This is a genomic window from Pseudomonas sp. FW215-R2, from assembly GCF_058789255.1.
Genome location: NZ_JBYTBO010000005.1, coordinates 170,608 through 333,019 on the forward strand (window position 1 = coordinate 170,608; position 162,412 = coordinate 333,019).

Consider the following 162,412-nt stretch of genomic DNA (forward strand, 5'->3'; position numbering starts at 1 on the left):
GGTGGCGAGGTATTGCACGCTGATCACGAGGCCGGCGATGACCGCGCCGAAGCCCAGGTCGCTGTGCACGTAGCCGGGCAGCACGGCCAGCGGAATGCCGATATTCAGGTAGCCGATGAAGGTGAACAGGACAATGGAAACGACTTGCAGCGTGACCGCCAGGGGGCGCTGGGGTTCTGGCATAGAGGACGACATGGGTAACGATCCACGGGGAGAGCAGAATAGATAGGCTGCTCATGATACCGGCGTGGACGATGCTGCGGCGGGGAAAAGTAAAACTATTTGGCCGGGGCGACCAGTTGCGTGGTGACCAGTGCGGCGAGGGCATTTTCTTCGCTGCCGAAACGGGCGAGCAGGGCGGCTTGCTTCTCGGGCGAGAGGCGGCTCCAGATCTCGATCATCTTCTCGGTGGCGCCGATGAGGATTTCAGCCTGTTGTTCGTTAAAGGATTCGTCGGTCATGGCAGGCTCGGGCTTCAGGCAGTGTGGAAAGCGCATGTTAGCGCTTTCCACACGGTCTGTACGGCGGGTGTTACTTACTCTTTGCTGTCGGCCGGACGGCTTTCGGCGGCTTCTTTCGGCTCGGGCTGTTGGGCACCGGCTTGTTGCGTGGTCGTCTGCTCAGGTACGTGCAGGCTTGGGAAGGGGAGATTGGGAATCTCGTGCATGGTTGCGCTCCTCGCTAAGTCTGTTGATAGATCTGGTAGATCCGCGCTTTCAGAAAGCCTGCGAAGGATACAGCAGTAAAAATGACAAACAGATTTTTAATTCCGCTTGTTGCGACGGGCGGGATTGTCTAGACAAGTGCGACAGGGTGACGCAGGGCAAATGCGGGAGCGGCGGTGTGCCCGCCGCCCCTGACATTCGTTTATTTGCAGACGCTAGCGATCGCTTCGGCCAGCAGGTCCAGACGTGTCGCATCAATCCCGGCGACGTTGGCCCGGCCCGAGCTGACCATGTACACGCTGTGATGCTCGCGCAGGTTTTTCACTTGTTCCGGCGACAGGCCGGTGTAGGAAAACATCCCGCGTTGCACGCCAATGTGCGCAAAGCGCTCGCGCAGACCGTGCGGTTCCAGCGCTTCGACCAAACCGCTGCGCAACTGGGCGATGCGCAGACGCATGGCTTCCACTTCGTCGGCCCAGCGGCGTTTCAGTTCCGGGTCGGCGAGGATTGTTGCGACGACGGCCGCGCCGTGATCCGGCGGCGTCGACCACAGGTTGCGGGCGATGTGCGCCAGCTGGCTGCGGATGTCGATGAGCTTGTCGGCGGTTTTCGCGCAGACGATCAGCGCACCGGTACGGTCGCGGTACAGGCCGAAGTTCTTCGAGCAGGAACTGGTGATCAGCAGCTCAGGCAACTCTGCGGCGAACAGCCGGGTTGACCAGGCATCCTGCTCCAGACCGTCGCCAAAGCCCTGGTAGGCGAAGTCGATCAGCGGCAGCAGATTGCGGCTGCGCACCACGTCCAGCACCCGGTGCCAGTCGTCGTGACTCAGGTCGAAACCGGTCGGGTTGTGGCAGCACGCGTGCAGCAGCACCACATCGCCTTTCGGCACTTCGTTGAGCACAGCGAGCATCGCGTCGACGTCGAGGCGGTTGTCGCTGCCGACGTACGGGTAATGACTGATCTTGACCCCGGCCGCCGCGAAAATCGTTTCGTGAATTGGCCAGGTCGGGTTGCTCAGCCACACGCCTTTGCCCGGCAGGCATTGCGCGATGAAATCTGCTGCAAGACGCAGGGCGCCAGTGCCGCCCGGCGTCTGGGTAGCGCCGGCGCGTTGCTGGGCGATCAGCGCCGAATCGGCACCCAGCACCAGCTCATTGATCACCTTGCCGAACAGCGGATTGCCGTGGCCACCGATGTAGGTCTTGGTGTCCTGGCTCTCGACCAGACGCGCCTCGGCGATTTTCACCGCTTCGGGGATCGGCGTCAGGCCCTGGGCATCCTTATAGACGCCCACGCCGAGGTCGAACTTGCGCGGGTTGGAATCCTGCGCGTAGGCCTCCATCAGGCCGAGGATCGGGTCGCCGGGCACCCGGCCGATGGCGTCGAAGTGCATTACTTGCGTCCTTCTGCGGTCTTGGCCACTTCGTCAGTGCGCGCGGCCATGATGAAGTCGTTGCGGTGCAGGCCTTTGATCGAGTGGCTCCACCAGGTCACGGTGACTTTGCCCCACTCGGTCAGCAGGCCCGGGTGATGACCTTCGGCCTCGGAGATCTCGCCGACGGCGTTGGTGAAGGCCAGCGCGTGCTTGAAATTCTTGAACAGGAAGACTTTTTCCAGCTGCATGATGCTGTCACGCACTTCGATGTTCCAGTCAGGGATCTGCTTGATCAGGATCGGCAGTTCTTCATCGCTGACTTGTGGGGCATCGGCACGGCACGCTTCGCAATGGGCTTGGTTCAAAGTGGACATGGTTTGATTCCTGAGATCGGATGTCTTTTTTATAAGAGCTGTTACGGTCGTCAATGTCGTCACGCTAAACCAAAGCCGCGACGACTGACAGGCTCACTTGTAAGTAAAAGCCACGGTTCACGCAGCTTTTGGTTTCGGCGGAAATTTCGGTGCGTGCAGACCCAACTGCATGCCTTGCTTGACCATGCCCATGATGTCTTCGTGGGCGAGGTCGAACAGGCGCTTGAGGTTCGGCAGGACAAAGTACAGCGGTTGCAGGATGTCGATGCGATACGGCGTGCGCATCGCTTCCAGCGGATCGAAGGCCTGATGTTCAGGTTCGTCCGACAGCGAGTAAACGGTTTCTTTTGGCGAGGACAGGATGCCGCCGCCGTAGATGCGTTTGCCCTGTGGGGTATCGACCAGGCCGAACTCGATGGTCATCCAGTACAGACGCGCCAGATAAACGCGCTCTTCCTTGGTCGCTTGCAGACCGAGCTTGCCGTAGGTGTGGGTGAATTCGGCGAACCACGGGTTGGTCAGCAGCGGGCAGTGACCAAAGATCTCGTGGAAAATATCAGGCTCTTGCAGGTAGTCCAGTTCTTCGCGGGTGCGAATGAATGTGGCCACCGGAAACTGCTTGCTGGCGAGCAATTCGAAAAAGGTCTGGAACGGAATCAGCGCCGGGACGCGGGCGACCTGCCAACCGGTGGTCTCGCCGAGCACCTTGTTGATCTCGCCCAGTTGCGGAATGCGGTCGTGGGGCAGACCGAGTTTTTCGATACCGTCCAGGTATTCCTGGCACGCGCGACCCTCGATCACTTTCAACTGGCGGGTGATCAGCGTGTTCCACACCGCGTGTTCTTCGGCGGGGTAGTCGATAAAACCTTGCGCATCGGGCTCGCGGGCCACGTATTGCGTCTGCTTCATACTGCTCTCCTGCGAGGGGAATTCGTTCTTGTTATGTCCTGCTATGGACTGAGAAATACCCCAGAGCGTGCCGTGTTGCAGCAGGTTGATGACCGGCCGAGTAGGAAAAGTCTCTTTAAATCGTAAAATTATCGTTACGCTTTGTGCGATAAGTCGTGATTACGGTGATTGGCGGGTTTGAAATGGCCGGTGTCTGTCACATAATCTTGACGACTATCTTGCGGGCGGCAGAGAAAAATCCGCCCCTCTACCTGTTTCGGGCCTTTATATGCGTATCAAAGTCCACTGCCAGAACCGCATCGGCATCCTGCGCGACATCCTCAATCTGCTGGTGGAGTACGGGATCAACGTTGCCCGCGGCGAGGTCGGTGGTGAGCATGGCAATGCGATCTATCTGCATTGCCCGAACCTGATCAACCTGCAGTTCCAGGCGTTGCGGCCCAAATTCGAAGCCATCGCCGGGGTGTTCGGCGTCAAGCGGGTAGGGCTGATGCCCAGCGAACGCCGACACATGGAACTGAATGCGTTGCTCGGTGCGCTGGAGTTTCCGGTGCTGTCGATTGACATGGGTGGCTCGATCGTTGCCGCCAACCGTGCGGCGGCGCAGTTGCTCGGCGTGCGGGTCGACGAAGTGCCGGGGATTCCACTGTCGCGTTACGCCGAGGATTTCGACTTGCCCGAACTGGTGCGCGCCAACAAATCGCGAATCAACGGCATGCGGGTCAAGGTCAAGGGCGATATCTTTCTGGCCGACATCGCTCCATTGCAATCGGAGCACGACGACAGCGAGGCCATGGCCGGTGCGGTACTGACGCTGCATCGGGCGGATCGGGTCGGCGAGCGCATCTACAACGTGCGCAAGCAGGAGTTGCGTGGTTTCGACAGCATCTTCCAAAGCTCGAAAGTGATGGCGGCAGTGGTGCGTGAAGCCCGGCGCATGGCGCCGCTGGATGCGCCGCTATTGATTGAAGGCGAAACCGGCACCGGTAAAGAGTTGCTGGCTCGGGCTTGTCACCTGGCGAGCCCGCGCGGCCAGTCGCCATTGATGGCGCTCAACTGCGCGGGGCTGCCGGAGTCGATGGCCGAGACCGAGTTGTTCGGCTACGGCCCCGGTGCCTTCGAAGGGGCGCGGGCTGAAGGCAAGCTCGGGCTGCTGGAGCTGACGGCGGGCGGCACGTTGTTCCTCGATGGTGTCGGCGAAATGAGCCCACGCTTACAGGTGAAATTGCTGCGCTTCCTGCAGGACGGTTGCTTCCGTCGTGTGGGCAGTGATGAAGAGGTTTACCTGGATGTACGGGTGATCTGCGCCACCCAGGTCGACCTGTCCGAGTTGTGCGCTCGTGGCGAGTTTCGCCAGGATTTGTACCATCGCTTAAACGTGCTTTCGTTGCACATCCCGCCACTGCGCGAATGCCTCGACGGTTTGACGCCGTTGGTGGAGCACTTCCTCGATCAGGCCAGTCGGCAGATCGGTTGCCCGTTGCCGAAGTTGGCGCCGGCGGCGATGGATCGGCTCAGTCATTACCACTGGCCGGGCAACGTGCGACAACTGGAGAACGTGCTGTTCCAGGCGGTTTCGCTGTGTGATGGCGGGACGGTCAAGGCCGAGCATATTCGTCTGCCGGACTATGGCGTGCGTCAGCCGCTTGGCGATTTCTCGCTGGAGGGCGGGCTCGACGAGATTGTCGGGCGCTTCGAGAAAGCGGTGCTTGAGCGACTGTATTCCGAACATCCGAGCAGTCGGCAGCTGGGCAAGCGGCTGGGCGTCTCGCACACCACGATTGCCAACAAGCTGCGTGAGTATGAGGTGGGCAAGACCGAGTCTTGATCCCTGCGCGATCACTCCTGCGCAAGGCACGGGGTGATCGCGCCTCACCATTGCCGCCAAGCGGCATGACACCGCCGGTTTTTCGACTTCGATACATTTCCCCAAACCCTGCTGAATCCCTCAAGTCCTTTGTTTATCGGGTCCTCGACCGCCAGAAAAAAGTTGGTCTGCAAATTGCTTGTGGCTCAGCAGTACAGCGGTGGGCGGCAAACGTCCGGCATGCAGAGGAAAGAGTGTGGACAAGTACCTTTATGTGGCAATGACCGGCGCCAGCCAGAACGCACTGGCGCAAAAGGCTCATGCCAACAACCTGGCGAACATCTCCACCAATGGTTTTCAGCGCGACCTGGAACAGGCGCGTTCGATGCCGGTGTTCGGTGACAGCTTTCCGGCGCGTGCGTTTGCCATGAGCGAACGGCCCGCCACCGACTTTACCGCAGGCTCCCTGGTGGAGACCGGTCGCGACCTCGACGTCGCCGTGACCGGCAACGGTTTCATTGCCGTGCAGAACCCCAACGGCGGCGAAAGCTACGTGCGCACCGGCAGCCTCAATATCGACGCCCTGGGCGTGCTGCGTGCCGGCAACGGCATGCCGGTCATGGGCAACGGCGGACCGATTGCCGTGCCGCCGCAGCAGCAGGTGGAAGTCGGTGAAGACGGCACCATCAGTATTCGTGCGATGGGCGAAGGCCCGCGCGTCATGGCCGAAGTCGACCGGATCAAACTGGTCAATCCGGACATCAAGAACATGAACAAGGGCCTGGACGGTTCGATCTACACCAAGGACGGCCAGCCTGCGCCGGCCGATGCCAACGTCAAACTGGTGTCGGGTTTCCTGGAGTCGAGCAACGTCAATGCCGTGGAAGAAATGACGTCGGTGCTGGCCCTGGCCAAGCAGTTCGAGTTGCACGTCAAGATGATGAACACCGCCAAAGACGACGACCAGGCCATGGCTCGGGTCTTGCAGATCAGCTAATTATCAGAACGTCGCGCCGTAAAACAGGCGCACGAGGAGAATCGAATGCTTCCGGCTCTATGGGTTGCCAAAACCGGTCTGTCCGCCCAGGACACCAACCTGACCACCATTTCCAACAACCTGGCGAACGTGTCGACCACGGGTTTCAAACGTGACCGCGCCGAGTTCCAGGACCTGCTGTATCAGATCAAGCGTCAGCCTGGCGCCCAGTCGACCCAGGACAGCGAACTGCCGTCGGGTCTGCAAGTGGGTACCGGTGTGCGCATCGTCGGCACCCAGAAGAACTTCACCGCCGGTAGCCTGCAAACCACCGAGCAGCCGCTGGACATGGCCCTCGACGGCCGTGGTTTCTTCCAGATCCTGCAACCGGACGGCACCACGTCCTACACCCGTGACGGTACTTTCCACCTCGACTCCAATGGCCAGATCGTCAACGCCAGCGGTTTCGCTCTGGAGCCGGCGATTGTCATCCCGAACAATGCCCAGACCTTCACCGTCGGCCGTGACGGCACCGTGTCGATCACCGTTGCCGGCAACGCCGCCTCGCAAGTGATCGGCAACCTGCAAACCGCCGACTTCATCAACCCGGCCGGTCTGCAAGCCGTGGGCAACAACCTGTTCCTGGAAACCGCCGCTTCCGGCGCGCCGCAAATCGGCACTCCGGGCCTGAACGGTTTCGGCACCACCCTGCAGAACACCCTGGAAACCTCCAACGTCAGCACCGTGGAAGAGATGGTCAACATGATCACCACTCAGCGCGCTTACGAGATGAACTCCAAGGTGATCTCCACCGCCGACCAGATGCTCTCGTTCGTAACGCAGAATCTGTAATCAAGTCTATGAGGCGGCCATGAGGCCGCCTGCAACACCGTGAGGTAAGGGTCATGAAACGCTTCGTATCTGTTCTGGCATTGGGTGGGGTGGTCTCGCTCGCGGGCTGCGTCGCTCCGACGCCCAAGCCCAATGACCCTTACTACGCCCCGGTGTTGCCGCGGACGCCGTTGCCGGCGGCCGCCAACAACGGCTCGATCTATCAGGCCGGTTTCGAACAGAACCTGTACAGCGACCGCAAGGCGTTCCGGGTCGGTGACATCATCACCATCACCCTGAACGAGAAGACTCAGGCCAGCAAGAACGCCAACTCGCAAGTGGCCAAGAACAGCAAGACCGGCATCGGCCTGACTTCGTTGTTCGGCGGCAGCGGCACCACCAACAACCCGTTGGGCGGTAACGACCTGAGCCTGGACGTCGGCTACAGCGGCGACCGTGCGACCAAGGGCGACAGCAAGGCGGCCCAGGGCAACACCCTGACCGGTTCGATCACCGTGACCGTCGCCGACGTGCTGCCCAACGGCATCATTGCCGTGCGTGGCGAGAAGTGGATGACCCTCAACACCGGTGATGAACTGGTGCGGATCGCCGGCCTCGTGCGCGCCGATGACATCGCCACTGACAACACCGTGTCGTCGACCCGGGTCGCCGATGCGCGCATCACCTACTCGGGCACCGGTTCGTTCGCCGATGCGAGTCAGCCAGGCTGGTTCGACCGTTTCTTCCTCAGCCCGCTGTTCCCTTTCTAGGTGGCTACGTTGAATTTCAAGAGCCTCATGCTCGCTGCGGCGTTGATGTCCGCAGCCTTTGGTGCCCACGCCGAGCGGCTGAAAGATATCGCCAGCATCTCTGGCGTGCGTTCCAACCAGTTGATCGGCTACGGCCTGGTGGTCGGGCTTAACGGCACCGGCGACCAGACGACGCAAACCCCGTTCACCCTGCAGACCTTCAACAACATGCTCTCGCAGTTCGGCATCAAGGTGCCGCCGGGATCGGGCAACGTGCAGTTGAAAAACGTCGCGGCGGTATCGGTGAGTGCCGATCTGCCGGCGTTCGCCAAACCGGGTCAGCAGGTCGACATCACCGTTTCTTCCATCGGTAACTCCAAGAGCCTGCGCGGCGGCACCCTGTTGCTGACCCCGCTCAAGGGTATCGACGGCAACGTCTACGCCATCGCTCAGGGCAACCTGGTGGTCGGCGGTTTCGATGCTGAAGGTCGTGACGGTTCGAAGATCACCGTCAACGTTCCGTCGGCCGGTCGCATCCCGGGCGGTGCATCGGTCGAACGTTCGGTGCCGAGCGGTTTCAACCAGGGCAACAGCCTGACGCTGAACCTCAACCGTTCCGACTTCACCACCGCCAAGCGCATCGTCGACAAGATCAACGACATGCTCGGCCCTGGCGTTGCCCAGGCCATCGACGGTGGTTCGATCCGCGTCACCGCGCCGCTCGATCCGAGTCAGCGTGTCGACTATCTGTCGATCCTGGAAAACCTCGAGGTCGACCCGGGCCAGGCCGTTGCGAAAGTCATCATCAACTCGCGTACCGGCACCATCGTCATCGGCCAGAACGTGAAAGTTTCGCCGGCCGCCGTGACCCACGGCAGCCTGACCGTGACCATCACCGAAGACCCGATCGTCAGCCAGCCGGGCCCGCTGTCCAATGGTCAGACGGCCGTGGTGCCGCGCTCGCGGGTGAATGCTCAGCAGGAAGCCAAGCCGATGTTCAAGTTCGGCCCGGGCACCACCCTCGACGAAATCGTGCGTGCGGTGAACCAGGTCGGCGCGGCGCCGGGTGACCTGATGGCCATTCTCGAAGCACTGAAGCAGGCCGGCGCGTTGCAAGCCGACCTGATCGTGATCTGAGGACGGCACTCATGGATATGCGCAAAAGCGGTCTGGTCAGCAGCAGCGATTCGGGTTCGTACTCCGACCTCAATCGTCTGAACCAGCTCAAGGTCGGCGACAAGAACAGCGACGGGAACATGCGCAAGGTGGCGCAGGAATTCGAATCGCTGTTCCTCGGTGAAATGCTCAAGTCGATGCGCTCGGCCACTGAGGCACTGGGCCAGGACAACCCGCTCAACACCCCGGCAGCCAAGCAGTATCAGGAAATGTACGACCAGCAACTGGCGGTTTCCCTGTCCCGCGAGGGCGGTGGTATCGGTCTGGCCGACGTGCTGATGAAGCAGATGTCGAAGAACAAACCGATGGCGCCGGGTGAGGCCGCCGCCGCGTCGGCTGCCAAGCAGCAGGAAGCTCTGGCCAAGGCCGCTGCGGTGGAAACGCCGATTGCCGCTGGCACCGTAGCCACCAACGGTCCGCTGTCGCGCCTCAATGGCGAGCGTCCGTTGTGGGCTTCGCGTTCGGTGCATGCGCCGAATACCCAGCTGGCCCATCGCAACGACATGGAAATGATCAACCAGCGTCGTCTGGCGCTGCCGCCGAAACTGGCTGATCGCTTGCTCGCCGGTCTGGTGCCTTCGGCCACGCCGACGGCGGCCACTCAATTGCCGCAACGCGCCACGACGGCCGCTGCCACCGGTTCCGGCCCGCTGTACAACGGCGACTGGCTGGCCCGCGCCGAGGCGGACAAGGCCTCTGGCGGGCAGATGCAGATTTACGGTCGCGCCATGGCACAGATTCCGCTGGCGCCGGCGAAGAAAGCGTTCAGCAACGCCGACGAATTCGTCAACACCATGCTGCCGATGGCCAAAGAAGCGGCCGCGCGCATCGGTGTCGATCCGCGTTACCTGGTGGCTCAGGCCGCACTCGAAACCGGCTATGGCAAGTCGGTCATGCGCGCCCAGGACGGCACCAGCAGTCACAACCTGTTCGGCATCAAGGCCAGCAGCAACTGGCAGGGCGATTCGGCCCGTGCGATCACCAGCGAGTTCCGCAATGGGCAGATGGTCAAGGAGACGGCGGAGTTCCGTTCCTACGCCTCGTACAAGGACAGCTTCCACGATCTGGTGACTTTGCTGCAGAGCAATAATCGCTATCAAGATGTGCTGAAGTCGGCCGATAACCCAGAACAGTTTGTACGCGAGTTGCAAAAGGCCGGTTACGCAACCGACCCGAACTACGCAAGCAAGATTTCGCAGATTGCCAGGCAGATGACGGTAAATCAGAACTACGCTGCGGCCGGCGTTTCAACAACGCCTTTATAAACACAAGGTAAGGTTTGAATCATGAGTTTGCTCAATATCGGGATGTCGGGGTTGGCCGCGAGTTCGTCCTCTCTGGCTGTGACAGGTAACAACATTGCCAACGTCGACACCGCCGGTTATTCACGCCAGCAAACCGTGCAGGGCACCAAGTCCTCGCAGCAGTTCGGCAACGTCTTCATCGGCACGGGCACGACCCTGGCCGACGTGCGCCGGGTGTACAACTCTTACCTCGAAACACAACTGCACACCGCCACCTCGCTCAACAGCGAAGCGGCCGCGTACGGTGCCCAGGCGACCGCGCTGGACGCCTCGCTGTCTGACACCAACACGGGCCTGACCGGTGTGCTGCAGAAATTCTTCACCTCGATGCAGGGTGTAGCGACCTCGGCGACCGACGACACTTCCCGTCAGTCGGTACTGACCGGTGCGCAGGCCCTGACCAGCCGCTTCAACGCGCTGGCCAAACAGCTGAACGATCAGAACACCACGATCAACGGCAACCTGTCGGACATGACGTCCCAGGTGAACAAGCTGGCCACCGCGATTGCCAACCTGAACCAGAAGATCGGTGAGGTTTCCACCAGCGGCGGCCAGCCGAACGATCTGCTCGACAGCCGTAACGAAGCCGTGCGTCAGCTCTCCGAGTTGACCGGTGCACAAGTCGTCGAGCGCGGCAGCAGTTTCGACGTCTACGTCGGCAGCGGTCAGCCACTGGTCATCGGCAACACCACCAACACCCTGAGCACCGTGCCGAGCAAGGACGACCCGTCGCGCATGGGCATCCAGATGGATCGCGGCTCAAGCACCCTCGACATCACCTCGGTGATGAGCGGCGGTGAAATCGGTGGTCTGCTGACCTATCGCAATGAAGTGCTCAACCCTTCGCTCAACGAGCTGGGTCGTGTAGCACTGGTCATTGCCGACCAGATGAATCGCCAGCAAGCCCAGGGCATCGACAAGAACGGTGACTTCGGCGCGGCCATTTTCAACGACATCAACAGTGCCGCACTGATCAGCCAGCGCAGCATTGCCCAGTCGACCAACAGTGCAGGTTCCGGCAACCTTGATGTCACCATCAAGGACACCGGCAAGCTGACCACCAGCGACTACCAGGTCACCTTCACCAGCGCGACCAACTACTCGGTCAAGCGTTCGGACGGTACCGACATGGGTTCGTTCAGCACCACGACCACGCCACCGCCAGTGATCGACGGCTTCACCCTGGCCCTCAATGGCGGTGCGTTGAGCGCCGGCGACACCTTCAAGGTGACCCCGACCCGTAACGCCGGCAGCACCATCCAGACCGTGCTCACCGATCCGAAGAAAATCGCGGCGGCAGCACCGTTGACCGGTGTGGCCAGTGCCAACAATTCCGGCACCTACACGCAGCCGACGCTGATCGACACCCTCGACATCACCAACCCGGCCTCCCAGGCCGAGCTGCAGAATGCGCTCAAGTACTCGACGCCGGTCAAACTGGTCATGGGGGCGGTCGCCAGCGGCAGCCAGTCGTACAACATGGTCGATGCCAAGGGCAACACCATCGGTTCCGGCACCATCGTGCCGGGGCAGGCCAACACCCTGAACCTCAAGATCGGCATGGTCGATTCCACCGGTGCTCCGGTGATGGATACCTCGGTCACGCCGAACGTGCAGAAAACCTTTACCGTGCAGACCACCGTGGGCGCGACGCCGAAGCCAGGCGAAACCTTCACGATCAACCTGACCGGCGCGGCTTCTTCGGACAACCGCAACGCGCAGGCGCTGGTTGGCTTGCAGACCAAACAGACCGTGGATACCGGCACGGCGAGCAAGGGCATCAGCCTGACTGACGCCTACAACAAGCTGGTGACCAACGTCGGTACCAAGGCTGCTCAGAGCAAGTCCGACAGCGCCGCCACCACGGTGATTCTGGATCAGGCACAGGGTGCGCGCGATTCGCTGTCCCAGGTCAACCTGGACGAAGAAACCGGCAACCTGGTCAAGTATCAGCAGTACTACACCGCCTCTTCGCAAATCATCAAGGCTGCGCAGGAAACCTTCGCAACGCTGATCAACAGTCTTTAAGGAGCCGTAATTCATGCGCATTTCCACCGCCCAGTATTACGCGACACAAGCTGCTCAATATCAGCGCAACTACAGCAAGACTGTCGCGACCGCCAACGAGGCGAGCAGCCTGCAGCGCATCAACACCGCTGCCGACGATCCGATCGGAGCCGGGCGTCTGCTCAAGCTGGGTCAGCAGGCCTCGATGCTCGAGCAGTATCAGGGCAACATCGATACCACCAAGAGCGCGCTGACCGTGCAGGAGTCCACGTTGAACTCCATCACCACGGCCTTGCAGCGCGCCAAGGAAATCGGCCTGGCCGCCAACAACGGCATCGCCACTGATACTGACCGCAAGGCCTACGCCGCCGAGTTGAGCCAGATCCAGCAACAAGTGCTGGGCCTGATGAACTCCAAGGACGCCAACGGCAATTACCTGTTTTCCGGTTCCAAGACCGATACCGCGCCGTACTCGCAAAATGCCGATGGCACCTACACCTACAATGGTGACCAGACCCAGATCAACCTGGGCATTGGCGACGGTCTTTCGGTGGCCTCCAATACCACTGGCTGGGATGCGTTCCAGCAGACCATCAACACCAGCCGCACCACGACCAGCATGACCGCGCCAACCCCCGATGATGGCCGCGTGGTGCTGACCAACGGTATCGTTGGCACCGCCGCGACGTACAACGCCAAGTTCGCGGCCGGTCAGCCGTACACCGTGGATTTCATCAGCAGCACTCAGTTGAAAATCACCGATGCCCTGGGCAACGACGTGACGACCGAAGCCAGCCAGAACGGCGCGATCACCAACAGCAACGGCGCCAACCAGACCGTCAGCTTCCGTGGCGTCGATCTGAAGTTGAACATCAACCTCAAGCCTGGTGACACCAACCCGGATGCGGTCATTGCCGGCCACAGCTTTCAGCTGGCGGCCACGCCTGACTCGTTCACCACCTCGCGCAGCGCGGGCAATGCGTCGACGGCGGTCATCACCGGCTCCGGCGTGACCAACCAGGCGGCCTACGACGCGGCATTCCCGTCGGGCGGCGGTGCGATCCTGAAGTTCACCAGTGCCACCAATTTCGACCTGTATGCAGCGCCAGTGACAGCTGACAGCAAGCCAGTGTCGTCGGGCACCATGGTCGGCGCCAACGCCACGGCAGCGGGTGTGACCTTCACATTCGGCGGTACGCCGGGTGCGGGTGATCAGTTCTCGATCCAGTCCAACAACCACCAGACCCAGAACGTGCTCGACACCCTGGGCCAGATGGTCACGGCACTGAATGCGCCGATCGACGGAAATCCGGTGGCCAAGCAGAAATTCCAGGGTGCCATGGAGTCGGCGCTGGGCAACATCGACAGCGCGGCCAATCAGATTGGTTCGGCGGTGACTTCGATCGGTGCTCGCGGACAGTCGCTGGATGACCAGAACACCACCAACCAGAGCCTGACTCAGGCGAATACCACCACTCAGGGTTCGATCCGTGATTCGGATCCTGCCGAAGTGATGACCCGCCTGACCTTGCAGCAGACCATGCTGCAGGCCTCGCAACTGGCATTCAGCAAAATCAGCCAGCTGGGTCTGTTCAACAAGATCTGACGGTAGCCGGGCGCGCTGGCGCCCGTTCTGCCCTGTCCCTTCAATAGTCAATGTCTTTAGCGGTTTCAAGGGCTCGCTTTTCTGAGCGGGCTCGCACCGCCTGTGAGCCCGCCGTGAATTCACTTCCTCTCGTCAGCCTGGTCATTCCTGCCTTCAATCCACGTTTCTTCGAACGGGCATTGCTCAGTGCGGTGAGCCAGGGCTATGGCAATCTTGAAGTCATTGTCTGCGACGACAGTCGCGGCAACGAGATTGAAACCACCGTCGCCTCGGTGATCGAGAGTTCCGGCGTGGCCGTGCGCTACGTGCGCAATGCGCGCACGCTCGGGCTGGTCGGCAATCTGCATGCGTGCCTTGAGCAGGCGCAGGGCGAGTTCATCAAGTTTCTGTGTGATGACGACCAATTGTTCGGCACGTGCATCGAGCGCCAGGCACAGGTTCTCATCGATCAGCAGGACGTCAATCTGGTGCTCGCCCAGCGTCTGTTCTGGGATGCCGACGACCGCCCGTTGCCTTCACGCCTGGAAAATACCCCGTTGTCGCCGGTGTGCGGACTGTTCAAGGGGGATGACCTGCTGGCGATTTTCGAGAATTTCCCGGTCAACATTCTCGGCGGTTTCAGCAATGCACTGTTTCGCCGGGCCGATGTGCTGGAGCTTCTCCCGGCCTTGACCACTCCCGAAACCTGCTTTGTCGCGACCCTGGATTTTGCGTTGTACGTCTGCCTGTTGCGTCGCGGCAACCTGGTGGTTTCGAATCACGTCCTGAGCGTCGAGCGCCTGTACGCCGAGCGCTTGAGTGGCCAACAGGCAATGCGCGATGCTGCGTACACCGAACGCCAGTGGTTGTCGCAGATGCTCAAGGCGCGCAGTGGCGAATCGGCCCCGGCGCCGGGCTGGGTGCGTTATGTACCGATCACCAAGGCGCAGGAAGCGCCACGGGTCTGGGAAGAGTTGCCGCTGAGCCGGACGCTGGGCACCAAACAGACTACCCAGGATTGGCATGTCGGCGTTTCCAGTGTCAGTTTTGCCGAGTTGTATGCGCAGTGGCTGGCATGCCGCAACTTGACCGAAGGCCAGCGCGAACTGCTGCCGGACACGCTCGCGGCATGGCCGCGCGTACCGAAAATCGTGCCGCTGATCATTGACGAGCAGGGCAGTCGCTCGGCGCTGGATCTCACCCTACAATCGCTCGAGGCACAGGAATACCTGCCCGAGTTGACCCTTGTGTTGTCCGCCTCCTGCACCGAGACGCAGCTCGAAGAGCGCGTCTTGCGCATGCCGTTGCAGGAGGACTGGCAACAGCAGATCAACGAACTCTTGCCGCAGCTGGAAGGTGCCGACTGGTTCTACCTGCTGCGTGCCGGTGATCGTCTGGTGGTGCCGGCGCTGCTGGTGATGGCCGAGCGCATTGCGCTCTCGCGAACCGTTACCTGCCTTTACAGCGATGAAGGTGGTTTGAGCGAGGGCGAGTCGACCGAGCCGGTGTTCAAGCCGGACTTCAACCTGGACCTGATGCGCAGCTACCCCTATGTGGGCCGGGCCCTGGCGTTCGAGCGCGAACGGTTCCTGGCACTCGGCGGTTTCGATTCCGCGTTTGGCGAGCTGGCGCCCCACGATGTGTTGTGGCGCATGGTCGAGAACGACGGCACGCAGGTCATTGGCCATATCTCCGAAGTGCTGCTGGAGTCGGCATTCGACCTCGCCAAGTGGCTGTCGGAACCGCAAATGGCTGACGGCAATTCGCAGTTGATCTCGGCGCACCTTGACCGCCTGGGCATTGCCCATGAAATCCGCAACGGCGCCTCGGCGCTGCTGAACCGCGTGGATTACCACCATGGCCGGCAACCGCTGGTGTCGATCGTCATTGTCAGCAAGGATCAGACGGCCGCCGTGCAGCGCTGTGTCGAGAGCCTGCTGGAGAAGACCGCCTACGCCGAGTACGAGTTGCTGCTGGTCGACAACGGCAGCCAGGGCGTCGAGGCGCAGACCTGGTTTGACGGCATGGCGCAATTGGGCAGCGAGCGGATTCGTGTCCTCGATTGCCCGCAGCAAGACAACATGGCTGCTGTGCGCAATCTCGCGGTGAGCCAGGCGCGGGGCGAATACGTCTTGCTGCTCAACCCTTACGCCGTGATCACCCATGGCGACTGGCTGGCGGAAATGCTCAATCACGCCCAGCGCCCCGAAGTCGGTGTGGTAGGGGCCAAACTGTTCAACCCGGACGGGCGGGTCTTGCACGCCGGTCTGATCCTCGGCCTGCAAGGGCCGGCCGGCGTACCGTTTTACGGCGAGTCGTTGCAGGCGACGGGTTACATGTACCGGCTATTGGTCGCTCACGACCTGAGCGCCGTCGGCAGTGATTGCCTGATGGTGCGCAAGGCTGTGTTCGATGCCGTCAACGGGCTCGATGAGCAGGCGCTGGCGCAGTCGCTCAACGAAGTGGATCTGTGCCTGCGAGTCGGCCAGGAAGGTTACCTGGTGGTGTGGACGCCTTACGCGCAGCTGGCGTTGGGCGCGCAACCGGCGCAAGCCCCGAAGGAAGGCGAAGAAGCAGCGCTTGGCCAGGAGCAGGAAACTTTCTACAAGCGCTGGCTGCCGGTCGTCGCACGGGATCCGGCCTACAACGCCAACCTGTCGCTGAACGGCCTGGGGGGCTCGAGCTTCAGTCTCGATCCTGGCCTGCGTACCGGCTGGAGTCCGTTTTCGCAGCCGCAATTGCCCAAGATTCTCGCATTGCCGGTCAACGCATCGGCGATCGGTCACTACCGTGTGACTCAGCCCCTGATCGAGCTGGAAGCGGCGGGCAGGGCACTGGGACGGATTCATTACAACCTGCCGACCATCATCGAAGTCGAGCGCCAGTCCCCTGACGTGATCATTCTGCAGGGACGTTATGCCGAAGCACCGATCAACGAAATTCCAAGCTTGCAGAAGTACTCGAGTGCCCGGCGGATCTACGAGCTCGATGACTACGTGATCGACGTTCCCCATCGTAATGCGCACATCCGCAACATGCCGAACAAGGACGAAATGGAAAAACTGGTCCGGCGTGCGATCGGCATGTGTGACCGGGTCGTGGTGTCCACGGCGCCGTTGGGTAACGCACTGTCGAGCATGCACAGCGACATCCGCGTGGTCCCGAACATGCTGGCCAAAAACATGTGGAGCGATTTGCGCAGCCAGCGCCGTACCTCGAAAAAACCTCGGGTCGGCTGGGGCGGTGGCACCAGCCACCACGGTGACCTGGCGGTGATCGCCGATGTGGTGCGCGAATTGGCCAATGAAGTCGACTGGGTGTTTTTCGGCATGTGCCCGGACGATCTGCGGCCGTACATGCATGAGTTCCACGGCGTGATCGGCCTCGATGTGTACCCGGCGAAACTGGCCAGCCTCAATCTGGATCTGGCGCTAGCACCGCTGGAGTTCCACATCTTCAACGACTGCAAGAGCAACCTGCGTCTGTTGGAGTACGGCGCCTGTGGCTACCCGGTGATCTGCACCGACACCGAGGCCTATCGCGGTTACCTGCCGTGCACCCGGATCAAGACCAACACCACGGATGAGTGGCTGCAGGCGATCCGCATGCACCTGGCCGATCCGGACGCCAGCTACCGCATGGGCGACGAGTTGCGCGAGGTCGTGTTGCGCGACTACGTCTTGCGCGGCGACAACCTGCGTTACTGGGAAAACGGCTGGCTGGCGGACTGACCGGTCCACGGACGCTACCCCCCAAAAAACAGGCGACTTTTGCAGTCGCCTTTTTTTCACCTCGAAATTCGTATTTGTATCAACTCGGATACTTTTTTTGCCCGGCACCTCAAGCCGCCGCAATTCTCTGTCGATACCCCTTGATAGCCGGTCTCGGACGATTGACGCAGAGGGGGCGAGCGGTGCCCGGGATTGCAGGTTTCCAGCCTCAACAACAACGCAAGGAAGAAGCAAATGTCAGTAGTAAATGGAACGAGTGATGTGGATTACCTGATGGGCACCGATGGTAATGACGAACTCTATGGACTGGAGTCGGATGACCAGTTGATCGGCAGTGGCGGATCGGACGTGCTGGATGGGGGCGAGGGGGTTGATACGGCGGACTATCGCGTGCTGTCTTCGGCAGTCAATGTCGAGATCGGCAATGACGCGTGGACTGTCACCGGCGCCGAGGGCAAGCGCGATACCTTGCTCAACGTCGAGAAAGTCATCGGTACATCTTTCAACGACACCTTCACCGGCAACGTTGCCGGTGTGACGCTGGACGGTAGCTGGGGTGACGATGTGTATATCGTCGGCAGCGAAGGCGTGACCATCATCGAAGAAAGCTACGGCGGTTACGACGAAATTCGCACCAGTCTCAACACCATCAAGATGGACCCCTTCATCGAGAAACTGACCTTCACCGGTACGGGTGATTTCAAGGCCTACGGCAGTGACACCGACAACGAAATCATTGGCGGTGCCGGCAACGACTGGCTGTGGGGCGGCGACGGGGCGGATCACTTCGTGGGTGGCGAGGGTTTCGATACCGTCAGCTACAGCGACAGTCTCGAAGGGGTGAGAGTCGGGGACTGGAGCAACTATGACTGGTTGACCATTGCCTACGGAGATACCTTCACCGGTATCGAAGCCATTGAAGGTTCGAAGTTCGATGATCTGATCTATCGCTCCGAAGGGTCGATGATCATTGACGGTTCCGATGGCTACGACACGGTGAGCTATTTCCAGACCGCGGGGCCGGTCACCATCGAGATCGGCAGTGGTATCAATGCAGTGGGCGACACCTTTCGCAATGTCGAAAAGATCATTGGCACCAACAATGCGGATCAGTTCACCGCCAACATCGGTGGCGTGACCCTGGCCGGTGGCGATTGGAACGATGTGTACTTCATCAACAGCACCGGTGTGACCATCGAAGAAGTCGAGGGCTTCATGGGCGGCACCGATCAGGTGTACACCACGCTGTCTGTGATGCACCTGGATCCGTTCGTTGAAAACCTCACGTACACCGGGACCGGCGACTTCACCGGCTACGGCAACGACACCTGGAACACGATCGTCGGCGGCAGTGGCAACGACGTGCTGTTCGGCGGTGCCAAGGGTGACTCCTTCGACGGTGGCGACGGTATCGATGTGCTCAGCTACGGCGACAGCACGGTGGCCATGACGCTGAACTGGGCAACCCGGGAGTTTTCGGGGATCGCTGACGGCGATACGTTCCAGAACATCGAGATCATCCGTGGCAGTGACTTCAGCGACACCTTTTACGCGACCGGCATGCCCTGGTATTTCGGCCTGGATGGCGGACAGGGGCAGGATCTGCTCAGCTTCAAATACGCCACCATGCCGATGGCGATCGACCTGAGCGGTGCCGCCTACAAGCCCTGGGACCCGATGCCTGAATACACCAGCATCGAATTGATCGAGGGCAGTCAGTATTTTGATGACTTCATCGGTTCGGCCGGCAATGAAACGTTCATCGGAGGTGGCGGCGGTGATTCGATCGATGGTCGCGATGGCATCGATAATGTCTGGTACCTCACCAGCGCCTCGGCGGTAGAGATCAATCTGCAGACCGGCATCAACCTGGGTGGTGATGCGCAGGGCGATACGCTGACCAATGTCGAAGGCGTGATGGGCAGCCATTTCGACGACACCTTGACCGGCAACGAAGCGGACAACTACCTGGAAGGCGGGCGCGGCAGCGATCTGATCAATGGCGGTGACGGCAACGACGTTATCTACGGCGGCCTGGTGTCCGACATCGGACCGTTCAGCCTCGAAGGTGTGGCCGATAATGCGCAGGCCGATCAGTTGTATGGCGGGGCGGGCGACGATGTGATTGTCAGTGCCGAAAATGATCTGGGTACCAATGCATTCGGTGAGGACGGCAATGACACCGTGACAGTGTTCAACGGCAGCGCCATCGGCGGTATTGGCGACGACGTATTGACCGGCAAGGGCAGCGCCTACTCGTTGTTCGGTGGCGAGGGTGACGACCGGTTGATTCTCAATCTGGCCGGCCAGCAGGCCTCCGGTGGTTTCGCCAATGGCGGTGAAGGTGATGACACTTACGTGGTGAACACCTCCGGTCTGGTGGTGATTCAGGACGGCGGCACCAGCCTGAACGACACCCTGATCCTGAACACCATTGCCAATGCCAGCCAGTTGAACGTGACCCGTATCGGCGACGACGCCTATTTGCACAGCGCCAATGACGGCAGCGTCGGTGCGCCGACCAGTGGTGTGAAACTGGCAGGCTGGTATGCGGGCTTCAACAACATCGAGCACATCCAGACCGCGGACGGCCAGGCCTACAACCTGCCAACCGCTGCCGACGGGTTTGCCCTGTTCGGTTGATCCGGTCGATTCACTGAAACCGCTCGATGAAAGGGATGGGTCCGGCAACGGACTCATCCCTTTTTTCATGCCCGTGTCCCCATCGACGCAGCGTCGGCGGAGCTGGCGCGTTTCCTGCAAGTCCCCCTCAAATCGCCATAAAACGAGCGCTCGCGGTCATTGCACCTGCGCCCGGACCGGCAGAAAGGTTTAGCCAGAAGGCCGCAAAGCTCATAAAGCCGCGCGCAGCCCTGTGACGAACGAGAGGGGAGACCATGAAGGCAGTTATTTTGGCGGGTGGCCTGGGCACTCGCATCAGTGAAGAGTCGCACCTCAAGCCCAAACCGATGATCGAAATCGGTGGCAAGCCAATTCTCTGGCACATCATGAAACAGTATTCCGCACACGGAATTCATGACTTCGTGATTTGCCTTGGCTACAAGGGCTACGCGATCAAGGACTTCTTCGCCAACTACTTCCTGCACACCTCCGACGTGACGTTCGACATGCGTGAAAACCGCATGGACGTTCACCAGAACTACAGCGAGCCGTGGCGCGTGACGCTGATCGACACCGGCGAGGAAACCATGACCGGTGGCCGTCTGCGCCGCGCCGCACGCTATCTGGAAAACGAAAAAGCCTTCTGCTTCACCTATGGCGACGGTGTCTCGGACCTGAACATCAGCTCGTTGGTGGATTTCCACCTGACCCACGGCAAGTTGGCGACCGTCACCGCCGTACAGCCGCCGGGACGTTACGGCGCGCTGAACCGTGAAGGCGATCGCGTACTGGGGTTCACTGAAAAACCCCGTGGCGACGGTGGCTGGATCAATGGCGGATTCTTTGTGTTGTCGCCGAAAGTCCTGCCGCTGATCGAAGGCGACGAGACGTCGTGGGAGTCCGGTCCGCTGGATGGCCTGGCCGAGCGTGGCGAGCTGATGGCTTATCAGCACGACGGTTTCTGGCAACCGATGGATACCCTGCGCGACAAGAATCACCTCGAAGCGCTGTGGCAGACCGGGGAGGCCCCATGGAAGCAATGGGACTGAGTCCGGAATTCTGGCGCGGCAAACGGGTTCTGGTCACCGGTCACACCGGTTTCAAGGGCAGCTGGCTGACCTTGTGGCTGCAAAGCCTCGGCGCGCAAGTCAGCGGTTTTTCCCTCGACCCGTCGACCGAGCCGAGCCTGTTCGAACTGGCGCGGGTGCACGAAGGTATCAACGACCAGCGCGGCGACCTGCGTGACCTCGGCGCCTTGCTCGAGATCATCGCCGACACCGAGCCCGAGATCGTCCTCCACCTGGCGGCCCAGCCGCTGGTGCGCGAAGGTTATCGCGATCCGCTCGGCACGTATTCCAGCAACGTCATGGGCACCCTGAACCTGCTCGAAGCGATTCGTCAGGTCGGTTGTGTGCGGGCCTGTGTGCTGGTGACCACCGACAAGGTCTACGCCAACAAGGAATGGCTGTGGCCCTACCGCGAAGACGAAGCCCTCGGTGGGCACGACCCTTACAGCAGCAGCAAGGCCTGCTGCGAGTTGTTGGCGCAGTCTTATGCCGCGTCGTTCTTCCCGGCCGACAAGTACGCCGAACACGGTCTGGCCCTGGCCACCGCGCGAGCCGGCAACGTGCTGGGTGGCGGTGACTTCGCCCCAGAGCGCCTGATTCCCGACGTACTGAAAGCCTGGTCGGCCGACGAGCCGGTGACCCTGCGTTACCCGCAAGCCGTGCGCCCATGGCAACACGCGCTGGAGCCGCTGGCCGGCTACCTGCAACTGGCCGCCGGGCTCTACGAAGAGGGCCCGGAATACGCCGGGGCGTGGAACTTCGGCCCGGGCGAAACGGACATGTGCAGCGTCGGCGAAGTGGTCGAACTGCTCGCCAATCGCTGGCCACAGGCCCGTGGTCTGCGCATCGAGCCGAGCGAACTGCACGAAGCCGGTCTGCTGCGTCTGGACAGCAGCCGCGCCCGTCAGGTGCTTGGCTGGCAACCGCGCTGGTCGCTGCAGCAATGCCTGACCCAGACCCTCGACTGGCACCTGGCGTGGCAGAACGGCGACGACATGCGCACCGTCACTCTCGGGCAATTGAACCTGTACCGGGGCGCGCTGTGAGCGAGTTTTCCTTGAAACAGTTGCCGCTGGCCGGGTTGTTCAGCGTCCAGCACAAGCGCTTCGAAGATCAGCGCGGGCACTTCGCCCGGCTGTTCTGCGAGGGCAGCCTGAGTGCGTTCGGCGCCGAGTTTCACATCCGCCAGATCAACCACTCCTGCACTCGCGAAAAGGGCAGTGTGCGCGGTTTGCATTACCAGAACGCCAACGCGCCGGAAGCCAAGTTGATCACCTGCCTGCGCGGTGAAGTGTGGGACGTGGCGGTGGACCTGCGCCCGGACTCCGAAACCTTCCTGCACTGGCACGCCGAGCACCTGAAGGCCGGCGACGGTCGCAGCCTGTTGATTCCGGCCGGCTTCGCCCATGGTTTCCAGACCCTCACCGAGGATGCCGAGCTGCTTTACCTGCACAGCGCCGATTACGCGCCGGAGCACGAGGCCGGCCTGTCGGTGAACGATCCACGGCTGGCGATTGCCTGGCCGTTGCCTGTCAATAATTTGTCAGCGCGTGATTCCAGCCATCCCGCGCTCGATCAACACTTTGCTGGAGTGCGTCTATGAACTGCCGTGGGTGCGCCGCACCGCTGAGCCTGCCGCTGATCGACCTCGGCACCTCGCCACCGTCCAACGCCTACGTGCACGCCGATCGGTTGGAACAGGCCGAACAATGGGTGCCATTGAAGGTCGCCGTGTGCCAGCAATGCTGGCTGGTCCAGACCGAGGATTACACCAGCGCCGACAGCCTGTTCGATGCCGAGTACGCCTACTTCAGTTCGTTCTCCAGCACTTGGCTGGCCCACGCCGAGCGTTATGTGGCCGAGATGGTCGAGCGCTTTGGCCTGACGGCTGACAGCCGCGTGGTGGAAGTCGCCGCCAACGACGGTTACCTGCTGCAGTACGTAGCCGGTCGCGGTATCCAGTGCCTGGGCGTCGAGCCGACTCGCAGCACCGCGCAGGCAGCGCGGGAAAAAGGCCTGGAGATTCGTGAACTGTTCTTCGGTCGCGACACCGCCGCACAGCTGAAAAGCGAAGGCTGGGGCGCCGATCTGATGGCCGCCAACAACGTGCTGGCCCACGTGCCGGACATCAATGACTTCCTCGGTGGTTTCGCCGCGCTGCTCAAGCCCGCCGGCGTTGCCACGTTCGAATTCCCGCAACTGCTGACGCTGATGGCCGGCGCGCAGTTCGACACGCTGTACCACGAGCACTATTCCTACCTGTCCCTGACCGCCGTGCAAACGCTGTGCGAGCGCAACGGTCTGGAAGTGTTCGACGTCAGCCCGTTGACCACCCATGGCGGATCGCTGCGCGTGTTCGTGCAGCGCAAGGATGGCGAACGCCGTGCCGTGCAACCGGCGGTTCAGCAACAGTTGCAGGCCGAACTCGACGCTGGCGTGAAAACTGCCGGGTACTACGCGACGCTGGCGCCGGCCGCCGAAAACATCAAGCACCAGCTGCTGCGCTTCCTGTTGCAGGCCAAGGCCGAGGGCAAGCGTGTGGTCGGTTATGGCGCGGCAGCCAAGGGCAACACCTTGCTCAACTATGCCGGCGTGAGAGCGGATCTGCTGGCGTGGGTTGCCGATGCCAACCCGCACAAACAGGGCAAGTTCCTGCCGGGCAGCCGCATTCCGATCGTGGCACCCGAGCGCATTGCGCTGGAGCGGCCGGACTACATTCTGGTTCTGCCCTGGAACCTGTTGAGCGAAGTGACGCAACAACTGGCCGAAGCCAAAACATGGGGTGCACGCTTTGTCGTCGCCGTTCCGGAGTTGAGCATTCAATGAGCAGAATCCACTACACCAAACCGAGCGTCGGCGAACTCGAAGCGCAATATGCCCTGGATGCCGTGCAGAACGGCTGGGGCGCGCGTTGCTACGAATACCTGACCCGCTTCGAGCACGGCTTCGCCGAGCATCTGGGTGCGACCTATGCAATCGCCACCTCCAGTTGCACCGGGGCCTTGCACATGGGCATGGCGGCATTGGGTGTCGGCGCCGGCGATGAAGTGATCCTGGCCAATACCAACTGGATCGCTTCGGCAGCGCCGATCACTTACCTGGGGGCGACCCCGGTCTTTGTCGATGTGCTGGCCGATAGCTGGTGTCTGGATCCGCAACAGGTCAGAAACGCGATCAGCCCGCGCACCAAAGCCATTCTGGCAGTTCACCTCTACGGCAATCTTTGCGACATGGATGCCTTGCTGGCCATCGGCAAGGAGTTCGGCATTCCCGTGATCGAGGACGCGGCCGAAGCCATTGGTTCGCAATGGCGTGGCAAGGCGGCGGGTTCGCTCGGTGCCTTCGGCGCCTTTTCGTTCCACGGCACCAAGACCATGACCACCGGCGAAGGCGGCATGTTCGTCACCTCGGACAAGGCCTTGTACGAGCGCGTGCTGACCCTGTCCAACCATGGCCGGGTCGCGGGCAGCACCAAGCAGTTCTGGCCGGAATTCGTCGGCTTCAAATACAAGATGAGCAACCTGCAGGCGGCGGTCGGCTGCGCTCAGGTCGAGCGCATCGAAGAGTTGATCGAGCGCAAGCGGGCGATTTTCGCCAACTATGCGCAGGCGCTTGAAGGTGTGCCGGGCGTATCGCTCAATCCGGAACCGGCCCATGGGCGCAATGGTTACTGGATGCCGACCGTGGTGTTCGATGCCGACACCGGCATCCATCGCGATCAGTTGATTGCGGCTTTCCAGGCGGCGGATATCGACGCCCGGGTGTTTTTCTGGCCGCTGTCGTCGCTGCCGATGTTCAGCGAATACGTGGTCGACACCCCGCTGGCGTTCGCGTTGCCCGAGCGTGCCTTCAACCTGCCGAGTTATCACGAAATGACTGACGCCGATCAGCAGCGCGTGGTGCAAGTGGTGCTCGACTTGCTGGCCAGCAGGAAAGCACCGTGAAGATGTATCTGTTGGGCGCCGCCAACCCGGAAGCGGTGCGCATGCTGCAGGCCGTCAAGCGCAGCACGCCGAACATCGAGTTTGCGTTTCTCGACAACGATCCGCGCAAGCACGGCACGCTGTTTTATGGCGTGCCGGTGGTCGGCGGTTCGGAGCGGGTGGCCGAACTCAATGGGCCGGACGTGCGCTTCGTCAATCTGATCACCGGCAGTACCCGTTTACGCTACGAAACCACCTGCCAGTTGGTGGAGGCGGGTGCGCGACTGGGTCAGTTCATCCACCCCGGCATCGACCTGAGCATGATTCGCATGGGGCAGGGCAGTTACCTGCAGGAAGGCGTGTTGATGCAGGCCGAGGTCGAGCTCGGCGACAACACCAGCATCAGCGCCGGCAGTGTCGTGGGGCATGAGGGACGGATCGGCCACTCGGTGTTCATGGCGCCCGGCGTCTGTATCGCCGGCTGCGTGGAGATCGGTGACGGCACCTTCATCGGTACCAACGCCACGATCCTGCCGCGTCTGCGCATCGGTCGCTGGGTGACCATCGGCGCCGGTGCCGTGGTGACGAAAGATGTCCCGGATTTTTCGGTCGTGGTGGGCAATCCCGCCAGGATCATCAAGAACAACACGGTGCCTTACCCGGACGCCAAGGTGTTCAAGTAAGCCGTTTCCCGAATTTTTGGAGAGTTGCAATGAATCCACATGAGCAGTTTCGCGAAGAAGTAAAAGCCAACATCGAAGGCCTGCAGGAAGACAAGGCACTGCAAACCGAGTCCCTGGACTGGGTCGCCACCACTGCCAAGCACAAATACACCTACAACTTCAGCTGGATGGGCCGGCCGATCATTCAGTTCCCGCAGGACATGGTCGCCATGCAGGAAATCATCTGGAACCTGCGTCCGGACGTGATCGTTGAAACCGGTATTGCCCACGGCGGTTCGCTGGTGTTCTACGCCTCGATCCTGGAACTGATCGGCCACGGCGAAGTGCTGGGTGTCGACATCGATATCCGCCAGCACAACCGCGAAGCCATCGAAGCGCACCCGATGTTCAAGCGGATCAGCATGATCCAGGGTTCGAGCATCGACACCGCGATTGTCGACCAGGTGCGTGAACGCGTGCAGGGCAAGAAAGTGCTGGTGGTGCTGGACTCCAACCACACCCACGAGCACGTCCTCGAAGAGCTGCGCCTGTACGCACCGATGGTTTCGGTGGGCAGCTACTGCGTGGTCATGGACACCGTGGTCGAAGACATGCCGGAAGACGCGTTCCCGGATCGTCCGTGGGGCAAGGGTGACAACCCGAAAACCGCCGTGTGGGCGTACCTGGAAGAGAACCGTGATTTCGAAATCGATCAGGCCATACACAGCAAGTTGCTGATCACAGTCGCGCCGGATGGTTATCTGCGCCGCGTACGTTAATCGACAAACAACGTAGAGTTTTCGGCGACTCGCCGCTTGTGGGGAATATATGCAAGGCAAGAACAGTTCTGGACACGGTTTGGCACTCAACGAACAGTTGACCGTTGTGCTGATATCTCACGAACGCCCGGCGTTTCTGCGCAGGGCCGTGCGTTTCTACAGCACCCTGCCGTGCAGGATTCTGGTGCTGGACTCGTCCGCCGAGGCATTGCCGGGTGTGGCCGGGCAATTTGCCAACGTGGATTATCAGCACCTGCCGCAGTTCGGCTATTGGGGCATTCGCGCCAAACTGGCCTACGGTATCGAGCAGTTGCAGACCCCTTACATGGTGTTCGCCGCCGACGATGACTTCCTGGTGCACGATGCCTTGCACGAAGCCGTTGCCTTCATGGACGCCAACCCCGATTACAGCATGTGCCACGGCTACAGCATGATGTACCTGGCACTGGCCAACGGCGTCAGCTACTACCGTCGTGACAAGAAAGTCTGCGAGGACTACTCGGCCGATCTGGCCCAGGATCGCCTGGTGGATTACATGTACCAGTACCTGCCACCGTTCTACGCGGTGCAGCGCTCCGACATCATGCGCGACTGGTACAAGGCGATGCCCGAAGACACGATCTTCCAGTGGCAGGAAGTCGGTCACACGTACTACATGCTGGCGCGGGGCAAGGCACGGATTCTGCCGATCCCTTACGTTGTGCGTGAAATCAACTATCAGCACTCCGACCACAGCACCGAGATTTTCCACTCGCTGGCGTACACCGACGCCAAGTCCGTCGCCGAGCGCGAGGCCTTTGCCGAGTTTCTGGCCGGCCTGCCGACGCAAGTCCGGCATGAAAGCCCGGAGCAAGGCAAAGCCTTTGTCCTGAAGAGTTTCGAGGCGCTGGCCGACAGCCTGCGCACCGGTCGCGCACTGACCGCCGAGCTGATTCTGGAATCGGCATGGACCAATATCGAGGCCGGCCCGCAGCGCCGCTTCGGCCCGAAACAGTACGTCGAAATGCCGTTCTACAATCAGGCGTTTTTCGATCAACTGACCCACTTCGAGTTTCTGTTGCACGCCATGCCGGCCGGGCGCATTCAGTTGCAAGGGCTGGAGGGCATCTGGGCCCGTCAGGAGAACCTGATGCTGGCCCGCAACAACGACACGCCGGAAAGCGTGGTGGACCGTTTGTGGCAAGCCCACGACAGCAACGTGTTCAACCGCACCGTGATCAAACGTCTGGTGGCGCAGTTGCAACTGCTGGGTGAAGACGAGGACGCCGAAAAACTGCGTGAGTGGAATGCGCGTCTGGAAGCGGCATCGCTGGAAGGCAATCAGGCGACATTCAGCAAAATGCGCACTGGCCGGTTGCTCAAATGGCTCGATGCGCGTCAGCCCGATGACGAACAGGCCGGGGCGATTGCCCGCGACCTGGCAGCCAATGGCGGTGGTCCGCAGTTCGGTATTTTCCTGCTCGACCTGGATAACGACATCGACAAGTTGCAGGTCACCCTGGACAGCTTGCTCGAAGGTCGCAGCAAGGCGTTCAAAGTGGTGGTGTTCACCACGGGCGAACCGCCGGCGGCGACCACCGCGCAGAACACCCTGCACTTTGTGCGGGTCTCGTCCGGCAACTTCGTCGACAAGCTGAACCAGAGCGTTCGTCAGTCGCCGTGCGACTGGCTGCTGCTGGCCGAAGCGGGCGACGAGTTCACCGCTGGCGGTCTGCTGCGCGCCGGTCTGGAACTGGCGTCGGCCGAAGGTTGCCGCGCGGTGGCCACCGATGAAATCCAGCGCAACGCCGAAGGCGCCCTGGTGGATGTGTTCCGTCCGGGCTTCAACCTCGACCTGCTGCAAAGCCTGCCGGCGCTGATGGCGCGGCACTGGCTGATCCGTCGCGAGGTGCTGATCGAGGCGGGCGGTTATCAGGCGGACTTCAGCAAGGCGCTGGAATTCGATCTGCTGCTGCGCATCATCGAACAGGGTGGCCTGGGCGGTCTGGCGCACCTCGACGAGCCGCTGCTGATCACTCGCAGTTCGGTCCTGGAAGAAAACGCCGACGAGCGTCAGGCCCTGCTGCGTCACCTGGGCAATCGTGGCTACAAGGCCAAGATCACCTCGAAGGAACCGGGCACCTATCAGATCGATTATCGCCATGCCGAACAGCCACTGGTGTCGATCATCCTGCCGGCCAGCGATGATCTGCCGGCCCTGCAACGCTGCCTGGACGGTGTGCTGCTGAGAACCCGCTACACCCGCTATGAAGTGTTGCTCGCAGCCCGACCGAATCAGTCGGCGGCCGTCAACGACTGGCTGGGCACCTTGAACCACGCCAAGGTCCGCGTTCTGCACGCCGATCAGCCGCTTGGCGATGCGGCCCTGTGCAACGCTGCCAGCCAAGAGGCGCAGGGTGAATACCTGGTGCTGATGGCGGCCGACAGTGAGGTGGTCAACCCGAACTGGATCGAGTCGCTGCTCAACCATGCCCAGCGTCCTGAAGTCGGTATCGTCGGGCCGAAACTGGTCGATCGCGACGGGAAAATTTCCCAGGCCGGTCTGATTCTCGGCAAGGAAGGCACCGTCGGTTCGGCCTTCATTGGCGAGAAGCACGACGCCGAAGGTTACATGCACCGTCTGCAGGTTGATCAGAACTACTCGGCCGTATCGGGCGTGTGCCTGATGGTGAACAAAGAGTTGTTCGACGCCCTGGGCGGCCTGGACACCGAAAGCTTCGGCGACGGTTTCAGCGATGTCGACCTGTGCCTCAAGGCCGGTCAGGCCGGTTACCTCACCGTGTGGACGCCGCTGGTCCAGGTGCTTCATGGCGGGCAGTTGCCACAAGCGCCACAGGCGCTGGAAGCACTGGCTGAGAAATGGTCCTCCGTCTTCGCTCAGGACCCGGTCGGCAACCCGAACCTGATCCTGAACGGCAAAGACTTTGCTCTGAACGAGCGTGCTGCGGTGAACTGGGCGCAGTGGCTCGGCTGACGCCTTGAGGCACAGGAAACAGGACTCTAGACATGTTCAACGGTAAATCGATTTTCATCTCCGGTGGCACCGGCTCGTTCGGGCGCAAGTTCATTGCGCGCCTGCTCGAGCAATACCAGCCCAAGCGGGTGGTGGTGTTCTCCCGGGATGAGCTCAAACAGTACGAGATGCAGCAGACGTTCAACGCGCCGTGCATGCGTTACTTCCTCGGTGACGTGCGCGACGCCGAGCGTCTGCGCCAGGCCATGCGCGGCATCGATTACGTGGTGCACGCCGCGGCGTTGAAACAGGTGCCGGCGGCGGAATACAACCCGACCGAGTGCATCCGCACCAACGTCAATGGCGCGGAGAACATCATCGCCGCCGCCATCGACAACGGCGTGAAGAAAGTCGTGGCGCTGTCCACCGACAAGGCGGCGAGCCCGATCAACCTGTACGGCGCCACCAAGTTGCTGTCGGACAAATTGTTCGTCGCCGCCAACAACATTGCCGGTGAGCAACAGACGCGTTTTGCCGTGGTTCGCTACGGCAACGTAGCGGGCTCGCGCGGGTCAGTGGTGCCGTTTTTCAGCAAGCTGATTGCCGATGGCGCGACAGAGCTGCCGATCACCGACGAGCGCATGACCCGTTTCTGGATCACCCTCGATCACGGCGTACAGTTCGTCCTCGACAGCTTTGCGCGGATGCACGGCGGTGAAGTGTTCGTGCCGAAGATCCCGTCGATCCGTGTGGTCGATCTGGCTCGCGGCATGGCCGAGCATCTGCCGCACAAGAACGTCGGCATCCGTCCGGGCGAGAAGCTGCACGAACTGATGGTGCCGTTGGACGATGCGCGGATGACCCTGGAGTTCGCCGATCACTACACCATCCAGCCGTCGATTCGTTTCACCAGCGTCGACGTGGATTTCGCCGAGGACAAACTCGGCGAGCGTGGCGTGCCGGTCGGTGAAGATTTCGAATACCGCTCCGACACCAACCCGCATTTCCTCTCGGTGGGGCAGATCGCCGACCTGCACGCGAAGCTGTCGGTATGATTCCCTACGGTCGGCAAAGCCTCGACCAGACGGACATCGACGCGGTCGTCGAGGTGTTGCAGTCCGACTGGTTGACCCAGGGGCCGACCATCGAGCGCTTCGAACAGGCAATGGCCGAGCGTTGCCAGGCCGATTTCGCGGTCGCGGTGTGTAACGCCACGGCAGCGCTGCACATTGCCTGCCTGGCGGCGGGGCTGGGAGCGGGCGACCGCTTGTGGACCACGCCGAATACCTTTCTGGCGTCGGCCAACTGCGGCCGTTACTGCGGCGCCGACGTTGACTTCGTGGACATCGATCCGCTGACCTGGAACCTCGATGCCGAGGTGTTGGCCGGCAAACTCGAAGCCGCCGAGCGCGACGGCAGCTTGCCCAAAGTGCTGGTGGCGGTGGCGTTTTCCGGGCAGAGCTGCGACATGCGGCGAATCGCCGAACTGGCCGAACGCTACAACTTCACCGTGATCGAAGACGCTTCTCACGCCGTCGGCGCAAGCTACGCCGGGCGCCCGGTGGGTTGCGGTGAATTCGCGGCGATGACCGTGTTCAGTTTCCATCCGGTGAAGATCATCACCAGCGGCGAAGGCGGCATGGTGCTGACCAATCGCCCGGAACTGGCCGAGCGTCTGCAACGCCTGCGCAGCCACGGCATGACCCGCGATCCACAGCAGATGACCGAGCCCAGTCACGGGCCGTGGTATTACCAACAGGTCGAGCTGGGTTTCAATTATCGGATCACCGATCTGCAGGCTGCGCTGGGCCTGTCACAGCTGAGCAAGCTGGACGAATTCATCGCCCGTCGTCGGGAACTGGCCGCGCGTTACGAGCGCTTGCTGGCGTATTTGCCGGTCACCGTGCCGAGCATCCAGCCGGACGCCGAATCGGCCTGGCACCTGTATGTGGTGCGCTTGCAGACCAATCGCATCAACCTCAGCCACCGTCAGGTGTTCGAAGGCTTGCGCGCGGCCGGCATCGGCGTGAACCTGCACTACATTCCGGTGCATCTGCAGCCGTACTATCGTGAACTGGGTTTTGCCGAGGGAGACTTTCCCGAGGCCGAGCGTTATTACGCCGAAGCGATCAGCCTGCCGCTGTTTCCGTTGTTGAGCAATCAGCAGCAGGATTACGTGGTCGAGCAATTGCGTCGGTTGACTGAATAAATGCCGCTGCGGCGGTGGATGGAAAACGGCAATGCGTGATCTGAGCGAGCAGGAACAATTCTGGCAGGGCGAGTTCGGCAACCAGTACGTCGACCGCAATGTCGGGCAACCGCTGGTGGCGGCCAATCTGGCGCTGTTCGCCAAAGCGCTGAGCCGGGCCGGACGGATCGACAGCCTGCTGGAACTGGGCACCAACGCCGGCAACAACTTGCAGGCGCTGCGTCAGCTGTTGCCGCGCTGTGAATTATTCGGTGTCGAGATCAATGCCAGTGCCTGTGCCCAGGCGCGTGCGCTGGAGATTGCGAACATCTGGCACGGCTCGCTGTTCGATTTCCCCCGCGAGCGCCGCTACGACCTGACGCTCAGCAAAGGCGTGCTGATTCATCTGGCCCCGGAGCTGTTGCCGACCGCCTATGCGCAGTTGTACGAGTTGAGCCAGCGCTACATCCTGATCGCCGAGTACTACAATCCGTCGCCGGTGGAAGTATCCTATCGCGGCAACAGCGGCAAGTTGTTCAAGCGCGATTTCGCCGGGGAAATGCTCGATCGCTATCCCGATCTGCAACTGCTGGATTACGGCTTTGGTTATCACCGTGATCCGCAATTCCCGCTGGACGACGTCACCTGGTTCCTGCTGGAAAAACGCCCTTGAGCAACGTCGCAATCATCCCGGCCCGCGGCGGAAGCAAACGCATTCCGCGCAAGAACCTCAAACCGTTCGACGGTGTGCCGATGATTGCCCGTTCGATTCGCACAGCGCTGGATTCGGGGTTGTTCGACCAGGTGGTGGTCAGCACCGATGACGAAGAGATCGCCGAACTGGCGCAGGCTCATGGTGCGCAGGTGCCGTTCTTGCGTCCGGCGGAGCTGGCCGATGATTTCACCGGCACGGCTGCGGTGATCGTGCATGCCTTGCAGCAACTGCCGCACTTTGACTTCGCCTGCTGCGTGTACGCCACGGCGCCGTTGTTGCAGGCGCGGTTCCTGCGCCAGGGGCTTGAGTTACTGGAGCAGCATCCCGACAAGTCCTTTGCTTTTTCGGTCACTGATTTCGGTTTTCCGGTGCAGCGTGCCTTGACCCTCGACGGGCAGGGCGCGCTGACGGCGTTGTACCCCGAGTTTCGCAATACCCGTTCGCAGGATCTGCCGGCCGCCTTTCAAGATGCCGGCCAGTTCTACTGGGGGCGCAGCGAGGCCTGGCTGCGTGGCGAGATTCTGTATTCGCCAGCCAGCCTGCCGGTGATCCTGCCCCGGCATCTGGTGCAGGACATCGACACCGCTGAAGACTGGAAGCGCGCCGAATACCTCTACGCCGCACTCAAGGCCGGCGGAGAGCTGCAATGAGAGTACTGATCCGCGCCGACGCCTCGCCCACCATCGGTAGCGGCCATATCGCCCGTTGCCTGACGCTGGCACGGGTGTTGCGCGCCCAGGGCAGTCACGTCGCGTTTGCCTGTCGTCGCTTGCCGGGCCATCGGCTCGATGCGTTGCAGGGCGAAGGCTTCGAGACGTTCGCCTTGCCGGATCGATATACCGACGAGGACCCGGAACAGGCCATCGAGTCGATGCTGCCATGGCGGGCGGATATCGATGCACTGGCGACGCAGTTGGAAGGTCAGGCCGAATTCGACTGGGTCATTGCCGACCACTACGGCCTCGATCATCACTGGCAGACCGCGGCCCGTCGCTTCGCACCACGGATCGCCGCCGTCGACGATCTGGCGACCCGCCGTTACAGCGTGGATCTGCTGCTCAATCAGAACCTCTCCGGTCTCAGCGAAAACTATCAGCCACTGCTGCCGGCAGGTTGCCGAACGCTGCTTGGTCCGCGCTTTGCCATGTTGCGCGAAGAGTTCAGCGGCCCGGTCATCGAGATCAAACCCGTGGCGCGACGGGTGCTGGTGAACTTCGGCGGCTTCGACGCTGCCCGCCAGACCCACCACGCGATGCTGGCGCTGGCGGATTTTTCCGGGCTTGAAGTGGACTTCGTCGCCGGTGCCGACAACCCGGCATGGGCGCAGATGCAGGCACTGGCCGCAAGCCGGCCGAACTGGCGCCTGCACAGTTTCGTCAGCGATTTTCATCGGCGCATGACCGAAGCCGACCTGTTTATCGGCGCTGGCGGTGGCACCAGTTGGGAGCGCGCGGCCATGGGCTTGCCGACGATCTGCATCGCGGTGTCGAACAACCAGCAGGCCAACGGCGAGGTGATGGCCGCGGCCGGGGCGCATGTGTTCATGGGCGCGCGGGAGCAGGTCAGCGTCGAACAACTGCGTGATGCCGTCGGTTTTGTCGTGGGCAACTTTTATCTGCGCCAGAGCCTGGCCGAGCGTTCGCGGCAACTGGTCGACGGGCGCGGCGCGCTGCGGGTTGCGGCGGCACTGGCCGGCGCGGTGCTCACGCTGCGGGGCGCGACGCTGGACGATGCGCAGGTGTTGTTCGACGGACGCAACGCCGACGCTGTGCAGCGCTGGTCGGTGAAGAGTGGCGCGATCGAGTGGTCGCAGCATCTGAACTGGTTGAGCGCCAGTCTGCGCAATCCTCAACGGCTGTTGTTGATCGCCGAGGCCGATGACGGCCCGGTCGGTGTGTTGCGGTACGATCTGCGCGGCTTTGAAGCCGAGGTTTCGCTGTATCTGCTGGAGGGGCGTTTCGGTCTCGGCTGGGGCAGGGCGCTACTGACGCGGGGCGAGGCGATCGTCACGGCGCACTGGCCGCAATTGACCGCAATCAGCGCACAGGTGTTGCCGGCCAATCGGGCCTCATTGAATGTATTTCGTGACGCCGGGTTCACCCAAAGTGCCTGCGCGTTCACCAAGGATTTGAAGGAACACCGTTCATGAACAGTTTCAAGATTGGCGATCGCCTGATCGGTGCCGACGCACCGCCGTTCATCATTGCCGAAATGAGCGGCAACCATAACCAGTCGCTGGACGTCGCCTTGCAGATTGTCGAGGCGGCGGCCAAGGCCGGGGCCCATGCCTTGAAGCTGCAAACCTACACCGCTGAAACCATGACGCTGGATCTGGCGGAAGGCGAATTCTTCATCAAGGATCCGAACAGTCTGTGGGCCGGCACGTCCCTTTACGACCTGTACGAAAAGGCCCACACGCCCTGGGAATGGCACGCACCGATCTTTGCCCGGGCCAAAGAACTGGGCATGCTGGCGTTTTCGACGCCGTTCGATGACAGCGCCGTGGATTTTCTTGAAAGCCTCGACGTGCCGGCCTACAAGATCGCCAGTTTCGAAAACACGGATCTGCCACTGATTCGCCGTGTGGCGGCGACTGGCAAGCCGCTGATCATTTCCACCGGCATGGCCAGCATCGCCGAGCTCGACGAAACCGTACGCGCTGCCCGTGAAGCCGGGTGCAAGGATCTGGTGCTGCTCAAGTGCACCAGCACCTACCCGGCGACACCGCTCAACAGCAATGTGCGCACGATCCCGCATCTGCGTGAGTTGTTCGGTTGTCAGGTGGGGCTGTCCGATCATTCGATGGGCGTTGGTGTGTCGGTGGCGGCTGTGGCACTCGGTGCGACGGTGGTTGAAAAGCACTTCACCCTCGACCGCGCGGCGGGCGGGGTGGACGCCAGTTTCTCGCTGGAGCCTGCGGAAATGGCCGCTCTGGTGCTGGAAACCGAGCGCGCCTGGCAGGCCATGGGCCAGGTGCATTACGGCGTGACCGAGGCTGAGAAAAAGTCTCTGGTCTACCGTCGGTCGCTGTACGTCACGGCCGACATGGCGGCCGGTGAACCCTTCACGGCGGCCAACGTGCGCGCCATTCGTCCTGGTCTCGGTCTGCCGCCCAAGCACACCGACGCCGTCCTCGGCCGCCGCGCGCGCGCGCCGATCAAGCGCGGCACGCCGCTGGACTGGTCACTGGTCGAATAACCCGATCTGCACCGATTCGGCAAAATAGCGTGACCTGCGAGTCATAACGCGCATCTTCACTGTATTGTATTGACCGGGGAGATGGCGCCTGGCCCGTTATCGGTTGCAGTGATAGCCCTTTGCGCTCCCCGTGGCTGCCCGTTGTGGCGGCCGTTTTCTGTTTGTCGGCGCCCCTCGAAATCCTTGCGAGCGGTGGTATTGGGCTGTTTATTATTGGGAAGCCGTAATGATTGGCATAAAAAGCATTGCGAGCTACGTTCCTGTAGCCGGCGTGGACAATTACGCACAAGGTGCAAAATTCGAGAAGGATGAAGAATTCATCCTCGGCAAGATCGGTTCGGCCTTCCTCCCACGTAAAGACGCGGAACAGGAAACCTCCGATCTGTGCGTTGAAGCGGCCAATGCGCTGTTTGCCAACAACCCTGAACTGAAACGTGAATCCATCGATGCACTGATCGTCGTCACCCAGAACGGTGACGAAGAAGGCTTGCCGCACACCGCTGCGATCGTCCAGGACAAGCTCGGCCTGCCGACCAACGTCGCCGCGTTCGATATTTCCCTGGGTTGCTCCGGTTACGTCTATGGCATCTACGCGATCAAGGGCTTCATGGAAGCCGCCGGTCTGAAGAACGGTCTGCTGATCACCGCCGACCCGTATTCGAAGATCGTCGACCCGGAAGACCGCAACACCACCATGCTGTTCGGTGATGCCGCTACCGCGACGTGGATGGGCGAAAATCCGGCCTGGGCGCTGGGCAAGGCCAAGTTCGGCACCGACGGTTCCGGTGCGCCGCACCTGAAAGTCACCGATGGCGTGTTCTTCATGAACGGTCGTCAGGTGTTCAACTTTGCGCTGCTGAAAGTCCCGGCGCACTTGCATGAGTTGCTCGACGATTCCGGCCTCAAGGCCGATGACATCGATGCATTCTGCATTCACCAGGGCAGTGCGGCGATTGTCGATGCCGTGGCACGACGCTTCGAAGGCGAGCCGGAGAAGTTCATCAAGGACATGGTCGAGACCGGTAACACCGTGTCGTCCAGCGTTCCGCTGCTGCTGGAAAAACACGTGCTGGATTCCGACTGGCAGCGCATTGCGATCAGTGGTTTCGGCGTCGGTCTGTCGTGGGGTTCGGCGATTATCTATCGTCCTTGAAGCGGCGAAAAACGACGGATACAAAAATAGCGTTCAAGGGTTAACCTTGAACGCTATTTTTTTGCCTGAATGGAGCGTGAGGCACCATGAGCGAATTCTTCCAAGCCAACGCTGAAGTCATCGAGCGACGCTGGCCGGCACTGTTCGCACGGTTGATGAACGAAGACAGTTCGGCGATCGAAGCCGAGCTGACGCAGGGGCTCGGTTCGACGCTGAGCATCGGCGGGATTCAGCTCACCAGTCGCCATGACCGCCTCCACGAAGCCCGGATCCAGGCCGCCAGCCTGCCGGCGGACAAGCCGCAATTGCACGTCTACGGCACCGGTCTCGGGGATTTGCCGGCGGTACTGCTGGAGCGCGCCGGGCTCGAGCGGCTGTATGTTCACATTCTCAATGGCGCGCTGTTCGCCCTGGTGTTGCAACTGATCGATCAGCGGCAGTGGCTGGAAGAGGCGCGGGTAGAGCTTCTGTACGCCGGTGACCTGACGGACATCTGCACGCCGTTTTTTGCCTTGCCGACTGAAATGCTGCTGGCCGATGACTTCAACGCGAAGATTCGTGATCGGCTGGTCAGTGAGGTGCACCTGAGTTTCAACAATCGTGAGTTCGATCCGCATTCGCCCGTCATTCTGCAGCGTTTGCAGGACTGCCTGCCGGTGCTGCTGGCTGACGATGATGTGGCGCAATTGTTCGGTACTTGTGCCGGCCGGGAAGTCTACGTGATCGGCACCGGGCCGACGCTTGAGCAGCATTTCGAGCGACTCGCAGCGATCCGTGAGCGCGACGAACGCCCGCTGTTCATTTGCGTGGATACCGCTTACCGACCGCTGCGCGAGCACGGGATCGTGCCCGACTATGTGGTGAGCATCGATCAACGCATCAGCTTTCGGCATTTGCCTTTCGAAGAATCCGACGGCATCCCGCTCGTATATCTGCCCATGAGCGACCCTGAGGTATTGAGGGCCTGGAAGGGCAAGCGCTACGGCGGCTATTCGCTCAGCCCGGTCTATGCGGCGTTGCGAGAGCAACATCCACGGGCGCTGCTGCATGTGGGCGGCAGCGTGATTCATCCGGCGGTGGATCTGGCGGTGAAGATGGGGGCGGCGCGGATCACCCTGTTCGGTGCCGACTTCGCGTTTCCGATGAACAAGACCCATGCCGGCTGGCGTGATGGTGATCTGGGGCCGTCGGTGAACCAGGCACGGCACTGGGTGCGTGACGGCTTCGGCGAGCGCGTCAGTACGCAGCTCAATTTCCGCGGCTATCTGTGTGTGCTGGAGCGTTACATCGCCAGCCAGCCCCAAGTCGAGTTCTTCAACAGTAGTCGCGCAGGTGCGTTGATCGCCGGGACGCGCTTCAACCAGGAGTTCGTGCAATGAGTGCGCTGCAAGGCTGTGTCGACGAATGCCGGCGGTGTGCCGGCCTGTTTCGCCTGGGGCGTGATGTCGAAGCGGCGCTGGACATGGTCGATGTATTCGAGGGGGCGCAGCAGTTGCTGGTATCCGCCTCGCCGGATATCCAGCAGTCGTGGGCGCACCTGCTCACACAAATGCTCGATTGCCAGGAGCGTCAGGACTGGCTCGGGCTTGCCGACTTCATGGAGTACGAGTTGATCCGGTTGCTGGAAAGTTCTGCGGCTTGAGGAAAGCCGACAGCGCTGGCCCGCAGGTTTGCGCGGCGGACGGTTTTATGGCGTCATTTTTTCGCAGGTAAAGTGCTGCTAAGTCTTTGTTTTCAGGGGGGTGGCAGGGTGATGGCAAAAATTTTCAAAAAAGCCCTCAAGCAACCTGCAAACCCGACGATAACTATTACGAAGGTTCTCTAGGCCATACCCGGCGGTTGCCAGGGCCGGAAGCCGCAGTACCCAACCAACGAGGAATTCGTCATGGCTTTAACAGTAAACACTAACACCACGTCGTTGAACGTTCAGAAGAACCTGAACCGCGCCTCCGACGCTCTGTCGACTTCGATGCAGCGCCTGTCTTCCGGCCTGAAAATCAACAGCGCTAAAGACGACGCTGCTGGCCTGCAAATCGCTACCCGTATGTCCTCGCAGATCCGTGGTAACACTCAGGCGATCCAGAACGCCAACGACGGTATCTCCGTTGCTCAGACCGCTGAAGGCGCTCTGCAAGCTTCGACCGACATCCTGCAGCGTATGCGTGAACTGGCTGTTAAAGCTCGTAACGGTACCAACGGCACTGCTGACCAGACCGCAACCAACGCTGAATTCGCTCAGATGTCTGACGAAATCACCCGTATCTCGGCTGCTACCAACCTGAACGGCAAAAACCTGCTGGACGGTTCGGCTGGTACTGTGACCCTGCAAGTTGGCGCCAACACTGGCTCCGCCAACCACATCGACCTGGTACTGAGCGGCAAGTTCGACGCCGTCAGCCTGTCGGTAGGTAGCGGTACTGTTGTTCTGACCGGTGCTACTTCGGCTGCCGCCGCTTCGAACATCGACAACGCGATCACCGCGATCGACGCTGCAATTGCGAACATCAACGCCACTCGCGCCGCTCTGGGTGCTTCGCAAAACCGTCTGACCAGCACCATCCAGAACTTGCAGAACATCACCGAGAACACCACTGCTGCACAAGGTCGCGTACAAGATACCGACTTCGCCGCAGAGACTGCTAACCTGACCAAGCAGCAAACCCTGCAACAGGCTTCGACCTCTGTTCTGGCTCAAGCCAACCAACTGCCTTCCGCTGTACTGAAGCTGCTTCAGTAATTTCGGAATGAGTTTTGGCGGGGGAGTGCGCTTGTCGTGCTCTCTCGCTTTTTCACGTTAGGAGGTGATGAGCATGGACATGAGCGTAAAGCTTAACGTGACTTATCCGGCTCCCAAGCCAGCCAATACTGTCACTGACAAGCCCTCGGAAGCGAAGCCGCAGGCTGCTGACGCCGTTACTGCCGTGAAAGACAGTCAGGAAACGGATGAAAGCAAATTGAAGCTGGCGGTGCAGGAGATCGAAAAGTTCGTACAGTCGATCAAGCGCAATCTGGAATTCTCGATTGACGAGCATTCCGGGAAAGTCATCGTCAAGGTGATTGCAAGCGAGACGGGCGAGGTCGTACGACAGATCCCCTCCGCAGAAGCGCTGAAGCTGGCAGACAGCCTCGCCAACGCGAGTCACGTGTTGTTCGACGCCAAAGTCTGATAGCTGGCATGAATAGTGTTTGAAGTTCTTTAGGCGCCGACAAGGGTCAAAAGACTGGCAACAACCCCAAGGGAGATGCACATGGCAAGTCCAATTTTACCGGGTACGGGCCTGGGCTCCGGCCTGGACATTGGTGCGATCGTTACTGCGCTGGTCAATGCCGACAAGTCGCCGAAGCAGACGCAGATCGATGCCACGACCAAAACCAACACGCTGAAGATCTCCGGTATCGGTACGCTGAAGAGTGCGCTGACGACATTCCAGACGGCGATGGCCAACCTGGGCAGCAAGACCAACCCTGCGTTTTCCGGTTACACCGCCACGTCGGCAACTCCGACTGTTCTGGGCGTGACTTCGGATAACACCGCAGTATCGGGTACATACAGCGTAGTTGTGCAGAAACTGGCCACAGGCTCGAAAGTAGCCAGTGCATCCTTTGCCGGTGGTGCTGCCAGTGCCATTCCGAGTGGTACCCTGAAAATCAGTCAGAATGGCACTGATTACAATGTCGCGATCCCGGCGAACGCGACTTTGCAGAGCACTCGCGATGCAATCAACTCGGCTCAGGCTGTCAATGGTATTTCCGCGAACATCGTGACCGACAGCTCCGGATCTTCGCGTCTGGTGATCAGTTCGAGCAAGACGGGTGCGGGTTCTGATCTGACAGTCAGCGGTATTGCCGGTCTTGAGATCGATGGTACCCAGCCGATGGGGGCGACCCCGGCACCAGGTGCCTCTGGTTCGGTCAATGGCCTGGCACAGGATGCGCAGCTGACCATCGACGGTCTTCAGGTAAGCAGCAAGAGCAACACGGTCACTGGCGCCATCAGCGGTTTGACGATGAACCTGCTGACTGTTCCTGCTACGCCCGGAACACCGGTTACGGTGACCGTTGATGCCAACACCAAGGGTTTGCAGACGTCCGTTCAGGCTTTCGTCGATGCCTACAACACCCTGAAGAGCACCATCGATACGCTGTCCAAGGCAACGCCGGACGAAAATGGCAAGCTGACCGTTCAGGCGGCGTTCACCGGTGATTCCCTGCCGCGTTCGCTGATTGCCGACATTCGTGCGCAGTTGACCGCTCCGAGCGCCACGGCCGGTACCTCGATGGCCTATCTGTCGCAGATGGGAGTCATGACCGACAAGCTCACCGGTAACCTGACGTTCGATACCGTTGCGTTCAACAAGGTCATGTCCACGCCAGGCATGACCGGCAAGGTCCAGGACATGTTCACCGGCACCAACGACACCAATGGTCTGTTGACGCGCATGAGCAAGGCGGTGGATCCGTATCTCAAGCCATCGGCTGATGGCAAGACCACTACGGGTCTGCTTGATCAGCGCATGACGATCCTGAACAACAACACCAGGAACCTTACCAACCAGCAACTGGCGCTGGACCTGCGGGTCGCCAACCTGACCAAGACGTTGACTGCCAAGTACAACGCCATGGACTTGCTGGTAGGGCAGATGAAGGCCACGGCGAGCAACATTACTTCGTTCTTCAGCTCGCTGAACGCTCAGCAATCTGCGAAGTAACATGCAAGCGCGACAAAAACCCGGCTACGCTTTCGAGCGTGTGCCGGGTTTTTGTCTTATGGTCTAAAGTTTTTCGACTCGCAGGCGATACACTGTTCATACGAGTCATTGTGGCAAATGAGGTAGAACATGAATCCGATGTTAGCCCTTCGGCAATACCAGAAAGTTGGCGCCCACGCTCAGACGTCCGAAGCGAGCCCTCACCGACTGGTGCAAATGCTGATGGAAGGCGGCCTGGACCGCATCGCTCAGGCCAAGGGTGCGATCGAGCGCAAGGATATTCCAGCCAAGTGCACGTCGATCAGCAAGGCGATCGGGATCGTCAGTGGTCTGCGTGAGGGTCTGGACCTGGAAAAGTCCGCGGACACGCTGGCTGATCTGGACGGCCTTTATATCTACATGATGAAGCGTCTTGCCGAGGCGAACATCAGCAGCGACCCGCGTATTCTGGACGAGGTCGCCGGCTTGCTGAGCACGGTAAAAGAAGGCTGGGACGCGATCGCTCCTGCGCCCGCTCCTCAGTTCTAAGGAGATCACCATGAGTCTTGTATTGCAGCGAATCGAAGAAACCCGAGAGGCGTTGGTCGGTGCCCTGGCCGAGCGCAACTGGGAGGCCATCGGTCAATTGGATCTCGATTGCCGTTCCTGCATGGAAGATGTCTTGAGTGAAGCTTCGCTGGATGAAGTGGCACTGCGTGACAATCTTGAGGAGTTGCTGCATGTCTACAAGCAGCTTCTTGAGGTCGCCATGGGTGAGCGTCAGGCGATAGTCGACGAGATGTCGCAGATCACCCAAGCGCAGAGCGCGGCAAAGGTTTACCATCTGTTTGGTTAATTAACCCTCAGTTAATCCAGACATGTGCGCCATAAATTTGACTGTGCACGGTTTTTTGACTTAACTAGTGGCTGTTTTCAGATTTCAGGCGTCTACAGGCACAAGGTGTCCTGCAAGCGTCTCGCTTGCCCCTCGTTTCGGGCATTGAGTTGACTAGGGAAGTTGCTATTGCATGTGGCGTGAAACCAAAATTCTGCTGATCGATGACGATAGCGTCCGCCGCCGCGACCTGGCGGTGATTTTAAATTTTCTTGGCGAAGAAAATTTACCCTGCGGAAGCCATGACTGGCAGCAGGCAGTCGGCTCTTTGTCGTCTAGTCGTGAGGTCATTTGCGTACTGATCGGGACGGTCAATGCTCCTGGTGCGCTCTTGGGCCTGTTAAAGACACTCTCAACCTGGGATGAGTTCCTTCCGGTTTTGCTGATGGGCGATAATTCTTCGGTGGACTTGCCCGAAGACCAACGCCGCCGGGTGCTTTCGACCCTCGAAATGCCGCCGAGCTACAGCAAACTGCTGGACTCCCTGCACCGTGCCCAGGTCTATCGCGAAATGTACGATCAGGCCCGTGAGCGCGGCCGTCATCGCGAACCCAACCTGTTCCGCAGTCTCGTCGGCACCAGCCGGGCGATCCAGCATGTGCGCCAGATGATGCAGCAGGTGGCCGACACCGACGCCAGCGTGCTGATCCTTGGTGAGTCCGGCACCGGCAAGGAAGTGGTTGCGCGCAACCTGCATTACCATTCCAAGCGTCGTGACGCGCCGTTCGTGCCCGTCAACTGCGGGGCGATCCCGGCAGAGCTGCTGGAAAGCGAGCTGTTCGGCCACGAGAAGGGCGCCTTCACCGGCGCAATCACCAGTCGCGCCGGCCGCTTCGAACTGGCCAATGGCGGTACGCTGTTCCTCGATGAAATCGGCGACATGCCGCTGCCGATGCAGGTCAAGCTGCTGCGCGTGCTGCAGGAACGCACCTTCGAGCGCGTGGGCAGCAACAAGACCCAGAGCGTCGACGTACGCATCATCGCCGCGACCCACAAGAATCTCGAAAGCATGATCGAGATCGGCACCTTCCGCGAAGACCTCTACTATCGCCTGAACGTGTTCCCGATCGAGATGGCGCCGCTGCGTGAGCGCGTCGAAGACATTCCGCTGTTGATGAACGAACTGATTTCGCGGATGGAGCACGAGAAGCGTGGTTCGATCCGTTTCAACTCCGCCGCCATCATGTCCCTGTGCCGTCATGGCTGGCCGGGCAACGTTCGCGAGCTGGCCAACCTGGTGGAGCGCATGGCGATCATGCATCCGTACGGGGTGATCGGTGTGGTCGAACTGCCGAAGAAATTCCGCTACGTCGACGACGAAGACGAGCAAATGGTCGACAGCCTGCGCAGCGATCTGGAAGAGCGCGTGGCAATCAACGGCCACACGCCGGACTTCACCGCCAACGCCATGCTACCGCCGGAAGGTCTTGATCTGAAGGACTACCTCGGTGGTCTGGAGCAGGGCTTGATCCAGCAGGCGCTGGACGATGCCAACGGCATTGTGGCGCGCGCGGCCGAACGCCTGCGTATTCGCCGCACCACGCTGGTGGAGAAGATGCGCAAGTACGGCATGAGCCGACGTGAAGGTGATGAACAGGCGGATGATTGACGCCTGTTTTTCAACTGCTTCATTTATAAGCAGTTTTTTTTAGGCACGGGTATTGCTACGTCCCTCGCAACGTTCCGTTTAACTGACGGTCAGCCAAGCGAGAGAGCACAATGCCCCAAGCCTCCCAGATGTCTTCTGTTCCCGAGTCCTCGGGGCAACTGCCGTCCGTAGAGCAGGCCAGTCGGCAGGGTCTTGAGCAGGCGTTCGCGCTGTTCAACCAGATGTCGAGTCAACTGACCGATTCCTACAGCATGCTTGAAGCGCGGGTCACCGAGCTCAAGGGCGAGTTGGCCGTGGTCAGCGCCCAGCGCATGCAGGAGCTGGCGGAAAAAGAACGTCTGGCCAACCGTCTGCAAAATCTCCTCGATCTGTTGCCCGGTGGCGTCATCGTCATCGACGGTCACGGCATCGTGTGCGAGGCCAATCCGGCTGCCATCGATCTGCTCGGTTTACCGCTCCAGGGCGAGCTGTGGCGCCATGTCATCGCACGCTGCTTCGCGCCCCGTGAAGACGATGGTCATGAAATCTCCCTGAGAAACGGTCGGCGCCTGTCGATTGCCACCCGCTCGCTGGATGCGGAGCCCGGGCAATTGGTGCTGCTCAACGACCTGACTGAAACCCGTCACTTGCAGGATCAGCTCGCACGCCACGAGCGGCTGTCGTCGTTGGGGCGGATGGTCGCCTCGCTGGCTCATCAGATTCGCACGCCGCTTTCCGCCGCGCTGCTGTATGCCAGTCATTTGACTGAGCAGGCGCTGCCGGTTGCCACTCAACAACGTTTTGCCGGGCGTCTCAAAGAGCGTCTGCATGAGCTGGAGCACCAGGTGCGCGACATGCTGGTGTTCGCTCGCGGTGAATTGCCGCTGACCGACCGCATCACGCCCAATGCCCTGATGCAGTCGTTGCAGGCCGCGGCGCTGACCCATGTGCAGGATCTGCCAATTCGCTGGCAGTGCGACAGCCATGCCGGTGAGTTGCTGTGCAATCGCGACACGCTGGTCGGAGCCATCCTCAATCTGATTGAAAACGCGATTCAGGCCAGTGGCGGTGACGTGCGCCTGAAAGTGCATTGCTACACCCGCGACAACACCCTGCGCCTGTGCGTCAGTGACAACGGTGGCGGTATTGAACCGGCGGTGCTGGCGCGGCTGGGCGAGCCGTTTTTTACCACCAAGGTCACCGGCACCGGCCTGGGCCTGACCGTGGTCAAGGCCGTGGCCCGTGCTCATCAGGGACAATTGCAGCTGCGCTCGCGGGTCGGGCGCGGCACGTGCGCGCAGGTGATCCTGCCGATGTTTTCCGCTGTACAGGGAGCTGAGTGAAGGTCATGGGCATCAAGGTTCTGCTGGTCGAGGATGACCGTTCATTGCGCGAGGCGCTGGCCGATACGTTGTTGCTGGCCGGCCACGATTATCACGCAGTGGGTTCGGCCGAGGAGGCGCTGAAGGCAGTGGAGTGCGAGGCGTTCAGTCTGGTGGTCAGCGACGTCAATATGCCGGGCATGGACGGTCATCAGTTGCTCGGTCTGCTGCGCGCCCGCCAGCCGCAATTGCCGGTGCTGCTGATGACGGCTCATGGCGCCGTCGAGCGCGCGGTCGATGCCATGCGTCAGGGCGCGGCGGATTATCTGGTCAAGCCATTCGAGCCCAAGGCGTTGCTGGACCTGGTCGCGCGCCATGCCTTGGGCAATCTCGGTACAGCCGACGCGGAAGGGCCGATCGCGGTCGAGCCGGCCAGTGCGCAGTTGCTGGATCTGGCAGCGCGGGTGGCGCGCAGTGATTCCACCGTGTTGATTTCCGGCGAGTCCGGCACCGGCAAGGAAGTGCTGGCGCGCTACATTCACCAGCAGTCCCACCGCGCCCGTCAGCCATTCATTGCGATCAACTGCGCGGCGATCCCGGACAACATGCTCGAAGCGACATTGTTCGGTCACGAGAAAGGTTCGTTCACCGGCGCCATCGCGGCGCAGGCCGGCAAGTTCGAGCAGGCCGATGGCGGCACCATTCTGCTCGATGAAATTTCCGAAATGCCTCTGGGCTTGCAGGCCAAGCTGCTGCGGGTGCTGCAGGAGCGCGAGGTGGAGCGGGTCGGTGCGCGCAAGCCAATCACCCTCGATATCCGGGTGGTCGCGACCACCAACCGTGATCTGGCCGGCGAAGTGGCGGCGGGGCGGTTCCGTGAAGACCTCTACTATCGTCTGTCGGTTTTTCCGTTGGCCTGGCGTCCGCTGCGTGAGCGGACCGCCGATATCCTGCCGCTGGCCGAGCGTCTTTTGGCCAAACACGTCAATAAAATGAAGCATGCAATGGCGAAGTTCTCGCCCGAGGCGCAGGCGTGCCTGATCGGTTATCCATGGCCGGGCAACGTGCGCGAGCTGGACAACGCGGTCCAGCGGGCGTTGATTCTGCAGCAGGGCGGCCTGATCCAGCCGCAGGATTTCTGCCTCTCGGGCCCTGCGCTGTTCGCCCCGTTGCCGGTGGCGGTACCGACTGCGCCAGTCATTCGTGAAGTCGACATCGAGGCGGATTCGGCCGGCGCGCTGGGCGATGACCTGCGTCGTCGTGAGTTCCAGATGATCATCGACACCTTGCGCACCGAGCGCGGACGACGCAAGGAGGCCGCCGAAAAACTCGGTATCAGCCCGCGTACGTTGCGCTACAAACTGGCGCAAATGCGCGATGCCGGGATGGACGTCGAAGGGTATCTGTTCGCCACCTGACGGGTGGCGCAAACGTTTGAAAACGCATTTCTCGAAGCGGTGCCCGTGAGCTGGCACCGTTGTTGCTAACACCTGAGTACCCGCCGAGTGAGTGTCAAAAAATTGCGGGCCGCCCAAGAGAGTAGACCATGAGCCAAGGTATTGAAATTAATCGGTTGATGACGGACATGAAGGCCATGCAAATGGACGCCATGTCGAAGCCGAAATCGACTGCCGCCGTCCCAGAAGTGGCGGGCAGCAGCTTTTCCGACATGCTCGGTCAGGCCATCAACAAAGTGAACGATACCCAACAGGCTTCGAGCCAATTGGCCAACGCGTTCGAAATCGGCAAGAGCGGCGTCGATTTGACGGACGTGATGATTTCCTCGCAGAAGGCCAGCGTGTCGTTCCAGGCTCTGACCCAGGTGCGCAACAAACTGGTTCAGGCTTATCAAGACATCATGCAGATGCCGGTTTAAGGACGAGATTGAGTCATGGCAGAAGCAGTCGCCGATAACGTTCCGGCCAAGGCCACCCCGATAGACGGCAAACCGCCGCTGTTCGGCCTGTCCTTCCTGGAAAACCTCTCCGAGATGACCATGCTGCGTCAGGTGGGCCTGTTGGTCGGCCTGGCTGCGAGCGTGGCGATTGGCTTTGCCGTGGTGCTGTGGTCGCAGCAACCGGACTACCGGCCTCTGTACGGCAGCCTTGCCGGTATGGACGCCAAGCAGGTCATGGACACTCTGGCCTCCGCCGATATTCCGTACACCGTTGAACCGAATTCCGGCGCCTTGCTGGTCAAGGCCGATGACCTGTCCCGTGCGCGACTGAAACTCGCGGCCGCTGGTGTCACTCCCAGCGACGGCAATATCGGTTTCGAGATTCTCGACAAGGAACAGGGTCTGGGTACCAGCCAGTTCATGGAAGCGACTCGTTATCGTCGCGGCCTTGAAGGCGAACTGGCTCGCACCATTTCCAGCCTGAACAACGTCAAGGGCGCGCGCGTTCACCTGGCGATCCCGAAAAGCTCGGTGTTCGTACGTGACGAGCGCAAGCCAAGCGCTTCGGTACTGGTCGAGTTGTACTCCGGTCGTTCGCTGGAGCCGGGTCAGGTCGTCGCCATCATCAATCTGGTGGCCACTTCCGTCCCTGAGCTGAGCAAGTCGCAGATCACCGTCGTCGACCAGAAGGGCAACCTGCTGTCGGATCAGGCGGAAAACTCTGAAATGACCATGGCCGGCAAGCAGTTCGATTACAGCCGCCGCATGGAAAGCATGCTCACCCAGCGTGTACACAATATTCTGCAACCGGTACTGGGCAACGATCGTTACAAGGCTGAAGTGTCGGCCGACGTCGACTTCAGTGCCGTCGAATCGACCGCCGAGCAGTTCAACCCTGACCAGCCGGCGCTGCGCAGCGAACAGTCGGTCAACGAACAGCGTACTGCCAGCAATGGCCCGCAAGGCGTTCCGGGTGCCCTGAGCAACCAGCCGCCGTCGCCAGCCTCGGCGCCACAAACCACCGGTGGTGCAGCAACCTCGACGAGCATGGTGCAACCGGGCCAGCCACTGGTTGATGCCAACGGTCAGCAGATCATGGACCCGGCCACCGGCCAGCCGATGCTCGCGCCGTACCCGGCAGACAAGCGTCAACAATCCACCAAGAACTTCGAACTCGACCGTTCCATCAGCCACACCAAACAGCAGCAGGGTCGCCTGAATCGCCTGTCGGTGTCGGTGGTGGTGGACGATCAGGTCAAGATCAACCCGGCCAACGGCGAAACCACCCGTGCGCCGTGGAGCGCCGACGAATTGGCGCGCTTCACTCGCCTGGTGCAGGACGCGGTCGGCTTCGACGCCAGCCGTGGCGATAGCGTCAGCGTGATCAACATGCCGTTCTCCGCCGAGCGCGGCGAAGTGATTGCCGACATTCCGTTCTACTCCCAGCCATGGTTCTGGGACATCGTCAAACAAGTGCTGGGTGTGTTGTTCATCCTGGTGCTGGTGTTCGGCGTGCTGCGTCCGGTGCTCAACAACATCACCGGTGGCGGCAAAGGCAAGGAACTGGCCGGTCTGGGCGGTGACGTGGAACTGGGTGGCATGGGCGGTCTGGACGGTGAATTGTCCAACGATCGTGTCAGCCTCGGCGGCCCGACCAGCATCCTGCTGCCGAGCCCGAGCGAAGGCTATGACGCTCAGTTGAACGCAATCAAGAGTCTGGTGGCAGAAGACCCGGGTCGTGTGGCCCAGGTCGTGAAAGAGTGGATTAACGCAGATGAGTGATAACCGAGCCGCCGTCGCCAAACTGTCCCGGGTCGATAAAGCCGCGATTCTGCTGCTGTCCCTGGGTTCGACCGATGCTGCACAAGTGCTGCGCCACATGGGCCCCAAAGAAGTTCAGCGGGTCGGCGTGGCCATGGCCCAGATGGGCAACGTCCACCGTGAGCAGGTCGAGCAGGTCATGAGCGAGTTCGTCGACATCGTCGGCGACCAGACCAGCCTGGGCGTCGGCTCCGACGACTACGTGCGCAAAATGCTCACCCAGGCCCTGGGTGAAGACAAGGCCAACGGCCTGATCGACCGCATTCTGCTGGGCGGCAACACCAGTGGCCTCGACAGCCTGAAATGGATGGAACCGCGCGCCGTTGCCGACGTGATCCGTTACGAGCACCCGCAGATCCAGGCGATCGTGGTCGCGTACCTCGATCCGGATCAGGCCGGTGAAGTGCTGGGTAACTTCGACCACAAGGTGCGTCTGGACATCATCCTGCGCGTCTCGTCGTTGAACACCGTGCAGCCGGCGGCACTGAAAGAATTGAACCAGATCCTCGAGAAGCAGTTCTCCGGCAACTCGAATGCCTCGCGCACCACCCTGGGTGGCATCAAGCGGGCGGCGGACATCATGAACTTCCTCGACAGCTCGATCGAAGGCCAGCTCATGGACTCGATCCGCGAAGTCGACGAAGACCTGTCCGGTCAGATCGAAGACCTCATGTTCGTGTTCAACAACCTGGCCGATGTCGACGACCGCGGTATCCAGGCGCTGTTGCGCGAAGTGTCCTCCGATGTGCTGGTGCTGGCCCTCAAGGGTTCGGACGAAGGCGTCAAGGAAAAGATCTTCAAGAACATGTCCAAACGTGCTGCCGAACTGCTGCGCGACGACCTCGAGGCCAAAGGCCCGGTGCGCGTCAGCGACGTGGAAACCGCGCAGAAGGAAATCCTCACCATCGCCCGCCGTATGGCCGAAGCCGGAGAAATCGTGCTCGGTGGCAAGGGCGGCGAGGAAATGATCTAACACCATGGGCAAGAACGACGACGATGTAACGGACCTGATCCGTGCCCGGGACGTCCGCGGTTTCGAAACCTGGGCGATCCCGAGTTTCGATCCGCCGGCACCGGAACCCGAGCCGGAACCGGAGCCCGAACCGCCGGAAATGGAAGAAGTGCCGCTGGAGGAAGTCCAGCCACTGACCCTGGAAGAACTCGAAAGCATCCGTCAGGAGGCTTACAACGAGGGCTTCGCCATCGGCGAAAAAGAAGGTTTCCACAGCGCCACCCTCAAGGTGCGCCAGGAAGCCGAGGTGGTCCTGACGGCCAAGGTCAACGGCCTTGAGCAGTTGATGGCGAACCTGTTCGAACCCATCGCCGAACAAGACACCCAGATCGAAAAATCCCTGGTCGACCTCGTGCAGCACATCGCCAGACAGGTGATTCAGCGCGAACTGGCCATCGACTCGACGCAGATCGAACATGTCATGCGCGACGCCCTCAAGCTGTTGCCGCTGGGCGTGGGCAATGTGCGGCTGTACGTCAATCCGCAGGACTTCGAACAGGTCAAAGCCCTGCGCGAACGTCATGAGGAAACCTGGCGTATCGTCGAGGACGAATCGCTGCTGCCGGGCGGTTGCCGGGTCGAAACCGAACACAGCCGGATCGATGCGAGCATCGAAACCCGCGTCAGCCAGATCATGGCCAAGCTGTTCGATCAATTGCACGAACAAGCCCTGCACCCGGCCGCGCCGGACATGAGCCTGGATCTGCCGGAAGCGCCGAAGCCGGCACCTGTCACCGACGAGCCGCTCGCGGACGCCCCCGATGCGCCTTGAACGCACCAGTTTCGCCAAGCGCCTGAGCACCTACGCTGAAGCCGCCGAAATTCCCGGTGCGCCGATTCTCGAAGGGCGCCTGCTGCGCATGGTCGGCCTGACGCTCGAGGCCGAAGGTTTGCGCGCTGCCATGGGCACCCGCTGCATGGTGATCAACGACGACAGCTATCACCCGTCGCAGGTTGAAGCCGAAGTCATGGGTTTCTCTGGCAGCAAAGTTTTCCTGATGCCTGTTGGCAGTGTTGCCGGTATTGCGCCGGGCGCCCGTGTGGTGCCGCTGGCCGATACCGGTCGCTTGCCGATGGGTATGAGCATGCTCGGTCGCGTGCTGGACGGCGCCGGACGTGCGCTGGACGGCAAGGGCGGCATGAAGGCCGAAGACTGGGTGCCGATGGACGGCCCGACCATCAACCCGCTCAACCGTGACCCGATCAGCGAACCGCTGGACGTCGGCATCCGTTGCATCAACGGTTTGTTGACGGTCGGTCGCGGTCAGCGTCTGGGCCTGTTCGCCGGTACCGGTGTCGGTAAATCGGTATTGCTCGGCATGATGACCCGCTTCACCGAGGCCGACATCATCGTCGTCGGCCTGATCGGTGAGCGGGGTCGAGAAGTTAAAGAATTCATCGAGCACATCCTCGGTGAAGAAGGCCTCAAGCGTTCGGTGGTGGTTGCATCCCCAGCGGACGACGCGCCACTGATGCGTCTGCGCGCGGCGATGTACTGCACGCGGATCGCCGAGTATTTCCGCGACAAGGGCAAGAACGTCCTGTTGCTGATGGATTCCCTGACCCGTTTCGCCCAGGCCCAGCGGGAAATCGCCCTGGCCATCGGCGAGCCGCCGGCGACCAAGGGTTACCCGCCTTCAGTGTTCGCCAAACTGCCGAAACTGGTGGAGCGCGCCGGTAACGCGGAGAAGGGCGGGGGTTCGATCACGGCCTTCTACACCGTATTGTCCGAGGGCGATGATCAGCAGGACCCGATTGCCGACTCGGCGCGAGGCGTGCTCGACGGGCACATCGTGTTGTCCCGGCGTCTGGCCGAGGAAGGTCATTACCCGGCCATCGATATCGAAGCTTCGATCAGCCGGGTGATGCCGGCGGTGGTCTCGCCGGAGCACATGACCCGTGCGCAGTACTTCAAGCAGTTGTGGTCGCGCTATCAGCAGAGTCGCGATCTGATCAGTGTCGGTGCCTATGTTGCCGGCGGTGATCGTGAAACGGACCTTGCCATCAATCTGCAGCCGCAACTGGTCAGATACTTGCGTCAGGGCCTGAACGACAGCATCAGCCTGGGTGAAAGCGAGGCGTACCTCGAAACGATTTTCGCCCCTGCGGCCGGCGGGTAACCGGCCATGGCCCTGAGCCGAGCCGCGCGTCTGGCGCCGGTGGTGGAAATGGCCGAAAAAGCCGAGAAAACCGCCGTGCAACGCCTGGGTTATTTCCAGGGGCAGGTGAAGGTGGCCGAAAGCAAGCTCGCCGACCTGCATGCCTTTCGTCTGGATTACTCCGAACAATGGATCGTGCGCGGCAGCACGGGCGTGTCCGGGCAATGGCTGCTGGGTTTTCAGGGCTTTCTGGCGCAACTCGACACCGCGGTCGATCAACAGCGGCAAAGCCTGCAATGGCACCAGAACAATCTGGACAAGGCGCGTGACGCCTGGCAGCAGGCGTTTGCCCGGGTCGAGGGGCTGCGAAAACTTGTACAACGCTACCGCGACGAAGCCCAGCGCGCCGAAGACAAGCGCGAGCAGAAGCTGCTGGACGAGTTGTCCCAACGCCTGCCGCGCCGTGATGCCTACTGACGGGTTGATCTCTGACAGTTTCCGGCGACTTCCTGCCTTGCCCCTTACCCTTGCAAGTGCTAAACCTTGTACAGGTTCGTCAATGACAAGGAAGCCAGTACATGTCAGTCGTTACAGAAGTCTCTCCGGATGGGCAAAAGCTGACGATTTCGATCAAGGGCCGGTTCGATTTCGGACGCCATCAGGAGTTTCGCGAGTCCTACGAGCGACTCAATAAAAAGCCCGACGCCATCGTGGTGGATCTCAAGGATGCCACCTATCTCGACAGTTCGGCTCTGGGAATGCTGCTTCTGCTGCGCGATCACGCGGGTGGCGACGACTCGGACGTACGAGTGATCAACAGCAATTCGGATGTGCGCAAGATCCTCGCCATTTCCAACTTCGACAAACTGTTCGACATCAGTTGACGGCCATGCAGCCGCAAGAACCGCTGACGATCCTGATCGCCGAAGACAGCGCCGCCGACCGGCTGCTGTTGTCGACGATCGTGCGTCGTCAGGGGCATGTCGTGCTGACGGCTACCAATGGGGCTGAAGCGGTCGCGGTGTTTTCTGCTCAGCAGCCGCATCTGGTGCTGATGGATGCCATGATGCCGGTGATGGATGGCTTCGAAGCTGCGCGGCAGATCAAGGTGCTGGCAGGTGAAAACCTGGTGCCGATCATTTTCCTCACGTCGCTGACCGAGAGCGAAGCCCTGGTGCGATGCCTGGAGGCTGGCGGTGACGATTTTCTGGCGAAGCCTTACAACCAGGTGATCCTGTCCGCCAAAATCAAGGCGATGGATCGCTTGCGCCGCCTGCAAGCCACGGTGCTTGAGCAGCGCGACCTGATTGCCCGGCACCACGACTACCTGCTCAACGAGCAGCGGGTCGCCAAGGCCGTATTCGACAAGGTCGCGCATTCCGGTTGCCTGAGTGCGCCGAACATCCGCTATCTGCAATCACCCTACGCACTGTTCAACGGCGATCTGCTGCTGGCGGCCTACACGCCGGCCGGTGACATGCATGTGTTGCTCGGTGATTTCACCGGGCATGGTCTGCCGGCGGCGGTCGGTGCGATGCCCCTGGCGGAAGTGTTCTACGGCATGACGGCCAAGGGCTATGGCCTGGCCGAAACCCTGCGGGAGATGAACGCCAAGCTCAAGCGCATCCTGCCGGTGGACATGTTCTGCTGCGCGACGCTGCTCTGCCTGAGTTTTCAGCGCCGCAGCGTGGAAATCTGGAATGGCGGCATGCCCGACGGTTATCTGCATCGCATCGCCACGGGCGAGCGGGTGCCGCTTGCGGCGCGGCATCTGCCGCTGGGTGTGCTCAGTCCGCAGGCCTTCGACGATCAAACCGAAGTGCTGTCGATGGCGGTGGGTGACCGTGTGTTCCTGTTGTCCGACGGCGTGATCGACACCTGCGATGCCAATGATCAGTTGTTCGGCGTCGAGCGCTTGCAGCGGGTGTTTGCCGACAATCGCCAGCCGGATCGGCTGTTTGCCGAGATCGAGCAGGCGTTGCAGGATTTTCGCGGCGAAGCCCGGGACGATGTGAGCATGGTCGAGGTCAGCCTGCTGGAAATGGCGCAGGTCAATCCGTCGGCGCCGGTGTATTCCGACAGCGGTCAGTCGTGCCCGCTGGATTGGTCGGTGAGCTTCGAATTTCGCGGTTCCACCCTGAAACGCTTCAATCCGTTACCCTACCTGCTGCAATTGCTGCTCGAAGTGCATGGCTTGCGCACGCAGAGCGGGGCGTTGTACAGCGTGCTCGCCGAGCTTTACTCCAATGCGCTGGAGCACGGGGTGTTGGGGCTGGACTCCAGTCTCAAACGCGATGCTTCAGGCTTTGCCCGCTATTATGAGCAGCGTAATGCTCGACTGGATGCCTTGCAGGATGGCTATGTGCGCGTGCACTTGCAGGTCCGTCCGGAAGGCGAGGGTGGTTGTCTGATCGTGCGGGTGGAAGACAGTGGCAAAGGCTTTGACGTGGCCCGGGTGATGGAGCGGCCACTCGACGGTGTCCGTTTGTCGGGGCGTGGCGTCAGCCTGATCCGGCAACTGAGCAGGAATCCGAGCTGGTCAGACGATGGTCGCAGTGCTCGCGTGGAGTTTTTCTGGGAGGCTCTGGCATAATCCGCGCATTCTTGATCAAGGAGTGAACAAGTGACTGATGCCTGTGTAGATCGCGACGTACTGAGTGCGTTGCAAGAAGTCATGGAGGATGGCTATCCGGAGTTGCTGGATACGTTCCTGGCAGATTCCGAAGCGCGCCTGCGTGAATTGCAAAAGACCGCGGATGCCGACGCCTTGTCGTCGGTGGCTCATAGCTTCAAAGGCAGCAGCAGCAACATGGGGGCGACCCGTCTGGCTGAGCTTTGCCAGGAGCTGGAGCTGCACGCCAGGGACAAGAGCCCGTCCGAAATCATCAAGCTGGTGGCCGACATCCATAACGAGTTTGCGGATGTGCGCCCCGTCTATGAAGCCGAGCGACAGCGCTCTCCCGCCCATTGAGCCAGCCGTCCGGCGTTTTTATTCGGCGCCGGACGAAACTGGCCCGGCACTTGCAGTCATCTCGTTCAACTGTACCTACGATCCCAGTGCAGCGGAGACCGTGCCATGCCTGCAACCCCTAACATTCTTATTCAGACTGCCGCCCAGGCCAAGGCGCAAGCCGCCTCTGCCAAACCGTCAGTGGTGGCCGCAGGCCCCGGGGACAAGGCTTCAAGCTTCGCTCAGGTGTTTGCCGATCAGGGACAGAACAAGCCTTCCGTTGCGACCGATAACTCGGTGAAACCTGCACGCGACAAGGACACTGGCAGCGTCAGCAAGAAGGACAGCGGCAAGGATCAGTCTGCCGCCCCCGAGCCGGCCGTTGCCGATAGCGGCAATGCCTTGCCCGCCGACAAAACCTCGTCAACCGCAACGGATGACGCGGTGGCCAGCGACGATACGTCCGATACACCGACCACGCCGGTCGCCGACACCACGCCTGTCGTAGATCCGGCGCTGGATCCGGCGCTGATGCAAGTCGCGCAGCCGGTCGTCACGCCGCCGGTCGTGGCGGCGCCCGTCGTCGAAACACCAGTGAAGCCTGAAACCCAGGCGCCAGCGGTGGCTGCATTGCCGGCGGCCGCCACGGCGGCGCCTGCCGTCGACAGTGATTTCGATCCCGAGGCCGATCCGCTCGACTCGATGCCGGCCGTGCGTATGGCGATGGAGCAGAGTGGTCACATTTCCGCGTCCAGCCAGTCGCAGCCCAAGGCGACGCCGGCCCAGGCCCAGGCTGATGGAGAGCTGACCTCGGCTCAGACCTTCGCCGCCGGCATGGCCAGCATGCTGGATGTGCAGGCTGACAAGGACAGCACCAGCCAGGGCGGTGAAAAGGCTTTCAGTGGTCTGATCGACGATGGTTTGAAAGACCTGAAATCCGCCACCAGCGATACCCGCGTGGATGATTTCGCCAACCGTCTGGCGGCGCTGACTCAGGCCGCCACACCGAAAACCGCCAACGCGGTGCCGGTGAACCAGCCGATCGCCATGCATCAGAGTGGCTGGACCGAGGAAGTGGTCAACCGCGTCATGTACCTGTCGAGCAACAACCTGAAGGCCGCCGATATCCAGTTGCAGCCGGCTGAACTGGGTCGTCTGGACATTCGGGTGAACATGGTGCCGGACCAGCAGACCCAGGTGACCTTCATGAGCGCACACCCGAGTGTTCGCGAAGCGCTCGACGGCCAGATGCATCGTCTGCGTGACATGTTCACCCAGCAAGGCATGGGGCAGGTCGATGTCAACGTTGCCGACCAGAACCGTGGCTGGCAGGGGCAAGGCCAGGAGCAGGCGCAACAGGGGCAGCAGGGTGGTCGCACCAGCGCCGCCGGCGGTCGCCTGGACTCCTCGGAAGAAGAGTTGACGCCTGCGGCCGTGGCCGAAGCAGCTGCTCAAACCACCAGCGTGATCGGCAGCAGCGCCGTCGACTACTACGCCTGATTCATCCTCCCCCGAGGGAGCGGCCCTGTCCGCTCCCTCGTCTGTTTTGCCACCGCTCTCCATTCCCCTCCGACACTTCTGGCATAACACTTGCTCTTGCCTTGCCGTGCGACTGTGAAAACCCGATTAGTGACGGATTATTGGCATGGCGAAGAGCGAAGCAGCAGCAGTAAAAGACCCCGCAACCAAAGGCAAACTCAAGATGATCATTGTGATCGTGCTCGGGTTGCTGCTGGCCATCGGCGCGTCTGTGGGGGCGACGTGGTTCTTCATGCACAGCGCCCAGAGCAAACCTGCGGCTGCCGCGGAAACTGCTCCGGTCGGCAAGCAAGCGGCGATTTTCGAGCCGATGGCGCCGGCCTTCGTGGCCAACTACAACCAGAACGGCCGTCAGCGCTACATGCAGGTGAGCATCACCATGCTGGCGCGCAATCAGGCCGATCTTGAAGCGCTCAAAGTGCACATGCCGGTGATCCGCAACAACCTGGTGATGCTCTTCTCCGGTCAGGATTTCGCCACTTTGGCGACGCCGGTCGGTCAAGAGATGTTGCGCCAGAAGGCCACGGCCAGCGTCCAGGAAGTGGCGCAGAAAGAGCTGGGCAAAGTGGTGATCGAACAGTTGCTTTTCACTAATTTCGTACTGCAGTAGGAACACGACATGGCCGTGCAGGATCTGCTGTCCCAGGATGAAATCGACGCGCTGTTGCATGGCGTCGACGATGGTCTGGTACAGACCGATAACGCTGCCGAACCCGGCAGTGTCAAAAGCTACGACCTGACCAGCCAGGATCGCATCGTCCGCGGACGCATGCCGACTCTTGAGATGATCAACGAGCGTTTTGCCCGTTACACCCGCATCAGCATGTTCAACATGCTGCGCCGCTCGGCGGACGTTGCCGTCGGTGGCGTACAGGTGATGAAGTTCGGCGAATACGTGCACTCGCTGTACGTGCCGACCAGTCTGAACCTGGTCAAGATCAAACCCCTGCGCGGCACCGCGCTGTTCATCCTCGACGCCAAACTGGTGTTCAAGCTGGTGGACAACTTCTTCGGCGGCGACGGCCGTCACGCCAAGATCGAAGGGCGTGAATTCACCCCGACCGAACTGCGCGTGGTGCGCATGGTGCTGGAACAGGCGTTCGTCGACCTGAAAGAAGCCTGGCAGGCGATCATGGAAGTCAACTTCGAGTACATCAACTCGGAAGTGAACCCGGCCATGGCCAACATCGTCGGCCCGAGCGAAGCGATCGTGGTTTCCACGTTCCACATCGAACTCGACGGCGGTGGCGGCGACCTGCACGTGACCATGCCGTACTCGATGATCGAGCCGGTGCGCGAAATGCTCGACGCCGGTTTCCAGTCGGACCTCGACGACCAGGACGAGCGCTGGGTCAACGCCCTGCGTCAGGACGTCCTCGATGTCGACGTGCCGATCGGTGCCACCGTGGCTCGCCGCCAGTTGAAACTGCGCGACATCCTGCACATGCAGCCGGGTGACGTGATCCCGGTCGAGATGCCGGAAGACATGATCATGCGCGCCAACGGCGTGCCGGCCTTCAAGGTCAAGATGGGCTCGCACAAAGGCAACCTCGCGTTGCAGGTGATCGAGCCGATCGAGCGCCGCTGAAGCGGCGCAACACCCCTTTCGCATTTAACTGAATTGTTGCCCGCCGAGGACAAATGATGAACGACGATATGAACGCCCAGGACGATCAGGCACTGGCCGACGAGTGGGCTGCCGCCCTGGAAGAAACCGGTGAAGCCGGGCAGGCCGACATCGACGCGCTGCTGGCCGCCGACGCTGGTGTTTCCAGCTCCAACCGTCTGCCGATGGAAGAGTTCGGCAGCGTGCCGAAGAACAACGATCCGGTGACCCTTGACGGTCCGAACCTGGACGTGATTCTCGACATTCCGGTGTCGATCTCGATGGAAGTGGGCAGCACCGACATCAACATCCGCAACCTGCTGCAACTCAACCAGGGTTCGGTGATCGAGCTCGATCGTCTGGCCGGCGAGCCGCTGGACGTGCTGGTCAACGGCACCCTCATCGCTCACGGCGAAGTGGTTGTGGTCAACGAAAAGTTCGGCATCCGCCTGACCGACGTGATCAGCCCAAGCGAACGCATCAAGAAGCTGCGCTGAGTGAAAAAGGTTCTGGGTTCTTTGCTGGCCTCGGCGCTGGCGCTGCCATCGATCGTGATGGCCGCCGAGCCGGCGGCTGCCACCGCTGCGGCGGTGACGCCTGCGGTCAACAGCGGTGTCGCCGGGCAATTGACGCAGCTGGTGTTCGGTCTGCTGCTGGTGCTGGGGTTGATCTTCTTCCTCGCCTGGCTGTTGCGCCGGGTGCAGCAGGCAGGCCCGGCGGGCAAGGGCCAGGTGATCGAGCTGATCGGTTCCCGGGCGCTCGGTCCGCGTGATCGTCTGATGCTGGTGCAGGTCGGCAAGGAGCAGATCCTGCTGGGTCTCAGCCCCGGCACGATCACCGCGCTGCACGTACTCAAGGAACCGGTGGACGTCCCGGCGACCTCCGAAAAAGCGACTCCGGAATTTGCCCAGCATCTGTTGAAGATCCTCGGCAAGGATCAAAAGGATACGAAGTAATGGGTGCGTTGCGCATCGTCTTGACCCTGGCCTTGATGTTGGCCGCGCCACTGGCGTTCGCCGCCGATCCGTTGTCGATCCCGGCGATCACCTTGGGCACCAACGCCAACGGTGCCCAGGAATATTCGGTCAGCCTGCAGATCCTGCTGATCATGACGGCGCTGAGCTTCATTCCGGCCGCCGTCATCCTGATGACCAGCTTCACCCGGATCATCATCGTCTTCTCGATCCTGCGTCAGGCCCTCGGTCTGCAACAGACGCCGTCGAACCAGATCCTCACCGGCATGGCGCTGTTCCTGACCATGTTCATCATGGCGCCGGTGTTTGACCGGGTGAACAACGATGCCCTGCAACCGTATCTGGCGGAGAAACTCACCGCCCAGCAAGCGGTGGAAAAAGCGCAGGTGCCGATCAAGGACTTCATGCTCGCGCAGACGCGTTCCAGCGATCTCGAGCTGTTCATGCGCCTGTCCAAGCGCACCGATATCGCGACGCCGGATCAGGCGCCGCTGACCATTCTGGTGCCGGCCTTCGTCACGTCTGAACTGAAAACCGCGTTCCAGATCGGCTTCATGATCTTCATTCCGTTCCTCATCATCGACCTGGTCGTGGCGAGTGTGCTGATGGCGATGGGTATGATGATGCTCTCGCCGCTGATCATTTCCCTGCCGTTCAAGATCATGCTGTTCGTGCTGGTGGATGGGTGGGCGCTGATCATCGGCACCCTGGCCAGCAGTTTCGGAGGTGTATCGCCATGACGCCAGAAGTAGCGGTCGACATTTTTCGCGAAGCCTTGTGGCTGACCACGATGATGGTCGCGATTCTGGTGATCCCGAGTCTGCTGGTGGGCCTGCTGGTGTCGATGTTCCAGGCCGCCACGCAGATCAACGAACAGACCCTGAGCTTTCTGCCGCGTCTGCTGGTGATGCTGGTGACCCTGATTGTCGGCGGTCCGTGGATCATCCAGACCTTCATGGAATACATCATCCAGCTGTACAAAAACATTCCGCTGGTCATCGGCTGAGTCATGCAGTCGCTGCTTCAGTTGACCGACACGCAGATCAGCACCTGGGTGGCGACGTTCATGCTGCCGCTGTTTCGCATCGGCTCGATGCTGATGGTGATGCCGGTGTTCGGCACCACGCTGGTTCCCAAACGCGTCCGTCTCTACCTCGCCCTCGCGATCACCGTGGTGATCGCGCCAAGCCTGCCGCCGATGCCGGCCGTCAGTCCGCTCGATCTCAGTGGCTTGCTGTTGATTGCCGAGCAAATCCTGGTCGGCGCCGTGTTGGGCTTTTCCTTGCAACTGTTTTTCCAGGCCTTCGTGGTCGCGGGGCAGATCGTTGCGATCCAGATGGGCATGGGCTTCGCCTCGATGATCGACCCTACCAACGGCGTGTCGGTGGCGGTGATCGGGCAGTTCTTCACCATGCTGGTGACGTTGCTGTTCCTCGGCATGAACGGTCACCTTGTAGTCTTTGAGGTGCTGACTGAAAGCTTCACCACGCTGCCGGTCGGCGCAGGCCTGATGACCGCGCATTACTGGGAGCTGGCCGGCAAGCTCGGCTGGGTGCTTGGCGCGGCATTGATGCTGGTGCTGCCGGCCGTCACTGCGCTGCTGGTGGTCAACATTGCATTCGGTGTGATGACCCGGGCGGCGCCACAGCTGAACATTTTCTCGATCGGCTTCCCGCTGACCCTCGTGCTCGGCCTGTTCATTGTCTGGGTCGGGCTGGCGGACATTCTCAATCAGTATCAGCCGCTGGCCGTCGAGGCCTTGCAGTTGCTACGCGAACTGGCACAGGCGCGCTGAGTCATGGCAGAGAGCGAGAGCGGTCAGGATAAAACAGAAGACCCCACGGAGAAGCGCAAGAAGGACTCCCGGGAAAAAGGCGAGATTGCGCGTTCCAAGGAGCTCAACACGCTGGCGATCATGCTCGCTGGTTCCGGTGCGCTGCTGGTGTTCGGCGGGATGTTGGCGCAGGACTTGATGGAGCTGATGCGCCTGAACTTCACGCTGTCGCGCGAAGTGATCATGGATCAGAGCTCCATGGGCAAGTTCTTGATGAATTCCGGGGTGATCGCATTGGTAGCGATCCAGCCGATCATGATCACCTTGCTGCTGGCGGCGTTTCTCGGGCCGATCGCGCTCGGCGGCTGGCTGTTTGCGGCGGGTTCCCTGGCACCCAAGTTCAGTCGGATGAACCCAGGCGCGGGTCTCAAGCGCATGTTTTCCATGAAGTCGGTGATCGAACTGCTCAAGGCGCTGGCCAAGTTCCTGATCATTCTGGCGGTGGCGCTGGTGGTGTTGTCCGGGGATGTCGACGATCTGTTGCGCATTGCCCATGAACCGCTGGACCGGGCGATCATTCACAGTCTGCAACTGGTGGGCTGGAGCACTTTGTGGATGGCGTGCGGTTTGATCATCATCGCTGCCGTCGACGTCCCGGTGCAGCTCTGGGAGAGCATTAAAAAGCTCAAAATGACCAAGCAGGAAGTGCGCGACGAGCACAAGGACCAGGAAGGTCGGCCGGAGGTCAAACAGCGGATTCGTCAGGTCCAGCGCGAGATGTCGCAGCGCCGGATGATGGCGGCGATCCCGGATGCCGACGTGGTCATCACCAACCCGACGCACTACGCCGTGGCGCTCAAATACGACTCGGAGAAGGGCGGGGCGCCGATGCTGCTGGCCAAGGGCAGCGACTTCCTGGCGCTGAAGATCCGCGAAATCGCCGTGGCCAACAACGTCATGCTGCTCGAATCGCCGGCCCTGGCGCGTTCGATCTACTACTCCACCGAGCTGGAAGAAGAAATTCCCGGCGGTCTGTACCTGGCGGTCGCTCAGGTGCTGGCCTACGTCTACCAGATCCGCCAGCACCGTGCGGGCAAGGGCAAGTTCCCGGAACCGCTCAAGGACGATCTGCCGATCCCGCCGGATCTGCGGCGCGATTCCTGATAGTGATGAAGCAAAAAAACCGCCCCCTGTTGAACCCGGTGGCGGTTTTTTTATGCCCGATGACCTGTGTTGATCGCGAAGGTGTCAGCCGCCACGACGCATTTCTCAAGCCTTTACACGGAGCTCTGCGACGGCGGTAGTTCCAGATTATTCAGCACCCGATTCGCTGCCAGCTCCCCGAGCATGATCAGTTGCCCGATGCCCATCAATGTCCTGCGCTGCGAGGCGGGCATGAGGTGGGCGAAGTCATTGGCGATGGTTCTGGCGGAGGCGAGGGTTTCGCAGAGCTCGACCAGCAGCTCTTCGTTTTTGAAGTCTGCGGTGACGGCATACATTCTGCGGGTTTTGCGCGGTGGTGGCGTGGATCCGGGCGGGCAGAGATAGTGGTCGAGGGCGCGGTCGGCGGCTTCGTGAAGCTTTCTGGAATCGAGGGATTCGTAGGGCGAGGCAGGGTCGGTTTCGGGTGGATTGGGTGTATGGTGAAGCTCCTTTGGGGTGGAGCCGCCAGACCCAGTCGCTAAACAGGAAGGTGGCGGCTGTACGCAGGTTAGCGAACCGGTCAAAGGCACCCGGCAGACCGCATGGGTCTCCCGCATACAGCCACCATAACGAAATTGCAGACATACAGATCCGCAACCGAGCCTGGAACGCTGATGCGCCTTTAACTTGAACCGAGTCGCTAAACCCGATCGCTGATTCGTCAGCGACCGACCCACAATAGAACCCGACCCCAAGGCGCACAAGCCGGCGGATTCTGGCGTAGCTGTAGGCAACGGCGCAAGGATTCGTAGCCTGTAAGGCGTGTCTGAAGGTGTCTTTTAAACACCCGAGTTTAAAAGGTACTTTTTGCTGCCCTCTCTGAGCTCCTCGCGAGCAGGCCGCATCCTGATATCTCCACGCAGTGCCGTTCGTCTGATCAACCTCTGAACCTGTAAGTTCTGACAGTAGACGTTTGGTGTCCCTCGGCGTCTGCTGAGTGTCGGGAATTACCCCGGCGTTTGGAGGTGTGGATCATGAGCGTGTCCGAGTACAAACAGCTCAAAGGCATGAAGTTGCAATTTGTGGCGGGCGAACTGAAGGATTATCCAGACGAGGCGGCTATTGGTTACACGATGACGTTTCACGCCTTTCTGGATTTTACTTACTTCAAGGAAGCGGCCAATGAATTGATCCCCGCGTATTTCGACTCCGGGCTCAACAGGATCAGGGTTCCGATGACCGGGCTAGGGGTGTTTGGGACGTACGCTGATGTCACAAGGTCAATCGATTCTGCCGCGGCGTTGTTCGGTTTGATCAGCGATCCCTTGTATTACGATGCGGACTGGTTTACCTCGTGGCCGTTTCAAATGTATGTCGCCAAACCTCGGTTCGGCCTGATGCAAAACCCTTTGGTCATCACTGCGGGCCGCAAATATAAATTCCCTCCGCTGGAGGGGCAGTCCACATCACCTCCAATCACAATCAAAGACCTTCCTCTAATGCTGTTCGAATGGGCCTTCACGCTTTTCGAGGCTCATGATGACCCGGCGCAAGACGCGCCTTTCGAGCGTGGGACTTTGGGGTATATGGGGGAGGATATGGTTCCGGTCGGCGATACGCAGATGCGTGAAGGCACCTTGTATATAAACCCCACAGGACTGCAATTTGGGGATATCCCTCCACAACAGATCCTTGCGGCCACCAAGTCGTAAAGTGCGCGCCATAAAACTGTTCAAATCGCTCTATTCCCCGTTCCCGCAAAAGTTGGAAGGCTTCTTGCAGTAGCCGCCGTGCGCCCGCTCTGGGCGTCAAAAGTTTGCTTTAAAGGAACGGGGAAAACCGGTGGATCGCTCTCAGTTAATCAACAGTGCTCGCTCGAACATTGCCGATCTCAGTCGGGGCAATCTGGGTGTGCCGCTGTTGCTGCTGGTCATGCTGGCGATGATGATGTTGCCGGTGCCGCCGTTCCTGCTCGACGTCTTCTTCACCTTCAACATTGCCCTGTCGATCGTCGTGCTGCTGGTCTGCGTGTACGCGTTGCGGCCGCTGGATTTCGCGGTGTTCCCGACGATCCTGCTGGTGGCGACGCTGTTGCGACTGGCGCTGAACGTGGCGTCGACGCGGGTGGTAATGCTCCACGGTCAGGACGGCCACGCCGCTGCCGGTAAGGTGATCCAGGCCTTCGGTGAGGTGGTGATCGGCGGTAACTACGTGGTCGGTATCGTGGTCTTCGCGATTTTGATGATCATCAACTTCGTCGTGGTCACCAAGGGTGCCGGGCGGATTTCCGAGGTGAGCGCGCGTTTCACCCTCGACGCGATGCCCGGCAAACAAATGGCAATCGACGCCGACCTCAACGCCGGTCTGATCGACCAGAACCAGGCCAAGGCCCGTCGTTCCGAAGTCGCCCAAGAGGCTGAGTTCTACGGTTCGATGGACGGTGCCAGCAAGTTCGTTCGCGGTGACGCCATCGCCGGCCTGCTGATTCTGTTCATCAACCTGATCGGCGGCATGGCCGTCGGTATCTTCCAGCACAACATGACCTTCGCCGACGCCGGCAAGGTTTACGCCCTGCTGACCATCGGTGACGGTTTAGTGGCGCAATTGCCATCACTGTTGTTATCTACAGCGGCAGCAATCATGGTGACCCGTGCTTCCGGTTCGGAAGACATGGGCAAGCAGATCAATCGCCAGATGTTCGCCTCGCCGAAAGCGCTGGCGGTGGCGGCCGGTCTGATGGCGGTCATGGGCCTGGTGCCGGGCATGCCGCACTTCTCCTTCCTGAGCATGGCGGCCCTGGCGGCTGGTGGCGCGTACCTGTTCTGGAAAAAGCAGAACGTCGCCAAGGTGCAGGCGCTGCAAGAGGTTCAGCGTCAGCAGGAGCTGCTGCCTTCGCCGGCCCGCGCCATGGAAACCAAGGAGCTGGGCTGGGACGACGTGACGCCAATCGACATGATCGGCCTGGAAGTCGGTTATCGCCTGATTCCGCTGGTGGACCGCAACCAGGGCGGGCAATTGCTGGCGCGGATCAAGGGCGTGCGCAAGAAGCTCTCGCAGGATCTGGGCTTCCTGATGCCGACCGTGCACATCCGCGACAACCTCGACCTGGCGCCGAGTGCCTATCGCCTGACCCTGATGGGCGTGATCCTGGCCGAAGCCGAGATCTACCCGGATCGCGAACTGGCGATCAACCCGGGGCAGGTCTACGGCACGCTCAACGGCATTACCGCCAAAGATCCGGCTTTCGGCCTGGAGGCGGTGTGGATCGAAGTCAGCCAGCGCGCCCAGGCACAATCGCTCGGTTACACCGTAGTGGATGCCAGTACCGTGGTCGCCACGCACTTGAACCAGATTCTGTACAAGCACTCCAGTGAGCTGATCGGCCACGAAGAAGTGCAGCAACTCATGCAATTGCTGGCCAAGAGCTCGCCAAAACTGGCGGAAGAGCTGGTGCCGGGTGTGGTGTCGCTGTCGCAACTGCTCAAGGTGCTGCAAGCACTGCTGGCCGAACACGTGCCGGTGCGCGACATCCGCAGCATTGCCGAAGCCATCGCCAACAATGCCGCCAAGAGTCAAGATACCGCCGCTTTGGTGGCCGCTGTGCGGGTCGGCGTTTCTCGCGCCATCGTCCAAAGCATTGTAGGGACTGAGTCGGAGCTGCCAGTTATCACGCTGGAGCCAAGGTTGGAACAAATATTGCTCAATAGTCTGCAGAAGGCAGGACAAGGCTCGGAAGAGGGCGTTCTGCTGGAGCCAAGCATGGCCGAGAAGCTGCAGCGTTCGCTCATCGAAGCGGCGCAGCGTCAGGAAATGCAAGGTCAGCCGGTGATCCTGTTGGTAGCAGGCCCGGTTCGCGCGATGCTCTCGCGCTTTGGCCGCCTGGCAGTCCCTGGACTGCATGTGCTGGCCTACCAGGAAATTCCGGACAACAAGCAAGTGACCATCGTTGCGACAGTAGGGCCCAACGGCTGAGGTAGTGGTTTATGCAAGTTAAGCGTTTTTTCGCCGCCGATATGCGTCAGGCCATGAAGCTGGTTCGTGATGAGCTGGGCGCTGATGCCGCCATCATTGGCAACCGCCGCATTGCCGGCGGCGTCGAGCTGACGGCGGCGCTGGATTACAAACTGTCGGCGCTGGCGCCACGGGTTCCGAACATGGAACTCGAAGACGAGCTGCGCAAGACCCAGTCGCGCATCGTCACCGCCCAGGCCGAACTGAGCATGCGTGGTGAGGCCGACGGCAACACCAATCGCCAGTTGTTCTCCGGTCTGCCATTGACCGCCGGCCTGCCGCTGACGGCTGCCGAGCCTCTGACAGAACCGACTTACGCTGCTCCGGCGCGTCCGGCACCTGCGCCTGCGCCGGCTGCCGCTGGCGTTGATCCGCGTGCGCTGGATTCGATGCGTTTCGAACTCAACAGCCTGCGCGAGCTGATGGAAGTGCAGCTCGGCACTCTGGCCTGGAATCAGCTGCAAGGCAGCCGTCCGGCTCAGGCGAACCTTTATCGTCGTCTGCAACGCATCGGCTTGTCCGGCCCGTTGTCCCGCGACCTGCTGGCGCTGACCAGCGATATCGAAGAACCTCGTCAGGCCTGGCGCATGTTGCTGGCGCACCTGGCGCGGATGATCGCCACCCCGGAAGTCGAGCCGCTGGAAGAGGGCGGGATCATTGCCATGGTCGGTCCTGCCGGCATGGGCAAGACCACCACCCTGGCCAAGCTGGCCGCCCGTTACGTGCTCAAGTACGGCGCGCAGAACATTGCGCTGGTGAGCATGGACAGCTTCCGCATCGGTGCTCAGGAACAGTTGAAAACCCTGGGCCGGATCCTCAATGTGTCGGTGACCCACGTCGACCCGGGCCAGTCCCTGGTGCAGGCGCTGGATCCACTGCTGCGCAAACGCGTGGTGCTGATCGATACCGCCGGCCTGCAGGCCAGCGATCCGGCACTGCGCATGCAGCTGGAAAGCCTGGCCGGTCGTGGCATTCGGTCAAAAAATTATCTGGTACTGGCAACCACCAGCCAGAAACAGGTTCTAACCGCCGCTTATCACAGTTACAAGCGTTGCGGGCTCGCCGGGTGCATCCTGACTAAACTGGATGAGACGGCCAGCCTTGGCGAGGTGCTGAGCCTGGCGATCAGTCATGAACTGCCGGTCGCCTACCTGACCGACGGCCCACGGATTCCGGATGATCTGCATCTGCCGCGCCGTCATCAATTGGTCAGCCGCGCCGTCAGTGTGCAAATGCAGGAAGAACCCAGCGAAGAAGCCATGGCTGACATGTTCGCTGATATCTACCACAGTCCCACCAAGCAGGTTGGCTGAGGTAATGAACAGTTTTTGTACCTACATCGATGGTCTGCCATGCATTGTTCCGGTTGTGAACGCGCAGCCAGTAATGTGGCCTCCGTCTATGCAAGACAAGGTAAAGAAATAACATGGGCAGCATGCATCCCGTACAGGTGATCGCGGTGACCGGCGGCAAAGGTGGCGTCGGCAAGACTAACGTGTCAGTGAACTTGTCCCTGGCGCTGGCAGAGCTTGGCCGTCGGGTCATGCTGCTGGACGCCGACCTGGGTCTGGCGAACGTCGACGTTCTGCTGGGCCTCACGCCCAAACGTACCCTGGCCGATGTGATCGAGGGCCGCTGCGAGCTGCGCGACGTGCTGTTGCAAGGCCCCGGCGGGATCCGCATCGTGCCGGCCGCTTCCGGCACGCAGAGCATGGTTCACCTGAGCCCGGCCCAGCATGCCGGTCTGATTCAGGCGTTCAGCGACATCGGCGACAATCTCGACGTACTGGTGATCGACACTGCTGCGGGTATTGGTGACTCGGTAGTCAGTTTCGTTCGCGCAGCGCAAGAAGTGTTGCTGGTGGTCTGCGACGAGCCGACCTCGATCACCGACGCCTACGCCCTGATCAAACTGCTGAACCGCGATTACGGCATGAACCGCTTCCGCGTCCTAGCCAACATGGCCCAGAGCCCGCAGGAAGGTCGCAATCTGTTCGCCAAGTTGACCAAGGTCACGGATCGCTTCCTCGACGTCGCCCTACAATACGTCGGTGCGGTGCCTTACGACGAAAGCGTGCGCAAGGCGGTGCAGAAGCAGCGTGCGGTCTATGAAGCCTTCCCGCGTTCCAAGTGCGCACTGGCGTTCAAGGCGATCGCGCAAAAGGTCGACACCTGGCCGCTGCCCGCCAATCCGCGCGGCCACCTCGAATTTTTCGTCGAGCGCCTCGTGCAGCAAACGGCAGGACCTGTGCTATGACCGCCAGCGGTATGAATTTCTACAAGAAGTCGGCACGTGACGCGCAGTACGAGCTGATCGAGCGTTACGCGCCACTGGTCAAACGCATTGCTTACCACTTGCTGGCGCGATTGCCGGCCAGTGTGCAGGTCGAAGACCTGATCCAGGCCGGGATGATCGGCCTGCTCGAAGTCTCGACCAAATACGACGCCAGCAAAGGCGCCAGTTTCGAAACGTACGCGGGCATCCGGATCCGCGGCGCGATGCTCGATGAAGTACGCAAGGGGGACTGGGCACCGCGCTCGGTTCACCGCAACACCCGTATGGTCAGCGACGCGATTCGCTCGATTGAAGCTAAAACCGGCCGTGACGCTAAAGATCACGAGGTTGCGGCCGAACTCCAATTGAGTCTCGACGATTACTACGGGATTTTGAACGACACCCTGGGCAGCCGACTGTTCAGTTTCGACGACCTGTTGCAGGACGGCGAACACGAAGGGCTGCACGAGGATGGCGCAAGTGCTCATCTTGAGCCGTCGCGCGATCTGGAAGATGAGCGCTTCCAGGCTGCGTTGGCGGACGCGATTGCCAATTTGCCGGAGCGTGAGCGACTGGTGTTGGCGCTGTACTACGACGAAGAGCTGAACCTCAAGGAAATCGGTGAAGTCCTTGGCGTCAGTGAATCGCGGGTCAGCCAGTTACACAGCCAGTGCGCGGCCCGCTTGCGGGGGCGTTTGGGGGAGTGGCGAGCGCGCTGAAGGCAGTGTGGGGACGCTGCGAACGAGGCTGGTGCGGTGGTGAACGGCACCGGTCTTGCTCTGTTGTGCTCCAGACAGTCATCGAGTGCTTTGCCGGATTGATTGAAATGGCGCGTCCAGGTGCTGGGCGCGTTTAAGACTGCTTGGAGGTCGAATTGAACAAAGACATGAAAATCCTCATCGTTGATGACTTCTCAACGATGCGGCGGATCATCAAGAACCTGTTGCGTGACCTTGGGTTCACCAACACCGTTGAAGCCGACGATGGCACCACTGCCATTCCGGTGCTCAACAGCGGCAGCATCGACTTTCTGGTGACCGACTGGAACATGCCTGGCATGACCGGTATCGACCTGCTGCGTCACGTGCGCGCCGATGAAAAACTCAAGCACCTGCCAGTGCTGATGGTGACTGCTGAAGCCAAGCGCGAGCAGATCATCGAAGCGGCCCAGGCCGGCGTTAACGGCTACGTGGTCAAACCTTTCACGGCTCAGGCGCTGAAAGAAAAAATCGAGAAGATTTTCGAACGCATCGGCTGATGACGCGCGGGGGAGCTATGGAGCATAACGAATCTTCACAGGGCGACTTCGAGTCGACTCTGAAAAAACACGCGGTCGAACTGGTCGAAAGCCTTGAAAAAGGCAGGTTCGGCGACGCTGTGCAACTGATCCATGAGCTCAATCAGACCCGTGACCGTGGCCTGTACCAGGAAGTGGGCAAGCTCACGCGCGAACTGCACAGTGCAATCGTCAACTTCCAGATCGACCCGCATATGCCGCAGGCCGAGGAAGTATCGCAGATCACTGATGCGACCGAGCGTCTGGGCTATGTGGTCAAGCTGACTGAAGCGGCGGCCAACCGCACCATGGACCTGGTGGAAAGCGCCACGCCGGTGGTCAATGGCCTGGCTGACGAAGCCCAGGCATTGAGTGCCGACTGGGGACGTTTCATGCGCCGTGAAGTCGGGGCTGAAGAGTTCCGCGAGCTGGCGCGTCGGGTCGACGGTTTTCTGGCACGCAGCAGCGCGGACAACCGCGCGGTGTCGAGCAACCTCAACGACATTCTGCTGGCCCAGGATTACCAGGACCTCACAGGTCAGGTGATCAAGCGCGTGACCCAGTTGGTCACCGAAGTCGAAAGCAATCTGCTCAAACTCGTGCTCATGGCCAGTCAGGTGGACCGCTTTGCGGGCATCGAACATGACCGTGCGGCGATGCTCGCTGAAAAAGATCCACAAAAACATCTCTCGCAGGGTGAAGGTCCGCAGATTCATGCCGATAAACGAGAAGACGTTGTGTCCGGTCAGGACGATGTGGACGATTTGTTATCCAGCCTTGGATTCTAGAGTTTTGGAATTATAGGTTTTTTGGGTTTTTAGACCTGTAGGAGCACCCCCTAATGAGCTTCGGCGCCGATGAAGAGATCCTTCAGGATTTCCTGGTTGAGGCCGGCGAGATTCTTGAGCAACTGTCCGAACAACTGGTCGAGCTGGAAAGCCGTCCGGATGACGCAGATCTGCTCAACGCAATTTTTCGCGGTTTCCACACTGTAAAAGGGGGCGCCGGCTTCCTTCAGCTCAATGAGCTGGTGGAGTGCTGTCACATCGCCGAAAACGTGTTCGACATCCTGCGCAAGGGTGAGCGTCGCGTAGATGCAGAACTGATGGACGTGGTGCTCGAAGCGCTGGACGCGGTGAACAGCATGTTCAGCGAAGTCCGCGATCGCAGTCCGATTACTGCCGCAACGCCGGAACTGCTGGCTGCCCTGGCGCGTCTGGCTGAACCGCAATCGGCGGATGAAGCCCCGGCTTCGCCTGTTGCCGAGATGATCGAAGAACTGGTCGTCGAAGGCGATTCGGGCGATATCACCGATAACGAATTTGAACAGTTGCTGGACTCGCTGAACGCCGTCAAGGCCGAAGCTGAAGCCCCGGCGGCTGCCGCTGCGCCTGCTTCCGATGAAGCAGTCAGCGATGAAATCACCGACGCCGAATTCGAGTCGCTGCTCGACCAGTTGCACGGCAAGGGCCAGTTCGCGGCCGACGCCGTGGCACCGACAGCCGCTGCACCGGCTGCTCCGGCGGCGGGCGACAGCTCCGACATCACCGACGACGAATTCGAAGCCTTGCTCGATCAGTTGCACGGCAAGGGCAACTTTGCCGTCGATGCGCTGGAATCGGCGATTGCGTCGGTGCCTGCATCTGCTGCTCCGGCAGCGGCTGCGGCCGGTAGCGATCTGATCAGCGACCATGAGTTCGAATCGCTGCTCGACGATCTGCATGGCAAAGGCAAGTTCACTGACGTCGCCACCGGTGCCGTGGTGACGGCCGGCAATGCTTCTGCTGTTGCAGCACCTGCCGCCAAGGCCCCGGCCGCTGCGGCAAAACCTGCTGCAAAAGCGCCTGAGCCTAAAGCCGAACCGGCCAAGCCAGCCGCCGCTGCTGCACCGGCTCCGGCCCGTGCGCCGGCGACTCCGCCACCGGAAAAACCGGCGAGCGAAGCCGAAACCACCGTTCGTGTGGACACCGCACGTCTCGACGAAATCATGAACATGGTCGGCGAGCTGGTACTGGTGCGTAACCGTCTGGTGCGCCTGGGCCTGAACAGCGGCGACGAATCGATGCAGAAGGCCGTGTCGAACCTCGACGTGGTCACCGCCGACTTGCAGACCGCGGTAATGAAGACCCGGATGCAGCCGATCAAGAAAGTCTTCGGCCGCTTCCCGCGTCTGGTTCGCGATCTGGCGCGTCAGCTCAAGAAAGAGATCAACCTGGAACTGGTGGGCGAAGAGACCGACCTCGACAAGAACCTCGTCGAGGCTCTGGCCGACCCGCTGGTCCACTTGGTGCGCAACGCGGTCGACCACGGTATCGAGTCGCCGGAAGAGCGCGAAGCCTCGGGCAAGGCCCGTGGCGGCAAGGTGATCCTGGCGGCCGAGCAGGAAGGCGACCATATCCTGCTGTCGATTTCCGACGACGGCAAAGGCATGGACCCGAACGTCCTGCGTGCCATCGCCGTGAAACGCGGTGTGATGGACAAGGATGCTGCCGATCGCCTGAGCGATACCGAATGCTACAACCTGATCTTCGCCCCGGGTTTCTCGACCAAGACCGAGATCTCCGACGTGTCCGGCCGCGGTGTGGGCATGGACGTGGTGAAGACCAAGATTTCTCAGCTCAACGGTTCGATCAACATCTACTCGACCAAGGGCGCCGGCTCGAAAATCGTCATCAAGGTGCCGCTGACGCTCGCGATCATGCCGACCCTGATGGTGATGCTCGGCAACCAGGCGTTCGCGTTCCCGCTGGTGAACGTCAACGAAATCTTCCACCTCGACCTGTCGACCACCAACGTGGTGGATGGCCAGGAAGTGGTGATCGTGCGGGACAAGGCGCTGCCATTGTTCTACCTCAAGCGCTGGCTGGTCAGCTCCGCGGCTCACGAAGAGCAGCGTGAAGGCCATGTGGTGATCCTTTCGGTGGGCACTCAGCGGATCGGCTTCGTCGTCGATCAACTGGTCGGCCAGGAAGAAGTGGTCATCAAGCCATTGGGCAAAATGCTGCAGGGAACCCCGGGCATGTCCGGCGCCACCATTACCGGTGACGGCCGCATTGCGCTGATTCTCGATGTTCCAAGCATGCTCAAGCGTTACGCCGCACGGCGTATTTGAATCCGGGGCAGCGGGGCGACAACGTCCCGCTGCACCTAATGGAGTGTTTATGGCAGTCAAAGTCCTGGTGGTGGACGATTCGGGTTTTTTCCGCCGCCGCGTCTCGGAAATTCTTTCAGCGGATCCGAGCATCCAGGTTGTCGGTACGGCAACCAACGGTAAAGAGGCGATCGATCAGGCCCTGGCCCTCAAGCCGGACGTGATCACCATGGACTACGAGATGCCGATGATGGACGGCATCACGGCCGTGCGGCACATCATGCAGCGCTGCCCGACCCCGGTGTTGATGTTCTCCTCGCTGACCCATGAAGGCGCCCGGGTAACCCTGGATGCGCTGGATGCCGGTGCGGTGGATTTCCTGCCGAAGAATTTCGAAGACATCTCCCGCAATCCGGAGAAGGTCAAGCAACTGCTGTGCGAGAAGGTGCACAGCATCTCGCGCAGTAACCGTCGTTTCAGTGCCTACAGTGCGCCGGCGCCTGCCGCTGCACCTGCGCCTGCGCCGACTCCGGCAGCGGCGCCGTCGAGCTTTGGCAGCCACAGTGCTCCGGCTCGTCCGGCACCTGCGCCTGCACCGGCTCGCGCTCCGGCGGCCAGCACTTCGTCGGCAGCGCCGAAACGCAAAGCCTACAAACTGGTGGCTATCGGCACGTCGACTGGCGGCCCGGTTGCCCTGCAACGGGTTCTGACCCAGTTGCCGGCCAACTTCCCGGCGCCGATCGTGCTGATCCAGCACATGCCGGCAGCCTTCACCAAGGCGTTCGCCGAGCGTCTGGACAAGCTCTGCCGCATCAGCGTCAAGGAAGCCGAGGATGGCGACATCCTGCGTCCGGGCCTGGCGCTGCTGGCGCCGGGTGGCAAGCAGATGATGATCGACGGCCGTGGCGCGGTGAAAATCCTGCCGGGCGACGAGCGTCTGAACTACAAGCCTTGCGTGGACATCACTTTCGGTTCCGCGGCGAAGTCCTACAACGACAAAGTTCTGGCGGTCGTGTTGACCGGCATGGGCGCCGACGGCCGCGAAGGCGCACGCCTGCTCAAACAGGGCGGCAGCACGGTCTGGGCCCAGGATGAAGCCAGCTGCGTGATTTACGGCATGCCGATGGCCATCGTCAAAGCCGACCTCGCGGATGCGGTGTACGGCCTGGACGATATCGGCAAGCACATCGTCGAGGCGTGTATCTGATGGATGTTCTAAGCCTTATCGGGATCATCATGGCGTTTGTCGCCATCATCGGCGGCAACTACCTTGAAGGCGGCCACCTCGGCGCGCTGGCCAACGGCCCGGCGGCGCTGATCGTGCTGGGCGGCACCATCGGTGCCGCGCTGCTGCAATCTCCGATGAGCGCGTTCAAGCGCGCCATGCAGATCCTCGCCTGGATTTTCTTTCCGCCTCGTGTCGATCTGGCTGGCGGCATCGACCGCGTGGTCAACTGGAGCCTCACCGCCCGCAAGGAAGGCCTGCTGGGTCTGGAAGGCGTGGCGGATGCCGAGCCTGATGCCTACTCGCGCAAAGGCCTGCAACTGCTGGTCGACGGCGCCGAGCCGGAAGCGATCCGCAGCATCCTCGAAGTGGATTTCTACACCCAGGAAGCCCGCGACATCGAGGCCGCCAAGGTCTTTGAAAGCATGGGCGGCTACGCGCCGACCATCGGTATCATCGGTGCGGTGATGGGCCTGATCCACGTGATGGGCAACCTGGCCGATCCGACGCAACTGGGCAGCGGCATCGCCGTGGCGTTCGTTGCCACCATCTACGGTGTGGCCAGTGCCAACCTGATCCTGCTGCCGGTGGCAGCCAAATTGAAGTCAATCGCGTTGCGGCAGTCGCGTTATCGCGAAATGTTGTTGGAAGGCATTTTGTCGATCGCCGAAGGTGAAAACCCACGCTCCATCGAGTTGAAGCTTCAGGGCTTCATGGATTAAGGGACTAACCTCATGGCACGTCGTCGCCAACATGAAGAGCATGTAAACCATGAACGCTGGCTGGTTTCCTATGCCGACTTCATCACCTTGCTGTTCGCTTTTTTCGTGGTGATGTACTCCATCTCGTCGATCAACGAAGGCAAGTACAAGGTCATCTCCGAAGCGCTGATCGGGGTCTTCACCGACTCCGACCGCTCGCTCAAGCCGATCCCGATCGGCGACGAGCGACCGAAGACCGTGACCCCGGCCAAGCCGCTGGTCAAGGACGCCGAACAGGTCGATGCCGGTATCGCCGGTGCCAGCGATCCGCTGAAAAGCATCGCCGACGATATCAGCGCGGCGTTCGGCGACCTGATCTCCTCGAACCAGATGACCGTGCGCGGCAACGAGCTGTGGGTCGAGATCGAACTCAACTCCAGCCTGTTGTTCGGCAGCGGTGATGCGATGCCGAGCGACATCGCGTTCAACATCATCGACAAGGTTGCAGCGATCCTCAAACCGTTCGACAACCCGATCCACGTCGAAGGCTTCACCGACGATCAACCGATCCGCACCGCGCAGTACCCGACCAACTGGGAACTGTCCTCGGCGCGTTCGGCGAGCATCGTGCGGATGCTGGCGATGCAGGGCGTCAACCCTGGCCGCCTGGCCTCGGTGGGCTATGGCGAATTCCAGCCGGTGGCCAACAACGCCACGGCCGAAGGCCGGGCGAAGAACCGTCGCGTGGTGCTGGTGGTGTCGCGCAATCTCGATGTTCGTCGCAGCCTCACAGGCACCGGAACCGCGAATGCGCAACCGGATGCCGCGTTGAAGCGTGCTGGCACACAAACTGCACCGACCCCGGTCAAGACGCCGGGACGCGAGAGTGCCGTCAATTCTCCGTCGCCCGCATTAATACGCTGAGCCATGTCTCGGCCGAGCATCTCGGCCGGGAGGAACAATCCGAATGAGAGTCTGGGCAGTCGCCAATCAAAAGGGTGGTGTTGGTAAAACCACTTCTTCCATCGCTTTAGCCGGTTTGCTGGCAGAGGCGGGCAAACGCGTGGTCGTGGTCGATCTCGACCCGCACGGCTCGATGACCAGCTATTTCGGTTACGACCCCGACAGCCTGGAACACAGCAACTACGACCTGTTCCTGCACAAGGGCAGTGTGCCGCAAGGCCTGCCGGGCCAGTTGCTGCTGTCAACCAGTGATGAACGCATTTCCCTGCTGCCGTCCAGCACCGCGCTGGCCACCCTCGAGCGCCAGTCGCCGGGGCAGAGTGGCTTGGGCCTGGTGATCGCCAAGAGTCTGGCGCAGCTGTGGCAGGACTTCGATTACGCAATCATCGACAGCCCGCCGTTGCTCGGCGTGCTGATGGTCAACGCACTGGCCGCGAGCCAGCAACTAGTGATCCCGGTGCAGACCGAGCACCTGGCCGTCAAAGGTCTGGAGCGCATGGTCAACACCCTGGCGATGATCAACCGCTCGCGCAAACAGGCGCTGCCGTTCAGCATCGTGCCGACCTTGTTCGACCGCCGCACCCAGGCGTCGATGGGCACCTTGCGCGTGCTGCGCGACAAATTTCCGGAAGAGATCTGGCAGGGTTACATCCCGGTCGATACGCGTCTGCGCGACGCCAGCCGTGCCGGTGTCACGCCTTCGCAATTCGACGGCAAGAGCCGTGGCGTGCTGGCCTACCGCGCGCTGCTCAAGCATCTGCTGGCGCAACAACTCGTTCCGCAGGTGGCCTGAGCATGAATCGGCCGATCAAACTGACTTCGCGTCCGCAACTGGCTTTGCAGTCCTATCTGGACAGCTTGCTGGAGGATGTGACGGAAGAGATCCCGCAGGAAATCGAAGCGCCTGTCGAGGTGGTTGAAAGCACCGCCGAGCTCGATGAGTTCCAGGCCGCGGTGCTTGAAGAACAGGCTCGCGATGCGCAGAAAGCCGCCAGGCCAGCGGCCCCGGTTGCAGCGCCTGCCGCTGTAGTGGCCAAGGCTCCCGCACCGCTGATCAAGGAACCCGAGCCGGTGCGTGTGGTGTCAACCCTCGCGCCGCTGCTGCAAACCCAGCTTCTGCAAGCGCAACCCGAGCCGACTCCGGTCGAGCCGCCCGCGCCGGTGCCAGTCGTTGCGCCGGTCGAACAGGTCGTCGAGCAGGCACTGGTTGCGCCGCTGGTGGAAGTGCATCTGCCACCGAGCAATACACCGCCGCCGGTAGAGACTGATGGTCGCCCGGCCTGGGCGTCGGAAGCGTTCGAATGCCTGTTGTTCGATGTGGCCGGGCTGACCCTGGCGGTGCCGCTGGTGTGCCTCGGCTCGATCTATTCGCTGGCCGGCCATGAGTTGACGCCGCTGTTCGGTCAGCCGGAATGGTTCCTCGGCATCCTGCCAAGCCAGGCGGGGAACCTGAAGGTGCTGGACACCGCACGCTGGGTCATGCCGGATCGCTATCGCGATGACTTCCGTCAGGGCCTGCAGTACGTGATTTCGGTACAAGGTTACGAGTGGGGGCTGGCGGTGCATCAGGTCAGTCGCTCGTTGCGTCTGGATCCGAATGAAATCAAATGGAGGACTCACCGAGGTCAGCGGCCATGGCTCGCGGGCACGGTGATTGAACACATGTGCGCCTTGCTCGATGTCTCCGCTCTGGCCGAGTTGATCGCCAGCGGTGGGGCAAAGCACATGTCCGGCAGTAAGCCGAACCACAAACCGACATAACACTTACATAACAGACACGCACCGGCATGCAATGCCGGCACACGAGACACACACCGCCATTGCGGTATTTCGAGGGGCTAGGGTATGAACGACAAGGCGACGGCGGCAAAGGGTTCCGAAGATCCGATCCTGCAATGGGTAACCTTCAAGCTGGACAATGAAACCTACGGCATCAACGTGATGCGCGTTCAGGAAGTCCTGCGCTACACCGAAATCGCGCCGGTTCCGGGTGCGCCAAGCTACGTGCTGGGCATCATCAACCTGCGCGGCAACGTGGTGACCGTGATCGACACCCGTCAGCGCTTCGGCCTGATGAGCGGCGAGATCAGCGACAACACCCGTATCGTCATCATCGAAGCCGACAAGCAGGTTGTGGGCATCATGGTCGACAGCGTCGCTGAAGTGGTTTACCTGCGTCAGTCGGAAATCGAGACCGCACCGAACGTCGGTAACGAAGAGTCGGCCAAGTTCATCCAGGGCGTGTGCAACAAGAACAACGAGTTGCTGATCCTGGTCGAGCTGGACAAGATGATGAGCGAAGAAGAATGGTCGGAACTGGAGAATATCTGATTGATTCTCGAGGTAGCGGTCATTGTCCTGTTCCTGTTCTGGGCAGGCACGCTGGCGATGTTTCTGGCGTACATCAAGGCGCAGCGCGTGATCGCTGCGCAACAGGCCCAGGGCGATGCGCTGCGTGATCAGCGCATCAAGGACCTGGCCAAGCGTGTCGACGATTACCAGAACGGCAACGTGCGCATGGGCGAAGCCCTGCACGAACTGCGCGCGGTCGTCGGCCCGATTCCGGACAAACTCGCCCAGCTCGAACAGCGCGATCCTTCCAGCCTGTCATTCGCTCAAGCGGCGAAACTGGTCGGGATGGGCGCGAGTGTCGATGAGCTGACGCAGTCCTGCGGGTTGACCCAGGCTGAGGCGGAGTTGATGCGCAAGTTGCACAGAAGCAGCTAAGCGCTTCACGCGGCAAGTCAAAACGAAAAATCGCAGTCATCGATGACTGCGATTTTTTTTGCCTTCAGTAATCGTCGCCGCGCTCGGTGACGTCTTTCTCGACCATCGGTGCATTCGGGTCCTGTCCCGCCGGGAACTTGCCCTTGAGGTTCCAGGCAAACGCGATGATCTCGGCAATCGTCAGGTACAGCTCCTGTGGAATGCTGTCGCCCAGCTCCATCCGCGCCAGCAACTTCACCAGCTCGGCGTTCTCGTAAATCGGCACTTCACACTCGCGGGCGATCCGCAGGATTTCTTCGGCCAGTTCCTCGTCACCCTTGGCGGTGAGGGTCGGGGCGTGGCTGCCGTCGTATTTGAGGGCGATGGCCTGGCGTGGAGCAGTGGAATCGTTCATGCGGTTTCGTCGACCCAGCGGTGTTCGAGACGGGTTTGGTTGCCTTGCGGCGGGGTGCCGAGGTGGCAGTCGAGATCGCCGACGTTGAGCCCCGAATCCAGCAGACGCTGGCGCAGGGCGCTCAGGTTGTTTTCGATCAGGCTTGCCGTGAACGGCCGCTCGGCCCACAACTGGCTTGAGAGACTGCCACTGATCAGTTGCGCCTGAATCTGCATTGGCCCCAGCGGCTCCATGTCGAAGGCCAGATCGACGCGCCACAGTTGTTGCTTGGTTTCGCGTTCGCTGTCACGGCGATCGTTCTGTTGCTCTTGCTGCGGAGCTTCCTCGCGTTGGAACTTGACCTGCAACGGCACGATGTCCTGCATATTGCGCATCGGGATTTCCAGCTGCCAGGTGCTGAGCAGTCGACCGTCGTCGGTCACGCCGGTCTGCTCCAGGCTCGACAGCTGATGGCTTTGCAGGCGCGAGACAGCGGCGGCCGCCAGGCGCAGCAGATGTTCCAGATCACCTTCACCTTCCAGGCTTTGCAACAGCCGGTCCGGCAGCGGGAAGCTGCTCGGCACCGGTTTGGCGCTGACCTGACCGAGCATGCCGAGGGCATTGCGCACGAAGCTCGGCATCGCCTGGGCCAGTGTGTTGGCGGCGATGATGGCGTTCAGGTTGGTATTGCCGGGCAGGCCGGGGGTGAGTTGCGCGATCAGCTTGAGCAGATCGGCTTTCATGTCCGGGGTCAGCGTCGGGTTTTGCCCGGTCAACAGTTTGGCTTCAAGAAACGCGCCACTGTTGAGCAGTGCCTGGGCCAGGCCTTTCGGCGTGGTCAGTTGCTCGACGTCCGGCAGATTGGCCAGCAGCCGGTCCACGGCGGCGCGCAGATCACTGGAGGTCTGATCGTCGGCGGGCGGCAGGCTCTGGAGCATTTTCAGCAAACCGTCCAGCGAGCCCTGGCGGCTCTGCTGGCTGACCAGTTGCTGACTGACCGCCAATTGTTCCTGGCGATTGCTCAGCGGCAGGAATTTCAGGGTCTGGGAATCCTGTACCAGCGCCGACAGCAGGGTGCCGATGCGTAACGGTTGCGGGCTGTCGAGGCTCAGGGTGCTGCCGCTCAATACCGTGTTGAGCAGGCTGACCGTCGAGCGGAACACCGTCGGCTGCCCCGGCACCTGCGGCAAGGCCTGATTCGTCAGCACTTTGCCTTGCAGCAGCGTGCCTACCGGCAATTGCGCGGTATCGATGCGGGTTAGGGTGGCGACAGCCGTGGCGATGGCCTGTTGCACGGTGACCGCGAGATTACCTGCCGACGGCTGGGTGACGGCCAGGTTGGTGCCTTGCGGCAGCGGCAGGGGGCTGGTCGCCTGCACGGTGGTCTGACGGCCGCTGTCGAGGGTGACCTTGAGCAGCACCTGAAAGGCCTGGTCCGCAGGCTTGAGCGACAACACCTCGGCCTTGGCGCTCTGGCCGGCGGCAATCAGTCCATCCATCGGCGTCAACAGCTTGAGCAGCTCACCGCTGACCTGCAAACGTGAGTTCGCCGGTGTGGGTTGCGGGAGCGGGAGGATGTTCATTTCGCCTGTCATACGCGGACACAACCTGAGGAAAATGCGCTCGGGAGAGGGAGAGACGCCATGTATAATGCCGCCCGTCTTTCCGTTCGTTCAAAAAACATAGCAATTGTTTGACGCAGCTCTCTGGATTGAGCCGTCATTGCATTTATGCTGCAACTCTTTAACGGCCGCCCCAGAGCCGACTTGAACCGTATAAGGCCCGTGAACCCTTGACCAGTCCTGTCCTGCAAACCGTTGGCCTCGCGTGTGAGCGCGATCTCAGGCTGCTCTTCGAAAATCTCGAATTGAGACTGGCCAGTGGCGATATGGTGCAGATCAGCGGTCCCAACGGCAGCGGCAAGACCAGTCTCTTGCGTTTGCTGTCCGGACTGATGCAACCGACCGACGGTCAGGTGCTGCTCAACGGCAAACCGCTGAGCGAGCAACGCAGCGAACTGGCGCGCAACCTGCTGTGGATCGGCCATGCCGCCGGCATCAAGGACCTGCTCACCCCGGAAGAAAACCTCGCCTGGCTCTGCGCCCTGCATCAACCTGCCGAACGCGACGCGATCTGGCAGGCACTGGCGGCGGTTGGATTGCGCGGTTTCGAAGATGTTCCCTGTCATAGCCTGTCCGCCGGTCAGCAACGCCGCGTGGCGTTGGCGCGCCTTTACCTCGACAGCCCGCCGCTGTGGATTCTCGATGAACCGTTCACCGCGCTGGACAAGCAGGGCGTGGCGCAACTCGAAGAACACCTGGCCAATCACTGCGAGCAGGGCGGTCTGGTGGTGTTGACCACCCACCACACGCTGAGCCGGATGCCGGCCGGTTATCGCGACATCGATCTGGGGAATTGGGCGGTATGAGTGTGTTCGGCCTGCTGGTTGCCCGTGAATCCCGACTGCTGTTCCGCCGCCCGGCGGAGCTGGCCAATCCGCTGATTTTCTTCGCCATCGTCATCGCGCTGTTCCCGCTGGCCGTCGGACCGGAAACTCAAGTATTGCAAAACTTGTCCCCGGGGTTAGTCTGGGTGGCGGCACTCTTGTCGGTCCTGCTCTCGCTGGACGGGCTTTTTCGCAGTGATTTCGAAGACGGATCCCTTGAACAGTGGGTCCTTTCGCCGCACCCCCTGCCACTTCTGGTATTGGCCAAGGTGCTGGCACACTGGCTTTTTTCCGGGCTGGCACTGGTTTTGCTCTCGCCGTTACTGGCGTTGATGCTCGGGTTGCCGGCTGCGTGTCTGCCGGTATTGCTGCTTTCGTTGTTGCTGGGTACACCGGTGCTGAGCTTGCTCGGCGCGGTGGGCGCGGCGCTGACGGTCGGTCTGAAACGCGGTGGCCTGTTACTGGCGCTGCTGATTCTGCCGTTGTACATCCCGGTGTTGATCCTCGGCAGTGGCGCCTTGCAGGCGGCACTGCAAGGCATGCCGGCGATGGGTTATCTGTTGTGGCTTGGCAGCCTGACCGCCCTGGCGATAACCCTGACACCCTTTGCAATAGCTGCTGGCCTGAAGATCAGCGTCGGCGAATAATGAGGTCTGGTTAAAATTTAACCAGCAAAGACCCTGAGACTGCTCACACCGATGAGCGGCACCCGTGATGGAAACAGTATGAACTGGACCTGGTTTCACAAGCTCGGCTCGCCCAAGTGGTTCTATGGCATCAGCAGCAGGCTGTTGCCGTGGTTGAGCATTGCCGCGTTGTTGCTGATCACCGTTGGCGTCGTCTGGGGCCTGGCCTTCGCGCCGCCGGACTATCAGCAAGGCAACAGCTTTCGCATCATCTACATCCACGTACCCGCTGCGATGCTCGCTCAGTCGATCTACGTGATGCTGGCAGTGTGCGGCGTGGTCGGGCTGGTGTGGAAGATGAAACTGGCCGACGTCGCCCTGCAATGCGCCGCACCGATCGGCGCGTGGATGACCGCCGTGGCGCTGGTCACCGGGGCGATCTGGGGCAAACCGACCTGGGGTTCGTGGTGGGTCTGGGACGCGCGGCTGACCTCGATGCTGATTCTGCTGTTCCTGTATTTCGGCGTGATCGCCCTGGGCAACGCCATCAGCAATCGCGACAGCGCCGCCAAGGCCTGCGCGGTGCTGGCCATCGTCGGCGTGATCAACATCCCGATCATCAAATACTCGGTGGAGTGGTGGAACACCCTGCACCAGGGCGCGACTTTCACCCTCACCGAAAAACCGGCGATGCCCGCCGAAATGTGGCTGCCGTTGCTGCTGACGGTGCTGGGTTTCTACTGTTTCTTCGGCGCCGTGCTGTTGCTGCGCATGCGCCTTGAAGTGCTCAAGCGCGAGGCCCGCGCCAGTTGGGTGAAAGAAGAAGTGCAGAACAGCCTGGAGGCCGCTCGATGAGTTTCGCGTCATTCGGCGACTTCCTCGCCATGGGCCATCATGGCCTGTATGTCTGGTCGGCCTATGGCATCTGCCTGGCAGTGCTGGCCCTCAACGTGGCGGCGCCGATCCTGGCCCGCAAGCGGTATCTGCAACAAGAGGCGCGTCGTCTGCGCCGGGAGAACGGCAAGTGAATCCGCTGCGAAAAAAGCGTCTGATCATCATTCTGGCGATTCTGGTCGGGGTCGGCGCTGCCGTCGGCCTGGCCCTGAGCGCCCTGCAGCAGAACATCAATCTGTTTTACACCCCGACCCAGATCGCCAACGGCGAAGCGCCGCAGGACACCCGCATCCGCGCCGGCGGCATGGTCGAGAAAGGTTCGCTGCAGCGCTCCTCGGACTCCCTGGACGTCAAATTCGTGGTCACTGACTTCAACAAGTCCGTGACCATCACCTACCGTGGAATCCTGCCGGACCTGTTCCGCGAAGGGCAGGGCATCGTCGCACTGGGCAAGCTCAACGCCGACGGCGTCGTGGTCGCCGATGAAGTGCTGGCCAAGCACGACGAGAAATACATGCCGCCGGAAGTGACCAAAGCACTGAAGGACAGCGGTCAATCCGCGCCAACCCCTGCGAAGGAGGGTTGATCGATGACATCCAGCATTTTCATTCCTGAGTTGGGCCATCTGGCCATGATCCTGGCGCTGTGTTTCGCGCTGGTGCAGGCCGTGGTGCCGTTGCTCGGTGCCTGGCGTGGCGACCGTCTGTGGATGGGCCTCGCCCAGCCAGCGGCGTGGGGGCAGTTTGCGTTCCTGTTGTTTGCCTTTGGCGTCCTGACCTACGCGTTCATGACCGACGATTTCTCCGTGGCTTACGTCGCGATGAACTCCAACAGCGCGCTGCCGTGGTACTACAAGTTCAGCGCGGTGTGGGGCGCCCACGAAGGGTCGCTGCTGCTGTGGGCCTTGATCCTCGGGGGCTGGACCTTCGCGGTGTCGGTGTTCTCCCGGCAACTGCCGCAAGTCATGCTCGCCCGCGTGCTGGCGGTGATGGGCATGATCAGCACCGGTTTCCTGTTGTTCCTGATCCTCACCTCCAACCCGTTTTCGCGGATCCTGCCGCAGATCCCGGCCGACGGTCGTGACCTCAATCCGTTGCTGCAGGATATCGGCCTGATCGTCCACCCGCCGATGCTGTACATGGGCTATGTCGGTTTCTCGGTGGCGTTTGCGTTCGCCATCGCCGCACTGCTCGGCGGCCGTCTCGATGCGGCATGGGCACGCTGGTCGCGTCCGTGGACGATTGTCGCCTGGGCTTTCCTCGGCATCGGCATCACCCTCGGTTCGTGGTGGGCTTACTACGAACTCGGCTGGGGCGGCTGGTGGTTCTGGGACCCGGTGGAAAACGCCTCGTTCATGCCTTGGCTGGTGGGCACGGCGCTGATCCACTCGCTGGCAGTCACGGAAAAACGTGGCGTGTTCAAGAGCTGGACGGTGTTGCTGGCAATTGCCGCCTTCTCCCTGAGCCTGCTCGGCACCTTCCTCGTGCGTTCCGGCGTGCTGACGTCGGTACACGCGTTTGCCTCCGATCCGGAGCGCGGCGTGTTCATCCTGATCTTCCTGCTGTTCGTGGTCGGTGGTTCACTGACGCTGTTTGCCTTGCGCGCGCCGGTGGTCAAGAGCCAGGTCGGTTTCAACCTGTGGTCTCGGGAAACCCTGCTGCTGGGCAACAACCTGGTGCTGGTGGTGGCTGCGTCGATGATCCTGCTCGGCACGCTGTATCCGCTGATTCTCGATGCCATCAGCGGCGCCAAGCTGTCGGTCGGTCCGCCGTATTTCAACGCGTTGTTCATTCCGCTGATGGCCTTGCTGATGGTGGTGATGGCGGTCGGTGTGATCGTGCGCTGGAAAGACACGCCGGTTAAATGGCTGGTCAGCATGCTCACTCCGGTGCTGCTGGGCAGCGTGGCGCTGGCCGTGGTGGCCGGTGTTGCCTATGGCGATTTCAACTGGGCGGTGCTGGCGACGTTCCTGCTCGCGGCCTGGGTGTTGCTGGCCGGCGTGCGCGACATCTTCGACAAGACTCGCCACAAAGGCCTGATCAAAGGTCTGCCAACTCTGACCCGCAGCTACTGGGGCATGCAACTCGCTCACCTCGGGATCGCCGTCTGCGCCCTGGGCGTGGTGTTGTCGAGCCAGAACAGTGCCGAGCGCGACCTGCGTCTGGCGCCGGGCGAGTCGATGGAACTGGCCGGTTATCAGTTCGTGTTCGAAGGCGCCAAACATTTTGAAGGCCCGAACTTCACCTCCGACAAAGGCACCATCCGGGTGATCCGCGATGGCCGGGAAATCAGCGTGCTGCACCCGGAAAAACGCCTGTACACCGTGCAGAGTTCGATGATGACCGAAGCCGGGATCGACGCCGGTTTCACCCGCGACCTCTACGTCGCATTGGGTGAGCCACTGGGCGATGGCGCCTGGGCAGTGCGGGTACACGTCAAACCGTTTGTGCGCTGGATCTGGTTCGGTGGTCTGCTGACCGGTTTCGGTGGTTTGCTGGCGGCGCTGGATCGGCGCTACCGGGTCAAGGTCAAAGCCAAGGTGCGTGAAGCGCTGGGCATGGAAGGAGCCGCTGCATGAGACGTTGGTTGATGCTGGTTCCGTTGGCGATTTTCCTGCTGGTGGCCGTATTCCTTTATCGCGGTCTGTACCTGGATCCGGCGGAGCTGCCGTCGGCGATGATCAACAAGCCGTTCCCGGAGTTTTCCCTGCCGGCGGTGCAGGGCGACAAGACCCTGACCAAGGCTGACATTCTCGGCAAACCGGCATTGGTCAACGTCTGGGGCACCTGGTGCATTTCCTGCCGGGTCGAGCACCCGGTGCTGAACAAACTCGCCGAGCGCGGCGTGGTGATCTACGGCATCAACTACAAGGACACCAACGCCGATGCGTTGAAGTGGCTGGCCGAGTTCCACAATCCGTATCAACTGGACATCCGCGACGACGAAGGCTCCCTGGGCCTGAACCTCGGTGTCTACGGCGCGCCGGAAACCTTCTTCATCGACGCCAAGGGCATCATCCGCGACAAGTACGTCGGAGTGATCGACGAGCAGGTCTGGCGGGAAAAACTGGCGGCCAAGTATCAGGCGCTGGTTGACGAGGCCAAGCCATGAAGCGCTTTTTAGCTGCCATGGTGTTGGGCTTGAGCCTGGCCGGTGTGGCCCACGCCGCCATCGACACCTACGAGTTCGCCAAAGAAGGCGATCGCGAGCGTTTCCGTGAGTTGACCAAGGAACTGCGCTGCCCCAAATGTCAGAACCAGGACATCGCCGATTCCAACGCGCCGATTGCCGCCGACCTGCGCAAAGAGATTTTCCGCATGCTCGGCGAGGGCAAGGACAATCAGCAGATCATCGACTTCATGGTCGACCGCTACGGTGATTTCGTGCGCTACAAACCGGCGCTCAATGCCAAGACCGCGTTGCTGTGGTTTGGCCCCGCCGGATTGTTGCTCGGCGGTTTTGTCGTCATCGCCGTGATCGTCCGCCGCCGTCGCGGGCAACGTGCCGAGACTCCGCAATCGCTGTCTCCTGAAGAGCGTCAGCGCCTCGACCAACTGTTGGATAAAAACCAAGAATGATTGATTTCTGGCTTGCCGCAGGGCTGTTGCTTCTGGTCGCCCTGAGTTTTCTGCTGATCCCCGTTCTGCGTGAACGTCGCGCCCAGCGTGAAGAGGATCGGACTGCCCTGAACGTCGCGCTGTATCAGGAACGTGTCGCCGAGTTGCAATCGCAGCAGGCCGAGGGCGTTCTCGATGCCGCGCAAATGGACAGCGGCCGTGCCGAAGCGGCGCGGGAACTGCTGGCCGACACCGAAGGCGTGGCGCCGGCGCGGGTTTCGCGTCTGGGCAAACCATTGCCGCTGCTGGCGGCCGTACTGGTGCCGGTGTTGGGCCTGGGCCTCTATATGCATTTTGGTGCCGCCGACAAAGTCGAACTGACCCGGGAATTCGCCCAGGCGCCGCAGTCGATGGAAGAGATGACCCAGCGTCTGGAACGCGCCGTGGCCGCGCAACCGGATTCCGCCGAAGGCCTGTACTTCCTCGGTCGTACCTACATGGCTCAGGATCGTCCGGCAGACGCGGCGAAGATGTTCGAACGCGCCGCCAACCTGGCCGGTCGTCAGCCGGAACTGCTCGGCCAGTGGGCGCAGGCGCAGTACTTCGCCGATGGCAAGAAGTGGTCGGACAAGATTCAGGCCCTGACCGACGAAGCGCTGAAGGCTGATCCGAAAGAAGTCACCAGCCTCGGCCTGCTGGGGATCGCCGCGTTCGAAGGCGAGCGCTATCAGCAAGCCATCGACTACTGGAACCGTCTGCTGGCGCAACTGCCGCCGGAAGACAAATCCCGTGAGCCTCTGCAAGGCGGCATCGCCCGCGCCACTGAAAAACTTGAGGCCAGCGGCGGTAAGGTCGCCCAGGCTCCGGTCGCGAAAACCGCGCTGCTCAAGGTCAGCGTCGATCTGGCCGCCGAGCTCAAGGGCAAGGTGCAACCGGGTGACAGCGTGTTCATCTTCGCCCGTGCAGTGTCTGGCCCTCCAGCACCGTTGGCCGCCAAGCGACTGACCGTCGCCGACCTGCCGGTGACTGTCGAACTGGGCGATGCCGACGCAATGATGCCGCAATTGAAACTGTCGAACTTCCCCGAAGTCCAACTGGTTGCGCGCATCTCCCGAGCCGGTCAACCGACTGCCGGTGAGTGGGTCGGCCGCAGCGGGCCTCTGGCCAGCAGCACCACCGCGCCACAAAAACTGACCATCGACAGCCCGGACAAATAGCCGGAACCAACAGGAAAGCACCGCCATGAACGCCATCGCCCGAATCACAGTCCTCACACTGGCCCTGGGCTTGAGCGCATGTGCGGTGCAGCGACCGGAGCCGACGACACGGCTGCCGCCGATTCCGCCGTCACAACCCGGCCCGACTCCGTCGACCACCCCGACGCCGGGCAAACCGGGCATCCCGGCCAAACCCGCCAAGCCAGTCCCTCGCACCTCCGCCAGCTTCGCCCCACCACCGGGCGGCAATAGCCACTGGGATCAGAAGCTGGGGGTGTACGTGCTGGATGACCAGACCAACACCTTCTACCGCCAGCGCACCTACTACCGCTGGAACAACGGCTGGAGCCGCTCGATCAGCCCGAACGGACCGTGGGAGGACACCAACATCCACGGCGTACCGGCGGGGCTGGGCAAGCAGTTCGGGGAATAATGGAAAACGGCGATCTTTGGATCGCCGTTTTGCTGTGTGGGGTAATGAACTTTCAAAGAATCACGTGATAGCCGCTGAGTGCCTGGACCGACTTAACCAGGCCTTGTCGTTGCAGTAGATCAAGAAAGGTTTCGACGTCCATGGCAGGCATTTTCAGCTGCCGACGCTGCTTTTGGGCCGCAGCAACCACAGCTGCAGGATCAAGCCCAAAGAGGTTATCGACGAACTCGTCCGGATGCTGCGCCTCGATGCCGAAAGGCTCCAGCGTTTTGCATGGAAAGTCTTTCTGGTTGAAGGTCACTATCACACTTGCGCCGCAACGGATGGCCGCTGCCAGAACATGACGATCATCGCAGTCAGGCAACGTGAGTCCGGTAATCAGATCTTCATAGTCATGGACGCAGGCGTCGGGTATCGCTTGATCCATCAGGCCGGACGTACGATCCAGCTGTTCCATCGTCAGGTCAGGGCAGTTCTTCAGCAGATTGCGTTTCCATTCGCAGTGAATCTCCTGAGTCCATCTCGCCCGAAATCGTCCTGAGAGCGCTAGCCACATCAGAAAATCTCTCAAGGGAGCGGGGTACAAGACGCATGCATCGTATACAACTGTGAAAGAGGAATGCCTCACTCGTATCCTGTCCTTAACGCCTGGGCTTGTTCCGCGAGAAGCGCCATTGCCTGCTCGCTGGCGGTGGTGCGCCGGTTCTTATAGTCCATCAGATCGGCAAAGCGCACACGTCGGTGCTTGCCTGTTTTGTGGTAGGACAACTCGCCGCTTTCCAGCAGTTTTATGAGGTGTGGACGTGAGACGTTGAGCAGGTCGGCGGCTTCCTGGGTCGTCAATTCGGCATGCACCGGAACGACCTGGACCGCGTTGCCGGCTGCCAGCTCCGCCAGAATGTCGATCAGCAGGCGCAGGGCCGAGGTGGGAAGTTCGACGCGATGAGCTTCGTTCCGCTCGTCGAAAATCTGGATGTGCTGAGTCTCGAAATGGGTCGCGAGGTAAGCAGCCAGAGCGCGCTGTCCTTCAATGGCGGCTTTTACTTCGCGTTCTACAGGGAGGCTGATCGAGGGATGGATAACGGTCGACATGGCGAGTCCGGCTTTGGGAATGAGGAATGCCGGAACGTTATTCGAAATAAGCGAAAATCGCAATAAACGAAACGAGTGCTGGTTTTACGACATTTCCGCCAACACCCCCTGCACATATTCAACAAACGCCCGTGCCTTCGCGCTGGCCATCCGTCCCGTCGGAAACACCGCCCACAACTCCTGCTTCGGCAACACCCAATCGCTCATGACAGCCTTCACTGCGCCACTGGCCAGTTCCGGCGCAAACATCCATTCCGAGCCCAGCCCCAAGCCCTGATGGGCGAGAACCGCCTCACGCAAACCTTCGGCAGCACTGACGCGCAGGCGGCCATTGACGGTCACGGACTGTTCTTCGCCATCCTTGTTGAAATGCCAGGTCGCGCCACCGCCGCGGTTGTAGATGACGGCGCGATGTTGAGGCAGATCGGCAGGGCAGGCGGGTTCACCGTGGCTGGCGAAGTAGGCCGGTGTGCCCAGCACGACGCGCCGGCATTCGGCGATCTTGCGCACGGTCAGGCCGGAGTCGCTGAGCGGACCCAGGCGCAGGGCGATGTCGATGCCTTCTTCCACGAGGTTGATGTTCTGGTCGTCGAGCAGCAGGTCGACATTGAGCTGCGGGTGTTGATCGAGGAACGGCCCCAGGTGTGGAACCACATGCATCCGGCCGAAGGTCACGGCGGTGCTGATGCGCAGGTTGCCACTCAGGCCGCTGGCGGCGCCGCGAGCTGCATTGTCGGCCTCGTCGGCTTCTTCGAGGGTGCGTTTGGCCCGTTCGAAAAACGCCAGCCCGGCTTCGGTCGGCGTCAGGCCTCGGGTCGAGCGCAATAGCAGGCGCACGGCGAGTCGGGTTTCGAGTTGGGCGATGGTTTTCGACACGGCCGGCTGACCGATATTCAGCCGCCGGGCGGCAGCGGAAAACGAGCCGGTTTCCACGACGTAGACAAAGGTTTCCATGGCGGCGAGGCGGTCCATCGGGTGTCCTTGTGCCAGTGATCAGAACGCGGCTTTGCCCACCGAGGCGCCGCCGTCGACAAACAAGGTCTGCCCGGTGATGAATCCGCTTTGCTCGGACAACAGAAAGGCAATGGCCGAAGCGATCTCTTCCGGCTGCCCGAGACGGCCCATCGGCACCCCGGCCAGATACCGCGCTTCACCTTCGCTGCCCGGCGGATTGTTGGCGCGGAACAGTTCGGTCTCGGTCGGCCCCGGCGCGACGGCGTTGACGGTAATCCCGGTCTGCGCCAGTTCCAGCGCCCACGAGCGCGTGAAACTGACCAGCGCCGCTTTCGCCGCCGCATACGCGGTGCGCTGAGCGATACCGAGCACGGTCAGGCTGGAAATGTTCACCACCCGACCCCAGCCGCGCGTGCGCATGCCCGGCAACAACGCCTGAGTCGCCTGCAAGGCCGAATGCAGGTTGACCCGCATCACGTCGTCGAACGCATCGAGATCGATGTCCCCCAACGCTTGCGGTCGCACCAGCCCGACATTGTTCACCAGCCCATCGAACTCATAAGTGCGCGCCAGATCCGCCAGCACTTCACCGGCGAGCTTGCGATCACTCAGGTCCAGCGGAAACAGAATCCCCGGGAAACTCAGATCCGGCTTACGGGCAATCCCCACCACCCGATGCCCGGCCCGATCCAGATGCTCGGCCAGCGCCCGCCCGATACCCTTGCTGGCGCCGGTGATGAGGAAGGTACGACGGGTCATGGCAACTCCTTGGGGCAGGCTGCGGCTCGGGCAGCCATTAATTGTTTGAAGATGCCGAGTGTAATGCGGGTTGTGCGTGGCGTCCTCAAACGGCATGCGGTGATTGCAACGGTTCTGGAAAACACGCTGCAACATAACCGACCGTCGTTCTGCGAATTTCTGTGCTTGAGTAAATATAACTCTAGGGTTACTTTTGTTTGGCCGAAGCAAGGAGACGCTTGGTGCAGAGCAGGTTATTGATCAAGGAGCTGGAGGAGGCAGGCTGGACGCTGGATCGGGTTACCGGCAGTCATCACATCTTCACGCACCGTTACAACCCTTACACGATTCCCGTTCCTCACCCGAAAAAGGATTTGCCGGTCGGAACGGTCAAGAGCATCAGGAGGCGTGCCGGGTTGCACAACCCGCCAGCCAGTTACAAAGGAGATCCGTAATGCAATATCCAATCTGCATCGAGTGGGGCGACGAGAACACCGCCATCGGTATTCAGATCCCCGATATTCCCGGCGCTGTGACGGCCGGAGATACGTTTGAGGATGCCTACAACGCTGCCGTCGAGATTGCACACATCATGCTGCAGGAGATTGCAGCGGAAGGTGATTCGATTCCGATGCCGACTTCTGCGGCTGCTCATCGCAACAATCCAGAGTTCGCGGACATGGGTTGGGGCATGCTGGAGCTGGACATCTCGCCCTACATGGGCAAGACCGAAAAGGTCAATGTGACACTGCCCGGTTACGTCATCCAGCGGATTGACCGCTACGTGCGAGAACATAATGTCAAAAGCCGCTCTTCCTTTCTGGCGGATGCCGCCATGGAAAAACTGGTTCGGCATTGAGCATCAGGCACTGTCGGATCAGCGATCCGACAGTGCTTTCAAGTTTCTAGGCAGTCACCAAAACACCCTTTTGCGAAACACTCAAGAACCGCACCAGCGCCAGTAACGGGAACACGCTGCCGACGATCACGATCCACAGCCAGCCGCCGTGTTCATACACCGCGCTGGCGATCGATGAGCCGAAGGCACCGCCGATGAAGATGCTGGTCATGTACAGCGCGTTGAGGCGACCGCGGCTTTTGGCGTCGAGGGAGTAGACCGCGCGCTGGCCGAGTACCATGTTCATTTGCACGCAGAAGTCGAGCACGACGCCGGTCACGGCCAGGCCGATCACGCTGTAGGCCGGGTGGATGAAGGCCGGCAGGAAGCTCAGGCTGGCGAACAGCATGGCCAGCAGCGAGGCGACGCGAGTGTGGCCGGCGTCGGCCAGGCGTCCGCTGATCGGGGCGGCAATCGCACCGATGGCGCCGACCAGGGCGAAGATCGCGATTTCACTCTGGGACAGGCCATGGTTACGCGCCAGTTCCAGCGGCACGGCGGTCCAGAACAGGCTGAAGGTGGCGAACATGCAGGCCTGGTAGAACGCCCGCTGACGCAGCACCGGTTGCTTGCGCAGCAGTGTCCACAACGATCCGAGCAACTGGCCGTAGGAAGCGCTGTGATCCGGTTGGCGCTTGGGCACGGTCAACGCCAGGACGACGCTGATTGCCGCCATCAACCCTGCCGCGATCATGAACATCGCCCGCCAGCCGAAATGGTCGGCGACTACGCTCGACACCGGACGCGCCAGCAGAATGCCCAACAGCAGGCCGCCCATGATTCCGCCGACGACACGTCCGCGAGATTCCTCCGGCGCCAGGTGCGCCGCCAAGGGCACCAGCACCTGCACCGACACCGAACTGAAACCCACCAGCAACGAAATCAGCAGGAATACGTTCGGTTGATCGGTAAACGCCGCGCCCAGCAGGCTGGCAATCGCCACCAGCGTGGTGATGATCATCAAGCGGCGGTTTTCCAGCAGATCCGCCAGTGGCACCAGGAAGAACAGGCCCAGCGCATAACCGATCTGGGTCAGCGACACGATGAAGCTGGCCATGGTGTCGGTCAGACCGATGTCCGGGGCAATCAGGCCGATGATCGGCTGGGCGTAGTAGATGTTGGCAACGATGGCGCCGCAGCAGAAAGCGAACAGCAGCACCATGCCTCGGGTCATTGCGTGAGTTGTGGCGGTCATAGGGTTTCTCGATCCAGCGAAAAGGAATGCGGTGAGGCTAAGGGACGAACCGGGCCGGCGGTAGAAGCCTTGGATCGATATCAGTTATTCCGTTGCGGAATAGGTGGCGGCCGGTGAGGTGTCGTCCATCGGCGAACCTTGCGTCCGACCGGGGAGGGGCGATGATACATTCACTTACATCTTGTTCGATAGCGTGCTTATGTTGTCAGTGGATTTCCACCTGCAAACAACCGGAGGATTGCGATGTTTCGTCAGCTGCTTCGCCACACCACGACTCTTGCATTGATCGGCGTGCTCAGCGCCGGCAGCGTCTACGCCGGTGACGCCCCGGGGATGCGCATTGGCGTGCGCGGCGAAATCACCGGGGTCAGCCCCGAGTCGCTCAAGGTTCACGTCAACAGCGGTGAAAACGTGGTGGTTCAGTTGACCCCGGACACCAAGGTCCGCGCGGTTACCCTGGCCAATATCGAAGACATCAGGCCCGGCAGTTACATTGGCTCGGCAGCCATTCCCCAGGAGGATGGGACGCTCAAGGCGCTGGAGGTGCATGTCTTCCCGCCGGAGCTGGCCGGCAGCGGCGATGGCCATCGGCCGTTCGACCTGGCCAAGGGCAGCAGCATGACCAATGGCAGCGTCGGCGATCTGGTGGTGAGCAACGGCCGGGTGCTGACCGTCAACTACAAGGGCGGCCAGCAGAAGATCCTGGTGCCGGAGGACGTGCCGATCGTCAACCTGGCGCCCGGCGATCGCAGCCTGCTCAAGGTTGGCGTGAAGATCGTCACCTTCGTCACCCAGAGTGCGGACGGCACGTTGACCGCGCAATCGATCTCGGCCGGCAAGGATGGCGTGAAACCGCCGATGTGAACGCATAAAAAAGGCGACCTCTTCAGGTCGCCTTTTTCATGTCAGCTCACGCCTTACTGGCCGCTGTAGATCTGGTCGAAGATCCCGCCATCGTTGAAGTGGGTCTTCTGCACGGTGCGCCAGTCGCCGAAGGTCTTCTCGACCGACAGGAAGTCGACTTTCGGGAAGCGGTCGGTGTACTTGGCCAATACCGCCGGGTCACGTGGACGCAGGTAGTTGGCGGCGGCGATTTCCTGGCCTTCCGGCGACCACAGGTACTTCAGGTATTCCTCGGCAGCGGCGCGAGAGCCTTTCTTCTCGACGACTTTGTCGACCACCGACACCGGCGGCTCGGCTTCGGCGGAGACGCTTGGGTAGATGACTTCGAACTGGTCGCGGCCGAACTCGCGGGCGATCATTTCGGCTTCGTTTTCGAAGGTCACCAGCACGTCGCCGATCTGGTTGGTCATGAACGTGGTAGTCGCGGCGCGGCCACCGGTGTCCAGCACTGGCGCTTGCTTGAACAGCTTGCCGACGAAGTCTTTCGCCTTGTTCTCGTCACCGCCGTTTTTCAGCACGTAGCCCCAGGCGGACAGATAGGTGTAGCGGCCGTTGCCCGAGGTTTTAGGGTTCGGCACGATCACCTGCACGCCGTCCTTGAGCAGGTCCGGCCAGTCTTTCAGGGCTTTCGGGTTGCCTTTGCGGACGATGAACACGGTGGCCGAAGTGAACGGCGCACTGTTGTTCGGCAGACGGGTGACCCAGTCCTTCGGCACCAGTTGACCGTTGTCCGCCAGGGCGTTGATGTCGGTGGCCATGTTCATGGTAATGACGTCAGCCGGCAGGCCGTCGATGACCGAGCGCGCCTGTTTGCTTGAGCCACCGAAAGACATCTGCACGGTGATGCTCTCTTTGTGTTCGGCCTGCCAGTGTTTCTGGAACGCAGCGTTGTAGTCCTTGTAGAAATCGCGCATCACGTCGTAGGAAACGTTGAGCAGGGTCGGTGCGGCTTGAGCCACGCTACCGAAGGCAAGACCAGCGGCGAGAAGTGAGGCGCCAAAGAGTTTTTTCACTGCGCATTCCTTGTTCTGTAGGGGGTGTCTTTACAAAGATGAGGCCATTTGCCAGCGACTATAGCGGGGCGCGCATAGTCACTTAAAGATTTAAAAGAACTTTGCTTATTCCATTTTCTTGAATAGCGCATTACCACAACGGGAGCAGAACGACGCTTCCTGTTCATGGCTGTTTTTTGTGCACACCGGGCAGTCGTGCTGCAACTGACCCCCGCGCATGGCCGTGGCCAGTTCAGCGGTGAAAATCCCGGTGGGCACGGCGATGATCGAGTAACCAGTCACCATCACCAGCGACGAAATCACCTGGCCGAGAACGGTCTTGGGCACGATGTCGCCGTAACCCACGGTGGTCAGGGTCACGATAGCCCAATAGATGCCTTTGGGAATGCTGGTGAAACCGTGCTCCGGGCCTTCGACCACGTACATCAAGGTGCCGAACACCGTGACCAGGGTGCAGACGCTGAGCAGGAACACGAGGATCTTCTGTTTGCTGCCGCGCAGGGCGTCGAGCAGGTAATGCGCCTGTTTCAGGTAGGGGCCGAGCTTGAGTACACGGAAGATCCGCAGCATCCGGATCACCCGGATGATCAGCAGGTACTGGGCATCGCTGTAATACAGCGCGAGGATGCCGGGCACGATCGCCAGCAAGTCCACCAGCCCGTAGAAACTGAAGGCGTAGCGCAGCGGCTTGGGCGAGCAGTACAGGCGCAGCAGGTACTCGCCGAGGAAGATGACCGTGAAGCCCCATTCGATGTACGCCAGCACATTGGCGTAGTTCTGGTGGACGTCGTCGATGCTGTCGAGGATCACGATCACCAGACTGGCGAAGATGATCAGCAGCAGGGTCTTGTCGAAACGGCGGCCAGCCACCGTGTCGGTCTGGAAAATGATCACGTACAGGCGATCACGCCACGTGTTGTTACCGTTCATGCACATCGCCTTGGCCATCAATCAGCGCAGCCTAGGTTGATTCTCCCCGTTAGCGCAAGGCGCGGCGTTGATCTGCGGTTGGCGCATCAGGCGAATGCCGGTGCGCAGCAGCCAGCAGGCGAGAATGAAGGGCGCCGTGAGGGTCGCCAGACCCAGGGCGCTGAACAGTGGCGTCAACAACAGTGCCAGGCCGATGCCGAACAGCGGCAACCACGGTTGCTGGCGTTGTGCGCTGAAGGCGAGGGCGGCGAGCACCGCGTTGTAGCCACCCAGGCCCAGCAGCGCGACCTGGCTGTCGTGGTGCAACAGGCTGGAACCCAGGCCAATCGCCGAAGCCAGCAGCGCCCAGGCGAAGGCTCGGCGATCGGCGATCAGCAAACCGGCAGCGATCAATCCACCGGCCAACGGATGGTCGAGGAACATCACCTGACCAAAGCCTTTCAGGGCAGCACCGAGCAGGTTCAGGGTGTTCAGTTCAAGTGCCGGCGCCGGCGTCGAAGGCTCGGCGAAACACAGGAACACCCAGCTCAGCAACACGAACGGCGCGGTGTAGGCGGGCAGGTATTCGGTGAGGCGTGCGCGTTTGAGCCACTGCTGCGTGATCATCGCACTCAGGCCACCGGTCGCCAGAATCAGCGGCGGCAGCATCGGCGACCAGGGGAAATACAGGCTCAGCAACAGGCCGACCAGGACGCCGTTGTAGCTGAACAGTCCGGCCTGGCGATCCGCCTTGGCATAGTTGCGGCGTTGCGCGGTGAGCAAACCGGCGACCGCGCCGAGCAGCGCGCCGGCGAACAGCACCGGCGCGGTGAATAAAATGGCCAAAAGGCACAGGAGTCCACACAGCGGATGGCGCTGGAGGAATATCTGACTGAAGCCGTTGAGCAAAGCCTCGGCCCAGTCGGGGCAGTGGGTGTTGAAATGGTTGGCAGGCATGTCTGGAGAATCTGGGCAGTGGGGAAATCAAAAGGTCTTGCTTGAAGTTGTACTGATCGTTCCCACGCTCTGCGTGGGAATGCCTCAAAGGACGCTCTGCGTCTGCTCTTGGGACGCAGAGCGTCCCGGGCCGCATTCCCACGCAGAGCGTGGGAACGATCTTGGTCAGTGGTTAAATCAATGTTTCGATCCGCAGCGAATTAGTCGACCCCGGTTGCCCAAACGGCACACCCGCGGTGATCAGCAACGTATCGCCACGCTCGGCCATTCCTTGAGCCTGAGCGATTTCCAGCGCGGTCGAGCACACCTCATCCACCTGACGCAGGCGATCATTGACCACCGAGTGAATGCCCCACGCCACGCTCAAGCGGCGGGCGGTCTGCAGGTTCGGTGTCAGGTTGAGGATCGGCGCCTTTGGCCGCTCCCGCGCCGCACGCAGACTCGATGCACCGGACTCGCTGTAATTGACCAGTACCGCCACCGGCAGCACGTTGCTGATGCGACGGATCGCGCAACTGATCGCATCGGACACCGTCGCTTCGGCTTTCGGCCGGCTGACGTCGAGTTGGGTCTGGTAATCCGGACCGTTCTCCACCTGGCGGATGATCTTGCTCATCATCTGCACGGCTTCCAGCGGGTATTCGCCGGACGCGGTTTCGGCCGACAGCATCACCGCATCGGCGCCTTCGGCCACGGCATTGGCAACGTCGGTGACTTCGGCGCGGGTCGGCGCCGGGGAGAAGCGCATCGATTCGAGCATCTGCGTCGCCACCACCACCGGTTTGCCGAGCTGGCGGCATGTGGTGATGATGTTTTTCTGGATCTGCGGCACGCTCTCGGCCGGCACTTCCACGCCGAGGTCACCGCGAGCCACCATGATCGCGTCGCTCAGTTCGGCGATTTCGCGCAATTGCTCCACGGCTGACGGCTTCTCGATCTTCGCCATCAGGAACGCCTTGTCGCCGATCAGTGCGCGGGCTTCGATAATGTCCTGCGGACGCTGCACGAACGACAGCGCGACCCAGTCCACACCCAGCTCCAGACCGAAGCTCAAGTCGCGGCGATCCTTGGTGGTCAACGGGCTCAGGTCGAGCACCGCTTGCGGCACGTTCACGCCTTTGCGATCCGACAATTCGCCGCCATTGAGCACGGTGGTGTCGATCGCATCGGTGTATTTGGTGACGACGCGCAGACGCAGTTTGCCGTCATCCAGCAGCAGGTCCATCCCGGCTTCCAGCGCGGCGATGATCTCCGGATGCGGCAGGTTCACCCGGCGTTCGTCGCCCGGCGTCGCGTCCAGATCAAGGCGGAACGCCTGACCGCGATGCAACTGAACCTTGCCGTCAGCGAACTTGCCGACCCGCAGCTTCGGCCCTTGCAGGTCCATCAGGATCCCGAGCGGATAGTTGAGCTGGCGCTCGACTTCGCGGATCCACTGATAGCGCTTGGCGTGGTCGGCGTGATCGCCGTGGCTGAAGTTGAGGCGGAAGATATTGACCCCGGCCTCGACCAGCTCGCGGATGTCTTCGATGCCGTCGACGGCAGGCCCGAGGGTGGCGAGGATTTTGACCTTTTTATCAGGCGTCATGATTTAGAGCTCTCGAGGATCAGGATGGCGCGGAAGTCGTTGACGTTGGTGCGGGTCGGCTCGGTGACGATCAGCGCATCGAGCGCCTCGAAGTAGCCGTAACCGTTGTTGTTATCCAGCTCGTCGCTGGCGCTCAGGCCCAGGGCGGTGGCGCGGGCGTAGCTGTCCGGGGTCATGATCGCGCCGGCGTTGTCTTCCGAACCGTCGATGCCGTCGGTGTCACCGGCCAAGGCATAGACGCCCGGCTGGCCCTTGAGGCTGTCGGTGAGGCTGAGGAGGAACTCGGCGTTGCGTCCGCCACGGCCATTGCCGCGCACGGTCACGGTGGTTTCGCCGCCTGAGAGAATCACGCACGGCGCCGCCAGCGGCTGGCCGTGATGAATGATCTGGCGGGCGATGCCGGCGTGGACTTTCGCCACTTCGCGGGATTCGCCTTCCAGGTCGCCGAGGATCAGTGTGCTGAAACCGGCCTGACGGCATTTCACCGCTGCGGCATCCAGCGATTGCTGAGGTCGGGCGATCAACTGGAAGTGACTGCGGGCCAGGCTCGGATCACCGGGTTTGACGGTTTCCGATTCCGGGCTTTGCAGCCAGCTGCGCACCGATGCCGGAATCTCGATGCCGTAGCGCTTGATGATCGCCAGCGCTTCGGCGCTGGTGCTCGGGTCGGCCACGGTCGGGCCGGAGGCGATGACCGTGGCGAGGTCGCCCGGTACATCGGAAATCGCATAGGTATAAACAGTCGCCGGCCAGCAGGCCTTGCCCAGGCGTCCGCCCTTGATCGCCGAGAGGTGCTTGCGCACGCAGTTCATCTCGCCGATGGTCGCGCCGGATTTGAGCAGGGCTTTGTTGATCGACTGCTTGTCGGCCAGGGTGATGCCTTCGGCCGGCAGCGCCAGCAGGGCAGAGCCACCGCCGGACAGCAGGAAAATCACGCGGTCGTCTTCGGTCAGGTTGCTGACCAGTTCCAGCACACGTTTGGCCACGGCCAGACCGGCAGCGTCCGGCACCGGATGCGCGGCTTCGACCACTTCGATTTTTTCGCACGGGGCGCCGTGACCGTAGCGGGTCACCACGAGGCCCGAGACTTCGCCTTCCCAGCAGCGTTCGACCACTTGCGCCATGGCAGCGGCAGCCTTGCCGGCGCCGATGACGATCACGCGACCGCTGCGATCGGCAGGCAGATGGGCTTCGAGGACCTGGTTCGGATGGGCCGCGTCGATGGCTGTGGCAAACAGCTCGCGCAGCAGTTGTTGCGGATCGACCGACATGGCGGGCTCCCGGAATTCTTGTTATTGGAAGGGCAACTCGGTCCAGTGTGGAAGCAGGACTGCTTCCACACTGGGGGCGGGGCAGGGCTTACTTCTTGTCGCGAATCGAGAAGTTGGCCATGTGTTCCAGGCCCTTGATCAGCGCCGAGTGGTCCCAGTTGCTGCCACCGATGGCCGCGCAGGTGCTGAACACTTGCTGGGCGTTGGCGGTGTTCGGCAGGTTGATGTTCAGCTCCTTGGCGCCTTGCAGGGCCAGGTTCAGGTCCTTCTGGTGCAGGCTGATGCGGAAGCCCGGATCGAAGGTGCCTTTGATCATGCGCTCGCCGTGTACTTCGAGGATCTTCGAGGACGCGAAACCGCCCATCAGCGCTTCACGCACCTTGGCCGGATCGGCACCGTTTTTCGAAGCGAACAGCAGGGCTTCGGCGACGGCCTGAATGTTCAGGGCGACGATGATCTGGTTCGCGACTTTGGCGGTCTGACCGTCGCCATTGCCACCGACCAGGGTGATGTTCTTGCCCATGGCCTGGAACAGCGGCAGTGCGCGTTCGAAGGCATCGGCGTCGCCACCGACCATGATGCTCAGGGTCGCAGCCTTGGCGCCGACTTCACCACCGGACACTGGAGCGTCGAGGTATTGCGCGCCTTTTTCGTTGATCTTCGCCGCGAAAGCTTTGGTGGCGGTCGGCGAGATCGAGCTCATGTCGATCACCACCTTGCCTTTGCCGATGCCGGCAGCGACGCCGTCGGCGCGGAACAGCACGTCATCGACCTGCGGGGTATCCGGCACCATGACGATGATGAATTCAGCTTCCTGCGCCACTTCGCGTGGGTTGGCCAGGGCGACGGCGCCAGCGGCGACCAGGTCGGCAGGGGCGGCGTCGTGGTGCGCCGACAGGAACAGGCTGTGACCGGCTTTCTGCAGGTTCGCCGCCATTGGGTGGCCCATGATGCCGGTGCCGATGAATCCGATTTTAGCCATGAGAAATTCCTCTTGTTTTTGTCTTGCTCAAGCAAATAGGGGGTCAGATCGCGTTGTGGGTCTTCAGCCAGCCGAGGCCCGCTTCAGTGGTGGTCAGCGGTTTGTACTCGCAGCCGACCCAGCCCTGATAACCGATGCGATCGAGGTGTTCGAACAGGAAGCGGTAGTTGATTTCGCCAGTGCCCGGCTCGTTGCGGCCCGGGTTGTCGGCGAGCTGCACATGGTTGATCTCGGCCAGGTGCGATTGCAGGGTGCGGGCCAGATCGCCTTCCATGATTTGCATGTGATAGATGTCGTATTGCAGGAACAGGTTGGCGCTGCCGACCTGCTCGCGAATCGACAGGGCCTGCGCCGTGTTGTTCAGGTAGAAACCCGGGATGTCGCGGGTGTTGATCGCTTCCATCACCAGTTTGATACCGACGGCTTGCAGCTTGTCGGCGGCGTACTTGAGGTTGGCGACGAAGGTCTTTTCAACGGTGGCATCGTCCACGCCCTGCGGACGGATACCGGCCAGGCAGTTGACCTGGGTGTTGCCCAGCACCTGTGCGTAAGCGATGGCCAGATCGACCCCGGCGCGGAATTCTTCGACCCGGTCCGGCAGGCACGCGATACCGCGCTCGCCCTTGGCCCAGTCACCGGCCGGCAGGTTGAACAGCACTTGGGTCAGACCGTTGGCGTCGAGTTTGGCCTTGATTTCGGCGGAGCTGAAATCGTACGGGAACAGATATTCGACACCGCTGAAGCCAGCCTTGGCGGCGGCGTCGAAACGGGCAAGGAAATCCTGTTCGGTGAACAGCATGGACAGGTTGGCTGCGAAACGCGGCATGGTGGTCTCCCGTTCTAGATTCTCGTTCCCACGCTCTGCGTGGGAATGCCTCTATGGACGCTCTGCGTCCGCTTTGGGACGCAGAGCGTCCCCGGCTGCATTCCCACGCAGAGCGTGGGAACGATCAAGCAAAAGCAATCAATCGAGCAACGAAATCGCCGTTGGCGCATCGTTGCCGACCAGCGCCAGGTCTTCGAATTCGTTGACGGCGTTGATCTCGGTACCCATGGAGATGTTGGTCACACGCTCCAGAATGATCTCGACGATCACCGGCACCTTGAACTCTTCGATCATCTGTTCGGCCTTGCGCAGGGCAGGGGCGATTTCAGACGGTTCGAACACACGCAGCGCCTTGCAGCCCAGGCCTTCGGCAACCGCGATGTGGTCGACACCGTAACCATTGAGTTCCGGCGCGTTCAGGTTATCGAAGGACAGCTGCACGCAGTAGTCCATTTCGAACCCGCGCTGGGCCTGACGGATCAGCCCCAGGTACGAGTTGTTCACCACGACGTGGATGTACGGCAGATTGAACTGAGCGCCGACCGCCAGTTCCTCGATCATGAACTGGAAGTCATAGTCCCCCGACAGGGCCACGACTTTACGGTTCGGATCGGCCTTCACCACGCCCAGCGCTGCCGGAATGGTCCAGCCCAACGGGCCGGCCTGGCCGCAGTTGATCCAGTGACGCGGCTTGTAGACGTGCAGGAACTGCGCGCCGGCAATCTGCGACAGACCGATGGTGCTGACGTAGCAGGTGTCCTTACCGAACACCTGGTTCATTTCTTCATACACGCGCTGCGGCTTGACCGGCACGTTGTCGAAGTGGGTCTTGCGTTGCAGGCTGGACTTGCGCTGCTGGCAGTCTTGCAGCCATGCACTGCGGTTTTTCAGTTTGCCGGCGGCTTGCCATTCACGAGCGACTTCGATGAACACGGTCAACGCGGCGGCAGCGTCGGAAACGATGCCCAGGTCCGGGGTGAACACGCGGCCGATCTGGGTGCCTTCGATGTCGACGTGAATGAACTTGCGACCTTCGGTGTACACGTCGACCGAACCGGTGTGACGGTTGGCCCAGCGGTTACCGATGCCCAGCACCACGTCGGATTTCAGCATCGTGGCGTTGCCGTAACGGTGCGAAGTCTGCAGACCGACCATGCCGACCATCAGCGGGTGATCGTCCGGAATGGTGCCCCAGCCCATCAGGGTCGGGATGACCGGGATGCCGGTCAGCTCGGCGAACTCCACCAGCAGGTCGCTGGCGTCGGCATTGATGATGCCGCCACCGGCCACCAGCAATGGACGCTCGGCCTGATCGAGCAGTGCCAGGGCCTTTTCAACCTGCACGCGAGTCGCGCTTGGCTTGGCCAGCGGCAGTGGCTGGTAGGCGTCGATGTCGAATTCGATTTCAGCCATCTGCACGTCGAACGGCAGGTCGATCAGCACCGGGCCCGGACGGCCGGAGCGCATTTCAAAGAAGGCTTTCTGGAACGCGTAAGGCACCTGGCCCGGCTCCAGAACGGTGGTTGCCCACTTGGTTACTGGCTTGACGATGCTGGTGATGTCGACCGCCTGGAAGTCTTCCTTGTGCATACGGGCGCGGGGGGCTTGCCCGGTGATGCAGAGGATCGGGATCGAGTCCGCGGAGGCGCTGTACAGGCCGGTGACCATGTCGGTGCCGGCAGGACCGGAAGTACCGATGCACACGCCGATGTTGCCGGCCTTGGTGCGGGTGTAGCCCTCGGCCATGTGCGAGGCGCCTTCAACGTGGCGAGCAAGGACGTGATCGATGCCACCGACTTTCTGCAGGGCGGAATACAGCGGGTTGATTGCAGCGCCCGGAATGCCAAAAGCGGTATCAACCCCTTCACGGCGCATCACCAGAACGGCGGCTTCGATTGCTCTCATTTTGCTCATGGTTTTGTGCCTCTTTACGTTTTGTAATTGTATACAAGTGGCTTTGCGCAGAGTGTATTCACGGCGGACGGCGCAGGTCAATCCATTTTCTCAAGCGGCTGTTTCATTCGTCGGAAGCCTGTTCTGCTGTGGCTTTTCGTCGCATGGAGCGCTTTTCGAGAATTATTGTATACAAAAAAATAATTCATTGTGTTCTATTTGTTGCATCGGGCTGCGGCACAAACGCGCAGCCCAACGGCTTTCCCAATAACAAAATGAGGACGGCACCATGAGCGCTTTAACCTTGAAAGTCGCAGTCAACCTGGTCAACGAAGCCATCAGCGCAGGGCGGGCAATCTCCGCCGCGCCGCTGACCATTGCAGTACTGGACACCGGCGGCCACCTGGTTACCTTGCAACGCGAAGACGGCGCCAGCCTGCTGCGCCCGAACATCGCCATCGGCAAAGCCTGGGGCGCCATCGCTCTGGGCAAGGGCTCACGCCTGCTGGCGCTGGACGCGCAACAACGTCCGGCCTTCATCGCTGCACTCAACAGCATGGGGCAGGGCAGCGTCGTGCCGGCACCGGGTGGTGTGTTGATTCGTGATCAGGCGGGCAACGTGCTGGGAGCGATCGGTATCAGCGGCGATCTGTCGGATGTCGATGAGCAAGTGGCGATCAAGGCTGTGGAGGCCCTGGATCTGCGGGCGGATGCGGGGGTGGCGGCCTGACGGGAACTGAATCACCCCGGTTGGTATTGAGGTGATGACGAATCGGGGTGGCGTCGATAGACTGCCGCCCCGTTTTTGTATCAAGGAAGATCAGCGTGAAGACGCTACTTGGCTTTTCTCTGGCCACGGCCATGACCCTCATCACTCCCTTTCTGCACGCCGCCGAACCGCTGGACGCCGAAGACATCGCGTTCCAGGCGCTGAGCCCGGTGGTCACCGCGCTGATCAATGCCGAGGATGTTCCTGAATTGATGGCGCGGGCCGAGAAGCTCGAAGACACCGATACCTTGCAGGCCATTGCGGTTTATCTCGCGGCCACTCGTGAAGACCCCAAGCAGATGCTCGCGCCTTATCAGGTTGCCGCGCTGTTTGCCCGCCGTGGCGACGACAAACTGGCCTTGCGCTTCCTGCAAGAGGCTGACGATCGTGGCATGTGGTTCGGCCCATTGCTGGCCGGCGACGAGGATTTTTCCGACCTGCGCGAGACCGCTACCTACAAAGCCGTATTGGCCAGTGCGCAGCAGCGCTACAAGACCATCGCTCCCGGCAAGGTCGGCGCCATTTCAGTGCTCAACCCGTCGGCGGATATTCCCGCGCCCAAGGCGTGCCGTCCGGTGGTGGTCTGGCTGCACGGCTACGGTATCAACGGTGAGCTCGACGAGAGCTACCAACCACTCGCTGATACCGGGGCCACTATCCTTGGCATCAACGGTACAGAGATGATCAATGCGGTGGACAGCTTCCGCTGGATCGGCCCGGGCTTTGAAGGCACTCATCAAACGGTGCAGAACGGCTTGAAGCAATTGGAGGCGCAGCAATGCATCGATCGCAAGCACGTCTACCTGATGGGCTTCTCTCAAGGCTCACAACACGCGGGCGCCTTGCTGGCGCAACATCCGGATGACTACGCGGGTGCTCTGTTGCTGTCACCTGGCGGCCGGCAGCCGACACCGACGGTGAGCAAGGCGCACGGCAAAAGGGTGTTTGTGATCAACGGCAAGATGGAAGGGTCGGGCAATCAGCAGATGGCCACGGACTTCCGCAAACTGTTCAGTGACGGCAACGAAGTCAAATCCCGTACCCATGAAGGCGGGCATTCCTTCCCGGACGACTGGAGCACCTCCTTGCCGCAAGCGCTGCGCTGGTTGATGGGTAGCGACGCCTGAAACAAAAAAATCGCAGGTCTGGCCACGTCTTCAGGACGCTTTGGCCAGGCCTGCGATTTTTTTTGCGTGTGTGTCGCGCTGTCAGTCCGGTTCGCAGCCCTTGAGGACCAATCGGATGATGGTTTGCGCCGCGGCTTCATAGTCGGCTTCGTCGAGCTTTTCCTTGCCGGTCACGGCGGAGATCTGCCAGTCGAAGTCGGCGTAGGTCTGGGTCGCGGCCCAGATGCTGAACATCAGGTGGTTGGGGTCGATCGGGGCGATCTGGCCGCGGTCGATCCAGCTCTGGATGCAGTCGATGTTGTGCTTGGCCTGACTGTTCAGCTGCTCGACCAGGTCGGCGCTCAGGTGCGGGGCGCCGTGCATGATTTCGCTGGCGAACACCTTCGAGGCAAACGGCAGGTCGCGGGAGATGCGGATCTTCGAGCGGATGTAGCCGCTCAGCACTTCGCTCGGTACGCCGTCCGGGTTGAACGGAGTCGAGGCCTGCAGGATCGGCACGATGATGCTTTCCAGAACCTCGCGGTAGAGGTTTTCCTTGGACTTGAAGTAGTAGTAGACGTTGGGCTTGGGCAATCCCGCCTTGGCGGCGATGTCGCTGGTTTTGGTCGCAGCGAAGCCCTTGTCGGCGAACTCCTCACTGGCGGCACGCAGGATCAGTTCTTTGTTGCGCTCGCGGATTGTGCTCATAAACCCGGTGGTTCCTTGCCTGTACTGGCGGTTGCGCATGGTAGCACCGGCCTCGCGCGGCGCTCAACAATGCCCCGTGTGGTCTGCAGTCGCGGTATGCTGCGCGGCATTATTCACATAAGGAAACAAGATTCATGGCAGGAAGCAGTTTGCTGGTGCTGATCGACGACATCGCCACCGTTCTGGATGATGTGGCGTTGATGAGCAAAATGGCCGCCAAGAAGACCGCCGGGGTGCTCGGCGATGACTTGGCGCTCAATGCCCAGCAGGTCTCGGGCGTGCGCGCCGAGCGGGAAATTCCCGTGGTGTGGGCGGTGGCCAAGGGCTCGTTCGTCAACAAGCTGATCCTGGTGCCGTCGGCGCTGGCCATCAGTGCCTTTGTGCCGTGGCTGGTGACGCCGCTGTTGATGGTTGGCGGCGCGTATCTGTGCTTCGAGGGCTTCGAGAAACTCGCGCACCCGCTGCTGCACGGCAAGGACGAAGATCAGGCCGAGCATGCGCAGTTGACTGAAGCGGTGGCCGATCCTGCAACCGATCTGGTGGCCTACGAGAAGGACAAGATCAAAGGCGCAATCCGCACCGACTTCATCCTCTCGGCGGAAATCATTGCCATCACCCTCGGCACCGTGGCCGAGGCTTCGCTGACGCAGCAAGTGATCGTGATGTCGGGTATCGCCATCGTCATGACCGTGGGCGTTTATGGCCTGGTGGCCGGCATCGTCAAACTTGATGACCTCGGCCTGTGGCTGACCCAGAAACCCGGCGCTGCGGCGAAACGCATCGGCAACGCGATCCTGCGCGCCGCGCCTTACATGATGAAAGGCCTGTCGGTGATCGGCACGGCGGCGATGTTCCTGGTTGGCGGCGGCATCCTGACCCATGGCGTACCGGTGGTGCATCACTGGATCGAGAGCATGGGGGCTGCGGCGGGCAGCGTAGGGTTTGCTGTACCCGTGTTGCTCAATGGCGTGGCGGGGGTTGTCGCGGGTGCGGTGGTGCTGGCTGTTGTATCGGTCGTCGGCAAGCTCTGGAAAGCGCTGAAGGGCTGATTTACGGCTCAATGAAAAAGGCCATTCGATTTGCATCGAATGGCCTTTTTTGTGGCTGCCGGTTTTACTCGGCAATCTGCAGTTTGCGCGATTCGGTGTACACGTAGCGCACCTTCTCGTACTCGAACGGCGAGTTCATTTGACCGTAGCGGAAGTGGGTCTGATAGCGCTTGTCGACTGCACGCAGCGCCCAGATTTCCGGGTGGTTTTCGCTGACTTTCGACACGTTCAGGTAGTTGATCGCCGATTCGGCGGTGTAGTCCACGGCGAGGCCGGCGGTGTCGCGGATGTTCGACGGGCCGAGGATCGGCAGTACGAAGTAGGCGCCGCCCGGTACGCCGTAGAAGCCCAGGGTCTGGCCGAAGTCTTCGCTCTGGCGCGGCAGGCCCATGGCGGTGGCCGGGTCCCACAGGCCGGCGATGCCGATGGTGGTGTTGAGCAGCAGGCGCGCGGTGGTTTCCATCGAACGCTTGCCCTTGAACTGCAACAGGCTGTTGACCAGGTTCGGCACGTCGCCGAGGTTGTTGAAGAAGTTGCTCACGCCGGAACGCACGAAACCGGGCGTGACGTAGCGATAGCCGTCGACTACCGGCAGGAACACCCATTGGTCGAAGCGGTAGTTGAAGTGGTAGACCCGACGGTTCCACGATTCCAGCGGGTCATACACGTTCAGCGCGTTGAGCGTCGAGCGCTCGAACTCGCGCTGGTCCAGCCCCGGGTTGAACTTGAGTTTGGACAGCGGCTCCTTGAAGCCGTCACTGTCGACTACCACGGGTGCGTTGGCTTTGCTGTTGTCGGCCTGGGCCACGCCTGCACAGAGTAACGCTGCAAACAGCAGGAGATATTTAGCCACGGAAGAACTCCAGCATGGCGTCGCTGTTGACGCGGTAATTAAGGTTGCCGCAATGGCCGCCCAGTGGATAAACCGTCAGGCGATCGCCGAAGGTCTTGCGCAGGAAACCGAGGTCGCCCGGGCCGAGGATCACGTCGTCGGCGTTGTGCATCACGGCGATTTTCGGGCTGTCGTGCAGGTAATCCTTGAGGGCATACAGGCTGACCTGATCGATCAGTTGCAGCAGGCTGCCGCCATCGGTGCGGGCGCGCCACATCGGGATCACCTGTTCGGTGAGGTAGCAGTCGAAGTCACATTGCAGCGCACGCTTGAGGAACGGCGTGAGGCTGGTGCCTTCGGTGATCGGGAATTTCGGCGGGGTGATCAGGCCGCGACGGTTGATCAGGTCCGAGGTGAAGGCAATGTCCGCCGCCGAGAAGCGGAACGAGGTGCCGATCAGCATCGCCATCTGCTCGTTGCTCAGGTGCTGCTTGGACTGTTGGAAGTCATAGAGCAGGGCATCGTTGAGATCGATGTAGCCTTTCTGCTGGAAGTAACGGGTCAGCTTGCCCAGCACCAGTTCATAGAACGTGGTGCTGTTGTTGATGCCCTTGACCTCGGTCTGCACCAGCTTGTCGAGGTTGGTGACCGAGGTGTAGAGGTTGACCGGCGGGTTCAGCAACAGGACTTTCTTGAAGTTGAAGCTGCGACGGGTTTCGTCCAGGTGGGCGACGAACGCCGCGTCCAGCGCACCGAGGCTGTAGCCGCTGAGGTAATAGTCGGTGACCGGCAGTTTCGGGTTCTGAGCACGCACGGCCTGCATCACCCGGTACATGTCTTCGGCGTCTTCCTTGGTCACGCCGGGGGTGGCGAAACGCGAGGCGGCGCTCATGAAGTCGAAACTGGTCGGGGAGGACAGCTGCACCACGTGGTAGCCGGCCTTGTAGTAGAGCTTTTTCAGGTATTCGTTGAGGGTGCTGTCATAGCGTGCGCCGGTGCCGGCGATCAGGAAGATCAGCGGGGCGGCCTTGTCCTGGGTGGCGATGCGATACGTCAGTTTTTTCACCGGCCAGAAATTGTCCGGCAGGATGAATTCGCGTTCCGGGCGCAGGGTGACGCTGCGGTCGGTCTGATTGATGTCGTCGTCCGACGGCAACTCCGGGCGCAGGTCCGGTGGCGTGGTGGCGATGGTCGCTTCGAACGGGTTGGTCAGGGGATAGCCATAACTGGCGGCGTCGATATCCACCGCCAGCGCGGACGCACTCAGAATAAGGCCGCCCAGCAGGGCGACGAAGCGCAAGGATCGGAGCATGACTGAATCCCTTAAAGGAAGGTGCCGAATGAGGTTCGCAGGCTATGACCACTGGGTTTGCGCCAAAGTGCCACGCATCGGCACCAATCAGACGGAATTCGGGGTAATAGTAGCCGGACGATACACTTTGCACGGATTGAATGACCAGTTAAGAGTTGTTAGTCCTTGCGTATGTGCGGCGGCAGATTAAGCTGGCCGCCGATTTCATCGTTTGGAGTGTTCCATGTCCCGCCGCTTGCCCGTGATTCTGCTGCTCGTTCTTTTGCCGTTATGGCTGGCCGCCAGTTATGGCGCGCGTTTTGGCTTCATGGAGGACGCGCAGTGGGTGGGCATCTGCGTGGATGAAGCGAGTCGTTGGGAGTGCTCGGTGCGCTCGAACCTTGGCCTGATGATTCATTTCCAGATGCTGGGCTGGGCGGCGATCGCGGCTGCGGTGATCGGTTTTGTCGTGCCGGGGCGGGCAGGGTGGTGGCTGGCGGTGCTGGCGCTGGTGTTCGGGTTTCCGGCGCTGGCTTTGTACAACACCACGCTGGCGGTGTTTGCGGTAGTGATTGCCGGGTTGCGGCTGGTGCGGGAATCGCGCGACGCCAGGTAGTCATGCATCGCGGGCTCGCCCGCGATGCAGTACTTTCAGGTGCTGAAGGTCAGCCTTTGCGAACCCGCAGGCAGCGCCATAGCGCGGCCACCATCAGCACACTGACCAGCGCCCAGCCCCAGGCCTGCTGATTCTGCAGACCTTCACGGTACAACTGCGGCGCAATGCACGCACCGATGATGAAGGTCAGCAGGGCAATCTCCCGGCGGGCCACCGGCACCGGGCGGCACAGGTAAACCAGTGCCGGCAGAATGAACGCCGCACTCGCAAAGCTGCGATAGCGTGGATCGAACACCATCTCCAGCGCCATCACCGCACCCGCGAAACCGACGGCAGCGGCCAGCCAGCCGGCGTGTCGTTCGAAGGCGTTGAAGGCGCGCTCACGCCAGCCGTTGCGGGCGCTCAAGGTCAGCGCGGCGTGTGCCAGCACCAGCAAATTCAACGCAGTCAGCAAACCGACCCACACCCATTCGCTGGCGAACCGCGTGGTCAGCCATGCCAGGTTGCCCCAGGCGCCGATCGAGCACGCGGCGAGGGCGCCGAGCAATGGCAGCACCAGCGCTGAACGTGTCGTGCGAATCCGACCGCCAAGCATCAACGTGCCGACAAAGATCAGACCACCGAGCGCCAGCCAGCGCGACCAGTCGGGTACGTTCGACACCGGCCCGGCCAGTACGCCTTTGTCCTGACGATCGGCATCGAACAGTCCCCAGTAACCGCCGACCGCGCCTTCGCTGCCGCGCTTCCACGGCTGGTCGAAAGCTTCGATCAGGTTGTAATGCCAGCCCTGCTGTTCGGCGAGGGTGACAAAACCACGAATGAACTTGGCTTCGTTGACCCTGCTCGGCAACGCGGTCTCACGCTGGCGGCCTTCGCTCGGCCAGCCGGTTTCGCCAATCATCACGTCCTTGGGCGCGAACTTGTTGCCGAACACCTGACGCACTTCCGCTACGTGTTGCAGGGCGGCGTCGATGTTCGACGGATCATCTTCCCAGTACGGCAGCAAGTGAATGGTCAGGAAATCCACCGCCGGCGCGACTTCCGGGTGCTTGAGCCAGAACTCCCAGACATCGGCGTAGGTCACTGGCTGCTTGATATGGCGCTTGACCTTGTTGATCAGCTTCGCCAATTGCGCCCCGGTGACTTCCTTGCGCAGCAGGGCTTCGTTGCCGACGATCACTGCGCTGACCACATCCGGGTTGGCGTTGGCCGAGGCGATCAGCAGATCGACTTCTTTCTCGGTGTCCACCGGGTTGCTGTTGACCCAGGCGCCGATCATCAGCTTCAAACCATGCTTGCGCGCCAGATCAGGCAGGGCTTCGAGGCCGGTCATGGAATAGGTGCGGATGCATTCGAAACGAGTCGCGAGCAGGGCGAGATCGGCGTCCATGCGCTCCGGGCGCAGTTTGAACGGTACGTCGAACGGCGACTGATCCTTGTCGAACGGGGTGTAGGAGGCGCACTGCAACTTGTGGGTCGGGGTGGCGACGTCCGGCAGGATCACCGGTTTACCGAGGCCGTACCAGAAGCCGCAAAGCGCAAACAGGCCAAGCAGGCAGGCGAACAGATAAGGAAGAAAAGGGAAGCGGGAGGATGCGGACATGGTCAGGCCGAGTGGCTGCAAAGCGACGCATGTTACCTGCATTTATAGAGGGGTTGGTGGCCCGCATGATTTTGACATGCAAAGTTTGGGCGGATTGTCTGGCGCCAATTATTCAGGCGCAGTTAATGGCTTTCTGATGTCGTTTCTCGTTGCTTCGAGGTCGCTGGCAGAGCAGGTCGCTGAGTGCGTCAGGTTGATGATCGAACTCATCAGTACTCCGCTGATGTTCGAACGAGTTTGCGGTCAGGCGTGATGGGGGCGCTGTGCACCATAACAATACGTTGACGATGCCCGGCATCCGTCGGGCGCAGCATTTCGGGGAAGTAACGATGAAGATGCGACGACTTTTAGGCGCAGGTGCCGCTCTGGTGCTTGCGATGAGCTCCACTTTCGCCAGCGCTGAAAAACAGACCCTGAACATCGGTTACGTTGACGGCTGGTCCGACAGCGTGGCGACCACCCACGTGGCGGCCGAAGTGATCAAGCAGAAACTCGGCTATGACGTGAAGCTCCAGGCCGTCGCTACCGGGATCATGTGGCAGGGCGTTGCCACCGGCAAACTCGACGCCATGCTGTCGGCCTGGCTGCCCGTGACCCACGGTGAATACTGGACGAAGAACAAGGATCTGGTCGTCGATTACGGCCCGAACTTCAAGGACGCGAAAATCGGCCTGATCGTGCCGGAGTACGTCAAAGCCAAGACCATTGAAGACCTGAAGACCGACGACAGCTTCAAGAAACGCATCGTCGGCATCGACGCCGGTTCAGGCGTGATGCTCAAGACCGATCAGGCGATCAAGGATTACGACCTGACCGGCTATCAACTCAAGGCCAGTTCCGGCGCCGGCATGATTGCCGAGTTGACCCGTGCCGAGAAAAAGAACGAATCCATTGCCGTGACCGGTTGGGTGCCGCACTGGATGTTCGCCAAGTGGAAACTGCGCTTCCTCGACGACCCGAAAGGCGTGTATGGCGCAGCTGAAACCGTGAACAGCATCGGCAGCAAGGAACTGGCGACCAAGGCGCCGGAAGTGGCCAAGTTCCTGAAGAACTTCCAGTGGGCGTCGAAAGACGAAATCGGCGAAGTCATGCTGGCGATTCAGGACGGTGCCAAACCTGACGCAGCGGCCAAGGATTGGGTGGCCAAACACCCGGATCGCGTGGCTGACTGGACCAAGTAATATAAGTCGAAGCGTCTAGTCTGCGCTTCCCAGGGCCGCCCGGCGTCACAGCCGGGTGGCCTTTTTTATGGCGCTTCTTTTTATAGGGAAAGTGGGCCGTTTTCGGGCGGTCTGGAAATTGGCAAAAACGCCATGGCGTTCTACTACTAAGGTCGTCTGGAAGCCGGCTCGCAGCCGCATAGAGTGGCTATGTTCCAAAAATAAAAATCTGTGCTGCGAGGATAAAAACAATGAACGACAGCATTTACCTCTCTATTCAGAACAGCCCGCGCTTCAAGGAGCTGGTGAAAAAAAGGGAAAGGTTCGCCTGGATACTCTCGGCGATCATGCTAGGGCTCTACTCCGGATTCATCCTGCTGATCGCGTATGGGCCACAAGTGCTCGGGACCAAAATCAGTGCCGGCTCATCGATCACCTGGGGCATCCCCATCGGTGTCGGGCTGATTGTCTCGGCCTTCGTCCTGACCGGCATCTACGTACGCCGCGCCAATGGCGAGTTCGACGACCTGAACAATGCGATTCTCAAGGAGGCTCAGCAATGATCCGGCGTCTACTGGCTCTTTTGAGCATCGCAGCGTTCGCTCCGGCCGCCTGGGCCGCTGACGCCCTGACCGGCGAAGTCCACAAACAACCGCTCAACGTTTCCGCGATCGTCATGTTCGTGGTGTTCGTCGGCGCGACCCTGTGCATCACCTACTGGGCCTCCAAACGCAACAAGTCGGCTGCCGATTACTATGCGGCAGGCGGCAAGATCACCGGTTTCCAGAACGGTCTGGCGATTGCCGGTGACTACATGTCGGCGGCGTCCTTCCTGGGGATTTCCGCGCTGGTGTTCACCTCCGGCTACGACGGCCTGATCTACTCGATCGGCTTCCTGGTGGGCTGGCCGATCATTCTGTTCCTGATCGCCGAACGTCTGCGCAACCTGGGTAAATACACCTTTGCCGACGTGGCGTCCTACCGCCTCGGGCAAACCCAGATCCGCACGCTGTCGGCCTGCGGCTCGCTGGTGGTAGTGGCGTTCTACCTGATCGCGCAAATGGTCGGTGCCGGCAAGCTGATCCAGCTGCTGTTCGGTCTCGACTACCACGTTGCGGTGATTCTGGTCGGTATCCTGATGTGCCTGTACGTGCTGTTCGGCGGCATGCTGGCGACCACCTGGGTGCAGATCATCAAGGCCGTGCTGTTGCTGTCCGGTGCCTCGTTCATGGCGCTGATGGTGATGAAGCACGTCAACTTCGACTTCAACACCCTGTTCTCCGAAGCCATCAAGGTTCACGCCAAGGGCGAAGCGATCATGAGCCCCGGCGGTCTGGTGAAAGACCCGATCTCGGCGTTCTCCCTCGGCCTGGCGCTGATGTTCGGTACCGCTGGCCTGCCGCACATCCTGATGCGCTTCTTCACCGTGAGCGATGCGAAAGAAGCCCGTAAGAGTGTGCTGTACGCAACCGGTTTCATTGGCTACTTCTACATCCTGACCTTCATCATCGGCTTCGGCGCGATCCTGCTGGTCAGCACCAACCCGGCGTTCAAGGATGCAGCGGGCGCTCTGCTCGGCGGCAACAACATGGCGGCGGTACACCTGGCCAACGCGGTGGGCGGCAGCATCTTCCTCGGCTTCATCTCGGCCGTGGCGTTCGCGACCATTCTGGCGGTAGTGGCCGGTCTGACCCTGGCTGGTGCTTCGGCGGTGTCTCACGACCTGTACGCCAGTGTGATCAAGAAAGGCAAAGCCAACGACAAGGATGAGATTCGCGTTTCGAAGATCACCACCATCGCACTGGGCATCCTTGCCATCGGCCTGGGCATTCTGTTCGAAAGCCAGAACATTGCGTTCATGGTCGGCCTGGCGTTCTCCATCGCGGCGAGCTGTAACTTCCCGGTGCTGCTGCTTTCGATGTACTGGAAGAAGCTGACCACTCGTGGCGCGATGATTGGCGGCTGGCTGGGTCTGGTGAGTGCGGTGGGGCTGATGATTCTTGGCCCGACCATCTGGGTGCAGATTCTGCATCACGAGAAGGCGATTTTCCCTTATGAGTATCCGGCGCTGTTTTCGATGATCATTGCGTTCATTGGGATCTGGTTCTTCTCGGTTACCGATAAATCGGCGGCGGCAGAGAATGAGCGGGCGTTGTTCTTCCCGCAGTTTGTGCGTTCGCAGACGGGGTTGGGGGCTAGTGGGGCGGTTTCGCACTGAGGCTTCCAGGTTGAATATGTAGGTTGAGTTGGATGGAAATGCCCTGGTCGAGAGATTGGGGCATTTTTTTTGGTTTTTTTTGATTGAGTACATATCCGTTGCTTCGGGTGCTTCCGCTGGCGGTTTCGCTCTTACAGCGAGTCACTTTTGACAAACGCCTCAAAAGTAACCAAAAAGTCTAAGCCCCGGCGTACGGCACTTCGCTTAGGCTCAGTGTTCCCTCGCTACGGTGTCCATCAGGGGGCATCGCCTACGGTTTGCTTCGCTGCACCTCCTCTCGATGTATGCGGCTTCGCCGCACGGCGCTGCGCGCCTACCCCCTGATGAACACCTTCGCTCGGCCTGCCGAAGGGGCAAAAAATCAAAAGCCAGAGCCAGAGCAAAAGCCAGATCAAAAGCCCCTCACCACGATGAGCGTTAGCTCAAGTACTGCTTTTGATCGCAAGGCCCGTCGGCAGGCTGAGTGGAGGGATTGATTCGGGGTGGGAGCGCAGCGACCGTTTGGCGAAGCCAAACACATCGAGAGGAGGTGCAGCGAAGCAAACCGGAGGCGATGCCCCCGGATCGATCCCGGAGCGAAGGAACCCGAGCCACAGCGAGGGCCGAACGTCAGGGTAAAGCCTTTTTGGTTACTTTTTTGGCGTTTGAAAAAAGTGACCCGCCGTAAGGGCGGAACCCTAAGAAGCCGTTACCGCAGCAACGGATATGCCCCCCAATCCAAAAACGAAAAACGGCCCCCATTCACATGGAGGCCGTTCCCGTTACAACTTAAGACGTTATCGCAAGACAGGTCTTATTTGCGGTCTTCCAGCTTGGTAATGTCACGCGACTCGTAGCCGGTGTACAGCTGACGCGGACGGCCAATCTTGTACGGGCTGGAGAGCATTTCCTTCCAGTGCGAGATCCAGCCGACAGTACGTGCCAGGGCGAAGATCACGGTGAACATGCTGGTCGGAATGCCGATCGCCTTGAGGATGATCCCCGAGTAGAAGTCGACGTTCGGGTACAGCGAGCGTTCGATGAAGTACGGGTCGGTCAGGGCGATCTCTTCCAGGCGCATGGCCAGTTCGAGTTGCGGATCGTTCTGGATGCCCAGTTCCTTCAACACTTCGTCGCAGGTCTGCTTCATCACGGTCGCACGTGGGTCGCGGTTCTTGTAGACGCGGTGACCGAAGCCCATCAGCTTGAACGGATCGTTCTTGTCCTTGGCCTTGGCGATGAACTTGTCGATGTTCGAGACATCGCCGATTTCATCGAGCATGGTCAGCACGGCTTCGTTCGCACCGCCGTGGGCAGGGCCCCACAGTGCGGCGATACCGGCGGCGATACAGGCGAACGGGTTGGCACCCGAGGAACCGGCCAGACGCACGGTGGAGGTCGAAGCGTTCTGCTCGTGGTCGGCGTGGAGGATGAAGATCCGGTCCATGGCCTTGGCGAGTACCGGGCTGATCGGTTTGATCTCGCACGGGGTGTTGAACATCATGTGCAGGAAGTTTTCCGCGTACGACAGGTCGTTGCGCGGGTACATCATGGGTTGGCCCATGGAGTACTTGTAAACCATCGCGGCCAGGGTCGGCATCTTGGCAACCAGGCGGATCGCGGAGATTTCGCGATGCTGCGGGTTATTGATGTCGAGGGAGTCGTGGTAGAAGGCCGAGAGGGCGCCGACTACACCACACATGACGGCCATCGGGTGGGCGTCACGGCGGAAGCCGTTGAAGAAGGTTTTCAGCTGCTCGTGAACCATGGTGTGGTTCTTCACGGTGCCGACGAACTGGGCCTTTTGCTCTGCAGTCGGCAGTTCGCCGTTCAGCAGCAGGTAGCAGGTTTCCAGGTAGTCCGACTTTTCAGCCAGTTGTTCGATCGGGTAGCCGCGGTGCAGCAGGATGCCGTTGTCACCATCGATATAGGTGATCTTCGATTCGCAGGAAGCGGTCGACATGAAACCGGGGTCGAAAGTGAAGCGGCCCGTGGCCGTCAGGCCCCGAACATCGATTACATCGGGACCAACGGTGCCGGTTAAAATGGGCAGCTCGACGGGGGCTGCGCCCTCGATGATCAACTGCGCTTTTTTGTCAGCCATGTGGCCTCCTATTTATGCTTGAAATCATCAGACAGACCCCCCACGCAGGGCCCGCACCACTATAGTGAGATAAATTCGAATGTCAATTTGCCTAAAGTCTTGCTCCAGAAGGCTTTAACCGCACTTTTTCCTCGAAATTGACTGCCATTTACGCCTTTTATACAACTTGTGCAATCAGCTATTGGGGGTAGGCGATTGCGTTGTCATTAGTAGCCTAACTGTCTATACTCGGCGACCGACCGCCAAGGGCTTTTGGGCTTGCTTTCATTGGGGGTCGCATCCCTGGGTGGTGGTTACCTGACCAGTGCACTCCCCAACAACTTTGCCCTGATTGTTAGGGGCTCTTCAGTGTGAAAAAAAAGCCGTGAAAAGCCAACGACCTGTAAACCTAGACCTAAGGACCATCAAACTCCCCATCACCGGCGTTACGTCGTTTCTTCACCGTGTTTCCGGCATCATCCTCTTCCTGGGCCTTGGCATCATGCTTTATGCATTGGGCAAATCCCTGGGTTCCGAGGAAGGTTATGTCGAGGTGAAGGCATGCTTGACCAGCCCGCTGGCCAAGTTCGTAGCATGGGGCCTCCTGTCCGCTCTGCTGTATCACCTGGTTGCCGGTGTGCGCCACTTGATCATGGACATGGGCATCGGTGAGACGCTGGAAGGCGGCCGCCTGGGCTCGAAAATTATCATCGCCGTTTCCGTGGTGCTGATCGTTCTGGCAGGAGTTTGGATATGGTAACCAGCGTTACGAACCTTTCGCGTTCGGGCCTCTATGACTGGATGGCACAACGTGTGTCTGCGGTTGTTCTCGCGGCTTATTTCATCTTCCTGATCGGCTACCTCGCCGCTCACCCGGGCATTGGCTATGAACAATGGCATGGCCTGTTCGCCCACAACGGAATGCGTATCTTCAGTCTGCTGGCACTGGTTGCCCTGGGCGCTCACGCCTGGGTCGGCATGTGGACCATCGCGACCGACTACCTGACGCCAATGGCGCTGGGCAAGTCCGCGACTGCAGTACGTTTCCTTTTCCAGGCAGTATGCGGCGTTGCGATGTTCGCTTACTTCGTCTGGGGTGTGCAGATTCTCTGGGGTATCTGAGTCATGGCTAACATTCCAACGATTTCTTTCGACGCCATCATTATTGGTGGTGGCGGTGCCGGCATGCGCGCTGCGCTGCAGCTGGCACAGGGTGGTCACAAGACTGCCGTGATCACCAAGGTCTTCCCGACCCGTTCGCACACTGTATCCGCCCAGGGCGGCATCACCTGCGCCATCGCGTCCGCTGACCCGAACGATGACTGGCGCTGGCACATGTACGATACCGTCAAGGGTTCCGACTACATCGGTGACCAAGACGCTATCGAATACATGTGTCAGGAAGGCCCGGCTGCCGTTTTCGAGCTGGACCACATGGGTCTGCCGTTCTCGCGTACCGAGCAAGGCCGTATCTACCAGCGTCCGTTCGGCGGTCAGTCGAAGGATTACGGTAAAGGCGGGCAGGCTGCCCGTACTTGCGCCGCTTCCGACCGTACCGGTCACGCGCTGCTGCACACCCTTTATCAGGGCAACCTGAAAGCCGGTACCACGTTCCTGAACGAGTACTACGCTGTCGACCTGGTGAAAAACCAGGAAGGCGAATTCGTCGGTGTGATCGCAATCTGCATCGAAACCGGCGAAACCACCTACATCCGCGCGAAAGCCACCGTACTGGCGACCGGCGGTGCAGGTCGTATCTATGCATCCACCACCAACGCCCTGATCAACACCGGTGACGGCGTCGGCATGGCTCTGCGTGCTGGCGTGCCGGTACAAGACATCGAAATGTGGCAGTTCCACCCGACCGGCATCGCCGGCGCCGGTGTACTGGTTACAGAAGGCTGCCGTGGTGAAGGTGGTTACCTGATCAACAAGCACGGCGAGCGTTTCATGGAGCGTTACGCTCCGAACGCCAAAGACCTGGCTGGTCGTGACGTGGTTGCCCGTTCGATGGTTAAAGAAATCATCGCCGGCAACGGTTGCGGTCCGAATGGCGACCACGTAATGCTCAAACTCGACCACCTGGGCGAGGAAGTGCTGCACAGCCGTCTGCCAGGCATCTGCGAACTGTCGAAGACTTTCGCTCACGTTGACCCGGTTGTTGCTCCGGTTCCGGTTGTTCCGACTTGCCACTATATGATGGGCGGCGTTGCCACCAACATTCATGGCCAGGCGATCACCCAGGACGCCGAAGGCGTGGATCAGATCATTCCTGGTCTGTTCGCGGTCGGTGAAGTGGCTTGCGTATCGGTTCACGGCGCCAACCGTCTGGGCGGCAACTCGCTGCTCGACCTGGTGGTCTTCGGTCGCGCCGCCGGCCTGCACCTCGAAAAAGCGCTGACTGACGGCATCGAATACGATGACGCCACCGAAGCCGACATCGAAGCTGCACTGTCGCGCCTGAACGCACTGAACAACCGTACCGACGGCGAAGACGTCGCTACCCTGCGTCGCGAGCTGCAAAGCTGCATGCAGAACTACTTCGGTGTATTCCGTACCGGCGAATACATGCAGAAAGGTATTGCCCAGCTGGCTGATCTGCGCAAGCGCATCGCGAATGTGAAGATCAACGATAAGTCGCAGGCGTTCAACACTGCACGTATCGAAGCGCTGGAACTGCAAAACCTGCTGGAAGTGGCTGAAGCTACCGCCATCGCTGCCGAAGTGCGTAAAGAGTCCCGCGGCGCTCACGCCCGTGAAGACTTCGAAGATCGTGACGACGAAAACTGGCTGTGCCACACCCTGTACTTCCCGGGTGACAAGCGCGTCACCAAGCGTGCCGTGAACTTCTCGCCGAAGACTGTTCCGACTTTCGAACCAAAAGTCCGGACTTATTAAGGGTGACCGCCATGTTGCAAGTCAGTGTTTATCGTTACAACCCTGATCAGGACGCTGCGCCGTTCATGCAGGAATTCCAGGTCGATACCGGTGGTAAAGACCTGATGGTGCTGGACGTGCTGGCCCTGATCAAAGAGCAGGACGAGGGTTTCTCCTATCGTCGCTCTTGCCGTGAAGGTGTCTGCGGCTCCGACGGCATGAACATCAACGGCAAGAACGGCCTGGCGTGCATCACGCCGCTGTCCGCTGTCGTCAAAGGTAACAAGTTGATCGTTCGTCCTCTGCCAGGTTTGCCGGTTATCCGTGACCTGGTTGTCGATATGAGCATCTTCTACAAGCAATACGAGAAGGTTAAGCCATTCCTGCAGAACGACACGCCGGCTCCGGCCATCGAGCGTCTGCAGTCCCCTGAAGAGCGTGAAAAGCTCGACGGTCTGTACGAGTGCATCCTGTGCGCCTGCTGCTCGACCTCTTGCCCGTCCTTCTGGTGGAACCCGGACAAATTCCTGGGTCCAGCTGCCCTGCTGCAAGCGTACCGCTTCCTGGCAGACAGCCGTGACACCAAGACGTCCGAGCGTCTGGCGTCCCTCGATGACCCGTTCAGCGTCTTCCGCTGCCGGGGCATCATGAACTGCGTCAACGTATGTCCGAAAGGCCTGAACCCGACTAAGGCCATCGGTCACATCCGTAACATGCTGCTTTCGAGCGGCGTGTGATTCAGAAGCTGTAAAAGTAGTACTGCTTCACCGTAGAGGCTGTGGCGCGGGCTTCAACCCGCGCCAGAGCTATAACCAGAGCAACAGCCATAAGCTGCGGCTCTTATTTTGAAGAAATGAGACAAGCAGGGGCATCCGGGCTGGTACCCGGACTATCAGTGTGATCCTAAGTGGCTTGTTTTGGTCGCTGCATTCGGACTTCTGCAAGTTTGCTCGGTGTCGACACCGATGGTGTTCCCCTAACCGAGGGTGACCAAGCATGCAAGAAAGCGTGATGCAGCGCATGTGGAACAGCGCCTACCTTTCAGGTGGAAACGCTGCCTATGTGGAAGAGCTTTATGAGCTCTACCTGCACGACCCTAACGCTGTGCCAGAAGAGTGGCGCACCTACTTTCAGAAGCTGCCCGCCGACGGCGGCTCTGCCACCGATGTTTCGCACTCCACAATTCGCGATCATTTCGTGCTGCTGGCAAAGAACCAGCGCCGCGCCCAACCGGTTTCCGCCGGCAGCGTGAGCAGTGAGCACGAGAAGAAGCAAGTTGAAGTGCTGCGATTGATCCAGGCCTACCGTATGCGTGGCCACCAGGCAGCCCAGCTTGACCCGCTGGGGCTGTGGCAGCGTCCTGCACCTGCAGACCTGTCGATCAATCATTACGGCTTGACCAATGCCGATCTTGATACGACCTTCCGTGCCGGCGACCTGTTCATCGGCAAAGAGGAAGCGAGCCTACGCGAAATTCACGAAGCGTTGCAGCAGACATATTGCCGCACCATCGGCGCTGAATTTACGCATATCACCGATTCCGTGCAGCGCCAGTGGTTCCAGCAGCGTCTGGAAAGCGTACGTGGCCGTCCGACCTACTCCGCCGACATTCAGAGCCACCTGCTCGAGCGCGTCACCGCCGGTGAAGGTCTGGAAAAATACCTGGGTACCAAATACCCGGGCACCAAGCGTTTCGGTCTGGAAGGTGGCGAAAGCCTGATTCCGATGCTCGACGAACTGATCCAGCGTTCCGGTTCCTACGGCACCAAGGAAGTCGTCATCGGCATGGCCCACCGTGGCCGTCTGAACGTGCTGGTCAACACCTTCGGCAAGAACCCGCGCGAGCTGTTCGACGAGTTCGAAGGCAAGAAGAAGGTCGAGCTGGGTTCCGGTGACGTTAAATACCACCAGGGCTTCTCGTCCAACGTGATGACCGCCGGCGGTGAAGTTCACCTGGCCATGGCGTTCAACCCGTCCCACCTGGAAATCGTTTCCCCGGTGGTTGAAGGTTCGGTTCGCGCCCGTCAGGATCGTCGTAACGACCCTACCGGCGAGAAGGTTCTGCCGATCTCCATCCACGGTGACGCTGCATTCGCAGGTCAAGGCGTGGTGATGGAAACCTTCCAGATGTCGCAGACCCGCGGTTTCAAGACCGGCGGTACCGTGCACATCGTGATCAACAACCAGGTTGGTTTCACCATCAGCAACCCGCTGGACTCGCGCTCCACCGAGTACGCGACCGACGTTGCGAAAATGATCCAGGCGCCGATCCTCCATGTGAATGGAGATGATCCGGAAGCCGTATTGTTCGTGACCCAGCTGGCCATCGACTACCGCATGCAGTTCAAGCGTGACGTGGTGATCGACCTGGTCTGCTACCGTCGTCGCGGCCACAACGAAGCCGACGAGCCAAGCGGCACCCAGCCTCTGATGTATCAGCAGATCACCAAGCAGCGCACCACCCGTGAGCTGTACGCTGATCGTCTGACCCAGGGCGGTGTGCTCGACGTTGAGCGTGTTCAGGCGAAAGTCGACGAATACCGCAACGCGCTGGACAACGGTCTGCACGTAGTGAAATCGCTGGTCAAAGAGCCGAACAAAGAGCTGTTCGTGGACTGGCGTCCGTATCTGGGCCACGCCTGGACTGCGCGTCACGACACTCGCTTCGATCTGAAGACCCTGCAGGAACTGTCCGCCAAGCTGCTGGAAATTCCGGAAGGCTTCGTGGTTCAGCGCCAGGTCGCGAAGATCTACGAAGACCGTCAGAAGATGCAAGCCGGCGGCCTGCCGATCAACTGGGGTTACGCCGAAACCATGGCGTACGCGACCCTGGCGTTCGAAGGTCACCCGATCCGCATGACCGGTCAGGACATCGGCCGCGGTACGTTCTCGCACCGTCACGCTGTTCTGCACAACCAGAAAGATGCCGGCACCTACATTCCGTTGCAGAACCTGTACGACGGTCAGCCGCGCTTCGACCTGTACGATTCGTTCCTGTCGGAAGAAGCCGTACTGGCGTTCGAATACGGTTACTCGACCACCACGCCAAACGCGCTGGTGATCTGGGAAGCCCAGTTCGGCGACTTCGCCAACGGTGCGCAGGTTGTTATCGACCAGTTCATCACCAGCGGCGAGCACAAGTGGGGCCGTCTCTGCGGTCTGACCATGCTGCTGCCGCACGGCTACGAAGGTCAGGGCCCTGAGCACTCCTCGGCACGTCTTGAGCGTTACCTGCAGCTGTGCGCCGAGCACAACATTCAGGTGTGCATGCCGACCACGCCGGCCCAGATCTACCACTTGCTGCGCCGTCAGGTGATCCGCCCGCTGCGCAAGCCTCTGGTAGTGCTGACTCCGAAGTCGCTGCTGCGTCACAAACTGGCAATCTCGACGCTGGAAGATCTGGCCGAAGGTTCGTTCCAGACCGTTATCCCGGAAGTCGATGCACTGGACCCGAAAAAGGTCGAGCGCGTTGTTCTGTGCAGCGGCAAGGTCTACTACGACCTGCTGGAAAAACGCCGTGCCGAAGGCCGCGAAGATATCGCCATCGTGCGTATCGAGCAGCTGTACCCATTCCCTGAGGACGACTTGAAAGAAGTCCTGGCTCCTTACACCAACGCCAAAGCGGCTGTCTGGTGCCAGGAAGAGCCGATGAACCAGGGCGCCTGGTACTGCAGCCAGCACCACCTGCGTCGCAGCATCAGCAACCTCAACAAATCTCTCGTACTTGAGTACGCGGGCCGTGAGGCTTCTGCTGCACCAGCATGTGGTTACGCATCGATGCACGCCGAGCAGCAGGAAAAACTGCTGCAAGACGCGTTTACCGTTTAACGCCTTCGCGCACCTGAAACCGAATTTAAGGAACCACAGACAATGGCTATCGAGATCAAAGCCCCCACTTTCCCGGAATCGGTTGCCGATGGCACCGTTGCCACCTGGCACAAGCAACCGGGCGACGCCGTCAAGCGTGACGAACTGATCGTCGACATCGAAACCGACAAGGTTGTCCTGGAAGTGCTGGCTACCGCCGACGGCGTGCTGGGCGCAATCGTCAAGGGCGAGGGCGACACCGTCCTGTCCGACGAAGTCCTGGGCTCCATCGTTGAAGGCGGCGCAGCTGCTGCCGCTCCGGCTGCCGCTGCTGCACCGGCCGCTGCCGCTGCCGCTGCCGCTGCTCCGGCTGCCGGCGCTGACGAAGACGCTATCGCTGCTCCTGCCGCTCGCAAGCTGGCCGAAGAAAACGGCATCAACCTGGCTTCCGTAAAAGGCACTGGCAAAGACGGCCGTGTGACCAAGGAAGACGTGGTTGCCGCTGTTGAAGCCAAGAAAGCCGCTCCGGCTGCTGCGCCGAAGGCTGCTGCTCCGGCCGCTGCCGCTCCTGTGTTCGCTGCTGGCGACCGCGTCGAGAAGCGCGTTCCGATGACCCGCGTTCGCGCTACCGTGGCCAAGCGTCTGGTAGAAGCTCAGTCGAACATGGCGATGCTGACCACTTTCAACGAAGTCGACATGACCGAAGTCATGGCGCTGCGTTCGAAGTACAAGGACCTGTTCGAGAAGTCCCACAACGGCGTACGCCTGGGCTTCATGTCGTTCTTCGTGAAGGCTGCCACCGAAGCGCTGAAACGCTTCCCGGCTGTCAACGCTTCGATCGACGGCGGCGACATCGTTTACCACGGCTACGCCGACGTTGGTGTTGCTGTTTCCAGCGACCGCGGTCTGGTGGTTCCGGTTCTGCGTAACGCCGAACTGATGAGCCTGGCTGAAATCGAAGGCGGCATCGCCACTTTCGGCAAGAAAGCCCGTGACGGCAAACTGTCGATGGACGAGATGACCGGCGGTACCTTCACCATCACCAACGGTGGTACCTTCGGTTCGATGATGTCGACTCCGATCGTCAACCCGCCGCAGGCAGCGATTCTGGGCATGCACAACATCATCCAGCGTCCGATGGCCATCAACGGTCAGGTCGTTATTCGTCCGATGATGTACCTGGCACTGTCCTACGATCACCGTCTGATCGATGGCAAAGAAGCTGTGACTTTCCTGGTGACCATCAAGAACCTGCTGGAAGATCCGGCTCGTCTGTTGCTGGATATCTGATAGAAGCAGTCACGCGCTGCAAGCTTCAAGCTGCAAGAGAACGCAGCCTGGCTTGCAGCGCGCGGCTTGAAGCTTTTCGCTAAAGAGGATTTTTTGAATGTCGCAGAAATTTGACGTAGTAGTGATCGGTGCGGGCCCTGGCGGCTACGTGGCTGCCATCAAGGCCGCGCAACTCGGTCTGAGCACTGCCTGCATCGAGAAGTACACCGATGCTGAAGGCAAGCAAGCCCTGGGCGGCACCTGCCTGAACGTAGGCTGCATTCCTTCCAAGGCGCTGCTGGACAGCTCCTGGAAATACAAGGAAGCGAAAGAAAGCTTCAACGTCCACGGTATCTCGACCGGCGAAGTCAAAATGGACGTCGCTGCGATGGTTGGCCGCAAGGCTGGCATCGTCAAGAACCTGACCGGCGGTGTTGCCACCCTGTTCAAGGCCAACGGCGTTACTTCGATCCAGGGCCACGGCAAACTGCTGGCCGGCAAGAAAGTCGAAGTCACCAAGCCAGACGGCTCGGTTGAAGTCATCGAAGCCGAAAACGTCATCCTGGCTCCAGGTTCGCGTCCGATCGACATTCCACCGGCTCCGGTCGATCAGAAAGTCATCGTTGATTCGACTGGCGCTCTGGAATTCCAATCCGTACCTAAGCGTCTGGGCGTGATCGGCGCTGGCGTGATCGGTCTGGAATTGGGTTCGGTCTGGTCGCGTCTGGGTGCAGAAGTGACTGTCCTGGAAGCCCTGGACACCTTCCTGATGGCAGCGGACACCGCTGTTTCCAAGGAAGCGCTGAAAACCCTGACCAAACAAGGTCTGGACATCAAACTGGGCGCTCGCGTGACCGGCTCGAAAGTGAACGGCGACGAAGTCGTTGTGAACTACACCGATGCCAACGGCGAACAGACCATCACTTTCGACAAGCTGATCGTAGCCGTTGGTCGCCGTCCGGTGACCACTGATCTGCTGGCTGCCGACAGCGGCGTGACCCTGGACGAGCGCGGTTTCGTGCACGTTGACGATCACTGCGCCACCACCGTACCGGGCGTATTCGCCATCGGTGACGTGGTTCGCGGCATGATGCTGGCTCACAAAGCCTCGGAAGAGGGCATCATGGTTGTCGAGCGCATCAAGGGCCACAAGGCTCAGATGAACTATGACCTGATCCCTTCGGTTATTTATACTCACCCGGAAATCGCATGGGTGGGTAAAACCGAGCAGGCCTTGAAAGCTGAAGGCGTTGAAGTTAACGTCGGCACCTTCCCGTTCGCAGCATCCGGCCGTGCCATGGCCGCCAACGATACCGGTGGTTTCGTCAAGGTCATCGCCGATGCCAAGACTGACCGCGTATTGGGCGTGCACGTGATTGGCCCGAGCGCTGCAGAACTGGTTCAGCAGGGCGCGATCGGTATGGAATTCGGCACCAGCGCTGAAGACCTGGGCATGATGGTTTTCTCCCATCCGACCCTGTCTGAAGCCTTGCACGAAGCAGCTCTGGCAGTGAATGGCGGCGCCATCCACATTGCCAACCGCAAGAAGCGTTAAGACACAATAAGAAACCACGGCGGTACGGCCCGTCGTGAGCCTTGCGTGCAAGACTCACCGCGGAATGTCCGCTGGACGCAGCCTTGCGTAGCTGCACCGGGTATCCGGAAAGGCTACGCAAGCAGCAGTCACAGGTGGCGCGGCACTCATCAAGAGCGCAGCGCCGAATGCGCAGTACCTAACGAAGACGGTAAAAAGCATGAATCTTCACGAGTATCAGGGTAAGCAGCTGTTCGCTGAATACGGCCTGCCAGTTTCCACTGGTTATGCAGTAGACACCCCGGAAGCAGCAGCAGAAGCTTGCGACAAAATCGGCGGCAGCGAGTGGGTTGTCAAAGCCCAGGTCCACGCCGGTGGTCGCGGTAAAGCGGGCGGCGTAAAGCTGGTTCGCAGCAAAGAAGACGCCAAAGCCTTCGCACAGCAGTGGCTGGGCAAGCGTCTGGTGACTTACCAGACTGACGCCAATGGCCAGCCAGTCACCAAGATCCTGGTTGAATCGTGCACTGATATCGCTAAAGAGCTGTACCTGGGCGCTGTCGTTGACCGTTCGAGCCGTCGCATCGTGTTCATGGCCTCCACCGAAGGTGGCGTGGACATCGAGAAAATCGCTCACGACACTCCAGAAAAAATTCTGAAAGCCACTATCGATCCACTGGTTGGCGCTCAGCCATTCCAGGGTCGCGAGCTGGCATTCCAGCTGGGTCTGGAAGGCAAGCAGGTTGCTCAGTTCGCCAAGATCTTCGTAGGTCTGGCCAAGCTGTTCAAGGATCACGACCTGGCTCTGCTGGAAGTGAACCCGCTGGTGATCAAGGCTGACGGCGATCTGCACTGCCTGGACGCCAAGATCAACATCGACGCCAACGCAATGTACCGTCAGCCTAAGCTGAAGACTTTCCACGATCCGTCGCAGGACGATCCGCGCGAAGCGCACGCTGCCAAGTTCGAACTGAACTACGTAGCGCTGGAAGGCAACATCGGCTGCATGGTAAACGGTGCCGGCCTGGCCATGGGTACCATGGACATCGTCAACCTGCACGGCGGCAAGCCAGCCAACTTCCTCGACGTAGGTGGTGGTGCTACCAAAGAACGCGTTACCGAAGCATTCAAAATCATTCTGTCCGACACCAACGTCGCTGCAGTACTGGTTAACATCTTCGGCGGCATCGTTCGTTGCGACATGATTGCCGAAGGCATCATCGGTGCAGTGAAAGAAGTCGGCGTGAAAATCCCGGTTGTTGTTCGTCTTGAAGGCAACAACGCTGAACTGGGCGCTAAAGTACTGGCAGAAAGCGGTTTGAACATCATCGCTGCTACCAGCCTGACCGACGCTGCTCAACAAGTCGTTAAAGCTGCGGAGGGCAAGTAATGAGCGTCCTGATCAATAAAGACACCAAAGTTATCTGCCAGGGTATTACCGGTTCGCAAGGTAGCTTCCACACCCAGCAAGCCATCGAATACGGCACCAAGATGGTTGGCGGCGTAACTCCAGGCAAAGGCGGCACCGAGCACCTGGGCCTGCCAGTGTTCAACACCGTGAAAGACGCCGTAGCTGCCACTGGCGCCACCGCCAGCGTGATCTACGTTCCGGCTCCTTTCTGCAAGGACTCGATCCTGGAAGCAGCTTTCGGCGGCATCAAGCTGATCGTCTGCATCACCGAAGGCATTCCTACCCTGGACATGCTGGACGCTAAAGTTAAGTGCGACGAGCTGGGTGTCATCCTGATCGGCCCTAACTGCCCAGGCGTGATCACCCCAGGCGAATGCAAGATCGGCATCATGCCAGGTCACATTCACTTGCCAGGCAAGGTCGGTATCGTTTCCCGTTCCGGCACCCTGACCTACGAAGCTGTTAAGCAGACTACTGACGCCGGTTTCGGTCAGTCGACTTGCGTCGGCATCGGTGGTGACCCGATCCCGGGTTCGAACTTCATCGACATCCTGAAGCTGTTCCAGGAAGACCCGAAGACCGAGGCGATCGTGATGATCGGCGAGATCGGCGGTTCGGCTGAAGAAGAAGCGGCTGCCTACATCAAGGCTCACGTGACCAAGCCGGTTGTTTCCTACATCGCTGGTGTGACTGCTCCTCCGGGCAAGCGCATGGGCCATGCTGGCGCAATCATCTCCGGCGGCAAAGGCACTGCAGACGAGAAATTCGCTGCTCTGCAAGACGCAGGCGTGAAAACCGTGCGTTCGCTGGCGGACATCGGCAAGGCCCTGGCCGAGCTGACTGGTTGGGCTGTCAAGTAAGCCTCGCGCTTAGCTGACGCTTTACCAAACAAAGGCCACCTTCGGGTGGCCTTTGTCGTTTCTGATGTTTGTTTGACGATAGCGATTTATAGGCTCTCGCCCAATAACATGCAAAAACGCGACACAGACACGTCGCGTATCGGATAGTTCGCCCTCAAACAGTGCGTTTGTCAGACAAATTCGTTAGGCTAGCAGCCATTTTTGCGTCTGCCGCCCACAAGGCATGCAACGCGCTAAACGGGTCAGTCCCATACGGATTGACAGCATTTCCCTAACCCCACAGGGAAATCCCCCTCTAAATTCCGATTCAGTAGTGTGGTATTTCCTTAATGAAAGTTTTGAAAGGTCAGGACATCCTGGCACTTGGTTTTATGACATTCGCCCTGTTCGTCGGGGCCGGTAACATCATCTTCCCGCCTATCGTCGGTTTGCAGTCCGGACCCAACGTCTGGATGGCGGCGCTGGGCTTCCTGATCACGGCGGTCGGTCTGCCGGTGATCACCGTCGTGGCGCTGGCCAAGGTCGGCGGAGCGATGGATTCCCTGAGCAGTCCGATCGGCAAGATTGCCGGTGGCGTGCTGGCAGCAGCGTGCTACCTCGCGGTCGGCCCGTTGTTCGCAACACCGCGTACCGCAACCGTGTCGTTCGAAGTAGGCCTGGCGCCGTTGACTGGCGAAAGCCCGCTGGCGCTGTTCCTCTACAGCTCGGTGTACTTCCTGCTGGTGTTCTTCATCTCGCTCTACCCGGGCCGTTTGCTGGATACCGTAGGGCGCTTCCTCGCGCCGCTGAAGATCATCGCCCTGGCGGTACTCGGCATCGCTGCGTTTGCGCTGCCGGCGGGTGATATCGGCGTGGCCACTCCGGAATACGTCGCGGCACCGTTCTCCCAGGGCTTCATCAATGGTTACCTGACCATGGATACCCTCGGCGCTCTGGTGTTCGGCATTGTCATCGTCAACGCGATCCGCTCCCGTGGCGTCGAGTCGCCTGCGCTGATCACCCGTTACGCAATCATCGCCGGGTTGATTGCCGGCGTCGGCCTGGCACTGGTGTATGTCAGCCTGTTCCGTCTGGGTTCCGGCAGCCATGAAGTGGCCGCTGGCGCTACCAATGGCGCGGCGGTGCTGCACGCTTACGTGCAACACACCTTCGGTTCGCTGGGTAGCGGTTTCCTTGCGGTGCTGATCTCGCTGGCCTGCCTGGTGACGGCGGTCGGTCTGACCTGCGCCTGTGCCGAGTACTTCAGCCGCGTGTTGCCACTGTCCTACAAGACACTGGTGATCATCCTGGCTGCATTCTCGCTGTTGGTGTCCAACCTGGGCCTGACCAAGCTGATCGCGTTCTCGATCCCGGTACTGACCGCGATCTACCCGCCGTGCATCGTGCTGGTGGCCCTGAGCTTCTGCGCTGCGTTCTGGCATGAACAGAGCCGCATCATGGGCCCGGTGATGTTGGTGTCGTTCGTGTTCGGCACCATCGATGCCTTGAAAGGCGCCGGTCTGGCTGACTGGCTGCCGTCGCAACTGGCCCACCTGCCGCTGAGTGAGCAGGGCCTGGCGTGGCTGGTGCCATGCGTGATGACCCTGGTAGTTGCCGTTGTTTGCGACCGCCTGCTGGGCAAGCGCGCCGAAGCCCTGGCTTAAGATTGCCCGGCCGCCACAAGCGGCTTCCGAGCGATTAAACAGAAATGCCCCGTATCAATCGATACGGGGCATTTTTTATGGGCGAGAGGCAGTGTCTTTTTCCCTGAGCTAACGTCGAAGGGTTGCCGAAATCTTCATCACAGGGAATTGCATGTCATTCATCCAAGCCAACCAGATCCATCTGCTTGCCGCGCTCTGGTTCGTCATCTGCTGGGGCGGTTACACCCGTTATGCCACCTGGAAGGGCCGCGACACTGCGTGCCTGGCCAGCGTGTTGCACCTGTACCGCGAAGACTGGATGCGCCGCATGCTGCTGCGTGACAACCGCATCGCCGACACCAGCGTGATCGGCAACCTTGAGCGCAACGCCTCGTTCTTCGCTTCCAGCACCCTGATCATCCTGGCGGGCATTCTCACCGTGCTCGGTGCATCGGAGCGTGCGGTGTCGTTGCTGGCGGATATTCCGATGGTGCAGCAGGCTTCCCAGGGCATGTCGGAGATCAAGTTGCTGTGCCTGGCGCTGGTGTTCGTCTACGCCTTCTTCACGTTCAGCTGGTGCATGCGCCAGTACAACTTCGCGGCCATCCTGATCGGCTCGGCGCCGATGATCGGCGAGCGGCACGTGTCCGAGCAGGAGCGCAAGGCGTTCGCTTCGCGGGCGGCGCGGGTGATTTCGATGGCGGCCAACCAGTTCAACTTCGGTCTGCGCTCCTATTACTTCGGCATCAGCATGCTGGCGTGGTTCGTCAGCCCATGGCTGTTCATGCTGATGAGCGCGGGCGTAGTGCTAGTGTTGTATCGCCGCGAGTTTCATTCCGACGTGCTTGATGTAATGGTCTATACCCCTACAGAGGCGCCATTGCCCGACACGATCAAAGAGGCTGCTTGATGAGTATTCCGTTCTGGTGTGTGTTTATCAGTGCGTTGTTGATCTACGTGGCACGTATGCCGGTCGGCAAGGCCATGAAAGAGCAGGGCGGTTACAACAACCACTTGCCGCGTCAGCAACAGGCGCAACTCACCGGTTACGGTGCTCGCGCACTGGCAGCGCATCAGAACAGCATCGAAGCGTTCATCTTGTTTGCCGTGGGTGTGTTGATGGCGCATACCACGCAGACGGCGGGATGGCTGATCGATACGTTAGCGATCATCTTCGTGATCGCACGGATTCTCTACTTGTGGTTTTACCTGGCCGATATCCCGAAGCTGCGCAGCCTGGTCTGGCTGATCGGCTTAGTGTGTTCATTGTTGCTGATGATTAGTCCGACTTTTAGAACTGTCTTGCTCTAATTCGGTATTAGCAAAAAATGACAGGCAAAAGAAAACCCGCACTTGGCGGGTTTTCTTTTTTGCCATCGAGAAGCGGCTTATTGCTTCTTGGCAGCTTCGTCTGCAGCGGCAGCGTTCGATTCGGCCTGATCTTTGGCGGCTTCGGCGTTTTCTTTCGCCGCGTCGTTCACTTTATCCTGAGCTTCATTCATTTTCTGCTGAGCTTGTTCAGCATGTTGGTTGGCATCTTGAGCTTTGTCCTCGGATTTTTTATCGCAGGCTGCGAGACCGAGGGAAGCGGTCAACATCAAGGCAATAGCTAAAGTCTTACGCATGGGGTGTTTCTCCTTATGGAAAATAACTACTGGCCTTAAGAACGCAGCCCCGAGGGTTAAGTTCCTCATTTCTCACAGATATATAAGTTTGTTTTGCAATGGAACTTTTGCTGTTCTTTCCACTACCGGGAACAGTGACTAACAAGAGTAATTATCAAATGGCCGAAAACCCTGTTTTTGAGCGCGCGACCCGCTTTCTTTCGGCCCTGCGCCACTGCCAGGTGCTGGGCTTGAAAGTGCACAGCGCCAGCAGCGAAGGCCTGACCGTGGTCTTGCCGTACAGCCCGCAGATCGTTGGCAATCCGCTGACCGGCGTGGTCCACGGCGGGGCGATCACGTCGCTGATGGACACCGCGTGTGGCATGGCCACCCTGTGCGTGCTGCCGGAATTCGAAGTCTGCCCGACCCTGGATTTGCGCATTGACTACATGCATGCCGCCGAACCGCATAAAGATGTCTATGGCTTCGCCCAGTGCTACCGAGTGACCACCGATGTGATCTTCGCCCGGGGCTTCGCCTATCAGGATGATCCCGAACATCCCATCGCCCACGTCGTCGGCACGTTCATGCGCATGGGCAAGGGCCTCAAAGGCACAAAAGGCTTTGGTGGCGCGATCAAGGGGGACAGCCAATGAACGATGATTTCAAACAGCAACTGCAAGAGGCTCACGCGAAGGCTGACTACGCGCCACTGCTGAAGCTGATTCCCTATGCCGGGCTGATCGGTGTCGAGTGTTCGCGAGTCGGTGATGACCTGTTGTTCAAGTTGCCGGCCAACAAGGACAACATTGGTAACCCTTTATTGCCGGCGATCCACGGCGGGGTGATTGCCGGATTCATGGAGCTGTCCGCCGCCCTGCATCTGCTGATTTTCACCGGTGCGCCCGGTGTGCCGAAGATCATCGACTTTTCCCTCGATTACCTGCGGGCCGGGCAGTTTCGCGATACCTGGGCCAGGTGCCAGGTCTGTCGTCAGGGGCGGCGGGTGGCCAACGTCGCGGTCACGGCCTGGCAAAGCACCGAGAGCGAGCCGATTGCGACTGCCCGCGCCCACTTCAAAATCGACGAGCCCTTGAAATCCTGAACACCGCCCCCAACTCAGTGAACAACCCGCCGCAGACCATTTGGGTCGCGGCCAATGCCATCTGATTGGAGTTTGATGACCATGAGTGTGGAAACTCAAAAGGAAACCCTGGGCTTCCAGACCGAGGTGAAGCAACTGCTGCACCTCATGATCCATTCGCTGTATTCCAACAAGGAAATCTTCCTTCGCGAATTGATCTCGAACGCCTCCGACGCCGTCGACAAGTTGCGCTTCGAAGCCCTGGCCAAGCCTGAGTTGCTCGAAGGTGGCGCTGAACTGAAAATCCGTGTGAGCTTCGACAAGGACGCCAAGACCGTCACCCTCGAAGACAACGGTATCGGCATGAACCGTGACGATGTGATCACCCACCTGGGGACCATCGCCAAATCCGGCACCGCCGATTTCATGAAGAATCTCTCGGGCGATCAGAAAAAGGATTCGCACCTGATCGGCCAGTTCGGTGTGGGCTTCTACTCGGCCTTCATCGTTGCTGACAAAGTTGACGTGTACAGCCGTCGCGCCGGCACCGCTGCCAGCGAAGGTGTGCACTGGTCGTCGAAAGGCGAGGGCGAATTCGAAGTCGCCACCATCGACAAACCAGAACGCGGCACCCGCATCGTCCTGCACCTGAAATCCGGTGAAGACGAGTTCGCCGATGGCTGGCGTCTGCGCAACATCATCAAGAAGTACTCCGACCACATCGCGCTGCCGATCGAGCTGCCGAAAGAAGTGGCCGCTGCCGAAGGCGAAGAGAAGCCTGAAGTTGAATGGGAAACCGTCAACCGCGCCAGCGCCCTGTGGACCCGTCCTCGCACCGAAGTGAAGGATGAGGAATACCAGGAGTTCTACAAGCACATCGCCCACGACTTCGAAAACCCGCTGGCCTGGAGCCACAACAAGGTCGAAGGCAAGCTTGAGTACAGCTCGCTGCTGTACGTGCCGGCCCGCGCTCCGTTCGATCTGTACCAGCGTGAAGCGCCGAAAGGCCTGAAGCTGTACGTACAGCGCGTGTTCGTGATGGATCAGGCCGAGTCGTTCCTGCCGCTGTACCTGCGCTTCATCAAGGGCGTGGTCGACTCCAACGACCTGTCGCTGAACGTGTCGCGGGAAATCCTGCAGAAAGACCCGATCATTGACTCGATGAAGTCGGCGCTGACCAAGCGCGTGCTGGACATGCTGGAAAAACTGGCGAAGAACGAGCCTGAGCAATACAAGGGCTTCTGGAAAAACTTCGGTCAGGTCATGAAAGAAGGCCCGGCAGAAGATTTCGCCAACAAGGAAAAAATTGCCGGTCTGCTGCGTTTCGCATCGACCAACGGCACCGACGGCGAGCAAATCGTTGGTCTGGCCGACTACCTGGCCCGCGCCAAGGAAGGTCAGGACAAGATCTACTACCTCACCGGCGAAACCTACGCGCAGGTCAAGAACAGCCCGCACCTGGAAGTCTTCCGCAAGAAAGGCATCGAAGTGCTGCTGCTGACCGACCGCATCGACGAGTGGCTGATGAGCTACCTGAGCGAGTTCGACGGCAAGAGCTTTGTCGACGTCGCCCGTGGTGATCTGGACCTGGGCAACCTGGACTCGGAAGAGGACAAGAAGGCCGCAGAAGAAGTCGCCAAGTCGAAGGAAGGTCTGGTTGAGCGTCTGAAAACCGCGCTGGGCGAGTCCGTTGCCGAAGTCCGCGTTTCCCATCGCCTGACCGATTCGCCGGCCATTCTGGCTATCGGTGAGCAGGATCTGGGTCTGCAAATGCGTCAGATCCTCGAGGCCAGCGGGCAGAAGGTGCCGGATTCGAAGCCGATCTTCGAATTCAACCCGAGCCACCCGCTGATCGCGAAACTCGACAACGAGACCAGCGTAGAGCGTTTTGGCGACCTGTCGCACATCCTCTTCGACCAGGCCGCCCTGGCGGCTGGCGACAGCTTGAAAGACCCGGCCGCTTACGTGAGCCGTCTGAACAAGCTGCTGGTTGAGCTGTCCGCTTGATCAAACTGTAGAAAAACCCGCTTCGGCGGTTTTTTTCATTCTGGTGTTCAACCAATCAGGAGTCAGAAATGAGCCAAGTCACTGTACGTTCCGTGGTCTATCAGATTGACGGCCAGCCTTATGAAGGTCGTCTGGCGTTCGACGCCGAGCACAAAGGTGCGCGTCCGGGGCTGTTGATGGCGCCGAACTGGATGGGTGTCAGCGCTGGTGCTGAAGAGATTGCCAAATCGGTGGCGGCCAAGGGCTACGTGGTGCTGATCGCCGACGTGTACGGGCAAGCGGTGCGTCCGCAGAACGGCGACCAGGCTGGCGCGGCGATGATGCCGCTGAAAAATGACCGTGCGCTGCTGCGCAAGCGTATGCAGGCTGCGTTCGAACAATTGCAGAAGCAGGGCGAAGCGGCGGTTGATACCTCGAAACTGGCGGTGTTCGGTTTCTGCTTCGGCGGTTGCTGTGCGCTGGACCTGGCCCGCACCGGTGCGGCGGTCAAGGCTGCGGTATCGTTCCACGGCACGCTGGATTCGCCGAACCCGGCGGATGCGAAAAACATCAAGGGCTCGGTGCTGGTGCTGCACGGCGCTTCTGATCCGCTGGTGCCGAAAGAGCAACTGCCGGCATTTGAAGACGAGATGAATGCGGCTGGTGTGGACTGGCAATTGCTGAGCTACGGCGGTGCGGTGCACTCGTTCACCGATCCGCACGCCAATGTGCCGGGCATGATGATGTACGACGCGAAAACCGCTGCGCGGGCGTTCAAGTCGATGCATGACTTGCTGGAAGAAGTGTTCAAGGGCTGATTCGGTTGAAAGCACTCCCACGCCTGGCGTGGGAGTGTTCGTTTACAGCGGTGTCGGCTCGTTGCGCGATTTCGGCAGCTCGATCCGCTCGACTTCCCCCGGTACCGTCGGCCAATCCCCGGCCGCCCACTTGCGCCGGGCCTCATCGATCACCGTCGGATCGCTCGCGACAAAATTCCAGTTGATCCGCCGTGGCCCATCCAGTGGCGCGCCGCCGAACAGTACGGCATGACTGTCGCTCTCGGCGAACAGGCTCATCTCTTCCCCGGCCGGCAACACCACCAGCGCATGGGGTTCGACCGCTTCGCCATTCAATTGCACATCACCGCTCAACACATACAGCGCCCGCTCTTCATGTTCGGTCGGGATCAGCAGGGTGGTCGCGGTTTGCATCTTCAATTCGGCATACAGCGTCGGAGAAAGTACCGGCACCGGCGATTCCAGACAAAAGCCTGACCCGGCAATCATGCGGATCTGCACGCCGAGGTTATCGCTCACCGGCAATGTCGACGCCGGGTGATGGCTGTAATGCCCGGGACCCTGTTCGTGATCCTTGGGCGAGGCGAGCCAGATTTGCAGCCCGTGCATCCTGAAGCTTTGTTCCCACAGCGGTTCGGGCGTGCGCTCGACATGGGCAATCGCGCTGCCCGCCGTCATCCAGCTGACATCGCCAGCGCTGACGACTTGATCGGAGCCGAGGCTGTCCTTGTGCTGGATCTGCCCCTCAAACAGATAGGTCAGGGTCGACAGACCGATGTGCGGATGCTGTCGGATGTTCATCCCTTTGCCTGCGGGATAAACCGTTTCAAGCATGTGGTCGAAAAATACGAAGGGCCCGACGCTGCGGCATTTGGCTGACGGCAGCGGGCGCAGGATCGGCTGGCCTTCGACGTCTTCGGCGCGCGGGCGGATGATCAGGGGGTGGGTGTCCATGGTCCATTCCAGGCTGAGCGGGTGATGCATGGAGCATAACCCGCCGGTGTCGTGGTGGTGATTACTGGCTGTCGAAGCCTTGTGGGGCGTGGGTTTCGATGGTGACTTCGCTGGTGGTCATCAGTTTATGAATCGGGCAGCGATCCGCCACTCGCAACAGCTCTTCGCGTTGTGCGTCGGTGAGCACGCCTTTAAGTGTCAGGGTGACGTGCAGGGCGTATTTGCCTTTCTGTTCCTGACGGTTGTCGCGCTTGACCTCGACACCGACGCCGGTGAGCGGGATGTCTTTTTTCTTCGCGTACAGCTTCAGCGTCAGGGCCTTGCAGGCGCCGAGGGCGGCGTCGAAGTAATCGTGTGGCTCCGGCGCCGAGCCTTCGCCGCCGGCAGTCGTCGGGACATCGGCAAACAGTTCGTGCTCATCGATCTGTACGGTGTGACGGAAACCTTCGGCGGAGATGGTATTGACGGTGACGGTCATGTGAACCTCGCAAGCAGTAGGAAAAGTCATTCGATCAAATAAGACCTTGCAGGTATAGAGCATTCCCGCAGGGGCGCGTTCCACTTTCTTGCGGGTGCGCGGCAGGGCGACAGGTTATGCCGTTGAGTCGAAGATTGCTTGTGTCGGTGTTTCACCTGCGGGGTTGTTTCAAGGTTTTCCAATAATTTCCCATTGATCTTGCAGCGAACGGCGTTCAAGTCCGGCCAATCGACGCTGAATCGTTAATGCCAAGGGTTCGAAGTATTAAGGCCTTTTGATATCACGTTTTGGTCTTACGCAAATTTTCGCCGGGCCGATACCTTCTAAAGCAGCCAGCTGCAGGGTTGATGCAGCGCTTTTGGAAGGAACCAGAGCAATGAGTATCCGTAGTCTCAATATTGCCCCCCGTGCGGGGCTGGGCTTCGGCCTGTTGGCGCTGATGGTGTTCGGCCTTGGCGCATTCGCCTTGCTGCAAATGTCGAACATGCGCGCTCAGTCCGATGAGGTCGACAACAACTGGCTGCCGAGCGTGATGGCGGTGGGTGAAATGAGTCAGGACATGTTGCGCCTGCGCGCCCTGACCATGCGCCTGTTGCTCAATCGCGATCCCCAGGCCCTTGATCAGAATGTTGCAAAGCTCAATGAGCTGCGCGGTGTGTTGAGCGAAGCCCAGCAGCGTTACGACGTATTGATCGTGTTGCCCGAAGAGCGGGCGCTGTTCGACCGCTTCAAGGTGGCCGAACACAAGTATCTGGAGCTTCAGGCCCAGGTGATGGCGCTGTCGGCCCAGAACCGGGTGGAAGAGGCGGCGAGCATTCTCAATGCGCAGATGAGTCCGTTGGCCGATGACATCGCGGTCACCCTGAAAGAACTGGTGGAGCTGAACAAGCACAATGCCAACCTCGCCACAGAGGCGGCGCGGCTGGTGTTCATCAATTCGCGGGTCTGGGTCGGGGTAATGATCGGCATCACTGCGCTGATCACCTTTGGCCTCGCGCTGCTGTTGACCCGCAGTATCGTGGTGCCGCTCTCGCAATCGCTGGGGGTTGCCGAAGTAGTGGCCGGCGGCGATCTGACCGGTGACATCAGCATCATTGGCAAGGATGAGCCGGCGCGGCTGCTGCACGCGCTCAAGAGCATGCAGCACAGCCTGCGCGACACCATCCGGCAGATCTCGGAGTCTTCCAGTCAATTGGCCTCGGCGTCGGAAGAGCTGAGCTGCGTCACTGAAGATGCCACGCGAGGGCTGCATCAGCAGAGCCTGGAGATCGAGCAGGCTGCAACGGCAGTGAATCAGATGACCGCTGCGGTGGAAGAGGTTGCCAGCAATGCTGTGGCGACCTCCGAGGCGTCGCGCGAATCGGATCGCATCGCCCAGCATGGCCGTGAGCAAGTGCAGCAGACCGTGTCGTCCATCGAGCTGCTGGCGGACGATGTCACTGCCAATGCCACGCAGGTCGAGGATCTGGCGCAGAAGGTCTACAGCATCAGCAAAGTGCTGGAGGTGATCCGCTCGATTGCCGAGCAGACCAATCTCCTGGCATTGAACGCGGCGATCGAAGCGGCCCGCGCCGGTGACGCCGGGCGCGGTTTCGCGGTGGTGGCCGACGAAGTCCGGGCGTTGGCCCATCGCACCCAGCAATCGACCCAGGAAATCGAGCAGATGATCGGCGGTATCCAGCAGGGCACCGATTCGGCGGTCAGTTCGATGCAGCAGAGCAATGTCCGCGCGCGCTCGACCCTCGATCTGGCGAAAGCTGCCGGGGTGGCGCTGGAGGAAATCGCTTCGGCGTTCACCTTGATCAACGAGCGCAACCTGGTGATCGCCAGTGCGTCGGAAGAGCAGGCTGCCGTGGCGCGGGAGGTGGATCGCAATCTGATGAATATCCGCGATCTGGCGATGCAGACCTCGGCCGGGGCCAATCAGACCAGCGCCGCGAGCCAGGAATTGTCACGGCTGGCGGTGGATCTGAACAATATGGTGGCCAAATTCTCGGTTTAATCACTGAATGACAGGCGAAAAAAAGCCCCGCAATCGCAGGGCTTTTCGTTGAATCAGCTGCCTTTGACAGGCTTGCCGTTGACCGTGCCGTCGAGGAGCATGATGTTGTACTCCTTGCCGTCGGTTTCGACCTGTTGCAGGCGGACCAGCAGGTAATCCCAGTCCTTGGCGAACCACATCACGGTGGTGCGTTTGCTTTGTGTCGGATCGCGCACGCGCTCGACCTTGATCGCGTCGATCTTGCCGGCCTTGGTCTCGACTTTCTCGGAGCCCAATACGCGGAAGTCATAGGTATCGACTTCACCGCCGTCGACCACTTGATAGCTCATGGTCTTCTTGCCGGAGGCGACGTCATGCTGCAGTGCCAGCTGGTAAGTGGATTTGTCGACCATGCCACGGTTCAGCGGGACTTTTACCGCGTCGCCGCGATCGGTGCCGGTGACCATCTTGGTGGTCCAGTCGAAGTCCAGGTCAGCCTTTTTCGCTTTGCCCAGGCCGCCACGTTCGAAGTGGTAGGACTGCGGGAGCAGGGTGTCCTTGTCCAGGGTCAGGGTGCTTTCTTCGGACAGGCTGGCGATCATCATCGAAGCCTTGAAGGTGAGCTTCCAGACGCCGTTGGCTTCCTTGGTCAGGCTGCGTTCGGCAGTGCCGCTCATGGGCAACTGTTTCCAGTCGGCGGTGTAGCTGGCGGAGAACGGTTGAAGGTCTGCCGCCTGGGCGAAAGGCAGGGCGAGCAGAGCGCAAGCGAAGAGCAGGGCGCGACGCATAAAATCTCCTAGTTTCGAATCAAGTGACCGCTGGCCCCAAGTAACTGGCCATCCAGTAAAGCACCTTGCTCGCCGAGGGTCAGCCGTCCTTCGGCAAACCAGCGTACGGCCGTCGGGTAGATCAGGTGTTCCTGAACGTGAACCCGTTGCGCCAGACTCTGCGGCGAATCGTGCAACTCTACCGGTATTACTGCCTGTACGACCAGTGGTCCGCCATCGAGTTCCTCGGTGACGAAGTGCACGGAGCAGCCGTGTTCGGCGTCGCCGGCCTCCAGCGCGCGCTGATGAGTGTGTAACCCTTTGTATTTGGGTAGCAGCGACGGGTGGATGTTGAGCAGGCGACCCTGGTAATGACGGACGAAGTCAGCGCTGAGAATGCGCATGAACCCGGCCAGTACCACGAGTTTGGGCTTGAAGGCGTCGATCAGTTCGATCAGGGCGGCATCGAAGGCCTCGCGGCCTTCGAACCCCTTGTGATCCAGCGAGCGGGTGGCGATACCCGCGTCACTGGCGCGTTGCAGGCCGTAAGCGTCGGCGCGGTTGGAAATCACCGCAGCGATGCGGACCGGGCTGTCGCCGGTCCGCGTGCTGTCGATCAGAGCCTGCAAGTTACTGCCGGTGCCGGACAGCAGCACCACGACATCACAGGTTGCGGACATTAATGAGCCTTAAGGTTCTGCAGATCAACCTGGGCAGCGCCTTCGGCGGCAGCAGCGATCTGGCCGATGACCCAAGGCTGTTCGCCGGCGTCACGCAGGGTGTTCAGGGCAGTTTCAACGTGCTCCTGAGCCACGCAGATCACCATGCCCACGCCGCAGTTCAGCACGCGGTGCATCTCGGTTTCGTCGACGTTGCCTTTCTCTTGCAGCCAGTCGAAGACGGCCGGGCGAGTCCAGCTGGCCACGTCGACCACCGCTTGAGCGCCTTTCGGCAGAACGCGCGGGATGTTGTCCAGCAGGCCGCCACCGGTGATGTGGGCCATGGCTTTGACGGCGCCGGTGTCCTTGATCAGCTTGAGCAGCGGCTTCACGTAGATGCGGGTCGGGGCCATCAGCAGTTCGGTCAGCGGCTTGCCGTCGAGCTGAACGGTTTCGATGTCGGCACCGGACACTTCGATGATCTTGCGGATCAGCGAGTAGCCGTTGGAGTGTGGGCCGGACGATGGCAGGGCGATCAGGGCATCACCGGTGGCGACTTTCGAGCCGTCGATGATTTCCGCTTTTTCCACGACGCCGACGCAGAAGCCGGCCAGATCGTAGTCTTCGCCTTCGTACATGCCAGGCATTTCAGCGGTTTCGCCGCCAACCAGGGAGCAGCCAGCCAGTTCGCAGCCTGCACCGATACCGGTGACGACGGTGGCGGCAACATCAACGTTCAGCTTGCCGGTGGCGTAGTAGTCGAGGAAGAACAGCGGCTCGGCGCCGCACACCACCAGATCGTTGACGCACATGGCGACCAGGTCCTGGCCGATGCTGTCGTGCTTGTTCAGGTTCAGCGCCAGGCGCAGCTTGGTGCCGACGCCGTCGGTGCCGGAAACCAGTACTGGCTGTTTGTAGCCGGCCGGGATTTCGCAGAGGGCGCCGAAACCGCCCAGTCCGCCCATGACTTCCGGGCGCGCAGTGCGCTTGGCGACGCTCTTGATGCGTTCGACCAATGCTTCACCGGCGTCGATGTCTACACCGGCGTCCTTGTAGCTCAGGGAGGGTTGCTTGCTCATGATCCAGGCCTTTAGGGGAGGGGATTCAGGGGTAACGACCGAGTCCAGCGGGAACGCCGAAAACGACAGAGGCGATTGCCTCACGCGAAATCGATGTGCCCGGCTGTTGCCGGTCTGCGAAGGCGCGCGATTTTATCAGGCTTGAGGGGCAGCGGCCATCCTCACGCCGACGGGCAGGGGCATATCGGCCGAAAAATTTTGCAATTGATGCTTCGGGTGACATCACAGGTGCCTGTATAAGGAACCGTCTATCGTTAGGGCTGTGCAAAAACTTATCGCCAGCGTGTGAATGTTTTGCAACGGCCAGTGGTCACAGGCTTGCTCAATCCGGTTCACGCGGCCTGTTCCAGCCGCTCTTGTCGACGGGAATTCTCCATGCGTTTGTGTAAATTGCTGTTAGTGGGTTGCTTGTCTCTGGTCAGCCTGGCGAGCCAGGCCGAAAACGTCAAAGGGCTTTATCAGGTGCGCGAACCGGTCAACGGCCAGTCACCGGAGGAGCGTGATCGCGCCACTCAATCCGCGCTCGACACACTGGTGCTGCGTCTCACCGGCGACCCGAAGGCGCCGCAGAACCCCGGGCTGGCGCCGATTCGCAAGGACCCGCAGCAGATCATCAGTCAGTTCGGCTTCGATGCCGGGCCGCCGGAGGTATTGAAAGTTGATTTCGACCCGGCCACCACCGAGCAGGCATTGCGCCGTGCCGGGCTGGCGCTGTGGGGGGCGAGTCGGCCGTCGATCCTGAGCTGGTGGCTGAACGACTCCGCCGAAGGCTCGAGTCTGGTGGGCGACGGTCAGGCCAGTGCCACACCATTGCGGCGTGCCGCCCAGCACCGAGGGTTGCCGTTGCGCCTGCCGCTGGCGGATCTGAGCGAACAATTGGTCGCGACCGCGCCGACGCTCGAAGGCACCGATCCCGCGCCGTTGCATGCAGCCTCTGAGCGTTACAACGCTGACGCCTTGCTCGCCGTGCATGCCCGCGAAGAAGGCGGTCAGTGGCAAGCCAAATGGCATTTGTGGCTGGGCGATCAAAAGGAAGCGGGCAGCGTGCAAGGGGCAGATCAAGCCGCTGTCGCCGATGCTGTGATGCTGGCGGTCGCCGAGCGTCTGGCGCCTCGTTTTGTCGCCAAGCCGGGCGCTTCGGGTCAGCAGACTCTGGAAGTGCAGGGCATGAATCTGGAGCATTACGCGACGTTGCTGCGGATGCTCGAACCCTTTGGTGTGCGTCTGCAGAGTGTCGATGCCGATCGCATTGTGTATCGGGTGAACGGCAGTGCCGATCAGTTGCGGGCGCAGTTGTCGCTGGCGAAGTTGCAGGAAATGCCGGCTGAGGCACCGGCTCCGGTGGCTCCGCAACCCGCAGTGCCGGGTGGTGCGCCTGTCGTTGCGCCGGCACCGATACCTGCGGCGCCGTCGTTGCGGTTTCGCTGGTAGGTTTTTCTTTCATATATAGAAGCAATGGAGTGTTACATGGCCGATACGCGGCGTTGGTTCTGGCTCGGTGGGGTGCTCCTGCTTTGCGCGTTTGTCTGGTTGCTGCATCCGATCCTCACGCCGTTTCTGGTGGCGCTGTTGCTCGCTTATCTGTTCGACCCTTTGGTGGATCGTCTTGAGCGACTTGGCTTGTCCCGTACCTGGGGCGTGATTGCGGTGTTTGCCTTGTTCACCCTGATCGTCACCACGTTGCTGCTGGTGCTGGTGCCGATGCTCGCCAAGCAGTTACTGCGACTGTATGAGCTGGCACCGCAGATGCTCGACTGGCTGCAGCACACAGCACTGCCGTGGGCGCAGTCGAAGCTGGGGCTGTCGGAGGGCTTCTGGAAATTCGACAAGGTCAAGGCGGCGATCACCGAACACATGGGCCAGACCACCGACATCGTCGGTGTGGTGCTGAGTCAGGCCACGGCCTCAAGTCTGGCGCTGATCGGCTGGTTGGCGAATCTGGTGCTGATCCCGGTGGTGAGTTTCTACTTGCTGCGCGACTGGGACGTGATGATGGCCAAGATCCGCAGCCTGTTGCCGCGTGACCGCGAAGAGCGTGTGGTGGCTCTGGCCGGCGAGTGTCACGAGGTGCTTGGCGCTTTCGTGCGCGGCCAGTTGCTGGTGATGCTGGCGTTGGGCGTGATCTATGCGGCGGGCCTGATGATTGTCGGCCTGGAACTGGGCCTGTTGATCGGCCTGATCGCTGGTCTGGCGGCCATCGTGCCTTATATGGGGTTTGTGATCGGGATCGGTGCGGCGTTGATTGCCGGGCTGTTCCAGTTCGGTGGTGATCTGTATCCGATGATCGGGATCGTGGCGGTGTTCATGGTCGGTCAGGCATTGGAGGGCATGGTGCTGACGCCATTGCTGGTGGGTGATCGAATCGGTTTGCATCCGGTGGCGGTGATCTTTGCGATCCTGGCCGGCGGCGAGTTGTTCGGTTTCACCGGTGTGCTGCTGGCGTTGCCGGTGGCGGCGGTGATCATGGTGTTGGTGCGCCACGTCCATGACTTGTACAAAGACTCCGACATTTATAGCGGAGTGGATGATCCGAAGCTGTAAGGCGAGGGAGGGGCGCCCGGTGGATTGCCGGGTTGGCCCGTCTCATGCAGGCAATGCTGGCACTCGTGCGCCAAAGAAACTGTCATAAAACCAGCGTGTTAACGCAAACCTTTGATTTTGCTTGGGGTCTGTCGCATTGTGCGCTCCGCTTCACGGGTATAAACTTCGCACACTTTACACAGAGGCCACTAACGGTTCCTTGGGAACTGTTCAGTCAGCATGAAACCGATTCAGCTGCCCCTAGGTGTGCGTCTGCGTGACGACGCCACCTTCATCAACTACTACCCAGGCGCCAATGCCGCTGCACTCGGCTATGTCGAGCGTCTATGCGAAGCCGACGCCGGCTGGACCGAAAGCCTCATCTATCTGTGGGGCAAGCACGGGGTAGGGCGTACGCATCTGTTGCAGGCCGCGTGCCTGCGTTTCGAACAGATGGGCGAGCCGGCGGTGTACCTGCCGCTGGCCGAGTTGATGGATCGCGGCATCGAAATCCTCGACAACCTCGAACAGTACGAACTGGTCTGTCTGGACGACTTGCAGGTGATCGCCGGCAAGCCCGACTGGGAAGAGGCGATGTTTCACCTGTTCAACCGTCTGCGCGACAGTGGTCGCCGCTTGTTGATCGCCGCTTCAACCTCGCCACGTGAATTGCCGGTAAAACTGGCGGACTTGAAATCGCGCCTGACCCTGGCGCTGATTTTCCAGATGCGTCCTCTCTCCGATGAAGACAAATTGCGTGCCCTGCAATTGCGTGCATCCCGTCGCGGTCTGCATCTGACCGATGAAGTCGGGCATTTTATTTTGACTCGCGGGACCCGCAGCATGAGCGCGCTTTTTGACCTGCTCGAGCAGCTCGATCAGGCCTCTTTGCAGGCTCAGCGCAAGCTGACCATTCCCTTCCTGAAAGAAACCCTGGGCTGGTAAAACCGGGGCTTTCAGCGGGTTTCGGCATATTTCAGGCGCCAGAAAATCCGCTTTCCTGTGCGCTGCACAGGCCGCGTCTCGATTCAAATAGGCTTAAGCGCTTAGATGTAAACGAGAAACCGAGAAGTCACAAAAAGATCGATTGAATTTGCAAATGAGGCTGATAGCGGGCATAGTCTCGGCTTCTTTACAACTATCAGCCACGGTCGTGCCCATGCTAAAGCGCTTCGCACCCCTCGTGCCTCTCGCACTCGTCACCCTGTTGTTCGGTTGCGCTGCTCATTCACCTGTTAATCAAGAGCAGCAACAGGCTAAAAATTCTGCCACCGCTCAGTCTTCCGTTATTTATCAGGAAGAGCTGGACACCGAGAAAGAACTCGCCGCTTTCAACGGCAAGAAGCCTTATCAGCTTCCGGTTCTGGCAGACAGTATTCTTGAACGCGGCATGTCCCTGATCGGTACCCGTTACCGTTTCGGCGGTACCTCTGAAGCCGGGTTCGATTGCAGCGGTTTCATCGGCTATCTGTTCCGCGAAGAAGCCGGCATGAACCTGCCGCGCTCCACCCGCGAAATGATCAACGTGGATGCTCCGCTGGTATCGCGCAGCAACCTCGAGCCGGGCGACCTGCTGTTCTTCGCCACCAATGGTCGTCGCGGTCGTGTAAGCCACGCCGGGATCTACCTGGGCGACAACCAGTTCATCCACTCCAGCAGTCGTCGCAGTGGCGGTGTCCGCATCGACAGCCTGGGTGACAGCTACTGGAGCAAGACCTTCATCGAAGCCAAACGCGCTTTGGCGAACGCTCCAACCGTGGTTACCGCTCGTAAGTAATCACGCCTTGGTCGCCACGCTCGTGGCGACAAGCGGTCCTTCAGGGGCAATAGACTTAAACTTTACAAGGTGAAGTTAAAGTCTTACTTGAAGTTTGCCGCGTAGCCGCTAGAATCCTGATCTATATTGATGGCAAACCGCCTGCGTCCCAACGCAGGCGGTTTTGTTTTCTGTCGAATCGGCAGTAAAAGCCGCAGCCAGATCAGGATGTTCTGCTTATGACGATGCCGGCCCGCCTCGCCCTGATGTTCTTCGCAGCGCTGCTCAGCGCTTGCGCCAGTCGCACTCCGCCGCCAGCCCCTGTGGTTCGCGCGCCGATTGTGTTCGGATCCTCCCAGGCTTTTTCTCCCGCTGCCGAAGACGTGCTGTTCCGTGCGCTCGGGCTGGTGGGCACGCCTTATCGCTGGGGCGGTAACACGCCGGACTCGGGCTTCGATTGCAGTGGCCTGATCGGTTTCGTTTACCGCGATGCCGCCGGCATCAGCCTGCCGCGCTCGACACGCGAGTTGATCGTCATGCAGGCGCCGAATGTCGGCAAGGAGGGTTTGCAGACCGGCGACCTGATCTTCTTCGCCACCAATGGCGGCTCTCAGGTCAGCCATGCGGGGATTTACGTCGGGGAAGGGCGCTTCGTTCACGCACCGGCCACCGGTGGCACTGTGAAGCTGGACAGCTTGTCGAAGGCCTATTGGCAGAAGGCCTACCTGAGTGCAAAGCGCGTGCTGCAGCCAGAGCATCTGGCGCATAACCCGTAGTCAGCAAACTACTCTCTTTCCATTCTGTTATGTCCATCGTTCGATGGGGTAAAGAATGCGACGATTTGTAAACCACAACTCCGTGGCGAATTACCGTCATGGCCGACTGTTGTCGTGACTGCGCCGAGAGCGCTCATATCTGTTTCGTTCAGTAAAAGCTTTGTAGTTTCGCTCTCGTGCGTCGCACGAGTTCTATTGATTGCTCTAGGAAGATCATGAAGTTCATTTTTAGGAAGTGGAAGCTCAGAGTGCTGACATTTGCCATAGTGCCAGCGTTGATTCTAGTTGTTTTTTGCTTGCTTAAAATGGGTTGGGCAGATGCCTCGACCGAAGTTCCCGGTTGGGCGGTTACACCTTTGAATTCACTGGTTTCAGCTCATAAATCTATCTGGAAGCTAGTGCTCTGCGTGGTTGCAACAACGTTGGCGTATATCTACTTCAACATCCATGAAATGCCTAGGGCCGAAGCCGTGCGGGCAGCGCGTGTTTTTGACGTCATCGGTGGCACCGTGGGCAATGTATTTTATCTTTGGGGTGGAATTCTATTTGCGTGGTCAGTGGGATCGCGTTTTATCAGTTTTATCGAGCGGATTCCCGATCAGGAAATGGCTGCATTGATGTCGGTGCTTGTGGGTGTATTTTTTGAAGTAGCGATGCGCAAACTGAAGCATTCGGTTCTTCGCCACTGATCAATTGCGCGGCGTCTTTGGTTGGGCATGCCCGCGATAGCGAAGTGCGGATCTCGCTATCGTGGGCATGAGGTTTCTGGCTCACTTTGCCGCCGAAACTCGCCACACCTTGTTCCCCACATCATCCGCCACCAGCAACCCACCTTGTTGGTCGATCACCACGCCGACCGGGCGCCCTAAAGCGTTCTCGTCCTTGTCGAGGAAGCCGGTCAGCACGTCCACTGGCGTTCCGCTCGGTTTGCCTGCGGCAAACGGGACGAAGATCACCTTGTAGCCACTGTGCGGCTTGCGATTCCACGAGCCATGCTGGCCGATGAATGCGCCCTCCTTGAATTGTGCTGGCAACGTGTTGCCCTCGGCGAACGTCAGCCCCAGTGAGGCGGTATGCGGGCCGACGGCGTAGTCGGGAGCGATGGCCTTGGCCACCATCTCTGGCTGTTGTGGTTCGACGCGGACATCGACATGCTGGCCGTAATAGCTGAATGGCCAGCCATAAAACCCGCCGTCCTTGACCGAGGTGATGTAGTCCGGCACCAGGTCGCTGCCGATCTCGTCCCGTTCGTTCACTGCTGTCCACAGCGCGCCGCTTTTGGGTTCCCAGGCCAGACCGTTGGGATTGCGAATGCCCGAGGCGAAGATCCGGTGATTGCCGGTCGCACGGTCCACTTCCCAGATTGCCGCGCGGCCTTCTTCCTGATCCAGGCCGTTTTCGCCGACGTTACTGTTCGAGCCGACTGTGACGTACAGCTTGCTGCCGTCCTTACTGGCGATGACGTTCTTGGTCCAGTGATGGTTGAGCGGGCCGCCCGGCAGATCCACGACCTTGATCGGCTGGTTCTTGATCTCGGTTACGCCGGGTTCGTAGTGAAAGCGCAGCAAGCGGTCGGTGTCGGCGACGTACAGATCGTTGCCGACCAGGGTCATACCGAACGGAGAATTCAGATTTTGTAGAAATACCGTGCGGGTTTCGGCCACGCCATCGTGATCAGCGTCGCGCAACAGGGTGATGCGATTCGGGCTGGGAACCCCGGCGCCAGCGCGGCCCATGATTTTCTTCGTCACCCAGCCACGTATCCCGTTGCCATCGTCCGGTTTCGGCGGAGCATTGGTTTCCGCCACCAGCACATCGCCATTGGGCAGCACGTAGAGCCAGCGCGGGTGATCGAGGTTTTCGGCGAATGCAGCCACTTGGGTGCCTGCGGCTGGCGTTGGTTTCGCACCCGCCGGCCAGCCGATCGCCGGGGCGATGTTCACCGTCGGGATCAGGGTCTTGTTCGGTTCGGGCAGTTTGGGGGACGGGCCGGTGCCGTCCGAGACTTGCAGGCTGGAGGATTCACCACAGGCGGTGAGCCCTCCGGCGAGTGCGATGACGAAAACGAGGTGGGGCTTGCGCATTACTGATCTTCCCTATGAATGCATTCCTAATCATAGAGAAGTACACAAGCCCGATGGTTCAACCGCTCAGCCGCGCGCCTCCTTGAACAGCACGGCAATGCCGGGGTGATAGTTGCCAGCCTCGCTGCGCAATTTGCGATAGGCATAGGGGAAATACCAGGCGACGGCGCAGGTGTGTTCCTTTTGCAGGTCGTCGACCATGTCCTGCAGTTCCTCGGGGCTGGCGCTGTGCTGGGCTTTCTGTGGGGCGACGAACAGGCAGCCGAGCTTGAGATCGCTGGCGTAGCTGATGCGCTTGGCGTCGCTGGTGATATCGGTCAGGGCCTGGGTCAGATTCAGGCTGTTGACGCGTGGCCAGCGTTGCGTCGCCTGGATGTAGGCGCGATCTTCGGCGCCGGCCAGGAACAGGTCGGCGCGGGCATTGCGCTCGCCTTCCTCGTTCTGCTTGCGGGTGGCGGTGTCGCGCAGGGTGACGAGTTCGGCCATCCACGCGGCGGCGGACAACAGGCCGAGGTTGGCCTTTTCGTCATGCCAGTACGGCGTGTCGTTGTCGCCGCGCACGGCGTTGTAGCGGTCGATACAGTCAAACCAGCGTTCCAGCACCGGGCGCAGGAATTCCAGCCGCGGATTGCTGATGATCATGCCTTGCATGGTGCTCTCCCTTGTTATTGTGATGTGCTCTCTGCATTCAAAAAGCATGGCTCTTTGATATCACTGCTGACAGTGTGGCACAAGATTGGCGTCAGATAATTGATCGACGGCAGTTATTCGCTTTCAGGGGGCCTCTTCATTTGACGCTCCACCCCCAACCCTCTAACCTTCGCGGCTTGTTTCAGGTGCTCTGTGACCGCTGTCGACAGAGTGAAACAGGGAAGCCGGTGAGGATTGTCTTCAAGCGAAGAACCATCACGATCCCGGCGCTGCCCCCGCAACGGTAAATGAGTAAAAGCTGCGTCCGATGCCACTGCTGCAAAGCGGGAAGGCGCGCAGCCAGGCCAAGGCCGCTCATGAGCCCGGAGACCGGCCTGATCCATCCAGCGGCATCACGGTGGGCGATGCCAGGCTTGTTGCCGTCTATTCTTGTGCCTGCCCGCCGTTATCCAGCCTCAACGGAGAGCTCCCCCATGACTGATTCCCCCGAACGCGACGAGCGCCACCTGGCGCGCATGCAGCGCAAAAAAGCCGTGATCGACGAGCGCATCGCCAATTCGCCAGACGAATGCGGCCTGGTGCTGGTGCTGACCGGCAATGGCAAAGGCAAAAGCAGCTCGGCGTTCGGCATGCTCGCCCGCGCCATGGGCCACGGCATGCAGTGCGGCGTGGTGCAGTTCATCAAGGGCCGCAACAGCACCGGGGAGGAGCTGTTCTTCCGCCGCTTCCCCGAGCAGGTACGCTTTCATGTGATGGGCGAAGGTTTCACCTGGGAAACCCAGGATCGCCAGCGCGACATCGCCGCTGCCGAAGCTGCATGGGAAGTGTCCCGCGAACTGCTGCGTGATCCGTCGATCGGTCTGGTGGTGCTCGATGAGCTGAACATCGCTCTCAAGCACGGTTACCTCGATCTGGATCAGGTGCTCAGCGATCTGCAGGCCCGTCCGCCGATGCAGCATGTGATCGTCACCGGCCGCGCTGCCAAGCCGGAAATGATCGAGATGGGCGACACCGTCACCGAAATGGGCATGATCAAACACGCCTTCCAGGCCGGTATCAAAGCGCAGAAAGGCGTCGAACTTTGAATCAACCACGTCACTGCCCGGCGGTATTGATCGCCGCGCCGGCCTCCGGCCAGGGCAAGACCACCGTCACCGCCGCGCTGGCCCGTCTGCACCGCAATCAGGGGCGCAAGGTTCGCGTATTCAAATGCGGCCCGGACTTTCTCGACCCGATGATCCTCGAGCGCGCCAGCGGTGCGCCGGTCTATCAACTGGACATGTGGATGGTCGGCGAGCAGGAAAGTCGACGTCTGTTGTGGGAAGCCGCCGCTGAAGCCGATCTGATCCTGATCGAAGGCGTGATGGGCTTGTTCGACGGCACACCGTCGAGCGCCGACCTGGCGCGGCATTTCGGCGTGCCGGTGCTCGGCGTGATTGATGGCACGGCCATGGCTCAGACGTTCGGCGCGCTGGCTCTGGGTCTGGCGCGCTATCAGCCGGACTTGCCGTTCGCCGGCGTGCTGGCCAACCGCGTCGGCACCGTGCGCCATGCGCAGTTGCTCGAAGGCAGCCTTACTGAAGGTTTGCGCTGGTACGGCGCGTTGTCCCGGGAAACCGGGATCGAACTGCCAAGTCGCCATCTCGGTCTGGTGCAGGCCAGCGAACTCAATGACCTCGATGTGCGCCTCGACGCCGCCGCCGAAGCGCTGGCCAGCACTTGCGAGGTAGCGCTGCCACCGGCTGTCGAATTCGCCGCACCGGAAAGCGTGAAGACCGAAAGGCTGCTCGACGGCGTGCGGATTGCCGTCGCCCGTGACGAGGCGTTTGCCTTCACCTATGGCGCCAGTCTCGATCTGTTGCGGGCGATGGGCGCGGAGCTGAGTTTCTTCTCGCCGATCCGCGATACGCAATTGCCTGATGCCGACAGCTTGTACCTGCCCGGCGGTTATCCGGAACTGCACCACGTGGCCTTGTCGCAAAACGCCGACATGCTCCGTGCGATCCGTGCGCATCACGCCGCCGGCAAACCGCTGCTCGCCGAGTGCGGCGGCATGCTGTATTTGCTCGACTCGTTGACCGATGTCGAAGGCACCCGCGCCGAACTGGTCGGTTTGCTCAAGGGTGATGCGGTGATGCAAAAACGACTGGCTGCGCTGGCTCTGCAATCGGTCGAACTGCCGGAAGGCTTGCTGCGCGGCCACACTTATCACCATTCCCTGACCACCACCGAACTGACGCCGATTGCCCGTGGCCACAGCCCCAATGGCGGGCGCGGTGCCGAAGCGGTGTATCGGGAAGGGCGGATGACTGCCTCGTACGTGCATTTTTACTTTCCGTCGAATCCGTCGGCGATTGCCGCGCTGTTGGTGCCATGACCGACAACGCATTCACTGAAACCGAGCGCGAAGCGGTCTATCGCGCCATCGCCGAACGCCGCGACATGCGCCACTTCAGCGGCGGCACGGTCGAGCCTGAATTGCTGCGCCGATTGCTTGAAGCCGCACATCAGGCGCCGAGCGTCGGTCTGATGCAGCCGTGGCGCTTCATCCGTATCAGCGACCGCGCGCTGCGTGGCCAGATCCAGAACCTTGTTGAAGAAGAACGTGTACGCACCGCCGAGGCCCTCGGCGAGCGCAGTGACGAGTTCATGAAACTCAAGGTCGAGGGCATCAACGACTGTGCGGAAGTGTTGGTCGCAGCCTTGATGGACGATCGCGAGCGACACATTTTCGGCCGTCGCACGCTGCCGGAAATGGACATGGCCTCATTGTCCTGCGCGATCCAGAACCTTTGGCTGGCGGCGCGCGCCGAAGGCCTGGGCATGGGCTGGGTGTCGCTGTTCGAACCGCAGGCGCTGGCCGATCTGCTGAAACTGCCGGCCGGGGCCAAGCCGCTGGCGGTTCTGTGTCTGGGACCGGTCAAGGAATTCTATCCGGCGCCGATGCTGGTACTCGAAGGGTGGGCGCAGGCGCGTCCGCTCAATGAGCTGCTGTATGAAAATTTCTGGGGAGTGAGTCAATGAGTGTGGCGTTGTTGAGTGTCGCCGCGGTCGCGCTGGATGCGCTGCTGGGTGAACCGAAACGCTGGCATCCGCTGGTGGCGTTCGGCAATTTCGCCGGGCGCATCGAGCAACGTTTCAATAGCGGTGGTCGCGGCTGGCGCAGCCATGGCGTCACCGCGTGGGTGATCGCGGTGCTGCCGCTGACCCTGCTGGCCACGGCATTGTCCTGGGCGCCGTATGTGGGCTGGGTGGTCGAGATTCTCGCGCTGTATTGCGCCCTCGGCATGCGCAGTCTCGGCGAGCACGTCGAGCCGGTGGCCAAGGCCCTGCGCAGCGATGATCTGGAAGAAGCGCGCAAACGCGTGGGTTATCTGGTCAGCCGTCAGACCAGTGAGCTGGACAGCACCGCTGTCGCCCGTGCAGCCACCGAGTCGGTGCTGGAGAACGGCAGCGATGCCGTGTTCGCCGCACTGTTCTGGTTTGCCGTGGCCGGTGCGCCGGGCGTGGTGCTCTATCGTCTGAGCAATACGCTCGACGCGATGTGGGGCTATCGCAACGAACGCTTCGAGCGTTTCGGCTGGGCGGCGGCGAAGATCGACGACGTCCTCAACTACATTCCTGCGCGGCTGGTGGCGTTGACCTACGCGCTGCTGGGCAAGACCCGACTGGCGCTGAAATGCTGGCGCACCCAGGCGCCGAAATGGGACAGCCCGAACGCAGGTCCAGTGATGGCCGCCGGCGCGGGTGCGCTGGGCGTCGAGTTGGGCGGGCCGGCGATCTATCACGGCGAGCTGCACGAGCGTCCGCAACTGGGCGAAGGCACGCCAGCCGACGCCGATTCCATCGATCGCGGCTGGCAATTGGTCCAGCGCGGGGTATGGTTATGGCTGCTGATTCTCTGCGTGGGGGCTGAATTCTATGCTTGAGCACGGTGGCCGGCTGCGCAGGGCGGCGCTCGAATACGGCATCGCGGAAGAAGACTGGCTCGACCTGTCCACTGGCCTCGCGCCATGGCCGTTTCCGGTTCCGGACATTCCGCTGCGGGCCTGGGCGCGTTTGCCGGAAACCGATGACGGTCTGGAGCAGGCGGCGTGCGACTACTACGGTGCCGCGCAAGTGTTGCCGGTGGCCGGTTCGCAGATGGCCATTCAGTTGCTGCCGCGTTTGCGTCGGGCTGGCAAGGTCGGTGTGTTGTCGCCGTGTTATGCCGAACATGCCGAAGCCTGGCGGCGCAGTGGTTACATCGTGCGCGAAGTGCTGGAGCAGGAAGTCGATTTTTTCCTCGACAGCCTCGACGTGCTGGTGGTGGTCAATCCGAACAATCCCACGGGCCTGAGCCTGACCCCGGCGCGCTTGCTCGACTGGCATGCGCGGCTGGCCCAGCGCGGTGGCTGGCTGGTGGTCGACGAAGCGTTCATGGACAACACGCCGCAGTTGAGCCTGGCTCCGCATGCGCATCAGGTCGGACTGATCGTGTTGCGTTCGTTCGGCAAGTTTTTCGGCCTGGCCGGTGTGCGGCTGGGGTTCGTGCTGGCCGAGCGCAAACTGCTCAGGTTGCTGGCCGAGCAGGTCGGACCCTGGGCCGTCAGCGGGCCGACCCGCGTGTTGGGTCAAGCCTGCCTGCAAGACACCGAAGGTCATACCCGCCAGCGGATCCGCAGTGACGAGGTCAGTGAACGGCTGGCTGCGCTGCTCGAACGCTACGGCTTCAAGCCTCAGGGTGGTTGCGCGCTGTTTCAGTGGCTGATCACCGAACACGCCGCCGCGCTGCACGAGTTCATGGCCCGCCGCGGCATTCTCCTGCGCCTCTTCGCGCACAACAGCAGCCTGCGTTTCGGCCTGCCCGCCAACGCCGCCGATGAAGTGCGCCTTGAGCAAGCCCTGCAAGCCTTTGCCCTGGACCGCTCTATGGAAAACCAACCAGCATGACCACATTAATGGTGCAGGGCACCACCTCCGACGCCGGCAAAAGCACGCTGGTGACGGCGCTGTGCCGCTGGGCAACCCGCCAGGGCGTTGCCGTGGTGCCATTCAAACCGCAGAACATGGCGCTCAACAGCGCGGTGACTGCTGACGGCGGCGAGATCGGCCGGGCACAAGCGGTGCAGGCGCAAGCGGCTCACCTTGAGCCGCACACCGACATGAACCCGGTGCTGCTCAAGCCCAACAGCGACACCGGCGCCCAGGTCATCATCCACGGTCGCGCGGTCACCAGCATGAACGCTGTCGCCTATCACGACTACAAAGCCATCGCCATGCAGGCGGTTCTCGCTTCCCATGAACGCTTGAGCACTGCTTATCCGTTGGTGATGGTCGAAGGCGCGGGCTCGCCGGCAGAGATCAACCTGCGCGCCGGCGACATCGCCAACATGGGTTTCGCCGAAGCGGTGGATTGCCCGGTTTTGTTGATTGCCGACATCAACCGTGGCGGCGTGTTTGCCCATCTGGTCGGCACGCTGGAGCTGCTGTCGCCGAGTGAGCAGGCGCGAGTCAAAGGCTTCATCATCAACCGTTTTCGCGGTGACATCGCCTTGCTGCAACCGGGCCTCGACTGGCTGGAGCAGCGCACCGGCAAACCAGTGGTGGGCGTGCTGCCGTACGTGATGGACCTGCATCTGGAGGCCGAGGACGGCATCGATCAGCGCCAGACCGACAAGGCCGAGCAAGTCTTGAAAGTGGTGGTGCCGGTGCTGCCGCGCATCAGCAACCACACCGATTTCGATCCTCTGCGACTGCATCCTCAGGTGGATCTGCAATTCATCGGCCCGGGGCAAGCGATTCCGCCGGCCGATCTGATCATCCTGCCGGGCTCGAAAAGCGTGCGCAGCGACCTGGCGTATCTGCGCACCAATGGCTGGGAATCCGCCATCAGCCGACATCTGCGTTACGGCGGCAAGCTGCTGGGAATCTGCGGCGGTCTGCAAATGCTCGGCGAGCGGGTCCATGATCCGCTGGGCCTGGAAGGCGCGCCGGGCTCCAGCGCCGGTCTGGGGCTGCTGGCGTTTGAAACGCAGCTCGAAGCCGAGAAGCAATTGCGCAATGTGCGCGGGCGTCTGGCGCTGGAAGATGCCGAGGTCAGCGGTTATGAAATTCATGCCGGCGTGACCACGGGAGCTGCGCTGGAAAACGCCGCTGTGCATCTGGACGACGGCCGTTGCGACGGCGCGCAAAGTCTCGACGGGCAGATTTTCGGCACTTACCTGCACGGCCTGTTCGAATCTCCCGCAGCCAGTACCGCGCTGTTGCGCTGGGCCGGTCTGAACGATGTGCAGGAAGTGGATTACCACGGCCTGCGCGAACGCGACATCGAGCGGCTGGCGGATCTGGTGGAGAAGCATCTGGATACCGGGCTGTTACGTGAACTCTGTGGAATGTCCCCATGCTCCAACTGATCCTCGGCGGCGCCCGCTCCGGCAAAAGTCGCCTGGCTGAAAAACTCGCCACTGACAGCGCGCTGGCCGTGACGTACATCGCCACCAGTCAGCCGCTGGATGGCGAGATGAATGAACGCGTCGCTCATCACCGCGCGCGCCGTCCCGCCGAATGGGCGCTGATCGAAGAACCGCTGGAGCTGGCCCGGGTCCTGCGCGAAACCGCCAGTGCCGAACGTTGCCTGCTGGTGGATTGCCTGACCCTGTGGCTGACCAATCTGCTGATGCTCGAAGACGCCGAACGCCTCGCTGCCGAACGCGAAGCCCTGCTCGAATGCCTGGCGTCGCTGCCGGGTGAAATCATTTTTGTCAGCAACGAGACCGGAATGGGTGTCGTGCCGCTGGGCGAATTGACTCGCCGCTACGTCGATGAAGCCGGTTGGCTGCATCAAGCTCTGGCCGAGCGTTGTCAGCGAGTCGTCCTGACGGTTGCCGGCCTGCCCCTGACTCTGAAAGGACCTGCGTTATGACCCAAGCCTGGTGGCTGAACCCGTGCAAACCGGTGGATACGGACGCCGTTGAAAACGCGGCGGCGCGTCAGCAGCAATTGACCAAACCCGCCGGCTCCCTCGGGCAGCTCGAATCGGTGGCGGTGCAACTGGCCGGATTGCAGGGCCAGATCAAACCGCGCCTCGATCAGGTCTGGATCGCGATTTTTGCCGGTGATCACGGCGTCGTAGCCGAAGGGGTTTCCGCGTTCCCGCAGGAAGTCACCGGACAGATGCTGTTGAACTTCGTCAGCGGTGGCGCGGCGATCAGTGTGCTGGCGCGACAACTCGGCGCGCAGCTGGAAGTGGTGGATCTGGGCACCGTGACCCCGTCGCTGAACCTTCCGGGCGTGCGTCATCTGAACATCGGCCCGGGCACGGCGAATTTCGCCAAGGGCCCGGCGATGACTTCGGCCCAGGGCGATCTGGCCCTGCAAGCCGGCCGCGACAGCGTGCTGCGCGCGAAGGCGGCGGGTGCGCAACTGTTCATCGGTGGCGAAATGGGCATCGGCAACACCACGGCTGCCAGTGCGCTGGCCTGTGCGCTGCTCGATTGCCCGGTGGTTCATCTGACCGGTCCCGGCACCGGGCTGAATGCCGACGGCGTCAGCCACAAGGCGCAGGTGATCGAGCGGGCACTGGCGCTGCACGCGGCGCAGCGCGGTGATGCGTTGCAGACCCTGTTCAATCTCGGCGGCTTCGAGATTGCGGCTTTGGTCGGCGCGTATCTGGCCTGTGCTCAGGAAGGCGTGGCGGTGCTGGTGGACGGTTTCATCTGCACGGTTGCGGCGTTGGTGGCGGTGCGGCTGAATCCGGCCTGCCGTGAATGGCTGCTGTTCGGGCATCGCGGTGCGGAACCGGGTCATCGTCATGTGCTGGAAACCCTCAGTGCCGAACCGCTGCTCGAATTGGGCCTGCGTCTGGGCGAGGGCAGTGGCGCGGCGCTGGCGGTGCCGTTGCTGCGTCTGGCCTGCGATCTGCACGGCCAGATGGCGACCTTCGCCGAAGCCGCGGTGGCGGATCGCCCGGCATGACCTTGCGTCTGGACCTGCTGCGCCACGGTGAAACCGAGCTCGGCGGCGGCCTGCGCGGCAGTCTCGACGATGCACTGACCGAAAAGGGCTGGGCGCAGATGCGCGAGGCGGTGATCGGTCAGGGGCCGTGGGATCGGCTGGTCAGTTCGCCGTTGCAGCGTTGCGCGCGATTCGCTGAAGAGTTGGGTGCGCAACGGGATCTGTCGGTGTCTCTGGACAAGGATCTGCAAGAGCTGCATTTCGGTGCCTGGGAAGGGCAGAGCGCAGCGGCGTTGATGGAAACCGATGCCGAAGCGCTTGGGCTGTTTTGGGCTGATCCGTATGGGTTTACCCCGCCGCAGGGTGAGCCGGTCAGTGATTTTTCTGCGCGGGTGCTGGCGGCGGTCATGCGCTTGCATGCGGCTCATGCGGGAGAGCGGGTGTTGCTGGTCAGTCATGGCGGCGTCATGCGTCTGTTGCTGGCTCGCGCCCGTGGTTTGCCCCGAGAGCAGTTGCTCAATGTCGAAGTCGGTCACGGAGCGTTGTTTTCCTTGATCGTCGAGGCCGATGGTTCGCTCAAGGAAGTGCACTGACATGCTGCCCCTGTGGATCGCCCTGCAATTTCTCAGCAGCCTGCCGATTCGTCTGCCGGGCATGCCAGCGCCCGAAGAACTCGGCCGCTCGCTGCTGTTTTATCCGCTGGTGGGATTGCTGTTCGGCGTGATTCTCTGGGCGCTGAACGTTGCGTTGGCTGGCGCGCCGTTGCTGCTGCATGCCGCGTTGCTGCTGACGGTGTGGGTGCTGCTCAGCGGCGCGCTGCACCTTGATGGATTGGCGGACAGCGCCGATGCGTGGCTCGGCGGTTTCGGTGATCGCGAGCGTACGCTGACGATCATGAAGGATCCGCGCAGCGGGCCGATTGCGGTGGTAACGTTGGTGCTGGTGTTGGTGCTCAAGTACGCCGCGTTGCTGGCGTTGATCGAAAAGCAGCAGGGCATGGCATTGGTCATTGTGCCGCTACTTGGGCGGGCAGCACTGCTCGGACTGTTCCTCACGACAACCTATGTGCGGGCTGGCGGGTTAGGGCAGGCGCTGGCCGATCATCTGCCGCGCAAAACGGGTTGGCAGGTGCTGGCGATGAGTGCGGCGGCGTGCGTGTTGATTGCCGGGTTCAATGCTGTCGTGGCGCTGCTGCTTTCGGTCGTCGTATTCATCTGGCTGCGGCATTTGATGGTGCGGCGACTGGGTGGAACCACGGGCGATACGGCCGGCGCACTGCTGGAATTGCTGGAGATGTCAGTGCTGGTCGGGCTGGCCTTGTTTTGATAAGTAACTTTGATCTGTAACTTGATTTAACACAGTCGCGGGTATATACACGCATCATGCTTCCTTCTCAGTGTTTGTGCACCAACCTGCGTCGCGCCGCGCGTGGCGTCAGCAGGCATTACGACGGCGCTCTCGACGGCTTCGGGATCAACGTTGCCCAGTATTCTCTGCTGTGCAACCTGCAGCGTCTGGATCAACCGAGCATTTCCGAACTGGCCGAGGCCATGGGCCTGGATCGCAGCACCCTCGGACGCAATCTGCGGGTGCTGGAAGGCGAAGGTCTCGTGGCGCTGGCCGAAGGCGAAGACATGCGCAACCGCATCGTCCGGCTCACCGAAACCGGCGCACAACGCCTGGCAGCGGCCCTGCCGGCCTGGGAAGCGGCGCAACAGCGGTTGATCGACCGACTGGGTGCCGAGAAGCGTGAAACCTTGCTGCGGCTATTGGATGAACTGGCCTGAGGGCCGGTTTTTTCCGAATCTAAGCGGGTATATACCCGCGACTGGAGAATAACAATGAGTTCGATGTGGCGTACGTGCGGTTGGGTGTTGCTGGGGAGTGCGCTGATTCTGGCGTTGTCATTGGGCGTGCGGCACGGCTTCGGATTGTTCCTGTCGCCGATGAGCGCCCAGTTCGGCTGGGGGCGTGAAGTGTTCGCCTTCGCCATTGCCTTGCAGAACCTGATCTGGGGTCTGGCGCAACCGTTCACCGGCGCACTGGCCGACCGTTTTGGCGCAGCGAAAGTGGTGCTGATCGGCGGCGTGCTCTACGCCTTGGGGCTGGTGTTCATGGGCCTGTCGGAAACAGCGTTGGGTCTGTCCCTGAGCGCCGGTTTGCTGATCGGTATCGGCCTGTCCGGCACATCGTTCTCGGTGATCCTCGGCGTGGTCGGCCGCGCCGTGCCGCCGGAGAAGCGCAGCATGGGCATGGGCATTGCCAGCGCCGCCGGGTCCTTTGGCCAGTTCGCCATGTTGCCAGGCACCCTCGGGCTGATCGGCTGGCTGGGCTGGTCTGCCGCGTTGCTGGTGCTGGGTTTGCTGGTGGCGCTGATCGTGCCGCTGGTGAGCATGCTCAAGGACAAGCCACTGCCGGTGCTCGGGCATGAGCAAACCCTGTCTGAAGCCTTGCGCGAGGCCTGCTCGCACTCCGGGTTCTGGCTGCTGGCGTTCGGCTTCTTCGTCTGCGGTTTCCAGGTGGTGTTCATCGGCGTGCACCTGCCGGCCTATCTGGTCGACCAGCATCTGCCGGCGACCGTCGGCACTACCGTGCTGGCGTTGATCGGGTTGTTCAACATCTTCGGCACCTACACCGCCGGCTGGCTGGGCGGGCGCATGTCCAAGCCGCGTCTGCTGACCGGTTTGTACTTGCTGCGAGCGGTGGTGATCGGGCTGTTCCTGTGGCTGCCGGTGACGACGACCACGGCGTATCTGTTCGGCATGGCCATGGGTTTCCTGTGGCTGTCGACCGTGCCGTTGACCAACGGTACGGTGGCGACCTTGTTTGGCGTGCGAAACCTGTCCATGCTCGGTGGGATCGTGTTCCTGTTCCATCAGCTCGGCTCGTTCCTCGGCGGCTGGCTGGGCGGGGTGGTGTATGACCGTACAGGGAGTTATGACTTGATCTGGCAAGTGGCGATTCTCTTGAGCCTGTTGGCGGCTGCGCTGAACTGGCCAGTGCGCGAGCGTCCGGTCGAGCGTCTGCAAACCCACGCGAGCGCTGCATGAACGGCTACTGGCCTCGAATGCTGGCCATCGCAGTCGGTGCCGCGTTGCTGGCGCTGGTGTGGTGGGGCTGGCACCAGGGCGGCCTGGCGCTGATGCAGTTGGGCTTGGGCGCTTGCTTGTAGGCTTTGAGGGCGAGTAACGTCGGGTTCTGACGAATGCATCAAGGAAGCCCGACATGCTCAAGCGCTGGTGTGCTGTTCCCGCGTTGCTGATGGCGTTGACCGGACTGGCCCAGGCCGCGGACTGTCCGGAGCTGCTGCAAGGCTCGTTGCCCAAGTTGCGGGCCAAGGAATCCATCGACCTGTGCCAGCACTACGCCGACAAACCGCTGGTGGTGATCAATACTGCCAGCTTCTGTGGTTTCGCTCCGCAGTTCGAAGGCCTTGAAGCGCTCAATCAGCGCTACAAGGCGCAAGGGTTGGAGATGCTTGGCGTGCCCTCCAATGACTTCAAGCAGGAGTCCAAGGACAGCGCCGAGACCGCCAAGGTCTGCTACGCCAACTACGGCGTGACCTTCACCATGACCGAGCCACAGAAAGTCCGCGGTGACGGTGCCACCCACCTGTTCCAGGTACTGGCCGCGCAAAGCAGCGCGCCGAAGTGGAATTTCTACAAATACGTGGTCGACCGCCAGGGCAAGGTGATTGCCAATTTCTCCAGCCTGACCAAGCCTGACGATCCGGAGTTTTTGGCGGCCATCGAGAAAGCCATCGCGTCGAAACCCCTGAAACCCTGATCGACGCCCACTAAAAAGCCCCGCCTCTGTCGAGAGAGCGGGGCTTTTTAGTGGGCGAGGGGTTAGCCTCGCCGTACAGCATCAGAAGCGGTAGGTTGCGCCAACACCGAAACCGTTTGCCGAGTTTTCATACTTGGAATCGTAGGTCTGACCGCGATCGTTCTCGTTGCGGATGCTGACTTTCTCTTCCTGCAGGTACGAGTAAGCGACGTCGATGGTCAGGTCTTCGGTCGGGCTCCAGCCGGCACCGATGCTGAAGATCGTACGGTCGCCGGTAGGGATGCGTGGCGAACGGTCGACGTTGTTGGTCGGCGACTGGTCGAAGGTCAGACCGGTGCGCAGTACCCATTCCTTGTTCAACTGGTAGGACGTACCGATGGCGTATGCCCAGGTGTCATGCCAGTTCTGTTCTTCGGTGATCTCGCCGAACTGGCCAGCCAGTGCAGGTTGAACGCCGGAGTTCTTGACGGTGATTTTTTCCAGCTGGCTCCAACGGGTCCAGGTAGTACCGGCGTAGACGTTCCAGCGATCGTTGATCGCCTGAGTGACCGAGAAGTCCACGGATTCAGGTGTGGTGATCTTCAGCGAAGCGTCGTACTTCTGGCTGGAGCTGAGGCCGGCCAGGGCCAGGGCGCCGTAGTTGACCTTGGTGTTGCCTTCGAGCTTGTAGTCGACTTTCGAGTGGTAAGTCAGACCCAGGCGAGTGGTGTCGGTCGCTTGTACCAGCACACCGATGTTGTAGCCCAGTGCAGTGTCGTCACCCTTGATCTTGACCTTGCCGTCCGGCAGGGCCTGAGTGATCGACAGGTTGGATTCCAGGGTGCCGTCGATACGGTTGATGGTCGGACCGAAGCCGATCGACACGACGTCGTTGAACTTGTAGCTGACAGTCGGCTGGAAGGTGATGACTTGTACTTCGGACTTGCTGCCGAAGTAACGGCCGGCAAAGCCTTTTTCATAGTCGGTAATCAGGCCGAAGGGTACGTAGACACCCAGGCCGAATGCCCAATGCTCGTCGATCGGCTTGACGTAGTAGCCCATAGGTACGGAGGTAAAGGGCACCATGTCGCCTTTGTTGCTGCCGCCGTTAGGGCTGGAGCGACCATCGCTGATATCGGTCTTGGCGTCGAGGAATGCAACACCACCGGTGACTTGTTCGCGCGTGATGCGCGACATGCCGGCAGGGTTGCCATAAACAGTGCTTGCGTCGTCGGCAGAAGAAGATCGCCCGGCGTACCCAGTCCCCATCCCGCTGATGCTGTGTTCGTTGATGGCAAAGCCAGCTGCGAAAATCTGGGTGGATGCCAAGGAAACGGCGAGGCTAAGGGTGGTTTTGAGCATTACTTTTTTCATTATTAGAACTCCTGGTGATCACCGGGGCGAAAATTACCAACATTTTCGTCCCAGCGCTATAGTCCGTATGGCTTGAGTTAGAGCGGTTTTGTAGGACAATCCGACCAGATTCGCGACCCGTTGGACGATCTTGCGAAACTGGCGAGTCAGCACGCGACCTGATTCAGCGGTGAAACACAGGTCTGCCATGCACAGGTGAAGTCACGCAGGCGACCCTGGGGCTGAAAGGTCTGACGCCAGATACGCGCCATTCCCAGCAGGTCGTCCGGGTCGGGGA

At 60.8% G+C, this 162,412-nt stretch carries 160 protein-coding genes, 1 pseudogene and 1 riboswitch (1 of these 162 cut by a window edge); of the genes and pseudogenes, 125 read left to right on the forward strand and 36 right to left on the reverse strand.

Annotation, left to right across the window (positions count from 1 at the left end; all coding sequences use genetic code 11):
• The 6 genes from AC3WRD_RS09240 to phhA all read right to left on the reverse strand — a co-directional run.
• A protein-coding gene (locus AC3WRD_RS09240) for an MFS transporter (protein ID WP_173861344.1) crosses the window boundary here: on the reverse strand, positions 1 to 183 show its start. It extends 1,005 nt beyond the left edge of the window; the window shows 183 of its 1,188 coding nt (coding positions 1–183); its start codon is at positions 181 to 183; its stop codon lies beyond the left edge, outside the window.
• A gap of 95 nt (positions 184 to 278) precedes the next feature.
• Positions 279 to 497: a hypothetical protein gene (locus AC3WRD_RS09245; RefSeq protein WP_096822214.1), complete on the reverse strand. Its 219-nt coding sequence runs from the start codon at positions 495 to 497 to the stop codon at positions 279 to 281.
• 38 nt (positions 498 to 535) lie between these two features.
• Positions 536 to 667: a hypothetical protein gene (locus AC3WRD_RS09250; protein ID WP_255261961.1), complete on the reverse strand. Its 132-nt coding sequence runs from the start codon at positions 665 to 667 to the stop codon at positions 536 to 538.
• A 200-nt stretch (positions 668 to 867) separates the two neighbouring features.
• Positions 868 to 2,061 carry an amino acid aminotransferase gene (locus AC3WRD_RS09255; RefSeq protein WP_102620324.1) on the reverse strand — a complete coding sequence of 398 codons (1,194 nt, stop codon included), beginning with the start codon at positions 2,059 to 2,061 and terminating at the stop codon, positions 868 to 870.
• On the reverse strand, positions 2,061 to 2,417 hold the full coding sequence (locus tag AC3WRD_RS09260; RefSeq protein ID WP_003222798.1) for a 4a-hydroxytetrahydrobiopterin dehydratase: 357 nt from the start codon (positions 2,415 to 2,417) through the stop codon (positions 2,061 to 2,063). Before AC3WRD_RS09260 ends, AC3WRD_RS09255 begins: the two co-directional genes overlap by 1 nt.
• Before the next feature lie 117 nt (positions 2,418 to 2,534).
• On the reverse strand, positions 2,535 to 3,371 hold the full coding sequence (gene phhA / locus AC3WRD_RS09265; RefSeq protein ID WP_225739972.1) for a phenylalanine 4-monooxygenase: 837 nt from the start codon (positions 3,369 to 3,371) through the stop codon (positions 2,535 to 2,537).
• A gap of 223 nt (positions 3,372 to 3,594) precedes the next feature.
• Between phhA and AC3WRD_RS09270 the strand changes: the two genes are divergently transcribed.
• The 53 genes from AC3WRD_RS09270 to flhB all read left to right on the forward strand — a co-directional run bounded on the left by AC3WRD_RS09270 (position 3,595) and on the right by flhB (position 62,081).
• The gene (locus AC3WRD_RS09270; RefSeq protein WP_096822212.1) at positions 3,595 to 5,154 is read left to right on the forward strand and encodes a sigma-54-dependent transcriptional regulator; all 1,560 of its coding nucleotides are present in this window, start codon (positions 3,595 to 3,597) and stop codon (positions 5,152 to 5,154) included.
• A 235-nt stretch (positions 5,155 to 5,389) separates the two neighbouring features.
• On the forward strand, positions 5,390 to 6,130 hold the full coding sequence (locus AC3WRD_RS09275; protein ID WP_096822211.1) for a flagellar basal body rod protein FlgF: 741 nt from the start codon (positions 5,390 to 5,392) through the stop codon (positions 6,128 to 6,130).
• A gap of 45 nt (positions 6,131 to 6,175) precedes the next feature.
• Positions 6,176 to 6,961: a flagellar basal-body rod protein FlgG gene (gene flgG / locus AC3WRD_RS09280; RefSeq protein WP_096822210.1), complete on the forward strand. Its 786-nt coding sequence runs from the start codon at positions 6,176 to 6,178 to the stop codon at positions 6,959 to 6,961.
• A 53-nt stretch (positions 6,962 to 7,014) separates the two neighbouring features.
• A complete protein-coding gene (gene flgH, locus AC3WRD_RS09285; RefSeq protein WP_007965503.1) occupies positions 7,015 to 7,710 on the forward strand; it encodes a flagellar basal body L-ring protein FlgH in 696 nt (231 codons plus the stop codon).
• A gap of 27 nt (positions 7,711 to 7,737) precedes the next feature.
• Complete coding sequence (locus tag AC3WRD_RS09290) at positions 7,738 to 8,826, forward strand: flagellar basal body P-ring protein FlgI (protein ID WP_080593281.1); 1,089 nt, start codon at positions 7,738 to 7,740, stop codon at positions 8,824 to 8,826.
• Positions 8,827 to 8,837: 11 nt separating this feature from the next.
• Positions 8,838 to 10,130: a flagellar assembly peptidoglycan hydrolase FlgJ gene (gene flgJ / locus AC3WRD_RS09295; protein WP_102620325.1), complete on the forward strand. Its 1,293-nt coding sequence runs from the start codon at positions 8,838 to 8,840 to the stop codon at positions 10,128 to 10,130.
• 21 nt (positions 10,131 to 10,151) lie between these two features.
• Positions 10,152 to 12,197: a flagellar hook-associated protein FlgK gene (gene flgK, locus AC3WRD_RS09300; RefSeq protein ID WP_096822208.1), complete on the forward strand. Its 2,046-nt coding sequence runs from the start codon at positions 10,152 to 10,154 to the stop codon at positions 12,195 to 12,197.
• A gap of 13 nt (positions 12,198 to 12,210) precedes the next feature.
• Complete coding sequence (locus AC3WRD_RS09305) at positions 12,211 to 13,782, forward strand: flagellar hook-associated protein 3 (protein WP_096822207.1); 1,572 nt, start codon at positions 12,211 to 12,213, stop codon at positions 13,780 to 13,782.
• A 113-nt stretch (positions 13,783 to 13,895) separates the two neighbouring features.
• Entirely contained in the window at positions 13,896 to 17,492 is a 3,597-nt protein-coding gene (locus AC3WRD_RS09310; RefSeq protein ID WP_102620326.1) for a glycosyltransferase, read from the forward strand.
• Positions 17,493 to 17,726: 234 nt separating this feature from the next.
• Complete coding sequence (locus AC3WRD_RS09315; RefSeq protein ID WP_158243857.1) at positions 17,727 to 20,135, forward strand: calcium-binding protein; 2,409 nt, start codon at positions 17,727 to 17,729, stop codon at positions 20,133 to 20,135.
• A 254-nt stretch (positions 20,136 to 20,389) separates the two neighbouring features.
• Positions 20,390 to 21,163 (forward strand): glucose-1-phosphate cytidylyltransferase, encoded by a 774-nt coding sequence (rfbF, locus tag AC3WRD_RS09320; protein ID WP_096822205.1) that lies wholly within the window; start codon positions 20,390 to 20,392, stop codon positions 21,161 to 21,163.
• On the forward strand, positions 21,145 to 22,227 hold the full coding sequence (gene rfbG / locus AC3WRD_RS09325) for a CDP-glucose 4,6-dehydratase (RefSeq protein WP_096822204.1): 1,083 nt from the start codon (positions 21,145 to 21,147) through the stop codon (positions 22,225 to 22,227). Before rfbF ends, rfbG begins: the two co-directional genes overlap by 19 nt.
• Positions 22,224 to 22,784: a dTDP-4-dehydrorhamnose 3,5-epimerase gene (gene rfbC, locus AC3WRD_RS09330; protein WP_096822203.1), complete on the forward strand. Its 561-nt coding sequence runs from the start codon at positions 22,224 to 22,226 to the stop codon at positions 22,782 to 22,784. The genes rfbG and rfbC overlap by 4 nt, the downstream gene beginning before the upstream one ends.
• A complete protein-coding gene (locus tag AC3WRD_RS09335) occupies positions 22,781 to 24,007 on the forward strand; it encodes a class I SAM-dependent methyltransferase (protein WP_102620327.1) in 1,227 nt (408 codons plus the stop codon). Before rfbC ends, AC3WRD_RS09335 begins: the two co-directional genes overlap by 4 nt.
• Complete coding sequence (locus AC3WRD_RS09340) at positions 24,004 to 25,125, forward strand: DegT/DnrJ/EryC1/StrS family aminotransferase (RefSeq protein ID WP_096822201.1); 1,122 nt, start codon at positions 24,004 to 24,006, stop codon at positions 25,123 to 25,125. The genes AC3WRD_RS09335 and AC3WRD_RS09340 overlap by 4 nt, the downstream gene beginning before the upstream one ends.
• Positions 25,122 to 25,787 carry an acetyltransferase gene (locus tag AC3WRD_RS09345; RefSeq protein WP_096822200.1) on the forward strand — a complete coding sequence of 222 codons (666 nt, stop codon included), beginning with the start codon at positions 25,122 to 25,124 and terminating at the stop codon, positions 25,785 to 25,787. Before AC3WRD_RS09340 ends, AC3WRD_RS09345 begins: the two co-directional genes overlap by 4 nt.
• 29 nt (positions 25,788 to 25,816) lie before the next feature.
• The gene (locus AC3WRD_RS09350) at positions 25,817 to 26,545 is read left to right on the forward strand and encodes a cephalosporin hydroxylase family protein (RefSeq protein ID WP_102620328.1); all 729 of its coding nucleotides are present in this window, start codon (positions 25,817 to 25,819) and stop codon (positions 26,543 to 26,545) included.
• Between the two features lie 49 nt (positions 26,546 to 26,594).
• Positions 26,595 to 29,519, forward strand: coding sequence for a glycosyltransferase family 2 protein (locus AC3WRD_RS09355; RefSeq protein ID WP_102620329.1), 2,925 nt, complete (start codon positions 26,595 to 26,597; stop codon positions 29,517 to 29,519).
• A 32-nt stretch (positions 29,520 to 29,551) separates the two neighbouring features.
• Positions 29,552 to 30,553 carry a UDP-N-acetylglucosamine 4,6-dehydratase (inverting) gene (pseB, locus tag AC3WRD_RS09360; protein WP_096822197.1) on the forward strand — a complete coding sequence of 334 codons (1,002 nt, stop codon included), beginning with the start codon at positions 29,552 to 29,554 and terminating at the stop codon, positions 30,551 to 30,553.
• Positions 30,550 to 31,707: a UDP-4-amino-4,6-dideoxy-N-acetyl-beta-L-altrosamine transaminase gene (pseC, locus tag AC3WRD_RS09365; protein WP_102620330.1), complete on the forward strand. Its 1,158-nt coding sequence runs from the start codon at positions 30,550 to 30,552 to the stop codon at positions 31,705 to 31,707. Before pseB ends, pseC begins: the two co-directional genes overlap by 4 nt.
• 31 nt (positions 31,708 to 31,738) lie before the next feature.
• Entirely contained in the window at positions 31,739 to 32,359 is a 621-nt protein-coding gene (locus tag AC3WRD_RS09370) for a pseudaminic acid biosynthesis-associated methylase (protein WP_102620331.1), read from the forward strand.
• Positions 32,356 to 33,051 carry a pseudaminic acid cytidylyltransferase gene (gene pseF / locus AC3WRD_RS09375; protein WP_102620332.1) on the forward strand — a complete coding sequence of 232 codons (696 nt, stop codon included), beginning with the start codon at positions 32,356 to 32,358 and terminating at the stop codon, positions 33,049 to 33,051. Before AC3WRD_RS09370 ends, pseF begins: the two co-directional genes overlap by 4 nt.
• Complete coding sequence (gene pseG, locus AC3WRD_RS09380) at positions 33,048 to 34,550, forward strand: UDP-2,4-diacetamido-2,4,6-trideoxy-beta-L-altropyranose hydrolase (protein WP_102620333.1); 1,503 nt, start codon at positions 33,048 to 33,050, stop codon at positions 34,548 to 34,550. The genes pseF and pseG overlap by 4 nt, the downstream gene beginning before the upstream one ends.
• The gene (gene pseI, locus AC3WRD_RS09385; protein WP_096822192.1) at positions 34,547 to 35,599 is read left to right on the forward strand and encodes a pseudaminic acid synthase; all 1,053 of its coding nucleotides are present in this window, start codon (positions 34,547 to 34,549) and stop codon (positions 35,597 to 35,599) included. Before pseG ends, pseI begins: the two co-directional genes overlap by 4 nt.
• Positions 35,600 to 35,825: 226 nt before the next feature.
• A complete protein-coding gene (locus tag AC3WRD_RS09390) occupies positions 35,826 to 36,752 on the forward strand; it encodes a ketoacyl-ACP synthase III (protein WP_096822191.1) in 927 nt (308 codons plus the stop codon).
• 86 nt (positions 36,753 to 36,838) lie between these two features.
• Positions 36,839 to 38,131, forward strand: a complete 1,293-nt coding sequence (locus tag AC3WRD_RS09395; RefSeq protein WP_102620334.1) for a motility associated factor glycosyltransferase family protein — start codon at positions 36,839 to 36,841, stop codon at positions 38,129 to 38,131.
• Positions 38,128 to 38,394, forward strand: a complete 267-nt coding sequence (locus AC3WRD_RS09400) for a hypothetical protein (RefSeq protein ID WP_096822189.1) — start codon at positions 38,128 to 38,130, stop codon at positions 38,392 to 38,394. Before AC3WRD_RS09395 ends, AC3WRD_RS09400 begins: the two co-directional genes overlap by 4 nt.
• Positions 38,395 to 38,637: 243 nt before the next feature.
• Positions 38,638 to 39,489, forward strand: a complete 852-nt coding sequence (locus AC3WRD_RS09405; protein ID WP_064594348.1) for a flagellin domain-containing protein — start codon at positions 38,638 to 38,640, stop codon at positions 39,487 to 39,489.
• Between the two features lie 73 nt (positions 39,490 to 39,562).
• Positions 39,563 to 39,919 carry a flagellar protein FlaG gene (locus AC3WRD_RS09410; protein WP_096822188.1) on the forward strand — a complete coding sequence of 119 codons (357 nt, stop codon included), beginning with the start codon at positions 39,563 to 39,565 and terminating at the stop codon, positions 39,917 to 39,919.
• 81 nt (positions 39,920 to 40,000) lie between these two features.
• Positions 40,001 to 41,461, forward strand: coding sequence for a flagellar filament capping protein FliD (gene fliD, locus AC3WRD_RS09415; RefSeq protein WP_102620335.1), 1,461 nt, complete (start codon positions 40,001 to 40,003; stop codon positions 41,459 to 41,461).
• Between the two features lie 129 nt (positions 41,462 to 41,590).
• Positions 41,591 to 41,989 (forward strand): flagellar export chaperone FliS, encoded by a 399-nt coding sequence (gene fliS / locus AC3WRD_RS09420; protein ID WP_102620336.1) that lies wholly within the window; start codon positions 41,591 to 41,593, stop codon positions 41,987 to 41,989.
• Between the two features lie 10 nt (positions 41,990 to 41,999).
• The gene (fliT, locus tag AC3WRD_RS09425; RefSeq protein ID WP_096822185.1) at positions 42,000 to 42,296 is read left to right on the forward strand and encodes a flagellar protein FliT; all 297 of its coding nucleotides are present in this window, start codon (positions 42,000 to 42,002) and stop codon (positions 42,294 to 42,296) included.
• Between the two features lie 172 nt (positions 42,297 to 42,468).
• Positions 42,469 to 43,944: a sigma-54 dependent transcriptional regulator gene (locus tag AC3WRD_RS09430; RefSeq protein WP_003222863.1), complete on the forward strand. Its 1,476-nt coding sequence runs from the start codon at positions 42,469 to 42,471 to the stop codon at positions 43,942 to 43,944.
• A gap of 110 nt (positions 43,945 to 44,054) precedes the next feature.
• Complete coding sequence (locus AC3WRD_RS09435) at positions 44,055 to 45,266, forward strand: sensor histidine kinase (protein WP_102620337.1); 1,212 nt, start codon at positions 44,055 to 44,057, stop codon at positions 45,264 to 45,266.
• Positions 45,267 to 45,271: 5 nt separating this feature from the next.
• The gene (locus AC3WRD_RS09440; RefSeq protein WP_102620338.1) at positions 45,272 to 46,663 is read left to right on the forward strand and encodes a sigma-54-dependent transcriptional regulator; all 1,392 of its coding nucleotides are present in this window, start codon (positions 45,272 to 45,274) and stop codon (positions 46,661 to 46,663) included.
• A 128-nt stretch (positions 46,664 to 46,791) separates the two neighbouring features.
• A complete protein-coding gene (gene fliE / locus AC3WRD_RS09445; RefSeq protein WP_096822182.1) occupies positions 46,792 to 47,121 on the forward strand; it encodes a flagellar hook-basal body complex protein FliE in 330 nt (109 codons plus the stop codon).
• Positions 47,122 to 47,136: 15 nt separating this feature from the next.
• Positions 47,137 to 48,924, forward strand: coding sequence for a flagellar basal-body MS-ring/collar protein FliF (gene fliF / locus AC3WRD_RS09450; RefSeq protein WP_102620339.1), 1,788 nt, complete (start codon positions 47,137 to 47,139; stop codon positions 48,922 to 48,924).
• On the forward strand, positions 48,917 to 49,936 hold the full coding sequence (gene fliG, locus AC3WRD_RS09455) for a flagellar motor switch protein FliG (RefSeq protein ID WP_007958288.1): 1,020 nt from the start codon (positions 48,917 to 48,919) through the stop codon (positions 49,934 to 49,936). The genes fliF and fliG overlap by 8 nt, the downstream gene beginning before the upstream one ends.
• A 4-nt stretch (positions 49,937 to 49,940) precedes the next feature.
• On the forward strand, positions 49,941 to 50,747 hold the full coding sequence (gene fliH, locus AC3WRD_RS09460) for a flagellar assembly protein FliH (RefSeq protein ID WP_102620340.1): 807 nt from the start codon (positions 49,941 to 49,943) through the stop codon (positions 50,745 to 50,747).
• Positions 50,737 to 52,095: a flagellar protein export ATPase FliI gene (fliI, locus tag AC3WRD_RS09465; RefSeq protein WP_096822179.1), complete on the forward strand. Its 1,359-nt coding sequence runs from the start codon at positions 50,737 to 50,739 to the stop codon at positions 52,093 to 52,095. The genes fliH and fliI overlap by 11 nt, the downstream gene beginning before the upstream one ends.
• Before the next feature lie 6 nt (positions 52,096 to 52,101).
• Positions 52,102 to 52,551 (forward strand): flagellar export protein FliJ, encoded by a 450-nt coding sequence (fliJ, locus tag AC3WRD_RS09470; RefSeq protein ID WP_085733745.1) that lies wholly within the window; start codon positions 52,102 to 52,104, stop codon positions 52,549 to 52,551.
• Between the two features lie 101 nt (positions 52,552 to 52,652).
• The gene (locus AC3WRD_RS09475) at positions 52,653 to 52,958 is read left to right on the forward strand and encodes an STAS domain-containing protein (protein ID WP_096822178.1); all 306 of its coding nucleotides are present in this window, start codon (positions 52,653 to 52,655) and stop codon (positions 52,956 to 52,958) included.
• A gap of 5 nt (positions 52,959 to 52,963) precedes the next feature.
• On the forward strand, positions 52,964 to 54,667 hold the full coding sequence (locus tag AC3WRD_RS09480; protein ID WP_096822177.1) for an ATP-binding SpoIIE family protein phosphatase: 1,704 nt from the start codon (positions 52,964 to 52,966) through the stop codon (positions 54,665 to 54,667).
• Between the two features lie 30 nt (positions 54,668 to 54,697).
• Positions 54,698 to 55,045, forward strand: coding sequence for an Hpt domain-containing protein (locus AC3WRD_RS09485; protein WP_096822176.1), 348 nt, complete (start codon positions 54,698 to 54,700; stop codon positions 55,043 to 55,045).
• 105 nt (positions 55,046 to 55,150) lie between these two features.
• On the forward strand, positions 55,151 to 56,524 hold the full coding sequence (locus tag AC3WRD_RS09490) for a flagellar hook-length control protein FliK (RefSeq protein WP_102620341.1): 1,374 nt from the start codon (positions 55,151 to 55,153) through the stop codon (positions 56,522 to 56,524).
• 145 nt (positions 56,525 to 56,669) lie between these two features.
• Complete coding sequence (gene fliL / locus AC3WRD_RS09495) at positions 56,670 to 57,173, forward strand: flagellar basal body-associated protein FliL (RefSeq protein ID WP_102620342.1); 504 nt, start codon at positions 56,670 to 56,672, stop codon at positions 57,171 to 57,173.
• 9 nt (positions 57,174 to 57,182) lie between these two features.
• Positions 57,183 to 58,151 carry a flagellar motor switch protein FliM gene (gene fliM / locus AC3WRD_RS09500; protein WP_003222890.1) on the forward strand — a complete coding sequence of 323 codons (969 nt, stop codon included), beginning with the start codon at positions 57,183 to 57,185 and terminating at the stop codon, positions 58,149 to 58,151.
• A gap of 56 nt (positions 58,152 to 58,207) precedes the next feature.
• A complete protein-coding gene (gene fliN, locus AC3WRD_RS09505; protein WP_096822173.1) occupies positions 58,208 to 58,666 on the forward strand; it encodes a flagellar motor switch protein FliN in 459 nt (152 codons plus the stop codon).
• Positions 58,667 to 59,125 carry a flagellar biosynthetic protein FliO gene (fliO, locus tag AC3WRD_RS09510; RefSeq protein WP_173861342.1) on the forward strand — a complete coding sequence of 153 codons (459 nt, stop codon included), beginning with the start codon at positions 58,667 to 58,669 and terminating at the stop codon, positions 59,123 to 59,125.
• Positions 59,125 to 59,883 (forward strand): flagellar type III secretion system pore protein FliP, encoded by a 759-nt coding sequence (fliP, locus tag AC3WRD_RS09515; protein WP_096822171.1) that lies wholly within the window; start codon positions 59,125 to 59,127, stop codon positions 59,881 to 59,883. The genes fliO and fliP overlap by 1 nt, the downstream gene beginning before the upstream one ends.
• Complete coding sequence (gene fliQ, locus AC3WRD_RS09520) at positions 59,880 to 60,149, forward strand: flagellar biosynthesis protein FliQ (RefSeq protein ID WP_096822170.1); 270 nt, start codon at positions 59,880 to 59,882, stop codon at positions 60,147 to 60,149. Before fliP ends, fliQ begins: the two co-directional genes overlap by 4 nt.
• 3 nt (positions 60,150 to 60,152) lie before the next feature.
• Positions 60,153 to 60,938, forward strand: a complete 786-nt coding sequence (gene fliR / locus AC3WRD_RS09525) for a flagellar biosynthetic protein FliR (RefSeq protein WP_096822169.1) — start codon at positions 60,153 to 60,155, stop codon at positions 60,936 to 60,938.
• Positions 60,939 to 60,941: 3 nt separating this feature from the next.
• Complete coding sequence (gene flhB, locus AC3WRD_RS09530) at positions 60,942 to 62,081, forward strand: flagellar biosynthesis protein FlhB (protein ID WP_096822168.1); 1,140 nt, start codon at positions 60,942 to 60,944, stop codon at positions 62,079 to 62,081.
• A 113-nt stretch (positions 62,082 to 62,194) separates the two neighbouring features.
• On the opposite strand, the pseudogene AC3WRD_RS09535 reads toward flhB, so the two are convergent.
• Positions 62,195 to 62,557: pseudogene (locus AC3WRD_RS09535) on the reverse strand (DUF6124 family protein); the annotation flags it as partial.
• A 537-nt stretch (positions 62,558 to 63,094) separates the two neighbouring features.
• Here AC3WRD_RS09535 and AC3WRD_RS09540 point away from each other — a divergent pair.
• The 15 genes from AC3WRD_RS09540 to AC3WRD_RS09610 all read left to right on the forward strand — a co-directional run bounded on the left by AC3WRD_RS09540 (position 63,095) and on the right by AC3WRD_RS09610 (position 78,329).
• Positions 63,095 to 63,772, forward strand: a complete 678-nt coding sequence (locus AC3WRD_RS09540) for a hypothetical protein (protein WP_102620343.1) — start codon at positions 63,095 to 63,097, stop codon at positions 63,770 to 63,772.
• 130 nt (positions 63,773 to 63,902) lie between these two features.
• On the forward strand, positions 63,903 to 66,032 hold the full coding sequence (gene flhA, locus AC3WRD_RS09545; protein WP_096822166.1) for a flagellar biosynthesis protein FlhA: 2,130 nt from the start codon (positions 63,903 to 63,905) through the stop codon (positions 66,030 to 66,032).
• 11 nt (positions 66,033 to 66,043) lie between these two features.
• Positions 66,044 to 67,384, forward strand: a complete 1,341-nt coding sequence (flhF, locus tag AC3WRD_RS09550) for a flagellar biosynthesis GTPase FlhF (protein ID WP_096822165.1) — start codon at positions 66,044 to 66,046, stop codon at positions 67,382 to 67,384.
• Between the two features lie 113 nt (positions 67,385 to 67,497).
• Positions 67,498 to 68,328: a flagellar synthesis regulator FleN gene (gene fleN, locus AC3WRD_RS09555; RefSeq protein ID WP_003222917.1), complete on the forward strand. Its 831-nt coding sequence runs from the start codon at positions 67,498 to 67,500 to the stop codon at positions 68,326 to 68,328.
• Complete coding sequence (fliA, locus tag AC3WRD_RS09560) at positions 68,325 to 69,065, forward strand: RNA polymerase sigma factor FliA (RefSeq protein WP_011333070.1); 741 nt, start codon at positions 68,325 to 68,327, stop codon at positions 69,063 to 69,065. The genes fleN and fliA overlap by 4 nt, the downstream gene beginning before the upstream one ends.
• Before the next feature lie 167 nt (positions 69,066 to 69,232).
• A complete protein-coding gene (locus AC3WRD_RS09565) occupies positions 69,233 to 69,604 on the forward strand; it encodes a chemotaxis response regulator CheY (protein ID WP_003183998.1) in 372 nt (123 codons plus the stop codon).
• A gap of 17 nt (positions 69,605 to 69,621) precedes the next feature.
• Positions 69,622 to 70,410 (forward strand): protein phosphatase CheZ, encoded by a 789-nt coding sequence (locus AC3WRD_RS09570; RefSeq protein WP_096822164.1) that lies wholly within the window; start codon positions 69,622 to 69,624, stop codon positions 70,408 to 70,410.
• 53 nt (positions 70,411 to 70,463) lie between these two features.
• Positions 70,464 to 72,734, forward strand: coding sequence for a chemotaxis protein CheA (locus tag AC3WRD_RS09575; protein WP_102620344.1), 2,271 nt, complete (start codon positions 70,464 to 70,466; stop codon positions 72,732 to 72,734).
• 49 nt (positions 72,735 to 72,783) lie between these two features.
• Entirely contained in the window at positions 72,784 to 73,920 is a 1,137-nt protein-coding gene (locus AC3WRD_RS09580) for a protein-glutamate methylesterase/protein-glutamine glutaminase (RefSeq protein ID WP_102620345.1), read from the forward strand.
• Positions 73,920 to 74,660, forward strand: coding sequence for a flagellar motor protein (locus AC3WRD_RS09585; RefSeq protein ID WP_096822161.1), 741 nt, complete (start codon positions 73,920 to 73,922; stop codon positions 74,658 to 74,660). Before AC3WRD_RS09580 ends, AC3WRD_RS09585 begins: the two co-directional genes overlap by 1 nt.
• Positions 74,661 to 74,672: 12 nt before the next feature.
• On the forward strand, positions 74,673 to 75,563 hold the full coding sequence (gene motD, locus AC3WRD_RS09590; RefSeq protein ID WP_096822160.1) for a flagellar motor protein MotD: 891 nt from the start codon (positions 74,673 to 74,675) through the stop codon (positions 75,561 to 75,563).
• 43 nt (positions 75,564 to 75,606) lie between these two features.
• Positions 75,607 to 76,395, forward strand: coding sequence for a ParA family protein (locus tag AC3WRD_RS09595; protein ID WP_085710493.1), 789 nt, complete (start codon positions 75,607 to 75,609; stop codon positions 76,393 to 76,395).
• 2 nt (positions 76,396 to 76,397) lie between these two features.
• Positions 76,398 to 77,363, forward strand: a complete 966-nt coding sequence (locus AC3WRD_RS09600) for a CheW domain-containing protein (protein WP_102620346.1) — start codon at positions 76,398 to 76,400, stop codon at positions 77,361 to 77,363.
• A gap of 84 nt (positions 77,364 to 77,447) precedes the next feature.
• Complete coding sequence (locus AC3WRD_RS09605; RefSeq protein WP_007959223.1) at positions 77,448 to 77,933, forward strand: chemotaxis protein CheW; 486 nt, start codon at positions 77,448 to 77,450, stop codon at positions 77,931 to 77,933.
• Positions 77,934 to 78,329, forward strand: a complete 396-nt coding sequence (locus AC3WRD_RS09610) for a DUF2802 domain-containing protein (protein WP_102620347.1) — start codon at positions 77,934 to 77,936, stop codon at positions 78,327 to 78,329.
• 64 nt (positions 78,330 to 78,393) lie between these two features.
• Here AC3WRD_RS09610 and AC3WRD_RS09615 read toward each other — a convergent pair whose 3' ends face one another.
• Positions 78,394 to 78,723, reverse strand: coding sequence for an EscU/YscU/HrcU family type III secretion system export apparatus switch protein (locus AC3WRD_RS09615; protein ID WP_102620348.1), 330 nt, complete (start codon positions 78,721 to 78,723; stop codon positions 78,394 to 78,396).
• Positions 78,720 to 80,297, reverse strand: a complete 1,578-nt coding sequence (gene fliK, locus AC3WRD_RS09620; protein WP_102620349.1) for a flagellar hook-length control protein FliK — start codon at positions 80,295 to 80,297, stop codon at positions 78,720 to 78,722. Before fliK ends, AC3WRD_RS09615 begins: the two co-directional genes overlap by 4 nt.
• A 197-nt stretch (positions 80,298 to 80,494) precedes the next feature.
• Between fliK and ccmA the strand changes: the two genes are divergently transcribed.
• The 10 genes from ccmA to AC3WRD_RS09670 all read left to right on the forward strand — a co-directional run bounded on the left by ccmA (position 80,495) and on the right by AC3WRD_RS09670 (position 87,875).
• Positions 80,495 to 81,130 (forward strand): cytochrome c biogenesis heme-transporting ATPase CcmA, encoded by a 636-nt coding sequence (ccmA, locus tag AC3WRD_RS09625; protein ID WP_096822154.1) that lies wholly within the window; start codon positions 80,495 to 80,497, stop codon positions 81,128 to 81,130.
• Positions 81,127 to 81,795 carry a heme exporter protein CcmB gene (gene ccmB, locus AC3WRD_RS09630; RefSeq protein WP_096822153.1) on the forward strand — a complete coding sequence of 223 codons (669 nt, stop codon included), beginning with the start codon at positions 81,127 to 81,129 and terminating at the stop codon, positions 81,793 to 81,795. The genes ccmA and ccmB overlap by 4 nt, the downstream gene beginning before the upstream one ends.
• A 78-nt stretch (positions 81,796 to 81,873) precedes the next feature.
• Positions 81,874 to 82,629: a heme ABC transporter permease gene (locus AC3WRD_RS09635; RefSeq protein ID WP_096822152.1), complete on the forward strand. Its 756-nt coding sequence runs from the start codon at positions 81,874 to 81,876 to the stop codon at positions 82,627 to 82,629.
• Complete coding sequence (gene ccmD / locus AC3WRD_RS09640; RefSeq protein WP_008055370.1) at positions 82,626 to 82,802, forward strand: heme exporter protein CcmD; 177 nt, start codon at positions 82,626 to 82,628, stop codon at positions 82,800 to 82,802. The genes AC3WRD_RS09635 and ccmD overlap by 4 nt, the downstream gene beginning before the upstream one ends.
• A complete protein-coding gene (gene ccmE, locus AC3WRD_RS09645) occupies positions 82,799 to 83,254 on the forward strand; it encodes a cytochrome c maturation protein CcmE (protein WP_096822151.1) in 456 nt (151 codons plus the stop codon). The genes ccmD and ccmE overlap by 4 nt, the downstream gene beginning before the upstream one ends.
• Before the next feature lie 3 nt (positions 83,255 to 83,257).
• Positions 83,258 to 85,246 (forward strand): heme lyase CcmF/NrfE family subunit, encoded by a 1,989-nt coding sequence (locus AC3WRD_RS09650; protein ID WP_102620350.1) that lies wholly within the window; start codon positions 83,258 to 83,260, stop codon positions 85,244 to 85,246.
• Complete coding sequence (locus tag AC3WRD_RS09655) at positions 85,243 to 85,779, forward strand: DsbE family thiol:disulfide interchange protein (RefSeq protein ID WP_007959246.1); 537 nt, start codon at positions 85,243 to 85,245, stop codon at positions 85,777 to 85,779. The genes AC3WRD_RS09650 and AC3WRD_RS09655 overlap by 4 nt, the downstream gene beginning before the upstream one ends.
• Positions 85,776 to 86,246 carry a cytochrome c-type biogenesis protein gene (locus tag AC3WRD_RS09660; RefSeq protein ID WP_011333089.1) on the forward strand — a complete coding sequence of 157 codons (471 nt, stop codon included), beginning with the start codon at positions 85,776 to 85,778 and terminating at the stop codon, positions 86,244 to 86,246. The genes AC3WRD_RS09655 and AC3WRD_RS09660 overlap by 4 nt, the downstream gene beginning before the upstream one ends.
• Entirely contained in the window at positions 86,243 to 87,442 is a 1,200-nt protein-coding gene (gene ccmI, locus AC3WRD_RS09665; RefSeq protein ID WP_102620351.1) for a c-type cytochrome biogenesis protein CcmI, read from the forward strand. The genes AC3WRD_RS09660 and ccmI overlap by 4 nt, the downstream gene beginning before the upstream one ends.
• A 25-nt stretch (positions 87,443 to 87,467) precedes the next feature.
• Positions 87,468 to 87,875 carry a hypothetical protein gene (locus AC3WRD_RS09670; protein ID WP_102620352.1) on the forward strand — a complete coding sequence of 136 codons (408 nt, stop codon included), beginning with the start codon at positions 87,468 to 87,470 and terminating at the stop codon, positions 87,873 to 87,875.
• Between the two features lie 52 nt (positions 87,876 to 87,927).
• On the opposite strand, the gene AC3WRD_RS09675 is transcribed toward AC3WRD_RS09670, so the two are convergent.
• From AC3WRD_RS09675 to AC3WRD_RS09690, 4 genes are all read right to left on the reverse strand, one after another.
• Positions 87,928 to 88,503: a PIN domain-containing protein gene (locus AC3WRD_RS09675; RefSeq protein WP_102620353.1), complete on the reverse strand. Its 576-nt coding sequence runs from the start codon at positions 88,501 to 88,503 to the stop codon at positions 87,928 to 87,930.
• On the reverse strand, positions 88,500 to 88,967 hold the full coding sequence (locus AC3WRD_RS09680; protein WP_096822147.1) for a helix-turn-helix domain-containing protein: 468 nt from the start codon (positions 88,965 to 88,967) through the stop codon (positions 88,500 to 88,502). The genes AC3WRD_RS09675 and AC3WRD_RS09680 overlap by 4 nt, the downstream gene beginning before the upstream one ends.
• 84 nt (positions 88,968 to 89,051) lie before the next feature.
• Positions 89,052 to 89,939: a LysR family transcriptional regulator gene (locus tag AC3WRD_RS09685; protein WP_102620354.1), complete on the reverse strand. Its 888-nt coding sequence runs from the start codon at positions 89,937 to 89,939 to the stop codon at positions 89,052 to 89,054.
• 21 nt (positions 89,940 to 89,960) lie between these two features.
• Positions 89,961 to 90,680, reverse strand: a complete 720-nt coding sequence (locus AC3WRD_RS09690; RefSeq protein WP_096822145.1) for an SDR family oxidoreductase — start codon at positions 90,678 to 90,680, stop codon at positions 89,961 to 89,963.
• A gap of 221 nt (positions 90,681 to 90,901) precedes the next feature.
• On the opposite strand from AC3WRD_RS09690, the gene AC3WRD_RS09695 reads away from it, so the two are divergent.
• Complete coding sequence (locus AC3WRD_RS09695; protein WP_096822144.1) at positions 90,902 to 91,114, forward strand: type II toxin-antitoxin system HicA family toxin; 213 nt, start codon at positions 90,902 to 90,904, stop codon at positions 91,112 to 91,114.
• On the forward strand, positions 91,114 to 91,518 hold the full coding sequence (locus AC3WRD_RS09700; protein ID WP_096822143.1) for a type II toxin-antitoxin system HicB family antitoxin: 405 nt from the start codon (positions 91,114 to 91,116) through the stop codon (positions 91,516 to 91,518). The genes AC3WRD_RS09695 and AC3WRD_RS09700 overlap by 1 nt, the downstream gene beginning before the upstream one ends.
• 46 nt (positions 91,519 to 91,564) lie before the next feature.
• On the opposite strand, the gene AC3WRD_RS09705 is transcribed toward AC3WRD_RS09700, so the two are convergent.
• On the reverse strand, positions 91,565 to 92,752 hold the full coding sequence (locus AC3WRD_RS09705; protein WP_102620355.1) for an MFS transporter: 1,188 nt from the start codon (positions 92,750 to 92,752) through the stop codon (positions 91,565 to 91,567).
• A gap of 243 nt (positions 92,753 to 92,995) precedes the next feature.
• Here AC3WRD_RS09705 and AC3WRD_RS09710 point away from each other — a divergent pair, with 243 nt between their 5' ends.
• A complete protein-coding gene (locus AC3WRD_RS09710) occupies positions 92,996 to 93,616 on the forward strand; it encodes a DUF5666 domain-containing protein (RefSeq protein ID WP_102620356.1) in 621 nt (206 codons plus the stop codon).
• A 53-nt stretch (positions 93,617 to 93,669) separates the two neighbouring features.
• Here the strand turns inward: AC3WRD_RS09710 and AC3WRD_RS09715 are convergent, their stop codons facing one another.
• From AC3WRD_RS09715 to gcl, 8 genes are all read right to left on the reverse strand, one after another.
• A complete protein-coding gene (locus AC3WRD_RS09715) occupies positions 93,670 to 94,668 on the reverse strand; it encodes a sulfate ABC transporter substrate-binding protein (RefSeq protein WP_102620357.1) in 999 nt (332 codons plus the stop codon).
• A 105-nt stretch (positions 94,669 to 94,773) separates the two neighbouring features.
• A complete protein-coding gene (locus tag AC3WRD_RS09720; protein ID WP_102620358.1) occupies positions 94,774 to 95,598 on the reverse strand; it encodes an ion transporter in 825 nt (274 codons plus the stop codon).
• A 21-nt stretch (positions 95,599 to 95,619) separates the two neighbouring features.
• The gene (locus tag AC3WRD_RS09725; protein WP_102620359.1) at positions 95,620 to 96,534 is read right to left on the reverse strand and encodes an urea transporter; all 915 of its coding nucleotides are present in this window, start codon (positions 96,532 to 96,534) and stop codon (positions 95,620 to 95,622) included.
• A 172-nt stretch (positions 96,535 to 96,706) separates the two neighbouring features.
• On the reverse strand, positions 96,707 to 98,122 hold the full coding sequence (gene pyk / locus AC3WRD_RS09730; protein ID WP_096822137.1) for a pyruvate kinase: 1,416 nt from the start codon (positions 98,120 to 98,122) through the stop codon (positions 96,707 to 96,709).
• Complete coding sequence (locus AC3WRD_RS09735; protein ID WP_102620360.1) at positions 98,119 to 99,393, reverse strand: glycerate kinase type-2 family protein; 1,275 nt, start codon at positions 99,391 to 99,393, stop codon at positions 98,119 to 98,121. The genes pyk and AC3WRD_RS09735 overlap by 4 nt, the downstream gene beginning before the upstream one ends.
• 88 nt (positions 99,394 to 99,481) lie before the next feature.
• Complete coding sequence (locus AC3WRD_RS09740; RefSeq protein WP_064594449.1) at positions 99,482 to 100,375, reverse strand: 2-hydroxy-3-oxopropionate reductase; 894 nt, start codon at positions 100,373 to 100,375, stop codon at positions 99,482 to 99,484.
• A gap of 43 nt (positions 100,376 to 100,418) precedes the next feature.
• A complete protein-coding gene (gene hyi, locus AC3WRD_RS09745) occupies positions 100,419 to 101,201 on the reverse strand; it encodes a hydroxypyruvate isomerase (RefSeq protein WP_007959286.1) in 783 nt (260 codons plus the stop codon).
• 138 nt (positions 101,202 to 101,339) lie between these two features.
• Positions 101,340 to 103,115 carry a glyoxylate carboligase gene (gene gcl, locus AC3WRD_RS09750; protein ID WP_102620361.1) on the reverse strand — a complete coding sequence of 592 codons (1,776 nt, stop codon included), beginning with the start codon at positions 103,113 to 103,115 and terminating at the stop codon, positions 101,340 to 101,342.
• A gap of 268 nt (positions 103,116 to 103,383) precedes the next feature.
• Between gcl and AC3WRD_RS09755 the strand changes: the two genes are divergently transcribed.
• Both AC3WRD_RS09755 and AC3WRD_RS09760 read left to right on the forward strand, forming a co-directional pair.
• Positions 103,384 to 103,824, forward strand: a complete 441-nt coding sequence (locus AC3WRD_RS09755; protein ID WP_085710524.1) for a GlcG/HbpS family heme-binding protein — start codon at positions 103,384 to 103,386, stop codon at positions 103,822 to 103,824.
• 95 nt (positions 103,825 to 103,919) lie between these two features.
• Positions 103,920 to 104,990 (forward strand): alpha/beta hydrolase, encoded by a 1,071-nt coding sequence (locus AC3WRD_RS09760; protein ID WP_102620362.1) that lies wholly within the window; start codon positions 103,920 to 103,922, stop codon positions 104,988 to 104,990.
• An 81-nt stretch (positions 104,991 to 105,071) separates the two neighbouring features.
• Here AC3WRD_RS09760 and AC3WRD_RS09765 read toward each other — a convergent pair whose 3' ends face one another.
• A complete protein-coding gene (locus AC3WRD_RS09765; RefSeq protein ID WP_096822132.1) occupies positions 105,072 to 105,677 on the reverse strand; it encodes a TetR/AcrR family transcriptional regulator in 606 nt (201 codons plus the stop codon).
• Positions 105,678 to 105,811: 134 nt separating this feature from the next.
• Here AC3WRD_RS09765 and AC3WRD_RS09770 point away from each other — a divergent pair, with 134 nt between their 5' ends.
• On the forward strand, positions 105,812 to 106,726 hold the full coding sequence (locus AC3WRD_RS09770) for a DUF808 domain-containing protein (protein ID WP_102620363.1): 915 nt from the start codon (positions 105,812 to 105,814) through the stop codon (positions 106,724 to 106,726).
• Positions 106,727 to 106,790: 64 nt separating this feature from the next.
• On the opposite strand, the gene AC3WRD_RS09775 is transcribed toward AC3WRD_RS09770, so the two are convergent.
• Together AC3WRD_RS09775 and AC3WRD_RS09780 are read right to left on the reverse strand one after the other, a co-directional pair.
• On the reverse strand, positions 106,791 to 107,579 hold the full coding sequence (locus AC3WRD_RS09775) for an MlaA family lipoprotein (protein ID WP_096822130.1): 789 nt from the start codon (positions 107,577 to 107,579) through the stop codon (positions 106,791 to 106,793).
• Positions 107,572 to 108,870, reverse strand: coding sequence for a serine/threonine protein kinase (locus tag AC3WRD_RS09780; protein WP_096822129.1), 1,299 nt, complete (start codon positions 108,868 to 108,870; stop codon positions 107,572 to 107,574). The genes AC3WRD_RS09775 and AC3WRD_RS09780 overlap by 8 nt, the downstream gene beginning before the upstream one ends.
• 223 nt (positions 108,871 to 109,093) lie before the next feature.
• Between AC3WRD_RS09780 and AC3WRD_RS09785 the strand changes: the two genes are divergently transcribed.
• On the forward strand, positions 109,094 to 109,465 hold the full coding sequence (locus tag AC3WRD_RS09785) for a hypothetical protein (RefSeq protein WP_102620364.1): 372 nt from the start codon (positions 109,094 to 109,096) through the stop codon (positions 109,463 to 109,465).
• Between the two features lie 49 nt (positions 109,466 to 109,514).
• On the opposite strand, the gene AC3WRD_RS09790 is transcribed toward AC3WRD_RS09785, so the two are convergent.
• Complete coding sequence (locus AC3WRD_RS09790) at positions 109,515 to 111,110, reverse strand: glycoside hydrolase family 17 protein (protein WP_102620365.1); 1,596 nt, start codon at positions 111,108 to 111,110, stop codon at positions 109,515 to 109,517.
• Between the two features lie 287 nt (positions 111,111 to 111,397).
• Between AC3WRD_RS09790 and AC3WRD_RS09795 the strand changes: the two genes are divergently transcribed.
• The 3 genes from AC3WRD_RS09795 (at position 111,398) to AC3WRD_RS09805 (ending at position 114,446) form a co-directional block, all read left to right on the forward strand.
• Positions 111,398 to 112,249 (forward strand): glycine betaine ABC transporter substrate-binding protein, encoded by an 852-nt coding sequence (locus tag AC3WRD_RS09795; protein WP_096822126.1) that lies wholly within the window; start codon positions 111,398 to 111,400, stop codon positions 112,247 to 112,249.
• A 230-nt stretch (positions 112,250 to 112,479) separates the two neighbouring features.
• Positions 112,480 to 112,791 (forward strand): DUF485 domain-containing protein, encoded by a 312-nt coding sequence (locus AC3WRD_RS09800; RefSeq protein ID WP_096822125.1) that lies wholly within the window; start codon positions 112,480 to 112,482, stop codon positions 112,789 to 112,791.
• Complete coding sequence (locus AC3WRD_RS09805) at positions 112,788 to 114,446, forward strand: cation acetate symporter (RefSeq protein WP_096822124.1); 1,659 nt, start codon at positions 112,788 to 112,790, stop codon at positions 114,444 to 114,446. The genes AC3WRD_RS09800 and AC3WRD_RS09805 overlap by 4 nt, the downstream gene beginning before the upstream one ends.
• 793 nt (positions 114,447 to 115,239) lie before the next feature.
• On the opposite strand, the gene gltA is transcribed toward AC3WRD_RS09805, so the two are convergent.
• A complete protein-coding gene (gene gltA, locus AC3WRD_RS09810) occupies positions 115,240 to 116,529 on the reverse strand; it encodes a citrate synthase (RefSeq protein WP_007959044.1) in 1,290 nt (429 codons plus the stop codon).
• 364 nt (positions 116,530 to 116,893) lie between these two features.
• On the opposite strand from gltA, the gene sdhC reads away from it, so the two are divergent.
• From sdhC to AC3WRD_RS09870, 12 genes are all read left to right on the forward strand, one after another.
• The gene (sdhC, locus tag AC3WRD_RS09815; RefSeq protein ID WP_055137330.1) at positions 116,894 to 117,268 is read left to right on the forward strand and encodes a succinate dehydrogenase, cytochrome b556 subunit; all 375 of its coding nucleotides are present in this window, start codon (positions 116,894 to 116,896) and stop codon (positions 117,266 to 117,268) included.
• Positions 117,262 to 117,630 (forward strand): succinate dehydrogenase, hydrophobic membrane anchor protein, encoded by a 369-nt coding sequence (sdhD, locus tag AC3WRD_RS09820; protein WP_085710546.1) that lies wholly within the window; start codon positions 117,262 to 117,264, stop codon positions 117,628 to 117,630. The genes sdhC and sdhD overlap by 7 nt, the downstream gene beginning before the upstream one ends.
• Positions 117,631 to 117,633: 3 nt before the next feature.
• Positions 117,634 to 119,406, forward strand: a complete 1,773-nt coding sequence (gene sdhA, locus AC3WRD_RS09825) for a succinate dehydrogenase flavoprotein subunit (RefSeq protein WP_085608857.1) — start codon at positions 117,634 to 117,636, stop codon at positions 119,404 to 119,406.
• 11 nt (positions 119,407 to 119,417) lie between these two features.
• On the forward strand, positions 119,418 to 120,122 hold the full coding sequence (locus AC3WRD_RS09830; protein ID WP_007959035.1) for a succinate dehydrogenase iron-sulfur subunit: 705 nt from the start codon (positions 119,418 to 119,420) through the stop codon (positions 120,120 to 120,122).
• Between the two features lie 259 nt (positions 120,123 to 120,381).
• Positions 120,382 to 123,213 (forward strand): 2-oxoglutarate dehydrogenase E1 component, encoded by a 2,832-nt coding sequence (locus tag AC3WRD_RS09835; protein ID WP_096822973.1) that lies wholly within the window; start codon positions 120,382 to 120,384, stop codon positions 123,211 to 123,213.
• 42 nt (positions 123,214 to 123,255) lie between these two features.
• Positions 123,256 to 124,482, forward strand: a complete 1,227-nt coding sequence (odhB, locus tag AC3WRD_RS09840; protein ID WP_102620366.1) for a 2-oxoglutarate dehydrogenase complex dihydrolipoyllysine-residue succinyltransferase — start codon at positions 123,256 to 123,258, stop codon at positions 124,480 to 124,482.
• Positions 124,483 to 124,579: 97 nt separating this feature from the next.
• Positions 124,580 to 126,016 carry a dihydrolipoyl dehydrogenase gene (gene lpdA, locus AC3WRD_RS09845; protein ID WP_085732276.1) on the forward strand — a complete coding sequence of 479 codons (1,437 nt, stop codon included), beginning with the start codon at positions 124,580 to 124,582 and terminating at the stop codon, positions 126,014 to 126,016.
• A 199-nt stretch (positions 126,017 to 126,215) separates the two neighbouring features.
• Complete coding sequence (sucC, locus tag AC3WRD_RS09850) at positions 126,216 to 127,382, forward strand: ADP-forming succinate--CoA ligase subunit beta (RefSeq protein ID WP_007919879.1); 1,167 nt, start codon at positions 126,216 to 126,218, stop codon at positions 127,380 to 127,382.
• The gene (gene sucD / locus AC3WRD_RS09855) at positions 127,382 to 128,263 is read left to right on the forward strand and encodes a succinate--CoA ligase subunit alpha (protein ID WP_017127973.1); all 882 of its coding nucleotides are present in this window, start codon (positions 127,382 to 127,384) and stop codon (positions 128,261 to 128,263) included. Before sucC ends, sucD begins: the two co-directional genes overlap by 1 nt.
• A gap of 329 nt (positions 128,264 to 128,592) precedes the next feature.
• The gene (gene brnQ / locus AC3WRD_RS09860; protein WP_102620367.1) at positions 128,593 to 129,906 is read left to right on the forward strand and encodes a branched-chain amino acid transport system II carrier protein; all 1,314 of its coding nucleotides are present in this window, start codon (positions 128,593 to 128,595) and stop codon (positions 129,904 to 129,906) included.
• Between the two features lie 151 nt (positions 129,907 to 130,057).
• Complete coding sequence (locus tag AC3WRD_RS09865; RefSeq protein ID WP_096822976.1) at positions 130,058 to 130,795, forward strand: DUF599 domain-containing protein; 738 nt, start codon at positions 130,058 to 130,060, stop codon at positions 130,793 to 130,795.
• On the forward strand, positions 130,795 to 131,196 hold the full coding sequence (locus AC3WRD_RS09870) for an MAPEG family protein (protein ID WP_096822977.1): 402 nt from the start codon (positions 130,795 to 130,797) through the stop codon (positions 131,194 to 131,196). Before AC3WRD_RS09865 ends, AC3WRD_RS09870 begins: the two co-directional genes overlap by 1 nt.
• 77 nt (positions 131,197 to 131,273) lie before the next feature.
• Here AC3WRD_RS09870 and AC3WRD_RS09875 read toward each other — a convergent pair whose 3' ends face one another.
• Positions 131,274 to 131,510: a hypothetical protein gene (locus AC3WRD_RS09875; RefSeq protein ID WP_085682944.1), complete on the reverse strand. Its 237-nt coding sequence runs from the start codon at positions 131,508 to 131,510 to the stop codon at positions 131,274 to 131,276.
• A 158-nt stretch (positions 131,511 to 131,668) separates the two neighbouring features.
• Between AC3WRD_RS09875 and AC3WRD_RS09880 the strand changes: the two genes are divergently transcribed.
• The 4 genes from AC3WRD_RS09880 (at position 131,669) to AC3WRD_RS09895 (ending at position 135,377) form a co-directional block, all read left to right on the forward strand.
• Positions 131,669 to 132,145, forward strand: a complete 477-nt coding sequence (locus tag AC3WRD_RS09880) for a PaaI family thioesterase (protein ID WP_096822978.1) — start codon at positions 131,669 to 131,671, stop codon at positions 132,143 to 132,145.
• Positions 132,142 to 132,594 (forward strand): PaaI family thioesterase, encoded by a 453-nt coding sequence (locus tag AC3WRD_RS09885; RefSeq protein ID WP_102620368.1) that lies wholly within the window; start codon positions 132,142 to 132,144, stop codon positions 132,592 to 132,594. The genes AC3WRD_RS09880 and AC3WRD_RS09885 overlap by 4 nt, the downstream gene beginning before the upstream one ends.
• 81 nt (positions 132,595 to 132,675) lie before the next feature.
• Positions 132,676 to 134,580 (forward strand): molecular chaperone HtpG, encoded by a 1,905-nt coding sequence (gene htpG / locus AC3WRD_RS09890; RefSeq protein ID WP_102620394.1) that lies wholly within the window; start codon positions 132,676 to 132,678, stop codon positions 134,578 to 134,580.
• Positions 134,581 to 134,648: 68 nt separating this feature from the next.
• Complete coding sequence (locus tag AC3WRD_RS09895) at positions 134,649 to 135,377, forward strand: dienelactone hydrolase family protein (protein ID WP_102620369.1); 729 nt, start codon at positions 134,649 to 134,651, stop codon at positions 135,375 to 135,377.
• Positions 135,378 to 135,419: 42 nt separating this feature from the next.
• Here the strand turns inward: AC3WRD_RS09895 and AC3WRD_RS09900 are convergent, their stop codons facing one another.
• Entirely contained in the window at positions 135,420 to 136,310 is an 891-nt protein-coding gene (locus tag AC3WRD_RS09900) for a pirin family protein (RefSeq protein ID WP_102620370.1), read from the reverse strand.
• Between the two features lie 61 nt (positions 136,311 to 136,371).
• Complete coding sequence (locus AC3WRD_RS09905; protein ID WP_102620371.1) at positions 136,372 to 136,788, reverse strand: OsmC family protein; 417 nt, start codon at positions 136,786 to 136,788, stop codon at positions 136,372 to 136,374.
• A gap of 376 nt (positions 136,789 to 137,164) precedes the next feature.
• Between AC3WRD_RS09905 and AC3WRD_RS09910 the strand changes: the two genes are divergently transcribed.
• The gene (locus AC3WRD_RS09910; RefSeq protein ID WP_102620372.1) at positions 137,165 to 138,790 is read left to right on the forward strand and encodes a methyl-accepting chemotaxis protein; all 1,626 of its coding nucleotides are present in this window, start codon (positions 137,165 to 137,167) and stop codon (positions 138,788 to 138,790) included.
• Between the two features lie 53 nt (positions 138,791 to 138,843).
• Here the strand turns inward: AC3WRD_RS09910 and AC3WRD_RS09915 are convergent, their stop codons facing one another.
• From AC3WRD_RS09915 to purM, 3 genes are read right to left on the reverse strand one after another with little or no spacing between them, the layout of a single operon-like run.
• Positions 138,844 to 139,557 carry a DUF3108 domain-containing protein gene (locus AC3WRD_RS09915; RefSeq protein ID WP_096822984.1) on the reverse strand — a complete coding sequence of 238 codons (714 nt, stop codon included), beginning with the start codon at positions 139,555 to 139,557 and terminating at the stop codon, positions 138,844 to 138,846.
• A gap of 8 nt (positions 139,558 to 139,565) precedes the next feature.
• Entirely contained in the window at positions 139,566 to 140,216 is a 651-nt protein-coding gene (gene purN / locus AC3WRD_RS09920) for a phosphoribosylglycinamide formyltransferase (RefSeq protein WP_102620373.1), read from the reverse strand.
• Positions 140,216 to 141,274, reverse strand: a complete 1,059-nt coding sequence (purM, locus tag AC3WRD_RS09925) for a phosphoribosylformylglycinamidine cyclo-ligase (protein ID WP_102620374.1) — start codon at positions 141,272 to 141,274, stop codon at positions 140,216 to 140,218. Before purM ends, purN begins: the two co-directional genes overlap by 1 nt.
• A 375-nt stretch (positions 141,275 to 141,649) precedes the next feature.
• On the opposite strand from purM, the gene AC3WRD_RS09930 reads away from it, so the two are divergent.
• The 6 genes from AC3WRD_RS09930 to AC3WRD_RS09955 all read left to right on the forward strand — a co-directional run bounded on the left by AC3WRD_RS09930 (position 141,650) and on the right by AC3WRD_RS09955 (position 147,015).
• Positions 141,650 to 142,705 carry a DUF2066 domain-containing protein gene (locus AC3WRD_RS09930; protein WP_102620375.1) on the forward strand — a complete coding sequence of 352 codons (1,056 nt, stop codon included), beginning with the start codon at positions 141,650 to 141,652 and terminating at the stop codon, positions 142,703 to 142,705.
• Positions 142,706 to 142,741: 36 nt separating this feature from the next.
• Complete coding sequence (locus AC3WRD_RS09935) at positions 142,742 to 143,815, forward strand: AI-2E family transporter (RefSeq protein WP_096822987.1); 1,074 nt, start codon at positions 142,742 to 142,744, stop codon at positions 143,813 to 143,815.
• A 219-nt stretch (positions 143,816 to 144,034) separates the two neighbouring features.
• On the forward strand, positions 144,035 to 144,739 hold the full coding sequence (gene hda, locus AC3WRD_RS09940) for a DnaA regulatory inactivator Hda (RefSeq protein ID WP_025111852.1): 705 nt from the start codon (positions 144,035 to 144,037) through the stop codon (positions 144,737 to 144,739).
• A 214-nt stretch (positions 144,740 to 144,953) separates the two neighbouring features.
• Complete coding sequence (locus AC3WRD_RS09945) at positions 144,954 to 145,571, forward strand: C40 family peptidase (protein WP_096822988.1); 618 nt, start codon at positions 144,954 to 144,956, stop codon at positions 145,569 to 145,571.
• 218 nt (positions 145,572 to 145,789) lie between these two features.
• Positions 145,790 to 146,326, forward strand: coding sequence for a C40 family peptidase (locus AC3WRD_RS09950; RefSeq protein ID WP_096822989.1), 537 nt, complete (start codon positions 145,790 to 145,792; stop codon positions 146,324 to 146,326).
• A 215-nt stretch (positions 146,327 to 146,541) separates the two neighbouring features.
• A complete protein-coding gene (locus tag AC3WRD_RS09955; RefSeq protein WP_102620376.1) occupies positions 146,542 to 147,015 on the forward strand; it encodes a hypothetical protein in 474 nt (157 codons plus the stop codon).
• A gap of 81 nt (positions 147,016 to 147,096) precedes the next feature.
• Here AC3WRD_RS09955 and AC3WRD_RS09960 read toward each other — a convergent pair whose 3' ends face one another.
• Complete coding sequence (locus tag AC3WRD_RS09960) at positions 147,097 to 148,410, reverse strand: PQQ-dependent sugar dehydrogenase (RefSeq protein WP_102620377.1); 1,314 nt, start codon at positions 148,408 to 148,410, stop codon at positions 147,097 to 147,099.
• A 66-nt stretch (positions 148,411 to 148,476) separates the two neighbouring features.
• The gene (locus tag AC3WRD_RS09965; RefSeq protein WP_102620378.1) at positions 148,477 to 149,061 is read right to left on the reverse strand and encodes a hypothetical protein; all 585 of its coding nucleotides are present in this window, start codon (positions 149,059 to 149,061) and stop codon (positions 148,477 to 148,479) included.
• 166 nt (positions 149,062 to 149,227) lie between these two features.
• Positions 149,228 to 149,453: riboswitch (cobalamin riboswitch) on the forward strand.
• An 81-nt stretch (positions 149,454 to 149,534) separates the two neighbouring features.
• Between AC3WRD_RS09965 and cobO the strand changes: the two genes are divergently transcribed.
• The 14 genes from cobO to AC3WRD_RS10035 are packed head-to-tail and all read left to right on the forward strand — an operon-like array spanning position 149,535 to position 160,782.
• Complete coding sequence (gene cobO / locus AC3WRD_RS09970; protein ID WP_007950401.1) at positions 149,535 to 150,146, forward strand: cob(I)yrinic acid a,c-diamide adenosyltransferase; 612 nt, start codon at positions 149,535 to 149,537, stop codon at positions 150,144 to 150,146.
• Positions 150,143 to 151,438, forward strand: coding sequence for a cobyrinic acid a,c-diamide synthase CobB (locus AC3WRD_RS09975; RefSeq protein ID WP_102620379.1), 1,296 nt, complete (start codon positions 150,143 to 150,145; stop codon positions 151,436 to 151,438). Before cobO ends, AC3WRD_RS09975 begins: the two co-directional genes overlap by 4 nt.
• Positions 151,435 to 152,085, forward strand: a complete 651-nt coding sequence (gene bluB, locus AC3WRD_RS09980; RefSeq protein WP_102620380.1) for a 5,6-dimethylbenzimidazole synthase — start codon at positions 151,435 to 151,437, stop codon at positions 152,083 to 152,085. The genes AC3WRD_RS09975 and bluB overlap by 4 nt, the downstream gene beginning before the upstream one ends.
• Positions 152,082 to 152,990 carry an adenosylcobinamide-phosphate synthase CbiB gene (gene cbiB, locus AC3WRD_RS09985; RefSeq protein WP_102620381.1) on the forward strand — a complete coding sequence of 303 codons (909 nt, stop codon included), beginning with the start codon at positions 152,082 to 152,084 and terminating at the stop codon, positions 152,988 to 152,990. The genes bluB and cbiB overlap by 4 nt, the downstream gene beginning before the upstream one ends.
• The gene (gene cobD, locus AC3WRD_RS09990) at positions 152,983 to 153,993 is read left to right on the forward strand and encodes a threonine-phosphate decarboxylase CobD (protein ID WP_102620382.1); all 1,011 of its coding nucleotides are present in this window, start codon (positions 152,983 to 152,985) and stop codon (positions 153,991 to 153,993) included. The genes cbiB and cobD overlap by 8 nt, the downstream gene beginning before the upstream one ends.
• The gene (locus AC3WRD_RS09995; RefSeq protein WP_102620383.1) at positions 153,990 to 155,456 is read left to right on the forward strand and encodes a cobyric acid synthase; all 1,467 of its coding nucleotides are present in this window, start codon (positions 153,990 to 153,992) and stop codon (positions 155,454 to 155,456) included. Before cobD ends, AC3WRD_RS09995 begins: the two co-directional genes overlap by 4 nt.
• Positions 155,444 to 155,965 carry a bifunctional adenosylcobinamide kinase/adenosylcobinamide-phosphate guanylyltransferase gene (gene cobU, locus AC3WRD_RS10000; RefSeq protein ID WP_096822997.1) on the forward strand — a complete coding sequence of 174 codons (522 nt, stop codon included), beginning with the start codon at positions 155,444 to 155,446 and terminating at the stop codon, positions 155,963 to 155,965. Before AC3WRD_RS09995 ends, cobU begins: the two co-directional genes overlap by 13 nt.
• A complete protein-coding gene (gene cobT / locus AC3WRD_RS10005; RefSeq protein WP_102620384.1) occupies positions 155,962 to 157,017 on the forward strand; it encodes a nicotinate-nucleotide--dimethylbenzimidazole phosphoribosyltransferase in 1,056 nt (351 codons plus the stop codon). Before cobU ends, cobT begins: the two co-directional genes overlap by 4 nt.
• The gene (gene cobC, locus AC3WRD_RS10010) at positions 157,014 to 157,589 is read left to right on the forward strand and encodes an alpha-ribazole phosphatase family protein (RefSeq protein ID WP_102620385.1); all 576 of its coding nucleotides are present in this window, start codon (positions 157,014 to 157,016) and stop codon (positions 157,587 to 157,589) included. The genes cobT and cobC overlap by 4 nt, the downstream gene beginning before the upstream one ends.
• 1 nt (position 157,590) lies before the next feature.
• Complete coding sequence (locus AC3WRD_RS10015; protein WP_102620386.1) at positions 157,591 to 158,322, forward strand: adenosylcobinamide-GDP ribazoletransferase; 732 nt, start codon at positions 157,591 to 157,593, stop codon at positions 158,320 to 158,322.
• Between the two features lie 56 nt (positions 158,323 to 158,378).
• On the forward strand, positions 158,379 to 158,783 hold the full coding sequence (locus AC3WRD_RS10020; RefSeq protein WP_007950413.1) for a MarR family winged helix-turn-helix transcriptional regulator: 405 nt from the start codon (positions 158,379 to 158,381) through the stop codon (positions 158,781 to 158,783).
• A 54-nt stretch (positions 158,784 to 158,837) separates the two neighbouring features.
• Positions 158,838 to 160,046, forward strand: coding sequence for an MFS transporter (locus AC3WRD_RS10025; RefSeq protein ID WP_096823001.1), 1,209 nt, complete (start codon positions 158,838 to 158,840; stop codon positions 160,044 to 160,046).
• Positions 160,043 to 160,168, forward strand: coding sequence for a hypothetical protein (locus AC3WRD_RS10030; protein WP_255261977.1), 126 nt, complete (start codon positions 160,043 to 160,045; stop codon positions 160,166 to 160,168). Before AC3WRD_RS10025 ends, AC3WRD_RS10030 begins: the two co-directional genes overlap by 4 nt.
• A gap of 53 nt (positions 160,169 to 160,221) precedes the next feature.
• On the forward strand, positions 160,222 to 160,782 hold the full coding sequence (locus AC3WRD_RS10035) for a glutathione peroxidase (protein WP_096823002.1): 561 nt from the start codon (positions 160,222 to 160,224) through the stop codon (positions 160,780 to 160,782).
• Positions 160,783 to 160,863: 81 nt separating this feature from the next.
• Here the strand turns inward: AC3WRD_RS10035 and AC3WRD_RS10040 are convergent, their stop codons facing one another.
• Complete coding sequence (locus AC3WRD_RS10040) at positions 160,864 to 162,135, reverse strand: OmpP1/FadL family transporter (RefSeq protein WP_096823003.1); 1,272 nt, start codon at positions 162,133 to 162,135, stop codon at positions 160,864 to 160,866.
• Between the last annotated feature and the right edge of the window lie 277 nt (positions 162,136 to 162,412).

Bases quoted from the DNA above. Each gene is read 5' to 3' on its own strand.
- AC3WRD_RS09245 (WP_096822214.1), bottom strand. From the start codon at position 497: ATGCGCTTTCCACACTGCCTGAAGCCCGAGCCTGCCATGACCGACGAA.
- AC3WRD_RS09250 (WP_255261961.1), bottom strand. From the start codon at position 667: ATGCACGAGATTCCCAATCTCCCCTTCCCAAGCCTGCACGTACCTGAG.
- AC3WRD_RS09255 (WP_102620324.1), bottom strand. From the start codon at position 2,061: ATGCACTTCGACGCCATCGGCCGGGTGCCCGGCGACCCGATCCTCGGC.
- AC3WRD_RS09260 (WP_003222798.1), bottom strand. From the start codon at position 2,417: ATGTCCACTTTGAACCAAGCCCATTGCGAAGCGTGCCGTGCCGATGCC.
- AC3WRD_RS09270 (WP_096822212.1), top strand. From the start codon at position 3,595: ATGCGTATCAAAGTCCACTGCCAGAACCGCATCGGCATCCTGCGCGAC.
- flgG (WP_096822210.1), top strand. From the start codon at position 6,176: ATGCTTCCGGCTCTATGGGTTGCCAAAACCGGTCTGTCCGCCCAGGAC.
- flgH (WP_007965503.1), top strand. From the start codon at position 7,015: ATGAAACGCTTCGTATCTGTTCTGGCATTGGGTGGGGTGGTCTCGCTC.
- AC3WRD_RS09290 (WP_080593281.1), top strand. From the start codon at position 7,738: ATGCTCGCTGCGGCGTTGATGTCCGCAGCCTTTGGTGCCCACGCCGAG.
- flgJ (WP_102620325.1), top strand. From the start codon at position 8,838: ATGGATATGCGCAAAAGCGGTCTGGTCAGCAGCAGCGATTCGGGTTCG.
- flgK (WP_096822208.1), top strand. From the start codon at position 10,152: ATGAGTTTGCTCAATATCGGGATGTCGGGGTTGGCCGCGAGTTCGTCC.
- AC3WRD_RS09305 (WP_096822207.1), top strand. From the start codon at position 12,211: ATGCGCATTTCCACCGCCCAGTATTACGCGACACAAGCTGCTCAATAT.
- AC3WRD_RS09315 (WP_158243857.1), top strand. From the start codon at position 17,727: ATGTCAGTAGTAAATGGAACGAGTGATGTGGATTACCTGATGGGCACC.
- rfbF (WP_096822205.1), top strand. From the start codon at position 20,390: ATGAAGGCAGTTATTTTGGCGGGTGGCCTGGGCACTCGCATCAGTGAA.
- rfbG (WP_096822204.1), top strand. From the start codon at position 21,145: ATGGAAGCAATGGGACTGAGTCCGGAATTCTGGCGCGGCAAACGGGTT.
- AC3WRD_RS09335 (WP_102620327.1), top strand. From the start codon at position 22,781: ATGAACTGCCGTGGGTGCGCCGCACCGCTGAGCCTGCCGCTGATCGAC.
- AC3WRD_RS09340 (WP_096822201.1), top strand. From the start codon at position 24,004: ATGAGCAGAATCCACTACACCAAACCGAGCGTCGGCGAACTCGAAGCG.
- AC3WRD_RS09350 (WP_102620328.1), top strand. From the start codon at position 25,817: ATGAATCCACATGAGCAGTTTCGCGAAGAAGTAAAAGCCAACATCGAA.
- AC3WRD_RS09355 (WP_102620329.1), top strand. From the start codon at position 26,595: ATGCAAGGCAAGAACAGTTCTGGACACGGTTTGGCACTCAACGAACAG.
- pseB (WP_096822197.1), top strand. From the start codon at position 29,552: ATGTTCAACGGTAAATCGATTTTCATCTCCGGTGGCACCGGCTCGTTC.
- pseC (WP_102620330.1), top strand. From the start codon at position 30,550: ATGATTCCCTACGGTCGGCAAAGCCTCGACCAGACGGACATCGACGCG.
- AC3WRD_RS09370 (WP_102620331.1), top strand. From the start codon at position 31,739: ATGCGTGATCTGAGCGAGCAGGAACAATTCTGGCAGGGCGAGTTCGGC.
- pseG (WP_102620333.1), top strand. From the start codon at position 33,048: ATGAGAGTACTGATCCGCGCCGACGCCTCGCCCACCATCGGTAGCGGC.
- pseI (WP_096822192.1), top strand. From the start codon at position 34,547: ATGAACAGTTTCAAGATTGGCGATCGCCTGATCGGTGCCGACGCACCG.
- AC3WRD_RS09390 (WP_096822191.1), top strand. From the start codon at position 35,826: ATGATTGGCATAAAAAGCATTGCGAGCTACGTTCCTGTAGCCGGCGTG.
- AC3WRD_RS09395 (WP_102620334.1), top strand. From the start codon at position 36,839: ATGAGCGAATTCTTCCAAGCCAACGCTGAAGTCATCGAGCGACGCTGG.
- AC3WRD_RS09400 (WP_096822189.1), top strand. From the start codon at position 38,128: ATGAGTGCGCTGCAAGGCTGTGTCGACGAATGCCGGCGGTGTGCCGGC.
- AC3WRD_RS09405 (WP_064594348.1), top strand. From the start codon at position 38,638: ATGGCTTTAACAGTAAACACTAACACCACGTCGTTGAACGTTCAGAAG.
- AC3WRD_RS09410 (WP_096822188.1), top strand. From the start codon at position 39,563: ATGGACATGAGCGTAAAGCTTAACGTGACTTATCCGGCTCCCAAGCCA.
- fliD (WP_102620335.1), top strand. From the start codon at position 40,001: ATGGCAAGTCCAATTTTACCGGGTACGGGCCTGGGCTCCGGCCTGGAC.
- fliS (WP_102620336.1), top strand. From the start codon at position 41,591: ATGAATCCGATGTTAGCCCTTCGGCAATACCAGAAAGTTGGCGCCCAC.
- fliT (WP_096822185.1), top strand. From the start codon at position 42,000: ATGAGTCTTGTATTGCAGCGAATCGAAGAAACCCGAGAGGCGTTGGTC.
- AC3WRD_RS09430 (WP_003222863.1), top strand. From the start codon at position 42,469: ATGTGGCGTGAAACCAAAATTCTGCTGATCGATGACGATAGCGTCCGC.
- AC3WRD_RS09435 (WP_102620337.1), top strand. From the start codon at position 44,055: ATGCCCCAAGCCTCCCAGATGTCTTCTGTTCCCGAGTCCTCGGGGCAA.
- AC3WRD_RS09440 (WP_102620338.1), top strand. From the start codon at position 45,272: ATGGGCATCAAGGTTCTGCTGGTCGAGGATGACCGTTCATTGCGCGAG.
- fliE (WP_096822182.1), top strand. From the start codon at position 46,792: ATGAGCCAAGGTATTGAAATTAATCGGTTGATGACGGACATGAAGGCC.
- fliF (WP_102620339.1), top strand. From the start codon at position 47,137: ATGGCAGAAGCAGTCGCCGATAACGTTCCGGCCAAGGCCACCCCGATA.
- fliG (WP_007958288.1), top strand. From the start codon at position 48,917: ATGAGTGATAACCGAGCCGCCGTCGCCAAACTGTCCCGGGTCGATAAA.
- fliH (WP_102620340.1), top strand. From the start codon at position 49,941: ATGGGCAAGAACGACGACGATGTAACGGACCTGATCCGTGCCCGGGAC.
- fliI (WP_096822179.1), top strand. From the start codon at position 50,737: ATGCGCCTTGAACGCACCAGTTTCGCCAAGCGCCTGAGCACCTACGCT.
- fliJ (WP_085733745.1), top strand. From the start codon at position 52,102: ATGGCCCTGAGCCGAGCCGCGCGTCTGGCGCCGGTGGTGGAAATGGCC.
- AC3WRD_RS09475 (WP_096822178.1), top strand. From the start codon at position 52,653: ATGTCAGTCGTTACAGAAGTCTCTCCGGATGGGCAAAAGCTGACGATT.
- AC3WRD_RS09480 (WP_096822177.1), top strand. From the start codon at position 52,964: ATGCAGCCGCAAGAACCGCTGACGATCCTGATCGCCGAAGACAGCGCC.
- AC3WRD_RS09490 (WP_102620341.1), top strand. From the start codon at position 55,151: ATGCCTGCAACCCCTAACATTCTTATTCAGACTGCCGCCCAGGCCAAG.
- fliL (WP_102620342.1), top strand. From the start codon at position 56,670: ATGGCGAAGAGCGAAGCAGCAGCAGTAAAAGACCCCGCAACCAAAGGC.
- fliM (WP_003222890.1), top strand. From the start codon at position 57,183: ATGGCCGTGCAGGATCTGCTGTCCCAGGATGAAATCGACGCGCTGTTG.
- fliN (WP_096822173.1), top strand. From the start codon at position 58,208: ATGAACGACGATATGAACGCCCAGGACGATCAGGCACTGGCCGACGAG.
- fliP (WP_096822171.1), top strand. From the start codon at position 59,125: ATGGGTGCGTTGCGCATCGTCTTGACCCTGGCCTTGATGTTGGCCGCG.
- fliQ (WP_096822170.1), top strand. From the start codon at position 59,880: ATGACGCCAGAAGTAGCGGTCGACATTTTTCGCGAAGCCTTGTGGCTG.
- fliR (WP_096822169.1), top strand. From the start codon at position 60,153: ATGCAGTCGCTGCTTCAGTTGACCGACACGCAGATCAGCACCTGGGTG.
- flhB (WP_096822168.1), top strand. From the start codon at position 60,942: ATGGCAGAGAGCGAGAGCGGTCAGGATAAAACAGAAGACCCCACGGAG.
- AC3WRD_RS09540 (WP_102620343.1), top strand. From the start codon at position 63,095: ATGAGCGTGTCCGAGTACAAACAGCTCAAAGGCATGAAGTTGCAATTT.
- flhF (WP_096822165.1), top strand. From the start codon at position 66,044: ATGCAAGTTAAGCGTTTTTTCGCCGCCGATATGCGTCAGGCCATGAAG.
- fleN (WP_003222917.1), top strand. From the start codon at position 67,498: ATGGGCAGCATGCATCCCGTACAGGTGATCGCGGTGACCGGCGGCAAA.
- fliA (WP_011333070.1), top strand. From the start codon at position 68,325: ATGACCGCCAGCGGTATGAATTTCTACAAGAAGTCGGCACGTGACGCG.
- AC3WRD_RS09565 (WP_003183998.1), top strand. From the start codon at position 69,233: ATGAAAATCCTCATCGTTGATGACTTCTCAACGATGCGGCGGATCATC.
- AC3WRD_RS09570 (WP_096822164.1), top strand. From the start codon at position 69,622: ATGGAGCATAACGAATCTTCACAGGGCGACTTCGAGTCGACTCTGAAA.
- AC3WRD_RS09575 (WP_102620344.1), top strand. From the start codon at position 70,464: ATGAGCTTCGGCGCCGATGAAGAGATCCTTCAGGATTTCCTGGTTGAG.
- AC3WRD_RS09580 (WP_102620345.1), top strand. From the start codon at position 72,784: ATGGCAGTCAAAGTCCTGGTGGTGGACGATTCGGGTTTTTTCCGCCGC.
- AC3WRD_RS09585 (WP_096822161.1), top strand. From the start codon at position 73,920: ATGGATGTTCTAAGCCTTATCGGGATCATCATGGCGTTTGTCGCCATC.
- motD (WP_096822160.1), top strand. From the start codon at position 74,673: ATGGCACGTCGTCGCCAACATGAAGAGCATGTAAACCATGAACGCTGG.
- AC3WRD_RS09595 (WP_085710493.1), top strand. From the start codon at position 75,607: ATGAGAGTCTGGGCAGTCGCCAATCAAAAGGGTGGTGTTGGTAAAACC.
- AC3WRD_RS09600 (WP_102620346.1), top strand. From the start codon at position 76,398: ATGAATCGGCCGATCAAACTGACTTCGCGTCCGCAACTGGCTTTGCAG.
- AC3WRD_RS09605 (WP_007959223.1), top strand. From the start codon at position 77,448: ATGAACGACAAGGCGACGGCGGCAAAGGGTTCCGAAGATCCGATCCTG.
- AC3WRD_RS09615 (WP_102620348.1), bottom strand. From the start codon at position 78,723: ATGAACGATTCCACTGCTCCACGCCAGGCCATCGCCCTCAAATACGAC.
- fliK (WP_102620349.1), bottom strand. From the start codon at position 80,297: ATGACAGGCGAAATGAACATCCTCCCGCTCCCGCAACCCACACCGGCG.
- ccmB (WP_096822153.1), top strand. From the start codon at position 81,127: ATGAGTGTGTTCGGCCTGCTGGTTGCCCGTGAATCCCGACTGCTGTTC.
- AC3WRD_RS09635 (WP_096822152.1), top strand. From the start codon at position 81,874: ATGAACTGGACCTGGTTTCACAAGCTCGGCTCGCCCAAGTGGTTCTAT.
- ccmD (WP_008055370.1), top strand. From the start codon at position 82,626: ATGAGTTTCGCGTCATTCGGCGACTTCCTCGCCATGGGCCATCATGGC.
- AC3WRD_RS09650 (WP_102620350.1), top strand. From the start codon at position 83,258: ATGACATCCAGCATTTTCATTCCTGAGTTGGGCCATCTGGCCATGATC.
- AC3WRD_RS09655 (WP_007959246.1), top strand. From the start codon at position 85,243: ATGAGACGTTGGTTGATGCTGGTTCCGTTGGCGATTTTCCTGCTGGTG.
- AC3WRD_RS09660 (WP_011333089.1), top strand. From the start codon at position 85,776: ATGAAGCGCTTTTTAGCTGCCATGGTGTTGGGCTTGAGCCTGGCCGGT.
- ccmI (WP_102620351.1), top strand. From the start codon at position 86,243: ATGATTGATTTCTGGCTTGCCGCAGGGCTGTTGCTTCTGGTCGCCCTG.
- AC3WRD_RS09670 (WP_102620352.1), top strand. From the start codon at position 87,468: ATGAACGCCATCGCCCGAATCACAGTCCTCACACTGGCCCTGGGCTTG.
- AC3WRD_RS09680 (WP_096822147.1), bottom strand. From the start codon at position 88,967: ATGTCGACCGTTATCCATCCCTCGATCAGCCTCCCTGTAGAACGCGAA.
- AC3WRD_RS09685 (WP_102620354.1), bottom strand. From the start codon at position 89,939: ATGGACCGCCTCGCCGCCATGGAAACCTTTGTCTACGTCGTGGAAACC.
- AC3WRD_RS09690 (WP_096822145.1), bottom strand. From the start codon at position 90,680: ATGACCCGTCGTACCTTCCTCATCACCGGCGCCAGCAAGGGTATCGGG.
- AC3WRD_RS09700 (WP_096822143.1), top strand. From the start codon at position 91,114: ATGCAATATCCAATCTGCATCGAGTGGGGCGACGAGAACACCGCCATC.
- AC3WRD_RS09705 (WP_102620355.1), bottom strand. From the start codon at position 92,752: ATGACCGCCACAACTCACGCAATGACCCGAGGCATGGTGCTGCTGTTC.
- AC3WRD_RS09710 (WP_102620356.1), top strand. From the start codon at position 92,996: ATGTTTCGTCAGCTGCTTCGCCACACCACGACTCTTGCATTGATCGGC.
- AC3WRD_RS09720 (WP_102620358.1), bottom strand. From the start codon at position 95,598: ATGAACGGTAACAACACGTGGCGTGATCGCCTGTACGTGATCATTTTC.
- AC3WRD_RS09725 (WP_102620359.1), bottom strand. From the start codon at position 96,534: ATGCCTGCCAACCATTTCAACACCCACTGCCCCGACTGGGCCGAGGCT.
- pyk (WP_096822137.1), bottom strand. From the start codon at position 98,122: ATGACGCCTGATAAAAAGGTCAAAATCCTCGCCACCCTCGGGCCTGCC.
- AC3WRD_RS09735 (WP_102620360.1), bottom strand. From the start codon at position 99,393: ATGTCGGTCGATCCGCAACAACTGCTGCGCGAGCTGTTTGCCACAGCC.
- AC3WRD_RS09740 (WP_064594449.1), bottom strand. From the start codon at position 100,375: ATGGCTAAAATCGGATTCATCGGCACCGGCATCATGGGCCACCCAATG.
- hyi (WP_007959286.1), bottom strand. From the start codon at position 101,201: ATGCCGCGTTTCGCAGCCAACCTGTCCATGCTGTTCACCGAACAGGAT.
- gcl (WP_102620361.1), bottom strand. From the start codon at position 103,115: ATGAGCAAAATGAGAGCAATCGAAGCCGCCGTTCTGGTGATGCGCCGT.
- AC3WRD_RS09755 (WP_085710524.1), top strand. From the start codon at position 103,384: ATGAGCGCTTTAACCTTGAAAGTCGCAGTCAACCTGGTCAACGAAGCC.
- AC3WRD_RS09765 (WP_096822132.1), bottom strand. From the start codon at position 105,677: ATGAGCACAATCCGCGAGCGCAACAAAGAACTGATCCTGCGTGCCGCC.
- AC3WRD_RS09770 (WP_102620363.1), top strand. From the start codon at position 105,812: ATGGCAGGAAGCAGTTTGCTGGTGCTGATCGACGACATCGCCACCGTT.
- AC3WRD_RS09780 (WP_096822129.1), bottom strand. From the start codon at position 108,870: ATGCTCCGATCCTTGCGCTTCGTCGCCCTGCTGGGCGGCCTTATTCTG.
- AC3WRD_RS09785 (WP_102620364.1), top strand. From the start codon at position 109,094: ATGTCCCGCCGCTTGCCCGTGATTCTGCTGCTCGTTCTTTTGCCGTTA.
- AC3WRD_RS09790 (WP_102620365.1), bottom strand. From the start codon at position 111,110: ATGCAGGTAACATGCGTCGCTTTGCAGCCACTCGGCCTGACCATGTCC.
- AC3WRD_RS09795 (WP_096822126.1), top strand. From the start codon at position 111,398: ATGAAGATGCGACGACTTTTAGGCGCAGGTGCCGCTCTGGTGCTTGCG.
- AC3WRD_RS09800 (WP_096822125.1), top strand. From the start codon at position 112,480: ATGAACGACAGCATTTACCTCTCTATTCAGAACAGCCCGCGCTTCAAG.
- AC3WRD_RS09805 (WP_096822124.1), top strand. From the start codon at position 112,788: ATGATCCGGCGTCTACTGGCTCTTTTGAGCATCGCAGCGTTCGCTCCG.
- gltA (WP_007959044.1), bottom strand. From the start codon at position 116,529: ATGGCTGACAAAAAAGCGCAGTTGATCATCGAGGGCGCAGCCCCCGTC.
- sdhD (WP_085710546.1), top strand. From the start codon at position 117,262: ATGGTAACCAGCGTTACGAACCTTTCGCGTTCGGGCCTCTATGACTGG.
- sdhA (WP_085608857.1), top strand. From the start codon at position 117,634: ATGGCTAACATTCCAACGATTTCTTTCGACGCCATCATTATTGGTGGT.
- AC3WRD_RS09830 (WP_007959035.1), top strand. From the start codon at position 119,418: ATGTTGCAAGTCAGTGTTTATCGTTACAACCCTGATCAGGACGCTGCG.
- AC3WRD_RS09835 (WP_096822973.1), top strand. From the start codon at position 120,382: ATGCAAGAAAGCGTGATGCAGCGCATGTGGAACAGCGCCTACCTTTCA.
- odhB (WP_102620366.1), top strand. From the start codon at position 123,256: ATGGCTATCGAGATCAAAGCCCCCACTTTCCCGGAATCGGTTGCCGAT.
- lpdA (WP_085732276.1), top strand. From the start codon at position 124,580: ATGTCGCAGAAATTTGACGTAGTAGTGATCGGTGCGGGCCCTGGCGGC.
- sucC (WP_007919879.1), top strand. From the start codon at position 126,216: ATGAATCTTCACGAGTATCAGGGTAAGCAGCTGTTCGCTGAATACGGC.
- sucD (WP_017127973.1), top strand. From the start codon at position 127,382: ATGAGCGTCCTGATCAATAAAGACACCAAAGTTATCTGCCAGGGTATT.
- brnQ (WP_102620367.1), top strand. From the start codon at position 128,593: ATGAAAGTTTTGAAAGGTCAGGACATCCTGGCACTTGGTTTTATGACA.
- AC3WRD_RS09865 (WP_096822976.1), top strand. From the start codon at position 130,058: ATGTCATTCATCCAAGCCAACCAGATCCATCTGCTTGCCGCGCTCTGG.
- AC3WRD_RS09870 (WP_096822977.1), top strand. From the start codon at position 130,795: ATGAGTATTCCGTTCTGGTGTGTGTTTATCAGTGCGTTGTTGATCTAC.
- AC3WRD_RS09875 (WP_085682944.1), bottom strand. From the start codon at position 131,510: ATGCGTAAGACTTTAGCTATTGCCTTGATGTTGACCGCTTCCCTCGGT.
- AC3WRD_RS09880 (WP_096822978.1), top strand. From the start codon at position 131,669: ATGGCCGAAAACCCTGTTTTTGAGCGCGCGACCCGCTTTCTTTCGGCC.
- AC3WRD_RS09885 (WP_102620368.1), top strand. From the start codon at position 132,142: ATGAACGATGATTTCAAACAGCAACTGCAAGAGGCTCACGCGAAGGCT.
- htpG (WP_102620394.1), top strand. From the start codon at position 132,676: ATGAGTGTGGAAACTCAAAAGGAAACCCTGGGCTTCCAGACCGAGGTG.
- AC3WRD_RS09895 (WP_102620369.1), top strand. From the start codon at position 134,649: ATGAGCCAAGTCACTGTACGTTCCGTGGTCTATCAGATTGACGGCCAG.
- AC3WRD_RS09900 (WP_102620370.1), bottom strand. From the start codon at position 136,310: ATGGACACCCACCCCCTGATCATCCGCCCGCGCGCCGAAGACGTCGAA.
- AC3WRD_RS09905 (WP_102620371.1), bottom strand. From the start codon at position 136,788: ATGACCGTCACCGTCAATACCATCTCCGCCGAAGGTTTCCGTCACACC.
- AC3WRD_RS09910 (WP_102620372.1), top strand. From the start codon at position 137,165: ATGAGTATCCGTAGTCTCAATATTGCCCCCCGTGCGGGGCTGGGCTTC.
- AC3WRD_RS09915 (WP_096822984.1), bottom strand. From the start codon at position 139,557: ATGCGTCGCGCCCTGCTCTTCGCTTGCGCTCTGCTCGCCCTGCCTTTC.
- purN (WP_102620373.1), bottom strand. From the start codon at position 140,216: ATGTCCGCAACCTGTGATGTCGTGGTGCTGCTGTCCGGCACCGGCAGT.
- purM (WP_102620374.1), bottom strand. From the start codon at position 141,274: ATGAGCAAGCAACCCTCCCTGAGCTACAAGGACGCCGGTGTAGACATC.
- AC3WRD_RS09930 (WP_102620375.1), top strand. From the start codon at position 141,650: ATGCGTTTGTGTAAATTGCTGTTAGTGGGTTGCTTGTCTCTGGTCAGC.
- AC3WRD_RS09935 (WP_096822987.1), top strand. From the start codon at position 142,742: ATGGCCGATACGCGGCGTTGGTTCTGGCTCGGTGGGGTGCTCCTGCTT.
- hda (WP_025111852.1), top strand. From the start codon at position 144,035: ATGAAACCGATTCAGCTGCCCCTAGGTGTGCGTCTGCGTGACGACGCC.
- AC3WRD_RS09945 (WP_096822988.1), top strand. From the start codon at position 144,954: ATGCTAAAGCGCTTCGCACCCCTCGTGCCTCTCGCACTCGTCACCCTG.
- AC3WRD_RS09950 (WP_096822989.1), top strand. From the start codon at position 145,790: ATGACGATGCCGGCCCGCCTCGCCCTGATGTTCTTCGCAGCGCTGCTC.
- AC3WRD_RS09955 (WP_102620376.1), top strand. From the start codon at position 146,542: ATGAAGTTCATTTTTAGGAAGTGGAAGCTCAGAGTGCTGACATTTGCC.
- AC3WRD_RS09960 (WP_102620377.1), bottom strand. From the start codon at position 148,410: ATGCGCAAGCCCCACCTCGTTTTCGTCATCGCACTCGCCGGAGGGCTC.
- AC3WRD_RS09965 (WP_102620378.1), bottom strand. From the start codon at position 149,061: ATGCAAGGCATGATCATCAGCAATCCGCGGCTGGAATTCCTGCGCCCG.
- cobO (WP_007950401.1), top strand. From the start codon at position 149,535: ATGACTGATTCCCCCGAACGCGACGAGCGCCACCTGGCGCGCATGCAG.
- bluB (WP_102620380.1), top strand. From the start codon at position 151,435: ATGACCGACAACGCATTCACTGAAACCGAGCGCGAAGCGGTCTATCGC.
- cbiB (WP_102620381.1), top strand. From the start codon at position 152,082: ATGAGTGTGGCGTTGTTGAGTGTCGCCGCGGTCGCGCTGGATGCGCTG.
- cobD (WP_102620382.1), top strand. From the start codon at position 152,983: ATGCTTGAGCACGGTGGCCGGCTGCGCAGGGCGGCGCTCGAATACGGC.
- AC3WRD_RS09995 (WP_102620383.1), top strand. From the start codon at position 153,990: ATGACCACATTAATGGTGCAGGGCACCACCTCCGACGCCGGCAAAAGC.
- cobU (WP_096822997.1), top strand. From the start codon at position 155,444: ATGCTCCAACTGATCCTCGGCGGCGCCCGCTCCGGCAAAAGTCGCCTG.
- cobT (WP_102620384.1), top strand. From the start codon at position 155,962: ATGACCCAAGCCTGGTGGCTGAACCCGTGCAAACCGGTGGATACGGAC.
- cobC (WP_102620385.1), top strand. From the start codon at position 157,014: ATGACCTTGCGTCTGGACCTGCTGCGCCACGGTGAAACCGAGCTCGGC.
- AC3WRD_RS10015 (WP_102620386.1), top strand. From the start codon at position 157,591: ATGCTGCCCCTGTGGATCGCCCTGCAATTTCTCAGCAGCCTGCCGATT.
- AC3WRD_RS10020 (WP_007950413.1), top strand. From the start codon at position 158,379: ATGCTTCCTTCTCAGTGTTTGTGCACCAACCTGCGTCGCGCCGCGCGT.
- AC3WRD_RS10025 (WP_096823001.1), top strand. From the start codon at position 158,838: ATGAGTTCGATGTGGCGTACGTGCGGTTGGGTGTTGCTGGGGAGTGCG.
- AC3WRD_RS10030 (WP_255261977.1), top strand. From the start codon at position 160,043: ATGAACGGCTACTGGCCTCGAATGCTGGCCATCGCAGTCGGTGCCGCG.
- AC3WRD_RS10035 (WP_096823002.1), top strand. From the start codon at position 160,222: ATGCTCAAGCGCTGGTGTGCTGTTCCCGCGTTGCTGATGGCGTTGACC.
- AC3WRD_RS10040 (WP_096823003.1), bottom strand. From the start codon at position 162,135: ATGAAAAAAGTAATGCTCAAAACCACCCTTAGCCTCGCCGTTTCCTTG.